The organism is Pseudalkalibacillus sp. NRS-1564 (genome assembly GCF_050467905.1).
GTDB classification, from domain to species: Bacteria; Bacillota; Bacilli; order Bacillales; family Guptibacillaceae; genus Guptibacillus; species Guptibacillus hwajinpoensis_B.
On sequence record NZ_JBITPM010000011.1, the window covers coordinates 1 to 207,595 of the forward strand.

General features: G+C 41.4%; 208 protein-coding genes, 1 tRNA gene, 8 pseudogenes and 1 other annotated feature. Of the genes and pseudogenes, 17 read left to right on the forward strand and 200 right to left on the reverse strand.

All coding sequences use genetic code 11. The features are described 5' to 3' along the window. Positions 1 to 78 precede the first annotated feature (78 nt). Positions 79 to 273: pseudogene (locus ACIFPW_RS04935) on the reverse strand (SDR family oxidoreductase); the annotation flags it as partial. 132 nt (positions 274 to 405) lie between these two features. Between ACIFPW_RS04935 and ACIFPW_RS04940 the strand changes: the two are divergent. Continuing rightward, positions 406 to 1,293, forward strand: a complete 888-nt coding sequence (locus ACIFPW_RS04940; protein ID WP_430242476.1) for a helix-turn-helix domain-containing protein — start codon at positions 406 to 408, stop codon at positions 1,291 to 1,293. On the opposite strand, the gene ACIFPW_RS04945 is transcribed toward ACIFPW_RS04940, so the two are convergent. The 5 genes from ACIFPW_RS04945 to ACIFPW_RS04965 form a co-directional block, all read right to left on the reverse strand. Then, complete coding sequence (locus ACIFPW_RS04945) at positions 1,294 to 1,389, reverse strand: putative holin-like toxin (RefSeq protein WP_425589651.1); 96 nt, start codon at positions 1,387 to 1,389, stop codon at positions 1,294 to 1,296. A gap of 93 nt (positions 1,390 to 1,482) precedes the next feature. Beyond that, the gene (locus ACIFPW_RS04950) at positions 1,483 to 1,620 is read right to left on the reverse strand and encodes a hypothetical protein (protein WP_194221526.1); all 138 of its coding nucleotides are present in this window, start codon (positions 1,618 to 1,620) and stop codon (positions 1,483 to 1,485) included. A 138-nt stretch (positions 1,621 to 1,758) separates the two neighbouring features. Beyond that, positions 1,759 to 2,412, reverse strand: coding sequence for a uracil-DNA glycosylase family protein (locus ACIFPW_RS04955; protein WP_430242478.1), 654 nt, complete (start codon positions 2,410 to 2,412; stop codon positions 1,759 to 1,761). A 16-nt stretch (positions 2,413 to 2,428) separates the two neighbouring features. Further along, entirely contained in the window at positions 2,429 to 3,256 is an 828-nt protein-coding gene (locus ACIFPW_RS04960; protein WP_430242480.1) for an SGNH/GDSL hydrolase family protein, read from the reverse strand. A 68-nt stretch (positions 3,257 to 3,324) separates the two neighbouring features. Continuing rightward, a complete protein-coding gene (locus ACIFPW_RS04965) occupies positions 3,325 to 4,251 on the reverse strand; it encodes an SGNH/GDSL hydrolase family protein (RefSeq protein WP_430242482.1) in 927 nt (308 codons plus the stop codon). A 193-nt stretch (positions 4,252 to 4,444) separates the two neighbouring features. Between ACIFPW_RS04965 and ACIFPW_RS04970 the strand changes: the two genes are divergently transcribed. Beyond that, on the forward strand, positions 4,445 to 4,735 hold the full coding sequence (locus tag ACIFPW_RS04970) for a HesB/YadR/YfhF family protein (protein ID WP_303531430.1): 291 nt from the start codon (positions 4,445 to 4,447) through the stop codon (positions 4,733 to 4,735). A 42-nt stretch (positions 4,736 to 4,777) separates the two neighbouring features. On the opposite strand, the gene ACIFPW_RS04975 is transcribed toward ACIFPW_RS04970, so the two are convergent. From ACIFPW_RS04975 to acnA, 8 genes are all read right to left on the reverse strand, one after another. Continuing rightward, positions 4,778 to 5,086 carry a hypothetical protein gene (locus ACIFPW_RS04975; protein WP_430242484.1) on the reverse strand — a complete coding sequence of 103 codons (309 nt, stop codon included), beginning with the start codon at positions 5,084 to 5,086 and terminating at the stop codon, positions 4,778 to 4,780. Then, on the reverse strand, positions 5,086 to 5,526 hold the full coding sequence (locus ACIFPW_RS04980; RefSeq protein ID WP_283152181.1) for an acyl-CoA thioesterase: 441 nt from the start codon (positions 5,524 to 5,526) through the stop codon (positions 5,086 to 5,088). Before ACIFPW_RS04980 ends, ACIFPW_RS04975 begins: the two co-directional genes overlap by 1 nt. A gap of 116 nt (positions 5,527 to 5,642) precedes the next feature. Next, a complete protein-coding gene (locus ACIFPW_RS04985) occupies positions 5,643 to 5,849 on the reverse strand; it encodes a small acid-soluble spore protein Tlp (protein ID WP_430242485.1) in 207 nt (68 codons plus the stop codon). 70 nt (positions 5,850 to 5,919) lie between these two features. Continuing rightward, positions 5,920 to 6,408, reverse strand: coding sequence for a hypothetical protein (locus ACIFPW_RS04990; protein ID WP_430242487.1), 489 nt, complete (start codon positions 6,406 to 6,408; stop codon positions 5,920 to 5,922). A 52-nt stretch (positions 6,409 to 6,460) separates the two neighbouring features. Next, positions 6,461 to 6,985 (reverse strand): hypothetical protein, encoded by a 525-nt coding sequence (locus tag ACIFPW_RS04995; RefSeq protein ID WP_430242489.1) that lies wholly within the window; start codon positions 6,983 to 6,985, stop codon positions 6,461 to 6,463. 138 nt (positions 6,986 to 7,123) lie between these two features. After that, positions 7,124 to 7,267, reverse strand: a complete 144-nt coding sequence (gene sspN / locus ACIFPW_RS05000; protein WP_098443515.1) for a small acid-soluble spore protein N — start codon at positions 7,265 to 7,267, stop codon at positions 7,124 to 7,126. A 57-nt stretch (positions 7,268 to 7,324) separates the two neighbouring features. Continuing rightward, entirely contained in the window at positions 7,325 to 7,453 is a 129-nt protein-coding gene (locus ACIFPW_RS05005; RefSeq protein WP_194221516.1) for an FbpB family small basic protein, read from the reverse strand. A 215-nt stretch (positions 7,454 to 7,668) separates the two neighbouring features. Continuing rightward, the gene (acnA, locus tag ACIFPW_RS05010; protein ID WP_430242492.1) at positions 7,669 to 10,380 is read right to left on the reverse strand and encodes an aconitate hydratase AcnA; all 2,712 of its coding nucleotides are present in this window, start codon (positions 10,378 to 10,380) and stop codon (positions 7,669 to 7,671) included. Positions 10,381 to 10,570: 190 nt separating this feature from the next. On the opposite strand from acnA, the gene sspO reads away from it, so the two are divergent. Further along, a complete protein-coding gene (gene sspO / locus ACIFPW_RS05015) occupies positions 10,571 to 10,720 on the forward strand; it encodes a small acid-soluble spore protein O (protein ID WP_194221514.1) in 150 nt (49 codons plus the stop codon). A gap of 81 nt (positions 10,721 to 10,801) precedes the next feature. Here the strand turns inward: sspO and ACIFPW_RS05020 are convergent, their stop codons facing one another. After that, positions 10,802 to 11,017, reverse strand: a complete 216-nt coding sequence (locus ACIFPW_RS05020) for a hypothetical protein (protein ID WP_430242494.1) — start codon at positions 11,015 to 11,017, stop codon at positions 10,802 to 10,804. 115 nt (positions 11,018 to 11,132) lie between these two features. On the opposite strand from ACIFPW_RS05020, the gene ACIFPW_RS05025 reads away from it, so the two are divergent. Then, entirely contained in the window at positions 11,133 to 11,270 is a 138-nt protein-coding gene (locus ACIFPW_RS05025; RefSeq protein ID WP_098443510.1) for a small acid-soluble spore protein P, read from the forward strand. Between the two features lie 36 nt (positions 11,271 to 11,306). On the opposite strand, the gene selA is transcribed toward ACIFPW_RS05025, so the two are convergent. Together selA and ACIFPW_RS05035 are read right to left on the reverse strand one after the other, a co-directional pair. Then, a complete protein-coding gene (selA, locus tag ACIFPW_RS05030; RefSeq protein ID WP_430242496.1) occupies positions 11,307 to 12,707 on the reverse strand; it encodes an L-seryl-tRNA(Sec) selenium transferase in 1,401 nt (466 codons plus the stop codon). 39 nt (positions 12,708 to 12,746) lie between these two features. Further along, positions 12,747 to 12,938, reverse strand: a pseudogene (locus tag ACIFPW_RS05035) (Rdx family protein); the annotation flags it as partial. A gap of 147 nt (positions 12,939 to 13,085) precedes the next feature. Here ACIFPW_RS05035 and selD point away from each other — a divergent pair. Next, positions 13,086 to 14,135 (forward strand): selenide, water dikinase SelD, encoded by a 1,050-nt coding sequence (gene selD, locus ACIFPW_RS05040; RefSeq protein WP_430242498.1) that lies wholly within the window; start codon positions 13,086 to 13,088, stop codon positions 14,133 to 14,135. Positions 14,136 to 14,170: 35 nt separating this feature from the next. Here the strand turns inward: selD and phnC are convergent, their stop codons facing one another. Genes phnC through selB form a run of 5 tightly spaced genes read right to left on the reverse strand, consistent with a single transcriptional unit; the run spans position 14,171 to position 18,479 of the window. Beyond that, positions 14,171 to 14,926, reverse strand: coding sequence for a phosphonate ABC transporter ATP-binding protein (phnC, locus tag ACIFPW_RS05045; RefSeq protein ID WP_430242499.1), 756 nt, complete (start codon positions 14,924 to 14,926; stop codon positions 14,171 to 14,173). Then, the gene (gene phnE / locus ACIFPW_RS05050; RefSeq protein WP_430242500.1) at positions 14,916 to 15,668 is read right to left on the reverse strand and encodes a phosphonate ABC transporter, permease protein PhnE; all 753 of its coding nucleotides are present in this window, start codon (positions 15,666 to 15,668) and stop codon (positions 14,916 to 14,918) included. The genes phnC and phnE overlap by 11 nt, the downstream gene beginning before the upstream one ends. Before the next feature lies 1 nt (position 15,669). Then, positions 15,670 to 16,575: a phosphate/phosphite/phosphonate ABC transporter substrate-binding protein gene (gene phnD / locus ACIFPW_RS05055; protein WP_430242502.1), complete on the reverse strand. Its 906-nt coding sequence runs from the start codon at positions 16,573 to 16,575 to the stop codon at positions 15,670 to 15,672. Between the two features lie 24 nt (positions 16,576 to 16,599). Next, complete coding sequence (locus ACIFPW_RS05060; protein ID WP_430242504.1) at positions 16,600 to 17,022, reverse strand: SelB C-terminal domain-containing protein; 423 nt, start codon at positions 17,020 to 17,022, stop codon at positions 16,600 to 16,602. Positions 17,023 to 17,057: 35 nt separating this feature from the next. Continuing rightward, positions 17,058 to 18,479: a selenocysteine-specific translation elongation factor gene (gene selB / locus ACIFPW_RS05065; protein ID WP_430242506.1), complete on the reverse strand. Its 1,422-nt coding sequence runs from the start codon at positions 18,477 to 18,479 to the stop codon at positions 17,058 to 17,060. Between the two features lie 505 nt (positions 18,480 to 18,984). Between selB and ACIFPW_RS05070 the strand changes: the two genes are divergently transcribed. Further along, a tRNA-Sec gene (locus tag ACIFPW_RS05070) sits at positions 18,985 to 19,081 on the forward strand. 4 nt (positions 19,082 to 19,085) lie between these two features. Here ACIFPW_RS05070 and ACIFPW_RS05075 read toward each other — a convergent pair. Next, positions 19,086 to 19,427 carry a DUF4183 domain-containing protein gene (locus ACIFPW_RS05075; RefSeq protein WP_430242508.1) on the reverse strand — a complete coding sequence of 114 codons (342 nt, stop codon included), beginning with the start codon at positions 19,425 to 19,427 and terminating at the stop codon, positions 19,086 to 19,088. Positions 19,428 to 19,547: 120 nt separating this feature from the next. Between ACIFPW_RS05075 and ACIFPW_RS05080 the strand changes: the two genes are divergently transcribed. Both ACIFPW_RS05080 and ACIFPW_RS05085 read left to right on the forward strand, forming a co-directional pair. After that, a complete protein-coding gene (locus ACIFPW_RS05080) occupies positions 19,548 to 19,928 on the forward strand; it encodes a DUF4183 domain-containing protein (protein WP_430242510.1) in 381 nt (126 codons plus the stop codon). A 90-nt stretch (positions 19,929 to 20,018) separates the two neighbouring features. After that, the gene (locus tag ACIFPW_RS05085) at positions 20,019 to 20,444 is read left to right on the forward strand and encodes a DUF2621 domain-containing protein (protein WP_404682171.1); all 426 of its coding nucleotides are present in this window, start codon (positions 20,019 to 20,021) and stop codon (positions 20,442 to 20,444) included. Positions 20,445 to 20,478: 34 nt separating this feature from the next. Here ACIFPW_RS05085 and ACIFPW_RS05090 read toward each other — a convergent pair whose 3' ends face one another. From ACIFPW_RS05090 to yneA, 10 genes are all read right to left on the reverse strand, one after another. Further along, positions 20,479 to 20,967, reverse strand: coding sequence for a CcdC family protein (locus ACIFPW_RS05090; protein WP_194221505.1), 489 nt, complete (start codon positions 20,965 to 20,967; stop codon positions 20,479 to 20,481). A 110-nt stretch (positions 20,968 to 21,077) separates the two neighbouring features. After that, positions 21,078 to 21,533 (reverse strand): Na(+)/H(+) antiporter subunit B, encoded by a 456-nt coding sequence (locus ACIFPW_RS05095; protein ID WP_430242511.1) that lies wholly within the window; start codon positions 21,531 to 21,533, stop codon positions 21,078 to 21,080. A 20-nt stretch (positions 21,534 to 21,553) separates the two neighbouring features. Beyond that, complete coding sequence (locus ACIFPW_RS05100; RefSeq protein ID WP_226612931.1) at positions 21,554 to 22,264, reverse strand: cytochrome c biogenesis protein CcdA; 711 nt, start codon at positions 22,262 to 22,264, stop codon at positions 21,554 to 21,556. 105 nt (positions 22,265 to 22,369) lie between these two features. Further along, complete coding sequence (locus ACIFPW_RS05105) at positions 22,370 to 23,254, reverse strand: D-alanyl-D-alanine carboxypeptidase family protein (protein ID WP_430242514.1); 885 nt, start codon at positions 23,252 to 23,254, stop codon at positions 22,370 to 22,372. Positions 23,255 to 23,368: 114 nt separating this feature from the next. After that, positions 23,369 to 23,596 (reverse strand): YneF family protein, encoded by a 228-nt coding sequence (locus ACIFPW_RS05110; protein ID WP_098443499.1) that lies wholly within the window; start codon positions 23,594 to 23,596, stop codon positions 23,369 to 23,371. A gap of 92 nt (positions 23,597 to 23,688) precedes the next feature. Then, positions 23,689 to 24,132, reverse strand: a complete 444-nt coding sequence (gene sirA / locus ACIFPW_RS05115) for a sporulation inhibitor of replication protein SirA (protein ID WP_430242516.1) — start codon at positions 24,130 to 24,132, stop codon at positions 23,689 to 23,691. A gap of 160 nt (positions 24,133 to 24,292) precedes the next feature. Further along, the gene (locus tag ACIFPW_RS05120) at positions 24,293 to 24,580 is read right to left on the reverse strand and encodes a HesB/YadR/YfhF family protein (RefSeq protein ID WP_194221500.1); all 288 of its coding nucleotides are present in this window, start codon (positions 24,578 to 24,580) and stop codon (positions 24,293 to 24,295) included. A 117-nt stretch (positions 24,581 to 24,697) separates the two neighbouring features. Further along, a complete protein-coding gene (locus ACIFPW_RS05125; protein ID WP_194221499.1) occupies positions 24,698 to 24,934 on the reverse strand; it encodes a DUF896 domain-containing protein in 237 nt (78 codons plus the stop codon). Positions 24,935 to 25,000: 66 nt separating this feature from the next. Continuing rightward, on the reverse strand, positions 25,001 to 25,651 hold the full coding sequence (locus ACIFPW_RS05130; protein ID WP_430242518.1) for a YneB family resolvase-like protein: 651 nt from the start codon (positions 25,649 to 25,651) through the stop codon (positions 25,001 to 25,003). 3 nt (positions 25,652 to 25,654) lie between these two features. Beyond that, a complete protein-coding gene (yneA, locus tag ACIFPW_RS05135) occupies positions 25,655 to 25,975 on the reverse strand; it encodes a cell division suppressor protein YneA (RefSeq protein ID WP_194221497.1) in 321 nt (106 codons plus the stop codon). Between the two features lie 151 nt (positions 25,976 to 26,126). Between yneA and lexA the strand changes: the two genes are divergently transcribed. After that, entirely contained in the window at positions 26,127 to 26,750 is a 624-nt protein-coding gene (gene lexA, locus ACIFPW_RS05140; protein WP_194222291.1) for a transcriptional repressor LexA, read from the forward strand. 250 nt (positions 26,751 to 27,000) lie between these two features. Here lexA and ACIFPW_RS05145 read toward each other — a convergent pair whose 3' ends face one another. The 5 genes from ACIFPW_RS05145 to ACIFPW_RS05165 form a co-directional block, all read right to left on the reverse strand. Next, positions 27,001 to 28,290, reverse strand: coding sequence for a hypothetical protein (locus ACIFPW_RS05145; protein ID WP_430242521.1), 1,290 nt, complete (start codon positions 28,288 to 28,290; stop codon positions 27,001 to 27,003). Between the two features lie 518 nt (positions 28,291 to 28,808). Next, a complete protein-coding gene (locus ACIFPW_RS05150) occupies positions 28,809 to 29,180 on the reverse strand; it encodes an iron chaperone (protein WP_430242523.1) in 372 nt (123 codons plus the stop codon). Between the two features lie 63 nt (positions 29,181 to 29,243). Beyond that, positions 29,244 to 29,879, reverse strand: coding sequence for a Type 1 glutamine amidotransferase-like domain-containing protein (locus tag ACIFPW_RS05155; protein WP_430242525.1), 636 nt, complete (start codon positions 29,877 to 29,879; stop codon positions 29,244 to 29,246). A gap of 57 nt (positions 29,880 to 29,936) precedes the next feature. After that, positions 29,937 to 30,491, reverse strand: coding sequence for a GNAT family N-acetyltransferase (locus tag ACIFPW_RS05160; RefSeq protein ID WP_430242527.1), 555 nt, complete (start codon positions 30,489 to 30,491; stop codon positions 29,937 to 29,939). A 219-nt stretch (positions 30,492 to 30,710) separates the two neighbouring features. Continuing rightward, a complete protein-coding gene (locus tag ACIFPW_RS05165; protein WP_430242528.1) occupies positions 30,711 to 32,147 on the reverse strand; it encodes a DUF11 domain-containing protein in 1,437 nt (478 codons plus the stop codon). Between the two features lie 525 nt (positions 32,148 to 32,672). Here ACIFPW_RS05165 and ACIFPW_RS05170 point away from each other — a divergent pair. Further along, positions 32,673 to 33,129 (forward strand): annotated as a pseudogene (locus ACIFPW_RS05170) (ferritin). Between the two features lie 229 nt (positions 33,130 to 33,358). On the opposite strand, the gene ACIFPW_RS05175 reads toward ACIFPW_RS05170, so the two are convergent. The 13 genes from ACIFPW_RS05175 to ACIFPW_RS05235 form a co-directional block, all read right to left on the reverse strand. Then, on the reverse strand, positions 33,359 to 34,300 hold the full coding sequence (locus tag ACIFPW_RS05175) for an IS3 family transposase (RefSeq protein WP_430242811.1): 942 nt from the start codon (positions 34,298 to 34,300) through the stop codon (positions 33,359 to 33,361). Next, positions 34,186 to 34,749 (reverse strand): transposase, encoded by a 564-nt coding sequence (locus ACIFPW_RS05180; protein WP_224598276.1) that lies wholly within the window; start codon positions 34,747 to 34,749, stop codon positions 34,186 to 34,188. The genes ACIFPW_RS05175 and ACIFPW_RS05180 overlap by 115 nt, the downstream gene beginning before the upstream one ends. 49 nt (positions 34,750 to 34,798) lie before the next feature. Next, entirely contained in the window at positions 34,799 to 34,969 is a 171-nt protein-coding gene (locus ACIFPW_RS05185; RefSeq protein ID WP_430242814.1) for a GNAT family N-acetyltransferase, read from the reverse strand. Positions 34,970 to 35,375: 406 nt separating this feature from the next. Beyond that, positions 35,376 to 35,639, reverse strand: coding sequence for a hypothetical protein (locus tag ACIFPW_RS05190; protein ID WP_430242530.1), 264 nt, complete (start codon positions 35,637 to 35,639; stop codon positions 35,376 to 35,378). A gap of 156 nt (positions 35,640 to 35,795) precedes the next feature. After that, positions 35,796 to 36,200, reverse strand: coding sequence for a VOC family protein (locus ACIFPW_RS05195; RefSeq protein WP_430242531.1), 405 nt, complete (start codon positions 36,198 to 36,200; stop codon positions 35,796 to 35,798). A 238-nt stretch (positions 36,201 to 36,438) separates the two neighbouring features. Then, the gene (locus ACIFPW_RS05200) at positions 36,439 to 38,250 is read right to left on the reverse strand and encodes a dihydroorotate dehydrogenase (protein WP_430242533.1); all 1,812 of its coding nucleotides are present in this window, start codon (positions 38,248 to 38,250) and stop codon (positions 36,439 to 36,441) included. Between the two features lie 80 nt (positions 38,251 to 38,330). Further along, positions 38,331 to 38,573, reverse strand: a complete 243-nt coding sequence (locus ACIFPW_RS05205) for a hypothetical protein (protein WP_430242536.1) — start codon at positions 38,571 to 38,573, stop codon at positions 38,331 to 38,333. Positions 38,574 to 38,769: 196 nt separating this feature from the next. Then, a complete protein-coding gene (locus ACIFPW_RS05210) occupies positions 38,770 to 39,021 on the reverse strand; it encodes a DUF4083 domain-containing protein (protein WP_430242539.1) in 252 nt (83 codons plus the stop codon). A gap of 55 nt (positions 39,022 to 39,076) precedes the next feature. After that, positions 39,077 to 39,310 carry a hypothetical protein gene (locus ACIFPW_RS05215; protein ID WP_430242542.1) on the reverse strand — a complete coding sequence of 78 codons (234 nt, stop codon included), beginning with the start codon at positions 39,308 to 39,310 and terminating at the stop codon, positions 39,077 to 39,079. Positions 39,311 to 39,504: 194 nt separating this feature from the next. Continuing rightward, positions 39,505 to 40,038, reverse strand: a complete 534-nt coding sequence (locus ACIFPW_RS05220; RefSeq protein ID WP_430242545.1) for a dihydrofolate reductase family protein — start codon at positions 40,036 to 40,038, stop codon at positions 39,505 to 39,507. 132 nt (positions 40,039 to 40,170) lie between these two features. Next, positions 40,171 to 40,635: an NUDIX hydrolase gene (locus ACIFPW_RS05225; RefSeq protein ID WP_430242547.1), complete on the reverse strand. Its 465-nt coding sequence runs from the start codon at positions 40,633 to 40,635 to the stop codon at positions 40,171 to 40,173. A 140-nt stretch (positions 40,636 to 40,775) separates the two neighbouring features. Beyond that, the gene (locus ACIFPW_RS05230; RefSeq protein ID WP_430242550.1) at positions 40,776 to 41,117 is read right to left on the reverse strand and encodes a hypothetical protein; all 342 of its coding nucleotides are present in this window, start codon (positions 41,115 to 41,117) and stop codon (positions 40,776 to 40,778) included. Positions 41,118 to 41,324: 207 nt separating this feature from the next. Then, positions 41,325 to 42,083, reverse strand: coding sequence for a C40 family peptidase (locus ACIFPW_RS05235; protein ID WP_430242553.1), 759 nt, complete (start codon positions 42,081 to 42,083; stop codon positions 41,325 to 41,327). A 324-nt stretch (positions 42,084 to 42,407) separates the two neighbouring features. Between ACIFPW_RS05235 and ACIFPW_RS05240 the strand changes: the two genes are divergently transcribed. Further along, entirely contained in the window at positions 42,408 to 44,081 is a 1,674-nt protein-coding gene (locus tag ACIFPW_RS05240; RefSeq protein ID WP_430242556.1) for a CoA-disulfide reductase, read from the forward strand. A gap of 242 nt (positions 44,082 to 44,323) precedes the next feature. On the opposite strand, the gene ACIFPW_RS05245 is transcribed toward ACIFPW_RS05240, so the two are convergent. After that, on the reverse strand, positions 44,324 to 45,616 hold the full coding sequence (locus tag ACIFPW_RS05245; protein ID WP_226612899.1) for a hypothetical protein: 1,293 nt from the start codon (positions 45,614 to 45,616) through the stop codon (positions 44,324 to 44,326). Positions 45,617 to 46,119: 503 nt separating this feature from the next. On the opposite strand from ACIFPW_RS05245, the gene dgt reads away from it, so the two are divergent. Both dgt and ACIFPW_RS05255 read left to right on the forward strand, forming a co-directional pair. Then, complete coding sequence (gene dgt, locus ACIFPW_RS05250) at positions 46,120 to 47,577, forward strand: dGTP triphosphohydrolase (RefSeq protein ID WP_226612898.1); 1,458 nt, start codon at positions 46,120 to 46,122, stop codon at positions 47,575 to 47,577. A gap of 20 nt (positions 47,578 to 47,597) precedes the next feature. After that, entirely contained in the window at positions 47,598 to 48,332 is a 735-nt protein-coding gene (locus ACIFPW_RS05255) for a hypothetical protein (RefSeq protein WP_226612896.1), read from the forward strand. A gap of 263 nt (positions 48,333 to 48,595) precedes the next feature. Here the strand turns inward: ACIFPW_RS05255 and glnA are convergent, their stop codons facing one another. The 6 genes from glnA to ACIFPW_RS05285 all read right to left on the reverse strand — a co-directional run bounded on the left by glnA (position 48,596) and on the right by ACIFPW_RS05285 (position 54,387). Next, positions 48,596 to 49,933 carry a type I glutamate--ammonia ligase gene (gene glnA / locus ACIFPW_RS05260; protein ID WP_430242560.1) on the reverse strand — a complete coding sequence of 446 codons (1,338 nt, stop codon included), beginning with the start codon at positions 49,931 to 49,933 and terminating at the stop codon, positions 48,596 to 48,598. 280 nt (positions 49,934 to 50,213) lie between these two features. Then, complete coding sequence (locus tag ACIFPW_RS05265) at positions 50,214 to 51,482, reverse strand: aminotransferase class I/II-fold pyridoxal phosphate-dependent enzyme (RefSeq protein ID WP_430242563.1); 1,269 nt, start codon at positions 51,480 to 51,482, stop codon at positions 50,214 to 50,216. A gap of 12 nt (positions 51,483 to 51,494) precedes the next feature. Beyond that, complete coding sequence (gene hflX, locus ACIFPW_RS05270) at positions 51,495 to 52,757, reverse strand: GTPase HflX (RefSeq protein ID WP_430242566.1); 1,263 nt, start codon at positions 52,755 to 52,757, stop codon at positions 51,495 to 51,497. A 55-nt stretch (positions 52,758 to 52,812) separates the two neighbouring features. Next, on the reverse strand, positions 52,813 to 53,739 hold the full coding sequence (spoVK, locus tag ACIFPW_RS05275) for a stage V sporulation protein K (protein WP_430242816.1): 927 nt from the start codon (positions 53,737 to 53,739) through the stop codon (positions 52,813 to 52,815). Positions 53,740 to 53,829: 90 nt separating this feature from the next. Continuing rightward, on the reverse strand, positions 53,830 to 54,186 hold the full coding sequence (locus tag ACIFPW_RS05280; RefSeq protein WP_226612892.1) for a hypothetical protein: 357 nt from the start codon (positions 54,184 to 54,186) through the stop codon (positions 53,830 to 53,832). A gap of 15 nt (positions 54,187 to 54,201) precedes the next feature. Next, on the reverse strand, positions 54,202 to 54,387 hold the full coding sequence (locus ACIFPW_RS05285) for a cold-shock protein (RefSeq protein WP_048309742.1): 186 nt from the start codon (positions 54,385 to 54,387) through the stop codon (positions 54,202 to 54,204). A 128-nt stretch (positions 54,388 to 54,515) separates the two neighbouring features. Here ACIFPW_RS05285 and ACIFPW_RS05290 point away from each other — a divergent pair, with 128 nt between their 5' ends. Continuing rightward, on the forward strand, positions 54,516 to 55,496 hold the full coding sequence (locus tag ACIFPW_RS05290) for a tyrosine-type recombinase/integrase (protein WP_226612891.1): 981 nt from the start codon (positions 54,516 to 54,518) through the stop codon (positions 55,494 to 55,496). Between the two features lie 87 nt (positions 55,497 to 55,583). On the opposite strand, the gene hfq is transcribed toward ACIFPW_RS05290, so the two are convergent. The 86 genes and pseudogenes from hfq to smc all read right to left on the reverse strand — a co-directional run bounded on the left by hfq (position 55,584) and on the right by smc (position 149,488). Further along, complete coding sequence (gene hfq / locus ACIFPW_RS05295) at positions 55,584 to 55,817, reverse strand: RNA chaperone Hfq (RefSeq protein WP_430242571.1); 234 nt, start codon at positions 55,815 to 55,817, stop codon at positions 55,584 to 55,586. Between the two features lie 46 nt (positions 55,818 to 55,863). Further along, entirely contained in the window at positions 55,864 to 56,799 is a 936-nt protein-coding gene (gene miaA, locus ACIFPW_RS05300) for a tRNA (adenosine(37)-N6)-dimethylallyltransferase MiaA (RefSeq protein ID WP_430242818.1), read from the reverse strand. Positions 56,800 to 56,841: 42 nt separating this feature from the next. Beyond that, positions 56,842 to 58,725 carry a DNA mismatch repair endonuclease MutL gene (gene mutL / locus ACIFPW_RS05305; protein ID WP_430242574.1) on the reverse strand — a complete coding sequence of 628 codons (1,884 nt, stop codon included), beginning with the start codon at positions 58,723 to 58,725 and terminating at the stop codon, positions 56,842 to 56,844. Positions 58,726 to 58,741: 16 nt separating this feature from the next. Then, positions 58,742 to 61,338 (reverse strand): annotated as a pseudogene (mutS, locus tag ACIFPW_RS05310) (DNA mismatch repair protein MutS). A gap of 337 nt (positions 61,339 to 61,675) precedes the next feature. Beyond that, on the reverse strand, positions 61,676 to 62,227 hold the full coding sequence (gene cotE / locus ACIFPW_RS05315; protein ID WP_430242577.1) for an outer spore coat protein CotE: 552 nt from the start codon (positions 62,225 to 62,227) through the stop codon (positions 61,676 to 61,678). Between the two features lie 251 nt (positions 62,228 to 62,478). Further along, positions 62,479 to 63,228 (reverse strand): phosphotransferase family protein, encoded by a 750-nt coding sequence (locus ACIFPW_RS05320; protein WP_430242580.1) that lies wholly within the window; start codon positions 63,226 to 63,228, stop codon positions 62,479 to 62,481. An 18-nt stretch (positions 63,229 to 63,246) separates the two neighbouring features. Further along, positions 63,247 to 63,765: a DUF6886 family protein gene (locus ACIFPW_RS05325; protein WP_430242583.1), complete on the reverse strand. Its 519-nt coding sequence runs from the start codon at positions 63,763 to 63,765 to the stop codon at positions 63,247 to 63,249. 246 nt (positions 63,766 to 64,011) lie between these two features. After that, positions 64,012 to 64,428: a RicAFT regulatory complex protein RicA family protein gene (locus ACIFPW_RS05330; protein WP_404682209.1), complete on the reverse strand. Its 417-nt coding sequence runs from the start codon at positions 64,426 to 64,428 to the stop codon at positions 64,012 to 64,014. After that, positions 64,428 to 65,960, reverse strand: a complete 1,533-nt coding sequence (gene miaB, locus ACIFPW_RS05335; RefSeq protein WP_430242587.1) for a tRNA (N6-isopentenyl adenosine(37)-C2)-methylthiotransferase MiaB — start codon at positions 65,958 to 65,960, stop codon at positions 64,428 to 64,430. The genes ACIFPW_RS05330 and miaB overlap by 1 nt, the downstream gene beginning before the upstream one ends. Positions 65,961 to 66,263: 303 nt before the next feature. Continuing rightward, entirely contained in the window at positions 66,264 to 67,439 is a 1,176-nt protein-coding gene (locus tag ACIFPW_RS05340; RefSeq protein WP_430242590.1) for a glycine C-acetyltransferase, read from the reverse strand. A 42-nt stretch (positions 67,440 to 67,481) separates the two neighbouring features. Next, positions 67,482 to 68,523: pseudogene (gene tdh / locus ACIFPW_RS05345) on the reverse strand (L-threonine 3-dehydrogenase). A gap of 188 nt (positions 68,524 to 68,711) precedes the next feature. Continuing rightward, a complete protein-coding gene (locus tag ACIFPW_RS05350) occupies positions 68,712 to 69,578 on the reverse strand; it encodes a 2-oxoacid:ferredoxin oxidoreductase subunit beta (protein WP_194221462.1) in 867 nt (288 codons plus the stop codon). Beyond that, positions 69,565 to 71,315, reverse strand: a pseudogene (locus tag ACIFPW_RS05355) (2-oxoacid:acceptor oxidoreductase subunit alpha). Before ACIFPW_RS05355 ends, ACIFPW_RS05350 begins: the two are co-directional and overlap by 14 nt. Before the next feature lie 109 nt (positions 71,316 to 71,424). Beyond that, positions 71,425 to 72,348, reverse strand: a complete 924-nt coding sequence (locus ACIFPW_RS05360; protein WP_194221460.1) for a dipeptidase — start codon at positions 72,346 to 72,348, stop codon at positions 71,425 to 71,427. Positions 72,349 to 72,436: 88 nt separating this feature from the next. After that, a complete protein-coding gene (gene spoVS / locus ACIFPW_RS05365) occupies positions 72,437 to 72,700 on the reverse strand; it encodes a stage V sporulation protein SpoVS (RefSeq protein ID WP_430242820.1) in 264 nt (87 codons plus the stop codon). Positions 72,701 to 72,796: 96 nt separating this feature from the next. After that, positions 72,797 to 73,591, reverse strand: a complete 795-nt coding sequence (locus ACIFPW_RS05370) for a TIGR00282 family metallophosphoesterase (RefSeq protein ID WP_226612874.1) — start codon at positions 73,589 to 73,591, stop codon at positions 72,797 to 72,799. A gap of 105 nt (positions 73,592 to 73,696) precedes the next feature. Next, complete coding sequence (rny, locus tag ACIFPW_RS05375) at positions 73,697 to 75,259, reverse strand: ribonuclease Y (RefSeq protein WP_430242593.1); 1,563 nt, start codon at positions 75,257 to 75,259, stop codon at positions 73,697 to 73,699. A gap of 380 nt (positions 75,260 to 75,639) precedes the next feature. Beyond that, positions 75,640 to 76,686 (reverse strand): recombinase RecA, encoded by a 1,047-nt coding sequence (gene recA, locus ACIFPW_RS05380; RefSeq protein WP_404682215.1) that lies wholly within the window; start codon positions 76,684 to 76,686, stop codon positions 75,640 to 75,642. A gap of 192 nt (positions 76,687 to 76,878) precedes the next feature. Continuing rightward, positions 76,879 to 78,447, reverse strand: a complete 1,569-nt coding sequence (locus ACIFPW_RS05385) for a DEAD/DEAH box helicase (protein WP_194221456.1) — start codon at positions 78,445 to 78,447, stop codon at positions 76,879 to 76,881. Between the two features lie 11 nt (positions 78,448 to 78,458). Beyond that, positions 78,459 to 79,688 carry a competence/damage-inducible protein A gene (locus tag ACIFPW_RS05390; RefSeq protein ID WP_430242597.1) on the reverse strand — a complete coding sequence of 410 codons (1,230 nt, stop codon included), beginning with the start codon at positions 79,686 to 79,688 and terminating at the stop codon, positions 78,459 to 78,461. 201 nt (positions 79,689 to 79,889) lie between these two features. Beyond that, the gene (gene pgsA / locus ACIFPW_RS05395; RefSeq protein ID WP_194221455.1) at positions 79,890 to 80,468 is read right to left on the reverse strand and encodes a CDP-diacylglycerol--glycerol-3-phosphate 3-phosphatidyltransferase; all 579 of its coding nucleotides are present in this window, start codon (positions 80,466 to 80,468) and stop codon (positions 79,890 to 79,892) included. A gap of 212 nt (positions 80,469 to 80,680) precedes the next feature. Beyond that, on the reverse strand, positions 80,681 to 81,610 hold the full coding sequence (locus tag ACIFPW_RS05400; RefSeq protein ID WP_430242600.1) for a RodZ domain-containing protein: 930 nt from the start codon (positions 81,608 to 81,610) through the stop codon (positions 80,681 to 80,683). Between the two features lie 17 nt (positions 81,611 to 81,627). Next, on the reverse strand, positions 81,628 to 82,410 hold the full coding sequence (locus ACIFPW_RS05405) for a YmfK family protein (protein ID WP_194221453.1): 783 nt from the start codon (positions 82,408 to 82,410) through the stop codon (positions 81,628 to 81,630). 166 nt (positions 82,411 to 82,576) lie between these two features. Continuing rightward, on the reverse strand, positions 82,577 to 82,828 hold the full coding sequence (locus ACIFPW_RS05410; protein ID WP_430242604.1) for a DUF3243 domain-containing protein: 252 nt from the start codon (positions 82,826 to 82,828) through the stop codon (positions 82,577 to 82,579). 69 nt (positions 82,829 to 82,897) lie between these two features. Beyond that, on the reverse strand, positions 82,898 to 83,608 hold the full coding sequence (ymfI, locus tag ACIFPW_RS05415) for an elongation factor P 5-aminopentanone reductase (RefSeq protein ID WP_430242607.1): 711 nt from the start codon (positions 83,606 to 83,608) through the stop codon (positions 82,898 to 82,900). 83 nt (positions 83,609 to 83,691) lie between these two features. Beyond that, a pseudogene (gene yfmH / locus ACIFPW_RS05420) lies at positions 83,692 to 84,982 on the reverse strand (EF-P 5-aminopentanol modification-associated protein YfmH). Continuing rightward, on the reverse strand, positions 84,982 to 86,259 hold the full coding sequence (gene yfmF / locus ACIFPW_RS05425; protein WP_430242610.1) for an EF-P 5-aminopentanol modification-associated protein YfmF: 1,278 nt from the start codon (positions 86,257 to 86,259) through the stop codon (positions 84,982 to 84,984). The pseudogene yfmH and the gene yfmF overlap by 1 nt, the downstream one beginning before the upstream one ends. A 682-nt stretch (positions 86,260 to 86,941) precedes the next feature. Then, positions 86,942 to 87,904: an ABC transporter permease gene (locus ACIFPW_RS05430; protein ID WP_430242613.1), complete on the reverse strand. Its 963-nt coding sequence runs from the start codon at positions 87,902 to 87,904 to the stop codon at positions 86,942 to 86,944. Further along, a complete protein-coding gene (locus ACIFPW_RS05435) occupies positions 87,904 to 88,962 on the reverse strand; it encodes an ABC transporter permease (RefSeq protein WP_194221447.1) in 1,059 nt (352 codons plus the stop codon). The genes ACIFPW_RS05430 and ACIFPW_RS05435 overlap by 1 nt, the downstream gene beginning before the upstream one ends. Further along, a complete protein-coding gene (locus ACIFPW_RS05440) occupies positions 88,959 to 90,488 on the reverse strand; it encodes an ABC transporter ATP-binding protein (protein ID WP_430242617.1) in 1,530 nt (509 codons plus the stop codon). Before ACIFPW_RS05440 ends, ACIFPW_RS05435 begins: the two co-directional genes overlap by 4 nt. 137 nt (positions 90,489 to 90,625) lie before the next feature. Then, a complete protein-coding gene (locus tag ACIFPW_RS05445) occupies positions 90,626 to 91,723 on the reverse strand; it encodes a BMP family lipoprotein (RefSeq protein ID WP_430242620.1) in 1,098 nt (365 codons plus the stop codon). 332 nt (positions 91,724 to 92,055) lie between these two features. Next, positions 92,056 to 94,407, reverse strand: a complete 2,352-nt coding sequence (locus ACIFPW_RS05450; RefSeq protein WP_430242623.1) for a DNA translocase FtsK — start codon at positions 94,405 to 94,407, stop codon at positions 92,056 to 92,058. A 112-nt stretch (positions 94,408 to 94,519) separates the two neighbouring features. Next, entirely contained in the window at positions 94,520 to 94,747 is a 228-nt protein-coding gene (locus ACIFPW_RS05455; RefSeq protein ID WP_430242626.1) for a YlzJ-like family protein, read from the reverse strand. After that, positions 94,744 to 95,493, reverse strand: coding sequence for a ClpP family protease (locus ACIFPW_RS05460; RefSeq protein WP_194221443.1), 750 nt, complete (start codon positions 95,491 to 95,493; stop codon positions 94,744 to 94,746). Before ACIFPW_RS05460 ends, ACIFPW_RS05455 begins: the two co-directional genes overlap by 4 nt. A gap of 154 nt (positions 95,494 to 95,647) precedes the next feature. Further along, positions 95,648 to 96,514 (reverse strand): 4-hydroxy-tetrahydrodipicolinate synthase, encoded by an 867-nt coding sequence (dapA, locus tag ACIFPW_RS05465; protein ID WP_430242628.1) that lies wholly within the window; start codon positions 96,512 to 96,514, stop codon positions 95,648 to 95,650. Positions 96,515 to 96,537: 23 nt separating this feature from the next. Continuing rightward, positions 96,538 to 97,791: an aspartate kinase gene (dapG, locus tag ACIFPW_RS05470; RefSeq protein ID WP_194221441.1), complete on the reverse strand. Its 1,254-nt coding sequence runs from the start codon at positions 97,789 to 97,791 to the stop codon at positions 96,538 to 96,540. A gap of 19 nt (positions 97,792 to 97,810) precedes the next feature. Further along, on the reverse strand, positions 97,811 to 98,857 hold the full coding sequence (asd, locus tag ACIFPW_RS05475) for an aspartate-semialdehyde dehydrogenase (protein WP_430242630.1): 1,047 nt from the start codon (positions 98,855 to 98,857) through the stop codon (positions 97,811 to 97,813). Between the two features lie 132 nt (positions 98,858 to 98,989). Further along, complete coding sequence (locus tag ACIFPW_RS05480; protein WP_194221439.1) at positions 98,990 to 99,583, reverse strand: dipicolinate synthase subunit B; 594 nt, start codon at positions 99,581 to 99,583, stop codon at positions 98,990 to 98,992. Further along, positions 99,580 to 100,482 (reverse strand): dipicolinic acid synthetase subunit A, encoded by a 903-nt coding sequence (dpaA, locus tag ACIFPW_RS05485; RefSeq protein ID WP_430242632.1) that lies wholly within the window; start codon positions 100,480 to 100,482, stop codon positions 99,580 to 99,582. The genes ACIFPW_RS05480 and dpaA overlap by 4 nt, the downstream gene beginning before the upstream one ends. 105 nt (positions 100,483 to 100,587) lie before the next feature. Then, a complete protein-coding gene (locus ACIFPW_RS05490; RefSeq protein WP_194221437.1) occupies positions 100,588 to 100,830 on the reverse strand; it encodes a YlmC/YmxH family sporulation protein in 243 nt (80 codons plus the stop codon). A 147-nt stretch (positions 100,831 to 100,977) separates the two neighbouring features. Next, complete coding sequence (locus ACIFPW_RS05495) at positions 100,978 to 102,219, reverse strand: M16 family metallopeptidase (protein ID WP_430242634.1); 1,242 nt, start codon at positions 102,217 to 102,219, stop codon at positions 100,978 to 100,980. Positions 102,220 to 102,302: 83 nt separating this feature from the next. After that, positions 102,303 to 103,259 (reverse strand): polysaccharide deacetylase family protein, encoded by a 957-nt coding sequence (locus tag ACIFPW_RS05500; protein ID WP_430242636.1) that lies wholly within the window; start codon positions 103,257 to 103,259, stop codon positions 102,303 to 102,305. Between the two features lie 195 nt (positions 103,260 to 103,454). Then, positions 103,455 to 105,572, reverse strand: a complete 2,118-nt coding sequence (locus ACIFPW_RS05505) for a polyribonucleotide nucleotidyltransferase (protein ID WP_303531297.1) — start codon at positions 105,570 to 105,572, stop codon at positions 103,455 to 103,457. A 138-nt stretch (positions 105,573 to 105,710) separates the two neighbouring features. After that, a complete protein-coding gene (gene rpsO / locus ACIFPW_RS05510; protein ID WP_430242638.1) occupies positions 105,711 to 105,980 on the reverse strand; it encodes a 30S ribosomal protein S15 in 270 nt (89 codons plus the stop codon). A gap of 131 nt (positions 105,981 to 106,111) precedes the next feature. After that, positions 106,112 to 107,044, reverse strand: a complete 933-nt coding sequence (ribF, locus tag ACIFPW_RS05515; RefSeq protein WP_430242640.1) for a bifunctional riboflavin kinase/FAD synthetase — start codon at positions 107,042 to 107,044, stop codon at positions 106,112 to 106,114. An 18-nt stretch (positions 107,045 to 107,062) separates the two neighbouring features. Beyond that, complete coding sequence (truB, locus tag ACIFPW_RS05520; RefSeq protein ID WP_194221432.1) at positions 107,063 to 107,959, reverse strand: tRNA pseudouridine(55) synthase TruB; 897 nt, start codon at positions 107,957 to 107,959, stop codon at positions 107,063 to 107,065. Between the two features lie 65 nt (positions 107,960 to 108,024). Further along, a complete protein-coding gene (rbfA, locus tag ACIFPW_RS05525; RefSeq protein ID WP_098443391.1) occupies positions 108,025 to 108,375 on the reverse strand; it encodes a 30S ribosome-binding factor RbfA in 351 nt (116 codons plus the stop codon). A gap of 20 nt (positions 108,376 to 108,395) precedes the next feature. Further along, the gene (locus ACIFPW_RS05530; protein ID WP_430242644.1) at positions 108,396 to 108,671 is read right to left on the reverse strand and encodes a DUF503 domain-containing protein; all 276 of its coding nucleotides are present in this window, start codon (positions 108,669 to 108,671) and stop codon (positions 108,396 to 108,398) included. Then, the gene (gene infB / locus ACIFPW_RS05535) at positions 108,668 to 110,752 is read right to left on the reverse strand and encodes a translation initiation factor IF-2 (protein WP_430242647.1); all 2,085 of its coding nucleotides are present in this window, start codon (positions 110,750 to 110,752) and stop codon (positions 108,668 to 108,670) included. Before infB ends, ACIFPW_RS05530 begins: the two co-directional genes overlap by 4 nt. 15 nt (positions 110,753 to 110,767) lie before the next feature. Beyond that, positions 110,768 to 111,073 (reverse strand): YlxQ family RNA-binding protein, encoded by a 306-nt coding sequence (locus tag ACIFPW_RS05540; RefSeq protein ID WP_430242650.1) that lies wholly within the window; start codon positions 111,071 to 111,073, stop codon positions 110,768 to 110,770. Beyond that, entirely contained in the window at positions 111,074 to 111,337 is a 264-nt protein-coding gene (rnpM, locus tag ACIFPW_RS05545; protein ID WP_276511843.1) for an RNase P modulator RnpM, read from the reverse strand. Positions 111,338 to 111,361: 24 nt separating this feature from the next. Continuing rightward, positions 111,362 to 112,471, reverse strand: coding sequence for a transcription termination factor NusA (nusA, locus tag ACIFPW_RS05550; protein WP_430242654.1), 1,110 nt, complete (start codon positions 112,469 to 112,471; stop codon positions 111,362 to 111,364). A gap of 19 nt (positions 112,472 to 112,490) precedes the next feature. Beyond that, positions 112,491 to 112,961: a ribosome maturation factor RimP gene (rimP, locus tag ACIFPW_RS05555; RefSeq protein ID WP_430242657.1), complete on the reverse strand. Its 471-nt coding sequence runs from the start codon at positions 112,959 to 112,961 to the stop codon at positions 112,491 to 112,493. Positions 112,962 to 113,119: 158 nt separating this feature from the next. Next, positions 113,120 to 117,409 (reverse strand): PolC-type DNA polymerase III, encoded by a 4,290-nt coding sequence (locus tag ACIFPW_RS05560; RefSeq protein WP_430242660.1) that lies wholly within the window; start codon positions 117,407 to 117,409, stop codon positions 113,120 to 113,122. Positions 117,410 to 117,489: 80 nt separating this feature from the next. Continuing rightward, positions 117,490 to 119,112, reverse strand: coding sequence for a proline--tRNA ligase (locus tag ACIFPW_RS05565; protein WP_430242663.1), 1,623 nt, complete (start codon positions 119,110 to 119,112; stop codon positions 117,490 to 117,492). Positions 119,113 to 119,154: 42 nt separating this feature from the next. Beyond that, the gene (gene rseP, locus ACIFPW_RS05570) at positions 119,155 to 120,408 is read right to left on the reverse strand and encodes an RIP metalloprotease RseP (protein ID WP_430242666.1); all 1,254 of its coding nucleotides are present in this window, start codon (positions 120,406 to 120,408) and stop codon (positions 119,155 to 119,157) included. Positions 120,409 to 120,423: 15 nt separating this feature from the next. Next, complete coding sequence (gene dxr / locus ACIFPW_RS05575) at positions 120,424 to 121,572, reverse strand: 1-deoxy-D-xylulose-5-phosphate reductoisomerase (RefSeq protein ID WP_430242668.1); 1,149 nt, start codon at positions 121,570 to 121,572, stop codon at positions 120,424 to 120,426. Between the two features lie 31 nt (positions 121,573 to 121,603). After that, on the reverse strand, positions 121,604 to 122,410 hold the full coding sequence (locus ACIFPW_RS05580) for a phosphatidate cytidylyltransferase (protein ID WP_194221422.1): 807 nt from the start codon (positions 122,408 to 122,410) through the stop codon (positions 121,604 to 121,606). A gap of 21 nt (positions 122,411 to 122,431) precedes the next feature. Next, a complete protein-coding gene (locus ACIFPW_RS05585) occupies positions 122,432 to 123,199 on the reverse strand; it encodes an isoprenyl transferase (RefSeq protein WP_194221421.1) in 768 nt (255 codons plus the stop codon). A gap of 91 nt (positions 123,200 to 123,290) precedes the next feature. Next, the gene (gene frr, locus ACIFPW_RS05590; protein WP_194221420.1) at positions 123,291 to 123,848 is read right to left on the reverse strand and encodes a ribosome recycling factor; all 558 of its coding nucleotides are present in this window, start codon (positions 123,846 to 123,848) and stop codon (positions 123,291 to 123,293) included. A gap of 1 nt (position 123,849) precedes the next feature. Then, on the reverse strand, positions 123,850 to 124,575 hold the full coding sequence (gene pyrH / locus ACIFPW_RS05595; RefSeq protein WP_194221419.1) for a UMP kinase: 726 nt from the start codon (positions 124,573 to 124,575) through the stop codon (positions 123,850 to 123,852). A 73-nt stretch (positions 124,576 to 124,648) separates the two neighbouring features. Then, on the reverse strand, positions 124,649 to 125,530 hold the full coding sequence (gene tsf, locus ACIFPW_RS05600) for a translation elongation factor Ts (RefSeq protein WP_430242671.1): 882 nt from the start codon (positions 125,528 to 125,530) through the stop codon (positions 124,649 to 124,651). A 100-nt stretch (positions 125,531 to 125,630) separates the two neighbouring features. Further along, entirely contained in the window at positions 125,631 to 126,362 is a 732-nt protein-coding gene (rpsB, locus tag ACIFPW_RS05605; protein ID WP_430242674.1) for a 30S ribosomal protein S2, read from the reverse strand. Positions 126,363 to 126,660: 298 nt separating this feature from the next. Further along, the gene (gene codY, locus ACIFPW_RS05610) at positions 126,661 to 127,437 is read right to left on the reverse strand and encodes a GTP-sensing pleiotropic transcriptional regulator CodY (RefSeq protein ID WP_194221417.1); all 777 of its coding nucleotides are present in this window, start codon (positions 127,435 to 127,437) and stop codon (positions 126,661 to 126,663) included. A 21-nt stretch (positions 127,438 to 127,458) separates the two neighbouring features. Then, positions 127,459 to 128,853: an ATP-dependent protease ATPase subunit HslU gene (hslU, locus tag ACIFPW_RS05615; RefSeq protein ID WP_430242677.1), complete on the reverse strand. Its 1,395-nt coding sequence runs from the start codon at positions 128,851 to 128,853 to the stop codon at positions 127,459 to 127,461. Positions 128,854 to 128,883: 30 nt separating this feature from the next. Next, the gene (hslV, locus tag ACIFPW_RS05620; protein WP_430242680.1) at positions 128,884 to 129,423 is read right to left on the reverse strand and encodes an ATP-dependent protease subunit HslV; all 540 of its coding nucleotides are present in this window, start codon (positions 129,421 to 129,423) and stop codon (positions 128,884 to 128,886) included. A gap of 20 nt (positions 129,424 to 129,443) precedes the next feature. Then, complete coding sequence (xerC, locus tag ACIFPW_RS05625) at positions 129,444 to 130,349, reverse strand: tyrosine recombinase XerC (RefSeq protein ID WP_430242683.1); 906 nt, start codon at positions 130,347 to 130,349, stop codon at positions 129,444 to 129,446. A gap of 61 nt (positions 130,350 to 130,410) precedes the next feature. After that, positions 130,411 to 131,715 (reverse strand): FADH(2)-oxidizing methylenetetrahydrofolate--tRNA-(uracil(54)-C(5))-methyltransferase TrmFO, encoded by a 1,305-nt coding sequence (gene trmFO, locus ACIFPW_RS05630; RefSeq protein WP_427391991.1) that lies wholly within the window; start codon positions 131,713 to 131,715, stop codon positions 130,411 to 130,413. A gap of 15 nt (positions 131,716 to 131,730) precedes the next feature. Next, positions 131,731 to 133,803 (reverse strand): type I DNA topoisomerase, encoded by a 2,073-nt coding sequence (gene topA / locus ACIFPW_RS05635; RefSeq protein WP_430242685.1) that lies wholly within the window; start codon positions 133,801 to 133,803, stop codon positions 131,731 to 131,733. A 71-nt stretch (positions 133,804 to 133,874) separates the two neighbouring features. Next, on the reverse strand, positions 133,875 to 134,771 hold the full coding sequence (gene dprA, locus ACIFPW_RS05640) for a DNA-processing protein DprA (RefSeq protein ID WP_430242688.1): 897 nt from the start codon (positions 134,769 to 134,771) through the stop codon (positions 133,875 to 133,877). An 84-nt stretch (positions 134,772 to 134,855) separates the two neighbouring features. Further along, positions 134,856 to 135,764 (reverse strand): succinate--CoA ligase subunit alpha, encoded by a 909-nt coding sequence (gene sucD, locus ACIFPW_RS05645; RefSeq protein ID WP_430242691.1) that lies wholly within the window; start codon positions 135,762 to 135,764, stop codon positions 134,856 to 134,858. 16 nt (positions 135,765 to 135,780) lie between these two features. After that, positions 135,781 to 136,941, reverse strand: a complete 1,161-nt coding sequence (sucC, locus tag ACIFPW_RS05650; protein WP_194221409.1) for an ADP-forming succinate--CoA ligase subunit beta — start codon at positions 136,939 to 136,941, stop codon at positions 135,781 to 135,783. Between the two features lie 290 nt (positions 136,942 to 137,231). Further along, positions 137,232 to 137,408 carry a hypothetical protein gene (locus tag ACIFPW_RS05655; protein WP_303531272.1) on the reverse strand — a complete coding sequence of 59 codons (177 nt, stop codon included), beginning with the start codon at positions 137,406 to 137,408 and terminating at the stop codon, positions 137,232 to 137,234. A 65-nt stretch (positions 137,409 to 137,473) separates the two neighbouring features. After that, positions 137,474 to 138,253, reverse strand: a complete 780-nt coding sequence (locus tag ACIFPW_RS05660) for a ribonuclease HII (protein WP_430242694.1) — start codon at positions 138,251 to 138,253, stop codon at positions 137,474 to 137,476. A gap of 51 nt (positions 138,254 to 138,304) precedes the next feature. Further along, positions 138,305 to 139,153, reverse strand: a complete 849-nt coding sequence (gene ylqF / locus ACIFPW_RS05665) for a ribosome biogenesis GTPase YlqF (protein ID WP_194221406.1) — start codon at positions 139,151 to 139,153, stop codon at positions 138,305 to 138,307. 50 nt (positions 139,154 to 139,203) lie between these two features. Further along, positions 139,204 to 139,767, reverse strand: coding sequence for a signal peptidase I (lepB, locus tag ACIFPW_RS05670; protein ID WP_430242697.1), 564 nt, complete (start codon positions 139,765 to 139,767; stop codon positions 139,204 to 139,206). A 172-nt stretch (positions 139,768 to 139,939) separates the two neighbouring features. Continuing rightward, positions 139,940 to 140,284 (reverse strand): 50S ribosomal protein L19, encoded by a 345-nt coding sequence (rplS, locus tag ACIFPW_RS05675; RefSeq protein ID WP_098443362.1) that lies wholly within the window; start codon positions 140,282 to 140,284, stop codon positions 139,940 to 139,942. 127 nt (positions 140,285 to 140,411) lie between these two features. Then, positions 140,412 to 141,143 carry a tRNA (guanosine(37)-N1)-methyltransferase TrmD gene (trmD, locus tag ACIFPW_RS05680; protein ID WP_194222285.1) on the reverse strand — a complete coding sequence of 244 codons (732 nt, stop codon included), beginning with the start codon at positions 141,141 to 141,143 and terminating at the stop codon, positions 140,412 to 140,414. Between the two features lies 1 nt (position 141,144). Beyond that, positions 141,145 to 141,660 carry a ribosome maturation factor RimM gene (rimM, locus tag ACIFPW_RS05685; RefSeq protein ID WP_430242700.1) on the reverse strand — a complete coding sequence of 172 codons (516 nt, stop codon included), beginning with the start codon at positions 141,658 to 141,660 and terminating at the stop codon, positions 141,145 to 141,147. Next, positions 141,657 to 142,073: a YlqD family protein gene (locus ACIFPW_RS05690; protein WP_430242703.1), complete on the reverse strand. Its 417-nt coding sequence runs from the start codon at positions 142,071 to 142,073 to the stop codon at positions 141,657 to 141,659. Before ACIFPW_RS05690 ends, rimM begins: the two co-directional genes overlap by 4 nt. 378 nt (positions 142,074 to 142,451) lie before the next feature. Then, positions 142,452 to 142,679, reverse strand: coding sequence for a KH domain-containing protein (locus tag ACIFPW_RS05695; RefSeq protein WP_430242706.1), 228 nt, complete (start codon positions 142,677 to 142,679; stop codon positions 142,452 to 142,454). A gap of 82 nt (positions 142,680 to 142,761) precedes the next feature. After that, positions 142,762 to 143,034: a 30S ribosomal protein S16 gene (gene rpsP / locus ACIFPW_RS05700; RefSeq protein ID WP_098443358.1), complete on the reverse strand. Its 273-nt coding sequence runs from the start codon at positions 143,032 to 143,034 to the stop codon at positions 142,762 to 142,764. A gap of 83 nt (positions 143,035 to 143,117) precedes the next feature. Beyond that, positions 143,118 to 144,467: a signal recognition particle protein gene (ffh, locus tag ACIFPW_RS05705; RefSeq protein WP_430242709.1), complete on the reverse strand. Its 1,350-nt coding sequence runs from the start codon at positions 144,465 to 144,467 to the stop codon at positions 143,118 to 143,120. Between the two features lie 12 nt (positions 144,468 to 144,479). After that, a complete protein-coding gene (locus tag ACIFPW_RS05710; RefSeq protein ID WP_194221400.1) occupies positions 144,480 to 144,809 on the reverse strand; it encodes a putative DNA-binding protein in 330 nt (109 codons plus the stop codon). A 101-nt stretch (positions 144,810 to 144,910) separates the two neighbouring features. Further along, the gene (gene ftsY, locus ACIFPW_RS05715; protein ID WP_430242712.1) at positions 144,911 to 145,906 is read right to left on the reverse strand and encodes a signal recognition particle-docking protein FtsY; all 996 of its coding nucleotides are present in this window, start codon (positions 145,904 to 145,906) and stop codon (positions 144,911 to 144,913) included. An 18-nt stretch (positions 145,907 to 145,924) separates the two neighbouring features. Then, a complete protein-coding gene (smc, locus tag ACIFPW_RS05720; protein ID WP_430242716.1) occupies positions 145,925 to 149,488 on the reverse strand; it encodes a chromosome segregation protein SMC in 3,564 nt (1,187 codons plus the stop codon). 245 nt (positions 149,489 to 149,733) lie between these two features. Between smc and ACIFPW_RS05725 the strand changes: the two genes are divergently transcribed. Beyond that, positions 149,734 to 149,958 carry a DUF1128 domain-containing protein gene (locus ACIFPW_RS05725; RefSeq protein WP_194221397.1) on the forward strand — a complete coding sequence of 75 codons (225 nt, stop codon included), beginning with the start codon at positions 149,734 to 149,736 and terminating at the stop codon, positions 149,956 to 149,958. Between the two features lie 46 nt (positions 149,959 to 150,004). Here the strand turns inward: ACIFPW_RS05725 and rnc are convergent, their stop codons facing one another. From rnc to ACIFPW_RS05780, 11 genes are all read right to left on the reverse strand, one after another. Further along, the gene (gene rnc / locus ACIFPW_RS05730; protein ID WP_194221396.1) at positions 150,005 to 150,796 is read right to left on the reverse strand and encodes a ribonuclease III; all 792 of its coding nucleotides are present in this window, start codon (positions 150,794 to 150,796) and stop codon (positions 150,005 to 150,007) included. Positions 150,797 to 150,911: 115 nt separating this feature from the next. Then, complete coding sequence (gene acpP, locus ACIFPW_RS05735; protein ID WP_048309824.1) at positions 150,912 to 151,145, reverse strand: acyl carrier protein; 234 nt, start codon at positions 151,143 to 151,145, stop codon at positions 150,912 to 150,914. Between the two features lie 68 nt (positions 151,146 to 151,213). Beyond that, complete coding sequence (gene fabG, locus ACIFPW_RS05740; protein WP_194221395.1) at positions 151,214 to 151,954, reverse strand: 3-oxoacyl-[acyl-carrier-protein] reductase; 741 nt, start codon at positions 151,952 to 151,954, stop codon at positions 151,214 to 151,216. Positions 151,955 to 151,957: 3 nt separating this feature from the next. Beyond that, positions 151,958 to 152,899: an ACP S-malonyltransferase gene (gene fabD / locus ACIFPW_RS05745; protein WP_430242719.1), complete on the reverse strand. Its 942-nt coding sequence runs from the start codon at positions 152,897 to 152,899 to the stop codon at positions 151,958 to 151,960. A 2-nt stretch (positions 152,900 to 152,901) separates the two neighbouring features. Then, entirely contained in the window at positions 152,902 to 153,897 is a 996-nt protein-coding gene (gene plsX / locus ACIFPW_RS05750) for a phosphate acyltransferase PlsX (protein ID WP_430242722.1), read from the reverse strand. Positions 153,898 to 153,914: 17 nt separating this feature from the next. Then, on the reverse strand, positions 153,915 to 154,472 hold the full coding sequence (fapR, locus tag ACIFPW_RS05755; protein ID WP_430242724.1) for a transcription factor FapR: 558 nt from the start codon (positions 154,470 to 154,472) through the stop codon (positions 153,915 to 153,917). A 122-nt stretch (positions 154,473 to 154,594) separates the two neighbouring features. Then, positions 154,595 to 156,625 carry an ATP-dependent DNA helicase RecG gene (recG, locus tag ACIFPW_RS05760; RefSeq protein WP_430242727.1) on the reverse strand — a complete coding sequence of 677 codons (2,031 nt, stop codon included), beginning with the start codon at positions 156,623 to 156,625 and terminating at the stop codon, positions 154,595 to 154,597. 10 nt (positions 156,626 to 156,635) lie between these two features. Continuing rightward, a complete protein-coding gene (gene sdaAA / locus ACIFPW_RS05765) occupies positions 156,636 to 157,523 on the reverse strand; it encodes an L-serine ammonia-lyase, iron-sulfur-dependent, subunit alpha (RefSeq protein WP_194221390.1) in 888 nt (295 codons plus the stop codon). A gap of 20 nt (positions 157,524 to 157,543) precedes the next feature. Continuing rightward, positions 157,544 to 158,206, reverse strand: a complete 663-nt coding sequence (gene sdaAB / locus ACIFPW_RS05770; protein WP_226612812.1) for an L-serine ammonia-lyase, iron-sulfur-dependent subunit beta — start codon at positions 158,204 to 158,206, stop codon at positions 157,544 to 157,546. A gap of 107 nt (positions 158,207 to 158,313) precedes the next feature. After that, positions 158,314 to 159,990: a DAK2 domain-containing protein gene (locus ACIFPW_RS05775; RefSeq protein WP_430242730.1), complete on the reverse strand. Its 1,677-nt coding sequence runs from the start codon at positions 159,988 to 159,990 to the stop codon at positions 158,314 to 158,316. Between the two features lie 22 nt (positions 159,991 to 160,012). Then, positions 160,013 to 160,378 carry an Asp23/Gls24 family envelope stress response protein gene (locus ACIFPW_RS05780; RefSeq protein WP_194221387.1) on the reverse strand — a complete coding sequence of 122 codons (366 nt, stop codon included), beginning with the start codon at positions 160,376 to 160,378 and terminating at the stop codon, positions 160,013 to 160,015. Positions 160,379 to 160,774: 396 nt separating this feature from the next. Here ACIFPW_RS05780 and rpmB point away from each other — a divergent pair, with 396 nt between their 5' ends. Next, positions 160,775 to 160,960 carry a 50S ribosomal protein L28 gene (rpmB, locus tag ACIFPW_RS05785; protein ID WP_098443343.1) on the forward strand — a complete coding sequence of 62 codons (186 nt, stop codon included), beginning with the start codon at positions 160,775 to 160,777 and terminating at the stop codon, positions 160,958 to 160,960. Positions 160,961 to 161,006: 46 nt separating this feature from the next. On the opposite strand, the gene spoVM is transcribed toward rpmB, so the two are convergent. The 18 genes from spoVM to ACIFPW_RS05875 form a co-directional block, all read right to left on the reverse strand. Continuing rightward, entirely contained in the window at positions 161,007 to 161,090 is an 84-nt protein-coding gene (spoVM, locus tag ACIFPW_RS05790) for a stage V sporulation protein SpoVM (RefSeq protein WP_048309835.1), read from the reverse strand. A gap of 98 nt (positions 161,091 to 161,188) precedes the next feature. Next, entirely contained in the window at positions 161,189 to 161,845 is a 657-nt protein-coding gene (locus tag ACIFPW_RS05795) for a thiamine diphosphokinase (RefSeq protein WP_430242733.1), read from the reverse strand. Then, positions 161,842 to 162,393 (reverse strand): energy-coupled thiamine transporter ThiT, encoded by a 552-nt coding sequence (gene thiT, locus ACIFPW_RS05800; RefSeq protein ID WP_430242735.1) that lies wholly within the window; start codon positions 162,391 to 162,393, stop codon positions 161,842 to 161,844. Before thiT ends, ACIFPW_RS05795 begins: the two co-directional genes overlap by 4 nt. Before the next feature lie 74 nt (positions 162,394 to 162,467). Then, positions 162,468 to 163,115 carry a ribulose-phosphate 3-epimerase gene (rpe, locus tag ACIFPW_RS05805; RefSeq protein WP_430242737.1) on the reverse strand — a complete coding sequence of 216 codons (648 nt, stop codon included), beginning with the start codon at positions 163,113 to 163,115 and terminating at the stop codon, positions 162,468 to 162,470. 2 nt (positions 163,116 to 163,117) lie between these two features. Next, positions 163,118 to 164,005, reverse strand: a complete 888-nt coding sequence (gene rsgA / locus ACIFPW_RS05810; RefSeq protein WP_430242739.1) for a ribosome small subunit-dependent GTPase A — start codon at positions 164,003 to 164,005, stop codon at positions 163,118 to 163,120. 10 nt (positions 164,006 to 164,015) lie between these two features. Further along, positions 164,016 to 164,843 carry a PASTA domain-containing protein gene (locus tag ACIFPW_RS05815; protein ID WP_430242741.1) on the reverse strand — a complete coding sequence of 276 codons (828 nt, stop codon included), beginning with the start codon at positions 164,841 to 164,843 and terminating at the stop codon, positions 164,016 to 164,018. Positions 164,844 to 164,898: 55 nt separating this feature from the next. Further along, complete coding sequence (pknB, locus tag ACIFPW_RS05820; RefSeq protein ID WP_430242742.1) at positions 164,899 to 166,077, reverse strand: Stk1 family PASTA domain-containing Ser/Thr kinase; 1,179 nt, start codon at positions 166,075 to 166,077, stop codon at positions 164,899 to 164,901. Further along, positions 166,071 to 166,829, reverse strand: a complete 759-nt coding sequence (locus ACIFPW_RS05825) for a Stp1/IreP family PP2C-type Ser/Thr phosphatase (RefSeq protein WP_430242744.1) — start codon at positions 166,827 to 166,829, stop codon at positions 166,071 to 166,073. The genes pknB and ACIFPW_RS05825 overlap by 7 nt, the downstream gene beginning before the upstream one ends. Positions 166,830 to 166,906: 77 nt before the next feature. Continuing rightward, positions 166,907 to 168,241, reverse strand: a complete 1,335-nt coding sequence (rsmB, locus tag ACIFPW_RS05830; RefSeq protein WP_430242747.1) for a 16S rRNA (cytosine(967)-C(5))-methyltransferase RsmB — start codon at positions 168,239 to 168,241, stop codon at positions 166,907 to 166,909. Position 168,242: 1 nt separating this feature from the next. Then, on the reverse strand, positions 168,243 to 169,181 hold the full coding sequence (gene fmt, locus ACIFPW_RS05835) for a methionyl-tRNA formyltransferase (RefSeq protein WP_430242750.1): 939 nt from the start codon (positions 169,179 to 169,181) through the stop codon (positions 168,243 to 168,245). 2 nt (positions 169,182 to 169,183) lie between these two features. Then, positions 169,184 to 169,660, reverse strand: a complete 477-nt coding sequence (gene def / locus ACIFPW_RS05840; RefSeq protein ID WP_430242752.1) for a peptide deformylase — start codon at positions 169,658 to 169,660, stop codon at positions 169,184 to 169,186. Positions 169,661 to 169,681: 21 nt separating this feature from the next. Next, positions 169,682 to 172,084: a primosomal protein N' gene (priA, locus tag ACIFPW_RS05845; protein ID WP_430242753.1), complete on the reverse strand. Its 2,403-nt coding sequence runs from the start codon at positions 172,082 to 172,084 to the stop codon at positions 169,682 to 169,684. Then, positions 172,081 to 173,289, reverse strand: a complete 1,209-nt coding sequence (coaBC, locus tag ACIFPW_RS05850; RefSeq protein ID WP_430242755.1) for a bifunctional phosphopantothenoylcysteine decarboxylase/phosphopantothenate--cysteine ligase CoaBC — start codon at positions 173,287 to 173,289, stop codon at positions 172,081 to 172,083. Before coaBC ends, priA begins: the two co-directional genes overlap by 4 nt. A 136-nt stretch (positions 173,290 to 173,425) precedes the next feature. After that, positions 173,426 to 173,632 (reverse strand): DNA-directed RNA polymerase subunit omega, encoded by a 207-nt coding sequence (gene rpoZ, locus ACIFPW_RS05855; protein ID WP_202407214.1) that lies wholly within the window; start codon positions 173,630 to 173,632, stop codon positions 173,426 to 173,428. A gap of 2 nt (positions 173,633 to 173,634) precedes the next feature. Continuing rightward, positions 173,635 to 174,246, reverse strand: a complete 612-nt coding sequence (gene gmk, locus ACIFPW_RS05860; RefSeq protein WP_194221376.1) for a guanylate kinase — start codon at positions 174,244 to 174,246, stop codon at positions 173,635 to 173,637. A 22-nt stretch (positions 174,247 to 174,268) separates the two neighbouring features. Beyond that, positions 174,269 to 174,529, reverse strand: a complete 261-nt coding sequence (remA, locus tag ACIFPW_RS05865; RefSeq protein ID WP_159782328.1) for an extracellular matrix/biofilm regulator RemA — start codon at positions 174,527 to 174,529, stop codon at positions 174,269 to 174,271. A 69-nt stretch (positions 174,530 to 174,598) separates the two neighbouring features. Then, a complete protein-coding gene (locus ACIFPW_RS05870; protein WP_430242757.1) occupies positions 174,599 to 175,474 on the reverse strand; it encodes a YicC/YloC family endoribonuclease in 876 nt (291 codons plus the stop codon). Between the two features lie 106 nt (positions 175,475 to 175,580). Continuing rightward, positions 175,581 to 178,265, reverse strand: coding sequence for a calcium-translocating P-type ATPase, SERCA-type (locus ACIFPW_RS05875; RefSeq protein ID WP_430242759.1), 2,685 nt, complete (start codon positions 178,263 to 178,265; stop codon positions 175,581 to 175,583). 115 nt (positions 178,266 to 178,380) lie between these two features. Here ACIFPW_RS05875 and ACIFPW_RS05880 point away from each other — a divergent pair, with 115 nt between their 5' ends. Next, the gene (locus ACIFPW_RS05880) at positions 178,381 to 180,078 is read left to right on the forward strand and encodes an Rqc2 family fibronectin-binding protein (protein ID WP_430242760.1); all 1,698 of its coding nucleotides are present in this window, start codon (positions 178,381 to 178,383) and stop codon (positions 180,076 to 180,078) included. Between the two features lie 42 nt (positions 180,079 to 180,120). On the opposite strand, the pseudogene ACIFPW_RS05885 reads toward ACIFPW_RS05880, so the two are convergent. The 27 genes and pseudogenes from ACIFPW_RS05885 to ACIFPW_RS06015 form a co-directional block, all read right to left on the reverse strand. Next, positions 180,121 to 180,777 (reverse strand): annotated as a pseudogene (locus ACIFPW_RS05885) (class I SAM-dependent methyltransferase). Positions 180,778 to 180,787: 10 nt separating this feature from the next. Continuing rightward, positions 180,788 to 181,435, reverse strand: coding sequence for an orotate phosphoribosyltransferase (pyrE, locus tag ACIFPW_RS05890; protein WP_430242762.1), 648 nt, complete (start codon positions 181,433 to 181,435; stop codon positions 180,788 to 180,790). Next, positions 181,419 to 182,144: an orotidine-5'-phosphate decarboxylase gene (gene pyrF, locus ACIFPW_RS05895; protein ID WP_283152256.1), complete on the reverse strand. Its 726-nt coding sequence runs from the start codon at positions 182,142 to 182,144 to the stop codon at positions 181,419 to 181,421. Before pyrF ends, pyrE begins: the two co-directional genes overlap by 17 nt. Beyond that, a complete protein-coding gene (locus ACIFPW_RS05900; RefSeq protein ID WP_430242764.1) occupies positions 182,117 to 183,058 on the reverse strand; it encodes a dihydroorotate dehydrogenase in 942 nt (313 codons plus the stop codon). Before ACIFPW_RS05900 ends, pyrF begins: the two co-directional genes overlap by 28 nt. Beyond that, the gene (locus tag ACIFPW_RS05905) at positions 183,055 to 183,822 is read right to left on the reverse strand and encodes a dihydroorotate dehydrogenase electron transfer subunit (RefSeq protein ID WP_430242767.1); all 768 of its coding nucleotides are present in this window, start codon (positions 183,820 to 183,822) and stop codon (positions 183,055 to 183,057) included. The genes ACIFPW_RS05900 and ACIFPW_RS05905 overlap by 4 nt, the downstream gene beginning before the upstream one ends. Beyond that, positions 183,819 to 187,028: a carbamoyl-phosphate synthase large subunit gene (gene carB, locus ACIFPW_RS05910; RefSeq protein ID WP_430242769.1), complete on the reverse strand. Its 3,210-nt coding sequence runs from the start codon at positions 187,026 to 187,028 to the stop codon at positions 183,819 to 183,821. The genes ACIFPW_RS05905 and carB overlap by 4 nt, the downstream gene beginning before the upstream one ends. Continuing rightward, on the reverse strand, positions 187,021 to 188,109 hold the full coding sequence (locus ACIFPW_RS05915; protein ID WP_430242772.1) for a carbamoyl phosphate synthase small subunit: 1,089 nt from the start codon (positions 188,107 to 188,109) through the stop codon (positions 187,021 to 187,023). The genes carB and ACIFPW_RS05915 overlap by 8 nt, the downstream gene beginning before the upstream one ends. Beyond that, positions 188,109 to 189,389 (reverse strand): dihydroorotase, encoded by a 1,281-nt coding sequence (locus ACIFPW_RS05920; protein WP_430242775.1) that lies wholly within the window; start codon positions 189,387 to 189,389, stop codon positions 188,109 to 188,111. The genes ACIFPW_RS05915 and ACIFPW_RS05920 overlap by 1 nt, the downstream gene beginning before the upstream one ends. Next, positions 189,389 to 190,285 (reverse strand): aspartate carbamoyltransferase catalytic subunit, encoded by an 897-nt coding sequence (locus ACIFPW_RS05925; protein ID WP_430242778.1) that lies wholly within the window; start codon positions 190,283 to 190,285, stop codon positions 189,389 to 189,391. Before ACIFPW_RS05925 ends, ACIFPW_RS05920 begins: the two co-directional genes overlap by 1 nt. A gap of 141 nt (positions 190,286 to 190,426) precedes the next feature. Continuing rightward, positions 190,427 to 191,743 (reverse strand): solute carrier family 23 protein, encoded by a 1,317-nt coding sequence (locus tag ACIFPW_RS05930; protein ID WP_430242781.1) that lies wholly within the window; start codon positions 191,741 to 191,743, stop codon positions 190,427 to 190,429. Between the two features lie 164 nt (positions 191,744 to 191,907). Then, entirely contained in the window at positions 191,908 to 192,450 is a 543-nt protein-coding gene (gene pyrR, locus ACIFPW_RS05935; protein WP_194221361.1) for a bifunctional pyr operon transcriptional regulator/uracil phosphoribosyltransferase PyrR, read from the reverse strand. Between the two features lie 192 nt (positions 192,451 to 192,642). Continuing rightward, positions 192,643 to 193,557 (reverse strand): RluA family pseudouridine synthase, encoded by a 915-nt coding sequence (locus ACIFPW_RS05940; RefSeq protein WP_194221360.1) that lies wholly within the window; start codon positions 193,555 to 193,557, stop codon positions 192,643 to 192,645. Then, positions 193,557 to 194,018, reverse strand: a complete 462-nt coding sequence (lspA, locus tag ACIFPW_RS05945) for a signal peptidase II (protein ID WP_283152264.1) — start codon at positions 194,016 to 194,018, stop codon at positions 193,557 to 193,559. Before lspA ends, ACIFPW_RS05940 begins: the two co-directional genes overlap by 1 nt. Positions 194,019 to 194,152: 134 nt before the next feature. Further along, positions 194,153 to 196,909, reverse strand: a complete 2,757-nt coding sequence (gene ileS, locus ACIFPW_RS05950; RefSeq protein ID WP_430242784.1) for an isoleucine--tRNA ligase — start codon at positions 196,907 to 196,909, stop codon at positions 194,153 to 194,155. Between the two features lie 109 nt (positions 196,910 to 197,018). Continuing rightward, positions 197,019 to 197,228, reverse strand: a binding site (T-box leader). 74 nt (positions 197,229 to 197,302) lie between these two features. Next, a complete protein-coding gene (locus ACIFPW_RS05955) occupies positions 197,303 to 197,815 on the reverse strand; it encodes a DivIVA domain-containing protein (protein ID WP_430242787.1) in 513 nt (170 codons plus the stop codon). Between the two features lie 91 nt (positions 197,816 to 197,906). Continuing rightward, complete coding sequence (locus tag ACIFPW_RS05960) at positions 197,907 to 198,680, reverse strand: RNA-binding protein (RefSeq protein WP_430242790.1); 774 nt, start codon at positions 198,678 to 198,680, stop codon at positions 197,907 to 197,909. Further along, positions 198,680 to 198,943 (reverse strand): YggT family protein, encoded by a 264-nt coding sequence (locus tag ACIFPW_RS05965; protein ID WP_194221355.1) that lies wholly within the window; start codon positions 198,941 to 198,943, stop codon positions 198,680 to 198,682. Before ACIFPW_RS05965 ends, ACIFPW_RS05960 begins: the two co-directional genes overlap by 1 nt. Before the next feature lie 19 nt (positions 198,944 to 198,962). Further along, on the reverse strand, positions 198,963 to 199,397 hold the full coding sequence (locus ACIFPW_RS05970; protein ID WP_194221354.1) for a cell division protein SepF: 435 nt from the start codon (positions 199,395 to 199,397) through the stop codon (positions 198,963 to 198,965). A 27-nt stretch (positions 199,398 to 199,424) separates the two neighbouring features. After that, positions 199,425 to 200,102 carry a YggS family pyridoxal phosphate-dependent enzyme gene (locus tag ACIFPW_RS05975; protein ID WP_430242794.1) on the reverse strand — a complete coding sequence of 226 codons (678 nt, stop codon included), beginning with the start codon at positions 200,100 to 200,102 and terminating at the stop codon, positions 199,425 to 199,427. A gap of 7 nt (positions 200,103 to 200,109) precedes the next feature. After that, entirely contained in the window at positions 200,110 to 200,937 is an 828-nt protein-coding gene (gene pgeF, locus ACIFPW_RS05980) for a peptidoglycan editing factor PgeF (protein ID WP_430242797.1), read from the reverse strand. 93 nt (positions 200,938 to 201,030) lie between these two features. Next, positions 201,031 to 201,300: a YlmC/YmxH family sporulation protein gene (locus ACIFPW_RS05985; protein ID WP_098443312.1), complete on the reverse strand. Its 270-nt coding sequence runs from the start codon at positions 201,298 to 201,300 to the stop codon at positions 201,031 to 201,033. Between the two features lie 70 nt (positions 201,301 to 201,370). Next, positions 201,371 to 202,150, reverse strand: a complete 780-nt coding sequence (sigG, locus tag ACIFPW_RS05990) for an RNA polymerase sporulation sigma factor SigG (RefSeq protein ID WP_194221351.1) — start codon at positions 202,148 to 202,150, stop codon at positions 201,371 to 201,373. Positions 202,151 to 202,233: 83 nt separating this feature from the next. Further along, the gene (gene sigE / locus ACIFPW_RS05995) at positions 202,234 to 202,953 is read right to left on the reverse strand and encodes an RNA polymerase sporulation sigma factor SigE (RefSeq protein WP_194221350.1); all 720 of its coding nucleotides are present in this window, start codon (positions 202,951 to 202,953) and stop codon (positions 202,234 to 202,236) included. Between the two features lie 34 nt (positions 202,954 to 202,987). Then, entirely contained in the window at positions 202,988 to 203,905 is a 918-nt protein-coding gene (gene spoIIGA / locus ACIFPW_RS06000) for a sigma-E processing peptidase SpoIIGA (protein ID WP_430242800.1), read from the reverse strand. Between the two features lie 175 nt (positions 203,906 to 204,080). After that, entirely contained in the window at positions 204,081 to 205,016 is a 936-nt protein-coding gene (gene thrB / locus ACIFPW_RS06005) for a homoserine kinase (protein ID WP_430242802.1), read from the reverse strand. Next, positions 205,001 to 206,056: a threonine synthase gene (thrC, locus tag ACIFPW_RS06010; protein WP_430242805.1), complete on the reverse strand. Its 1,056-nt coding sequence runs from the start codon at positions 206,054 to 206,056 to the stop codon at positions 205,001 to 205,003. The genes thrB and thrC overlap by 16 nt, the downstream gene beginning before the upstream one ends. After that, positions 206,056 to 207,348, reverse strand: coding sequence for a homoserine dehydrogenase (locus ACIFPW_RS06015; protein ID WP_430242808.1), 1,293 nt, complete (start codon positions 207,346 to 207,348; stop codon positions 206,056 to 206,058). The genes thrC and ACIFPW_RS06015 overlap by 1 nt, the downstream gene beginning before the upstream one ends. Positions 207,349 to 207,595 lie beyond the last annotated feature (247 nt).

Consider the following 207,595-nt stretch of genomic DNA (forward strand, 5'->3'; position numbering starts at 1 on the left):
TTTGTCCCAGCCTCTTTTTATTAGCTATGTGCGAGAAAAATTCAAAATATAACCACTATTCACGAACAATACTACTAATTAGAATCCATAAACCGTCATTCCACCGTCTACGAACAACGTTTGTCCTGTTATGTAGTTTGCTGCTTCAGAGGATAAGAACACAGCTGCCCCTACGAGATCTTTTAGTTCACCTACTCTGTTCATTGGCGTTCGATCAAGGATCTCCTTAAGATATTGTTTATTTTCTAATAATTTTTCTGTACAGAGGTTTCTCTAAAAATAAGAAAACTCCTGCATCTTATAGGTTCACATAATAAAATTATAGTAATCTTTCACGTCATTTAGAAAAATATGTATAGGAAACAAACATCCATGATACAATTGGATAAAAAAGGGGGATTGCAGGTGCGTCAGGATACACTCGGATATGCGATGCGTGAACTTCGATTGTACCTTGGACTCTCACAGGCCGATTTATCGGAAGGCATTTGTACACAGGCATTAATTAGTCAAATTGAAAATAATGATGTCTCACCATCTGCAGAATTACTGTACCAACTTGCTTCCAGACTCGGTGTTGATATTAATTACTTTTTTCATATGAAGGAAACCCCTCGACTTGATTACGTCAATGAAGTGATCCGCCAAGTCAGAAGGCACATTAAGCGACGTGAGTATAATGAAGTATCTGATATTCTTGAAGCAGAAGAATCGAACCCCCTTTTCCGAACAATCAAAAACCAGCAGTTTTATCTCTGGCATAAAGCTATTTGTACGTATTATCTTGAACATAATGCCTCTACAGCCCTTCTACTTCTCCATGAAGCCCTTCATCTTACTACGACAACGTCTAAAAATTTCTCGGAACGTGAAATCGAAATTTTAATTAGTATGGCCATTTTGCATAGTGAGGAAAAAGAGTGGGAATGTGCTCTGCCGTTATTTCATAAAGCTCTTTATCACGTTCGCTTTTTCCCCATTATTAAGGATGAAACGATCGAAATTCGCCTTTATTATAATTACTCAAAAGCGCTATCCACCTGCAGAAACTATGAGAAAGCTCTCTCGATTGCTAGGGAAGGATTTCTGCTTTGCAGGGAGAAGCAGCGCCTCTATCTTTTTGGCGAACTTAGTTACCAGTGCGGTAAGCTCCACTATTTGCTTGGGAATCAAGAGCTGGCAATTGAATATCTGAAGACAGCATCTACGATCTTTGAACTAGACCAAAATAATAACTTTAAGACTCACGTTGAAAATTATGTTAAAAAAATAGGTATTGTCCACGAAGCCTAACTATTTGTGCTTTGTTTTCTCGATTAAGATAACAATAAAATTGAAGAGAGACACGAAGAACAGGCCAGCCGTGATAAACAATGTGAGTTCTTCCATTGTACGTCCTCCTTTCAAAGAGGTTAAGGGCTATTCATTCGACAAATGATAACTTGGAAAGATACCAACACACTTCAGACCCCTTTTCTTTAATTAATGACAATAAGGTAAATCTTCATCTTGCACCACATAAGCAGAGGCCTGTACCATTTGTGATGAGTCATTTGGTGCGATCGCGTACCCACTCACTACAACGAGAGATAGAAGAAGTAAAGCTGCCCATTTCTTCATTTTGTCACCCCTCCCTTCATTACATTTATATTACAACGCATCCAATATTTATGCATTTGCTATATGTGCTTCTCTACTAAATGGCAAAAGCCCCGTTCTCAAGAGAACGGGGCTTTTTGGGGAATCAAATAAACATTCTTATATTTTATGACGATTGAATTCATCTAATACATTGTTAATCGCATCCTGGTAACGTTCGCGACTCCAAGAATTATACGAAGGATGAGGAACATCCATTATGACCGTCCATTTTTCACTTGACACATTAGCTAGCTGAAAGAACTTTTGAGCAAATCGTCCACAAGGAATGATCGTTAGTTCCCGATCAGAAATCGCCTTCAGTCGATTTCTAAACTTCTCTAATATAAGCTGCTGCACAGCTAGTAATTCATTATCTTTAAAAGGGGTCTTTTGATTAGATGTTCGGATTTTACTTAAGTGTTCAAGTAATTCACTGTTAGCATTTCGATCACTCTCAGCATATGGTTTCGATTGCATCGGAATATTGCATACGTTAAGCAATCCCACAATGTCAAGCGATGGTCTTTCTATACTTTCTTCCTGATGTTTCTTCAGCAAGAGGCCGAGTGGATGTGAATACTCCGGACCAAATAGCTTTTTTGACATTGTAGCTCCTGAAGGTCCTGCGACCGGCACACCATTTTCCACTTCAGAAACGTGAGGAGACTCTAGTATGAAGATGAGCTTTGATTTTGGTGTCATCACTTCCGACACTTCATACTGTTGGGCGAGGGCTACGTATTGCTGTTCAAACTTTTCTACCGTATCCATAAATGGTTCCCTACCTTTATTGATTAAATGCTACGTTGTTTTCTTCTAAATAAGAGACAATCCGATCCCCCATTAAATGATACCCATCTTCATTTGGATGAAAGGCATCTTCATATAGAAGGTTCTCATCACTCTCAAGGAAGAGATCGGCAACTGGAACAAACGTAACTTCAGAATAATTTGAAACAGTTAATTGGCTACCATCATTCCAATCGTCTACGATTTCATTCATTTCTGGAATATCCCCAAAAGCTTTTGAGAACGGATTGAATAAACCTGTAAAATAAATTGGTGCATCACCATTTAAACTTCTAAGCTTATCTAATATCGTCGTCAAATTTTCTAAATAAATCTTTTCTTGAAGAGAGAAATATTGTTGATCAAGATTCATGAAATGATTTTTAACAACACCAAACAAATCATTTCCACCGATCGTTAAGAAGATATAATCCGCTTTTTTGACACCGCTTTGAACTTCATTCTCTTCTAATCTTTTTATGAGATCTTCCGTTTCACTACCAGTTATCGCATAGTTATCTAGTGTAACCTTTGCATTCTGTTCATCTTCAAAATAATAATCACTTACATAACCGATATATCCCTTTTTTTCTTGGTCACCAACGCCTTTTGTTAAGGAATCACCAAGACCAACAATCCGCACATTATCTGGCACTTTCTGAGGAATGGGTTCTTCATCTTGAAAGGTTTCCTTTATTTCATCACTCACAGGGAGTGAGTCCGTTAGCTCTGGATCATCCTTAAAATAGACATAGGTTAAGGCGCTCGCTCCCACAAATACTAGGAGCGTTAACGAGATGAGGATTAGCTTCATAAATCGATTCATTGTCATTTTCCTTTACTCTAACGATTGTACCTATTATTCTATCAAACGGAAGTTCACTCGTATATGAACTATTCAAATGGGATTTCTTCTAATAACTCATCCTGCTTCAACCGATATTGAATCTGCCTCGCCATTAGTTCGTATCCTTGATCATTTGGATGAAAGCCATCATCAAAAAACAAGTTCTCATCTACAGAATTAAACAATTCATACACGGGTACAAAGGATGTGTTACCATCTTTAAGGACCGTATCTTCACTTGCTCCATTCCACCTTTGCACAATTTGATCAATTTCCGTTACCGATTGAAAATTCTCTAATAGAGGATTATAAAGACCAATAAATAAAATCGGCGCGTCGGAATTAATACTTCTAATTCGTTTCATAATGGCACTTAGACGTTCTACATAGTTTGTTTGTTCTTGTTGAAAAACGTCCATTTGTAAATCTAGAAAATGTTCTTTCACAACTTTCATTAGATCGTTTCCACCAATACTCATGACGATCACATCTGCTTCTGAAAGGGAACCCTGCACATCGTCTTCGTTTAACATCTTATATAATTTTGGCGTCTGCCTTCCATGAACAGCGTAGTTCTCTACAAGTACAGACGTATCTGTTTCATTCTTTATATTCGCAGCAAGTCGACCAATGTACCCTTGCTCTGTCGAGTCACCACTACCCTTCGTCAGTGAGTCTCCTAATCCCACCATTCTTATATCGGGATCTTCAGGCTGCGTTACTTCTTCAGGTTCTGATGAATCTGACTTTTCTTTAGAGACTTCAGGTACTATATCCGTTTTCTCTCGATCATTTTTATTCGCGATCGATGAGATGACCGTTTCATTCGGCGCTTCATTCATAACCATCATGGATGCGGCTTGCTTTATTTCATTCAAACGCTGACTACGGTGTTCCATAATTGGTTTAACACTGAGTAAAATACCCGCAGCAAGAATGAGGAATAAAAACAGCCATATTCTCTGTTTTTTCATTCCAAAAACCTCCTCATTACACTTCCTTTTATACCCTTATTCTATGCTGATGTAACGTGAATTAAGAGATGGTTTACATATTTAAGTGGATTTATTGCCATTATTTCGCTTTATAACCTTTTTCTTTTTGCAAGTTGGCGCTACTTCTTTATAATAGTACGAGAAGACTCGTACGGCAAAGGAGGAAATACACTTGAAAATGACAATTACAAAACCCGCATTGAACTGGTTTAAACGAGAAATGGATCTTGAAAAAGGTGACAACCTCCGCTTTTTTGTACGTGTAGGTGGCTGCAGCACTGTTCAAGATGGCTTTTCCCTTGGTATGACTGTGGAAGAACCAACGGAACCTGCTCTTACAGTTGAAGAAGAAGGCATAACCTTTTTTGTAGAACAAAAAGATATCTGGTTCTTTGAGGATCAGGATTTCGCTGTAAAATTCAGCCGAAAAAAAGAGGAAATAGAATTTGTACACGGAAATTGATTGAGAAAAACGCGAAAGCGAGAAGCTTTCGCGTTTTTTATTTCACTTTTTTGTTAATCTAAATCGGTGAATGTGCGCTGCAAGACCCTCTGCTTCAAGAATACGGATCTGGTCATCCCCTAACAGGTCAAAGTGCGGAAATTCTTCACGGTCATGCATCCACTCTCTTTTTAAACCATACTGTTCTCCCCATCGGGCAAGCTTTTCTTTATTACGACACCCTGCTTTCGTCACAGAGTGATACTGTGGAAAGCGAGGATCATACCAAAAATGAGTCAATAAAGCGACCTCTCCGTTCGAAACGGCTGCCTTCCATTCTGCTAGCTCTCGCTTCGACAGACCAAAGGCCATTATTCTGCTCCAGTAGAAACAGATTGTTTCTTCGCTTGTTCATACGCCTGATGCCATTCCGGAAATTTTCTACGTATTGAGACAGGACGGAACGTATCTCGCTTTACACACGTATGCATCGATTCGCCCGTAACACAAATCTCGCCCTCTCCGTTTATGACTTCATAGCCGTAATTCACACGAAGTCCATCATAATGCTCGACCCAGGTTCTTACATTTACTTCATCCCCATACCTGACAGGTCGTTTGTAGCTTGCTTTAATATCTACAACGGGAGAAAGAATCCCCTCTTTTTCCATATCAGCATAACGAAATCCTAAATCATTGATTAGCGACGTTCGTCCGAGTTCAAACCAGATGAGATAGTTGGCATGATATACGACTCCCATTTGATCTGTTTCTGCATATCGAACATCAATAGACGTAGTTGCTATGTACATAATCTTTCCTCTCCTAACTTCAACGTGGTGTCTATGTTATTTTACCATAATCCACCCATGAAGCATGAATGAGAAGAACTGAGTGACTTATTGTCACTCAGTTCTTTAAATCGCTATTACTTTGTTTCGTCTTTCACTTCATTTTCCAGCGCCTGAATACTCTCTTTTCGGTGCTGGTTTTTATCTTGAATAGCTTTTTTCTGCAAATCGCTATCCGTAAATTCTAACGAAGCTTCAGAATCATGAATATTCTCTTTCGTATCCTGAATTATTTTAGATAACTTCTCTGCATTATCGCTGCGATCATCTCGTTTAGATACCATTATAAGCCCTCCCGAAATAAGTAGGTACGAGCTTATTATGACTAATCATCTTAATAGGTATTCATTTTAATTAAGATTGAAGGCTTTTGGGAAGCGCCCCTTCTAGCTTGCCTTCATAGTACAACATATCCTTGCGCACTTCTGCACTACATCCGTTGGAAAGCAAAATGTTCTCAGCCGCAGTAAATACCTGTTTCAACATTCTGATCCCCATTCGATAGTCTACGACAACATTGCTCTGAATTCGGTCCTCATAGGAAGACAGCTCGACGAGAAGCCGATACGTACACTCTAATAATCGTATCGGAACATCGTTTGGTGAATGATTGCCTCCCTCATCTAAAAACGATTGAAATTCACGGTCGTCTTCATCACACATCAGAAAGAAAGTACCTGGTACGTCATGTAATTCGTGGTCAATATCAGAAATCGTAAGACTCATAACAGCAAGCCTGGCAGCGAAACCACCTATAATGGATGCAGTCCCACACCCATAAGGTGGTCCAGATTCCTCAAGCATGCGGTATATATCACTGCCTAACCTATCTTTTTTATCCACTACTATCACCCCTCTTATATGCCCATACCCTTTCTTCCTTTACTAAAATCTTCTAAATGGCTTCTTCAAAAATAATCGGACTCATATAGTTGACGCTTTTTCTAGAGATCTCTATCAAATTCTGCCAGTACTCTTTCACACTTTCCTGATGATCTCCTTGATCAAAACTAATTTGGAGCCATGATAATTCCTCAAGAAGCCTTACAGAAGAACCAATCCAGATCTTTCTACCTTCTATTTGAATGACAAAAGGCTCATCAAATCGAAAAGGAAGATAAATTCCAGATTGATTTGGGTGAAGAATAAGATGCTGAAAAATCGTCCCTTTGAAAAGACGTGCGTAAATAAGAAGTACACGATCGTTTTTAGCAGCGGCTTTTTTTAATTTTTGAAGAGTTTGTGCTTCTCCTAACTCAAGGCTTGCAATTGTGCGATTCCAATTTAATTCTTCTCGATATGGCACAAGATAGCCCATTTGCTGCATTTTGATTTCAAGCTCTTTTACAAGAAGCTCTTTGTTTGGTTCTTCTTCAGACCCCATCACTGAAATGGGTTCAATCCTTGCTGTAATTGTCATAATGTTCCCCCCCGAAAACGTTTGTCTCCTAATCTTTCGTCATCTCTCCACACTTTTGGACAACTTTACAAGAAATGAAAAGAAGTTGTTAAAATTGAAATAAACCAGAAAGAGTTTTCCTTTCTGGTCGTCATCAGCCTATTTCCCTTTTGGAGGGGCGTAGTCAGGTTCAGCGTTGCCTTTAGTTTGCATTTGCTTTCCTTTGTTCCCTTCAGCTTCTGGATTGACAGAAGCGAGGTGATTTGGCTTAAAAGATTTTGGGAATTTCTTTGGGTTACTCATTTGTATCTCCTCCTTTAGGTAATAGGCTGTGCAACTAAAAGAGAAATATCTATACCCTTACAAATTTTTTGCGTGCTTTTGTTCAAATTTGTCTTCAATACGTTCAATCGCTTGTTTATCATTCATTAATTCAAGCTTATTTTGCATAACAAGTTCTTTGAAAGAAACTTTTTTAGATTTCCTCATGTTAGTCTCCTTTCCTCTTCAACAGTATTTAAAACCATTATTCCCGATTGATCAAAACTTATTACAAAAATCCGATTTTTTGTTTATTTTATTGGGTTCTGCCCATGAACATTGCTATTCTTGGAACATTTAAGCTATGTCGTCATCTTTCTAGCTATGTTGTCAACAAATTAAAGCACAATAAAAAAGGATGGCAAGAGCCATCCTTTTCTAAATTAATTTGCAATTTTGTCGCGAAGAACCATTTGAAGAATACCGCCGTGGCGATAGTAGTCGATTTCAACTTCACTATCGAAACGAGCAAGTACTTTAAATGTTTGCGTTTCGCCTTCTGGAGATGTTGCCGTTACGTTAATTTCATCACGTGGTTTCACGTTTTCTGTGATTTCAACAGCATACGTTTCTTTACCAGTAAGGTTATACGTATCTGCAGTCTCACCATCTCTAAATTGAAGTGGAAGCACACCCATCAACACAAGGTTACTACGGTGAATTCTCTCGTAGCTTTCTGCAATAACCGTTTTAATTCCAAGAAGGTTTGTTCCTTTGGCAGCCCAGTCACGTGAGCTTCCCATGCCGTAGTCTTTACCAGCAAGAACAACTAGACCTGTTCCTTCTTCTTTGTATTTCATTGCTGCATCATAAATCGGCATAACTTCATCAGTGTTCCAGAATGTAGTCCAGCCGCCTTCAGTGCCTGGAGCTACTTCGTTACGAATACGAATGTTACCAAACGTACCGCGCATCATAACTTCGTGGTTACCACGACGTGATCCGTAAGAGTTAAAGTCAATTGGACGAACGCCGTTATTTTGTAGATATTGCCCTGCAGGCATATCTTTCGCAATCGCACCAGCTGGTGAAATGTGGTCCGTAGTAACGGAATCGCCAAACTTCGCGATCGCTCTAAGGTCTTTAAGTTCGTGAATGTCTTCAGGATCTTTAGAAAGATTCTCGAAGAATGGAGGATTCTGAATATAAGTAGACTCATCGTCCCAGTTATAAAGATCTCCTTCACTTGTGCTTAGTTCGTTCCAGCGTTTGTTTTCGTCGAATACTGTTTTGTACTGACGCTTAAACATTTCTGGTGTTACTGTTTCAGCAACGGCTTGCTTGATTTCTTCTGCTGAAGGCCATAGATCTTTCAAGAATATATCGTTGCCGTCTTTGTCTTTACCGAATGAATCAGAATGAAGATCGAAATCTACAGTACCAGCAAGTGCATAAGCAACTACAAGCGGTGGTGAAGCAAGATAGTTTGCTTTTACTAGTGGATGGATACGTCCTTCAAAGTTACGGTTACCTGAAAGTACAGAAGTCACCGTAAGATCGCTCTTCGCAATCGCATCTTCAATCTCTTCTTTAAGTGGACCAGAGTTACCGATACAAGTTGTACAGCCATAACCAACCAGGTGGAAACCAAGGTCTCTAAGGTAAGGCATAAGTCCAGACTTATCAAGGTAGTCTGTTACAACTTTTGATCCTGGAGCAAGGCTTGTTTTCACGTATTCAGGAACTTGTAGTCCTTTTTCAACAGCTTTCTTCGCAAGAAGAGCCGCACCAAGCATAACGGAAGGGTTGGAAGTATTTGTACAGCTTGTAATTGCTGCGATCGCAACTGCACCTGTTTTCATCGTTACTTCTTTTCCATCGTTAAATTTAACAACAGCTTCCTTATCGAATTCTTTCTTATCCATACCTAGACCCTGGTTACCTTGAGGGGCAACGACTGCTTTATTGAATTCTTTCTTCATATCGGAAAGAAGAATTAAATCTTGTGGACGCTTAGGACCAGCAAGACTTGGCTCTACAGTTCCAAGATCAAGTTCAACAACGCTTGAGAATTCAGGATCTTCTGATTCCGGCGTGTAGAACAATCCGTTAACAATTGAGTATTCACGCACAAGGTTAATATGCTCTTCAGAGCGACCAGTTAGGCGCATGTATTCAAGCGCTTCTTCATCAACTGGGAAAAAGCTACATGTAGAACCTTGTTCTGGTGCCATATTGGAAATTGTTGCACGGTCAGCAAGCGGCATGCCTGATAGCCCTGGTCCGAAGAACTCAACAAATTTCCCAACAACTTTTTTCTCACGAAGAAGCTGAGTCACTTTAAGCGCAAGATCCGTAGCTGTTGTTCCGCTTGGAAGTTCTCCAGTAAGCTTCACACCGATTACTTCAGGAACCGGGAAGTAAGAAGGCTGACCAAGCATTCCAGCTTCAGCTTCAATACCGCCTACACCCCATCCAAGTACGCCAAGACCGTTGATCATGGTTGTATGTGAGTCAGTTCCGAATAATGTATCTGGATAGGCAACATTCTCGCCATCAACTGTATTTTCTTGAACAACGTTCGCAACGTACTCCAAGTTTACCTGGTGAACGATACCAGTTGCCGGTGGAACGGCGCGATAGTTATCAAATGCATCTTGAGCCCATTTAAGGAACTTATAACGCTCAAGGTTACGTTCAAATTCTTTATTCATATTAAATTCAAGCGCATCCTCAGATGCGTATTTATCAACCTGTACCGAGTGGTCAATAACAAGATCCACTGGGATTTCAGGGTTGATTTTGTCAGGGTCGCCACCGATATCAGCCATTGCTTTACGAAGTGACGCAAGGTCAACAACAGCAGGTACACCTGTAAAATCTTGAAGAATGACACGTGAAGGTTTAAATGGTACGTCAATATCTTTGTTCTGCTCGCTAGTTCCCCATTTAGCGAGGTTTTCGATGTGCTCTTCTTTGATCACTTTACCGTCATATTGACGTAAAACAGACTCAAGTAAAATTTTGATCGTGTAAGGGAGCTTGCTTACCTTAGCGATGCCTGCTTCTTCTAACGCCTGAAGACGATAGAAAGAGTATGATTTACCATTGGCATCGAATGTTGCTTTGGAATTATAAAGTTCATGATTTGCCATATGTAGTTCCCTCCTCCAAATTGCATAACAAAGCGGATGTCGAAAAAACGTTTTCAACTACCCTTTATCCAGTTTAGTAAATTTCTAAACATAAGTAAATAACAAGATTGTTATTGCTATTGATAAGTCTAGCTTATCACCACATATTTTCTCCCTTATAGGAAAAGTTAGATGAAGGGAGGTGATGAATATGGGTAAGCGAAAAGCAAACGGCGTGCGTCCAGGAATGAATGATGCTGATGCTCAAGGAAACGGCGCAGGCTATGACAATGAATATGCAAACGAGCATATGACACAAGAGCAGCGTCAATATAATAAAAAGACAAAGAAACGCCAATAGGCTTGAAACCCGTCATCAGGTGATGACGGGTTTTCATTTTTATTCTTGATTCATTTCTGCTTCAATCGATTGCAAATCCTGCTAAAATTGTAGTAATTGAGCTCGCTGATGTTCTGTTGCGCTCATTAATGCACTCTCAATCTGCTCTTTCGCTTCACCAACTTCTTGTTGCAAATGCTTTAGGTCTTTACCGTATCCACTACTACTCACCACAATTTCTTTCTTGGCATCAACAGCTTGTTCGTAACCTTGCTGCGCTGCCTGGAAACTCTGTTGTTTGTCTTTATTGTAAGGCATTCAACCAACCTCCTTTTCTTAAGCTTTCATCATAGTGTAACCAGGACGAAGCGTCCTATTCGACAGGAATAAGCACTGTCATTCTGACCATACTAAAGCGTAAGGAGGGATTCATATGACTGAGAGCAATACGTTCAAAGACATTCGAAAAAACGCTCCTAAAGGGCATACTGGCCAACCAGAGCCAATGAAAGGCTCCCATAAAGTAAAAAACAGAAACCACACGAGGCAAAAGAATGGTGAAGGGTTTTAAACTTCAATTAGAAAAGACGGCCGAAGTGGCCGTCTTTTATTTTGGTATTTGAATCAAGCTATGCAAAATGTCGTCTTCTTCCTCGATTGTTACCGTCCTTAGGTCAATCAGTATTTTTCCATCTTGAATTCTTGTAATGATTGGTGTGTTACTAAGACGAAGAAATTCTTCTAGTTCATTTACGCTGTATTGATCGGTTTGGAGGGCGATGACATAAGTAGGTAGCTCGACTGAAGGCATTGTACCTCCCCCAACTTGTGAAGTTCCCTCCACTACCTCAATACTATAATGAGACGCTTTTCTTTCAAGTCTTTGCTGAAAGAGTTCTGAGCGCTCTCGAATCTCTTCCGCACTTTTTGTAATGTCTCTTATAGCTGGTATGTTAGCAGCCTCTTCATACATGTGTTGCTGTAACGTTGCCTCAAGGGCAGCAAGCGTGAACTTATCGACGCGCAATACTCGAGCGAGCTGATGCTTCTTCAACCGATTGATCAGATCTTTTCTCCCAGCAATCATTCCTACCTGTGGTCCACCCAAAAGTTTATCCCCGCTAAAGGAAACGAGATCAGCACCCGAAGCAAGCGTTTCTTGCACCGTAGGCTCTTCGCCAATCCCATAGTCTCGATAATCAAAAAGCGCCCCACTCCCTAAATCCTCATAAAAAACAACCTGGTTTTTCGTCGCTATGGAGGCTAACTCTTCTCGTTCTACTTCAGCTGTAAACCCGACGATTGAAAAATTGCTACGATGCACTTTCATCAGCATAGCCGTTTCTTCGTTGATTGCTGCTTCATAATCAAACGGATGTGTTTTATTTGTCGTCCCTACTTCTTTAAGCTTAGCACCACTTTCCTCCATAATTGATGAAACGCGAAAAGATCCGCCAATTTCAACAAGCTCTCCTCGAGAAACGACCACTTCCCTTTCTTTCGCAAGGGCACTTAATATAAGAAAGACTGCAGCTGCATTGTTATTCACAACCATAGCGGCCTCTGCACCTGTTGCTTTACAAATAGCATCTTCGACGATTGTATGGCGGGATCCGCGCTTTCCTTGCTGCAGATTATATTCAAGCGTCGAATAACTTTTAGATACTTGCACCAAATGATCAATAGCCACGTCACTTAAACGCGCTCTGCCAAGATTTGTATGCAGAACGACTCCAGTGGCGTTGATCACTGGCTTTAAGTTAAACTCTTTGGAAGATCCAATTTTCGCCCTCACGCTCTGCATGATTTCATATTGAAAGGCTTCTCTCCCCTCCGAGCCTCCCGTATATGTATCTCTCAACAAAGAGTCCCGCAAGTCATTGACTTCTTGTTGAATCAGTTGTTTTAGCACATTGTGAGGTAACTCGCTTCCAACGCTTTCATTAAGTAATGCTTCTTGAATTTGATGAATCGGCGGAAGTTCTCTCAGTAATTTCAAAGCTCTCATCTCCTATAGCGACACGAAAGGCACCCCGGAGGTGCCCATCTAGAACGTTGTATTTTCCATATCTATAATAAATGCTTCGATATCAGGATAGTGACCAGTTTCTTTTTTCGAATGCATTCGCTTGTCATTCACCGTAATTTCAAACACGCCTCCTGAACCAGGGATTAGCTCAAGTGAACCAATTTCGTGTCTGAAATGATTAAATAATTGTTCCGCGAAACTCGCGACTTTAGGTGCATAGTTTCACTGCATACAGAATTCGATTGTAACATTGTATTTCATAAAAAAAGCCTCCTCTTACTTAATTTTAAGTTGTTCATACTATATCATTTCAAAAAAGCGATGAAAAGATTTATACTCTTGGGAGGAGGTGGTCATATGTCGAACCAAGAAAAAATCCGTTTAACGTCTCTTTCGACAAAAGGTGGTTGAGGATGCAAAATCGGTCCTGAGGACCTGACGCAAGTTTTGCGTCAATTACCTAACAAGAAAAAAGATCCAAATTTACTTGTCGGTGTGGAAACTTCTGACGATGCAGGCGTATACCGCCTAACTGATGAACTCGCCATGATTCAAACGGTAGACTTCTTTACACCTATCGTTGATGATCCATATATGTTTGGACAAATTGCCGCAGCCAATTCACTAAGTGATGTGTACGCAATGGGCGGTGTACCTAAGACCGTTCTTAACATTGTAGGATTCCCTATTAAAAATTTAGATCCTTCTATACTTGCAGAAATCTTAAAAGGTGCTGCAGATAAAGTAGATGAAGCCGGCGCCGTCACTGCTGGGGGACATTCCATTGATGATCAAGAGCCGAAATTTGGATTATCCGTAACCGGACTTGTACATCCTGATGAAATTCTAATGAATGTCGGCGCTAAGCCTGGCGACGCTATTGTGCTAACAAAGCCAATTGGTGTGGGAATTCAAACGACTGCGATCAAGCCCGAAAAGCTTACTGCCGAACAGCTTCAGCGTGTATCTGAAACGATGGCTGAGCTAAACAAAACAGCAGCAGAACAGCTATCGGGATTAACTCCAAATGCTGTTACGGATGTGACTGGATTTGGTTTACTTGGACACGCTTATGAAATGGCAACTGGTAGCAACGTTAGTATTCAGATTGATTACAACACCGTACCGATATTACCTGGTACGGTCGAGTTAGCGGAGCAAGGCTATATTCCGGGTGGATCAAAAGCAAATCACCGCTGGATAGCTGAAACTGTCAAATACGAAAACCTAACAGAGCTTGAGCAATTCATTTTATGTGATGCGGTAACTTCTGGCGGCCTATTAATTAGCCTGCCTGAGCAAGAAGCAAACGAATATGTATCACGTATGAATGGTAAAGGGAAATCAGCTCACATTGTCGGTCATGTAAATGAAAAAGACTCATTTGCGATCACCGCAAGCAAATAAAAAAAAGGAAGTTGGGGAGTCCCCAACTTCCTTTTTTATATTTCATACAGCATATCTTCTAACTCCTCAGTGAGCGCTTCAGGTTGATCATCGAAAACAACGCGACCTTCTTTTAAAGCTACAATTCTAGTCGCGTACCTCTTTGCTAACTTCACATCATGTACATTAATAATCGTTAGCAAGTTGTGTTCTTGATGCAACCGTTGAATAAGCTGAAAAATCCGATTGGCGGTACCAGGATCAAGACTTGCTACAGGCTCATCTCCTAGAAAAACATCGGGAGTTTGAACAAGAGCTCGCGCAATCCCAACTCGCTGCCTCTGCCCCCCACTCAGTAAATCCACGCGCTTATTTAGATGAGGAAGTAATTCAACCTGATCAATAACGTCCACTGCTAACTTCTTTTCTTCCTCATTAAACAATCCTGCCAGGTTACGAAAAGTTGAACGAGAACCAAATAATCCTGTATATACGTTTTGCAGAACCGTTAAACGCGGAATGAGCTGATGATGCTGAAAGATCATTCCCATAGTCTTTCTTTTACTTCTAAGTCCCTCTCGATCCAGTTGACGGAACGTACTACCGTTATATCGAATATCACCTTCAGTTAAAGCCTGGAGGCCATTCAATGTCCTTATGAGTGTCGACTTACCAGCGCCAGTTTTTCCAAGAATACAGACAAACTCTCCTTTATGAAAAGTGAGCGTAACGTCGTCTAGTGCAGAAGTATCGGCATTTCGATAACGCACTGAACCATTTTCTATCGTTAATAACGCTTCTTCACATAACATACTGTCTCACCCTGCTTCCGAGAAAATCGACGACGATGACAATCACCATAATCAACATGACATCAACCGCAACTGTTGAGTATTGAAATGTTTTAAAATGAACAAACAGCTGTTGTCCAATTCCCCCGCCACCGACGAGTCCAAGCATGAGCGACGTTCGGATAGCGACTTCGAAACGGTAGAAATAATGGGATAAAACGTTTGGCCAGATTTGAGGAAAAACAGAAAAAAGAGCACCAGTGAGTGGACGAGCTCCTACCGCTTTCATCGCTTCCTGAGGGCCTTTATCAGCCGCTTCAATTAACTCTGCAATTAATTTAGAAAGCACGCTTGCATTATGAACAATAATGGCAATCGTTGCAGCAAACGGGCCAGGCCCTACAACTGTAAGGAACATCAAGCCTAGTACAATTTCTGGAATAGATCGTACAAAACTTAACACAATGCGAACTGCTCCGTAGAAGGGCCCAGCCGTGTTTTTTGCTGCCAACAAGCTAACAGGTAGTGCAATAAGTAAACCAGCAAAGCTTCCTAGAAACGCCATACCTAGCGTCACTAAACTTGCTTTTAGCATTGTCGGAAGCACTGAAGTATTTAGCGGAAACCAATTGGAAAGAAAGTCCAACATGTTGCTAAATTGACTGAATTTCCTTACGTCGAATTCCGTAACCCCAATGCTCCACACAATTAATAGAATAACCCCAAGGAAGAGGATAAGGTGCTTCCATTTAAACCAGGCCATTTTACTCGTCTAATAACCCTTGTTTGTCAGCAGCACTTCTAATACTCTCATAATCGTCATTACTAGCCTTCGTAAATCCGGACGCACCAAATGCATTCAAAATCTTTTCATCTTCAATCGATAAAAATGCGTTCTGAAGCTTATCAATCGTCTCATCATCCGTACCTTTTGAAACAGCCCACGGATATTGGAATAGCTTTTCTGACTCCCAAATGACTTTTAATTGATCTCCATCAATTTTTCCTGACTCAAGAAGCTGATTGTAAATAGCACTATCAATCGCACCAGCGTCAACCTGTTTATTTTGAACAGATAAAGCCGTTGCATCATGTGATCCGGTGTACGCTACAGAAGCAAATTTGTTCTTGTCTTGATCCTCAAAAACTCCTCTGTCTTGAAGCTCGATTGATGGAATGAGGGATCCTGAAGTAGAATTCGGATCACCAAATGCAAAGCTTCTTGCTTCACTATCTTCAAGGTAGTCTTCTAACGTATCCCACTCGTTCTCAGCATTTGTGATGATATAAGAATGATAGAACGGCTCACCGTCAATTAGCTGTGTAACAATCGCTTTTGCACCACTCTTCTCATGAGCAATCACGTAAGTAAGCGGGCCAAAATAGGCCATATCGATTTGATCATAATTCATCGCTTCTACAACACCGTTATAATCTGGAAACGTTGTGATTTCTACTTCTTGATCTAACTTCTCGGAAAGTTCACCTTGAAGTTTCGTCATCGCTTCTTCAATCTCACCTTCTGTTTGAACAGGAATAACCCCAATTGTAAAGGCCTTATCTTCTGACTCACTGTTTTTCTCTTCTGAAGCATTTTCGCTATTATTTGAGCTACATGCGGCAAGTATTCCTAGCATAAGCACCAGTGTAAACATCATAAATCTTTTCATTTTTTTCCACTCCTAAGCATCGATCTATTTCTCTAATCTCCAATATCTTTCCTGATCTTTTCTTATTGTGTAGCTCTCTTCATCAAGTCGCTCAAGAATCGGCACCAGATATTTACGGCTAACATTCAGAATGTCTTTAGCTTGTTGAAGAGTGAAGGATTTATCAGTGCCTTCCTTTAAATCTCGCACAACGCGACTCCAATTTTCTTTGTGAACATATAAGTCATCTGTTAATTTTACCGCGATTTCCTCTTCTAATAAGAATTTCTTCAATTCAGCTTGATGGGAATCTGGGATTTGTTGATCCTCGATCAAGCGATCGATCGGTGAAACATTCACACCCTGTTCAAGTAACTTCTTGAACACTTGGGTCATACGTGTTTTCCAGGCATCAGGCATCGTGGGTTCAAAACCAGTCATTGATAAGAATGGCCCTGTTTGCAACATATCTTCTTTCAGCTCTGCTTGAAGGACAACTTCAATTACTTTTTTAGGATAAGTTTTTTCAAATCTTGAACGACCTCCGCCTTGCGTGGTCCTTTTCGCATCGGAAAGTGATCATGATAGCCCTGTACAAAGTTGTGAATGGCTTCAACGATCCGAGTTAAAACGTCTTTAGATGTAACGCCATTGTCGATACTTACAATTTCCGGATCATCAATAAGCTGTTGAAAGGATTTTTCATTTAAACCAATTTGCTGCATCACCTGTTCTTTTGATAATAGGTGCTCTTGTTCAAGAATCTGAACAAGTTGTTCGACTGGCGTTCCTTTCACCATCTGCTCAAATTTCGCAATTGTCTCTGAGCCAAATTTGTATTTTTCTCCCGCAACATTTAAGATGCTTCCTCCACCAATCGTCTCAACCGGGGAAGGGCGTCTAAGGATGACGCGGTCTCCTTTCTTTGCTGTAACGGGATCATGTAAACGAAGCTGACAAAATAGATCTTCTCGGTCTCCAGGCTCAAGAGTGTTGCGATCAAAAAACACAATCGTCCCACGTACTTCAGCAGTACCAATATGAACCGTTACTTCTGATCGCTGTTTCAAGTCATACGACATCGTGAGCGCTTTGGTGAATGAAAGGTCGATGGTAGTTGAAACAGCATAGTGATTAGAATTAACAATCACCTGTCCTCTCGTCATTTCTTGCTTATTAGGTCCTGCTAGATTAACTGCTACCCTCTGGCCAGCAAAAGCCCTTTCCACTTTCTGACTGTGTGTCTGGACTTGTCTTACTCTAGCAGCTACACGGTCTGGCAACAGTGTAACGAGTTCTCCTTCTTGAATTTCCCCATCAAAGATCGTGCCTCTCGCAATGGTTCCGTGACCTTGTAGCGTGAAAATCTGATCAATCGGTAACCTTAGCGCTCCTCCTTTATTTCTCGAAGGAACATCTTTTAAAAAGGCACGAATACTCTCTTTCAACTCCTCAATACCTCGCCCACTCTTGCCATCGACGAAATGAAGCGGTGATCCTTCAAATCCAGTGCCCTTTATGTATTCAAGGATATCCTCCTTAACAAGATGAAGCATCTCATCGTCAACCATGTCTGCTTTAGTAATCGCAATAATCGATCGTTCAATCCCAAGCAACGATAAAATTTCCAAATGCTCTCTCGTCTGAGGCATAACCCCTTCATCCGCCGCTACGACTGGAACAACAAGGTCTATTCCTGCAACACCCGCGATCATTTGACGAATGAACCGTTCATGGCCCGGAACATCAATAATTGATACTTTCATGTCATCAGATAAATGAAAAGGAGCAAAACCTGGTTCAATTGAAATGTTTCGTTCTTTTTCCTCCTTCAAACGATCTGTATCGATTCCTGTTAACGCTCCAGTCAACGTTGTTTTTCCATGGTCAATGTGTCCAGCTAGACCAATTGTATAATAGTTCACTTTCACACCCGCCAATCAACTGTCATCATTTATTAACCTTAATAAATGTCGTAACAGGATGCAAATTTAAACCATTGCTTTCTTAAAATCACCGTTTCATTTTCCATTCACTTATGTATATATATTCACCTATGTATAGCTAAAAAGTTATGCACAGCTATCCACAGACAAAACTGTTACACCGGCTTTTCACCACTGTACCACCCAAACATCTGTTATAGTTCGTTATAGAAAACTGTTTCATTTGAACAATTTGTCGAAATCACGAATAACGGGAAAAGATACGCTTTTTGTCGATTCATCTGATTTTTCCACATTAATCTATACTTTCAAAATTGTTTAGACCTTTTTCGACAAATGTCTTTGATGAAAATCTGCACAAACACATTTAAGTAAAACTTTACTTGGTGTTTTACTTAAAGTTTTCTTAGAATAATCTTATTGAGCACATGTGTTGAATTAATCATTTTTTTCCGTTACTATATTAGCGTAATACTTTTTATATGGGGCTGGTTGTACGTCTGGTGAGTGCCACGGTCTTCAAAACCGCCTGGGAGGCGCGTGCCGTCTTCGGTGGGTCCGATTCCCACACAGTCCCGCCATTCTTTAAACTTTGATCATTTGCAAGATAATGGCCGTTCCTTCAATCGGCGCATCTTCGGTCAAAAGTATTAAGATCCCCTCATCTACTTTATAATTCATTTCAGGTTGCAGTACTGCATTTATAAATAGATTCATGAAGGAAACGTCCTTACACGATAAAATTTGATGATTACCATATCCTTTTACGGCGTCTTTGTCTGTAAAGGTTTTTTGATATCCATTTGCAATAGCAAAGTATTCGTAAACTCGCACTTTCGCCGGAAGCTTCGCTCTGAATGGTTTCGAATTTATAATAGGTAGCATAATTTTAGGATTGTTATAGCGATCGGTTCTCCTCTTATTCATTACTAGCCCCCCTCCTCTCTTTACACAACGCACAATTTTTTACTAACGAATTAAAACTAATGTTTGTCCCCTTACATAATATTGTTAAGAGCATATTATAAAACGACAGGAGGTGAACGAATGGCCTTACAAATCATGAAAATTGTAGCTAACGTGACGACTACTGTTGCGACCACTCCTGATACCCAACGTTTTTTCTATAACACAACTAGCTTAATTATCGGCGCAACCACTCTAACAATTGATGCGGTAGATTTCTTTGATGATACAGGAGCCGCGGTAACAACTTTACCTACACTAAATACAGACAATAGCTACTTTAACGTATATGTAAATGGTGTCTTACAAATGCAGGACCTCTCAACTTATACACCAGGAGCTACAGGTGTCGGAGAGTTAGCATTTAACGTTCCTGCCGCTACGTCCCTATTATTAAACACCCCTATCGTCGTCGAAGTAGTCAACTTCACACCTTCATCATCGTCTACGATAGAAACGTAACTCCCCTACCCTCTTGATTAAAAAGCGCTTTCGGCGTATAATGTGACCGTATTCATACAGTTTATATTATGATGCCATGAGGTGAGTGCGTTGGCAGGATGGTTTCAATGGTTTATCGTTGGATGGACAGTGATCTTAATTTCACTAATTGCAATTGGTGGATTCTTTATGTTTCGGAAGTTTCTCAAGCGCCTTCCAAAAGAAGATGGCAAGTCAACTCTTGACTGGCAAGAGCACTACATTGAACAAACGAAGCATATGTGGAGCAGTGATCAAAAAAAGTTATTAGACGAACTAGTCGCACCTGTGCCTGAATTGTTTCGAGATATTGCTAAGTATAAGATTGCAGGAACAATTGGCGAGCTTGCGTTAAAAGAAAAAGCGAAAGATATGTCTCAAGACTTAATAATTCGAGGGTATATTATCGCTACTCCAAAACGAGATCACAAATGGCTCGTGAAAAAATTAAATGAAAAGCGAATTGATATGAGCCCCTATCATCATTTGCTTCAATAAAAAAACTCGTTTAGCAGATGCTAAACGAGTTTTTTTAAAGTAATGTTTGATGAAGTCGACCACTGTGTCCTCGGCTTCGTTCCGTTTTCTTAAATTGATAATACATCGAAATTCTCCATGGAACGATCATACCAAATGCTAATACGAAGAAAAGCGAGCTTGTTTGAAGCACAGGGATTGACTCGCCAATGATTAGTTTAAAAACGATTCTTACTAGAAGTAAGCCGATCAAAATAAACGCAAAAGCTTTTGAACGTGTTAAATAAATTTGATCATCTTTAATTTCAAACTTAGACGTCCGAATCAATAACAACGAAAAAGCCGCTCCAACTGATAGCGCTTCAATCGCTTCGTACCATGGAACCCTTGCATCCGGAACAACGAACATCAAAAAACCAGTTGCCATAAAAAAGGGCGGAAGTATTATTTTCCTTATTGTTGCAGGTTTCTTTGAAGCTTTCAACCTGATTACTACCATCGCAAGAGCCATCATAGCTCCAACAACTGTACTTAAAATCAGCATATACTCATCCCTCACCTATACCGTACTACCCATCATTTCCATTGTATGTGGAAGAGACAAAAAATACAAGCGCATGAAAAAAAGAACGGTGCACAACCGTTCTTTTCACATTAACCATTTACTTTTGAAAGTTCTTCTTCGCCTTCATCTGCCGCAATGCTTAGGATAATCGTCATCGTAACACCGACAACCGTAAAATAAACGCCTAGGTCAAATAACATTGCTGTCGCGAGGTGAGAATGACCGAGAATCGGAAGCTCAAAGTACGCGTCTGTCTGACTCAAGAACGGCTGTCCAAAAAGAAAGGAACCGACGCCAGTGAGAACAGCAATCAGAAGACCGATCGGAATAAAGTTCTTAAAATCAATGCGGATGACCTTATTCATGGTTTTAAAGCCATAAGAGATATAAAGAAGCACCAGAGCACCCGCCGACATAAGTCCTCCGATGAAACCTCCACCAGGTGCATTATGACCAGCGAAGAATAAGTATATTGAAAATCCTAGAATAATAAAGACGATAATCGTAGTCGTCGTTTTAAGTATAAGGTCATTTGTCCCCTTCACACTTCTACACCCTTTCTTTATTAAAATCCTTGAAATCCACCAAACAGGTTATTTACAAGGAACGATGTAAACATTGTCATAAAGTTAAAGTAAAGCAAGATTCCCATTACAATCATTAAGTACCCGCCAGCCTTCATGATGAACCGGCTATTTTTCTTAATCCAGTGCATTCGACCGATAAAAAAGGACAGAATGAAAAATGGAACAGAAAAACCAAGCGTATAAGCTACCATGTACATGAAGCCAGCTCCAGGGTTTGAAACACCCAACGCAATAACCGCAGCTAAAATCGGCCCTGTACAAGGTGTCCAACCTGCCGCAAAACCCATCCCAATTAAAATCGATCCAACAAAGCCAGATGGGCGGTTTCGAATTTTTAACCTGCGATCTTTCATTAGAAAGTTCGGTGTCCAAAAACCTACTACTACAAGTCCAAATACCACAATCAAAATGGCTCCAACTTGACGAAGCAGCTCTTTGTACTGAATAAATAAATTTCCAACGAGCGATGTTGACATCCCTAATACGAGGAAAATAATTGAAAACCCTATTAAAAAGAAGATCGTATGAAGAATTGCCCTTTTCTGCATCATTCCTCGTTCTTCTTTCAAGTCGTCAACGGATACCCCAGTGATATAAGAAATAAACGCTGGATAAAGCGGTAGCACACACGGTGAGATGAACGATAAAAAGCCGGCTCCGAACGCTAAAAACAAGTTCAAATCTGCCATTAAATTACTCCCTGTCTAATGCATGATCTTATCATGTGCATGTCGTTACCATTTCAACCTCTATTGTAAACGATTTATCTTATTCAAACTATGAACATTCCATAACTATTTTTCTTCAGAGAAAAATTCTTCAAGCGTAACGCCCGCTTCATGAACATCAGAAGCCGCTTCCTTGCCCACATACCGAACGTGCCATGGCTCATACTGATAGCCAGTGATATCTTCTTTTCCTTTTAAGTAACGAACAACAAAGCCATATTCATGCGCATGCTCTGCTACCCACTTACCTTCTGGCGTATTGCCAAATTCTTCGGTAAGAGAGCTTCCTAGAGAAGGCGTGCTAATATCCATCGTTAATCCCGTCTGATGTTCACTCTGCCCCGCCTGAGCGCTAACCTGGTTCGCTACTTCTTCTCCACGCTGTTCAGCATTATAAGCAAAAATAGCTTCCTGTCGCTCATAGGAGCGGTAGCCAGAGACAGCTTTTAATTCAAATCCATCTTTCTTTGCACCGGCAAACATTTTTTCAAGCGCTGTAGCCGCTTCCTTGACCATCAACCTTTTAGGATCATCTTTTGGTGCGTATGAAGAAACATCCGGTTCCACAAGATTTTGGGGCACAAAGTCTGAAGGTAGATTTCGCTCTTTATTTGCCACAACATAAATACTGTCTGGATTCGTTACAGTTAAATTCTCTCCATTTTTCTCAACTGTTTCAGCCATCGTTGGATACGCTGCTGATTTATCCTTTTTGGCCTCATCGCTTTGATCGCTTTCTTCATCTTCTTTCTTGCTGCTATCATTTTGCTTGTTATTGTTTTGGTTTCCATCATTATTTTCAATACTATTCGAGGAGCCGTTATTCGTCTGTCCATCATTCTGTGACTGATTCTCTGTCTGGTTAGACGTTTGCTCGTCATCTCCCGCCTGGCATCCGGCTAAAAGCGCGAACGAAAGACCTGTTGCTACTACTAAATTTTTCATTGTCATGTGAACACTTCCTGATTTTTTATAGTCTAATCTATCATACCATCACACCAATTAGACCCGTCAACCAAAATTACTCCATACAAAAAGCACTCTGTTACCAGAGTGCTCAATAAGCTATTTATCGTTGTTTGTCATTTGACTATTCATAGCCTTCATCATCTGATTAATCTTCTTCTGAGAAGGTTTTTGCCCCATTTGCATCATCATTACACGAAGCATATTTTCATTAATAGGGGGATTCTTCTTTAAATAGTCCATCATATATTTGCGGGCAATAAAAAAGCCAAGTGCTACTCCAGCAATCAACGCTAGCACGCCCACAAGCGTGTACATCCACCACATTCTAGATTTCCTCCTTATTCTTTCTCTTCCAATAGTGTACTACAACCCTTAATGATTATACAATAACGTCTATTAAAATAGTAGGAGTTTATTCAAACTAGTTTCTGTTGTTTAATCGGGTTAAGCCACCCGTATCGACCGGATTGGAAGTCAATCGCAAAGAACGAAGGAGTTAATTTTCGTATCACTTCAAAAAAGACTGTTTCAGCCTCGTTTGATCCGCTAGCATATATATTTATCTTCTCGCTTCTTACAAATAAAGATGCATCACTTTTAGATTGTTTAATACACAATCGATGCCCTTCATTTTTATATTCATACGTGCGAAAGCCACCCAATTCATTGACCAAACTGGTATTTAGTTCTTCTTCTTCCACAGGCTCTGTAATAAAGGCTACCTGTTTTTCTAGAAGCTCTTTCTGATCAGCCTGTATGGCCCGCTTCCTTTCGAGGAAAAGTTGATACAACAGATGCTCCTTACCAGCATATTGTTCTGCAATGTGCTGCTTAACGAAGTACATTTCGTAATGCCTCATATAACTCCCCCCTGCCCAAGAATCCACTCATATAAAAGAAAGTATAAATGAGTTCTCATAAAATGATTGTCTATACATGGAGGCTAGCCTTCACTAGTTTTGTCGAAATCAAAAAGACCTGTACTATAACATATATGTTATAGTACAGGTCTTTAGAATGCTATGCCATACTCGGCAGGTCACAAAGAACACCGCCGGATCTCTCATCATAATCAAGCTTCATTCGATCAACAAACCATTGATCGTCCGGTCGAACGAAGTACGTAACTCCTCCAATTTCTTGCTTATAATCATCATATGAAGGCTTATCAGACATGACCCCAAGAGAAAAACCTCCGCTGTCTCCACTCCCTGCGTAGCGTACGAATAACCTCAGGCAATCACCGTTACCAAGTTCCATTTCATTTTTGTAAAACTCAGCTGCAGAATCAGTTACAACAAACATCATATCCGCCCTCTCCGTTTTGTATTAGTACATCTTGTTATAGTACAGTATAACGAATATTTGAAAAATTGCAACCATAAAAATAGCCTAATTTTGCTTTTCGCAAAATTAGGCTATTTTCTACTGAAGAAAGCGACGGTTTTTCTTGCTTTCCTTAAGCTTTTCAGGTGTTACATCTGTGCCTTCTTCATCCACAACTTTTATAGAATGAAGTTGGTTTTTGAAAGAAGAACGGAAATTTGCTAAATATTCCTTACGTAGCTTTTTCTGTTCTTTTTTCTCATCTTCTGTTAATGATGACTCTTTTGCTTTACGAGATAGCTCGTTAATTCTTTGGAGTTTATCTTCAAAAGGCATGTAAAATAGCTCCTTTACTGAAACTTGTATCTCACATGCTAACGCATGTTTTGAACATAGACAAGTTTAGTGCTTCTCGTTCTGCTCGTCAACATATTCCTGATAACGTCTATGTACCGTTGCTTTCGAAGCGTGATGTCCAAATCCTTTAAGCGTTGCAGCTATCTCATTAAACGTAAGACCACGGTTTCGTAGATTAACAATTTCTTCGATTGGAACTTCCACCCGCTCACGCCCACCTTGATTTTGATGGCTGAGGTTTCGCTGTGGTCGATAGCCTTCTTTAACCGCCTTGTCCATTCCACGTTTAATTTTCAGATTATGAAGCTTGCGCTGAAATTCTTCAACGATACTAACGATCTCAAGAACCATCGAATCAGATTCCGACAATTGAAGTTCTCCGTTTTGATTCACTGTATAAATCGTCCCTCCATATTTATGGACGGCATGTAGAAGAGCGATCTTTGCATTCCCTCCCCCAAGTCTTGTTTCATCTTGAATGAGCAATGCCTCAACATGCCCCTCTTTCAATAAGTCAAGCACCTCAAGTATGCCATCACGATCAATGTCATACCCGCTGTGCTTTTCTTCAATCAAGCGCTGTATAATAAAACCTGACTGTGATGCAAATCGTTGTAGTTCTTCTTTTTGCCTGGCAAGAGAAGACTCCTGTGCTTCTTTCTTTGTGCTTACCCGACAATAAATAACGGCGTTCATACTTTATTCTTTACCCCCAAGTGCGGTAGCGTTCGCTTCAACAGGGATGATGAGAGTATCTCCTGCTGTAATTCGGTTTGCATCAATGCTATTCACTTCTTCAACCCAACTGACGAACTTCCGATCAGACAACTCATGCGCAGTACGGTATTCTTCCGCAATTTCTAAAACAGTATCTCCCTGCTCCAATTGTACCGTTGTATAACGATCATACTCCTCAGCTGCAGCTGTTCGCAAAGATAGAAACACAATAATTAACACAGCTACAAAAGATATAATGACAAGAAAATCAACTCCAGACAAGCCCCCAGCTTGCTTTCTCATCCCAATCACCCCATATGCGAATATTTGTTCTGTTTTTAGTATATCAGAACCTCTGTTCGTGTCAACTGATTTCTTCGAACTTATGTTTGTATGCGAACAAAAATTCTGGTATACTACTAACAAATAGATAGATTGGAACGAGGTGCCAGATATTATGAAACTATCAAAGCGTCAGCAGGACATTCTGGACTTTATTAAAGTCGAAGTTAAGCAAAAGGGTTATCCACCCTCCGTAAGAGAAATTGGCGAAGCTGTTGGACTTGCTTCAAGCTCCACTGTCCATGGCCACCTGGCAAGACTCGAGAAAAAAGGGTATATCAGACGAGACCCAACAAAACCAAGAGCCATCGAAGTGCTTGGTCTTGATGAAACGATCGATATTCCTCGTCAACATACTGTAAACGTTCCCGTCATTGGTAAAGTAACTGCTGGTCAACCGATCACTGCCATTGAAAATGTAGAAGAATACTTCCCGCTTCCAGAACAGTTTGCACAGGATGAAGAACATACCTTTATTCTAGTGATTGAAGGGGATAGTATGATCGAAGCTGGTATTTATAACGGTGATATGGTTATTGTGAAGCAACAACCAACTGCAAATAACGGTGATATTGTTGTCGCGATGACAGATGAAGCTGAAGCAACTGTTAAACGATTCTTTAAAGAAAGCAACTACTTCCGACTTCAACCGGAAAACTCATCGATGGAACCGATCATTCTTGATTCCGTTTCTATTCTTGGTAAAGTAATTGGGGTCTTTCGCTCCATTCACTAGAAGCGCTGCGTGCGCTTCTTTTTTTATGTTATATAAGCTTTCTGGGCTATATCAATACGAGCTTCTTCTCTTCTTTTATTTATTAACCCCTCCGTCTGTGTAAATGATCGCAGTTTGAAGAGCATAGGGGTGTAGCTTTACATTACAACCAACCTCACCTACCTACTTTTAACTCTTAAAGGCTATACAAAACCGCCCTTCATTTAAATAAAGGGCGGTTTTGTATACTTCTAACATAATTCTTAAACGGTTACTTTTCAGCAGCCTCTGAAGCCGCTATAACTAATTCAACTGTTTGATCTACTGTCGCCTGACGGAACTTTTGGAACTCATCAGTGATATAAACGGAAGGATCTTCAGGATAGTACTCCTGAGCGGCTACGTGAAGGTGTCCACCCGGAATATCATAAGCTCCTATCCCAATTCGCACGCGATTGGATCGGTACTGACTTTCATTCGATAAGTAGCTTCCGCCTCCTCCTTTACGAGCTTTTGATCCTTCAGTCGGACCCCCTTCATGGCACTCATACGGTTTATCACGATATTCTGGTGCGAGCCATTCGCATACTTCATCGCCTCTTTCTACCGGCCATGGTCCAGTATTGGCTGCAATCATTTCCTTGTAAGGAAGCGTTGTTTCAATAAATTCCGGCAGTTTTTCAGGCATCGGCCAATTGCTCACTGTCGGAATAACTTCTGAGCGATCTTCAAGAGTGTTTCCAACCCCTGTGCGCCATCTCCCGGCAAACCCTTCGATGGTCATAGCTTTTGGACCACCTTGACTGATTGTCATCATGAGATCCACCTGCTCTTTACTATTAACCAGGTAAGGTCCAAAAGTATCTTCAACGATTCCTTCATCAAAATCATCCCATCGTACCGGAAAATTCGCTGCTTGAACAAAAGCTGGACCTTCTTCCGTCAAAACGACTTTCCCATCCATCTGAAGCGCTGCAGCGCCAGAAGGGTTTGATCTCCTAAATTCCTGTTCTAAACGGTATGGATCAAATCCGCTTACTAAAATACGCTTAACTTTCTTCCCTTTTGGAAAATCAATAGAAGTAATTCCCCTTGACGTGTACTCTAGTTTCTTCATCAGTTCTTCTTGCTTTTTCTCCGTTACTGTATATGAAGGTTCCCATTGCCTGAGGGCAGCAGTCATATGTAATCGAGTCCAATAAAGCGGGCGATCATCATAACGATCTAGTTCCCCTAAATCATTTCGTTCTCCCTGAGCTCGAGCAACAGCCGTCTCCCACAGCTTCTCACCATGCTTTTCGATCACTTTCTCTGCTTTTTTTACACTTTTCGCTTTGCACAAATCCTCCTTAAATTCATCCGCAAAAACTGTAAACTCCGCCTTATCCATAATTTGCTGTGGGATTGGGGCACCGTCTTCCATTCGCTGCTCCTCTGGTGTTAGCGCCGCATCAGTGTTAAAGCAATCACCTTTGGCACTTCCAGTTAACGGTAAAAAACCGATAGTTAATATCCCTACAATAAAAAGCGCAATTCCATATTTCCATTTCCTAGATTTCATATGTCTTTTTTCCTCCTCTTCTAGTTGAACTATCTTCTATTTTAGAGATATGAGGTTGTATTTTTCAAACTATTACAAGTATTCTGATCAAAAATGAATCATTCGAAGTGGATCATGTATGGATAACATACTTATGTTAAAGAAAACCGTGACGTTTTCTCTGCATCTTTCGACATATAGATAAGCTTACCTATCATTTAACGAACTGCATTTCTAGCCTTTTTCGATTTTTCCAGACTGAATTAATTTGTACTAAAAAGGAGCAAGCTCGCTGATGGAACTTGCCCTACGCCGTAATTTATTATTACTTAATTTATACACGTGTATTTTTTCACTTACCTGTAATTTCATAACAGAAGCCGCTATCCCGATGAGTCACATAATGATGCCAATATGGACAAAAATAAATAGAAGGGTTCCCGTTGACCATATATGAACCTCATTTAGTTTTAAACGTTAATCTCACATAGCGACTACCAAGCGGTTGGTCCAAATAGAAGCCTGTCCCGTCTATTTATTCACTTGCGCCAGAAAGTTGAACAGTCTGCCTTATCATGAATATTGAATTCGATCATTTTTTTAAGTAATGAAAATTCAACTGAACTACCCCACGGAATACGCATTAGTTGTTTAGTGTGATCATAGCCAGCAAGTTTCATTTCTTCAGAAAAATGAACAATTCCATTCTTTTCAGGGGCAACAGCCAAATGATGTTTTGCTACGCTAAAGGCAATAATAAATGTTCCGTGATCTGTAAACATTGGCTGATTCCAAGCAATTTTCGGCACCAGGTTTGGAAATTCATTTTGTACCCAGGTCAAAATTTGTTCCGTTCGCTCTCGGTGCTGCAGGTTCTCTATCTTTGCTAGATATTCTTCAAATACATCCATTTTTATTCCTCCTATAAAACAAGCAATTGTAGTGATGTACCATATCTCACTGAGATAGTGCCATTACAACTCACTATTCATCACTACTATATCACCAATCATTTGTAGTTTATCCTCTTCAAAGATAATTCCATCGCCGTCATTAGCTGCATAAACAGTTGTTCCTGTTCTCTTAGCGTACTCCCAAACTTTACTCTTATAATCTGAACTCCAGCGATTGTAGTGAGGTAAAAACTCGAAATCGACAAGACCCATAGTTTGGTGCACCGCCTCGCTAGTTTTTTCTGTATACATCTGAAATAGCTTTGTAGATCTACCGAGTTTAACCGCTCCTCCGCTCACCCCAACAAGAATTCCTCCGCGATTATAGAAATCTAAAAGAACATGATCCATATGCCGATGATTGAGAGCCTTACTAAATTCCAGCGGATTACCTGCTGAGAGATGGATTATATCTGAACTCAATAGTTCATCTATTTTCATAGGTTCAAATTCACTGTATAAATCGAAAAACATGATATTCTCGATTCCACAGTTTCGATAATAATTCACTTTAGCTTCAAAATAATGCTTTTCTTTATCCTCCGTTGAAGGTATGTAGCTAATCTTTTTGTTTCCATCACTAAACAGTAATTCATCTAATCTACGGTTGCCGGGTGTTTCATTTACTTGATCGCTATAAAAATACAACTTTCCCATTAATACACCTCATTCATACCCCTATACGCTATAGTCAATTTAAATTCTGTGCGTTTATTAACTCTCACGATATTCATTCCATTCTTTCGCGAGAAGACTATACAGGATGGTGTCATGAAAGTGATCGTACAAATATTCAGCGTCTTTTATGATTCCATCGGGTTTAAAACCAAGACGTCTCGGAATTCCCTGACTTTTTTTATTCTCTATCCCGCACTGTATTTCAATTCGGTTCAATTTGTATACTTCAAATGCCTGGACAATTAGTTCATTAACGGCAGCTGTCATAATCCCCTTACCCTGGAACTTATCTGATAGCCAATAGCCAATACTCGTTTTCTTGTTAGACCAATCGATGCCATGGAATCCTACCACGCCTGCTAATCTTTCATTGTACACAATACCTGCTTGAAATCCATCATGTGAAGAAAACTGTTTTAGCCACATTTCAATCACTGGCATATAATCCTCTTTTTCTTTCATATTGTCCACCCAGGGAAGCCACTCCCTTAAATAATCTCTTGAATGGTCAACCAATTCAAATAGCTCTTGCGCATCTTCCATTTGAAGTAACTTTAAGGAGACCTCTTCATTCACTTTTAAACTAAACATACGATACCCCCACCTTTTCCTTATTCATAAATATATAGAAAGCTAATTAATACCAATTATTTCAAAAAATTTAGAATAATGCCATCTTTTATTCATTCTGTTTCTCAAAAATATTTCTATCTAGCAATCAGTTTGTTTACAATCACCGATAGGGTAGTAAATCTCTATAATTTTAGCGAACGTAAAAAAGGATGCTGAGCATGAATACAGCACCCTTCCTTAACAGCAACACCCACCGTCATCCCCGCAACACCGCTGACAAGCTGTTGTAATCACTGAATTACTAGTTGCTACTTTACCGCAGCTATACGTAAGAGTTGCTTCATTAATAATAAAGCACTTACTACCAACACGTATCTTATAGGTAATTACACGGGAATCTCCCGCCGGAATTGGATCTAATGGGAAGCCCACCGCCGGGTCAAAACCTGGTTGGGTAATGCCGTCTATCTTCACCGTATCTGGAATAAACTCTGAACCATCAGAAAGAAGATCCTCAAAAAAAGCATTGTCAGCTTCTACCACGCCATCGTTTGTTATTGTAACGGTGTATGTTAAAACGTCTCCAGCGTAGGAGATTGTTTTACTCACTTCTTTATCCAATTCTAAATCTGCTTCCCCAAAGTCAATCTGGACGCCTAGCGCATTCGGCATATAAAGATCACCTGTGGAACTAAATCGAAATAACGCAGAGGCCTGGTTGTTAGGTAAATAGTTGGTCGCATCCACATTACTGATGTCCCATCCCTGTCTTCCAGCAAATATGTTTGTACCTGGAGTACCTGGTATATGATTGCGGTCTCCATAAGAACCACTAATATCAATGTTTCCTGAATCGTCCGTTATCTGTGAACCAAAGAAATTTAATGCTGGATTACGTGGCCCTGACAGATTCGTTAGCGTAAATGCATCTACCCCAAATTCTGCCTGGTCCCCAGTAATATTCGCGTCACCCTCTTGTGCACTCAAGAGCACTCTTGCTTCTACGTCACCACTAGGTGGAGTTAAAAAACCCGCTATCGGGACGTCAATCGGGTTACCGTTACTTACTTGTCCATCTGCACCAACATAAAGGTTCATATTACGGTTATTCAAAGCTGTATTTGCATAGACAACTGCAAGAGTCCACCCCGCATGGTTAACAAACCCTGGAGCATCGACAATCGCTGGCACACTTCCTGCACTATAAGTTCCTGCTCCCGCAGACTGTACTAGGGTGGTCACATCTGCTGAACGCATATAAAAACCGTTAAATTCATTTGCTGTGATAGGATCAGGTGTAATCGGGGTATCACCGATAATCGGAGTAGAAAATAAAATATCATCATCTATTAACCCCGAAAGGTCTTCTCCACCACCTAAATACAGTCCTCCCCAAATCAATTCAGCATAGAGCACTGTACTTCCGACAGGTAAGACGAGAACAGCTCGAGATTCATTCTCAGTATAGATTGTCGTTGTGCCTGCTGATCCGACGATTGTTGGTGGTGGAAAGGCATCGACAGTTGAACCACTATCAAGCGTAATAAATGCACCGATTGTACCATCTGTTCCTGCGGTGTTTGGTATATTACTAATTCCACTAAGCCCGAGTGTATTTCCTGTAAATGTTATGGCACCACAGTTATTTGTTGCAAATCGATTTATAAAAGCCATAATCAGTTATCCTTTCTAACAATGTAGTAAACTCGAAGCATGAGAAGCTGAATTCTTCAACTTCTTCAAGTTACCATTTGTTTAATATTTCTTATCTATTGTATGCATCGCGTTAGGACAGGGTGTGCATGCTCGTCTAGTTCGACAATTCATTGTAAATTACACTTCCCTACGTCGATGCCTAAATCCGTCACTACTACATTATGTTATTGCTAGCTATCAGAGGTATTTCACTTTTCTTTAATTTCGATAGACGATCCCCATTGTAAATATAGACGCAGTTTTCTTAGCATCAACTAATCCTACGTTAATATATGAAGATCATGAACATGATGAAACGGCGAATGAGACGGCTTACTCTTATGAAAAAAGCAAAAAACACCTTTGAACTCGTTCATACGAATTCAAACAAGAGGCTGTTTCTCTTAAACTTTTTATGCTGTAACGAGACAAACAACTACTTAATACAGTGAGTTATATGAAGATGACGAGGTAGATGCAATAGTATAAAAGGAAGTTCAAGCCCTGTTAAACAGATTGATTCAAATCGAACGCATTTCTACAACGTTGTAGTTGACAATGTCAGCGTATATAGATCGAAAAAATTACACAGGTATGGCTAGTTGGTTACGAATTCAGTCAGACGAAGAACGTACCCATTTGCTTAAGCTTAGCAGGAAAAGATGGTGTCGTAGAATTAGGTGCACTCCCTGAGCAATCGACTGATTTTGGAACTCCTCTCCAAACGTTCCAACAAGTTCTGGAGCACGAACAAAATGTCACTAATTCCTACCGTCAGGCCTATAACTATATTAAAAAAATCGATCCGCAAACAGCAGTTATTGTACAGGAATTCTTACGAGAACAAATTGATGAAGAAGCACAAGCGCTTACGATCGTAGAGAGGTTAAAGTTAGCAGATGATAATACATCCGCTCTTCTCTTAATTGATCAAGAGCTTGCTCAAAGGCAAGCTGGATAATAATAAAGGCCCGCTAATCACAATGATCAACGGGCTTCCCTTTTCCATATGTAATGAAGCAACGATACAAACTTGCCGTTCAATAAGACTTCATCTTGATTCGTATAGGTATATGTAAAACCATTTTTCGCAAGTACTTTCTGTGAGGCGACATTATCTTGAGTTGTTCTAGCTATAATGCATTGAATGACTTCGAGATGGTAGTGACCCCTAAAAGTTAGAGTTTTTATTATGCAGCTGATTGGCTGGTTTGAGTTCGGTATTGTATCGGACTTAAACCAGCCAGTTTTGCTTTTATGCGTTCATGGTTATAGTAGTCGACATATCCCTCGAGTTTTCTTTTCAATTCTTCATAAGAAACACGTTTTTCTCCATAATACATTTCCTGTTTGAGAATCCCGAAGAAATTCTCCATGGCCGCATTATCAGCACAGGTAGCTTTTCTGGACATACTTTGAAAGATTTGATTCTTCTTTAATGTCTCCACCCACTTGTTGTGTTGATAATGCCAGCCTTGATCTGAGTGGATGGTGGTCCGGTATTTGGCTTCCGTTCGAATGGTTTCCAACGCTTCCTTCAACGGGTTTAAAACAAGGTCGAGAGTGGGTCGGTTGGAAATCCCAAAAGAAACAATTTCTCCATTAAATAAGTCCATCATCGGGCTCAAATAAAGCTTTTCATTTCCTGTACATTTAAATTCAGTCACATCTGTGACGATTTTTTGGAGACGGATGGATGTATGGAACCTGCGTTTTAATCGATTTTGAGCCACTTTCCCCACCGTTCCTTTGTAGGATTTATACTGGGATTTGCGAGTGAATTTTTGACATTTCAATCCTAACTCACTCATCATCCGGTGCACTTTTTTATGGTTAATGACAAATCCCTGGTTTCGAAGCGCTAAGTAAATGCGGCGATAGCCGTACTTTCCCTCGTGCTCATGGAAGAGTTTCTTGATCTTTTCTTTCCACTCTTGATTCGGATCTTCGTTCTTTAATTGCTTTACCTGGTAATGGTAGGTGGCCTCAGGAATAGCCACTTTCCGCAAAGCATCCTTTAATTTGAATCCTTCTTTTTTGAGTTCGAATACCAGCGCTGCTTGTGCTTTTCGAGATAGGCATTCGGGTTCTCCTGAAAAGCTTTTAACTTTTTTAGATAAGAATTCTCTAATCGCAGAAGCTCATTTTCGCGTTCGAGTTGTTCTTCACGCGTTAACACTTTTTCTGATTTCGATGACTTATTTTTATGATTTTTTGACATAGAGGGCCGTCCTTTCGCTTTTTCTTGGAGGCCTTCGATTCCTTCCTTGCGCAATGTACTGGACCAACTCGCGATTAGCGAAGGATTGTTCATTTTGAAGGCAATCGCAGTCTCCTGATAAGAAGCGCCTGTCTGTTTCATAAAGTTTAATACATTTAACTTGAATTTGACAGGGAAGACTTGTTTTGAGTTTTTCCTTCTCAATCCCTCTTCTCCAAAGACTTGATAAGCGCGAACCCAGCCCTTGATCGGAGAAGGACTAGGCATTCCATGCTTCTTAGCTAATGAAGGGTATCCAAGAGATCCTTGGAGATACTCCATCACCACTTTTAATTTAAATTTCTCACTATACTTTGACATACCAAAACACCCCGGAAGTTAGTTTTTTAACTCTAACTTCCGGGGTGCACTACCGATTGGTTGTCTTTTCTAATAAAAGCTTGAGCGCTTTTGTCGCTATTCCATTGCCGGTATTTTCTTCACCAATTCTATAACCAAGCTCGACGCTATTATTGGAGGGATTGGAATCTACTAAATTAATTCTTCCTAAGATCGTGCCATTTTCATCTTTTTTTAAGATAAAAGGTCGATAAACCCAGAGATTGTTCTGTTACTAATTGTACGAGCTTGTCGTTAAACGTCTCAAATTTATAATAATCCTCACCACGAACTGGGACCATCTTATTGAAATAAATTCTGTTTGCGACTTCAAAGTGAAACAATGATTCCGCATCACTTTCTTGAAGTCTATGTATTTTAACTTCCATCATGTTCTCCCCCCGCTAAATCAATCATAGTAGAACTTTACCGATCATGAATCAATCCATGCAACGACCAAAATTCCTACAAGGACTGAGCCAGTTTAATGTTTTTGGCCTAATGAAGAGTGCGTGACGGTAGATATAAAAAAGTATCGAAAGCATCATCGCCGCTAACAACGCAATCCGAACAACCATCCCTTACACTCTTTCAGTCAAAACAAAAGATTAAGCCTTGTTTTCGGTTTTCAAGGAGTACTTAGTGAAATAAGCACCGAGTAAGAGAAAAACCATCATCGCAACCCAGTTAATCATTCCCATGAAATCAAACCAGTAAGCTAAAAGGTTCACGATCGCAATAAGAAAGAGAAACACTGGCGTTAAAGCACTCTTTATACCGGTCAAACCAGCCGCTTTTCTTTTACGATAAACGATAAATGTAGCTACAATTAAGGCTATAACCGTGATAATTGTTAAGAGAACAGGTGTCATTTGTCCCCTCCTCCTTTTCAACGTGGTGACGCTTTACGTAATTTTGGTGTGAGCAGTTTCAAAATAATAAATCCTTTTTATCCTTACCGTTGATTTTAACATATTATTCCACACTCAATTCCAACTACAAGTATAAAAGTTACGTATCTATTAAGTTTAAATCCCTTCTGTATTCATTAGTACAACTCTCCAGCCATCAGGATCTTCAATCGTTATCCCATTCTCTTTCCAATACACATTTTCAGGTTCTACTTCCCTATGCCCCATTTGATTAAGTCTTTTTACTACGCTCTTCAGCTCTTCTCCATTTGGAATATAGAAAACGATCAAGTTATCAGCAGTAGGCGCAGGGCAAGGGCTACCTTCTTCATGTGACGTGAACTCTAGCTGATAAGATAGATGAGGTAATCCATATACCACTCCCGTATATCCTGCATGTCCAGTAAATTCAGCCACTCGCTGCAATCCTAATCCATGTTCATAAAACTGAATAATCTTATCAAATTGATCGGTCGGCCTAGCGATTCGAACTTGCACTGCGTTAAAATCTTGAAATTTCATCGTCGTTCCCTCCAATTACCATATATACGCACGATACTCCTAAAATCTAATTGTTACATACGTACATTTTAAGCTTTCTCCAACGTCATAGCGCTAGAACAATGAATGAACTTCTCTACGACTTTAGGATGAAATTAGAAAATAATTCATATAAAAAAGCTGAAGCCCCTTAAAGTGAACTTCAGCTTCTAATTAAAATAGGACCCCATTGAACAATTGAAAATCCAGCTCTCATTCTTCAATATGAATACTTCCCCATCAAATAACGTTTTGAAAAGTACAACCCTCCAAAGAATAGCGCAAGAGCGATATAGGCCGGTAGCAAGTGAATAAACGTCGTATAGCCAATCATAATGTGTACATAAATTCCTGCTACAAATGCAGGCAACCCTCCTATAAGAAACATCCACCATAGCCAGGTATTCCCCGATTGGAAGCCCCAGAGAGCAGACATTAGCACTAACAATCCAACGCTAATCATCGCTCCTCCGAATCCAGCACGATCATGGGCGATGACTGAGATCAATCGATCATTGAAGGACTGAATGAGATCCGCTGGCATGCAGATGTATTGTAAGTCCGTTGGCACAAAAACCCCTGTCACTCCAATTCCAGCAATAATCACTCCACCAAGAACAAATGAAAATCCAAGCATAACAAAACAAAATTGCCCAATAACGCCTTTACGCCATGCCAGGTCATTCCAACGGTTGCGTGATTTTGGCGTTCTCTTTATACCTTTCGTTTTCACGTATCCACTAAAGTAAAAGGGTAATAACACAATCCAAAACAGCAAGTGTAACCAGTCGAAGTATCCATAGCCAATGAAAAGCAAGATGCCTAGAAAACCGATAATTGCGGCAATATCAATCGCCTGCTTCGCCCACAGCATTCCGTACTTAACTCCGTTATAAGACAACGTCATATAAACAATTCCACCAGAAATCATCGTTCCAGCTAACGTCATTCTGTCGTGTGCCATAAACCATAAGAGTCGTTCATTAAAGAGAAACAGCTCCTCACGAGTTAGCTGCATAAACCTTTCATCATATGGTAAAACGATCGAAGTAAGACTTAACATTAAAGCAATCATGCCACCGATCATGATGAATAATCCAAACAAAAAGTAGTCTTTCCATCCATGACTTTCTTCTTGTAAAACGCTGTCGTTCATCGCTTCATAAATTCTCTTAGGCAACCCTGGCCCAGCTTCGACATATTCACCAGATAGGAACAACAAATCAGCACCGTCATTCACTAGCTGTAGAGCATCATCAGGTTCCTTCACTCCACCCACAGTCACCAATCGTAATGAAGGATATTCTTTTTGACAATAGGCCATCGCTTCCTTATGTATCGCAAGGTTTGCCAACGTATCCAAACCTTGCACTTCATCAATCACAACACCCGTTATGTATGGAGAAATAGAATCCAAGTCAACCTTTTCAATTTGATTACCCGGCACGCGAACATAAATGCTTTTCCATTCTCGAATGGACCTCAGCACATCTATATTTGTAAAATCGATTTCATTATAATCAATTTCATAAACACCGTTATAAGGTTTTAAAGCTCTAGCAATCTCAATTAACTCAACGTTTGTACCGCTTAACTGGAACATAGCGGGCTGAACCAACTTGGCTTGATTTAACCGTTGAAGCGTCTTTGCAAGACCCGCTCTCTCTCCCTGTTCAGAAAAAGCAATACTTCCATTCTGAAGCCTCATTGGTTTCGTGTATTCTTCAGATGGATCTTTCGTAATCGGACCAATTTCAATACAGCCAAACCCTAAATGACTAAATCCTTTTAAACCAGAAAGTCTAGGATCAATTTTGTCTGATAGACCCACACAGCCTGGAAACGTAATGTCTTCGATCTTAACCATCAGCTCACCCGCTACCTCTTCTCTTCCTAAAAAATGAATGAGATGCTGTCCACCTGGAAGTGAAGCAATACGATTCATGGACTGATGAATAAACTCTCTTGAAGCTTCGGGACTCCATTTTGATAGAAAAGGTTTAAACATGACGTGGTAGGACCAGTCCGGCATATAATCACCCCTTCTAGTTTACATAATTTAATTATAGCTTACTAATTTGCTAAATAATTGTTTCCATTAGTTTATATTTTTTATAATAAATCAGTCATTAACAGAATGAAAAGTATAACCGCTGTAACAATGTATGTATTGGCTATTTTTTTATTTTGTTCTTCTTCTCTTATTTTTTCGATTCCAAACAGTAGAAACATGACAAACAAAAATGAGATAAAGACTTGACTAGAAATCGCGTTAGGCAAAATAAAAAAATGAGTAAAAGCCATTCCTATTGCTACGAATGCCAACAATAAATTCACTTTTCGTAAATGAGTCAAAGAAATCACGCCTTTCTAATGCATCGTTCTGTAACTAAATAGCGGGACTGTTTTTCTTGTTTATTTGAAGGAACTAGGAATTTCTCTTTCCTTTTCGATTAACGTTAACAGAAATAGAAAAAAGACTGCGCGCATACACGCCACAATCAGATTTACTCAAGCTCCCTCTTCCTCAGAGGGGCATATTTTAACTCTTTCATCGTTTCTTTTCTTCTAGCAACTCGATAATTCTATCGAGCTTGTCCTCAACATTTTTCGTTCGCTTATGATTAACTTTTGAATTAATCAGCAGCCGTCTTATAAATAATACGAAAGATCCTACAGTAATGCCCATCAATATGATTGTCATCATAAAGATTAACAAGGAAGGTCCATTATCCAAACTACCACTACTCCATTCTTCAATATTCTTAGATGAAATACAATGTAATTTTACCTTATCTTCCATTTCTAATCTTTATCCTACTTGCCCAATACTTAAAGCTGTGCACTCATCAATTTCTTTAAGAGGAAGAGCTTTCACGCTCATTTAGGTACTTTTGATAAGCTTCTTTTACTTTATCTCTTTCTGGGGTAATCTTAGAAACTCTGTAATGGATGTCATGAAGGAGATACAGTCCACGAAAAAGGCAACCAGCAACGATGCCAAACGCTACAATACCACCTACTAGTGGCCCAGTCATCATCAAAATGAACCCTAAAATAGAGGCTAAAAAGATCGATAATAGTAAATACAAACAAACCCTCCAATAACTTTTTTCGAATCACTTTCATAATCCCATTCATCTACTATTAAACAATACCATATTTTTACCAATAAACTGCGTCCTTCAAGGATTTTCTTATCAAAATCGCAAAAAAAAAGCGGTTCATCAATGTGCCCAAACCATTTTTGGACAATTTGATTGAACGGCTTTTTCAATATCTTCCATTATCCTTTTTTAACTAAGTAATGAAGCTGTGCAAACTGACCATACTGGCGCACATCGGTTAACTCCAGGTCATGCTTGATCTCACTGTGTTGAAATAGTGGAATTCCTTTTCCAATTAATGCTGGTGCAAGCGAGATAATGAATTCATCAATCAAATTCTTCTCAAGAAACTCATGAACCAATACACTGCCACCGATCAGCCAGACTGTCCCTCCACCCTGCTCATTTAATCTACTCAATAATGAAGAAGGGTCTTCCGATGTAAATGTAACATCGTCTTTGTTTTCACGTGATTGAGTCGTATACACATAGGAAGCTTTTCCCTCATACGGGTTAACCCCGTTCTCCTGATCCATTACCCAGTCATATGTACGTCGCCCCATGATGAGTGTGTCAACATCTTTCATGAACTCCTCATAACCCGCGTCACCTTCTGGATCAACTTTAAAAAGCCAGTCGAGTGAGTCGTCTTCTGTTGCAACGTAGCCGTCAACGCTAGTTGCGATGTATACGGATACTTTTCGCTTTGGCATTGAATTCCCTCCTATATACTCGTTGAAGTGATTTGTTGGAAGATCACTATATCAAATAATGAAAAAACAGCGAATCTCTCTTACTATTTCACATTCAACCTCTATTATGTTGCCTTACTTGAATCATTTCTATTACCCTATGATAGGCTGCTCCTTACCACTTACAAGATCATTAATCATAAGTCTGTGCTCACTGAAGAGGTTTTCCGGAAGATCACCTAGTGAAAAGAATGCTGTCTTCAACGACTCTTCACTTCCCCGTAGCTCACCTTCGAAATCATGACAGCGGAATATAATTTGAACTGGTGACACCTGATCGCCATTACCAAACGTCTTCTCTTTATCTGGACCTGAATAGATTCCAAACAGCGACATGTCTTTCAACACAAGTCCCGCCTCTTCAAATACTTCTCGTCTTGCCGTTTCCTGAACCGATTCATTCAAATCCATAAATCCACCTGGCAGTCCCCATGACTCGCTATCAGTGCGAAGCTGTAACAGCAATCGATTCTCATCATCAAAAACCATCGCCCCCGCTACGACCATAATGACTTTCTCATGTCCTACCATAGAACGTAGGTGCTGTATGTAATCCATAACTAACCTCCATAGTTGTTTATGATTATTCTACTGATCTTTTAACTAAGACGGAAAATAGTTATTCAAGTTTAGAATAAAAATGAGAACTAGAATTCCAAAACATATGAAAGGGATCGTCCAATTTACTTTTATGTATTTCATGAAAAAGCGATCCAATAAGAAAACGAAAAAGCGATAGCCATTGTCCCAAGGCCAAAGAGTGCTCCAGCCCCAATATGAAAGAACGCTGATCCATACACCTCTCGTATTCTAGTTCGATCCGATAGAATCGAGGCTAAGACGTCACTTAACAAAGAAGCCCAAATGCCATAAATGTAGATAGCTAAAAATATTTCAAAGAACAGATGGTTCACACCATGGAAATATGACATTTCCGGATAAAATAGCATTGACGTAAGAAGGGACAATAACACAATATAAGCAACGCTTACCGCTAACTTTCTTTGATAGATGTTTTGTAGTGCGTGATGTTTTGACATGATTGAAACTCACTTTCATAACACAAGATATCTTTTCTCAATATCAATGATATCCATACAGATGACGATTGTAAATGAATGAGAAGATTTCATGCAGCGCTCAATGAACCGCGAAAAAAAGGATGCTAATCATCTTATGAAATGATTAGCATCCCTCTTGAAGTAGCCACGCGATTATTTAGAAATCACGCTGGCCTTATATGATGGTTATTTGAATGACTTAACGCCTAAATAATGGTCTTGCCAAAAATCGTAGCTGAGATCAGTGACTTCCACACCGCCGCTACCTGCGTGGATGATTTGGTTGTCGCCGATATAGATTCCGCTATGTGAAGCTCCTTCTACATCATAAGTGCCTTCAAAAAAGACAACATCCCCGATCGCTGGAGACTCTACTTCTGTCCCGTCATATTTCCACATATCACGTTCCGTTCTTGATAAGTCAACTCCAGCTTCGTTAAACACATATTGGATGAACCCGCTGCTGTCAAACCCGTCTGGAGTCGTGCCGCCCCATACATATGGCGTTCCAATTAAGCTTTCCGCAATGGAAACCACTCCGGATTCGGAAACGGACTCAGTAGGAGCGTCATCTGACGTTTCAGTCGCTTCGGATTCACTTGAGGATAGCGCACCCATAACCTCAGGTCCAGCTATACCGTCTACAGTAAGTCCTTCGTCTTCTTGAAATTCTTCAACGGCATCTTCTGTGATCTGACCATAAATACCATCCAAGTTATATGAATAATAACCGAGAGATTCAAGCTCTGTTTGTAGTGCCGTAACAGCCTCGCCACGATCCCCGCTCAGAACATTGATTGATGAATTAACTGAATCACTTTGCTTCACGTCATTTGAGTCGACCTTAGCAAATGCTCCTTCACTTAAGACTGGAGAAAAGACCATCGCGGCCACCAAAGTAGATGAAGCAATATATTTTCGTGCGGTTAATCTAGATTTGTTCATGTAAATTCCTCCTACCGATTCTAGCTGAAGTTTAGCAACTTGATAGATAAATAAAAATTAAAGATATGTAACTGCTAGCAACCTATATGCCGTGTGATTGTCACACTTCTTCGAGCCGGTTCACCTAGTCTAACAGATAAAGTTCGATCATGAGGTTTCACAGTGATTAAGCCTGGATGATAACTTTTACAAAAAGCATTTTCAATGTTACTAGATGTGACATCATTCAATTAAATGTGAGAACCATCACATTCTTCCCTACAATAATGAAATATAATAAAAGAAACAAATACCCCTATAGGTAATTAAAAAGGAGACGATCATATGAGTAAGAAAATTGTAATTGTTGGTGGCGTAGCTGGTGGCTCAACAGCGGCAGCTCGTTTAAGGAGATTAGATGAAACCGCAGAAATTGTTATGTTTGATAAAGGTGAGTATATTTCTTATGCCAACTGTGGGCTCCCTTACTATATAGGTGGAACGATTGAAGACCGCAAGAAACTACTCGTCCAAACACCAGAAGGCATGACAGCAAGGTATAATTTTGATATTCGTACCTTGAGCGAAGTTACACGAATTGATCGTGCAAAAAAATCCATCTTTGTGCACGATTTAAAATCCGGTCGAACTTACGAGGAAACGTATGACCAACTGATTCTCTCACCAGGGGCGCGTCCGATTGTGCCACCGATTCCTGGTCTTAATGAAGCAAAGGCGCTTTTTACGCTTCGAAATATTCCTGATACCGATCGGATCAAATCATATGTTGATGAAGAGAAACCATCACAAGCTGTTGTTATAGGCGGTGGCTTTATCGGGGTTGAAATGGCTGAAAACTTGAGCGACCTTGGCATGACCGTCACACTAATTGAAATGGCAAATCAAATCATGCCGCCGCTTGATTATGAAATGGCCGCGATCGTTCACAAGCACCTTAGGGATAAAGGCATTAACTTGATTTTAAATGACGGAGTAAAGGCGTTTGAAGGGAAAGGAACGAAAGTACTCACCCAAAACGAAAAAGAGATTGATACTGATCTGATCATTATGTCTATCGGTGTCCGACCTGAAACTGAACTCGCTGTCCATGCTGGTTTATCTGTAGGTACGCGAGGCGGAATTCAAGTAGACGAATACCTCCAAACGAGTGATCCTTCCATTTATGCGATTGGTGATGCCATTGAAGTAAAATGTTACATTAATAAGCAACCAACCATGATTCCTTTAGCATGGCCAGCAAACAGACAGGGACGCCTCGTTGCTGATAACATTTATGGCAAAAAAAGCCCGTATAAAGGGACACTCGGAACATCCATTGCCAAAGTATTTGACTATGCTGTTGCTACGACAGGTAATAATGAGAAAACCTTAAAAAGCCTTGGCATTGCTTATGAAGTTTTGCACGTTCATCCAGGTTCTCACGCCGGATATTACCCAAACGCCTCCCCTATTGCCTTGAAGCTCATTTTCGATAAAAAAACTGGAAAGATCTTCGGCGCACAAGCAGTCGGCAAAGATGGCGTAAATAAGCGAATCGATGTCATCGCAACCGCAATTAAAGGAGGCTTAACCGTTCTCGATCTCCCTGACTTAGAACTCGCCTACGCCCCTCCTTACTCTTCAGCGAAAGATCCGGTAAATATGGCGGGATATGTAGCAAGTAACATCGTTGAAGGTATGATTGAAACCGTTCAGTGGCATGAGATTGATACGATCTTGGAAAACGGCGGCACGCTTATTGACGTGCGAACCCCATCGGAATTTAAGTATGGCTTTATTAAAGGAGCTATTAATCTTCCAGTTGATGAATTACGGAGTAAGTTTCATGAACTGCCGCAGGATAAGACGATTTATGTGCACTGTCAGGTTGGGTTACGGGGGTATATTGCGACACGTATTCTTAGAGAGAATGGTTTTGAGGCGGTTAATCTTGATGGTGGGTATCGGACTTATGAGCAGGTTAAAGGATTAATAGATACAAAGTATGATAACTATTGATAGGACATTAAAAAATTTGCTAATGATGCCTTTTACTAAATAAACTAACACATTAAAATATTATATTTATTATAAGCGGCAAACTTCATTTTATTTTTGGACAAGTAAGCCGCTTTTTGTCTTTATTTTATTAATATCCAATTCTTTTCTTAGTTCTTGATATAAATCAATAGACTTACACCTATATACCCAAATATGTTACAGAGTCTCTACAATTAATATTTAATTTTAAAAGTAACTTCTCATATGAGAAATTGTTCGAAAACGTCTCTAGAGTCTACAAAATAAATACTAATAGTCTTTAGTAAATCTTTATTCTCATAAACTGAATTTATAACTTGGTGCCACGTTTTAATGAATATCTCCACTTCTTTTTCATCATAATAACAAAAAGTAATGGTTGGTTTCTCAATTTTTGACGTCAAAAAATTAAAATATATACCACTTAAAATATGATAATCATTTTCTGGATGCATTCCATAAATAGTTATATGGTTTACTTTTGATAGTGTCATTTTATTCTTTAGCATATCTAAAGTTTTTACAGGTAGCATTTCGTTAATAAAGTTCTTCATAACAAGAACTTGAATTGCGGGATTTAATACCTTAGTCGTTTGATAATCACCCAACATAATATCATTAGTAAAGTATTGTTTATTTCTATATCTGATCGAGTACGACTGAAAATAAGTATAACCTTGTTGATATTCTTGGAAATTCCCATGTAGATAAGTAACTGGAAAATTAGCAACTTTTTCAAGTATCAGATCATAATTAAGGCTAAAAAGCTCCTCGAATCCTTGTAGCCACGCCTCTATTTTACTAAAATTAATCGCATCTTTATTGCCTAAGTTATCTAGTTCAACTGCTTTTCCACCTCTAAAAATAATAGTAATAATCAACAACCTATAACAAATAGAAAATCCATTAAATCTGGTTCTTGCCATTACATCACCTTTTTGATTTGAAACAATCTTTTTGTGACCACCAATTGTTAGAACCGTAATAAAACGATTGTTTTTTAGTTTATATACTTTAAAATCATTGCAATTTTCAATTAGGTGGTATAACCAAATAAGTACTGGCCAATGTTCAATATTTACATATTGAAACCCTTTAGTATTACCAACTAAATATATTTTTCGGGCTATTTCCAACATATCAGGGCCAATTTTCAAGCGATGGATATACTTACTTTTATTAATGAATTCTTTTATATTCTCATTTGTAGTAATGAATCTGGCAAAATCAATACCGTCTATAAATATCTCTTCTAATTCCTTCTGACTAAGTGAACGAATATACTTTAATACATTGTTATAATTTTGTTTAATCACTGTGCGGGTATTTGGTTTAGCATCTGGGGAGATAGAAAATGCTCCATTTTTATGCAATTGATAAATCCCCTGTTTTAAATAACTATAAATATTAGCAAAACCTTTATCAAAATTAATACTAAAGCCATTTCCTACTATCAAACCAGTATTATTTTCTATTATTAATTCATTAAAAGCATTCAAACTAATCTTTTGCATATTTTTTCTCCTTAGAAAATACCAATTAATAGGATAGAATATTCTCAAACATCCTTCTTATGACCGCATGCTAATAATTAACAATAATAACAAAAAAAGCAATCAAATTCTACGTTAAGTTATTATGTTATCTAACTTTCCTCTCTGTACTCTATTTCATAGGGGGTTTTTCGTTTTTGCCAATAACCTTAGTAAATTCGTTACTACTTACTAAGCATACTCCCGATTAGAATTTGTTATATAAAATGTAGCCAGAAATAATTCCAATTAGACCAAATAATGTACCTATCCAAACTTGATTTGAGAAATCCAGTATCTTTATATTAATAATCTCAATAGCATAATTTTTAAGCTGTTCGATAGTACAATTTCACTAGTTCTTAAATTGGGTTTCCCCCCCAAAAAAGGAACTTCGACAATATTGTCGAAGTATATAATGGTTATTAGAATAAGCACTGATCTTGAAGTTTTTTAATAATTAAGTTAAAGAGAGGGAGTTTCAAATGAGAATGGCTTATAAAATAAAATGGGGAAATATTCTAAATGAAACGAGGCATAGAGTTAAAGAACCATCAAAAAAACCTATTAAAGAAGAACATAGTTATGAAGAATCTCTGATAAATGATCACAGAAATCCTTTTGAAGGAGATTACGATAGAATTATGAGCTCTTCCTCACTTAGAAGGTTGCAGGATAAAGCTCAAGTATTTCCTTTACAGGATAGCGACTTTATTAGAACTAGGTTAACACATTCCATGGAAGTATCTGCAATTGCAAGATCATTTGGAACTTGGTTAGAAAAGTGGTTAATTAATGTACAAGGACAGTTAGATAAAAGTGATTCTGGGAAAATCCCTGCAATGCTAGCAACTGCTGGCTTAGTTCATGATATTGGGAATCCTCCTTTCGGCCATTATGGAGAAGATGTAATAAAAAGATGGTTTGATACATATTTTTCATCTAACGATAATTACACCGAACAAGAAAAAAATGATTTTAAAAACTTTGATGGTAATGCTCAAGGCATTAGAGTATTGACAAGACTTCAACTCCTAAATGATCAATACGGTATTAATTTCACATATGGAACTCTATCAATATTGTTGAAATATCCTTGGGATTCTAACCACAAAATCGCTAAAGAAGATGGTAAATTTGGTTATTTTAAAGATGATGAAGAAATTGCACGATCAATTATCAATAATACAACCGGCGTGCCAAATTGTAGAAACCCTTTAACGTATTTACTAGAAGCAGCAGATGATATAGCTTACCTTGGTGCAGATGTTGAAGATGGTGTTAAAAAGGGGATTATACCTTGGGAGAAAATATTTGAAAATACAATAGCAAATGAAGAATCTGAAATTTTCAAAGCATATCCTGATAGCATTTCCAATTTGATTAAAAAGCACAAAATTGCAAGAGATAATAATTTCCCAGATTTCTTACTAACTAGTGTGCAAAACTTTAAAGTCTGGGTCCAGGCAGAAATGATTCGAGAAGTAAAAAAAGCTTTTATGAAAAATTATGATGATATTATGAATGGCGATTTTTCTCCTACAGGAGAATTGTTAGAATCAGCAAAATTATTAAGGGGATTTCTTACAAATTTACTAAAAAAATATTGTTTTCCAAATAAAGAAGTTCTTTCTTTAGAATTAGTGGGAGATTCTGTTATAACTGATTTACTAGACATTTTTATTAATGATTGTATAATGGAACCAATAGAACATGAAAAAAAACATCGGCTTAAATCGGGTAAATTATATAAAATGATATCTAATAATTTCATATTTGTACATCGTATGAATACAGATCCCAATGACCCTAAACCCGTGAGAACCATAAATGAATTAAATGCATATAATAAATTACTACTTATTACAGACTTTGTCTCAGGCATGACAGACTCATATGCTGTTGATTTACATCAAAAATTAAAAGGTGTTAAAATGCCTTAACTTCAAGGAGGGGATTAGATTTGAATCTGAATAGTGAAATTAGACACATATTCTTTGATATCCTATCTGATCGCCCAATTGCTAAGAATTTTATAGAAAATTTAGAAAACAATTCTGAATTAATTCTATTTGGGGGTTGTATCAGAAATTACCTCGATAATGAGTTTTCCAGAATTAATATTCCTAGAGATTTTGATATCGTTCTTAACAATAATATGTTAAATTTAGAATTTTTTATGAGTGATTTAGACGAAAATTTATTTATAAAAAGGAATAAATACGGCGGTTATAAAGTAGTTATTGAGGATTTAAAATTTGATATATGGGAAATTGATAAAACATGGGCATTTAAAGAAAAAAAAGTCGAGAAGAAATCTTATATCGATTTAGTTAATACGGTTTTTTTAAATGTTGACAGTCTCTTTTATAATTTAAACACCCTTGAACTACATGATGAGGAATTTAAAAAAGCTTTATCAACTAACAAACTTGATATTGTTTTACAAGACAATCCATATCCAGAACTAAATTTAGCTAGAGCATTTAGATTTGTAAAAAAATATAACCTTCAATTTTCAGAGGACTTGAAGAATTTCTTCTTTAATTGGATAGCAACTTTTGAAGATCAAAGTAAGGCAATAAATATTTTAAAAGAAATTGAAATTAAGAGATATAAAAATACAACTATAGATAATTCAATTGTATTAAAAGCAACTTCAAAAAGAGATACTACCAAGTCATTAGTAACTATATAAATGTAAAAAAGAAAACCTACTTGGGTTTTCTTTTTTACGTTTCTTTTTTATTAAAGGGAATTCCTTAGTCCTCGTGTTTTTTATAACACTTATAACATTTTCGCTAATCAAACTGTGAATGTTAAGGAGCTTACAAAATTAACACAATCACTTAGTTACACTTTATTTTATATAATTATCACTAAATACTATGTGAAATTCCAAAAAAATGATCAAAACCCCTCAACACACTCGTGTCAAGGGGCCTTCTCTCACTCTATATCTTAGTAAGTCGTCATATACTGTTCGCGTTCCCAAGGGTGTACTTGCGTACGGAACATATCCCATTCGATCTCTTTTGCTTCGATGAAGTGCTCAGCTGCGTGCTCGCCTAGTGCTTTCATCATCACTTCGTCTTTCTTAAGAAGTTCAAGCGCATCGTGTAGTGTTGCTGGAAGGTCTGTGATGCCTTCTTCAACGCGTTCTTGCTTATCCATCACGTAGATGTTGCGCTCTGTTGGAGCTGGTGGCGTCATTTTGTTCTTGATGCCGTCAAGTCCAGCTGCAAGTAGTGCTGCCATTGCAAGGTACGGGTTCGCAGATGGATCTACGCTACGTACTTCGATACGTGTGCTGATTCCGCGGGAAGCAGGAACACGGATAAGCGGGCTACGGTTACGAAGAGACCATGCTACGTAGCAAGGAGCTTCGTATCCAGGAACTAGACGCTTGAAAGAGTTGATCGTCGGGTTCGTGATTGCTGTGAACGCTTCAGCGTGCTTCATAGTTCCAGCGATGAATTGACGTGCTGTTTCGCTTAGGCCAAGCTCATCTTTCGGCTCGTAGAATGCATTTACTCCGTCTTTGAAGAGGGACATGTTGGCATGCATACCCGATCCGTTAACACCGAATAGTGGCTTCGGCATGAACGTTGCGTGAAGGCCGTGCTGACGAGCGATCGTTTTAACCGCTAGCTTGAACGTCTGGATGTTGTCACACGTTGTTAGTGCATCTGCGTATTTAAAATCAATTTCGTGCTGTCCAGGAGCTACTTCATGGTGAGATGCTTCAATTTCAAAGCCCATGTCTTCAAGCTCAAGAACGATATCACGACGGCAGTTTTCACCAAGGTCTGTTGGCGCAAGGTCGAAGTATCCGCCTTTGTCGTTTAGTTCAAGCGTTGGTTCACCGTTTTCGTCCATTTTGAATAGGAAGAATTCTGGCTCTGGTCCAATGTTGAAGTCAGAGAAACCAAGCTCTTCCATTTCTTTTAGAACGCGTTTTAGAACTGAACGAGGATCCCCTTCGAATGGCGTACCATCCGGGCTGTAGATGTCACAAATAAGACGAGCTACTCTTCCTTTTTCAGATGACCATGGGAAGACTACCCATGAATCTAGATCCGGGTAAAGATACATATCAGACTCTTCAATACGTACAAATCCTTCGATTGAAGAACCGTCAAACATCATTTTATTATCAAGAGCTTTCTCAAGCTGATCAACCGGAATTTCAACGTTCTTAATAATTCCTAGTAGGTCAGTAAACTGCAAGCGAATGAACTTAACGTTCTCGTCCTGCGCCATTTTCTTAATATCGTCTGCTGTGAATTTGTTCGACATGTAAAATGAATCCTCCTTAAGAAATAAAAAGATTTTAGTGAATCCGCTAGAATACCTGTACGAGTTTATGTGTGCTTTCCTTATGCTCGACTCGTCAAATGAGTACATTTCGAAGCAATTCAAAAATTCAGAATCGCATTAACATTCGAAATTGCCACTCCCTTCTTCACTTACACTCATCATACACGAACATTCACGTTATCGTGTTAAAGTGCGTGAGGTAATCTCACATGCTTTTTAGAACAAAAAAAGGCAGGGAATAAATCCCTACCTAAATACCCTATGAGACGGTAATCAAACCTTTATTTAATAAATCATCTACGGCACGAAGTACGCTAATTTTCACATGTTCAAAGGTGAGCCCACCTTGAACGTACGCAACGTACGGAGCTCTGAGTGGTCCGTCAGCTGACAATTCAAGACTAGCCCCTTGAATAAACGTACCTGCTGCCATAATCACGTCATCCTCATATCCTGGCATATAAGCGGGTTCCGGACGAACGTGCGCATTCACCGGAGAGGCAGCCTGAATCGCCTGACAGAATGCGATCATTCGCTCTCTATCATCAAACTGAACCGATTGAATGAGGTCCGTTCGCTTGCTGTTCCAATGTGGCGTTGTATTAAATCCAGCTTCTTCAAGTAGGGCTGAGCTATACACAGCACCTTTTACCGCTTGCCCAACCGTGTGCGGAGCTAGGAATATCCCCTGGTACATTTCTTGTAGAGAATAAAGCGAAGCGCCAACTTCCCGTCCGATCCCAGGGGACGTTAAGCGATAGCCGCAAAGCTCAATCAAGTCTTCTCTCCCTACAAGGTAACCACCGGTTTTGACGATACCTGCGCCAGGGTTTTTAATTAATGATCCTGCAATGAGATCTGCTCCAATGTGACAAGGCTCCTGCTCTTCCACGAACTCGCCGTAGCAGTTATCAACGAAAACGATGACGTCTTCCTTGATTGATTTTACAAAAGCAATCATCTCTTCGATTTCAGAGATCGTAAACGATGGTCGGTTCGCATAGCCTTTCGAGCGCTGAATGCCAATCATTTTTGTTTGGGCTGTGATCGCGTTTCGAACAGCTTCAAAATCCACTGCTTCATCCAATAATGGAATCGCTTGATAGCCAATGTGAAAGTCTTTCAATGAACCATTACCTTCTCCACGTGTGCCAACGATTTCTTCTAACGTATCGTACGGTGCACCTGTTATATAGAGAAGCTCATCGTTTGGTCGCAGTATGCCAAATAAGGCAGTTGAAATCGCATGCGTACCAGAGACGATTTGCGGGCGAACGAGCCCCGCTTCTCCTCCGAAAACATCGGCATAAAGCTTTTCAAGCGTATCTCTACCATCATCGTCATAGCCGTAGCCTGTAGATGGAGTAAAATGAAAGTCGCTAATGCGATTTTTGTGAAAGGCCTCGAGAACGCGGTACTGGTTCGCTTCAACGCGCTCATCGATTTCTTTTAATGCTGGCTGGATTTTCTCTTCAGCTTTCTGTGATAGCGATTTTAGTTCTTCTTGATGTGTAAAATTCATAAACATAGTCTTCTACTCCTAATCGTTGTTCCACTCGTTAATGATTCGTTCGTATAAATGCGGTGGGGCATATCCCTTACATCTGTAATGATCTTTCTCTTCATCCCACTCTCGTTCGATTAAAACGGTGTTTCGCTGCAAGTAAGCTAGCTTGTCACCTTGATCGGCGTTAATCGAAATCGAGAAGTATTCCATTTGCTTTAATACTTCGCTTTGCAAACGGTCGTTTAATCGCTTCAAATCAGCTTGCTTTAGGGCTGAGATGAGAATTTGCTCATTGACGCTGCTTTGAACAGACGGATCCGCGCGATCAATTTTATTAAATACAGTGAGCACCGGAATGTGAGATGCTTTCAGATCCTTTAATAGCTTTAACACGATTTCTTCATGACGCTCCCTGTCAGGATGCGAGGCATCAATGACGTGAAGAATCAAATCCGCTTCTGTTGCTTCTTCAAGCGTTGATTTAAACGAAGCGACAAGCGTGGTCGGAAGATCCTGAATAAATCCTACCGTGTCTGTTAGAAGGACGTTGTAGCCATTCGGAAGCTTCAGCTGCCTCGTCATCGGATCAAGCGTTGCGAAAAGCTTGTCCTCTTCATACGAATCGGCATTTGTTAAGCGATTGAAAATGGTCGATTTCCCTGCGTTCGTATACCCGACTAGCGCCACTTGTAGCGTTTCATTGCGCTTTCGTCGTGCACGGTATTGATCACGGTGCTTAACCGTATTGTCGAGCTGACGCTTCAGATCTGTGATGCGGTTACGGATGTAACGACGATCTGTCTCAAGCTTCGTTTCACCTGGACCTCTTGTTCCGATACCGCCTCCAAGCCTTGATAAGGACGTTCCCTGTCCTGCAAGGCGCGGCAGCATGTATTGAAGCTGAGCGAGCTCAACCTGAAGCATACCTTCTCGTGATCTCGCTCGCTGTGCGAAAATATCTAAGATGAGCTGTGTTCGATCAATCACACGTGCATCCAACGCTTCTGATAAATTCCGAAGCTGACTTGGTGAGAGCTCACTATTGAAAATAACGATTGTTGCTTCTTTTTCTTCAATTAGGGAAGCTAGCTCCTCGACTTTCCCTTTCCCTATAAAGGTCGCCGAATGAATGCGCTCCCGCTTTTGTGAGAGCGTGCCTTCCACGACACCGCCTGCGGTTTTAGTTAATGCCGCCAGTTCATCCATCGTATATGCAAACTGTTCATCTGTTTGGTTTTGAAGCTGAATCCCGATTAGAATCGCTGGTTCAGCTGCTTCAATTCTTTCTTTATTCAAATGTACGTTCCCTGCCTTTATCAATCAGTCTGTTCTCATCATACCAGATGCGCATTTAATCTTCTATAGGGATGTCTTCTGGTAAAAGAAGCTCAAGTGCCGATCGATCAATGACGTCTGCTTGTAGCAAACGAACCGCCTGTTTTCGAATCGCTTTTTCAATGATATTTCGAACAAACCGACCGTTGCTAAACGCATTTGTTTCCCGCTCACGCTTTTTTATAAAGCTCTGCTTTAATTTCCACTCTGTCTCTCTTGAGAACCGATACTGCCTTTTTGCCGCCATCTTCTTTGCGATCTCAAGAAGCTGTTCATTTGAATAATCCGGAAAATCAATCACAAGTGGAAAACGAGACGGAAGCCCTGGGTTTAGCGAAAGGAAGTGCTCCATTTCATCTGAATAGCCAGCAAGAATGAGGATAAAATCTTTATGATGATCTTCCATCGCCTTCACAAGCGTATCAATCGCTTCTTTGCCAAAGTCCTTTTCGCCCCCACGGGCAAGCGAATACGCTTCATCAATAAAAAGAATGCCACCTTTTGCTTTTTTGACAAGCTCTCTCGTTTTTTGTGCGGTATGGCCAATATATTCTCCGACAAGATCCGCTCGCTCTACTTCGATCAGGTGCCCCTTTGAAAGAACGTTCATCTCAAGGAAAAGCGTTCCTAACAGGCGGGCAACCGTTGTTTTCCCAGTCCCCGGGTTTCCTTTGAACATCATGTGAAGGGCCTGCGTATTTTGTTTTAACCCGTTTTCCTCTCTACACTTGTTTACATAGAGCCACGCGTAGACTTCTTTTAATAAATACTTCATTTCCTTTAACCCGATTAACTGTTCCATCTCCTGTTGAATCCGTTCAAGCGGCATATGCTTTTTAGTTGCTTCACTAAGCGCGGCATCCGCCGTCTCCTGAAGAACTTCCGATTGACGGAGGACGATATTTATTTGACCTTTACGCTGCGTTACAGATTGCTGCACGATGCTCACCTCGCTTTAATCTCACACGATAGTATACGCACTGAGCCCAAATCCGTGACAAACGCCCAAAAGAAAAACACTCTTTTCGAGTGTTTAACTAATCCCGATCCGTTCAACAAAGGATTCAGGTATATTAATTTTCGGTTCGCCCTTCTTCGCGTCATAGGATCTATAGTGTGTAAGGACTTCACCGTTCTCCACGACATCGATTTCAAGCACGTGGCGATCTGAGCGTTCGAGCATCTTCATGAATATATCGCCTTCACTTAGCGTATATAAAACAAAACGACTTCGTAAATAAGTGATCTCCTTCTTCTGCACTTCCGGAAGATCAGTAAAGACTTCATAAAAGCGCTGCATGGAAGCAACGTGTTTTCCTTTTCCTGCCGCTTTCGTCACACTAACAATCTGCTCTGCTTTATCCATGATTTTCTCGACAATTTTATTCATGTGTTGCCTCCATTGTCATTTGATTTCTGGGAGGTTTCGAACTTCACTCATCATTTCAGCGCCACATAACGGACATGCTGGTGTATCAGAGAACGAGTAATCAGCTCGCATCCAGCCAGCACAATCTCCACCCGAACAAGACCAGACGTCTGTATCTACTTCTGGAATAGGCTCTTGCTGCTGTTTTGAAAAAAAGGCCATGTCTAACCGCTCCTTTTCGATTTGGTTATCAATAGTATTTCCAATAATCCCAAAAACATGTAACCCTTCGTAAAACAGAATGTTCAAAGATTTTGTTATAATGGAACAAAATGAGAGGTGATTATCGAATGGAGCTTTTCAATCAGCCACTTCCAGACTTCTTGGAAGAGTATCTTCAGTCACTCGAACGGAAAGGACGCAAGGCGTCTACGCTAAAGCGCTATCGCTATGACCTTGTCGATTTCACCGTCTGGTATCGCACCATCCATCGCAAGGTAGATTTCGAAAACTTTCGCAATTTGACGACGGAACAGCTACAGGAATACATTCGCTACCTGCATCTGGAACGCCACTATTCCGAACGAACGTTAAAAAGAATCATGACTGTATTGAATCAAGTATATCGCTATTATATGTCATTAAATCGAACTAAGACCAATCCTATGAAAGAAGTCGTCCTGCCAACGAATGGTGACGCAGGCTATATCGAGACCGACTTTCTTCAGGAGGAAGAATCACAAAAGCTCCTTGATACGATTGTATCTCTCACTGATTTAACAGACAATCAGCTTAGAGCACGTGAATTCCTGATCGACCGCAACTTAATCATTGCACGCCTTTTTCTAAACTATGGTCTCACGCTTCAAGAGCTATGTGCGCTATCGATGAAAGACATCTCTTTTGAGCAAAATGAGCTCTTTGTCACTTCCGCTTCAGGAAAAAGAACCGTCAACCTTACTCCGGAGCATAAGAAAATTTTATTCGATTACTATCACACGATTCCAGCGCCTGTGAGACCGAGGCTACATAGCGATGATCCACTCTTCGTCTCATTTGACTTTCAGCGACAAACGTACCGCTGGAGTTATGAAGTCGATCGTCCTAAACGGTTAACGGAAATCGCCGTTCAGAAAATGATTCGCCTTGAAGTACAGAGAGCCGGACTTCGTAAGGGCGTATCCGCACAGCATATGCGACGAACTTGCGTCATTAAAGCCATTGAAAACGATCTTTCAGTTGATCAGCTTCGCATGCAGTTTGGGTTAAAGGCAGATCTGACACTGAAGCGGTACTTCGATTATATCGAGAAAAAGCAAATCTCCTCTTAATGAAAGGCTCTGTTAGCTCAATTAACAGAGCCTTTAAATATGAAAAAGTCCCCCATCCTGCATCAATCAGAACGAGGGCCTTTGTGTTTACTTGTCAGATTCAAAATTTATTTCAACTGATCGCTGTGGAGCGAAAGTAGAAATCGCATGTTTGTAAATCAACTGTTGCTTGCCATCGGACTCAAGGATAATCGTGAAATTATCAAATCCTTTGATCGTCCCTTTCAGCTGGAATCCGTTAAGCAGGTACACCGTTACAAAAACGTTGTCTTTTCTTAATTGGTTTAGAAATTGATCCTGGATGTTAATTTGATGCTTCATTGTCAGTCCTCCTCTTTTTCTCTAAAGGCATTCCCTAACTACATTTCTAGCTATCTGCTAACTTTCCTGCAACAACTTTCAAGATTTCTTGAATTTTTTCTTCGCGAAGTTCTGTCATATCGTACCAGTCCATCGCCATTTGGTGACGAAACCACGTTAATTGACGCTTCGCATACCTTCTTGAATTCTGTTTTAACTCCATGATCGCATCTTCTAACGAAACGCGATCTTCCAAATTACGATATATTTCTTTGTAACCAATCGCCTGCACAGATTGACAGTTCCGCACACCTTCATCATAGAGACGTTGCGCTTCTTCAAGCAGTCCTGCTTCTACCATCAGATCGACACGTTGATTAATGCGTTCATATAGGACATCCCGATCCATCGTAAGACCCACATTCACAAGATTGTAAGGAGACTGTTCAGGTAATGCATCTTTAGAAGCAGAGACTGGTTCACCCGTCACGTGATAGACTTCTAATGCTCGTACCACTCTTCTCACATTGTTTGGGTGAATCGTTTCATAGCTAACAGGATCAACGTCTTTTAAGCGCGCATGAAATGCGATAGGTCCTTCTTTATCAGCCATCTGTTCAAGCTGCTCGCGATATTCAGGATCTTCTTTAGCTTCGGAAAAAGCATACTGATGAGTAACGGATTTCACATAAAGACCTGTACCACCAGCGATAATTGACACCTTTCCCCGACGATTAATATCCGTCACAAGCTCCGTTGCAAGCTTCTGAAATTCCGCTGCCGAAAAGCTTTCTGTAGGCTGCTTGATATCAATGAGATAATGAGGGATGCCCTCCATTTCATCTTCTGTTACTTTCGCCGTTCCGATATCCATACCGCGGTATATTTGCATCGAGTCGCCGCTAATGATTTCACCGTCGAGCGCTTTCGCAAGCTCAATGCTCGTCTTTGTTTTCCCTACGGCGGTCGGACCGAGAACGGTCACTAGTTTTTCTTTATTCATGATTCTCACGCACTTTCCTGCATTCTTTTCTCATTGTGCTCGTTACATCACTCTCTTAAACATTTTCTCCATCTCATACGTGGAGTAATGAATGATAATCGGACGACCGTGTGGACACGTGTATGGATCAATCGACTGCCTCAGCGTTTCAAGAAGCGTGAACACTTCATCATCACGTAAATGACGGTTCGCTTTAATGGATTTCTTACACGACATCATAATCGCCGCTTCCTCACGCAGCTTCTTAACGTCGATCCGACGATTATCAACGACCTCCTGAATCAATTCTTCAATCGTATTTTGTTCAGCTCCTTTGGGGAACCAAACGGGATGAGCGCTGACCATATAGCTATTCGGTCCAAATGATTCTAAGAAAACGCCAACCTTCGCAAGGTCATCAATTCGACTATCAATAATCGCCGACTCGGATGTGTTGTATTCTAGTGTAATCGGAACGAGAAGCTCCTGTACAACCGGATCAATCTCGCCGACTTTCTCACGATAAAATTCATACTTTATTCGCTCCTGTGCTGCATGCTGATCGATAATATACAGCCCATTCTCATTCTGTGCAAGGATATACGTTCCGTGCATTTGACCAATCGGATAAAGCGGAGGAATGCGTGAATCACTGTTCGTTTCCTTCACGTAGTCCATCGCCATCTCTAGCTCGTCCCGCGTTTCCCGTTCTCTAGAATGTGTTGAAGCGTCACTTGGTCTCGGCTCATATTGCTCTGTTTGGATCTCTTCCTTCACGCTAAAAGGTTGAGGAAACGATTCGGTCTGTTCATCCGAATGCTCCACTTTTCTATCAGGAGTCCATTCACGTCTAATCGGCACGTCCTCAGGCTCTTTATTCCGAACCTCATGTTGAAAATGAAATGCTGGCTGCTCAGTCTCAGGCTCCTTTTGCTTCGGTGGAGCTTGCTCCGGGATGAGTTCAATCTTCTTGAAGATGCCTTTAATCGCATTTTCAATCGCGAGTGCGAGATCCTGTTCCTTACTAATGCGCGCTTCCAATTTGGATGGATGGACGTTTACATCAATGAGCGTTGGATTCATTTTAATATGAAGAACGACAATAGGGTAACGACCGATAGGAAGAAGGGTATGGTAGCCCTGCTGAATCCCTTTTGATATCGGAAAATTTTTAATGTAACGCCCGTTAATGATGAGAGAAATATACTGACGGGAAGCACGTGTTAACTCTGGCTTCGCTGCATAGCCACTGACAGAAAAATCAATTGTTTCTGCCTGTAGTGGAAGCATTTTACGCGCTGTGTTATAGCCATATATCGCTGCGATTACTTGAAGCAGATCACCGTTTCCTGTCGTGGACAGAAGCTTCTTCCCGTTATGAAAGAAGCGAAACGCAATATCCGGATGAGCCATTGCCTGACGGTTAATCACGTCAGCCACATTCGCAAGCTCCGTATGAACGGTTTTCATGTGTTTTAAGCGAGCTGGTGTATTGTAGAATAAGCCCGTGATGGTCATTTCCGTTCCTTTTCGACTATCCGTTGCTTTAAATTCCGCTACTTTGCCCGCTTCAATTTTGACGTACGTTCCAGCCGCTTCTCCTGTTGAGGTTTTTAATTCTAAGTGAGAAACCGCTGCGATACTCGGAAGAGCTTCCCCGCGGAAGCCGAGCGTTTCAATGTGAAACAAGTCTCGTTCATTTTTGATTTTACTCGTCGCATGACGGAAGAAAGCGAGCTTGCAATCTTCCTCATCCATTCCATTTCCGTTATCTACGATGCGAATTTTGGAAAGACCGCCCTCTTCAATTTCAATTGTGATTTCACTGCTTTCTGCATCAATGGCATTCTCCACTAGTTCCTTCACAACAGAGGCCGGTCTTTCCACCACTTCACCGGCAGCTATTTTGTTTGAAAGCTGATCATCAAGCTGTACGATCTTTCCCATCTTCCTCACCCTTTCTCTACGACTTTAACTGCTTCTTTAATTCATATAGTGTATTGATCGCGTCCATCGGCGTCATTTCCATAATATCCACTGACTTCAAGCGATCTAGAATCGCTTTCTCACCAGACGATCGTGCTGGCTTCTTCTTTTCCTCTGCTTGATCAAAGAAAGCAAGCTGCGCATCATCTTCTTTGACTTCGACCGTTTCTTTTTTCTCTACAGGTGTAGTTGGAGCGCCAGGCTCTGCCTCAAATTCAGCTAATATCGCTTCTGCACGCTGAATGAGCGCATCAGGCAAGTTGGCAAGCTGCGCCACGTGAATACCGTAACTCTTATCAGCCGATCCATCATGAACGCGATGAAGGAAAACGACTCTGCCCTTCTCTTCTACCGCTTTAACGTGAACATTTTTCACGCGATCAAGGTCTTCCTCAAGCGTTGTTAGCTCATGATAGTGCGTTGAGAAGAGTGTCTTTGCTCTTACTTCACTATGCACATATTCAATAATTGACTGCGCAAGCGCCATGCCGTCATACGTTGACGTTCCGCGACCAATCTCATCAAGTAATATCAAGCTATCTTGCGTAGCACGCGTAATGGCGTAATTCGCTTCAAGCATTTCAACCATAAACGTACTTTGCCCAGCTGCAAGGTCATCTGCCGCACCGATTCGCGTAAAGATTTGATCAAACACAGGGAGCACAGCGGATTCCGCTGGTACAAAACAACCGATCTGCCCAAGGATCGAAATCAGGGCGAGCTGGCGCATGTACGTACTTTTACCACTCATGTTAGGACCTGTAATTAAGAGGATTTCACGATCGCGATCCATCATCACGTCGTTTGCCACATACTCTCGGCCTTTTAACATCTTCTCAACGACTGGATGACGTCCGCCTTCAACAGCCACTTTACGTTCTTTGGAGAAGACTGGCTTAGTGAAACGATTTTCTTCACTTACAACCGCGAACGATTGAAGCACGTCGAGCTCACTGATTTTTCTCGCAAGCTGCTGAAGCTCAGGAATGTAAGTCTTCACTTCTTCACGTAAGTTCGCAAACAAGCTATATTCGAGATCAACAATCTTTTCTTCCGCTTCCAAAATGAGCGTTTCCTTCTCTTTTAGTTCAGGGGTAATAAAACGCTCTGCATTAGAAAGCGTCTGTTTCCGCTCATAACGACCTTCTGGAAGGTTCGGAAGGTTTGATCTTGTTACTTCGATATAATAACCAAATACTTTGTTGTAGCCAATTTTAAGAGATTTAATCCCCGTACGCTCTCGCTCCTGCATTTGGAGGGCCGCAATCCAGTCTTTTCCGTTCCGACTCGCATCGCGGTATTTATCGAGATCCGCATGATAGCCGTCTCGAATCATTTGCCCTTCTTTCACAGAAAGAGGCGGGTTATCTTCAATCGCTGCCTGTAGAAGCTGAACGAGATCATCACATGGGAGGATTTCCGCCGCAAGCTCATTCGCATATGGGTTATCAAGAGATCCCACTGCCTGCTTGATTTCTGGAATCTTCTCTAGCGATTTTCGCAACTGTACCAGATCACGAGCGTTTAGGTTTCCAAACGCCACTTTCCCTGCAAGTCGCTCAAGGTCATAGACGCCCTGAAGCTGTTCACGAATCGTCTCACGTTCAAAGAACTGCTTCATTAACGTCTCGACAAGCTCCTGTCGCTTCTCAATTTCTCGCTGCTGTAAGAGCGGGCGCTCAACCCACTGCTTTAGTAATCGTCCGCCCATTGCTGTTACTGAACTATCAAGGAACCAGACGAGAGAGCCTGTCCGCTTTTTATCCCGAATCGTCTCCACTAGCTCGAGGTTTCGTTTAGAATTCACATCAAGTTTCATATATTGGGAAACGTGATAGTGACGAAGCGGCTGAAGATGATCCATTGAGCGCTTTTGTGTACGAATCAAATATTGAAGAAGTCGGCCAAACACCTGAAGAAGCTTCGGTTGATCGATATGGTCACTTAACTTCTGCAGCGATTCTGGAATCGTCACATCATCTTCAATCGATACGGTAACGGTCATTCGCTCTTGAATCGCTGTAGAAAGTGCCTCACTATCACCGCAAGAATGACTTCGCGCGGGGCCAGATTCGAGAGCTCACCGATTACTTCATGATGATCGCCAGCTAAAATTGTTGCCATCGATTCACCAGTCGTTAAATCATTCGCCGCAAGCGCATAAGTCTCATCTTCAAATACGGAAATGGCCACAATGTAGTTATTTTCCTTTTCTTTAATTAAATGGTCCGACATCACCGTACCTGGCGTAATAAGCTGAACGACTTCTCTTCGAACGACGCCTTTCGCCTGTTTCGGATCTTCTGTTTGTTCACAAATCGCAATCTTATAACCTTTTGTCACTAGCTGTGATATATAGTTTTCAGCAGCATGATAAGGCACACCACACATCGGAATGCGGTCTTCTCCCCCACCATCTCTGCTCGTTAATGTAATCTCCAATTCCTTCGAAGCGCGCATCGCATCCTCGAAGAACATCTCATAAAAGTCGCCTAAACGAAAAAATAAAAAGGCATCCTGGTACTCTGCCTTAATCCGTAAATATTGTTCCATCATCGGGGTATATCGAGCCATGTTTCTTCTCCACCAATCTTAAATCTATTCAAATAACAGTATAGCATATCAGAAAAGCGGAGTGTGCCTGTTTAAATCCGTAGGACGTTGGAACCCCTGAGAATGAGACGTTTTATGTCTCAATCGAAGGGGTGAAACGACCGAAGGATTTGGCACACGCAGCTAGACAAGAAAAGCGGAGTGTGCCTGTTTAAATCCGTAGGATGTTGGAATCCCTGAGAATGAGACGTTTTATGTCTCAATCGAAGGGGTGAAACGACAAATTGGCGGTTAGACTCTACAAGCTCTTAATAACAAAATAAAAACCAGGAAGAAGGATTGCTTCTCCCTGGACGCACTATTCCTCTAGATCACCAATTAAAAAGTTCGGATCCAAATCTTCAAACTCTTCATCGTCTACATCATAATCCCAATCGTCATCATCGTCTCCGCAGCCATCCGGATTAACGTATACGCAAATTTTCGTTTCGCCAATCACTTCTACAAGAAACTCTCTTTCCACTTGAACAATAATTTTGTGACCACTTGGAGCTATAGTAGCTTCAAGTGCATTTGGCTCTTGAATAGCTTTTGCTACAACTTCTTCAGCCACGCAATCTTTGTCTTTATAGCGAAGAGGAATTTCTTCACGGTATTTCACATTTTCTGTTACGACTTCTGTTTTCGTATTATGGCTGTATGAGTACCAGATATTAATGTCATAAGAGCCTTCAACATTTACACAGTCCCCATGCTTCTTTGCAGTGAATTCATTATTAATAATCCAACAACCAAGAATACTTGAAGGTTTATGCGACGGTGTTACCGTATGTGTATCCTGTGTAAATTTACGCCCTTTTCCGCAAACAGCTTTGGCGAATATCTCTCTGTAATTATATTCCTCTGACATCGATCATACCTCCTCTTCCAATCTTCATTCTCATCCTATGCAAGACAAACGACCAGTGTTCCTCTTTTTTTACTTCAACATGAAATAACATGACCAACACCATAAAATAAATGTTTTCTTATATATAAAGGCTGTTCCACTATCAGTCTATGTCTCGAATGTCCAATGCTTTACAACCTTTTCGTATTTTTCTTAAAAAAGTATGGTATGTGAAAATTATATATAGAAATAAGTTAAGCCTAAGAGGCGTTTTATCCTCTCAGGCTTAACTTATCTACAATCTCTAATAGACGATCGCTGTCTTCTGATAATACTCCTTCTGATAACCGTGCCCCCGCAATAATCGGAGCCCAATCCATGATTTCATCTTTTGATAAGCCACTTTTTATGCAATAGAGCTGTAAATACAGTTCCGCTAACGCGCTTGAAAATTGCGTATACAATAGATACGTTCTGTAAACATCTGCTCGGCTATCCCCAGCGCTAGCATCGACCCAATCAATAATCGTTACTTGATCGTCCATAATCAGATTAAATAGATGAAAATCACCGTGACAAAGCTGCTTCTTAACTGGCATTTCACTCAATTTGAGGAGTAACGCTGTTTTTTGAGATTGACTTAATCGCTCCGCTGCACCTATTTGGCGTGTTAGCTTTTCGGTCATCGGTTCAATCGAGTCGGCGCTAATTTGATGAATCCTTTGTTGAATGTCAATGGACATCTCCATATAGCGCTGTGCTAGATTCCTATTTTCTAAAAGTAGCTCACCTAACGTGCGACCGCTGATTTTTTCCATCATGATCGCCTGTCTACCATCTATTTTCGTTACCTCAATGACTTTCGGTACCGGAAGTCCTTTTGATAAAGCGTAACGTTGCTTCTCAGCTTCATAGAAAGAGGTTCCTTCTGGAAGGTCTTCACGAAACACTTTCACAATTTTATCTTGAACGATGTAAACTTTCGCTGTATTTCCAGCAGCGATTGGATGACCAAGCTCCATCTGACTACTCCTCTCTTTTTAATTTCTTGAACGAGCAAACCTCATTCGGCACATGGACCACTGAAGCGTTGTTTGTTGGATCTCATCATAGATATCCCACAGCTGATCAACAAACCTTACTTCTACCTGACGACGGAATAGCTCCTGAATGGGGTGATCTATCTCAATCTTATCCAGTGGAACTTGGGTGGTTTCGCTTACATAATAGCCAGCATTCTCGTCTTGGAGCTTAAAATGCATCTCATCGAACTCATACAAATAGAGTTTAGTTCGAGTCATCGTTTCAAACCAGCTATTTTCAAGGACGATCACATGCTGACAACTCGAAGATAGATATGTTTGCTTATCTGCATCTGAAGTATTTGGCCCGACGTGAAAGCAAACGCGCGGACAATTTCGAGGTGTTAAAAAGTTAGGTAAACAAATTTCGTTAACGGCCCAAACAAGTCCTATTGATTGGTCAAGATCTTTACACGTAGGAATTCTTGGGTGAAATTCTTGAATATCGTCTTCTTCACTTACATGAAAAATACGCAAATCATTGCCTCCTCCAGGATTCCGCTATTCAGGCTATAACGCCATTAACCTTTCGCTATTAAAATACATAGAAACTCTTCCGTTTGAATAAATAGCTTATGTAGTCTCTTTGTTCACTTTAACATAATTATCCAATATAATAAGTGACTATTTCAAAAAACAGTTTGCATCCAATCAAAAAAAGCCTTCCAATAAACCATTGGAAGGCTTTCGTATTCAAATTAAATGATGAAGATATGGAAGCTATTACTTACAACCAGGTCCCTGCTGACTTGAGCCAGTAGTTCCTTCAAGTACGTTTCCACCAGTTGATTCGATAATTTCATCTGTTACCGTGTTAGAAATCGTGTTTGCTACAAGTTGAAGAAGATCATTCACATCCGATTGCGAGCGCTTGAATTCCTGTACGACAGGAATTTCATCAAGCTGCTGCATGAGTTTGTCAATACGCTCATCCTTCTCCTTCAATGCTTCATGCTTGCTGTAGTGCTGAAGATTAACCGCTTCTTTTTGCTCTAGTTTAATACGAGCAATCAGACTTTGAACCTTTTTATTTTCGTTAATCTTTTCTTCTGCACGTTTGAAGAAATCAACTTCTTCTGTTTCAGATACGAGCTTCGCAAGATCTTTCGCTTTTGAAATCACTTCCATTCTTGATATCATTATGCATTCACCTCAGCCGTTTTTTCGATGTATTCTCCATCAAGTGACCACGTTTTTGCTTTTGTGATTTTCACCTGAACAATTTGACCAACTAACGATTTAGGACCTCTAAAGTTCACAACTTTGTTCTTGCTTGTATAACCAGAAAGAACGTCTGCATTTTTCTTACTTTCCCCTTCAACAAGCACTTCTACGATCTGTCCTTCAAAAACAGCGTTGTTTTTGGCAGCCATTTCATTCACAAGGGCATTCAACCGCTGAAGGCGTTCTTTCTTCACTTCCATTGGGACGTTATCTTTCATTTTAGCAGCTGGTGTACCATCACGCTGGGAGTAAATGAACGTATACGCACTGTCATACTCTACTTCCTTCACAAGCTCCATCGTTTCTTCGAATTGCTCATCCGTTTCATTAGGGAACCCTACGATGATATCTGTTGTAAAGGTTGCGTTAGGCATAACCTTTTTAATCTTACTAACTAGTTCTAAATACGTTTCACGTGTGTAGCGACGGTTCATTAATTTCAGAACTTCATTGCTTCCACTTTGCACAGGAAGGTGAATATGATCAACTAAGTTACCGCCCTGACCGAGCACTTCCACAAGACGATCATCAAAGTCACGTGGATGGCTCGTCGTGAAGCGAACTCTAGGAATATCAATCTTATGAATCTCGTTCATAAGATCACCAAGTCCATACTCGATGTCTTCTAAATCTTTCCCGTAGGCGTTTACATTCTGTCCGAGAAGCGTCACTTCTTTATAGCCTTTAGCAGCTAAATGGCGTACTTCTTGAATAATATCTTCAGGGCGTCGGCTTCTTTCTTTCCCTCGTGTATATGGAACAATGCAATATGTACAGAATTTATCACAGCCGTACATGATATTAACCCATGCTTTGATTTCACCTTTTCTCGTTCTAGGAAGGTTCTCAATAATGTCGCCTTCTTTAGACCATACTTCCATGACCATTTCTTTACCGAAGACAGCTTGCTCCATCAGTTCTGGAAGACGGTGAATGTTATGTGTCCCAAAGATTAAATCAACAAATTGATGCTTTTGCATAATACGGTTTACGACAGATTCTTCCTGTGACATACACCCGCATACGCCAATGATTAAATCGGGATTTTCCATTTTCAACGGTTTTAGATGACCGAGCTCACCAAATACTTTGTTCTCCGCGTTTTCACGAATCGCACACGTATTTAGGAGAACAACATCCGCCTCTTTGACTTCCGTTGTAGCTTCAAAACCCATTTCTTCAAAAATTCCTGCCATTACTTCTGTATCGTGTTCATTCATTTGACATCCGTACGTACGAATCAAAAACTTTTTATCTTTCCCAAGGTTTTTAATATTCTCTGGAATTTCAAAATCGTAATGAACGTTTACATTTTCTTTCCCTCTGCGCTTGGCATCTTTTAAGTTAGGTGCCTGGTACGTTGTCTGGAAATATTTCGCGAAATCTTCCGTTGTTTTCTCTGTTTTCTTTACATTGATTTGCGAATCCAGACGCTGTTGTTCGTTCATGTCGTTCGACTCCTTTCTAATTAAAAAGGATGACCCTGCTATGAAAAAGAGCATAATGCTCCTAAACTTAGAAAAAACCTCGCTAATAGAAATCACTTCTATAAAAGCTTCGTTTTATACGTTATCCTTTATTGTCAATTAAGAAATGTGTAACTAATGGACATTCCTTTATTATAAGGGGTTCAGAGTATTTAATCAATAAAACCTGGAAAAGGAGTAAGCCCAGGATAGATGAACTAACGCAGATGTGGGTACAAAATTATCCTAAAAAAAGAGAGGGATCGCTCCCCCTCCATCTTTCATTTATAAAATTCCAAGCTCTTTTCCAGACTTTTCAAATGCATCTAGTGCTTCTTGAAGATCTTCTTTTGAATGTTGAGCCGTTACGATCGTCCGAACGCGGCCTTTTCCTTTAGCAACGGTAGGGAACGCGATGCCCTGCGCAAAGACGCCGTTCTCAAATAATTTATCAGAGAATTTATGTGTGAGCGCTTCGTCACCAATGATGACAGGTGTTACTGGTGTCTCACTAATGCCTGTGTCAAAACCAAGCTCTTTCAAGCCAGCTTTAAAGAACTTCGTGTTATCCCAAAGCTTCTCGATCAACTCTGGCTCTTCCACAAGAACGTCGATTGCCGCTGAGCAAGCAGCTGTTACAGCTGGAGGATGAGAAGTACTAAACAAGAATGGACGACCTTTATGGATCAGGTAATCGCGAAGTGTTTTTGTACTTGCAATGTAACCACCTAGAACGCCAATTGCTTTACTAAGCGTACCAACTTGGATGTGAACGCGTCCGTTTAAGCCGAAGTGGTCAACCGTACCGCGACCGTTCTCCCCAAGTACACCACTCGCGTGAGCGTCATCAACCATTACAAGCGCATCATACTTTTCACAAAGCTCGACAATTTCAGTTAGCGGTGCAATGTTTCCGTCCATTGAGAAAACACCATCCGTTACAACAAGACGTGTACGATAATCTTGTGTTTCTTTCAGTGCGTTCTCAAGGTCTTCCATGTCCGTATGCTTGTGAATACGACGTCCCGCTTTTGTTAAGCGAATGCCGTCAATGATCGAAGCGTGGTTTAATTCATCAGAAATCACGACGTCTTCTTTCGATAGGATCGCTGAAAGGACTGCTTGATTCGTTGCAAATCCTGATTGAAGAACGAGCGCCGCTTCTGTGTGCTTGAACTCAGCAAGCTTTTCTTCAAACTGTTCGTGCATTGAAAGCGTTCCTGCAATCGTTCGAACAGAACCTGTTCCTGCACCGTATTTTTCAACTGCTTCAATCGCTGCTTGTTTCATTTTCGGATGGTCCGTCAGTCCGAGATAGTTGTTTGATGACAGCTGAATGACGTTTTTTCCTTTAATCGTAACGCGTGACCCTTGAGCGGATTCAAGCGGAATTAAATTACGAAACACGCCTTCCTCTTGCATTTGATCAAGCTCTTCTTGGAGATATTCAAAACCTTTCATTGATCGGCCTCCTCATTATTATGTAATGGCTCAATTTGAGCCTTATGGATGTAATACTACCTTACCACATTTACCCTCGTTCATTAATTCGAAGCCTTTTTCAAAGTCTTCAAGCGGGAAGTGATGCGTAATCATTGGCTCCACATCTACCTGACCTGACTGCAATAATCCAGAAACCCGGCGCCGTGTTTCAAACATTTTTCTTCCAGTAATTCCTTGAACGGTAATCCCTTTGAAAACAATGTCATTTGTCACATCAATTTCAACTGGTCGCACCGGTAAACTTAGAATAGAAACGCGGCCACCGTTTGTCACCATTTTGAAGCCCTGGTTCATTGCAATCGGATGTCCTGACATCTCGCATACAACGTCAACGCCATGGCCATTTGTTAGCTCCTTCACAACTTGAAGAGGATCTTCATTTCGTGAATTAATGACGGTTGTTGCACCCATTTCTTTCGCAAGATCAAGGCGATAGTCATTTAAATCAAGTGCAATGACCTGTGATGCTCCTGCTGCTTTCGCTACACCTACAGCCATTATACCGATTGGCCCACAGCCAATGATCGCTACGGTCTTTCCTGCTACATCTCCAGCGAGTACAGTATGTACTGCGTTCCCCATTGGCTCTTGAACAGAAGCGACATCGAATGAAAGAGACTCAGGATTTTTTCCATATATTTTGTGATGGAAGAGCCACATATTCCGCAAAACAGCCGTCCGTATCAACACCAATGATTTTCGTATTTTCGCAAATATGAAACTTCCCTGTTAAACATTGTGGACATTGATTGCAGACAATATGAGTTTCAGCTGAAACATGATCTCCAACCTCAAGGTTAGTTACGTTCTTTCCTTTTTCTACAACCACTCCAGCAAATTCATGACCGAAAACATATGGAGGGTTTACGCGGCTCTGAGACCATTCATCCCACGTATAAATATGTACATCTGTTCCGCAAATCGATGTTGCTTTTACTTGAATTAATACTTCATTATCATTAATTTGTGGAATATCAACGGTTTGTAGCTGAGCACCCTTTGCACGTTCATGCTTTACAACCGCCTTCATTTTTCCTTCCACAGCGTACACCTCACTTTTTCAAAACATTCTCTAATCACTGTTATCACAACTATACTATCATTTATTATTTATCACGTAAAGGTAAACTGTCCTCCACACGCGGACAGTTATAGTTTTATTTATGGAATGGGATAACGACAAAATCCCCATAAAAAAAACCCTTCTACACAGAAGGGTTCATGTTAGTATTACATAAATTCAGCCATTAATTCCGAGAACTTCTCCTCTGGAAGCGATAGCTCCTGCTTCGATAAGGCATCTGCACTATATCCTCTTACGGACTCTTGATAAGAAGGACGATTAGGGTTGTGATATATAAGACCTTTTACCAATCCGTCGTGTTCCATTAATGTTTGCATCGCCATCATTCGATTTTTCGGATCATATCCTTCGATATCATTCAAGCTAATGAGGTTCTGTTTAAACCAGTCATACGTATTTACTTTGTTAAACGTAACGCACGGGCTAAACACATTAATTAAAGAGAAGCCTTTATGTTGAATTCCTTGCTCTATGATCGCTACAAGGTCCTTTAAATCTGTTGAAAAGCTTTGGGCCACAAAGCCACAGCCGCTTGAGAGCGCAAGTTCCATAATCGATAAAGACGACTCAATGGAACCTGTAGGCGTACTTTTTGTTTTAAAGCCTTCTGCACTCGTTGGAGAAGTCTGTCCTTTCGTTAGACCATAAATTTGATTGTCCATCACGATATAGGTAATATCAATATTTCGTCGCATCGCATGAATCGTATGCCCCATACCGATTGCGAAGCCGTCCCCATCTCCGCCTGATGCAATAACCGTTAATTCTCGGTTTGCCATCTTCACGCCCTGTGCAATAGGAAGGGACCTGCCATGTATCCCATGAAAGCCATACGCGTTAATATACCCACTTATACGACCAGAGCAACCAATGCCGGAAATTACAGCAAGATCATCTGGTTCAAGACCTACATTTGCTGCCGCGCGCTGAATGGCCGCTTGAACCGAGAAATCTCCACAGCCAGGACACCAGTTAGGTTTTACCTGATTCCGAAAATCTTTAAATGTGGCCATTCGCTAACATCTCCTTGCATTGTTGGTGGATGTCTCCAGGTAGAAATGGATTTCCATCGTATTTCAATAGACTTTCAATTTTCTCCCCATAACCTACATTCATTTTTACGAGACTTGCAAGCTGACCAGTCGCATTGTGTTCAATGACAATCACTTTCTTTGCAGCCTGTAACATTGGCCTAAGCTCATCTGCAGGGAAAGGATGGACAAGTCGGATTTGCGCGTGGTTTACTTTTAATCCATCTGCTTCAAGTCTTGGCATTACTTCTTCAATACTTCCTCTCGTCGAATTAAAACCAATCAGAAGCACATCTGGCTCTTCATGCTGCTCCACTTTAAAAATAGGCTGTGGAAATGATAAATTGCTGATTTTACGAAGCCTCTTCTCCATCTGATCTTTTCGATTCTGCGGAACCTCAGATGGCTTTCCTGTCTCATCATGTTCTACTCCTGTGACATGAAAAATACCATTTTTCGTTCCAGGAATCACGCGATTCGATATCCCATCATCAGTAACTTCAAAGCGTTTAAAATATGATTTATCTTCTCGCTCAGCGATTGCGTCATCATTTAACTTCCCTCGACGAATCTTGATTTTATTGTAATCGAGCGGTTCAACACTTTGTTTTCCTAATGATAATTGAAGATCAGATAGTAGAATGACCGGACACTGATATTCCTCAGCAAGATTGAATGCTTCAATCGCATCATAAAATGCTTCTTCCACGGTACTTGGTGCAATCACTATCTTAGGAATCTCTCCATGTGTGCCGTAAATCATCGCCAGTAAATCAGACTGTTCTTGTTTAGTAGGAAGTCCCGTACTCGGTCCCCCACGCTGCGTATCAACGATCACAAGAGGCGTTTCAGTAATACCAGATAAGCCTATAGCCTCCATCATAAGGGATAAACCTGGCCCTGCGGATGCGGTTAACGTTCGAACTCCTGCGTAATTCGAGCCAATGGCCATCGTTGCAGCCGCAATTTCATCTTCCGTCTGCACGACCGTCCCACCAAACTCTGGCAGCTTCTTAATTAAGTATTCCATGATTTCTGATGCTGGCGTAATTGGGTATGCAGCCATTAACCTTGCCCCTCCCGCCAGGGCACCAAGCGCGATCGCATCATTTCCAATCATGAACATACGGTGCTTTCCATCCGCTTTTTTAACGAAAGCGTTTGAACACGATTACCCGCGGATTCATTGTAAGCATCAGCGCCACGCTGAATCGCCTCCATGTTATTGTTCACAACTTTTTCGCCTTTACGGCCAAATATCTCTTCCACGACAGCTTGATACGTCGCAGTATCAATTCCTAACGCCGCGCTTGTTGCGCCAATTGCCACCATATTCTTCATCAGTGATGTCCCTAGCTCAGTTGCGATTTCAGTAAAGGGAATGATCACGAGCGTCGCCTGACATTTCTCAGGCTTCACTGGCTTGAATTTGGCATCACCGATAATAATTCCTTTACTATGAAGCTCATGAGCATTCACATCAATTGTTTCCTGATCAAACGCAATAAGCATGTCAAGGTCATCTGAGACCGCTCGAACTTCTTTCGTACTAACACGGATCTTATTATTCGTATGCCCGCCTTTGATACGGGACGAGAAATGCCGGTAACCATACAAGTAGTAGCCAAGTCGATTTAATGCGATCGCAAATATTTCTCCTGTACTATCTATTCCTTCACCCTGCTGTCCTCCAACTTTCCACGAAAGTTGTTCGATCATAACGTCCCACCCTTTCTAATCTAGTACCTGAAACCGCTTGCTTATATTACTAGTTCGAAATAGGATGATAATTCCCTGCTCACGAAGCTCACAATTACTAAATTCTTACTTACTCAGGCATTCTAGCCATAAAGTTTTCACCTAAAAACCCATTTACTTGGTCATCATTGTAATAACGATGTAGCTCCTCAATAAGTCGAGGATAGTCGCTGTAGCATGTTAAATCTTTCGGAACTTGATCAATTCCATCAAAATCAGAGCCAAGTCCGATATTTTCCGCGCCACCGAGGCTACAGATGTGTTCAATATGATGGATAATATCCGAAACACTTGCATTCCGGTCATTTCGTAGAAACTTAGGCACAAACGTCACGCCGATCAAGGAATTCTTTTCAATTAGCGCCGATAACTGTTGATTATCCAAGTTTCTTGGATGGGTGCAAATGGCTTTGGCATTCGAGTGAGAAGCGATGACGTAGCGCCCTTGCTCTAACACATCCCAAAATGCTCGTACTGAAAGATGCGAAACATCCGTCCACACTCGATGCTGGTTATGTAAATCGACAACGCTTCTTCCAAAATCAGTTAACCCTGCGCCCCTTGATTCAAGAATACCGTCTGCCGTTGCATTCCCATAATTCCACGTTAATCCAACCGATCGCACACCAAGTCGAATGAGCGTTTTAAGCCTTGTTGCTTCACTCCCTATTGCATCTACGCCTTCTAGCGTGAGCATCGCTCCTATTTTCCCATCAGGAAGCTGCTCTGCCTCTTTTTTGGAATAAACCGCAACAACATCCTCATATGGCTTGATAACCTTCTCATGGAAAATCTCAACCATTTCAAGAGCACAATCAAATTTAGCGGAAGCTGGCACGCTTTCTGGAACATAGATCGCAAAGAGCTGTAGCTTTGCTCCTGCCCTTCTCATTTGCTCAAGGTTTGTATGAAGTCCTTCCCCATTTTCAAAGGAAAGCGATGGATTTAACCACATTTTACATAATACGTCACAGTGTGCATCTACTATATTCATTAAGATCCCCCTTCATTCTTCTGCGTTTCAAATTAAAGTATAAAAAAACCTGTTTGTAAAAACAAACAGGTTTTTCTGACGGAATGATTTAGCGAGGCTCTACAATGAGCTTAATTGCGGTACGCTCTTCACCATCAATTAAAATATCGGTGAAAGCAGGGATACAAATGAGGTCAACGCCACTAGGTGCTACAAACCCTCTTGCGATGGCTACTGCTTTAACAGCTTGATTTAATGCACCTGCTCCAATCGCTTGAATCTCGGCATTACCGCGTTCCCTAAGGACGCCCGCAAGTGCACCAGCTACAGAATTAGGATTGGATTTTGCTGAAACTTTTAATATATCCTTTATAGCCCCTCCTTAATTTGATCATCCATTACCACTCTAGACTATATTCCTTGTAAGAAGCTTGTATTCCTGCTGTTTCCGTCATCTTTTCAAAACGTTTTAATCATAGAATGGATGGTCGTCATTGATCGCAATCCGTTGAATCTTTGTTGCCTTACCAGTTTTTGGATCTAGTGTTAAAAAGACCCCACTAAGTTGTTCCCGACCTTTTGTTACTTCAAACCTTACAGGCATTGTCGTAAGGAACTTCTTAATTACCGCTTCACGCTCCATACCAAGAATACCATCGTAAGGACCTGTCATTCCTGCATCTGTCATATAAGCCGTTCCACCTGGCAAGATGCGCTCATCAGCTGTTTGAACGTGAGTATGTGTTCCAACGACTGCCGTCACTCTTCCATCAAGATACCAGCCCATCGCCTGTTTTTCACTCGTTGTTTCTGCATGAAAATCAACAAAAATGACCGGTGTTCTCTCTCTCATCTCTTCAATCAGTTCATCCGCTTTACGGAACGGATCATCCATCGCAGGAAGAAACGTTCTTCCCTGCAAGTTAATGACACCTACTTCAACACCATTAATGTTCACAATCGTTGAACCGTTTCCTGGCGTTCCTTCTGGGAAGTTAGCTGGTCTAACGAGTTTAGGAGCACGATCGATAAATTCAAAAATTTCTCGGTTGTCCCATGTATGATTACCCATCGTAATGACTTGAGCGCCTGACTCAAGAAAGCCACGGTAGATCTTCTCTGTAATGCCGCGACCACTTGCCGCATTCTCGCCATTCACAATCGTAAAAGTAGGTTTGTATTTTTTCTTTAAGCGAGGTAAATAAGTAGAAATCATATTGCGTCCGGGAGAGCCAACAACGTCTCCAATAAAAAGTATATTCATTATAATGCTCCAATCTCTTAGTTCATTCTTTATCAGTTTATCAAAAGAAAGTATGATTCGTAAGTTTTAGGTGAAATTAAATAAAGCGATGCACGCGGCATCGCTTTATTTTGCATACTCAACTGCCCTTGTTTCACGGATGACCGTGACCTTAATGTGCCCAGGGTAGTCCAGTTCATTTTCAATTTTCTTCGTAATTTCTCGTGCGAGACGATATGATGAAACGTCATCAACAAGATCAGGCTTAACCATGATCCTGATTTCTCGGCCAGCTTGAATCGCGAATGATTTCTCAACGCCTTCAAACGACTCTGAAATTTCCTCAAGTTTCTCAAGACGACGAATATACGTCTCAAGTGTTTCACGACGCGCTCCCGGACGTGCAGCTGACAATGCATCGGCTGCTGCCACAAGCGTTGAAATTACTGATGTTGCTTCCGTATCACCATGGTGAGATGCGATTGCATTAATAACAACCGGATGCTCTTTATACTTCGTCGCAAGCTCAACGCCAATTTCAACGTGGCTACCTTCGACTTCGTGGTCAATCGCTTTACCAAGGTCATGAAGGAGACCAGCGCGACGTGCTAACTGTACGTCTTCTCCAAGCTCTGCGGCCATAAGGCCCGTTAGATAAGCAACTTCCATGGAATGCTTCAAGACATTCTGTCCATAACTTGTACGGAATTTCAAACGGCCCAGGATCTTAATGAGATCCGGGTGGAGTCCGTGAACTCCAATTTCAAATGTGGATTGTTCTCCAACTTCGCGAATGTATTCATCCACTTCCCTGCGTGATTTCTCAACCATTTCTTCAATTCGTGCAGGGTGAATTCTTCCATCCTGTACGAGCTTATCCAGGGCATTACGAGCAATTTCTCTTCGTATCGGATCAAAACCGGACAGAATAACTGCCTCAGGTGTATCATCGATAATCAAGTCAATTCCCGTTAACGTTTCAAGAGTTCGAATGTTTCGGCCTTCACGACCGATGATTCGACCTTTCATCTCATCATTAGGCAGGTTTACAACGGAAACCGTTGTTTCTGCAACATGATCCGCTGCACAGCGCTGAATCGCAAGCGAAAGTACTTCTCTCGCTTTCTTATCAGCTTCTTCTTTCGCATAGTTCTCGCGCTCTTTCACCATCTGCGCCAGCTCATGCTCAAGCTCCTGCTCACTTTCACGGAAGATGATTTGCTTCGCTTCTTCCCTTGTTAAACCGGAAATTCGCTGAAGCTCGTGTTGTTGCTCTTGAAGCAACTCCTCCACTTTGCCTTCCATCTCTTCAATTTGCCGTTGTTTTTTGGTGAGAGAGTCCTCTCTTCTTTCGAGGGAATCCTCTTTTTTGTCAAGAGTCTCACTTTTGCGATCAAGGACCTCTTCTTTTTGTACCAAACGATTCTCTTGTTTTTGTAACTCATTTCTGCGTTCACGAATTTCACGCTCAGCTTCAACACGAAGATTATGATTCTCGTCCTTCGCTTCAAGCATAGCTTCCTTCTTCAAAGCTTCAGCGTCGTTTTTACCTTCTTTGATAATCCGTTGCGCTTCCATTTCTGCACTGGAGATTTTCGCTTCAGCAATCATTTTGCGAACAAGAAATCCAACAACTGCTCCGACGACTGCAGAGACCAGCATAGTGGAGATGATGATCACTATATCCATCGAACTCACCTCCTCCTGCTATCAACTTGTTGGTTTGCTGTCATGTTAATTCTTAGTACCACTTGCAAAATTTCAATCCAGCACATTTCATCTGTTAAGAATAAAGTATAATTCTACTAGAAAATTATAATTATACAATTAATATTGTATCTTTCAGAGTAAAGGTTGTCAAGAGAGCACATCAGGGCAAAATCCCTTCAAATAACTCATTATTGCTCTTTTTTTCGCCTTGAACTCTTAGTGAAATTGCCTTGATTGAGCGGTCATTCACTGCCTGATCATGGAAATTCAGCTCTCTATATCAGTACAACGTTTCGTATCGACAGACTATGTAAGTAGATAAAAAGCCGGCCATTATGACCGACTTTCTATCAAGCGTCTTATTCTTCTTCAGGTAGAAGCGTATCTTTACCTGCAGCTGATTCATCTAGCTGCTTATCTGCATCAAGATTGTGATGAGCGCGAATACGCCCTTCAATTTCAGCTTCCATTGCTGGGTTTTCTTTCAAGAATTGCTTTGCATTTTCACGGCCCTGCCCAAGACGTTCGCCTTCGAAAGAGAACCATGCGCCGCTCTTCTGAACAATTTCAAGGTTTGAACCAATGTCAAGGATCTCACCTTGCTTAGAAATCCCTTCTCCGTACATAATGTCAACTTCTGCTTGTTTAAACGGCGGAGCGACCTTGTTCTTGACAACTTTAATACGCGTTTTGTTACCGACCATGTCGTTACCCTGCTTCAGCGTTTCAGCACGACGAACTTCTAATCGAACAGATGAATAGAACTTCAGCGCACGTCCGCCTGGAGTTGTTTCTGGGTTCCCGAACATAACCCCAACTTTCTCGCGAATCTGGTTAATAAAGACCGCGGTAGTTTTGGATTTATTAATCGCACCTGAAAGCTTACGAAGCGCTTGAGACATTAGACGCGCCTGCAAACCAACGTGTGCATCTCCCATTTCACCTTCGATTTCTGCCTTTGGTACAAGAGCAGCTACGGAGTCAACTACAACCATATCAACTGCACCGCTTCGTACGAGAGCTTCAGCAATTTCTAGGGCTTGTTCTCCTGTATCAGGTTGAGAAAGTAGTAGCTCATCGATGTTAACACCAAGCTTTTCTGCATAAACCGGATCCAGAGCGTGCTCAGCATCAATAAAAGCAGCCTGGCCACCGTTACGCTGTACTTCTGCGATAGCGTGAAGGGCAACTGTTGTTTTACCAGAAGATTCCGGGCCGTATACTTCGATAACACGACCTCTTGGATAACCGCCCACACCAAGAGCAATATCAAGAGCCAGTGAACCAGTTGATACTGTAGAGACTCTTTGCTCAGCTTGTTCGCCGAGTTTCATGATTGAACCTTTACCGAATTGTTTTTCTATTTGTCTAAGTGCCATATCTAAGGCAGCTTTACGATCACTCACGAATGAATTCCTCCTCGTTATTAAACTATCACTATCATATCTCTTTTTAGGTGATTTGCCAATAGAAAACCGAACATTTATTCGTCTTTTTTTATTTTCTACCCTATTGACTTTTCACGTCCCGATTATTATAACTTGATAAAAAAAGAAAGAAGAACGATCAGCCCCGGTAGTGAAGCTGATCGTTCTATTTTATACTCTGCTTTTTTGTGGTTTAGCTGGTTCAAGGTGGATTGATTTACCATCAATACCGCCAGCTCGAAGCGCTTCATAGACGAATGGTGCAACGTCTTCGTGCACTTCAAAGAATGAGAATTTCTCAAAAATATCAATGCGGCCAACAGACTCTGTATCAACGCCAGCCATCACAGAAAGCTCACTTAAAAGTTTCTTTGGATGAAGATCAATATTACGTCCTACATTTAAGAAGAAACGAACCATTCCATTCTGACCGCCTGTTTCACCAAAGTTATATTCGGAAGGAGTCGTGTTCTGCTTCTGCTGAATGGCGTTCTCAAGGAAAGCTTGAACAAGATCTTCTGCGTTATATTTAGCTAAAAGAAGCTCGGTTGTTTCACGAGCAGTCGAATCAGACTTTTGCTTTTTCAACTGCTTTTCAACAGATTTTACAATGTTATCAAGATCAACCGTTTCATCCTGAAGCGGCTCAGCAGATAGGTTCAATTTGATTTTTGATTCAATGGATTGAAGGAAACGCATGTCTTTAGGCGTTACGAGCGTTAACGCAATTCCTTTGTTCCCAGCGCGACCTGTACGTCCAATACGGTGAACATAGCGTTCTGGGTCCTCAGGTATATCATAGTTGATCACGTGACTAACGTGAGCAACGTCAATTCCACGAGCTGCGATATCTGTTGCAACAAGGAAATTCACTTGAGATTTTCTAAAGAGATTCATTACCTTCGAACGCTGCTGTTGCGTTAAATCTCCGTGAAGTTCTTCTGCTCGATAGCCACGCTTTTTCAATGACTCTGTTACTTGAGCTGCCCCTTTTTTTGTTTTGGTAAAAATAATGCCGAGGCGAATGTCTTCACTTTCGATGACGCGACAAAGCGTATCGAATTTATCACTTTCAAATGTTCTGTAATAAACCTGCTCTACCGTATCCGCTGTTATATCTCCTTTAGAAACGGAAATCGTAAGTGGATTCTTCAAATATTTGCTGGAGAGCTTACGGATTGGTGCAGGAATTGTAGCTGAGAATAAGAGCGACTGGCGATTAGCCGGCAGCTGCTTGAAAATAAGTTCAATATCATCAATAAAGCCCATATCAAGCATTTCATCTGCTTCATCTAAAATAGCTGTATGAACGTTATCTGTGCGAAGTGTTTTACGTTTCAAGTGATCGAGCATGCGTCCTGGTGTTCCTACAACTATGTTAACGCCTCTCTTTAATGCACGGATTTGATGATAGATTGGCTCCCCACCGTAAACGGCAAGAACATTTAACCCTTTGTATTTAGAAAGCTTCTGAAGCTCAGTCGCAACCTGCATAGCAAGCTCACGTGTTGGTGTGAGAATGATGGCTTCAGGTCCTCCGATTTTTTTCACTTTTTCAATAACAGGAATACCAAAAGCAGCTGTTTTTCCTGTACCGGTCTGTGCCTGACCGATCATATCTCTACCTTCTAAAATTGGTTCAAGTGCTTTCTCCTGAATCGGGGTCGCTTCTTTGAAACCAAGTTCGAGCACAGCTTTTCTAACTTCATTTGACAATGCAAAGTCTTCAAAATTCTTCATACGTACGTTATTCACCTTTCTAACTTCAATAATGTATTCAATCCATGATTCACAGTGCGTTTACGGATGGCATGACGGTTCCCTGCAAGATTGAGGGCGACCACTTTCTCACCAGATGGTGCTGCAACACCAATAAACACTGTTCCAGGTTCTTTCCCTTCACTAGGATCTGGACCTGCAACACCTGTGAAACTGATGCCGACATCGGTTTTATATCTCTCTTTTACGCTTCTAGCGAGTTCAATTGCACATTGTTCGCTTACGGCACCGTATGCTTCTAGTGTCTCATTTGATACGCCGATCTCGCGCTTTACTTCGTTAGAGTAACACACAACCCCACCATAGAAAAGTGATGACGCTCCAGGGAGATCCGTTATTTCCTGACTAAACATACCGCCTGTAAGGCTTTCTGCTGTTGATATAGACCAATCACGGTCGCTAAGAAGTGAGAAGACTTCTTTTGCGAGTGTTGTCTCTCCATAGCCATATAAATAGGAGCCTACACGTGCATCAATTAATTTTTCTGTTTCATCAATTAACTTATCCGCTTCTTGTTTAGTGTCGGCTTTAGCTGTCAATCGAAGCGTAACTTCCCATTCCCCAGCTAGCGGGGCAATCGTCGGGTTCGTTTGCTGATCAATCAGATCTTCTAGCTCTGCTTCAAGCCTTGACTCTCCAATGCCAAAGAATCGAAGCACGCGGGATACAATCGTATCACCTTGCTTCAACTGACCAAGTAAATAGGGTTCAGCATAGTTCGTGAACATTGGATAGAGCTCTTTAGGTGGTCCTGGAAAAAGCATATATGTGTGGTTGTTAGCCGTAACAGCCATACCCGGGGCCATACCATTGTCGTTACGAAGTACTGTAGCTCCGTCTAACACGAGCGCTTGCTTGCGATTATTCTCTGACATGGGAGCGCCCGTTTTTTTATAGTAATCCTGGATGTTTTCCATTGCTTCTTCGTTATAGACTAATTTTTTATTTAAAGTACTAGCAATCGTCTCTTTCGTTAGATCATCTTTAGTAGGTCCAAGGCCACCTGTGAAAATCAACAAATCAGAGCGAGACTCTGCAACTTCAATAACTTGTTTTAATCGTTCACTGTTATCACCGACGGCTGTATGGTAAAAAACATTAATACCAAGATCAGCCAAACGAGTTGAGATGAATTTTGCATTTGTGTTGGCGATTTGTCCAAGTAGTAACTCTGAACCGATTCCAATAATTTCTGCATTCATTTTGTAACCATCCCTTCTATCCGAAGCAAGGTGTTTCCTTGTTTCCATAGCTCATAATTTCTCTACACCTATTATACATTGGTTTACCTTTAACGTATAAGGAAGCGCCTTGAAAACAATGGGAAATTTACCTATTCGATCGCTTATTCGCTTATTAAAGAGGTTTCAAAAGGGAACAGATTAATCTGTTCCCCTAGGGTGTTAACGTGATTTAAGTAGTACCTGACGATTTTTAGAAAAGTAATCCCACCCAGAATAAACTGTAATAATAAGTGCTGCCCATAGCGAAATCGTTGCAAAAGGAAAACCAATCGCTTCGAATGGCACATTTTCAATTAACAAAGCAATGATCGCGATAATTTGGATCCATGTTTTTAACTTACCAAGGTTGCTTGCCGCTAGTACTTCTCCTTCTGAAGAAGCAACTAGCCTAAGCCCTGTGACCGCAAATTCACGACTAAGAATAACGACAACAATCCATGCTGGCGCAGCACCGAGCTCAACAAGCGAGACAAAGGCTGACGTAACGAGCAGTTTATCAGCCAGAGGATCCAGGAATTTCCCAAGATTCGTGACAAGGTTATGCTTTCTAGCTATGTAGCCGTCAATCCAATCGGTTACTGAGGCGAAAATAAAGATCGCTGTAGCAACTAAATGGGAATTTAGCAAGACAGCTCCCGCTATTTCTGTTTCACCAAGCGGTAAGGGCGCTAGAAGAAAAATTAGAAATACAGGAATTAAAAAAATGCGTGATACTGTAATTTTATTAGGCAAATTCAAGTGTGTTCCTCCTAAATGTCATTTAACCTATCAGATCATGTGATAAGGGGTAGCCACTTTCTTCAACAGTTTTCATTAGCTGTAAGATGCGTACCAATTCCCCTCACTAAATCGTATTCTATTCTAACACTGTTTCTTTCATGCAGAAAGGAAAACTTCACCATTACCAATCGTAAGAAAAGGAGTCATCTAATCAAGATGACTCCTTTAACTTACTCGGCTTTTTTGAAATTGAACGTCACATTTTGAACAACAGGTTCTTTTGGAATCTTAATCTTTTCCCCGTTTACAAACACAGCGACATTTGGCGAACTCCCTAAACGAAGTGTTGCTGAAGCTTCACTTGATAAGTCTTCCGTCACGTCTTTCCCTTTGGCAAGACTTTCATATACGTACTTCTTATCACTAGCGCCAGTTAGAGCGACCCAACTACTGCCTGATGCTTCTAACTTCACTTCAAACTTCTCTGCATTCGTAATCTCATACGTAGAACGATCAGCGCTGCTGTCTACCTTCTTAATTTCCATTTCAGGGGCAGGCTCTTCTTCAGGTTCTTCAGCAGGCTCTTCTTTTTCCTTTTCTTCATCTTCTTTCGGTTCCTCTTCAGGTTTCTCAGAAGATGCATCGTTTTCAGAGTCGCTCACTTCATCTGAATCAGGTGCACTGCCGCTGTTCTCATCGCTAGAAATTTGTTCCTCCGCCTGGTTTGTTGTAGCATTCTGGTTTGTCGTTTGATCACCGCTTTGGACGACATACCAGATCAATGCTGCCACGCCTACTATCAACAAAATGACAAGTATAGACGGAAATACGGAAGACCATTTGGAAGAAGCTGATGAAGATTTGCTTGGCTGAGATGGCCTTCTCATTTTCCTTGGTGGTAAACTCTCCGGCACATCTGCACTTGCTTTAGGGATCTCTGAAGCATATTCCTCAAGAAATTCCTCTCCGTTAAAGCCAACTGCTTCCGCATAGTTTTTAATAAATGCACGCGTATAAAAATTACCTGGAAGCAGTTCGTAATTTCCTTCTTCAATCGCATGAAGATAGCGTTTCTGAATCTTTGTAATGGACTGAATTTCCTCGATTGATAATCCCTTATCACTTCGAGCCTCTTTCAGACGTTGACCTAGCTCTGTCAATGAAAAACACCTACCAATTAGTTAAAGTCTAAGCTTGAAAATCCAGAAGATTGATTTTCAATTACCTGATATGTAATTTCTTGTTCCGGATCGTCTCGCAATTCAATTATATAATCAAAATCGTTCATCGTATACTCTGTTTCTTGAACAAATATATCAGGATGCTCGACAACCTTTGTTGCTGGGAGCCTCATAATATCACGAAGCACCTGCCAATGCCGTTCAGATGCTCGTCTCGCAGATACAATCCCATCAATTAAAAAGATATGATCACTGTTAAGTTCATCGTCAGCGACTTGCGTTCGAACCGTTTGTTTCAACATCGTTGAAGATAAAAACACCCAACGCTTGTTCGCACAAACACTTGAAGCAACGATCGACTCAGTTTTGCCAACACGCGGCATCCCTCTTATTCCAACAAGCTTATGACCATCTTGTTTAAAAATTTCTGCTAGAAAATCAACAAGTAGTCCAAGCTCGTCTCGAATAAAACGAAACGTTTTCTTGTCATCCGCATCACGCTGTATGTACCTACCATGCCGAACAGCAAGACGATCTCGCAATTTCGGTTCTCGCATCTTTGTTACAGTAATATTGTCCATTGTATTTAAAATAGATTCCAAACGCTCAATTTGCTGAATTTCATCAACCAGAAGAAGCAAGCCTCTTCGCATATCATCGACACCATTAATCGTAATAATGTTAATGCCTAGCATTCCTAATAAGGACGCCACGTCTCCAAGAAGACCCGGTCTGTTTTTATGAATTTCATATTCAAGATACCATTCCTTCTTCTCCATATGCCAACTCCTTTAGCCACAAATTTCCTATGTTCCTTTAATCATAAATGATTTTCATAAAGGTTAAAAGAGATGAATCGGGATTTTATTTACTTTTCTTACATCATTTGTTCCATTTCATAGAAAAAGAAGGGTGTTTAGACACCCTCCTTCTGTAAAAAATTATTTATCTTTCGTTTTGAACGAGCTTAACCATCATATTTGCGATCGCATGCTGTTCTTCTTCGCTAGCTACATGCCATAAGTCAGCAAGAAGCTGTTCTTGATCATTTTTCGCTTTTACTCCATCAGCAAGGTATCCGCCGATCTGGTAAGCAACATCTGAGACAACTTCCTGAGAAAGTCCTTGCTGTTCGCCCTGATTTAAGCGATCGTGCAAGAACCCTTTCCACGAATCAAAATTATCTAGTACAGACATCTATATCCCTCCTTTATCAAGTCATCACCTATATGTTGTCTCGAAGGAAAGGACATTATGCATCGTTTTTTACAGCCAGGCACCATCAACTGAAATAATTTGACCGCTTATGTAAGAAGCTTGATCGGAATCTAAAAAGGTAATAAGCGATGCCACTTCCTCAGGTTGTCCAGGTCGTCCCATTGGAATGTCATCGATTAACAATTGTTCGTCCTCTCCTGTCAAACGGGCATTCATTTTCGTTGCAATAAAGCCTGGTGCCACAGCGTTCACTCGTATTCCGCTTGGACCTAACTCTTTCGCAAGACCCTTTACAAACGCATTTAGTCCGCCTTTAACAGAGGAGTAGACAACTTCACATGATGCGCCTGTTAATCCAAATACAGAAGAAACTACAATAATTGAACCGCTTTTCTTTCGAACCATTTCATTGATATAGTGCTTTGCAAGCTTAATGGACGAGGTTAATTGCAGCTGAATCATCGCTTCAATTTCTATATCCGACATATCGGTCAATAAGCCAAAAAAACTGTTGCCAGCGTTTAGAATAAGGGTGTCGATGCCCTGTACTTGCTCTGTTAAGTGACGCGCTCCATCCTTACTAGCTAAATCCGCCTGTACTGCAAATAGATTCGCCTCCGGATATGCTGCCTTTAATTCAAGAATAGAACGTTCATTTTTGTGAAAATGAGCGTATACCCGCTCCCCTTTATGAATATATGCAGCAGCAATGGCCTTACCAATCCCGCCGCTCGCCCCGGTTATTAAAACATCTTTCACTAAGTATCTCCCTTTCTTTAAACTCATCTCATCACTAATTTTTAATTTAAAGATCAGTGAAAAAGCACCCAGTTGGGTGCTTTCTAGGATTTTGGAACGACCTGACACACTGTAAATGATTCTTCAGCAAAGTGTCCCTTAACCGCCTCTTCAATGTCTTTCGCTGTAATTGACTCAAGCATTGGAACAACTTCAAATAGATCCATGTCATTAAAGCGATAGCGTGTGAATTGATTCGCAATAAATTCTGGAGAATTTAATGCTCGTAAGAAACTACCGATCTTTTTCTTACGGATTCGCTCGAGCTGATCCGTATCAACTGACTCATTCTTAAACGATTGAATCATTGAAAACAAACGATCTGCTAGCTCATCTGGTGAGCTTGTATTGCTTCCTAAGATGGAGAAACCGAATTTCTCTTCTTCTGTAAAATCATACGAAAAGCTCTGATCAATAAGTCCTTCATTATAAAGCTTCTCGTAATTCTCCGAGCTCTGTCCGAACATCAAATCAAGCGCAAGATTAATGGAAAGCTCGTGCTTCAGAAGATCCTCTCCCTGACGCCCTGGATTTGGTTCTTTAAATCCAACGAGGCACTTCGCCACTTGTACAGACATCGGAAGAACTTTCTTCTTCTCTGCCACCTTTTGAGGTTCCTCATCAAAAAATCGTTCAATCGGTGGCTGATCTTTGTAAGATTTCGCCGCCTGATTTTTCTCTACAAAGGACATGATTTCATTCGGTTCCACGGCACCAACAACGAATAGCACCATATTTGATGGATGATAGAATGTTTCATAGCACGTATATAAAGATTCTTTCGTGATTTTGGCGATGGATTCGATCGTCCCAGCAATATCAATTTTAACAGGATGATGGTGGAACATATTTTCAATCACACCAAAATACGCGCGCCAGTCGGAATTGTCATTATACATTTCAATTTCCTGACCGATAATCCCCTTTTCCTTTTCAACACTTTGGTCACTAAAGTACGGATCTTGAACAAAATTAACAAGTGTTTCAAGGTTTTGCATCACGTTCTGTGTTGTTGAAAACAAGTAGGCCGTGCGTGTAAACGACGTAAAGGCATTTGATGAGGCACCCTGTTTACTAAAATCTTGAAACACATCCCGATCTTCCTTCTCAAACATTTTGTGCTCAAGGAAGTGAGCAATGCCATCGGGAACTTGAACATTCTCCGAACCGTTTAATGGTACGAAATGATTATCAACCGAACCATATTTTGTCGTAAACGTTGCATAAGTTTTGTTAAAACCTTTTTTTCGGAAGGACATACACATCAAGTCCGTTGTCCATCGTTTGGTGGTAAAGAGTCTCTTGTAGTTGGTTAAATGGAATAGTTTTCATGATTAAGCCTCCTCGCCTTTTAAGAAATAAACGGTATCAAGCTTAACCTTATCCGCAACTGCTAAAATGTCCTCTTTGGTTACAGCTTCGACTCCGTCGAGCCACTCCTCAATGGTGCGTAGCTTTTGAGAAACCACACCATGGTAAAGAAGTTCCACCATGCCCTTCGCATCATCGACGGTTTCAAGCAGCTGATTACGAATCATTGTTTTCGTTTGCTTCATTTCTTCTTCGTTAAATTCGCCATTTCCCATCGCTGTAAGCTGTTCTTTAATGATATCAACCGTTTTCTTATAGTTTTTAAATTCAATTCCTGACATCACGATAATTAAACCTTTGTGGCTTTCATAACGTGAAGCTGCATAATAAGCGAGACTTTCTTTCTCACGCACGTTTCGGAACAGCTTAGAATGCGAGAAACCACCAAACATACCGTTAAACACTTGAAGAGCAAAATATTCATCGTCAGCATACCCAACGCCTGAACGAAAGCCCATGTGAAGCTTTCCTTGCTTAATTTCCTGTGTTTCTAAAATTTCTTTCTCTTCTACATCAAGTGACGCTTTTTGTGTCGCCTCAGAGCCACGATCGGTCCGTTCTTTAAAAGGAAATAGTTCCTTAACGACCTCTTCAGCATGAACTCCCTCTAAATTGCCAACTAAATAAAGATCAATCTCATCTTCAGCACACACTTTTTTGTAGAAATCATAAAGAGATTTAGCCGTTACACGATCGACTTCTTCTTTCTCCCCATATACATGAAGTCCAAACGCTTCGTTTGGAAACATTTCTTGCGTAAGTCTCATATTAGCAAAACGCATCTTATCATCATAAATAGACTGAATGCGTTGTTTCATCGTACGCTTTTCTTTATCCACAATAGAAGAATCAAAGCTAGTTCCATCCGTTTTTGGATTCATGATTACTTCTGAAAGGAGAGAAAGAGCTTTTTTGAACAAAGGTTCATCTTCCGAAAGGAACTTCTCATTCGCAAAATCCATCCGGAACGTCATAATATGAAAATCGCCCTTCTTAGCAAGATCCACACCAAGCGTTGCACCATAAAGCTTCTCAAGCTCAGTCCTCACTGCTTTAGACGAAGGATAATTCTCCGTCCCGCTTTGCAACACATGAGGCAAAAGAGCCCTCTCCGTTACCGTCTCTTCAGTCAAACGCGCCTTAAATTGAACCACTACCGTTGTTGTTTTATATTTATCCGTTTGTATCCTATGTAGCGTCAAACCGCCGCACGAGGTTTTCTCATGAGGGATAATAGCCATTGACCTCACTCCTTTTTAAAATCCATTAACTACCATCAGAGGAAACTGAAACTTACCCCCTTTATACCATAGTATGTGTAATAGTGTAAGCAATTAGTACTTTTTAAAAGAAAAACGGAAGTGAGCGGTTAGGGTCGACAAGCGCTGGAGGCCTTTCATTTGAACACGGTCTTTGTGTTCGGATGAAAGGGTGAAGCGATCGAGACCCTGCTCACTGCAGCTAGACACGAAAAGCGAAGACGAGCGTTTAGAAACGGAGATATTGGAGCTCTTGAACTAGAACACGCTTTTTGTGTTCTGGTGAAAGAGTGAAATATCGCAGTTTCTGCGAGTCGTAGCTGGATCAAGAAAAGCGGAAGTGAGCGGTTAGACACGACAGGCACTGGAGCCCTATAAATTGAACACGGTCTTTGTGTTCGAGTTATAGGGCGAAGTGACCAAGTGTCTGCTCACTGCAGCTAGACCCGAAAAGCGAAGACGAGCGTTTAGAAACGGAGATATTGGAGCTCTTGAACTAGAACACGCTTTTTGTGTTCATTTTTTTGGCTGAAGCGATCGAGAGGCTGGGCGATGCAGCTAGGAACGCTTAAAAACAAAGATTAAAATCCTAGAACCATCTCCCCCCCAAAAAACTACTCATACGAAAAAGCTCTCCGTTTTCACGAAGAGCTTCGCCCCGACGTTATCGCTTTCCTTTCTCATACGGCTCGCCAATCGCTTTTGGCGCATCCGCTCGTCCAACTAGACCTACAAGGGCAAGAATAGTTAAAACATAAGGAGAGATTAGAAGATAAACTTCTGGAATTTCTTTTAAACCAGGAATCTGCTGTCCAGTAATACTGAGCGACTGAGCAAGACCGAAGAAAAGGGCTGCTCCCATTGCGCCAAGCGGATGCCACTTCCCAAAGATCATAGCAGCAAGTGCCATAAAACCTTGTCCAGAAATCGTTGCGTGGCTAAAGTTACCGGCAATCGATGTCGCATAAACTGCACCACCAAGACCAGCAAACCCACCACTTAGCATAACCGCTACATAGCGCATTTTTGTCACGTTGATTCCCATCGTATCAGCAGCCATCGGGTGCTCCCCAACAGAGCGAAGACGAAGACCAAACGGCGTTTTATAGAGAACCCACCATACGACGAATGCTAGCACGATCGCAATGTATGACGTATAATACGCACTTGAGAAAAACAATGGTCCAATAAACGGAATGTCACTTAAGAAAGGCACATCCGTTTTATAAATACGTTCCTGAATAATTGGAGTTTGACCAGCGTCAAAGATTTTCTTCACAAGGAAGATTGCAAGACCAGCAGCTAGGAAGTTAAGGGCTACACCACTTACAACCTGATCAGCTTTAAGCGAAATACTTGCAACAGCGTGAAGCAAGGAGAACAGCATTCCAACGATAATCGCTACAACAAGTGAAAACCAAGGTGAAGCTACCCCCATTCCCCACTGTTCGCCTAGAATTGTAAATAACGCACCCGTGAAAGCCCCCATTAACATTAAGCCTTCTAGTCCAATGTTAACAACACCTGACCGTTCACTGAATACTCCACCAAGAGCAGTGAAAATCAGGGGAGCTGCTGAAAAAATAGCGGCAGGAATAATGAGCTGAAGAATCTGCATAAAATCCATTAAATTTTCCCCCTTTTGCTCACCCTGTTGCTGATCCAGTGAATCAAGTAACTGGATGCGACAAAGAAAATAATCATCGCAATCACGATTTCAACTAACTGTGTTGGTACCTGTGCCACAGACTGCATGTTGAGAGCTCCAATTTTCAGTCCGCCAAATAACGCTGAAGCAAGAACAACACCTAGTGCACCATTTGCACCAAGAAGCGCAACTGCGATTCCGTCAAATCCAACTCCTGTAAAGTCAGCCATAACGGTCATATAGCCGTATGTGCCAAGCCCTTCCATTGCCCCAGCCGCTCCTGCAAAAGCCCCGGAGATAACCATAGAAAGGACAATGTTGCGTTGAACATTAATTCCTGCATATTCTGAAGCATATTTATTAAATCCAACCGAGCGAAGTTCGTACCCTGTCGTTGTTTTCCAAAGAAGGAACCACATAATAATTGCTCCGATAATCGCCACTACAAAACCATAATGGAGACGTGAAAAATCCGTAATCGATTCTAGAAACGGAGATTGCAACGAAGCCGATGCATTAATTTGATCCGTTCGCTCGCCAGGAGCAAGTAAATACGTACGAATAATCGCGTTCACAACATGAAGGGCTACATAGTTCATCATGATCGTCGTAATAACTTCATGTACATGATATTTTGCTTTCAAGAAACCAGGTACAAATGCCCAGAGAGCTCCGGCAAGACCTGCCGCTAAAATAGCGAGTGGAATGTGAACAATAGGACTTAGTCCTTCAAACTGTAAACCAATATAAACCGATGCAAGCCACCCAACTAAAAGTTGGCCTTCTACTCCGATATTAAACAGCCCTGTACGGAAAGCAAACGCAACCGCTAGACCAGACAAAATAAGCGGCGTCATTTGCCGAACGGTTTCACCCATTACATACGTATTGGAGAATATCCCGTTAAACAATGCTGCGTAAGCAACAATCGGGTTGTATCCACTAACAAGCATAATAATACCGCCAACGAGTAATCCTAGTGCTACTGAAAGCAACGGCACTGTAATGCCAGACCACTTCCCTTTTAATAACTTCATGAAGTCTCACCAGCCTTTTTGCTCTTTGCACCAGCCATCAAAAGTCCAAGCTCTTGCTCAGTTGTTTCTTCTGGCTTGACGATCGCCACTATTTTCCCTTCATAAATAACCGCAATACGGTCACTCACATTCATAATTTCTTCAAGTTCGAAGGAAATAAGAAGAACTGCTTTACCATTGTCACGTTCTTCTACTAATTTAGAGTGAATAAATCCAATCGCACCTACATCAAGTCCACGTGTAGGCTGTGCCGCAATCAATAGATTGGGACTTCGATCGATTTCACGTGCGATAATGGCCTTCTGCTGGTTCCCACCAGAAAGCGCACGAGCAGGCGTCATCTCACTTGGAGTCCGCACATCATACTCTTTAATCAATGATTTGGCCTTATCCATAATGGTTGAAAAATTTAAAATGCCATTTCTAGAGAAGGGTCTTTTATAATAGGTCTGAAGAACCATATTTTCGCCAATCGAAAAATCTAACACAAGCCCATGCTTATGCCTATCCTGTGGAATATGAGCAATACCGCTTTCCGTTACACGACGCGGTTTCCAATTTGTTATGTTTTTTCCGCTAAGCTTGATACTTCCAGATTTTGATTTACGTAATCCTGTAATCGACTCAATTAATTCTGATTGTCCATTACCATCTACTCCTGCAATCCCGACAATTTCTCCTGCACGGACAGTTAAGTTCATACCGTTTACAACTGGTACTTTACGTGCATCTTCTACTACAAGGTTACTGATCTCAAGCGTTGCATTAGAAGGCTCTGAAGGCTTTTTCTGAATTGAAAAGTTTACTTCACGTCCGACCATCATAGAAGCTAATTCATCCTGATTCGTATTCGCAACATCAACAGTACCGATCCCGACACCTCGACGAATAACAGTACAACGATCACTTACTTCCATAATTTCTTTCAGTTTGTGTGTAATCAGAATGATTGATTTCCCTTCAGAAATCAGCTTTTTCATAATTGTGATAAGTTCTTTAATCTCCTGAGGAGTTAACACTGCAGTAGGCTCGTCAAAAATTAAGATGTCTGCTCCACGGTATAGCGTTTTTAGAATTTCCACACGCTGCTGCATACCTACGGATATTTCTTCAATCTTCGCATTTGGATCGACTGCAAGACCATATTGCTTTGAAATAGCTTCTACATCTTTAGCAGCCTGCTTTAGGTTAACCTGACCTTTAGCAGTTGGCTCATTCCCAAGAATAATGTTCTCCGTTACGGTAAATTTTTCAACAAGCATAAAGTGCTGGTGAACCATTCCAATTCCGAGTTCATTCGCTACATTTGGATCTGTAATATTAACCTTCTTACCGCGAACGTGTATTTCGCCTTTTTCAGGCTGATAAAGCCCAAATAAAACATTCATCAAGGTTGATTTCCCTGCGCCATTTTCACCAAGAAGGGCATGGATTTCCCCTTTTCTTAGCTGTAACGTAATATTGTCATTTGCCACAATCCCAGGAAATTCTTTACGGATATTTCTCATTTCAATGACGTATTCCATGTAGATGCCACTCCCTTATCCAAAGCATGAAACAAAGGCTAGTCTATGAAAATACTAGCCTTCGTCCCATATTTGGCTATAATGTAGGTGAGATTTCTAGAAATCCATCACGCTCAGAAAACGTAAAGGACGATCTCTTATAGAGAGCTTTCGAATTCTTTGTACTCATCGTCAGTACTTGGAACTTCCAATTCGCCGCTCTGAATTTTCTCTTTATACTCTTCTACTTTTTGTAGTGCTTCTTCAGATACATTTTCTTGTGATTCAGCAATACCTACGCCATCTTCTTCAAGACCAAACTCTGTAACTTTTCCTCCTGGAAAGTCGCCGTCCATTGTTTGCTTGGAAACTTCAATAACAGCTGTATCCACACGCTTCACCATAGAAGTTAGCGTTACGTTCTCAGGCATTCCTTCTTCATGCTGATCACGGTCAACACCGATAACCCAAACTTTTTCACCGTTTTTCGCACGGTTCTTCGCTTCAGTGAATACGCCATTTCCTGTTCCGCCAGCTGCATGATAAATGATATCCGCGCCTTTATCATAAAGAGTACCTGCAATAGCCTGTCCTACTTCTGCTGCGTTGAAATCATCCGCATATTGTGTGAATATCTCAGCATCAGGATTAACGGATTTCACTCCGGCTTTAAATCCACTCTCAAACTTCTTGATTAATTCAGAATCAACTCCACCGATAAAACCAACTTTGTCAGTTTCAGATTGCATTCCAGCGATAACTCCTACTAAGAATGAACCCTGGTGCTCTTTGAAAGTAATACTTGCTACGTTCTCCATTGGCTCGCCATCTTCCGTTACAGCTACACTATCAACAAGAGCAAGCTGAGAATCTGGCTTTTGTGTTGCAATTGTTTGAATATCTTGTTGCATAAGGAATCCAATTCCGAAGATCAAATTATAATCTTCACGAATTAAGCCTGAAAGGTTTGGTTGATAGTCACTTGCTGCAGTTGACTGAACATATTTAAAACCTTTGTCTTTCTCAAGTCCATTATCTTTTCCAAACTGCTGAAGACCTTCCCAAGCAGATTGGTTAAATGATTTATCATCCACACCGCCTGTATCAGTTACCATCGCAACTTTAAAGTCGCTGCTTTCGCCTTCACTGCCTCCGCCGCCAGAACTTTCATTATTCGTATCTCCCGTTCCACAAGCTGACAAAAGCGTACCTGCAGCTAATACAGCTGACAACATAAATCCGTACTTCTTCTTCATCTTAATCCCCCTAATGTTTTTTAAACGCCGCCCGCTCTCTCTTCTCTCTATCGAGCTATGCTTTGTTTGGTCGCGTTTTCATTGCCCAATAAAAAATAATATGCATGAGAAACGGCTCTGAAACACGCATGAAATATTTTTGAAAAAATAGTCATATTTCGACAATAACTATACCATTTTCAAGGAGATAAAGGAATAGTTTTTTGAAAAAAAGCCCGATTACCAATATTTAAAATGATAGAATTTCTAACACAAATGGCCAATTCTTTTCGTTTTTCTCATTCCGATTTGTCGTCACTAGGATAAAAACACATAAAAAAGAAGCACAACCCTTAACTGGATTGTGCTTCTTCCCCTTTACTAACGAGAACTTCACGAGGTTTACTGCCCTCATAAGGTCCTACGACGCCTCGAGCTTCCATAGCATCGATTAATCTTGCTGCTCGGGTGTAACCTATTCGAAATCGTCGTTGTAGCATTGATACCGAAGCTGTTTGCATCTCGGTTATCAATTGAACAGCGTCATCATATAAATCATCATCTACTTCCGGCTGAGCTTCCTCAGGCTTATCTGTTGGTATCATTTCTTCCTGATACTGAGCTTTTTGCTGGGCAATGACAAAGTCAACGAGTTCTTCTACTTCCTCATCAGATAAGAAGGCACCCTGAACTCGTTTGGGTTTATTCGCCCCTACAGGAAGGAATAGCATATCCCCTTTACCTAGCAATTTCTCTGCTCCACCCATATCAAGAATTGTTCTTGAGTCTGTCATGGACGAAACGCTAAAGGCAATACGGGATGGAATATTAGCTTTAATCACCCCTGTGATAACGTCAACTGACGGACGCTGTGTCGCAATGATTAAATGTATTCCCGCTGCTCGTGCCATCTGTGCGAGTCTTGTAATCGCATCCTCTACATCGCTTGACGCTACCATCATTAAATCAGCTAGCTCATCCACAATAACAACAATATACGGTAGTGAAGGCTGCTTCGCCTCTGACGTTTCATTATGACGCTTAATATGATTGTTATACCCTTCGATATTCCGCGTACCAGTATGTGAGAATAGCTCATAACGACGCTCCATTTCACTCACAACCTTTTTCAAAGCCTGTGAAGCTTTCTTCGGATCCGTTACGACTGGTGCTAGAAGATGAGGTATACCATTGTATACGTTAAGTTCAACCATCTTAGGATCAATCATCATCATTTTAACTTCATGAGGCTTGGCCTTCATCATAATGCTTGCAATAATACCGTTGATACACACACTTTTACCGCTTCCTGTTGCTCCTGCAACTAGTAGATGGGGCATCTTAGATAAATCGGAAACAACTGCTTCACCTGAAATATCTCTTCCGAAACCAATAGATACTTTCGATTCGTGCGATTGGTATTCTTTTGATTCCAATACTTCCCTCAATGTAACCATCGCGACTTCAGAATTCGGTACTTCGATCCCTATCGCAGATTTACCTGGGATCGGTGCTTCAATACGTAGGTCCCGTGCAGCAAGAGCTAGTGCCAGGTCATCTGTTAAGTTTACAATTTTACTTACTTTCACACCTGTATCAGGATATACCTCATATTTCGTTACCGCTGGACCAAGATGAACCTTCATTACTTTGGCTTTTACACCAAAGCTCTCAAACGTCTTTTCTAATTTACGAGCGTTTGCGGAAATTTGCTGACGTTCATTATCCTGCGACACCTTCTTTGGAGGCTGCAGTAAAGATAAAGATGGAAGACGATAATCTTTGTTTTCTAGCTCGCCAACTGTTAGCGACTGAATTGGGGTTCCATCTGCTGCTTCCTTAACAGGTTCACCATCTTTACTTTCTTCTGTCTCTTTCTCCACAGGCGTTTCTGACTGTGTTGGATATGCACTTTCAGTAAAGGTTCGAATCTCAGGCTCAAATGGCGCCTCTTCTTCTGATTCATCCTTACTTGTTTGAGAGACGTCATACGTTTCCTCAGGCTCCATGGATGCTTCTTGTTCTCTTAATGCAGCCCGCTGTTCTCTCTTTTCTCTTCTTGAATTTTTACTTTCTGATAGAAGTGATTTCGCTTCATCATATGTGTTTAATACAAAACCTTTAATCCAAGCAAGGGCTTTACCTAGTACATCACTAAACGATTTACCCGTAATCAAGACAAAAGATAGTAAAATCAATAGAAAGGCCATTAGCTGCGTTCCTGTTGCATCAAAAAGTCTGTAGCAAAAGGCGAAGAGAAGCGCACCGATCATGCCCCCGCCAAGCGGGCTAGTTTCTGATGGATCGCTAACGTCCATTCGGAAGAGTTCATATGTATTAGCAATAACCGATGGACTATCCCATTGGCCCTGACGAGAAAGTGTTTCAAACAAGCCGACGTGACTTAATAACAGAAATGAAATGCCTAGTAAATAAAATCCTGCTAATCTTCTTGTCCAAAAGGCTGGGAGCTTCCTCTTCACAATTAAATAACCTGCGAATATCACAAGGCCTGCGATAATTAGTCCATACCATTCGCCTGCAAAAAAGCGAAACATATGGTAAATCGCTCGTCCAACTACTCCCATTTTCAAAACACCTAAAACGGTAAAAGCCAGAACCGTTAAACCGATAAATTCAACTTTGACTTGGGATTGCCAGGCGGCCTGTTTTTTTGTTGTCTTTTTTCTTTTTCGTTTTGCCATTATCTCACCTCTATACAAGCCATAGCTGGTGAAAAAAAGCAGCCATTTCAGGCTGCTTTTTGTTCACCAATCTATTCCTAGTATACCACATCTTCCCGTGGTCCTATAGGCTCTATTTCAGTGGAGAAGTGGATAGCGTTAACATTTGACCAGGCTGTGTTGCATCATTGAGATAGTCCATGGGATCTGTGCTAAGTACCTGCACTACCCTACACTCTGTCAGAGACGTTCGCTCGACAAGAAGTTGGACTCCGTTCCATTCGATGATCTTCTGCTGCTCATAAACACTCTGATCAGAAGGGAATACTGCTTCATTTGGTAGGATGGTATAAAGAATCATTGGACAAGATCTCCTTCCTGCTCTCCCTTATATTCCTCCATTAATTCATTTAGCTTCTTCATTGCTGGACCAACAGCCCCAACTTCATCGATCAAACCATAGCTCACGGCATCTTCACCCACTACGTTTGTTCCGATATCTCTCGTTAAATTTCCTCTTGAAAACATAAGCTCTTTAAACTTATCTTCTGTAATATTTGAGTGCCTTGTCACAAAACTAACAACTCGCTCCTGCATTTTATCGAGATATTCAAACGTTTGCGGCACGCCGATAACAAGACCTGTTAGTCGAACAGGATGAATCGTCATTGTTGCCGTTTCTGCGACAAACGAATAATTTGCAGCAACCGCTATTGGCACTCCAATTGAATGTCCACCACCAAGGACAATCGAAACAGAAGGTTTCGAAAGGGAAGCAATCATTTCAGATATAGCAAGTCCTGCTTCTACGTCTCCCCCTACTGTATTAAGAAGGATCAGCACACCTTCAATCTTAGGGTTTTGTTCGATTGCCACAATTTGTGGGATAAGATGCTCATATTTTGTTGTTTTATTTTGTGGTGGCAGCTGCACATGTCCTTCAATTTGTCCGATAATAGTTAAACAATGAATATTAGATTGATCCATCGTTGGCACGTTTGTTTGGCCAAGCTGCTGAATTTTATCAACTAGCGAAGATTTTGATTGGTCGTCTTTTTTAGGTTCAGGATCCTGACCTGGGTTTTCATTGCGATATTCACTGTTCATACTGGTACCCCTTCCTTACTCTGGTACTAGTAGTATGAACGAGAGGCGATTTTACCATTCATGAGATAGTCTGAAAAAAACGAACTTAAAAGTGCTTACTTTTCAAAAAAATATCCGTGCAAAAAAAACGGATGCATAAGCATCCGTTCTAACATTATTTATTAAGCGCAGCGGCTAGTGATGAGCGCTCCTCTGCTGTTAGAGGAATCATCGGTAGACGTACACTTCCTACATCCATACCCTTTAGCTGAAGAGCTGTTTTAACAGGGGATGGGCTTGGTGCTTTAAAGAGCTCATTCATAATTGGCTGGATTTTTTGATGAATCGCTGCCGCTTCCTTAACTTCCCCAGATTGATAAGCTGAGATCATCTGTTGCATTTCATTCCCAAGAACGTGTGACGCAACAGAAATAACGCCATCACCACCGATAGAAAGAATCGGTAAAGTTAAGCCGTCATCTCCACTATAAACAGAGAAAGACTCTTCTGTGCGCGTAATAATATCTGTAATTTGGTCAAGATCTCCACTTGCTTCTTTAACAGAAACAATGTTGTTGATCTTAGAAAGCTCAACAATTGTGTCTGCCGTCATATTCACAACAGAACGACCAGGAATGTTATAAATCATTACTGGAAGCTTTGTTGATTCTGCGATCGCTTTGAAATGCTCATAAAGACCTTTTTGACCAGGCTTGCTGTAATAAGGGGCTACGATCATAATCGCATCCACGCCTGCAGCTTCTGCCTTTTTTGTTAACTCGATCGATGCGTGCGTGTTATTACTGCCTGTTCCTGCAATAATCGGTACGCGGCCATCAGCGATTTTAACAGAATGCTTAAAGAGCGCCACTTTTTCTTCTGAAGAAAGCGTTGGCGATTCGCCAGTTGTACCCGCTACAACAAGACCTTCTGTTCCATTATTAATTAAATAGTTGACCAATTGCTCTGTCTTCGCAAAATCCACGTACCCTTTGCGATCGAAAGGGGTGACCATTGCGGTTAGTACTTTTCCAAAATTCATTTCTTTCACTCCTTGCCTATCACTTAAAGCTGATCCATCATCTGTTCCATTTCTTGCCCCGGCTCCAGATGAAGATAAAACGTTTCGTGCAGCGCATTAACTGCTGCTGAAAGGTCAGTCTGTCTCACAAGAACCCAAATCGTTGTATGAGAATCAGCTGACTGTAAAATATCAATGTTTTCTCGCGCAAGTGATTCCACAATCTTTGCTGTTACGCCAGGAACACCACTCATTCCAGCTCCAACTGCAGATACTTTCGCACAATTCTCGATGACTTCAGGCTCGTAGCCCATTTCATTTAGCGTTGCAACGGCTCTGTCGGTCATTTCCTCCATAACCGTATAAACAACACCCGTTAAGCTGATGTTGATGAAATCAACGCTGATCCCCTCACGCGCCATAGCTTTAAAAACGCGTGACTGAAGATCATATTGTCCTTCTTTCGCATACACTTTAATTTGGGTTACGCCGTTTACATGAGCTATACCCGTAATTAAACGATCTATCACCTGTTCACCAGTCGTTTTTCCTGTAGCAGACGTGACGAGCGTACCTGTCGAAGAAGAATAAGTTGACCTAATTCGGAGCGGTATCTTCGCCTGCATAGCAATTTCAACTGCGCGAGGGTGAATAACCTTCGCACCTTGATAAGCCATATTACAAACTTCGTTATATGTCACGATGGAGAGAGGACGTGCTTTCTCAACAATTCTTGGATCAGCTGTCATAATACCTTCTACATCCGTAAAGATGTCTACCCATTCAGCTGAAAGGGCAGCACCAAGCGCAGCTGCTGACGTATCGCTTCCACCTCGACCAAGAGTCGTTACATCGCCGTCTTTTGTGACGCCCTGGAAGCCTGTCACAACGACAACATCCATCATTTTCAGCTCTTCCAGTAGTCTTTCTGACTTCATTTCAAGAATTCTTGCTTTGCTATGCTCAGCCGTTGTCATGAAACCTGCCTGACCTCCGGTGTAAGCTGTGGCTCTCAATCCTTCGCCTAAGAGGAGATTTGAGAATATGACAGAAGAAATACTCTCACCACAAGATACAAGTAGATCATATTCTCTTGAAGTGACCTTCCGTTCTCGATCACCAATGAGGCCAAGAAGAGTGTCAGTCGCGTATGGATCACCTTTACGACCCATTGCTGAAACGACGACGACAACTTTATATCCATCGCTCACTGCATCTTTAATATGGTTTACAGCTCTCAGTCTGCCGTCTTCACTTTTCAATGAAGTACCGCCAAACTTCTGCACGATGACTTTCATTTAGAACACCTTCTTATGTCTATTTCAATATATTTAGGGCTGCAAGGCTTTCAGCAATTTGAACAGAATTCCACGCTGCCCCCTTCAGTAGATTATCAGAGACAATCCACATATGGAAGCCATTTTTTTGATTTAGATCTTTTCGAATACGACCGACAAAAACGTCCGATTTCCCAACAGCATCAACGGGCATCGGATAAACCTGGTTTGCAGGGTCGTCTTTGAGCGTTACACCTGGTGCGTTACTCAATAGTTCTTTCATATCTTCTACTGTTACATCATCATGACCAATTTCAACATAGACTGATTCAGCATGACCTGTTTCAATTGGTAGTCGCACACAAGTAGCTGCAACATGAAGCTCTGCATCATGCATGATTTTCTTCGTTTCATTTATCATTTTCATTTCTTCATAAGTAAATCCGTTGTCTTCAAATACATCGATTTGTGGGATGGCATTGAAAGCGATCGGATAGTGCTGTTTATCACCTTTAACAGGCAAAATTTGTGGCTCGTAGTCCTCACCATTTAGCACCGCTTTAGACTGCTCTTTCATTTCAGTAACCGCATTTGCACCTGCACCTGAAACAGCTTGATAAGTAGAAACAATAATTTTAGTAAGGCCATATGTTTGTTTCAGCGGCTCAAGAGCTGCGACCATTTGAATGGTTGAGCAGTTTGGATTCGCAATAATCCCTTTGTGATCATTCAAATCCCCTTCGTTCACTTCTGGTACAACAAGAGGTACTTCTGGATCCATACGGAATGCACTTGTGTTATCTACAACAATCGCTCCGTGTTTAACTGCTTCTGGAGCAAGAGCTTTTGATACACTGCCACCAGCGCTAAATAACGCAAGCTGAACCCCTTCAAATGCTTCAGGAGTGGCTTCTTTCACCGTTACTTCCTGACCCTTAAACGTTACTTTTTTACCAGCAGAACGTGATGATGAAAGGAGCGTTAAGGTCGATATCGGAAAATCTCTTTCCTCTAGTGTTTTGATCATTTGTTGTCCGACTGCGCCTGTTGCTCCAACTACTGCTACATGATATTTTTTCCCGCTCATGACTTATTCTCCTCCCATATTCCATTCAAAATCCATCACAACAGAAGGAGAAACCGAGGTTTCTCCCCATTCCTGGTGATTTTATTCTCTATTCTATCATAAACCTATCTTAAAGAAAGATAAATCAATTGGCTAATCCAAATACCTCTCGATTAAAACCGGCTGAAGCTGTCTGCCAAGAAGTGCTTTTTCAACAGTTTCCCTTAAAGATGGCATCCGTGCAACGAGTGAATTTGGTTTTTTAACTGGATCATCTTGACCAAATGGAATGAAATAAATATTCTTCGTCGACATTAATCTTAAGATATTTGTACCATTTAATCCTAGCCCATCGTTAGTAGAAATGCCTAACACAACTGGTTTTTCATTACGCAAAGTTGCTTTTGCCCCCATCAATACAGGAGACTCTGTCATCGCATTCGCAAATTTACTAATAGAATTCCCTGTTATTGGAGCGATAACCATACAATCAAGTGGTGTTTTGGGACCAAATGGCTCAGCCTTTACGATCGAATTAACTGCTTCATTACCTGTTATTTCCTCAATACGAGCGATCCAGTTTTCTCCATCGCCAAAGCGAGTATTTGTATTCATGACCGTATGTGAAACAAATGGCGTCACCTTAGCACCTAGTTGAACAAGTTCTTCTATTTGTGGAACGACCGCATCATACGTACAGTGGGAACCAGTTAATCCAAAACCAATGTGCATACCTTTCAAACTCATGGAGTGTTCTCCTTTCCATTCTGAGACCGCTCAATTAACAGCTGTGTCAGAACATTAGCGATGATTTTTCCGGCCGTTTTTGGAGCCACAATACCAGGCAGGCCTGGCGCAAGAAGAGCTTTAATTCCTCTTTTTTCGGCGTATCGAAAATCAGTACCTCCGGGCTTAGAAGCAAGGTCAATCACGAGCGTATGAGACGGCATTTTAGCAATAACTTGAGATGTGACGATTTGTGCTGGGATTGTATTAATACATACATCTAAATGGGATACTTGGTTCACGAGATCAGATAAATGAAACGGTTTTAATCCCATCTCCGCAATTCTCGCGATATGCTCTGGTTTTCTAGCCCCAACACTAACATTTGCCCCTAATGCATTAAATGTTCTGGCAACTGACATCCCGACTCGATCAAGACCTAGAACCGCAATATTTGATTGATGAATGGTAATATCCGTATGCTGAATAACCATCATAACAGTACCTTCAACAGTCGGAATAGAATTATAAATGGCCACATCATCTCGTTCGAATAAGCGAACTAACGTTCTAGATGCTTCAGCCACCATCTCATTTAGACAGCTGTTACTGATTCCGCTATATACCGTACAATGGGCTGGCGTTTGTTTAAGTTGATCTGCTGTTAACACTACTTTTTCATTTGAGAAGATCGTTTCAACTTCTCCTTCGATCGTTGTTCCACTGACTGGAAGGACAATTGCATCAAGGGTCGTTAGCTTCACTTCATCCAATGTGCATTTCGTTGCACCTGTAAAGCCATGATCAAGCTGATCGAATCCGATTAAATATAAATCGGCATTCAATTCGGTTAACTTTCGAATAATTTCAAGCTGGCGGGCATCACCGCCAATAACAGCGATATGTTGATTCGTTAGCATCGTTCCTCCCCTTTCCTTTTCCACGTCTTACTACGGGGATTATTGTAATTTCTCAACATTCTATGTGGTGTATGCCCGCTTGGTGAATCAAGAGGTGTACCAGTTTTAACCCTTTTGATGATTTTGCAAAATGATCATATCTCTTCCAATCGTTTCTATATGCTCCCATGGAATCGTAATTTCTTGTTCTTTGCGTTTTAACCCCATCCACGACGATTTCGGAATGATCAATTCTTTTAATAACCCTGTTTTCTCATCAAACAATAGATCAGTTTGCCCAAGCACACCAAGCTTCCGCCCTTTTTCTATATCGATAAGCTCCTTACCGCTAAGCTGACTTAATCTCATCATATGTCCCCCTTTAAACAAATTGATGAAAGTCCTATCGTAAACCACTATCTAATAATACGTTCACGTTATATACCATAGTCTATGAGTAGTTTATTAAAGGAAGACATGAAAAAACCCGCCTTATAATTCGACGGGTAAGCGTCCTTAGGATTTCATACCACCTGGTAATTGACCGTTTGGACTAATAAGCGAGCATGAAAATTCATCAGTAAACATCGAATGGATCATACTGTTTACGTTCTCATGATTAACGCTCTCAATATTCGTAATAATGTCATCGAGTGAACGATGTTGGTTTAATAGCAATTCATTCTTACCATTTCGGCTCATACGGCTGTTTGTACTTTCAAGACTGAGCATCAAGTTACCTTTTAGCTGCTCTTTGCAATTCTTCAACTCTTTCGTTGTAATGCCATCACGCTTAAATTCCGTTAAAGTCTTCTGGATAGTCTCATATAAGCGATCCAGCTGGTTTTGAGCTGTACCTGCATAGATCGTTAATAACCCGCTATCCTGATAAGCAGAATGATAAGAAAAGACTGAGTAAGCAAGTCCTTGATCTTCACGAACATCCTGGAAAAGACGACTGCTCATGCTTCCACCGAGCACATTGTTCATCACAATGAGACTATAAATATCATCTGTACCAAACGGAAGTCCAGCGTACCCAAGACATAAATGGGCTTGCTCCGTTTCCTTCTGGCGAGCGATCTGTCCTGAATGAAATTTCGGAGCGAGTACTTCAGGTTTTCCAGCAGGAGTTTCCCAGTGTTCAAATGCATTCTCTACTTTATGCATGAACGATTCATCAATATTTCCTGCAATCGAAACCACAATATTATCCGGTGTGTAATGAGTTTGCATGTAATCACGAAGCGTGTCACCTGAGAATCCTTTTAACGTCTCTTCTGTTCCAAGGATCGGCATCGCAAGCTCATGATCCCCATAACTTGCCTGACTCAGCATGTCATGGACAATATCATCTGGCGTATCTTCATACATTTTGATTTCTTCGTGTACAACATTCTTTTCTTTCGCAAGCTCTCCAGCTTCAAATGTTGAATGGAAAAACATATCAGTTAATACATCAAGAGCATAATCTGCGTGCTCATCAAGAACTTTTGCATAGTAACACGTGTACTCTTTTGATGTAAACGCATTAACTTGACCGCCAATGCTATCAAAGGATTCCGCAATATCTTTTGCACTGCGCTTATCCGTTCCTTTAAAAAACATATGTTCAAGGAAATGTGAAACGCCATTTAATTCTTTCGGTTCAAAACGAGAACCAGTTCCAATCCAAATTCCGATAGCAACTGAACGGACTGTTGGAATATTTTCTAGTACTACTCTGACACCATTTTTACAAGTTACTTTATTTATCAAACCTGTTCCTCCTGTATCGAGCCATTATGTTTCGTCATACTCCAAAAACACTATATCATTAATGAAGAAAGGACACAATTTTATCATCTTTTCTCAAGTCGTTTAGAATCTAACACTTGTGAAACTGTCCCAAGCTGGTATCCTCTCTTTTCTACGCCGCGAATTAACGCTTCAAGACTTTTTTCTGTCGGTTCTGTTGGATGCATGAGTATAAGAGCACCCGCGTGTACATTTTGGAGCACCCTCTCTGTCAGTACTTGTGGTGCAGGTTTTTTCCAGTCCACGGTATCAACAGACCAGAGCACTGTTTGCATTCCAAGCTGATCAGCAATTTGAACGGCGTTATTCGCGTAGCTTCCGCTTGGTGGTGCGAAAACGACAGGTTGTTTATCAATTGTTGCTTCAATAACTTGATTTGTATCTTCAAGCTCTTTACGGATAGCGGCGTCGCTTAGCTGTTTCAAATCAGGATGAGAATAGGCGTGATTTCCGATTTCATGTCCTTCTTCATCAAGCATACGAACGATATCAGGGTTTTTCTTCGCCCATGAGCCATCAAGAAAAAAAGTAGCATGAACACTATATTTCTTAAGCTGTTGCAACATATCAGGTAAATATTCCTCTCCCCAAGCGACGTTTATCATAAAGGCGACCATCGGCTTCTTAGGATTACCCTTATAGACTGCAGTGGGCTCAAGATCATTTAACTGAACATCAGGCTTCACTTCTTTTTTTACAAGTAGATTCTCATCAAACGCCTTCCCCTTCATTTTTTCATAGGAAGCTTCTGCATCAATTATCAGACCATTATAGCCTGGAATTCCTTTCCAAACACGATCAATTACAGCATTAATTGGAGGTATATCTATGCTTTCCTTCGCATCAGCAATCTCGTCATATAGTGGACTTCCATTCACGTTCAAGGTAGCTTGTTCTTTCAAATCACTTAAATACATTGATGTGTAGGGGTTCTGAAGTGAACCTGCTGCTACGCCTAAGATCATGATAAACACAATAAATTGGATCCAGGATTTCTTCATTCATCTGCCCCCTTTTGTAAAAAAGGTATGTTTGATGGGCGAGCTCTAGAACTTACGTGAAGCAATTCGTTACCAAAAAACAAAGGTTTGCATTAGATGAAATCAACGCCGGTCACATTTATCCAAATGAAAGGAAACAGTATATGCTAACAAAAATCAGCAAAAAAAAAATGAATTCGGCCTCAGCCGAATTCATTAACTCTTTTGACTTTGTTCTTCACGTTCACGCTGTTCTTTCAAAATTTCTTTACGAGAAAGGTTAACGCGTCCTTGCTTATCGATTTCTTTCACTTTAACCATGATTTCATCACCGATTGAAACAACGTCTTCTACTTTGTTTGTACGCTCTTCAGCTAGTTCAGAAATGTGAACCAGACCTTCTTTCCCAGCAAATAGCTCAACGAATGCTCCAAATTTCTCAACTCGTTTCACTTTACCAAGATAAGTTGTGCCTACTTCCACTTCTCTAACAAGATCTTCGATCATTTTCTTCGCTTTTGCGTTCATTTCTTGCTCAGTAGAAGAAATAAAGACCGAACCATCCTGCTCAATATCAATTTTTACGCCAGTTTCTTCAATAATCTTATTGATGATTTTACCGCTTGGTCCAATAACATCGCGGATTTTATCTGGCTTAATTGACATTGTAAGAATCTTAGGTGCGTATGCAGAAAGCTCAGTACGAGGTTCGTTGATCGCACTCATCATGTTTTCAAGAATGGCGAGACGACCGTTTTTCGCCTGCTCAAGAGCCTGACGAAGGATGTCTTCGTTAATTCCAGAAATTTTAATATCCATTTGAAGAGCTGTTACACCTTGCTTTGTTCCAGCAACTTTAAAGTCCATGTCACCAAGAGCATCTTCCATGCCTTGAATATCTGTAAGAACTGTTACATCCTCGCCATCACTTACAAGTCCCATTGCAATACCTGCAACTGGTGCTTTGATCGGCACCCCTGCATCCATCATCGCTAGCGTACTAGCACAAATACTTGCTTGTGAAGTAGAGCCATTTGATTCAAGAACTTCAGATACAAGACGAATCGTATATGGGAAATCCTTCTCAGTTGGAATAACCTTCTCAAGTGCACGCTCACCAAGAGCACCGTGACCAATCTCACGACGACCAGGTCCACGCATTGGTCCAGTTTCGCCGACGCTGTATTTCGGGAAGTTATAGTGATGCATGAATCGCTTAGATTCTTCTGTACCAAGACCATCGAGAATCTGAACATCCCCTAGTGCACCAAGAGTACAAATGCTAAGTGCCTGGGTTTGTCCACGAGTAAACAATCCAGATCCGTGTGTTCTTGGTAGAATTCCTACTTCAGAATCAAGTGGACGAATCTCATCAACGCCACGACCATCAGGTCTTACTTTATCTTTTAGAATTAAACGACGAACTTCTTGCTTAACGAAGCTATTTAGAATTGATTTCACTTCATCGGCACTATACTCTTCGTTTTCTTCATATGCTTCAGTTGCACGCGTCATTACAGCATCAATTGCTTCCTGCCTAGCATGCTTTTCAATCACTTTTACAGCTTCTTTAATGTCAGATAAGTACTGCTCACTAAGAGCTGCTTCAAGCGTTTTATCTGCAGTCTTAAGAACAACTTCGCGCTTTTCTTTTCCAGTAGCTTCAATGATCTCTTCCTGGAATGAAATCAGGCGCTTAATTTCTTGGTGACCAAAAAGAATACCTTCAAGCATGATTTCTTCAGGAACTTCTTCAGCTCCAGCTTCAACCATGTTAATTGCATCTTTCGTACCTGCAACAGTTAGGTGAATATCACTCTGTTCAAGCTGCTCAACGTTAGGGTTTGCAATAAACTCCCCATCAACGCGTCCAACGATAACGCCAGCAATTGGACCATCAAATGGAAGATCACTAATTCCAAGCGCTAGAGATGAACCGAACATAGCTGCCATCTCAGAAGAGCAGTTTTGATCAACGCTCATCACTGTGCTGACAACTTGAACTTCATTACGGAAACCATCAGGGAATAATGGACGGATCGGGCGATCAATTAAACGACTAGCAAGAATCGCTTTTTCACTCGGACGTCCTTCACGCTTGATGAATCCTCCAGGAATTTTACCTACTGCATATAATCGTTCTTCATAATTAACCGTTAGTGGGAAAAACGGAAGGTCTTTCGGCTCTTTAGAGCCTGTAACCGTTGCTAGTACGGCTGTATCGCCGTAACGGATCAATGCTGCACCGCTCGCCTGTTTAGCCAGTTGACCAATTTCAACTGACAACTCGCGACCAGCCCAATCGATTGAAAACACTTGCTTATCTTGTGCCATTAATGTGAGAACTCCTCTCATCCAATAAAATCATTTCTTTTATTATACCCTAACCTTTTTGCTTCTAAAAAGAAAGGAAGAAATCTATGTATTTTTAACCTAATAAAAAAGCGGGAAACATCCCGCTTTTCTGAATCATTATCGACGTAGACCAAGTTCTTTGATAAGTTCGCGGTAACGAGTAACGTCTTTGTTACGAAGATACGTTAAAAGATTACGGCGTTTACCAACCATCTTAAGAAGACCGCGACGAGAGTGGTGGTCTTTCTTGTGGAAACGTAGATGATCGTTCAAATTGTTGTTTTCCTCAGTAAGGACAGCGATTTGAACCTCTGGAGAACCAGTATCATTCTCGTGAGTTTTGAACTTAGTGATAAGCTCTTGCTTACGTTCTTGTGTGATTGCCATCCGTTTCACCTCCTTAATTTCTAATCCCCTGATACCGCGCAAACGTCGGTGACTCGATAGCCCAGTATAGGTTGTGTACTTGTCGTACAGATATTAGATTACAGGTTTTTGTTCTAAAATGCAAGGGAAATCTATTTCAGTATTTCTCTTGCATCTTTCGCATCCTGACCTATTTGGGCAATTAAGTCATCAACAGAAGAGAATTTAACCTCTCCACGAATCTTTTGATGGAATTCAACCTCTACGGACGATCCATACAAATTGCCACTGTAATCAAATACGTGAACTTCCAGTGACGGCTGATCGGGTTTTTCATCATAGAAGGTTGGTTTGTATCCAACATTGCATACACCACTCATCCAGCTACCTTCCGTTTTCATGCGCACTGCATAAACACCTGTAGCTGGCACGAGATACTCGTCTTTAAGATCGACGTTGGCCGTTGGGAAGCCAATTGTGCGGCCGCGCTGATCTCCTTGAACAACAGTGCCCTTCACCGTGTAGTTCCGACCAAGAACGGCTTTCACGTTCTGGACAGCCCCTTCACGAATATATGAGCGAATTAAAGTAGAGCTTACTTTCTCGTCATGTTGAGATACTTTATCAATCACCGTTTGACTAAACTGGTTACGGGCATGAAATGGAAGGGAGTCCATCGTTCCTCTTCCTTTACTTCCATATGTAAAATCAAACCCTGCTACAACGTGAACAACTGATAAGGCAATAATATAATCATCAACAAATTGCTGAGGTGTTAATCCTGCAATCGTTGTATCAAATTTCACGATATAAAGAACGTTAATTCCAAGCTGCTCAATAAGCTCAATTTTATCATCAAGTGGGGTAATGGCCTCTGTTTGAGGTGTAGACTTCCCCAAAACGACTGATGGATGGGGATAAAACGTCATAACTGCTGACTCTACGCCTTTATCATCAGCGATTTCTTTCGCAGTCGAAATTACTTTCTGATGGCCGCGATGAATGCCATCAAAATATCCAAGCGCCATGACGGCAGGATGTTCAGATTTTAACTGATGAGGATGCGATAAATAAATTGTTTTCAACGGTTTCACCTTCTAACTTCATCTCGAAAACACTTTTTCAGGCTTCATTAAGCCCGGCTTCTCAGGATGTTTTTGATAGATTGCAATTGCTTCTCCGTCCCTATTGTACATAACAAGTCTATTCTCTGTCATCTCTTCCAACTGAGGAAGCACAGCGCCATTTTGGAGCTTCTCTTCTAGCGCAGAATCAACAGTAAAGGATGGCATAGCAGAAAGAGCGTATTCCATAGGAAAAAGAGATAGCGTTTCCTCTTCTATCATCTGTTTTATCTCATCAAATGTCAAACATTCTTCTAGTTTAAATGGGCCGGACGCTGTCCGAATTAGAGACGACATGTGAGCTGGAAAACCTAGCTTTTCTCCAATATCAACCGCAAGTGTTCGAATATATGTCCCCTTACTACACGTGGCACGTACAGGGATAGAGACCGCTCCTTCTTCAAGCGTTACCTCTCCAATTAACTCTAGGTCATGAATCGTTACCTTTCTAGATGGACGATCCACCACTTCTCCTTTAAAAGCATACTCATAAAGTCGTTTGCCGTTAATTTTGACAGCAGAATACATTGGGGGAACTTGCTCGATCTCACCTCGAAACGCAGCAAGTGCTTCTTCTATATCGTTAGTTGAAGGCAGTTTGTCTACTTTCTTTTCTTCCACTTTCTCTCCAGACGCATCTTCCGTCGTCGTTGAAAACCCTAGTGTAATCACTGCTTCATACGTTTTAGAAAAATCCGTCATATACTGGGCCACTTTAGTTGCTCTGCCGATACATAGTGGTAAAACGCCTGTTACATCTGGATCCAAAGTTCCTGTATGACCAACTTTTTTTGTCATTAATAGCTTTCTAGTAACCGCTACACAATCATGAGACGTCATTCCAGCTGGTTTCTTTAGTGGTAATATGCCGTTCATTGTTTTCCTCCTTTCAATCTGATGACATAGAGAAAGGATAGACATTCCTGCCTATCCCTTCGTTTCTACTCATCCGCTTGATTTAAATCTGCAAGAAGTCGTTCAATTTTGTTACCATAATCGATCGATTCATCAAATTCAAAATAGATTTCCGGTGTTTTGCGAAGACGAATGCGTTTCCCTATTTCAGAACGAATAAATCCAGTTGCTTTCGCAAGACCATTCAGGGTAGCTTCTTTCTTCTCTTCATCACCAAGGACAGTAATAAATACCGTTGCTTGCTGTAGATCATTCGTAACTTCAACAGCTGTTACTGTAACGAAACCTACGCGCGGGTCTTTAATCTTCCTGCTGATTATATCACCAAGTTCTTTCTTCATCTGTTCACCAACACGATTTGCGCGAACATTACTCATCGTTACACCTCGTTTCTTTCCTAAAGCCACTCATAAGTTGCTTGAGTGAGTTCGATATCAGGACGTGAATCAATCAATGAGACGGCACGCTGGAGCTCACGCTCGCATGCCGTTTTGCTTGAAGCCGTTGTAACAATACCAATAACGGTATGTTGCCATAAATCCTGGCTGTCAAGCTCAGAAACAGAGAGATTATAATGCTTCAGACGGCTAATAACCGACTGAAGCACAGATCTTTTTTCCTTCAAGGATTGCGCATCATAAATGATGCATTCACATTCTACATATCTAATCACTTAGGCTTTACTTCAACCATAATATACGCTTCAATGATGTCGCCTTCTTTAACGTCATTGAATTTTGTAAGCGTAATACCACATTCGTACCCTTTTGCCACTTCTTTCGCATCGTCTTTGAAGCGTTTCAATGTATCCACTTCACCTTCGAATACGACAATTCCGTCACGGATGACACGAACGCCCGAATTACGAGTGATTTTACCTTCTGTTACGTAAGATCCTGCAATTGTACCTACTTTAGAAACTTTAAACGTTTCACGTACTTCAGCTTGACCAATCACTTTTTCTTCATAAACTGGATCAAGCATTCCTTTCATTGCAGATTCAATCTCTTCAATCGCTGTATAGATCACGCGATGCAAGCGAATTTCTACTTGCTCAGAATCAGCTACTTTCTTCGCATTTGAATCTGGACGTACGTTAAATCCGATAATGATCGCATTAGAAGCAGATGCAAGGATAATATCTGACTCTGTGATCGCACCAACAGCTGTGTGAATAATGTTGATTTTAACACCTTCTACTTCAATCTTCTGAAGTGAGCCAGCAAGTGCTTCAACAGATCCCTGTACGTCAGCTTTCACGATAATGTTGATATCTTTCACATCGCCCTGCTGAATCTTTTCAAATAAATCATCCAAATTCATTTTAGAAGATTCTTTACGCTGAGCTTCAATTTGCTGCTGATTACGCGCTTCACCAACTTGACGTGCTGTCTTCTCGTCTTCAAATGCTACAAAGCGATCTCCAGCATTTGGTACATCACTTAAACCAGTCACTTCTACAGGAGTAGAAGGTGCAGCTGTTTCAACACGCTTACCAAGATCGTTGACCATAGCACGAACACGACCAAATGTGTTACCGACTACAACTGGGTCACCGACTTTAAGCGTTCCTTCTTGAACAAGAAGTGTTGCAACTGGCCCGCGTCCTTTATCTAGCTGTGCTTCAATTACTGTACCTGTAGCAAGCTTATTAGGGTTCGCTTTAAATTCTTCTACTTCAGAAATCAATAGAATCGTTTCAAGAAGATTATCAATTCCTTCACGCTTAATGGCAGAAAGGTTAACGAAAATTGTATCTCCGCCCCATGCTTCAGAAACAAGTTCATACTCTGTTAGTTCCTGCATCACGCGATCAGGATTTGCTCCTTCTTTATCCATCTTATTAACAGCAACGATAATTGGCACTTCCGCTGCCTTCGCATGGTTAATAGCTTCAACCGTTTGTGGCATAACGCCATCGTCAGCTGCTACAACTAGAACCGTGATATCTGTTACTTTTGCACCACGTGCACGCATTGTTGTAAATGCAGCGTGTCCAGGAGTATCAAGGAACGTAATTTTTTTGTTATTTTCTTCGATCTGGTAAGCACCGATGTGCTGCGTAATACCACCAGCTTCACCCTGCGTTACTTTTGTATCACGGATTCCGTCTAGTAGCGTTGTTTTACCATGGTCAACGTGCCCCATGATTGTAACAACTGCAGGACGTTCAATAAGCTTTCCGTCCTCATCTTCACTAGTGTAATTATCAAGATCCGTTACTTCAAATAGCTCTTCTTCTTCCACTTTTACACCATAATCATCACAGATAAGTTCCATTGTATCTTTATCTAGTTCCTGATTAATGGTTGCCATAACACCAAGACCCATTAACTTCTTGATCAGTTCAGAAGCATCTTTACCTAGCTTTTCAGCAAGCTGTCCAACTGTTAATGAACCAATGAAAGTTACTTTAGAAGGCAGTCTTCTTGGAGCAGCCGTGTTTTTAGGCGGCTGTCCTTTTCCACGGCGGTTTGGACGACGTCCACCGCGACGGTTATTTGGTGCGCTTTTGCTATTCTTTTGATTTGCATTTGCTTTTGGGTTGTTTCGATTGTTTTTATTTTCCATACTGTTTTTGTCGCTTCCCTTTTTGGATTGTTTCGAATCGTTATTAAGCTTATCAATGGCCTGATCATCAATCACAGACATATGATTGTTTACCGTAATATTCATGCTTTTTAACTTTTCGATAACATCCTTACTAGTAGTATTATGTTCTTTTGCATATTCATGAATTCGCATCTTACTCATACGATCACCCCCGAGTTATTGATCGAGCATTGCGTGGAGCTTCTTCGCAAACCCTGCATCAGTAACGGCTATCGTGACTCGTTGAACTTTGCCAATTGCATGTCCAAGCTCATAGCGCCCTGTTACAAAACATACCGGGACTTTATAAGTAGTTGCTTTATCCGTTATTTTCTTTCTTGTGTTCTCAGATGCGTCGCTCGCAACTAATACGAGTCTTGCGCTCTTGCGCTGAATTTCCTTCACCACAAGTTCTTCTCCAGACACGACTTTGCCAGCGCGCTGAGCGAGTCCTAACAGTGACTCCCAATTCTTATTCTTCATTTAATTTGACCGCGATTCTGCGAGGTCAGCATAAATATCTTCCGTCACTTCTGCTTTTAGATGAGCCGCTAAAGAATTTCGCTTCTTAGCAAGTACGAAACACTCTTCTTTATTGCAAAGGTATGCGCCCCGTCCATTCTTTTTACCCGTTTGATCGATCGATATAACCCCTTCAGGCGAACGAACGATTCGAACAAGCTCTTTTTTAGGCTTCATTTCTTGACAGGCGACACATTTCCGCATCGGAATTTTACGTTTTTGCACGATGGACACCTCTCCTGATCTTGCTTAATCTAGCTCAGAATCTTCCGCGTCATTCTCTTCGAATAGAGGAGCTTCATCAGCACTATAGATGCCAAGCTCTTCCGCTTCAGATTGACTCTTAATATCGATTTTCCATCCAGTCAGCTTCGCAGCAAGACGTGCGTTTTGGCCACGCTTCCCGATTGCAAGTGAAAGCTGATAGTCAGGTACGATAACTTGAGTCATTTTATTTTCTTCGTCTACATTTACTTTAAGTACTTTTGAAGGGCTTAGTGCATTTGCTACGTATGCAACTATGTCTTCAGACCAGCTTACGATATCAATTTTCTCACCTTTAAGCTCATTGACAATCGCTTGTACACGCTGACCACGCTGTCCTACACATGAGCCAACCGGATCAACTTCAGGATCTTCTGCGTGAACCGCAATCTTTGAACGATCCCCGGCTTCTCGAGAAATGGACTTTACTTCAACCGTTCCATCGAATATTTCCGGTACTTCAAGTTCAAATAAACGCTTAAGAAGACCAGGATGAGTTCTCGAAACCATCACCTGTGGCCCTTTGGTTGTTTTTTCAACTTTTGTCACATATACCTTGATACGATCATGGGAATGATACGTTTCGTTCGGCATTTGTTCACCTGCAGGGAGAAGTGCTTCGATACGACCGAGGTCAACATAAATAAAACGATGATCCTGACGCTGAACAATTCCTGTCATGATATCGTCTTCGCGTTCAATAAATTCGCTAAATATGATCCCACGTTCTGCTTCACGGACACGCTGAGTAACAACTTGCTTCGCTGTTTGAGCTGCGATACGACCGAAATTACGAGGCGTTACTTCAATTTCTACGATATCTTCTAATTCATATTGGCGATCAATGTCTTTCGCATCTTCAAGTGAAATCTCAAGACGAGAATCTTCCACTTCTTCTACGACATCTTTTCGAGCGAATACTCGGATCGAACCTGTATCCTGATTAAAGTCAACTCTAACGTTTTGCGCCTGATGGAAGTTTCGCTTATATGCTGAGATAAGCGCTGCTTCAATCGCCTCAACGATAATATCCTTGCTGATGCCCTTTTCTTTTTCAAGAATATTTAGCGCATCTAATAACTCACTACTCTTCATTTTTCATTCTCCCCTTTAATTAAAAAACAACCGCAAGCCTTGCGCTTGCTACTTTTTCATAAGGTAATTCTACCTTTTTAATTCTTGTTTTCACTCGCTGATCAATAACAACCATTTCTCCATCGAAGTCCGAAAGTACACCTTCAAAGCTCTTTTCACCATTAAATGGTTCATAGGTTGTAACATAGACTTGCTTGCCAACTGCCTTCTCAAAGTCCGTACGTTTTTTGAGCGGACGTTCTGCACCAGGTGAAGAAACTTCAAGGAAGTATGGTTGTGTAATTGGATCTTGTTTATCAAGCTGTTCACTTAGCTTTTCGCTAATTATCCCGCACTCCTCAATATCAACGCCTCGAGGAGAATCGATATAGACACGGAGAAACCAATTCTTGCCTTCTTGTGTGAATTCTATATCTACAAGTTCCAAGTTCATTTCATCTACTATTGGTTTTACTAGTTCTTCAGTAACCGTAATCACATTTTCGTTCATTGGTTGTCCTCCTTTCTGATCCTGTACAGCAGGGTCCCAATCGAAAACGAAAGAGTGGGATAGCCCTACTCTTCCGTCGCGTGTGTATTCACTAGTATTTCCACAATTACTATACCATACTCATATAACCAATTCAACAGAGAAGCGAATGCGCCTCATTAGAATAAGCTGAGTTGATTCGCATCTGGAAGTCCTTCAAGACATCCATGATCATCCAAGTACTCAAGTACAGTCTTTGAAATCTTGCTTCGCTGCTGTAAATCTTCTTTTGATAAAAATTCACCGGCTTCTTTGGAGTTTTCAATATTGATCGCTGCATTCGTCCCTACTCCCGGAAGAGAATTAAATGGAGGAATGAGCGAATCTCCATCGACTACGAATTCAGCCGCTTTTGATCGATAAAGATCTACTTTCTGCATGCGGAGGCCACGTTCTGACATTTCAAGCGCAATCTCCATCACGGTTAATAGGTTTTTCTCTTTCGGTGAAGCATCAAGACCCTTTTCATTGATTTCTTCGATTTTTGCGCGAATCGCGTTGGATCCTTTCGCCATCGTATCAATGTCAAAGTCATCGGCTCTTACGGTAAAGTATGCTGCATAGAAAAGAATTGGATGGTGAACTTTGAAGTAAGCGATCCGAACAGCCATTAACACATATGCTGCTGCGTGAGCTTTCGGGAACATATACTTGATCTTTAAGCACGAATCAATGTACCAGTCTGGCACATCATGTTTCTTCATTTCAGCTACCCACTCTTCTTGCAATCCTTTCCCTTTTCGCACAAACTCCATAATTTTAAATGCGAGGGACGGGTCAAGGCCTTTGTAGATCAAATAAACCATAATATCATCACGACAACCAATTACTTCACTAAGGTTACAAGTACCAGCTTGAATCAATTCCTGTGCATTACCTAACCACACATCAGTACCGTGGGAAAGACCTGAAATCTGAACGAGCTCAGAAAATGTACTAGGTTTCGTATCTTCTAGCATTTGACGAACGAATCGTGTTCCGAATTCTGGGATTCCGTAAGTTCCTGTTTTACACATAATTTGATCCTGTGTCACTCCAAGAGATTCCGTTCCACTAAAGAGCTTCATCACTTCAGCGTCATCTGTTGGGATGGTTTTCGGATCAATTCCACTTAAATCTTGAAGCATACGAATAACCGTAGGATCATCGTGCCCAAGTATATCAAGCTTCAACAGATTATCGTGGATCGAATGGAAATCAAAATGGGTTGTTTTCCATGCGGATGTTTTATCATCTGCTGGGAACTGAATAGGTGAAAAATCGTAGATGTCCATATAATCAGGTACTACGATAATACCACCCGGATGCTGCCCAGAGGTACGTTTTACTCCTGTGCACCCCGACACGAGACGATCAATTTCAGCCCCTCGATAGTGAAGGTCATGGTCTCCCATATATCCTTTTACATAACCGTACGCCGTCTTCTCAGCGACTGTACCGATTGTTCCTGCTCGGAATACATTGTCTTCTCCAAACAGTTCCTTCGTATAATTATGGGCACGCGGCTGATATTCCCCGGAGAAGTTCAAATCAATATCGGGTACTTTATCACCTTTAAACCCAAGAAACGTCTCAAACGGTATATCATGTCCGTCTTTTGTAAGAGGTACATCGCAATCTTCGCATGATTTGTCTGGAAGATCGAACCCTGATCCTACAGAACCGTCATCAAAGAACTGTGACTTCTTACAAGATGGACAAACATAATGGGGTGGTAATGGGTTCACTTCAGTAATTTCAGTCATAGTGGCAACAAATGAAGAACCTACAGACCCACGTGAACCAACGAGATAGCCGTCGTTTAGTGACTTCTTAACTAGCTTATGAGAAATCAAGTAGATAACGGCGAATCCATGGCCAATAATACTTTTTAGCTCTTTTTCAAGTCTCTCTTCCACTATTGTTGGCAGTTCATCACCATAAATGCTTCGAGCCATGTTATAGCTCATCTCACGCATTTCTTCATCGGCACCTTCAATTCGAGGTGTGAATAGATCATCTTTGATCGGTTTAATGTCATCGATCATGTCGGCTACTTGCTGTGGTTTTTGTACGACAATTTCCTTCGCTTTATCTGCCCCAAGAAAATGGAAGCAATCAAGCATTTCGTTCGTCGTTCTAAAATGAACCTGAGGTAACGTTTGGCGATTTAATGGGTTACCCGCCTGTGCTTTAATAAGAATTTTACGATAAATATGATCCTCTGGCTCGAGATAATGAACGTTACCAGTAGCGACGACTGGCTTATTTAACTTCTCACCAAGCTTAACAATCTTACCAATAATTTCACGCAACGCCATTTCATCTTGAACAAGTTCTTTCTCGATTAAATGCATGTAATTTTGTGGCGGCTGCACTTCCAGATAGTCATAAAACTTCGCGATGTCCTCTACTTCTTCAGGTGACTTTTGCATCATCCCTTCAAAAACTTCACCCTTGTCACAGCCTGAACCGATCAGCAGACCTTCGCGGTATTTCTCAAGCTTAGAACGAGGAATACGTGCAGTTCGGTAGAAATAATCAATGTGAGAAAGGGAAACGAGCTTGAACAAGTTTTTTAAACCTACGTCATTTTGCGCCAATATGATCGTGTGCGATGGACGAGTACGTTGGAAACCAGTTTGCCCCATATTATCATTCAGCATATTATGGTTTGTAATTTCACGCTCAAGTGCATCTTTCACCAATTTCCACAACAAATACCCTGTTGCTTCCGCATCATAAATCGCTCTATGGTGCTGAGTAAGGTCGATATCAAACTTTTTACAAAGCGTATTTAAGTGATGGTTTCGCATTTCCGGATAGAGAAAACGAGCAAGCTCAAGGGTATCAATTACTGGATTTGTTGCTTCTCCAAACCCAATATTACGTAACCCTACATTCAAGAAGCCCATATCAAAGCTAGCATTGTGAGCAACAAGAATGTCATCTCCCATGAATTCGTGGAAGTCTTTTAAGACGTCTTCAATTTCAGGGGCGTTCATGACCATATCGTCCGTAATCCCCGTTAGTTCAATGGTTGTTGAGGAAAGAGGATGATGCGGATTAGCAAATCGCTCAAACTTATCAACGATTTCTCCATCTTTCAATTTCACTGCTGCTAACTCGATAATTTTATTATAAACAGCCGAAAGTCCGGTTGTTTCCACGTCAAAAACAATGTAAGTACCCGTTTCAAGGTCACGATCAGCTTCATTGTATGCCATCGGTACCCCATCATCGACAAGGTCTGTTTCTAAACCATAGATAACCTTTATACCGTTCTTTTGTCCTGCTGCATATGCATCGGGAAATGACTGTACTACATTATGATCCGTAATGGCGATAGCGGGATGTCCCCATTTAGCTGCTTGTGTAATCAGTTCCCCTGTTGAACTGACGGAGTCCATTTGACTCATTTGCGTGTGAGCATGTAGCTCGATACGCTTTTCATCCTCAGGCGCCTCATCTACTCGTAAATCAGGTTTGATTTCAGTTAAGTCGTTTCCGATCATAACAAGATCGCGTACAAACGTATCATTCTGGATCCCACCGCGTACTTTCACCCAGATTCCTTTTCTTACTGCTTCTAAAATCGGAACATCTTCTTTATCGCGGGAGAACATTTTCACAAGGATTGAATCCGTGTAGTCCGTTATTTTAAACGTTAATAGCGTTCGTCCACTTCTAAGCTCTTTCGTTTCAGCATGGAAGACATAACCTTGAACAGCAATGCGTCGTTCTTCATCCTGAATAGTTTCAATTGGTACTGGATCTTCTTTGATCTTGTAACCAATGACAAGAGAATCTGGAACGTTTTTACTTGAAGATTTATCTGCCTTTTCTTTTTCTATCAAGGCTTCCATCATTTTAGATTGATCTTCTTGTTGTTTTTGTTCAACAAATTTTTGATAATCCTGTTCAGAAGCCTTAACTTCTACTTCAAGCATGTACTTCGGAAATCCAGCGTGCGTATAACACTCTGACAAAGGACCAGATAGCTTTCGTCTTGCGATTGCAGCTTCCGTTTCATTACGAACCGATACAATAAGCTTATTTCCACTTATTTTAGGCGTTTGACTTTTCAATACAGCTGTTAGGGATGCCGAATGCTCTTTCATCAGTTCAGCGACATTGTCCCAGTATGCCATTGCTAATTCTTCATTTCCTCCACTATCTGTGGAGATTCCGTAAGTCACTGTAGCGATGTGCTTTAATCCATCTTGCAATCGACTGCGAAATAACTCATAGACATGAAACGGAAGAACGTCTGGAAAATGAAAATCAAAATGCCATTTTCTCGTTTCTTTGTATACAGTTAATTTCGAAATGTACCCATCTCTAAAATAATCAACGAATTTATCAGGAATCGATATTTGTTGAAGGAGCAGTTGGAGACGTTCTTTTCTTATGTTTAAATCCTGGTCCATTCAATTGTTCCTCCTTCTTAAAAATGCGTAAAGGTAACGAAAAAAAAGGTGGAAGGTACCACTGGCACCTATCCACAATTTTAGTTCATTTGTGTTAAAAGCTGCTGGATTGTCTCGTTCAAGTTATCAACTGATACTTCAATTGACTCTCCAGTATCTCTTCGCTTCACTTCCACGATCTCATCGTTTGCTTTCTTACCAACGATTACGCGTAATGGAAGACCGACGAGATCCGCATCTTTAAACTTCACACCTGCACGCTCTTTTCGATCATCGTAAAGAACATCATAACGCTCATTCTGTAGAGATTCATATAGACGATCTGATAGAGCTGTTTGATCAGCATCTTTCACGTTGATTGTAATCAAGTGAACATGAAATGGTGTTACAGCAAGAGGCCATTTCAGCCCATTGTCATCTGCATTTTGCTCAGCGATCGCCGCAAGCGTTCGTGAAACACCGATCCCATAACAACCCATCATAATAGGCTTAGCTTTCCCACCTTCATCAAGATAAGAAGCGCCCATTGTTTCACTATATTTTGTTCCTAGCTTAAACACCTGGCCAATTTCAATGCCTTCCGCAAAAACAATCGTTCCATTGCCATCTGGAGAAGGATCTCCTTCTTGAATAAAACGAAGGTCTTCATAACTTGTAATGGAAAGGTCTCGATCTGGATTAACATTCTGATAAGCATGTTTACCACTAATTGATCCGTTGACGATGGCTTTAACTGCATTGTCTGCAATAACCTTGCCGTTAAATTCTTTCACATCAACTTCTTCATTCAAGACTTCTACCATATCCGTTGCGAATAGGTGCTTAACCTTGATGTCATTTAAATCATGATCCCCTCTTACAAGAACAAGAACGGTCTCATCTTCTACCTTGATAAGAGAAGTACGGATATGGCGTTCTAACAACGAAGCCTCGCCTTCCCCTTTAGTTAAAGGTGCCTCTGGCTCGTCCGATTTCTCATACGCTACATGAACTTCTGCCATTTCAATATTGGCAGCGTAATCTGAAGAATCACTATATGCGATCGTATCTTCCCCAACGCTAGATAATGCCATAAATTCTTCTGTATCTTTACCACCCATTGCACCCGAATCAGCCACAACAGGACGGAAATTCAAGCCCAGGGTACTAAAGATTCGACTATAAGCACTATGCATATCATTGTAGGCTTCATCAAGCTGTTCTTCAGAAGAATGGAAAGAGTAGGCATCTTTCATAATAAACTCTCTTCCTCGAAGCAAACCAAAGCGTGGACGACGCTCATCACGATACTTTGTTTGAATCTGATAAAGAGTCACCGGCAATTGCTTGTACGATTTCAACTCATCGCGAACAAGACTTGTAATTAACTCCTCGTGAGTAGCACCGAGAGCAAAAGGTCTACCGTGGCGATCCTTTAGTCTCATTAGCTCAGGACCGTAAACGTCCCATCGCCCCGTTTCCTGCCATAGCTCAGCAGGTTGAATCGCTGGCATTAATAATTCCTGTGCACCAGTTCCATCAAGCTCTTTTCGAATCACTTCTTCAATTTTCATTAGTACTTTCTTTCCTAATGGTAGGTATGAATAAATACCTGAAGCATTTTGACGTATAAAACCCGCTCTGACAAGGAGCTGATGACTTTTAATTTCGGCATCAGCTGGATTATCTCGAAGGGTTGGATTAAAATATTTAGATTGTTTCATCTACTGCACCTCATTTCATTCTTAAAACGGGTCCCGTGGCTCCTATAGGAAGAAGCGTTGGATATCATTCCATGTCACTACTAGCATGAGCAACATGAGAAACGAAAAGCCAATAAAGTGAACTAAGCTTTCCTTTTGCGGATCAATTGGCTTGCCACGTAACGCTTCCACACCGATGAATAGTAGTCTTCCTCCATCAAGTGCAGGAAGTGGCAATAAGTTAAAAATACCAAGGTTAATACTTAAGAAACCAGCCCATCTCATGAGAACATAGAGCCCTCCAGATGCAGCTTCTTCTGTGTAACTATAAATTCCTACAGGTCCTGAGAAAGCATCGATGGAAAGCTGCCCCGTTACAAGCTGGCCAAGTCCTACGAATATGGCCTTTCCGAATTCATACGTTGATGTAAAACCAAAAACGATAGAGTCTAAGAAATCCACTTGATATTCTAGGGAAACCCCAATACGACCAACAGATTGATTTTCAGAAAGCTCTTGTTTTTCTGGAGTAATGGATAAAGAGACCGATTCACCTTCACGATCTACTTTAAATCCTAGCTGATTATTTGCGTTATCCTGAATAATAGACGTCATCTTATTCCAGCCTGTTATTTCAGTCCCATTAATTTCAGTAATAACATCACCATTCATCATACCGGCTTGCTCAGCTGGACTGCCTTCAACGACTTCGTTAACCTGGCTCGTTGGCGTCCCTTGTAATAAGCCTAGCGTGATGAAAATAACAATCGCAAGTAAAAAGTTCATAACTGGGCCAGCAAAAATGGCCAGGAAACGGTCCCAAAGCGACTTTGAACCGAATTGACGATCAAACGGCGCAATCTGAAACTCAGATCCATCCATCACATAATGAGATGTTTCATCAATTGAGAATACCGTAGCTGGTTCATCTTCGTCTTCGTATCCTTTAATATAAAGCCCACGCTCAAGGTCGGCTTCTTCAACCGTTACTTCTTTTAAATTAGGGTAAGCTGATTTTTGATTGATAACAATCTTTTCAACTTTATTCTGATCATTAAACAGAAGCCCAACACGCTGTCCAGGTTTCAATTCAATCATTTCAGGATCTTCGCCGGCCATTCGAACAAATCCACCGAGCGGCAGAAGTCTGATCGTGTAAACCGTCTCACCTTTCTTGATTGTGAAAATTTTCGGTCCGAAGCCTATGGCGAATTCTCGGCACAAGATTCCTGCACGTTTTGCCAGGAGCAAGTGACCCAATTCATGGAAAAAGACAAGTGCTCCGAATATGATAATGATCGAAATCACAGTATTCATATCCACTTACCACCTTTATTTAATTAATGACTGAACTCGTAATCTTGTTTCAGAATCTACAGCAAGAATTTCTTCAAGCGATGCATTTTGAACGATACTGTGGTTTTCCATCGCCTGTTCTACGAGCTCTTCGATCGTTAAGAAATCGATCTTTCCCTCCAGAAATGCTGCAACGGCCGTTTCGTTTGCCGCATTCATGACGGCTGGGAGTGAACCACCGGCGCGGCCAGCTTCATAAGCTAACTTTAATGCGCGGAAGCGGTCGTAATCAACCTTCTCAAAATGTAACTTACCAACTTCCCATAAGTTTAACCGTTTTGCATTTCTGATTTCAAGTCGATCAGGATAGCTAAGTGCATACTGAATTGGAATTCGCATATCCGGAGTACCTAGATGGGCCATGACACTACCGTCTATGTACTCTACCATCGAGTGAATAATACTTTCTTTATGAAGCAATACATCAATCTGATCATAAGGTGTTCCAAACAGCCAGTGCGCTTCAATCACTTCAAGGCCTTTGTTCATCATTGTAGCTGAATCAATGGTAATCTTAGCACCCATGGACCAGTTCGGATGATTTAAGGCATCATTCACACTAACTCCTACAAGTTCTTCACGTGTTTTATCACGGAAGCTTCCACCTGATGCTGTAAGAATGAGGCGCTCCATTTGATCTTGTTTTTCACCATTCAAGCATTGAAACAATGCTGAATGTTCGCTATCTACTGGCAGAAGGGCAGATCCATGTCGTTTGGCTGCCTCTGTTACGAGATGCCCAGCAGTTACAAGCGTTTCTTTATTTGCAATAGCAATCGTTTTTCCCTGTTCAATCGCTGAAAGGGTCGGAGAAAGTCCGATACTGCCGAGAATAGCATTTACAAGAACGGTTGAATCGTGATGACAGGCTACTTCTAGCAATCCTTCATCTCCATAGACAATCTTTGTCTTTCTTGAAATTGTTCTTCTGAGCGAGTCAGCATCTTCTTTCTTTTGAACAGATAATAGCTTTGGCTTAAATTCCTCTGCTATTTCCACCGCTTTTTGAACATTTTTCCCTACTGAAACAGCTACAAGAGAAAACATGTCAGGGTGCATTCTCACAATGTCGAGAGTCTGAATACCGATAGAACCAGATGCTCCCAATAAGCTTATTTTCTTCAAACGACCCGTTCCTCCAATCTACTCTGTTTCATCAAACCAGGTTAAGTAAATGCAGAAGAGGGAGAACGAATATTAGACTATCAAATCGATCAAGTATCCCTCCGTGCCCTGGCAAGATACTGCCTGAATCCTTCACTCCGTAATGACGCTTGAATGCTGATTCAACAAGGTCACCTATCTGTCCAAAAACAGAAGTTAGAACGGAGACGATCAAAACAACTATCATGGAATCATACACCGGATAAATCAATTGAAAAACAACGCCAACAAGAACTGCCATTACAACGCCGCCAACTGCACCTTCAACCGTTTTGTTCGGAGATATATGAGGCCATAGCTTTTTCCTTCCGAGCGATCGTCCTACAAAATATGCGCCAGAGTCAGACGCCCATATAAGAAAAATAATGAAAAATAAATGAATCATACCATCTAAATTATTTTCTCCCAGGTACCGTGTCGCTGTAAAATAATAGAAACCTAGACCGACATATAACGAAGCCATCATAATAAATGAACTTTCATCAAAACTATACTTATTCTTCGTAAGGACAGTCATAGCAAGCAAAATAAGCAAGCCGAAGAACAAGAGGTCAATCTTGGTGAATACAGACGACGTCAATGACGCAATCCAGTCGTCAGGCATAACAAGAATCCACGTTCCGACGATAGCAAGTAATCCAGGAAGTGAAACCAATGTGATTTTCTTCATTAGTAACAGTTCGACCATTCCAACAGTGGCAACAAGCGCCATCAAAATGATAAATGGCCAGTCTCCTACAATAATCATTCCTAACAAAAGGGCGCCAAAAATCACACCCGTAATAACACGTTGTTTCATTACGTTAATGTCCTCCTACACTTACACCCCGCCGTAACGTCTTCCTCTTCGCTGGTATTCCTGTACGGCCTCAATAAAATGGTGCTCTGTAAAATCAGGCCAAAGAACTTCCGTAAACCAAAGTTCAGTATAAGCTAACTGCCAGAGCATAAAGTTACTTAAGCGAATTTCTCCGCTTGTCCTTATTAATAAATCCGGGTCCGGGTACTGGCTACTGAGTAAATACGAAGAAATCTTCTCTTCCGTAATCTCTTCTTCCGTCAGTATCCCCTTTCTTACATCACTTAATAACCGCTGCATCGCTGTTTTCATTTCATGACGACTACCATAGTTAAGCGCGAAGTTAAGAATGAGTCCGGTATTGTCTTTCGTCTCTTTCACTGCCTTGCTTATGGCTTTGAACGTATGGGGGGGCAGCTGTTCTCGTTCTCCCATAATTCTAACTTGAACGTTCTGCTCGATCAATTCTGGCAGGTGGCTAAGTAGAAATTGCTCAGGGAGCTTCATTAAAAAGTCTACTTCTTCCTTTGGTCGTTTCCAATTCTCGGTCGAAAAGGCATACAGGGTTAAATATTGAACACCCAGATCATTCGCCTTTCTTACGATTTTCTTTACAACCTTAACGCCTTCACGGTGGCCAGCCACACGCGGGAGACCTCGCTTCTTCGCCCAGCGTCCATTGCCATCCATAATGATCGCAATATGTCCTGGGATATTTGCAGATGTGTTAATTTCTAAATGTTCCTCATCTTCATTCTTTCTCATCCAGTTCGAGAACTTCCCAAGCATTGCAAATCCTCCATTGTGTCACTTACTTAACAAAAAAACCCCCTGTGGGAAAAGAGGGTCCTTTTATTATCTTATTTTACATGTTATTGAATTAGACTTCCATGATTTCTTTTTCTTTATCAGTCGCAACACTGTCAGCTTCAGCTACATACTTGTCAGTAAGCTTTTGGACATCGTCGTTGCCACGGCGAAGCTCGTCTTCTGTAATATCGCCATCTTTTTCTTGTTTCTTTAACTCATCATTTGCATCGCGGCGAATGTTGCGAAGCACGACTTTGCCTTCTTCCGCATACTTCTTAACGAGTTTCACAAGATCTTTACGACGCTCTTCTGTTAGAGCTGGAATCGTTAGACGAATAACATTCCCATCATTTGAAGGTGTTAAGCCAAGATCTGATTTAAGAATTGCTTTTTCGATCTCGCCGATTGAAGTCTTATCATAAGGTTGGATTAGTAGCATACGTGCTTCCGGAACAGAAATACCAGCAAGCTGGTTAACTGGTGTTGGAGCACCGTAGTAGTCAACTTGAATTTTATCAAGTAGAGAAGCATTTGCTCTTCCAGCTCTTAGTGTTGCTAGCTCACGCTTCAAGCTTGAAATTCCATTCTGCATACGTTCTTCAGCGTTTTTCAAGATTTCTTTCGTCATCTTAATTTCTCCCCTTTACAACTGTTCCAATTTCTTCGCCGCAAATGGCGCGCTTAATGTTTCCTTCTTCCATAATGGAAAAGACAACAAGTGGAATGTCATTATCCATACAAAGTGAAGAAGCTGTGGAGTCCATTACAGCTAAGCCTTCCTTAAGTACATCAAGGTAAGAAAGGGTGTCATACTTCTTCGCAGTAGCGTCAACTGTAGGATCGGCTGTGTAAACTCCGTCTACGTTGTTCTTCGCCATTAAAATAACATCTGCTTCAATTTCTGCCGCACGCAATGCAGCAGTCGTATCTGTTGAGAAGTATGGATTACCCGTACCAGCCGCAAAAATGACAACGCGTTTTTTCTCAAGGTGTCGAATCGCTTTACGACGAATATATGGCTCAGCTACCTGTCTCATTTCGATTGAAGTTTGAACACGTGTTTCAACTCCAATATTCTCAAGGCTATCCTGCATAGCTAGTGAATTCATAACTGTTGCAAGCATCCCCATATAATCAGCAGTAGCACGGTCCATTCCCATCTCACTGCCTACTTTACCACGCCAGATGTTTCCTCCGCCAACGACGACAGCCACTTCCACACCCATTTCGTGAATTTCTTTCACTTGAGATGCGATTGACTGTACGATTGTCGGTGAAATCCCTTGACCTTCTCCACCCGACAAAGCTTCTCCGCTTAATTTTAACACAACGCGTTCATACTTGGCTCCGCTCATTTTAACCCTCCAGCATGTTTATCAGTATTTGTTCTTGAAAAATAGGGAACACAACGTGTTCCCTATCATTGTTTTACTTCTTCACTTGAGACATAACTTCTTCAGCGAAGTTATCTTCACGTTTCTCCATGCCTTCGCCAACTTCGTAGCGGATGAAGCCTTTTACAGTAGCGCCTTTAGATTCAACGTACTTACCAACTTTTTGATCAGTGTCTTTAACAAACGGCTGATCAACTAGAGAAATTTCTTCGAAGAATTTGTTGATACGGCCTTCTACCATTTTCTCAACAATTTTCTCTGGCTTACCTTCGTTAAGAGCCTGTTGCTTCAATACTTCACGCTCGCGTTCAACTTCTTCAGTTGGAACAGCATCACGAGATACGAAACGAGGGTTAACTGCTGCAGTGTGCATAGCAACGTCTTTCGCTACTTCTTCGTCAGTTGTGCCTTCAAGAAGTGTTAGAACACCAATGCGTCCACCCATGTGTAGGTATGCGCCGAATGCGTCAGCGTCAGTTTTCTCAATGATTTGGAAACGACGAAGAGAAATCTTCTCGCCGATTTTAGCAATTTTGTCGTTAATGAATTCAGTAACGGTTTGTCCGTTTTCCATTTTGCTTTCAAGAGCTGCGTCCACAGACTCAGGATTCGTACTAAGGAGGTGATGCGAAATATCATTGATTAGTGAAATAAAGCTTTCGTTCTTTGAAACGAAGTCAGTTTCAGAGTTAATTTCAGCAATTACTGCTTTGTTACCTTCAACAGCGATCGTTGCAAGACCTTCAGCTGCTACGCGGTCAGCTTTCTTAGCTGCTTTAGAAATACCTTTCTCACGAAGCCAGTCGATTGCTTTGTCCATGTCACCGTCGTTTTCTGTTAGAGCTTTTTTGCAATCCATCATACCTGCACCAGTTTGTGCACGCAATTCTTTTACCATTTGAGCTGTTACTGCCATTAGTAATTCCTCCTTGAATTATGATATGTAATCATACCCTTTTGGGTTAAAAAAAGGTGATAAAGGGGTTAGAGTTCCCCTTTATCACCCCTTTGTGTTCTTATACAGATGTTTCTTCAGTTTCTACCGCTTCAACTTCTGCTTCTTCTTCTACTTTGCTAACTTCGATAACAGCGTCAGCCATTTTAGCAGTAAGAAGTTTCACAGCGTGGATTGCATCGTCGTTACCAGGGATAATATAGTCGATCTCATCTGGATCACAGTTTGTATCCACGATCGCAACGATTGGGATATTAAGCTTACGAGCCTCAGCAATAGCAATACGCTCTTTACGAGGGTCGATTACGAACATTGCGTCTGGAACGCCGTTCATATCTTTAATACCACCAAGGAATCTTTCAAGGCGATCCATTTCTTTTTTAAGAAGCATAACTTCTTTCTTAGGTAGTACTTCAAAAGTACCGTCTTCTTGCATCTTCTCAAGGCTCTTCAGGCGGTTAATACGCTTTTGAATAGTTTCAAAGTTCGTAAGCGTTCCACCCAACCAGCGTTGGTTGATGTAGTATTGACCAGCACGGATCGCTTCATCCTTAACGGAATCTTGCGCTTGCTTTTTTGTACCTACGAAAAGAACTTTACCACCGTCCTGAGCAATGTCACGAACGAAGTTATAAGCTTCTTCGACTTTCTTCACTGTTTTTTGAAGATCGATAATGTAGATACCGTTTCTTTCAGTGAAGATATAAGGTTTCATTTTCGGGTTCCAACGACGAGTCTGATGACCGAAGTGTACCCCAGCTTCAAGAAGCTGTTTCATAGAGATTACTGCCATGATTGTGTTCCTCCTAATGGTTTTTTTTATCCTCCGCTTGCATCTATTTCGGAAAAAACTGCGTCTGCAGCACCACTTTCCAAATCAACAAGCGTGTGTGATTAACACCGTTGATTAATATATCATATCAAGTGACAAGTCGCAAGTTTAAATCTTAAATTCCATGAATACCTACACAAACTCACTCTCACAGTACGCTTAAACGGTTAGGATTCAACTCCATCGTTTGCAAAAGGACTGTTGAAATCGGCAACATTCTATTAAAAAAGCTCCGAGAGATCTCGGAGCTTTAGATGAATTACTGTGTCTTAAGTTTTGAAAGCTCTACAAGGAATTTATCGTTAAGAACTTTAATGTAAGTTCCTTTCATTCCTAGAGAACGAGACTCAATAACACCAGCACTCTCAAGCTTACGAAGAGCGTTTACGATAACAGAGCGAGTGATGCCTACGCGGTCAGCAATTTTACTTGCAACTAGAAGTCCTTCATTACCTTCAAGTTCTTCAAAGATGTGCTCGATTGCTTCAAGTTCACTATAAGAAAGAGAAGAAATCGCCATTTGTACAACCGCTTTGTTTCTTGCTTCTTCTTCAATTTCTTCCGCTTTTTCATGAAGAATTTCCATTCCTACTACTGTTGCACCATATTCAGCTAATAGAAGATCATCATCTGAGAATGAGTCGCTTAGACGTGACAGGATGAGCGTACCAAGACGGCTTCCACCACCAACGATCGGTACAATTGTTGTAAGACCTTTTTCAAAGAGGTCACGGTTTTCTACTGGGAAAGCTGTGTACTCGCTTGTGATATCCAGATTCGAAGAAGTTTCTGCAATGTTGAACAGGTTTTGTGTATATTCTTCAGGGAACTGACGCTCAGAAAACATTTTCTTCATACGTTCGTTTTCGATTTCTTGATTAATTGCGATTCCAAGTAGCTTACCTCTGCGGCTTACGACATATACGTTTGCCATAATGACGTCTCGTAGTGTTTCAGCCATGTCTGTAAAGTTAACTGGCCCCTCAGATTTTTGTAGCATTCCATTAATTTTTCTTGTTTTTTCAAGTAAATTCATAGTTTTGTCCTCCTGCATGTATTATAGGATGTATTGGCTGAGGTCACGGTTCTTCGCAATAGAAGCTAACTTTTCCTCAACATACTCTGGTGTAATCGTGATGCTGTCTAGATTAATGTCCGGTGCTTCAAATGAAAGATCTTCAAGAAGCTTTTCTAAAATTGTGTGCAGTCTTCTTGCGCCAATGTTGTCAGTGTCCTGATTCACTTCGGTTGCAATCGTAGCAATTTTAAGAATAGCATCGTCAGAAAATTCAACTTTAATACCTTCTGTTTCTAATAATGCTGTGTATTGCTTCACAAGAGCATTATCAGGCTCTGTTAATATACGTTTAAAATCGTCTACGGTTAAACTTGATAACTCAACGCGGATTGGGAATCGGCCTTGCAGTTCAGGGATTAGATCAGATGGTTTCGACATGTGAAATGCCCCCGCGGCCATAAACAAAATATGGTCTGTTTTTACTGGACCGTACTTCGTTGTTACCGTTGAACCTTCTACGATTGGCAATATGTCTCTTTGAACGCCCTCTCTGGATACATCAGCTGACTGCTGACTTTTCCCCGCGACCTTGTCAATTTCATCAATGAAGATGATACCCGTTTGTTCCGTCTTTGAAACTGCATCCTGTGCGACTTCATCCATATCCACAAGTTTTGCTGCTTCATCCTGCGTTAAGACCTTTCGTGCTTCTGACACCGGAAGCTTACGTTTTTTCTTCTTTTTAGGCATGATATTTCCGAGCATATCCTGCATGTTCATACCCATTTGCTCCATGCCAGCTCCCTGGAACATGTCCATCATGGAATTGTTTTGTTCTTCCACTTCAACAGTAATCATCCGATCTTCGAGTTCACCTAGCGCAAGCTGTTGAGCTATTTGCTTTCGTCTTGAAGCAATCGACTGATCTTCTGAACTAGCCTGGGTATTTGTTTCTTCTTGCCCCTGATTACCAAATAACATTTCAAGCGGATTCTTGTATTGTGTCTGCTTCTTATTAGACGGTACGAGCAGTTCCACAATGCGTTTATTCGCATTTTCTTCCGCTCTGCCCTTCACCTGTTCCATTCGGTCTTCTTTGACAAGTCTGATTGATGTTTCAACGAGATCGCGAACCATTGATTCCACATCTCGGCCTACATAACCCACTTCAGTAAATTTCGTTGCTTCTACTTTAATGAAAGGAGCATTGACAAGACGAGCCAGTCGTCGCGCAATTTCAGTTTTACCAACGCCTGTTGGCCCAATCATTAAAATATTTTTTGGATTCACTTCATCCTTCAGTTTATCGCTTAAAAGACCCCGACGGTAACGATTTCTCAATGCCACGGCAACAGCCTTTTTCGCGTCATTCTGACCAACTATATACTGATCAAGCTTTTCAACAATTTGTCTCAGTGTTAATGGATTAGACATACGATCTCCTCCAAAGATACAGTTTATATACTAAATGGTTTCTACGATAATTTGATCATTTGTGTACACGCAAATTTCTGATGCAATTTCCATAGAGGCCTGCGCAATTTCTTCAGCGGTTTTGTTATCACTGTATCGCTTAAGAGCTCTACCTGCTGAAAGTGCGTAGTTAGAACCTGAACCAATGGAAAGAATGCCATCATCAGGTTCGATCACTTCACCAGTACCTGAGATAAGCAGAAGCTCATCCTTATTCATAACGATTAACATGGCTTCAAGCTTTCTTAGTACACGGTCACTGCGCCACTCTTTTGCGAGTTCAACAGCAGCACGCTGTAGGTTACCGCCGAATTCTTCCAGTTTGCTTTCGAATTTCTCAAAAAGAGTGAATGCGTCCGCAACTGATCCTGCAAATCCAGCAACCACCTTCCCATGAAATAACCTTCTTACTTTCTTAGCCGTATGTTTCATGACTACGGCATTGCCAAATGTCACCTGGCCATCACCGGCCATTGCGCACTCTCCATTATGCTGTACTGCAAATATCGTCGTTGAATGAAAGTCTCCCATAAGTTCCTCCTCCCGAGCTATTAAGCTCTTGGGTGATGGTTCATGTATATATTTCGCAATCGATCTCCCGTCACATGGGTATAGATCTGAGTAGATGATAAATCGGAATGTCCTAAAAGCTCCTGAACAGATCGTAAGTCTGCCCCTTCATTCAGTAAATGTGTTGCGAATGTGTGTCTCATCACATGGGGACTTATATGTACATGCAGCGAAGCGTTTTTCACAATCTTATCTAAAATTGTTCGTACGCCTCTTGCTGTCACGCGACTACCTCTAAAGTTTAAAAACAGGGCTTTTGTCGGCTCTTTTCCGGACGAACCGAGTTTTACTCGTCCATCCTCTAAATACTCTTTTATTGCATCTATAGCGAAACTACCAATTGGTACATATCTTTCCTTACGCCCCTTACCGATTACAAAAATGGTACCAATCGCAAAATCAATGTCTTCTAAATTAAGCGCAACGCATTCACTAACGCGAATGCCACACCCGTACAATACTTCGAGCAAAGCTCTGTCTCTTTGACCAAGCGGCTTCGACGTATCGGGCGTATCAAACAATACATTGAGCTCTTTTTCATACAAAAATTGTGGAAGGCGCTTCTCTTGCTTCGGTAGTGAGCTCATTGTAAATGGATTAATCTCAACAATGTTTTCGCGTAAAAGGAATCGATATAAGCTTCGTAACGTTGAAATTTTTCTCGCTGCTGTTTTTCTTGCGTAACCTCGCTCGTGAAGCTCAGTCAAATAAATTCTGACATCTGCATAAGAAACAGCAGCAAAGACATCGATAGTCTGCTGCTTCATAAAAGACTTGAAATGTTCAATGTCCTGTAAGTAACCTGAGATCGTATGTGGTGAACAATTCTTCTCAATCTGAAGATACTCAGAAAATGATTGAATATGAGCTTGTTGGTTGTTATTCATCGTTATCACCTCAAAAGGCTTCTAAATCGTATCACAATTTAGAAGCCTTAGCAATAGGAATTTACAATCTTTTTACAAAATTCTGAATTGTTTCTAACGCTCGATTAGCGATCGTTTCATTACGCTCTTTCTTGCCTTTAATTCGCGTTTCAAGCGGTGGGAACAAACCAAAGTTAGCATTCATCGGTTGGAAGTTATCCGGATTAGCCGTCGTAATATAATTCGCTAGACTACCAAGCGCAGTTTCTTCAGGAAACACTAGCGGCTCTTCATCCTTCATTAGTCGAGCAGCGTTAAATCCAGCGATTAGTCCAGATGCCGCTGATTCTACGTACCCTTCCACACCTGTCATTTGACCTGCAAAGAATAGATTCTCGCGATCTTTGTATTGGTAAGTAGCTTTCAATAAGTTCGGAGAGTTAATAAACGTATTTCGATGCATTACGCCATAACGTACGATGTCCGCGTTCTCAAGTCCAGGAATTAAGCGAATCACTTCTTTTTGCGGTCCCCATTTGAGATGCGTTTGGAATCCAACAATATTATATAGGGTACCAGAAGCATTATCCTGCCTTAGTTGAACGACAGCGTAAGGACGCTTTCCTGTTCTAGGATCCTCAAGACCCACAGGTTTAAGAGGACCAAACGTCATCGTCTTCTGCCCGCGCTGGGCCATTACTTCAATTGGCATACATCCTTCGAAGAAAATTTCCTTCTCAAATTCTTTAAGCGGAACCGTTTCAGCTGAAATAAGTGCTTCATAGAACGTATTAAATTCTTCTTCCGTCATTGGACAGTTTAAGTAAGCTGCCTCTCCCTTATCATAGCGTGACTTCTTATACACTTTCTCCATATCAATGCTTTCCGTTTCGATAATAGGAGCAGCAGCATCATAAAAGTATAGGTACTCTTCTCCGCTTAAAGCCTTTAACTGATCTGAGAGATCCTTAGAAGTTAGCGGGCCTGTCGCTATAATTGTTGGCCCTTCAGGGATTTTTGTACACTCTTCCGAAAAAACCGTTACGTTTGGATGGTTTTTAACATTCTCCGTTACCTTCGCAGCGAATTCATGACGATCCACAGCCAGTGCACCACCAGCCGGAACGGCACATTCGTCAGCAGACTTAATGATAACTGAATCCATTCGACGCATTTCTTCCTTTAAAACGCCGACTGCATTTGTTAACGTATTCGCTCTTAGTGAATTACTACATACTAGCTCAGCAAATTTATCGGTATGGTGAGCAGGCGTTTGCTTCTTAGGACGCATCTCATAGAGATGAACGTCCACTCCTTGCTTTGCAAGTTGCCACGCTGCTTCACTTCCAGCAAGTCCGGCACCGATTACCGTCACATGTTTACTCATTGCCATAACCCCTTACTAGTTTTCTTCTTCAACGAAATCGCAGTTTACGCATTTGATTTCTTTCTTTTTCTTCGTTTTCTTCTCAACAAGTAAATCACCGCATTTAGGACATGGTCTCTTGATTGGTTTATCCCATGAAAGAAAATCACATTCAGGAAAACGATCGCAACCATAGAAAAGACGGTTCTTTTTACTTTTTCGCTCTACAACATTACCTTCTTTACACTTCGGACAGGTAACGCCAACTTCTTTAAGGATTGGTTTTGTATTACGGCAATCAGGAAAGTTTGAGCAAGCCATGAATTTCCCATAGCGTCCCATCTTGATGACCATAGGTGAACCACACTTCTCACAATCTTCTCCAGCGGGTTCATCTTTAATCTCGACTTCCTTCATTTCTTCCTCGGCTACTTTCAGCCGCTTTTCGAAGTTTTGATAAAATTCATTGATGACAGAAATCCATTCTGCATCGCCATCCTCAATTTTGTCAAGATCATTTTCTAATCCAGCAGTGAATTCAATATTGATGATATCCTGGAAGAACTCCAAAATCAGTTCTAATACAATTTCACCGAGCTCAGTTGGCACAAATTTCTTATCTTCTAACGCCACATACCCTCGACGTTGAATCGTATCAAGCGTAGGAGCGTAAGTAGAAGGGCGGCCTATACCGAGTTCTTCCATTGTTTTAACAAGGCGAGCTTCTGAATATCTCGGCGGTGGCTGTGTGAAGTGCTGAGAAGGATCAATTTCTGACGTAGAAACATCCATGCCTTCTTCAAGGTCAGGAAGCATTTTATCTTCTTCCTTTTTATTGTCGTCGTTTCCTTCAACGTACACCTTCATAAACCCTTTGAATTTCACTTTAGAACCAGTCGCACGGAAGATCGTTCCGTTGTTCTCAAGATCTACACTCATCGTGTCCATAATAGCCGGTGCCATCTGACTGGCTACAAAACGCTCCCAGATGAGCTTGTATAAACGGAGCTGATCGCGCTTTAAGTAAGCCTTCATCTCAGATGGATCACGCATAACCGATGTCGGTCGAACCGCTTCGTGAGCATCTTGTGATTTACCTGATTGTTTCTTAGCAGGCTTTTTAGCTGATAAGTATGTGTCTCCATATTTACCTTGAATGTATTCCTTCGCTTCATCCTTCGCTGTTTCAGAGATGCGTGTTGAGTCAGTTCTCATGTACGTAATTAAACCGACTGTACCTTGTTTACCAATCGCAATCCCCTCGTAAAGCTGCTGAGCAAGCATCATTGTTTTCTTCGCTCTGAAATTTAACTTTCTTGCTGCTTCCTGTTGAAGAGAAGATGTTGTAAATGGAAGGGCTGGGTTTCGCTTACGTTCTTTCTTTTGAACGGATTGGATCTCAAACTGATCTCCTTCAATGCGCTTTAACACGTTGTCGACGTCTTCACGTGATTGAAGATCTGTTTTCTTTCCATCCACTCCGTAAAACCCAGCTTCGAATTGCTCTCCATCTTTTTCGAAAGAAGCTTTGATTTTCCAATATTCTTCTGCCTGGAAATTCTGAATCTCTTTCTCTCTTTCAATGATAAGGCGAACTGCAACGGATTGAACTCGTCCAGCACTTAGGCCTTTCTTCACTTTTTTCCATAATAATGGACTGATGTTATACCCAACAAGACGGTCAAGTACTCGACGCGCTTGCTGTGCATCCACTAAATCCATGTTAATTGGTCTCGGCTGCTTGAAAGCATCCTTTACCGCATCTTTTGTAATTTCGTTAAATACGACCCTGCATTCAGTTTGCTCATCAATCTTCAAACTGTGAGCTAGATGCCACGCAATCGCTTCCCCTTCGCGATCGGGGTCAGCTGCGAGATAGACTTTCTTCGCTTTTTTGGCTGCATCTTTAATTTCCTTAAGGACAGGGCCTTTCCCGCGTATTGTTATATATTTAGGAGCATAGTTGTTTTCCACATCAACGCCCATCTGACTTCTTGGCAGGTCAATGACATGACCTAATGAGGCTTTCACCTGATATTTCTTTCCTAAATATTTTTCAATTGTTTTTGCTTTAGCGGGAGATTCAACAATAACTAGATAATCTGCCACAATACGTTTCCTCCCCCCATTGAGGTAAATTTTAAAATCTTCCTTATTATTAAATAGTCAAAACTCGTTTGTCAAATAGTGCTAGTTTCATTTTCATGAAAATTCGGTAATTCATCAAGTATATCTTTTGCCTCTAATACTAGCTTAGCCCCCTGCTGAATAAGTCGATTTGTTCCTTCAAAGTACGAGTCAGTCATCCTGCCTGGTAAGCAAAAAACTTCTCGTCCCTGATCCATCGCTTGATCAGCAGTAATCAACGAACCACTTCGTTTTCTTGCTTCTACAATAAACGTTCCAAGCGATAATCCGCTAATAATTCGATTCCGCTCAGGAAACTGATGTTTTTCTGGTCCCCTATCTGGTGGATATTCTGAAAGCAGAAGACCGTTTTTGGCAATTATTGAAGCAAGCAGCTGATTTTCTTTAGGGTAGATATGCTTAAACCCGCTTCCAAGGACGGCAATCGTTCCTGCATCGTGATCAAGCGCGATCCGGTGTGCAAGAGTATCAACACCGAGAGCAAGACCACTTACGATCGTCCAACCTTTCGTTACGATTGGCGTTAAAATAAGTTTCATCATCGCTTCCGCATCACGCGAATGATTTCTTGATCCGACGACACTAAGGGCTCGTTGTTCATTAAGAAGCGCGGTGTTACCGATACAATATATAACCCACGGTGCATCATAAATATGCGAAAGCCTTTCAGGGTATGCTTCGTCAAATCTCGTAATAGCCCGAATTTCCCCTGCTTTAATATGAGAAAACCTCCATGGTTTTTTCATATGAAGATCTTCATATAATAAGCTCGCATGCTCTCCTGGTATGTGAAATTGTCTTAACTGAGTAGCAGACATATCATATATGCTTTGAAGCGTTGGGTCAAATGTAAGAAATGAACGCAGCACTTTCCAGTCAGTTCCTCGGCACTGATGTAACTGAATTAACCGGCTTCTAAACGTTCTCAACCATGCCTCTCCCCTATCAGCATTAAAATGTATTATTTCTCGTTATGTATAAGAGAAATAGCTCCCGAACGGGAGCTATTACCATTAAGCCTTATGTGTTGTGCACTTCTCTAGTAATCCTTTATCTTCAAGAACAGAGATGAGCGTTTCGCCCATTACAGCAGGTGTAGGTGCGACTTTAATTCCGCACGACTCCATTGTTTTGATCTTCTCGTCAGCTGTCCCTTTACCGCCAGAAATAATTGCACCGGCATGACCCATGCGCTTTCCTGGAGGCGCCGTTTGGCCACCGATAAATCCAACGACAGGCTTTGTCATGTTTGCTTTCACCCATTCTGCCGCTTTTTCTTCTGCCGTACCACCGATTTCGCCGATCATAATGACGGCGTACGTATCTTCATCTTCGTTGAAAGCTTGCAAGACATCGATAAAGTTCGTTCCGTTAACAGGATCTCCGCCGATTCCAACAGCAGTGGATTGACCGATTCCTGATTCAGAAAGCTGATGAACAGCTTCATACGTTAATGTACCAGAACGAGAAACCACTCCTACGTGACCTTTTTTGTGAATGTATCCAGGCATAATACCAATTTTACATTCATCAGGAGTAATCACACCAGGACAGTTCGGTCCTACAAGACGTGTTTTCTTTCCTTCCATATAACGCTTTACTTTCACCATATCGATGACAGGAATACCTTCCGTAATACAAATCGCAAGGTCCATTTCAGCGTCTACCGCTTCCATGATCGCATCTGCTGCAAAAGCAGGCGGAACATAGATGACAGAAGCATTAGCACCAGTTTTTTGAACAGCTTGCTCAACTGTATCAAATACGGGAACGCCTTCCACTTCAGTACCGCCCTTACCTGGCGTTACACCACCAACAATTTTCGTACCATACTCAAGCATTTGCTGTGTATGAAATAAACCAACTGATCCTGTAATTCCTTGAACGATGACTTTTGTATCTTGATTAATGTATACGCTCATTCCTAGTCCCGCCTTTCTACTTCACTAATGAAACGATTTTTTCCGCGCCGTCAGCCATAGACTCAGCAGCGGTAATATTTAATCCAGAATCTTTCAGGATTTGCTTTCCAAGATCAACATTTGTGCCTTCAAGACGAACAACAAGCGGAATTTCAAGACCTACTTGCTTCGTAGCTTCTACAACACCTTCAGCAATAACGTCACACTTCATGATCCCACCAAAAATGTTTACATAAATACCTTTAACATTTTTGTCTGATAGGATGATTTTGAAGGCTTCCGTCACTTTCTCAGCTGTTGCGCCGCCCCCAACGTCAAGGAAGTTAGCGGGGTCGCCGCCGTAATGCTTGATAATATCCATCGTAGACATTGCAAGCCCTGCACCGTTAACCATGCAGCCGATATTACCATCAAGAGCAATGTAGCTAAGCTCATATTTTGATGCTTCGATTTCCTTTGAATCCTCTTCATCAAGATCACGAAGTTCAAGGATATCTTTATGGCGATAGAGCGCATTTGGATCAAAGTTTAATTTAGCATCAAGAGCCATTACGTTCCCATCCCCAGTTGTTACAAGAGGATTGATTTCCGCAATTGAAGCATCTTTTTCTACAAAAACTTTGTATAAACCAAGCATAAACTTCACTGCTTTATTGATTTGTTCTTTCGGGATATTAATATTAAATGCTAGTCTTCTAGCCTGGTAACCCTGAAGACCTACAGCTGGATCGATCACTTCTTTGAAGATTTTCTCTGGGCTGTGTTCAGCCACTTCTTCAATTTCAGTTCCGCCTTCTTCAGATGCCATCATGACCACTCTTGACGTTACACGGTCAAGTACTAGACCAACGTAATATTCCTGTTTAATATCGCAACCTTCTTCAATAAGTAAGCGCTTTACTTCCTTACCTTCTGGTCCCGTTTGATGAGTAACTAGTGTTTTTCCGAGGATCTCCTCAGCGTATGTACGAACTTCCTCAAGGTTCTTGGCAATTTTAACACCGCCAGCTTTTCCTCGACCACCTGCGTGGATTTGTGCTTTTACAACGTAAACTTTGCTGTCTAATTGTTTTGCAACGTCCACAGCTTCTTTCGCGGAGTATGCGACTTGTCCATTAGGGACTGATACCCCGTAGCTTCTTAGGACTTCTTTTCCTTGATATTCATGGATATTCATTCTCTCATCCTCCTATCCTAGTCAATCAAATCTTTGACGACGTTTTCATTGTATAGAAAATTCACACCGATTGTCTACCCTTTTGCATAAAGTCTCTGTTCTTTCTTGCAAATATTGTTCCAATTTATCCAGGAAAGTAGCTGTATGGCGATTGTTTCGCTCTTACTTAGATGTAAAAATTGCCACTTTTCGCAAAAAAACGCTGCGTGAGTCTCAACGATATTCGAAACTTTCAACTTTTTATTGATGAAGCAAGATTGATGACTAAAATTACAAAAAAAGAAGAGGGGCTATCTCCCCTCTTCCCGTTCGTCTCTTCCTGCTTTTTTAGGTGAGTTCTCTTGCTCTCTTTTTTTATGATCCGTAATCGTTAATTCTCTTGCGGCCGCAGGTGTGTAAACTCCAAATTCCTCTCCGGCTTCTTCATAAAACGAGTCGTTTTTGTCTGGACGTCCTGGATCTTTCACAAATGATTGCTCCTTCACACTAGAATAGGTATAGTATCAACTGTTTCAGCCTATTCATACACCATTTATAGCAAGCCTAAGCGATCTCTTACAGGAGCAAATGATTTTCGATGTGCATCCGTGACACCATATTGATCAAGAGCAGCGAGATGTTCTTTCGTTCCATACCCCACATGTCGCTCAAATCCATATTGAGGATAAGTTTCTGCTAATTTTACCATCATGCGGTCACGTGTCACCTTCGCAACGATTGAGGCTGCTGCAATACTAACACTTCTCGCGTCACCTTTAATGAGCGATTCCTGATCGATTTGTAGTGGGATGTGCATGGCATCCACTAGTAAGAAATCAGCTTGGACGTTCAATCCCTCAACGGCTTGTTGCATTGCTTTTTTGGTTGCTTGATAAATATTTAATTCATCAATTTCGCTTGAGCTGACAACGCCAATTCCAATTGAAATAGCATCCTTATGTATCTGATCAAATAAGTCATTGAGTTTCGCATGAGACAGTTTTTTTGAATCCTGTAGCCCAAGAATAGGTACATCAGGGTTTAATATGACCGCTGAAGCAACCACAGGGCCTGCTAAAGGGCCTCTTCCTACCTCATCGACTCCCGCTATAGCAAGACGACCTTGTTCTCTGTAATGAGCTTCTAAGACGCTCATCTCTTCATGCATTTGAAGTATTTTTATTTTTTCTTGCTCTTTCTTTCCTTCTCTAGCAATTAAGCTCATCACACCTTTGCGTGTATCCTGTTTCCATGCTTCCCAATCATCGTTAGTATATTGCCCTTGCTTCAACATCTGGGTAATTTCTTTAATTGACTTTAGTTTTTCACTCATTGAATCTCCTCTTTCTCTTCAGTTCATTTAAAAAAGGTAAGGCTCATGGCCTTACCTTTCTGGCGTTTCAAGTGTCACATCGCCCAATTTACCACTTCGAAGCTCACGAAGCACGGTCTCAGCTGTTTTATCGTAATCAATCCAGCCGCCACTCATTAAAAAGCCACGTTTTTTCCCAATTTCATCAAACAACTCTACAACATCTTCAGGTATATCCTCAAGGTGGTAGCGATCCTTCAAGCGATTAGGATAATATTCACTCATGAATTTGAGCACATATACCGAAATATCCTGAAAATCCAGGATTTCATCTTTAATCGCTCCGGTAGCAGCCAGTTTATATCCGGTTATCTGATCTTCAAACTTAGGCCATAAAATACCTGGCGTGTCGAGAAGGTCCATTTCATCGCCTACTTTGATCCACTGCTGCTTTTTCGTAATACCTGGTCGATCTCCTGTTTTAGCAATCTTCTTCCCCGCTAAACGGTTGATCAAGGTAGATTTCCCAACGTTAGGAATTCCTAAGATTAAGGCCCGAACCGCACGCGGCTTCATGCCCTTCTCGATCATCCGATCAATCTTATCACTCATTAGCTCTCTTGCTGCTGCAGGAATACTTTTCACGCCTTTACCGGTTTGCGAATCAATTGCCAATGCTTTATGTCCTTGCGATTGAAAATAGTGTTTCCATTCAGTTGTTTTCTGATCATCCGCCATATCTGCTTTATTAAGCAAAATTAGTCTTGGCTTTGAAGAAACTATTTCATCAATCATCGGATTCCTTGAAGCAAGCGGGATGCGTGCATCCACTAGTTCAATTACAACATCAATCATTTTAAGCTTCTCGGTAATCTCCCGGCGTGCTTTTGCCATATGTCCGGGAAACCATTGAATCGTCATGCCATCTCCACCTATTCTCAAATCATGAGGTATCAAAAAATTCTAGATCCTCACTCCATTACTTGTATATCATTTAAGGGCCAAAAAATAACGTTTGCTTCTCCGACAACTTTTTCAACAGGAACGAAGCCAATGGAACGACTATCTTTACTATGCTGGCGATTGTCCCCCATCACAAACAATTGTCCTTCTGGAACTGTAGCTTCACCAGTTACACCAGTTAAATCAAAATCGTACGTTAAGTTCCCTTCTAACAAATCATCTTTATATGGTTCTAGATAGGGCTCCTTAACCGCTTCACCATTTACGTAAAGCATATCACCTTTGTATTCCACTTTATCTCCAGGCAGACCAATCACTCGTTTAATATAATCTTTACCTTCAGGTGCCTCGAATACAATGATATCGAAACGTTCAGCATCACCAATATTATAGCTGATTTTGTTCACGATCATCCGATCACGATCCTGTAATGTCGGCATCATGCTTTCGCCATCAACAACAATGGGAGCAAAAATAAAATAGCGAACGGCTCCTGCTAGTATAAAAGCAATGATGAGCGCACGTATCCACTCCCAGGAATCTTTCTTCTCTGCTGATTTGGTGCTTTTCATGCTCGTTCCTCCTAATGAAAGGGTCTTTTTTACCTATTTCTTTCCCCTCTAGCCTTTCCTACAAACCTTTATAACCCGCTTTATTTTATCATAGAAAGTTACTTATTTCACATGAGTTTTTTTCAATAGAAAAAAGGAGCCTGACAATGCAAGCTCCCTTTCGCGTCTAACTTTATCGAATTTCTTTAATACGAGCGGCTTTACCACGAAGTGCACGCAAGTAGTATAGCTTAGCACGGCGAACTTTACCGCGACGAGCAACTTCAAGCTTAGCAACTTTCGGTGAATGTACAGGGAATGTACGCTCAACACCTACTCCGTAAGAAATCTTACGAACTGTAAATGTTTCACTGATTCCGCCACCACGTCGTTTAATCACAACACCTTCGAATAACTGGATACGCTCACGAGTACCTTCGACAACTTTAACGTGAACTTTCACAGTATCTCCTGGTCGGAAATTAGGAAGATCCGACTTAAGTTGGTCTTTTGTGATATCCTGGATTAACTTGTGCATCAAGTAACCCTCCTTCCACACAGATGCTCATATAAATAATCTTTCATTACAGCGGAACATCGTAATAACGTGACTAATGCCACAACTGTTATCATAGCATAGCACTTTTTAGATTACAAGAATGAATTCACTCTTTTTCTCGCTTAATATCTTGAAGAAATTTCTCTTCTTCCTTCGTCAAGTCTTTCTCTCTAAGAAGATCCGGTCTTCTATTCCACGTGCGCCTTAACGATTCCTTAAGACGCCACTTACGAATAGCCTCATGATTTCCTGATAGAAGCACATCAGGCACGTTTAACCCAGCATACTCAGCAGGGCGTGTGTAGTGAGGGTGCTCTAGTAAACCACTACTAAACGAATCCATAGGAGCTGATGTATCATTACCTAGTACTCCAGGGAGAAGCCTTGTAACACTGTCAATAACGACCATGCTTCCAAGCTCTCCTCCTGTTAAGACAAAGTCACCAATGGAGATCTCATCCGTTACTAGATTTTCTCGAATACGCTCATCATATCCTTCATAATGACCGCAAATGAAAATAAGATGATCTTCCTTCGCAAGCTCTTCCGCTTTCTTTTGTGTAAACCTTTCTCCCTGAGGACACATCAGAATGACGCGCGGATGCTTTCCTGCTGAAAGATCGGCGACAGCATCAAAAACCGGTTGAGGCGTCAACACCATACCCGCTCCCCCGCCGTAAGGATAATCATCAACGTTTTTGTGCTTATTCGAACTATAGTCACGAAAATTGGTCACATTATAAGTCACAGCCCCATTATCCTGAGCACGCTTTAGAATCGAATGATTAAATACACCTGAGAACATTTCAGGAAACAGCGAAAGCACATCAATCTTCATGCTAATCACGAAGTCCTTCCATTAAATGAACGGTAATTTTCCCTTCACTTAAATCGACCCGTTTCACCACTTGCTCGATGTATGGTAACAAAAGATCCTTACCCCCGCCAGCAGTTTGAACAACCCAAACATCATTTGCTCCTGGTGAAAGAATTTCTTTTACCTTACCAAGATATTCGCCATCTTCAGTATGAACTTCAAGCCCGATAATATCACGGTAGTAGAATTCTTCTTTTGATAGCTTGCCGCCTTGATCTTCCTTTACTTTCAGAATACCTTCTTTCATGTGCTGTACTTCGTTTATATTGTGAAACCCTTCAAATGTAAGCAAATCAAACTGCTTATGCTTTCTATGTGATGAAACTGTTAAAGATACAGGCTCATCATCCTTAAACAAGTACAGCTTGTTGCCTATTGCATAACGCTCCTCTGGAAAATCAGTTCTAGAAATAACGCGTACTTCACCTCGCACGCCATGTGTATTCACGATCTTTCCTACATTAAGCCATTCTGTCATATCATAATATCCTTTCCTTTTGAGTCAGGGACGATGCTTTGCACAACCCCATCTTTTACGACTATTTTACCTTTTTGCTCTCTTCCATGCCACTCGTCCCCAATTTGAACTTCCTGAATGGATTGAATTTCACCGTCGTGAATTTCAGAACCTAAAGTCAACTGATCAAGTTGATCCATTTTGAAATCAAGGAATGACATTCGTTCAGATCTTGTCCGAATTTCTTTATCGAATTGATCAGCTATCCACTTTTGATCAGAAGGGCGTTTTTTTTGCAGGCGCTTCATTTCAAATTGAAGATGATCACATTCCCGCAGAAGAGAGGCATGTTCTTTTTGCCATTTGTCTAGATAGGAAGCCCGGCTTTCTTCAGTTAAAATTTGTTTCACATCATACGTTACAATGATTTTCATCTCGCTGCCCTCCATATGTAAATAGGACCTGATTTTCACATGATATATAGATGCAATAGAAAAACCTGGCTTCTGGCCAAGTCTTTTGAAAGGGAAAGCCTTCGTATTTGATGTTAAATCCACGTTCTCATAAGGGTATGTTAATAAATGTTATTGATTTTTGGCTAAGGCGAGTGAAACAGATATTTCATTCAATTGAGCCAAAAATCGAGATATCATCACTATAAGATAATATAGCTTATCATAAAAAAAGAACCCTTACGAACAATGAGAGTTTTTATAAACGTTAGATATGGATTATGAATCTGGTGAAAGGCACGTGAATTGAAAGGTTCATTCGAGTGAGCCAAAACAAAAAAAGAGGAGTTTCATCTCCCCCTAAAGTATCTCCAACTGTACACGTTTATTGGACTGAACAGCAGCGGCGTTCATCACCGTACGAATTGATCGAGCGACCTTTCCCTGCTTCCCAATCACTTTTCCTGTGTCCTCTGCATGAACGTGAAGCTTGTATATATCCAAACTGCTTGTCTCTTCTTTTTCAACACGAACATCATCAGGATAATCGACAAGAGCTTTTACAATTGTTTCAACCAGGGCTTCCATTATACTCTACCACCTTTTTAAAAATGATGGACCTAGATACACCAAAGGAGGCTTTCAAGAAAGCCTCCTCTAAGGTGTTAAATTACTTTGTGTTTTTTGCGTTGTGAAGCTTCTCCATAAGACCTGCAGTGGAGAATAAGTTACGTACTGTATCAGAAGGCTTAGCGCCTTTAAGCATCCAATCAAGAGCTTTCTCTTCGTTGATTTTCACTTCAACTGGATTAGCAACCGGATTGTAAGTACCGATTTCCTCGATGAAGCGTCCGTCACGTGGTGCACGTGAATCAGCAACAACTACGCGATAGTAAGGAGCTCTTTTAGCACCCATACGCTTTAAACGAATTTTAACTGCCATGTGTTTCACCTCCAAAAATATTCACATAAATAAATATAATATCATAAATTTATACTCTTGTAAAGAGAAAATTTACTTCATTTTTATTGCATGAATGGGAAATTCATGCCCTTACCTTTTTTCTTACCGCCTTTAGACATGTTGGTCATCTGTTTCATCATCTTCTTCATCTCGTCAAATTGTTTCAAGAGACGATTGACATCTTGCACAGATGTTCCACTACCGACGGCAATTCTTTTTTTGCGACTCGCATTGATGAGATCAGGCTCTTCTTTCTCGCGTGTTGTCATGGATTGAATAATAGCTTCAACTCGGCCAATTTGCTTCTCATCAACACTGACATTTTTCATGGCTTTTTTGTTCATTCCAGGAATCATGTCCATCAATTCATCAAGCGGTCCCATGTTTCGAACCTGACCAAGCTGATCAAGGAAATCATCGAACGTAAAGCTCATCGTTCGCATCTTTTTCTCAAGTTCTTTAGCTTTGTCTTCATCTACTGAAGTCTGGGCTTTTTCAATGAGCGTTGAAACGTCTCCCATTCCGAGAATTCGCGATGCCATTCTCTCAGGATGAAACGGTTCAAGTGCATCGAGCTTCTCACCCATACCAGCAAACTTGATCGGTTTATCTGTTACAGACTTGATCGAAAGTGCAGCACCACCGCGTGTGTCACCATCAAGCTTTGTGAGAATGACACCTGTTATATCAAGCGCATCATTAAAGCTTTCAGCTACATTCACAGCGTCCTGTCCTGTCATCGAATCAACGACAAGGAAAACTTCGTCAGGCGTAACAGCTTCTTTAACATCTTTTAGCTCTTGCATTAGATTTTCATCAATATGCAATCGACCGGCTGTGTCAATAATGACATAGTCAAGATGCTCTTCTTTTGCTTTTTCGATTGCTTTAGTAGCAATCTCAACCGGACTAACCTGATCGCCCATCGAGAACACCGGCATACTAAGTTGTTTACCAAGCGTTTCAAGCTGGTTAATCGCAGCAGGACGATAGATATCCGCCGCTACTAATAGTGGTTTACGGTTGTGATTTTTACGTAAATGGTTTGCAAGCTTCCCGACAGTAGTCGTCTTACCTGCACCCTGTAGTCCGGCCATCATAATAACAGTCGGCGGGCGACTTGAAACAGCAATTTTGCTCTGTTCGCCACCCATTAGCGCTGTCAGCTCTTCATTAACGACTTTAATGACCTGCTGCCCTGGCGTCAGGCTTTTCATAACTTCCTGTCCGACGGCGCGCTCTTTGACCTTATTGATAAACTGTTTTACGACTTTAAAGTTAACATCGGCTTCAAGCAAGGCTAACCTTACTTCGCGCATCATTTCTTTGACGTCAGCTTCCGTTACTTTCCCTTTACCGCGTATCTTCTGCAGGGTGTCTTGCAGTCGGTCGGCTAACCCTTCAAATGCCATGTTCGCCGCCTCCTAATCCAGTTTTTCAAGCGATGTAATCAACGGCAGCGCCTTCGAGTGTTCATTCTCACTCGCGATCGCTTCTCTAAGCTTTTCTAACAGCTCTTGCCTTTTGATATAACGCTCGAATAGCAACAGTTTTGCTTCATATTCTTCTATCATTTGTTCAGTTCGCTTAATGTTATCATAGACAGCCTGACGGCTAACTTGAAATTCTTCTGCGATTTCACCAAGTGAATAATCATCAAGGTAATACAATGCCATATAATTACGCTGTTTCGGTGTTAAAAGCGACTGATAAAAGTCGAATAACGAGTTAATTCTCATCGTTTTCTCTAGCATTGTTAACAGCCCCTTGTTAAGGTAATCACCTTTACGTTAATTATATTACTATGCGTCATTTTATTTGTCAAGATTTTTTCTTAACACAAATAATTTAGAATTTATTCTTCGTTTTCTTCCTCTTCTTCAATGATGGAAGAGAATAGTCCGTATACGAATGTATCAGGATCAAACTCCTGCAAATCATCCATTTTCTCCCCAAGCCCTACGAGTTTAACAGGGATATCCAGTTCGTGTCGAATAGCAAGCACGATTCCACCTTTTGCTGTTCCATCAAGCTTGGTTAACGCAATGGCAGACACGTCTGTTGATTGTCCAAATTGCTTCGCCTGACTCATCGCATTTTGTCCTGTAGTGGCATCTAGAACGAGAATCACCTCATGTGGACCTGATGGCACTTCACGTTGAATCACACGTTTTACTTTTTCTAGCTCATTCATAAGGTTTACTTTGTTCTGAAGACGCCCCGCTGTATCACAAAGCAATATATCTGCGTTTCGTGATTTAGCAGATTGAACAGCATCGAATACAACTGCTGCTGGATCTGAGCCTGCTTGGTGTTTAATCACATCAACTTCAGCTCGTTCACCCCATACTTCTAATTGCTCAATTGCTCCTGCTCGGAACGTATCCCCCGCTGCAAGAACCACTTTCTTTCCTTCTTGTTTAAACTTATGTGCGAGCTTTCCAATAGTAGTTGTCTTTCCTACCCCATTAACTCCAACGAACAAGAAAACCGTTAAACCTTCTTCTTGTACATTAAGAGACCCATCTTCATCAGACTTATGAAGAAGTTCTGCTAACTTTTCTGAAATAACGCTTTGCAGTTCCTTCGTATCTTTAATGTTACGCGTTCTCGCTTCATCTTTTAATACGTCAATGAGATCCATTACAGTCGCAACACCCACATCGGCACTGATAAGAAGCTCCTCTAGCTCTTCAAAAAAATCTTCATCAACTTTGCGATAGTTTTTTACGAGGTTATTCATTTTTGTTGAGAAAGACGTTCTTGTTTTCTCAAGACCGTCTTTAAATTTTCCGCTTACTTCATCTGTTTGTGTTGTGAACTTGTCTTTTAACTTTTTAAAAAAACTCACGTTTAATCCCCCTACTCATTATTGCGATATTAATTGCTTCGATTCTTCAAGTCTAACGGAAACGAGTCGGGATACACCTGACTCTTGCATTGTAACGCCATATAGAACATCAGACTCTTCCATTGTACCTTTTCTGTGTGTAATCACAATAAACTGCGTTTTTTCACTAAATTGCTTTAAATATTTCGCAAATCGATTGACGTTCGCATCGTCTAGCGCTGCTTCTACTTCATCCAGGACGCAAAACGGAACAGGTCGAACTTTTAAAATCGAGAATAAGAGAGCGATGGCCGTGAAAGCTCGTTCTCCTCCTGATAGAAGCGCTAAATGTTGAAGTTTCTTCCCTGGCGGTTGTGCTAATATATCCACGCCTGTTGAAAGAAGATTATCCGGATCTGTTAGTACGAGATCTGCTTTACCTCCACCAAACAATTCCTTAAAGACAATTTGGAACTGCGCTCGTATTTTAGTAAATGTATCTTCAAAGCGCTTTTTCATCTCTTGATCCATTTCCTCGATCACATCATACAATGTTTTTTTCGCTTGAAGAAGATCCGCTTGCTGTTCACTAAGAAACGTATAGCGATCATTCACTCGTTCATACTCATCTATCGCACCAAGATTAACGGTACCAAGCTCATCAATTTCTAGCTTAATGAGCTTTAGCTTACGCTTAGCATCTTCAGGTTCCAGTGTAAGAATGTGCTTTTCTTTCGCCGCTTCATAAGTCAGTCCATACTCTTCACTTAAAATAGCTAACCTGTTCTCAAGTTCTACATCAAGTCTGTTAATCCGCACCTCAACGGCCTGCATTAATCCTGAAAGCTGCTTTTCCTCTGCGATTAATAGATCGAGCTTGCTACTGACAGATTCAATCTCCTGTTGTAAAGATAACTTCACTTCACGTTCATTCTGTAGTGTTGTAAGAAGCTTCTCTTTCTCAGATCGGAATGAGACGATATTTTGGTCAAGCTTCTCCTCACCATTAGAATTGGAAGACATAGCTTCTGATAGGAGCGTAAATTCTTCGGTTGTTTCGGTTAGCTGAGCATTCGTTTCATTTTGTTCAGACGTTAAGCGGTCCAGCGTCTCTTTCTGATTCTGGAATGATTGCTGGTGCTCCGCCACTTTCACTTTAAGGTCTGTGATCTCAGTTTGTATTGTCTCACGAGACGTTTGCTGCGTTTGTTTCTTAGCAGTCAGGTTCTCGATCTTACCTTCAAGTTCTTCTGCTTGTTGAGTAATCACCTCAAGACGTTCGGTCAAATAAACGTGCCGCTTCTGATGAGTTTCTACTTCCTCATCGATCGCTTTCTTCTCTCGATCGTACAGCTGCAGACGTTCGTTTGTGTTCCGTTCGTCTCCTTCAATTGCTCTCAAATCACCAAGAAGAGACTGTTCTTCAAGTCTAAGATTCTCTCCTCGTTCGCGCATTTCATCAAGGTTCTCTTCAAGATCCGCTAATATTGCTTTATCCTGCTTGATCTCCTGCTCGGCTACAGCGGTCTTCTTCTGCATATCGTCAAGCTTGTTGATCAGTAGTTCAAGATCTCGCTGACGACTTAGAAGCGATGATGATTTTTGCTTCACACTACCTCCGCTCATAGAGCCACCTGGATTAACAACATCACCTTCAAGGGTTACGACGCGCGTTCGATATTGCATGATTTTTGCAAGTTCGTTTGCACCCTTTAGGTCTTTAGCTACGAGAACAGAGCCTAATAAGTTCTCCATCACGGCCTGATACTTCGGATCGTATGTGATGAGTTCGGAAGCCACGCCTACGAAAGCTTCATTTTCCTTAGCACGATCTAAATCATAGTTCGAAATTTTTCTTGATTTCACGACTGACAGCGGAAGGAAAGTGGCTCTTCCGGAACGGTTCTTCTTCAAGAATGAGATCGCCTGTCTTCCTGCAGCCTCATCACGAACAACGACATTCTGCATCGCACCGCCAAGGGCCGTTTCAAGCGCTGTTTCTACATCTTTAGGTACTGTTATTAGTTCCGCAACTGCCCCTTCAATCCCAGTAAGGTCTTCGCGAGCTTTGAGTACTTCTTTAACACCCTGGAAGAAACCAGCATAATCATCCTGCATTTCTTCTAACATTTCTTTCTTAGACTTGTATTGTTGAATATATTGATAAGCTTGATAAAGCTTAGATTCTTTCTCACCAAGCTCTTTCTTTTTCTCTTCCACGTCATGCTTGCTTTTATAGAACCGAGACACGTGAGCTTCAAGTAGCTTCTTGGATTCGGCTAATTTTGCAGAACGTTCCTCTTTCTTTTCGTCCACAGCGCTTCGTTCTTCAATGTATTTATGATTATCTCCATCCAGTCGCTCCTTACGCTGATTAAGAACAGAAAGCTGATCTTGAAGATAGCGGTTTTCGTTTCGAATCGACGCTTGTTCGTTAAGTAGCTCGAAGTAATCCGATTTCATATGATCAAGTTCTTGTTCAATGTCTTGCTCAATATCAGAAAGAAGCTCTGTTTCTTTTTTAAGACTGGCCTTTAAGTCACTTAATTCTTTCTTTTGCTGATCAAAGCGTTTATAGTGATGCTCAATTTCTTTCTCATAATAACTTTTTTTCTCTTGTAAAAACGTCATACGCTCACTCAAATTAGTGCGATTTTGATGCGCATTTTTTTTCCGTTCCTTAAGCACTTCTTTCTTTCCTTCAAGCTTCTCTAACTCTTCACTCGTATCAAGGAGCTGCTGCTGATAAGCTTCTAACTTACTCTCAGACTGATCAAGCTTTAATCTAATATTCGTTAGCTCTTCTTTCTTAACCTTAATGGAATCGCCGAGACTGCTTTCTCTCTCCTTTAACGAATCCAATTCAGCTTTCTTTTGCTTCCATGATTGATGATACTCTTCAATTTCATGAACCGTTAGTGCCGCTTCAATCTTTTCCAAGTCTTCTCGCTTTTGCAAGTAATCTTTGGCGATCGATGCCTGCATGCGGAGTGGTTCAACTTGATCCTCCAGCTCATAAAGAATATCCTCGACGCGGTGGAGGTTATCTTCTGTCTCTTTTAAACGAGTTTCCGCCTTCGTCTTGCGGGTTTTATATTTCAACACGCCCGCAGCTTCTTCAAAAATCTTGCGACGTTCTTCAGATTTGCTACTAAGAATCTCTTCAATTCTACCTTGACCAATAATGGAAAATGATTCTTTCCCTAGCCCAGAATCCATGAAGAGCTCAATGATATCTTTTAAACGACATGTCTGGTTATTTAATAAATACTCGCTATCTCCCGATCGATATACACGCCTCGTGACACTAACCTCATTATAGTCAATCGGTAGATATTGATTAGTATTATCAAGCGTAAGCGTTACTTCTGCTAAGTTGACCGCCTTTCTCGTATCGCTACCTGCGAAAATGATATCTTCCATTTTAGCACCTCTAAGTGACTTGGCTGATTGTTCACCAAGTACCCAGCGAATGGCGTCATTTATATTACTTTTGCCGCTCCCGTTCGGGCCGACAACTGATGTTACTCCTGGGACAAACTCAACTGAAATACGATCGGCGAATGACTTAAAGCCGACTACATCTAATCGTTTGAGGAACATCATCTTTCCCCCTCATCTGTTTTATCTATGTATGCGAATCAAAACGTTTGGTTTACTTTCATCACTAACTGTCTTATTTTATCATAAAACAATGACCTCTACGATACTGAGCTGAGACATGTTACAATAAGGAAAACCCTAAAGCAAGACAATGACTCTCTCATTGTTACTTGATTGGGAAATGGTACATAGCATGGCGACATGTCGTCATTAATTAAGTCAAATGAATAAGGCAGGTGTTACGAATGGATCTTTCCATTAAATCAGAAGAAAATCTAGCTTTTATGGTTGAGAGCATTAAAGAAAAAATGCAGGTGATCAATTCTGGCATGATTAAGCCAGAATCATTCGATTTATCTTCTTATGAAGATATTCATGAAATCTATGTGATGTTAAACAAAAAACAATCACTTAGTGTTGCAGAAATGCAGGCAATCTTAGCTGAACTAGGCAAATTGCGCGCATCCTAAATCGTTAGTTAAAAGAGAATGAATCTAATGAAAAAGAATCCTGGGATCAGGATTCTTTTTCATTACGATCTTTTAAGTTTATAAGTGCTTTTTGAGCGGCCATTTGTTCGGCTTCTTTCTTTGAGCGTCCGACCCCAACACCAAGATCACTTCCATTTAACATAACTTTCGAGGAGAACTCTCTGTTATGTGCGGGTCCTTTTTCATCGGTAATAACGTAATCAATCACGCCAAGGCTTTCACGCTGAATAACTTCCTGAAGCTGGCTTTTATAATCCATCACATGAGAAAAAGCACCGGCGTTAATTTTGGGATAAACAAACTTCTCAAGAAATTCAAAGACGACTTCAAGACCTTGATCAAGATACAAAGCACAGACGAATGACTCGAATACATCAGCAAGAAGGGCAGGGCGCATTCTACCACCCGTCATCTCTTCTCCTTTGCCAAGAAGCACGAGATGTCCAAAATTCATGTCATTTGCAAACTGAACAAGTGATGGTTCACAAACAATTGCGGCTCTTAGCTTCGTTAGCTGGCCTTCACTCATATTCGGGTACTTTTCATATAAGTATCTTGATATCGTAAGCTCAAGTACGGCATCTCCAAGAAATTCAAGACGTTCATTATCCATCTGCGGATGCAGTCGATGCTCATTCACATAGGATGAATGGGTAAAAGCTTGAAAAAGAAGCTGTTCATTTTCGAACGATACACCAATTTCCTTTTGAAAAGCAGTGAATTGCGATCTGATTGCCTCTCCAACCACGAGTTGTCGTGAATGCTTAGGTTTGAAACGTCTGGCTCTCGTTTTTGGTGAATGTTTTGATTTGGACATAGATACCTCCACGACTTATCACTATCCTCTTTGTACTCTGGAGCTTTAATCATTAATAGGAATAAACCCCCAGGCTAGCGAGGTTTATTCCACAACTTCAGGGTGATCCTGAAGATTATTGATGGCTGTTTATGTAATCAATTACATCGCCAACTGTTACAATTTTCTCAGCATCTTCATCGGAAATTTCAAGATCAAATTCATCTTCAAGTTCCATGACTAATTCCACTACATCAAGGGAATCGGCACCAAGGTCGTCTTTGAAAGAAGCTTCTGGTTTAATTTCAGATTCTTCAACTCCAAGACGATCAACAATAATTTTTGTTACACGCTCTAGTGTATCTGCCATTAGACTCACCTCCCCTCAAGCTATTATAGGATATATAAAACAAAAAAAACTAGATGTTGTTGAAAAAGTTACATGATCATGCCGCCGTCAATATGAAGCGTTTGACCTGTAATATAATTGGCATCGTCAGAAACGAGAAATTTCGTTGCTTTAGCGATGTCCTCAGCTGCACCGAGTCTTCCAAGTGGAATTTGACCTTTCATTCCGCTTTTCACTTCATCAGAAAGTTCGTCTGTCATATCAGTTTCGATGAAACCAGGCGCAAGCGCATTAACCGTAATGTTGCGACTAGCAAGCTCTTTAGCAGTTGTTTTCGTTAAACCGATCACGCCTGCTTTCGCTGCTACATAGTTAGCTTGACCTGCATTCCCAGCTACACCCACGACAGATGCTACGTTTACAATGCGACCGTAGCGCTGTTTCATCATTTGACGAGTAACGGACTTCGTACAGTTAAAGACACCTTTTAAGTTTGTGTCGATAACGGAATCCCACTCTTCTTCCTTCATGCGCATAATGAGATTATCACGTGTAATGCCGGCATTATTCACAAGCACCTCAAGACTTCCGAAAGTTGAAACAACTTCCTTAATCATGCCCTGAACTTCTTCCATGCTTGCTACGTTTGCTTTAATCGCAATCGCATTTCCACCAGCTGCTTTAATTTCGTCTACAACGCTATTTGCTTTCGCTTCACTTCCTGCATAATTGACAGCTATGTTCATGCCCTCTTTAGCAAGCTCTAATGCAATTGCGCGTCCAATACCTCGGGAGGCTCCTGTTACTAGAGCCGTTTTATTTTCAGCCATCGTTTATTCCTCTCCTAACTTAGCAATGAGTTGATCGAGTTGTTCTGGAGTTCCGACTGCATGAACAGATGCACGACGGTTAACCTTTTTGACAAGACCGGAAAGGACATTACCTGGACCAATTTCAATAAACGTATCAACACCAAGGTCCATTAGTTTTCTTACCGTATCTTCCCATAGAACGGGTGAATAGATTTGCTCCAATAAGTGGTTCTGAATCTCTTCAGCAGAAGTAGATGGTTCAGCCGTAACGTTAGCAATGACTGGAATCGATGCATTCTTTATATCAATTGTTTCAAGTATGCCAGATAGCTGATCGGCAGCAGGCTTCATAAGACTAGAGTGGAACGGCCCACTTACTTGAAGTGGAATCACGCGCCTAGCGCCCTTCTCTTTTGCTACTTCTGAAGCTTTCTCAACACCCGCTTTTGCGCCTGAAATGACAATTTGTCCAGGACTATTTAGGTTTGCAAGCTGCACAGTATCAGTAGAAGCCGATACCTCGTCAACTACTTGTTGTAACTCTTCTCGCTCCATTCCCATAATCGCTGCCATTGCACCTTCACCTGAAGGAACTGCTTCTTCCATATAAAGCCCCCGGTTTCTAACCGCAAAAACGGCATCGGAAAAGGATAGAGCACCTGAAGCGACGAGGGCAGAATATTCCCCAAGACTATGACCAGCCGTATAATCAGCTGTAATGCCTTTTTCGCGAAGAGCTTCAAGAACTGCTACGCTCGTTGTCACAAGAGCGGGCTGTGCATTTTCCGTTCTCGTTAGCGTCTCAATTGGACCGTTCATAATCAATTTAGTTAATTCAAAGTTTAAGCGATGATCCGCTTCTGTAAATACATCTTTTGATACAGAATAAGCTTCCATAAAATCCTGTCCCATCCCGACTGCCTGTGAACCTTGGCCCGGGAATAAAAAGGCTGTTTTACCCATAATTACTCTCCTTCCTCTTTAACAAGAGATGATTGAATGGCGGTCACAACATTTCCAGTGACCATTGTTCTAGCTTGCTTAATCGCACTGAAAACAGCTCTTCCATTAGAAGATCCATGCGCTTTAATCACAGGAGCGTTCAGACCAAATAAGCCTGCGCCACCGTACTCTGAATAATCTAGCTTCGTGCTTAAATTCTTCAGCTTCGGTTTTAATACTCCCGCTGCTAATTTACTTGTAAATGAGCTTGTAAGCTCTTCTTTTAGCATCTTAAACATTGTGAGAGCCGTTCCTTCAATCGTCTTTAATACTAGATTCCCTGAGAACCCATCACAGACGACGACATCCGCTTCATTACCAAGAATGTCCCTTGACTCTACGTTTCCAACAAAGTTCAATCCACTTTCTTGAAGCAGGGAAAACGCCTGTTTGCTTAGCTCATTCCCTTTACCTTCTTCTGTTCCAATGTTCAAAAGACCTATGCGAGGGTTCTCGATACCTCGCACTTTCTCTGCATAAACCGAGCCCATATGAGCATATTGGAGAAGGTGTTCTGGTTTCGCATCCATATTGGCGCCAACATCAAGTAGCACAAAACCAGCTTCGTCAATTGTTGGGAGCGTAGGAGCTAATCCTGGACGATCAATCCCCTTAATACGGCCAACGTAGAGCAATCCTGCTGCCATTAACGCACCAGTATTACCAGCTGATATAGCGGCATCTGCCCGACCTTCCTTTACTTCGTTCACAGCTAAAACCATCGAAGCGTTTTTCTTTCGTCGAACAGCTTTTACTGGTTGATCGTCTGATGAGATGTATTCTTCCGTATGTAATACCGTTATTCGATCCTTATTTCCTTTTAATAGCGGGTTGATTTTAGTTTCATCACCCACAATCGTTACTGACAAATCATTGAATGCCTCAATCGCTTCATATACACCATCTATAATGGCATCAGGTGCGTTGTCTCCACCCATTGCGTCAATTGCAAGTCTCATTTTCAAACAACTTCCCTTCAGGATTTAGTCGAGCGATACATGACAAATTCACCAGAAAAGACATTCTCATTCTGGACGAAGCTATTCACTTCAACCGTTGTCCGGTCTTTCCGTTGATCTGTCACTACAGCTTTCGCAACAACTCGCTCTCCTTCATTCACCTGACTTGAAAAGCGGATATTTGCTTTTGCTGTCAGTGCAAGCTCATCATCAATTATAGCAACAGCAAGTGAATTCGCCTGCGCAAAAAGGTGATGTCCTCTTGCGATTTTGTTTCTTGAAAAAACGTGTTCAGGGCGAATGTCCAATATGGAAATCGCACTTTCATCAAGCTGTAAATCGACCACCTGACCGATTACTTCATCAATCGGAAGTGCTTTCACCTCATCAAGCTGCTGTTGTGCTACATACTTAATTCGCTCTCTTAATTCTGGAATGGAGAGCTCAAGACGATCTAGTCTGATGGTTTGAATGCTTACATTAAATTTATCAGCAAGCTCCTCATCTGTGATAAAGGGAGTGCTCTCAATCGTATCCTTTAGCTGACTTTGCCGATCTTTCTTACTCCTCTTCATATACTACCGCCGCCTATCTAGCATTAATAAACGGATAAAGAGGATCAAGTTGATCCTCTTTATCTCAGTCTTATGACTAGGTCCTAAAAGGTAGTATATACCGAGCATGTTGATTATGCAAGCTAATCCAATTTTTCTCCACTTAAAACGCCCTGCTCTGTCAGATAGTCTCGTAAACTGCGGTATGTCCCATCTTCCCAAAATGCGGTGGACTCTACGAGAGCAGCTGCATCATTTCGAGCTACTTCTAGCACTCGATAATCATGCACCAGGTCGGCTACTTTAAATTCAGGCAAACCACTTTGTTTACGTCCAAAAAAGTCGCCAGGTCCCCGAAGTTCTAAATCACGCTGAGAAAGAACAAAGCCGTCATTCGATTCTGTCATAATTTGCATTCGCTCTTTCCCTACTTCAGATTTCGGATCTGCTAGTAATATGCAATAAGATTGCTCATTTCCACGACCAACTCGACCTCTCAGTTGATGAAGTTGAGCAAGACCAAATCGTTCTGCATCATAGATTACCATAATTGTTGCATTTGGGACGTTCACCCCAACCTCAACAACTGTTGTAGATACAAGAAGCTGGATGTCATTCGTACTGAATTCTTCCATTACGGCTTCCTTTTCATCTGAGCTTAGACGTCCATGCATTAAACCTACTTGATAGTCAGGCAATGCTGTTTGCATTTGAAAATGAACATCAATCGCATTTTGTACATCCAACTTCTCTGATTCTTCAATAAGCGGGCAGATAACATAGCCCTGTCTGCCTTGATCCAATTCTTTTTTCACAAAATCGATGACACGTGGTAGCATCCCTGGCTTTGCCCAATATGTCTCAATTGGTTTACGCCCTGCAGGCATTTCATCTATCGTCGAAACATCCATATCACCAAACACCGAAATAGCAAGCGTCCTCGGTATAGGTGTTGCCGTCATATAAAGAACATCTGGACTTAGTCCCTTTTCTCTTAGTACTCTGCGCTGCCCTACTCCAAACCGATGCTGTTCATCTGTAATAACTAGTCCAAGATTTTGAAACACCACTTCATCTTGTATTAACGCATGTGTCCCAATTAATAGATCCACTTCTCCAACCGCGAGTCGTTCAAGTATCTCTCTACGCTTCTTACCTTTCACAGACCCAGTTAATAGTTCCACCTTTAGTCTGTTACATAAGAGATCCTGAAATGATTCGAAATGCTGTTCTGCTAGAATTTCCGTCGGAACCATTAACGCCCCCTGGTGACCAGCTAGGTAAGATGCATATAAGCCAATAGCTGCTACTACAGTTTTACCAGAACCTACATCACCTTGGAGCAGGCGATTCATGCGATAGGAGCTTTCCATATCCTTCAAAATCTCTCCTACTACGCGATTTTGAGCGCCTGTTAAGGGAAAAGGAAGGCTTTGTACAAACTCCTCTAATTTTTCTTTTTCAAAAACTTGGGAAGCTCCTTCAGTGCTTTCACGTTCCCTTTTTCGGAAAATCTGCATTTTTAACTGAAATTGGAGAAGTTCTTCATAAACAAAACGACGTCTTGCTTGTTTAAGTCCTTCATGAGAAGGAGGCGAATGCATCATTAAGATGGCATCCTTCCTTGGCATTAACTTATACCTTTCAAGCATTTGAGGCGGAAGGTTTTCTTCAATTTGTTCTCCAAACTGATTCAAAGCAAGCTGGATATATCGCTTCATTGCTTTCACCGTCACGTCTCCACCTACAGGATAGACCGGCTCAATTGTACCGTCCGGGTTATGACTGGAAAACGTGATTTCATTTGCTGAAAGCGTCATTTTATGCTGATCCCATTTGCCAGTAACGGTAACAATCTGTCCTAATGTAAACTGCTTTTTTAGAAAAGCACGATTAAAAAAAACGGCTGTTATGAGGAATTTTCCTACTAACAGCCTTACGGACAATCGTGATTTTTTCTTTCCATAAAAGCGAACTACCGGTTCACTATGAACTTTCCCTTCAAGTGTAGCTCGTTCTTCATGCTTCACATCAGCGAGATCTTTCAACTCATAATCTTCATAGCGAAATGGAAAATATTCAATTAAATCTTGTATTCTGTTTATGCCGATTGATGAAAGAGAAGCTGCTTTCTCATCACCAATCCCTTTTATCTGTGTAATCCGATCGTCCATTGATCTTCACTCATTTCCTATCAAGGGATACTCCAAATATTTTCGCTTCTAACTCTCGACCAGTTGGCGTTGCCGCAAGTCCTCCTTGAGCCGTTTCTCGAAGAGTAGAAGGCATAGATTGCCCAATTTTGTACATTGCATCAATCACTTCATCACAAGGAATGCGACTTGTAATGCCCGCAAGAGACATATCTGCTGCGACTAGTGCGTTCGAAGCTCCCATGGCATTTCGTTTAACGCAAGGAACCTCGACAAGTCCAGCTACAGGGTCACATACAAGACCAAGCATATTCTTAAGTGCAATCGCAAACGCATGAGAAGATTGTTCAGGTGTACCCCCCATTAATTCCACTATCGCTGCTGCAGCCATCCCTGTTGCTGATCCTACTTCAGCCTGGCAGCCACCTGCAGCACCTGAAATGGAAGCATTATTAGCTACAACAAATCCAAATGCTCCTGAAGTAAAGAGGTATCTCACCATCTGCTCTTCTGTAGGATTCACTTTCTCTCGAATTGCGAAAAGTGTCCCAGGTACCACTCCTGCAGACCCTGCTGTTGGCGTCGCACAAATAGTTCCCATCGCTGCATTCACTTCATTCGTAGCGATCGCTTTACTTACCGCATCAAGCATCGTTTGTCCAGACAGTGAATTCCCTGTCTTCATATAGTTTTGAAGCAGCACTGCATCTCCGCCAGTTAATCCTGAATGAGAGCGAACATCCTCATTAATTCCTCGTTCAACCGCTTGCTCCATAACAACAAGGTTATTTTTCATTTGAGCATAAACTTCTTCTCGGGTATTTCCTCTGAAGTCCATTTCCTGTTCAATCATAATTTCAGAAATTGGTTTATTTTTCGATTGCGCTAATTCTACTAGTTCTGCTACGTTACGAAACATTCCCATTCCTCCTCTATAACTTAATCGCTAATTTTTGCGACTTGAATAATATTCGGTAACGACTCAACCTCATCTAATACAACTTGAGGGATATTTTGATCCACTTCAATCGTCATCAATGCTTCCTTACCCTTTTCTTTTCGTGAAACGTTCATATGACCGATATTAATTTCATGCTTTGCTAACGTATTAGATACACCTGCAATGGCACCGAAACGATCATTATGGACTACAAGAATAGCTGGACTGTTCCCTGAAAGACCGAGCGCAAACCCATTTAACTCAATGACTTCGATTTTACCTCCACCTATCGAGATCCCGACAAGCTCAAGTTCACCCTTCTCATCAGTGAGATGAATCCGAGCAGTATTAGGGTGATCTGTTAAGGCATCCTCTTCAGTAAAACGAACTTTGATTTTCTTCTCTTTCGCAATTGTAAGCGCATTCACTATTCGCTCATCATAAGTATCAAAATCAAGCACGCCACCGACTAGGGCAACATCCGTACCGTGTCCTTTGTACGTTCTTGCAAATGAACCATAAAGAGAAATTGTAATCGTCTTTGGCTCACGACCAAACAAATGTCTAGCAACTCGACCAATTCTAGCAGCTCCAGCCGTATGGGAGCTTGAAGGACCAATCATAACAGGACCAATAATGTCAAAAACACTGCGAAACTTCACATTGATGCCACCTTTCACCATATACACTTTATCTCACAAAAGATGTTCTTTACAGAAAAAGAAAACCTGGCTCAAGCCACGTTTCTTTTTCTGCAAATATGAAACATTTATTCCACTGCCATGATGTAGCTATATATCGGCTGCTTACCTTCGTGAAGTTCTACTTCTACTTCATCAAACTGCTCTTCAATATAAGCAACAATACTTTCAGCCTCTTCTTGATCTGTATCTTCACCATATATGATCGTAACGATTTCATCATCTTCGGTAATCATAGAAGACAGAAGCGACTTCGCAACTTCAAGACGTTCCTTTTCAGAAACAATAATTTTGCCATCTGCGATTCCCATGAAATCATCCTTCGTAATATCGATACCATCAATCTTAGTATCTCTAACCGCAAACGTAACTTGTCCTGACTTAACAGCTGACAGGCTTTCTTTCATTGTTTCCGCATTAGCTTCAGGATCAACCGATGGATTGAAGCCAAGAAGACTAGAAATACCCTGAGGAACTGTTTTAGAAGGAATCACGATGACATTCTCATCTACAACTGAAGCTGCCTGCTGTGCAGTCATCACAATATTACTATTATTCGGTAAGATAATAATATTCTCAGCATAAACTTCTTCAATCGCTTTAATGATATCTTCAGTACTTGGGTTCATCGTCTGGCCACCTGGAATCACATAGTTCGCACCTAAGCTTTCAAACAAAGTTGCGATCCCGTCTCCCATGGAAACCGTAATAATTCCGTATTTTTTTCGTTCAGCCGGCTTCTCCTGCTTAACAGACTCGGGGCGTTCTTCTTTTAAGATTGTAGAATGCTGCTCACGCATATTCTCAATCTTAATTTTAATTAAGCTCCCGTAATTCTGTGCATACGTCATAATATTTCCCGGGTACTCTGTATGCATATGTACTTTAACGAGATCTTCGTCAGATACGACCAAAAGCGAATCCCCATGTTTATCGAGTTCGTTTCGGAATGCTTCCTCATCATATGGCGATTTCGCAAGCTTCTCATTATCGAATTGAACCATGAACTCTGTACAGTAACCAAATTCAATGTCTTCCGTTTTCATATGACCCTGCGCACTTTTGTGGTGCTCAGCTCTAACGAGTTCGTCCATTTTCTCTTGATCAACGGATGAATCGGGCGTTTCTTTTCCTTCTAGCACCGCTAGAAACCCTTCATAAATAAGTAAAAGTCCCTGGCCACCTGAGTCAACGACACCGACTTCTTTCAGAACTGGAAGAAGATCAGGAGTACGATTAAGGGATTCTTTCCCCTCTTTAACTACTAGCTGCATTAATTCAACCACATCTGATATTTTCTTTGAAGACTTCACTGCTTTTCGAGCAGCGTCTTTAGCTACTGTAAGAATTGTACCTTCCACTGGTTTCATAACGGCTTTATAGGCAGAATCCACCCCGTTTTCAAGAGCAGCGGCTAGTTCAACACTTGTGATCTCAGACTTTCCTTCGATCGATTTCGAAAATCCTCGAAATAGCTGAGAAAGAATTACGCCAGAGTTTCCCCGTGCGCCCATTAATAATCCTCTTGCAAAAAGAGATGCGACATCTCCTACTTTATCTGAACTGCTTGATCTTACTTCAGCTGCTCCAGACGTAATTGTTAAGTTCATATTTGTACCAGTATCTCCATCCGGCACTGGAAAAACATTAAGCGCATCTACCATCTTGGCATTCTTTGAAAGGTTATTTGCTCCTTCAAGGACCATTTGCGCAAAACGCTTCCCATCAATCTTTTGAATCGTCACAGACTTTTCCTCCTAACTCCGTTTAAGGGTTCGTTACTCTAACCCCTTGGACGTATATGTTTACTGAATCAATTGATAGCCCAAGCATTTGATCAAGTTGATATTTCACTTTTGTTTGCACATTGTGGGCTACTTCAGAAATTTTAGTACCATAGCTCACGATAATATACATGTCAATGTTAAGGTCGTCGTCTTCTTCTTTGCGAACGACAATCCCTCTGCTAAAGTTATCTTTTCCCAATAGTTCTGTAATACCATCTTTCAATTGCTTTTGTGAAGCCATTCCAACGATACCATAACAATCAATCGCAGCGCCACCTGCAATCGCAGCGACTACTTCCGTCGAAATATCAATCTGTCCGTATTGGGTTTTCATTTCAATTGCCATTATATTTCCTCCCTTAGCGATTTGGGTACTGATCTTTTGACTACTTCTATCCTCGTATAGATTCTGTTCATAAAATAATGGCTGAGTTACTGAACGATGAGTAAAATGAGTGTTCCACGCAAATGAGCCAAAATCGAGAATTCAACACTATAAGCTTACATAGCCAAAATAATAAATAAAATAAATCCTATGCACAGCTACCGTTATTTTACTACACTATTAGTCATAATAAAAGTTCATCGTATAAAACCTCTAATATGATAAGCTTTTACTGTTAAGTTTTTTTCTTGATAAGACGTGTTAAACATCTTGCATTCACTACACCTACATGATACTATAGTGGAGGATTTATCCTGCACTTCTTGTGCAATGTAGGACAGTAAGGAGGTAGAAACAATGGCTAAATGTGCAATCACTGGACGCAAAACTTCGTTTGGTAACAAACGTTCTCACGCGTTGAATACAACTAAACGTAAATTTGGTGCTAACCTTCAAAAGGTACGCATCATGGTAGATGGTAAACCTAAGAAAGTTTATGTATCTGCTCGTGCTCTTAAATCAGGCAAAATCGAACGCGCATAGTAACATGCAAAAAAGCACCCAAACGGGTGCTTTTTTTGTTTCTAAACTATTCATTTTTTTTGAAAGACCCTAGCACTGCTCTCACAAAACCACCGAGAAACTTTGGTAATTTAATCGTATAGAACTTCATATTTCCCCCTCCTCAGAAAGTCAAAGATGGACCCCAGGATGAACAATATGAGAATATAAGATGCATTACTATTATATTCGCCGAAATTAAAATAGTACCTAAACCTGCTCGGCGTCCGAACTTCTTACCACCAATAGTATGCCCTGATTAAATGAATAAGACCCATTTTCCTCGATCAGTTCATTGCTAATACATAAACTTGACCCCCATGAAATATGTCTATTCGTAAGGGGATAACGATATCCAATTAGCGTTAAGCCTTTGACTTCAGGAGTAAAGGAGAGAAAAGACATATAGGGAAAACGATGATCCTTTTGGACAGTATATGTGCCTGGCTCTTTCATTTCCATTCGATTTAATTTATCCTCAATGGCAAGCTTCACGTCTGACTTCACGCCCTTAATTAACATCTGAACGTTCATCCAGCTATGATCAAGCCTGCCACCTGTTACCCCAAACATTGTAACCTCTTCAGGACCTTCATCGATGGCCCAATCAAGAGCGATTTCTAAATCTGTGTGGTCCTTTTCAGAAGGATAGACGGTAAACGCTAAATCGTGTGACTCCATCCATTCTCTTTCTTCATTGGTTACCGAGTCAAAATCCCCAAATCCATGTTCAGGAATAATGTTATTTTTCAGAAGCGTATAGACGCCTCGGTCGACCCCAATCCACCTTACATTTCTTTCAGTCAGAAGATGGGTTGGAAGGTCTTCTTCCGGTCCTCCCGCAACAATATAAATAGGCTTCCTCATTGCTCATGCACCAGCTTAGGTGCTTGATGTGAGAGCAGTGCCAGGACGACAATTGATACAACAGCAGTTGGTAACAAATAAGATGCATTATAAAGAAAGGAGTATAAGGCCACAGGGGTACCTTCTGGTGCCATTTCACCGAACCAGATCACACCAGATATAAAATGACTCACAAGTCGAAGCAATGATCCGGTTAAACAGCCAAGAATGATCATTGTGATGCGCTTCCGTTTCGGCTCGTCAACTTTGACACTAAAAATCCCCGCCATACCGACAACCATAAATGCAATTGGATAATCTAGTAGAAATTGAATAGGATGCACATAAAAAGGCGGCACGATTAGAGGTTGTAAAATACCAACTAAAAGCCCTGTCGTTAAACCGGCACCAAGTCCTCTTCGATAAGCAATTAGAAAAATAGGTACCATAGCTAGCGACACAGAGCCGCCATTTGGCCAGAGCCTGAGTGATAATAAATCTAAAATCACTCCAACCGCAGCCATTAAAGCTATTTCTACAAGCAAAAGAAGTCGATTATCTTTCTTCATGAATCATAATTCCTCCATAACCTAAACTTTTGTATAAAGTCTTATTAAAAAACAGCGGGAGAAGCCCCGCTGTTTTATGATTGACGTATCTGATCAATGGCTACTTTCCGATCAGATTGATTATAAATGGCTGAACCTGCTACGAGAACAGTGGCACCTGCTTCAATACATGCACGAGCCGTCTCCGCGTTCACACCACCGTCTACTTCGATTTCTGGAGCTACACCAAGAGAATCTGCTAGCTGCTTCGTTTCCGTAATCTTCGCAAGAACTCTCTCAATAAAAGCTTGACCTCCAAAGCCTGGGTTGACCGTCATTAATAGGACTAGATCTACATCCTCAATCACGTGCTTAATGGAATCAACAGGCGTCGCAGGATTAATAACAACACCCGCCTTCACACCTTTACTTTTAATGAGCTGAATAGTGCGGTGGAGATGCGGACAAGCCTCTGCATGAACGGTCAAAATATCCGCTCCAGCTTCAGCAAACTCTTCGATATATTGGTCAGGATTTTCTATCATAAGATGAACATCAAGCGGTAGTGATGTCACTGGACGAAGAGCTCGTACGATTGGTGCACCAATCGTAATGTTCGGAACAAAATGACCGTCCATCACATCTACGTGAATATAGTCAGCACCAGCTGCTTCTACGTCTTTTACTTCTTCACCTAATCTGGCAAAGTCTGATGCCAAAATAGAAGGGGCGATTTTTATCATAATTAATACCTCCGTTTTTGGTCCTTAATTTCCTGGAAGAAAGAAGAATAATGGTCATAGCGATACGCTTGAATTTCTTCTTTTTCGACGGCTACTTTTACTGCACACCCCGGCTCTGATTGGTGGGTGCAAGCGCGAAATTTACACTCACTGCTTTTCATTCTGATCTCAGGGAAGTAGAGCCAAAGATCATCGGCTTCAATTCCTCTAAAATCCAATGAGCTAAATCCAGGAGTATCTGCAACAAGGCCTGAGCCGAAAGGAATAAGTTCTACATGTCGCGTCGTATGTTTTCCTCGGCCAAGGTGAGTCGATATATCGCTTGTATCTAGTTCAAGGTCAGGATTAATAGCGTTTAATAAGGAAGACTTCCCTACTCCTGACTGTCCTGCAAACACCGTTACCTTTTCTTGGAAATAAGGCTCGATTTCTGAAACGCCTGAAAGGCTTTGAGCAGAAGAAACGATGACGTCATACCCAATCTCACGATAATCATCAGCATAGGCCATGATCTCACTTTCTTCCACCTCTGCAACCAAATCAATCTTAGTAATACAGATTATCGGCTGAATATCACTAGCTTCAATGTGCACAAGAAATTTATCAAGAAGCTGTGTGTTAAACGTAGGTTGTGTTGCTGAGAAAACAAGAAATGCCTGATCAACATTAGCAATAGGAGGTCGAACCAATTCGTTTTCTCTCTCCTTTATTTCCAATACATAGCCATCCGTTTTGTTCTCGGCTTCATACCTTACAAAATCACCAACAAGTGGCGTGATTTTTCGCTTCCGAAAATTCCCTCTTCCTCTGCACTGATAAATTTCCTTATTCTCTTCATCCTGCACGTAATAAAAGCCACTAAGCGCTTTAATTATTCTTCCATCTGCCATGTAGGACTCCTTACTCATTTTTTCCATATTTTTGTTTCGCTTCGTCATACGTAATGGTCTTTGAATTTCCCTTTTTTTCTTTCCCATCGACATATGTTTTATATGATGCTTCCTCACCGGGGTAAATGGTTAAATCAAACTTAATCTCTTTCGTTTCTGTGATCGTTTCAGAGATTTCTTCTCCTTCTGTCGTTGAATCCTTGTAGAGAATCTCAATTAAATGCTCTTCTCCCTTTTTCACATCGATTTTAAACGAATTTGGAACAACGATTGCCTCATCTTCCGGCGAAGGTTCCGGTTCCGGCTCTGGCTCTGGCTCTGGCTCTGGTTCCGGTTCTGGATCAGGCTCGGGTTCTGGTTCGGGTTCTGGCTCAGGTTCTGGTTCTGGACCTTTTGATAAAGTAATTGTAATCTCATCTCCAGCTTTCACTTCCGCAGCAGTGCCTGGTGAATGAGAGACGACTTTACCTTCTTCAACAAGTTGACTAAATTCAGGGTCATTATAAGAGAGATTTAGCTTTTTATCATCTGCATAGCTTTCCACTTCTGCTTTTGTCTTTTCCTTTAAATCCTCTAATGGAAATGGTTCGGACCCTAAACTATACCATATGATAATTCGATCTTCTGTTGGTAACACCAGCTTCCCAGCCTCAGGATTTTGATCATAGATCTCACCTTCAGGGTCATCTCGGTATTCACCTTCATACTTCACACCTTTAAAGCCTTGCTCTTTCAATAACGGTTCAACCTCATCTTTTGATCTACCGATAAAATCATCAAGCTCTGTTTTTTCAGCACCTTCACTGACATATAAAGTAACGGCGCTATCTTCCTTCACCATCGTACCTGATGTAGGATCCTGTTTAATAACATCGTCTTCCTCTACGTCTTCGCTAAATTGCTCTTCTTTTTTTTACATCCAGCTTTTGTTCGATTAGGGCAGATCTTGCTTCTTCATAAGTCATTCCAGATACGTCAGGAACTTCCACATCACTTACTGAGAAGAGATCAGGGATAAAAGTAAATGCAAGCGCGGCTGCACCACCTAAGAGGAGGAGAATCACTAAAACAATCACAGCAATCTTACCTGCCTTCTTCTTCTTTTTAGGTGGCGGATCATCAGACTCTGTCTTTTGCACAGGTTCTTGAGGCCTTGTCTCCTGCATTTTGTCACCAAGGCGGCCAGGAGTAACTGGTGCCAACACTTTTGTAGCATCTGCATCATCCTGCTCAGGTGCATTATCGTAAATTTTAGTTGGACTTAGCGACATCTCAAGCGCTTCATAAAGCTCTTCAGCGTTTTGGTAGCGTTGAACAGGATCTTTTGCCATAGCTTTCATAATAATATGTTCCACGTTTTTCGGAAGAGAAGTGTTAATTAGGCTTGGTTTAGGAAAACGATCTTGTAAGTGCTTTAGGGCAACAGATACGGGGGAATCACCCGAAAAGGGAAGAACACCCGTGACCATTTCATAAAGAACGACACCAAGAGAATAAATATCTGACCGTTCATTTGCTACAGCGCCACGCGCCTGCTCAGGTGAGAAGTAATGCACAGAACCAAGAACGGAGTTAGTATGCGTGATTGTTGCAGATGTCACGGCCATCGCAATTCCAAAATCCGTTACTTTTGCTTCTCCGTAGTCGTTTATTAGAATATTATGAGGTTTGATATCTCGATGGATGATGTGATTCTCATGTGCATGCTCAATTGCGGACGTCATTTGCTTCATAATATCAATGGCTTCCTCAATCGGCAGTGCTCCACGGTTGCGAATTTTTTGCTTAAGCGTTGTTCCCGGTACATATTCCATGACGATATAGTAGAAGTCTTCTTCCTCCCCTACATCATAGATGGAAACGATATTAGGATGAGCTAGACTCGTTGCAGATTCTGCTTCTCTTCGAAATCGCTTTATAAAATCATCATCTTGAGAAAATTCGGGCCGAAGCAGCTTGACAGCAACTGTACGATCCAAAATTAAATCTAAAGCTCGATAGACGATTGCCATTCCGCCGTCACCAATGACTTCAAGCAGTTTGTAACGTCCATTTATGTGCTTTCCTAGCATGAGCCTTCACTTCCAGAATTAGAGGAATTCTCAATAATCGCAACTGTGATATTATCTTCTCCGCCTGCTTCATTTGCTAAGCGAATGAGTTCTGTTCCCTTCTCATGAAGAGATCGGTCAGAGTTCATAACTTCCTCTAATTCACGATCAGAAACTTTGTTCGTTAAACCATCTGAGCAAAAAAGGGCTGATTGATTCTCATCCCATTCAAAGGTATGCACATCTACCTTAACGTTTTCATCTGTTCCAATCGCACGTAATAGTACATTTTTACGAGGATGATCTTCTGCTTCTTCTTCTGAGAGCTGACCACTTTTTACGAGTTCATTCACAAGTGAATGATCACTTGTTTTTTGATCAAGAACACGATCGCCGAATAAATATGCGCGGCTATCGCCTACATGACCAATTGTAATAAACTCATTCGTACACACAGCTGCTACAAGAGTCGTTCCCATTCCGGAATATTCAGGTTTTTCTTTAGAAAAAGCTAGGATTGTTTCATTCGCTTTACGAATGGTATGTAATAGCCATGCTTCCGCTCTTCCCGGGCGAAATCCAGCTTTCTCTTCTTCCCAACTCATCTCCATCGATTCAACTGCTAGAGCACTGGCAACGTCACCTGCCTGATGACCGCCCATCCCATCTGCAACAATTACAAGATACTCATTTAGACTATTGTGCACAACCTTCGTGCTATCTTCATTGTATGCCCTTACTTGTCCTTGATCAGTTAATGCTATTGCTTGCATGTGATTACCCCGTCTCCTCTTATCACAAGAATGCGGGAAGAATCGCCTATTACAAGACGATTCACCAGCACTCAGCATTATTTTTTAACTAAACACGCGATATAAAATCCATCCGTACCAAAATACTGTGGTAGTAGCTGTAGCTGTCCATCTTCACAATATGTTCTTACTTTTTCTGGTAAGCGGTTTGAGAATGATTCATCTAGTGAAAAATCAGGATGCTCTTCAAGGAACTGTTTTACCACTTCCTGGTTTTCTACACTTTCTATTGTACACGTACTGTAAACCAATTTTCCACCTGGTTTTAAAAGAGAAGCTTGAGAGGCAAGGATGCCTTTCTGAACACTTGTAATCCGCTCAATGTCATCCTCTTTCTTTGACCACTTAATGTCTGGTTTTCTTCTTAGCACTCCGAAGCCTGTGCACGGCGCATCAACAAGAATACGATCAAATGACTTTGCCTTGAAGCGATCTGCAACGTTTCTACTGTCGAGGGCTTCTGCTTCAATAGCGCGGAGATTAAGACGCTGTGCCTGTTTTTTAATTAATTTAACTTTATGAGGATGCAAATCAAGCGAATTCACATGTCCTGATCCATTTAATCTTTCTGCAATATGAGTAGATTTACCACCTGGTGCCGCACATGCGTCGAGGACTTTTTGACCTGGCTCAATTCCAAGCGCTCTTGCAACAAGCATCGAACTTTCATCTTGAATGGTTAAATCCCCGCGCTTATACACTTCAGTATCAAGCACTTTCCCCTGGATCACCTTGATGGCATCTACTGAAAGACTACCTTCTACAGCTTCCACACCCTCTTTTTTCAAGTCTTCGATAACTTGATCAACAGAAGTTCGTACCATATTCACACGCGCTGTCACATATGGAGAAAGGAGATTTTCTTCACACATCGCTTCTGTCGCTTCTACACCAAGCTGATCAATCCAACGTTTAACGAGCCATAGCGGATGACTTTTCGCAATGGAAATGCGTTCCGCAACATCTTCAATATCCTCAGGATTCTTCAGTCCTTTTCTTTGGGTATTGCGAAGTACCCCATTCACCATTCCACTAATGCCTTTGTGTCCACGTTTTTTTGCTATTTCAACTGCCTCATGGATGATAGCACGATCTGGCACACGATCAAGATATACCATTCGATAAAGAGAAAGTTGCAAGAGAGAAATGACCCACGTCTGGATTCTCTTACGATTTGTTAGAAAATCATCTAAGTAGAAATCCAGTGTATTCTTTCGCTGGATCGTACCGTATACGATTTCTGTTAATAAGCCTGTATCTTTCCGGCTTAGCTTATGCTTCTTAATCGTTTCATTCAGCAATAAATTGCTGTATGCCTGGTTTTTGTTAATCTTTTCAATTACATCAAGTGCTGCTTCTCTTACATTTGTCATACTATTCACCAAATCTCTCATTTTTCTCGAATGTTCTTGCTTGTAAATACTGTGCGGATGTCATACGTTTTTTTCCTGATGGTTGAATCTCCGTTAACTTGATTGCTGTTGAGTTGCCTGTTGCTACGACCGGACCATCTGCATCCGTATATAAAACAGAACCTGGATCTGCCTTCTCAGCACTCTCTACTTTCTCAGCCCACCAAATCTTCATCACTTTTCCATCATACTCTGTAAACGCGACTGGCCATGGATGCAATCCACGTACCTGGTTATAAATTTCTTCACCAGTCTTCGTCCAGTCGATCTTCTCCTGCTCTCGTTTAATGTTAGGGGCAAAAGTAGCCTCTTCATCGTTTTGCTTTACAGGAGTTAATTCACCGTTTAGAAGCTGTGGCAACGTTTCTTTCAAAAGCTCAGAGCCTGAAGCACTTAATTTATCATGAAGTGTTCCAGTATTGTCACGTTCTTCAATAGGGACAACGGACTGTGTTAGGATATCGCCTGCGTCCAATTTCTCAACCATATACATGATCGTAATGCCTGTTTCTTTTTTCCCCTGAAGGATGGAGTAATGAATCGGTGCGCCTCCGCGAAGCTCAGGTAGCAATGACGCATGAACATTAATACAACCGTACTTCGGAGCATCAAGCAGCTGTTTTGGTAGAATTTGTCCAAATGCAGCCGTTACGATCAAATCAGGGTCTAAATCTAGAATAGGCTGAAGCTGTGCAGGGTCTTTCACTTTCTCAGGTTGTAACACCGGAAGTCCATGCTTTTCTGCAGCCACCTTAACAGGAGGAGGTGTAAGCACTCTTTTTCTGCCTTTTGGACGATCTGGTTGTGTCACTACACCAACTATGCTATAACCTTCTTCTACAAGCATATCAAGGACAGGAACTGAAAAATCTGGTGTACCCATAAATACAATTTTCGTCATCGTTACTCACTCTCGCCTTCCTGTTCAGGATCGACATACCGAATAACTTTCTCAGTAAAAAGCACGCCATGAAGATGATCGATTTCATGCTGAATCGCTCTCGCAAAGAACCCCTCTGCTTTCAGTTTGAATTCACGTCCAAAACGATTTTGGGCTTTTAGTGTGATCGTATACGGGCGTTCTACTTCTCCAAACAGTCCAGGAAAACTTAAACAACCTTCAAGATCCACCTCTTTACCAGAAGCCTTCACGACCTTAGGATTGATTAATTCTAATGCTTCTTCTTCTCTCGTATCAACAACTGCGACTTGCTGTTTAATGCCAATTTGCGGAGCAGCTAGACCCGCTCCATCTGCTTGATACATTGTCTCAAACATATCATCAAGCAACTGATGCAATTCTTTATCGAAATGCTCGACAGGCGCGCATTCCACTTCAAGCACCTCATTCGGGTGCAATACAATATCTCTAATAGCCACTCATATACTCCCTTTCACATTCTACATCATCATATAAGGCTGGGTATCAATGGACAGCTGCAGTCCTCCGCGGCTAATTTCCTTCGAAAAGTGCTTTTGGATTTCTTTTAAATGATGATGTAAGTTCGGTTCAGTTTTGTATTTTATCATGCATTGATAACGATATCTATCTTTGATCCGCGGGATAGGTGAAGCAACAGGACCGAGAACCACACTAGCTTCGGATAAATGATCCTTTAAATAGCCCGCAATTTTCTCAGTCACATCAACCGTTTTCGTTAGCTCTTCGTGTGAGACGTTCACCATGGCAAGAAAGTAAAACGGCGGATAGCCAAATTGTTTTCTTGTTAGCATCTCACGCTTATAAAACGACTGGTAGTCATGATCAGCTGCCATTTCAATACTGTAATGTTCGGGCGTGTATGATTGAACGATTACCTCTCCCGGAAGCAAGTGACGCCCGGCACGACCACTAACTTGCGTGAGAAGTTGGAACGTTTTCTCAGAAGCACGAAAATCAGGTAGATGGAGCATTGCATCACCCGCTAAAACACCAACGAGCGTTACGTTCGGAAAATCAAGACCTTTTGCGATCATTTGAGTACCAAGTAGAATATCGGCTTTTCCTTCTCCAAATTGGTTCAGGAGCTTCTCATGCGCTCCTTTTCTCCTTGTCGTATCAACGTCCATTCTAACTACCCGAGCTTCCGGAAGAATTTTCGTTAGTTCTTCTTCCACTCGCTGAGTGCCTGTCCCAAAGAAGCGAATATGCTCGCTTTCACATTCAGGACAGCGGCTTGGAAAGGGTTCTTCATGGCCACAATAGTGGCATCGCATTGTTCCATTGATTTTGTGATACGTTAAGCTAATATCGCAATGAGGACATTCCGCCACATACCCACAGTCCCGACACATGATGAATGTTGAATATCCTCTTCGATTTAAAAAGAGAACCGTTTGCTCCTTTTTTTCCAGGCGGTCTTTCAATTTGTCATAAAGATCATTCGAAAACATCGACCTGTTGCCGGCTCGCAATTCTTCTCTCATATCGACAATAGACACAGCAGGCATTGCCTGCTTGTTTACCCTTTCTAATAATTCAAGGAGAGTATAGACACCTTTGGACGCTCTTGCATAAGATTCGAGTGACGGTGTAGCACTGCCTAGTACGACGGGACACGCGTAGTGGTCTCCGCGCTTAATAGCTACATCTCTCGCATGATACCTTGGGTTTTCTTCCTGTTTGTAGCTACTCTCATGCTCCTCATCAATAATAATGATGCCAAGATTCGTAAAAGGCGCAAAAACCGCCGAACGTGCTCCAACAACTACTTTCACTTCTTTCCGATGAATCTTACGCCATTCATCGTACTTTTCTCCTCGAGAAAGACCGCTATGTAAAACAGCGACTTCTGAACCGAATCGACTTTTGAATCTGGTCACCATTTGTGGTGTTAATGAGATTTCAGGGACGAGGACAATTGCCTCTTTACCTTGTTCGAGCACACGATGAATCGATTGCAAATAGATCTCTGTTTTCCCGCTCCCTGTTACGCCATGAATGAGAAACGTCTCGTGATGACGATTTTCAATGCTATGAAGAATTGGCGTAATCGCTTGTTCTTGGAGATCAGTTAGCTCCAGAGCAGTTGAAGGTGTAAACTCTCGACCCTTATAAGGATCACGATAAAGCTCCACTTCTTCTTCCTTTAATATCCCTTTTGATACAAGCGATTTGATTGTAGACCGGGTAGTATCGAGCATATCCATGAGCTCTTTATAAGAAACCGCGCCTTCATATTGAATAAAGTGCTGAATAATTTCCTGCTGTTTCAACGCACGGTTACCCATTTGTTCTTTTTCGCTTTGAAGTTGAGCCTCACTAAGAGCCGCGGAAACAGAAAGGATTGTTTTCGGTGCCGTTTTCTCTTTCACATCATAGCGTACTTCAAGCTCATCATTTTTGATAGCTCGATTTAACTCCTTATGGCTAAAGTGGGAGAGAAAGTCTTCCCACTTCACAACGTTTGAAGAAGTGAGCATACGATGCCATGGTGCCGCTTCATTCGAACGGTTTCCGAGCACAACTGATTTCGTTACATTCGCTTTCATCGCTGCAGGTAACATAACTTGAAGAGCCGATACGGCATAGCAAAGTGCTTTTTCAGTTAGCCAGAATCCAAGATCAAGTAATTCTTTTGTCAACACTGGTGTAACATCTTTCACTTCACTTATTTCCTTCAATTTTGCATGTTCTGATTCACTTACGACAGAGATAACGAACCCCTGAATTTTTCTTGGTCCAAAAGGAACGACAACCCTCATTCCAGGCTCGATCATTTCCTCCCATTCTTCAGGAATAGCATAATCAAACATGCGATCAGTTTGATTTGCTGGTACGTCAACGATAACTTTAGCGATCATGAATGTGTCACGTCCAGACGTATCACTTCATCCAATATACGATTTGCCGCTTCATGTTTTGACTGTAATGGAAGATCTACTCGCTCCCCATCTTTTCTAAGGAGCGTCATCACGTTTGTATCTTTGTCAAAACCTGCTCCCACTGCTTTAATGTTATTCGCGCAGATAAGATCAAGGTTTTTCTTTTCTAGCTTCTTTAGAGCATATTCATCTAACCGCTCTGACTCAGCAGCAAAGCCGACGAGTATTTGATCCTTTTTCTGCTGTCCAAGGGTCCATAAAATATCTTTTGTTCGCTCCATTTCAATGACCATATCATCATCTGACTTCTTCATTTTCTCAGTAGAGACCATAGAAGGACGGTAATCAGCAACTGCAGCTGCCTTAATGATCACATTAGCATCCGCAGAAGCTGACAGGACAGCTTGGTACATCTCTTCAGCTGTTATCACATCTATACGTTCAACTCGTTCAGGAGTCGTTAACGTAACAGGACCTGCTACAAGCGTGACATCTGCGCCACGTTTCGCGGCCTGCTCGGCTAGAGCAAAGCCCATTTTCCCGGATGAATAATTTGTAAAGTAACGAACGGGATCAACCGCTTCACGAGTTGGGCCTGCTGTAACGATAACTTTCTTTCCAGACAAGTCCCCTACATCCTCTTGAAAATATGTTTCGAGTGTTGAGAGAATGTCTTCTGGTTCTGCCATCCGACCTTTGCCAACGTAACCGCACGCGAGTAAACCTTCTCCTGGCTCAAGAAAATGACAGTTGAAGGAGCGAAGTACATCCATATTCTTTTTCACCGCTGGATGATCGTACATATGAACGTTCATGGCAGGGGCTACAAAGATAGGTGCCTCTGTAGCAAGTAATGTGGTGGACATCATGTCATCTGCAATTCCATTAGCTAGCTTACCAATCATGTTCGCTGTTGCAGGGGCAATCAAGACGAGATCGGCCCAATCTGCCAGATCAATATGAGCAACTGAAGCTGGATCTTTTTCTTCGAACGTATCTCGATACACATCATTTCGTGATAACGTTTGGAATGTTAACGGCGTTACGAATTCAGTCGCTGAATCTGTCATTAACACTTTTACTTCTGCGCCTGTTTGATACAGCTTGCTCGTAAGTGCCGCTGTTTTAAACACCGCAATTCCACCGCTCACACAAAGCAAAATTTTCTTCCCTTTGAAACTCACCAGATTCACCTTCCATCTTATTAGTTAACATAATATAAATATCGCAACCTTGATAATTATAGCGATCGTAATGGAATTCTCTCTATAGAATCAAGAAAAAAATAACAACCTATTCTCATAGGTTGTTACTTCTTAATCAGTCTTCTATCATTCCATCAGCAAGTAGTTTGCCATCAAGCACTTCTTCAAGCGCTTTGCCAACAGCCTTAACGGACTTTGGGCGATCAACATAAACATTACCAGTTTGTTGAATCGTGCGTGCACGCTTAGCTGAAAGTGTTGCAAGTGTGTACTTTGAATCAATGCGATCCATTAGTGAGTCAATCGATGGGTATAAAATCATAATTAAACCTCCGTTACATTCTTATATTTATGTGCAAGACGATCACGTCTAAGGTGCTCTGCTGTAATAATAGCACGAATTCGCTCGCAAGCTAATTCAACTTGATCATTTTCAACGATATAATCGTATTCATCAATCAATTCGATTTCCTCTTTCGCTACGCCCATACGGTTATCAATTAAATCATTTGATTCCGTACCGCGGTTTACGATGCGATTTCTAAGTTCTGTCAAACTAGGAGGCATTAAGAAAATGAAAGCTCCTTCAGGAAAATGCTTTCGTACTTGCTTTGCTCCCTGAACTTCAATTTCAAGTAGCACATCTCTACCTGACTGCAATGTCTCTTCCACATAGTCAACAGGCGTACCGTAATAATTGCCAACGTAATGGGCATATTCGAGTAGCTTATTATTTTCGATCATCTCTTCAAATTCTTCATGAGATTTAAAGAAATAATCGACGCCGTTCACTTCACCTTCACGCGGTTTACGGGTTGTAACAGAAATCGAATACTGTACTTCAGCCGCATTTTGCATGAATGCTTTTCTGACTGTTCCTTTTCCGACACCAGATGGGCCTGATAGAACAATTAACAATCCACGTTCTTTTTCCATACTTACCTCCACTTAATTGATGCTACTCGTCTGAAAGCTCGTCTTTGTTTACTAGACGCTGAGCTACTGTTTCAGGCTGGACTGCCGAAAGAATAACATGGTCGCTATCAGAGATAATAACAGCTCGTGTTCTTCGTCCGTATGTTGCATCCACAAGCATATTGCGGTCCCTTGCAACAGTAATGATTCGTTTGATTGGTGCCGATTCTGGACTAACAATTGAGACAATTCGATTCGCATTCACAATGTTTCCGAATCCGATATTGATTAATTTAATACTCATGGTCGTTCCTCCCAGGAATCACGATTCTATTTTTACACCAGTAAGGTGATTTTAAACAAAGCGTTCAGGCTATTCAATATTTTGAACCTGTTCACGAACCTTTTCCACTTCGCTCTTAAGATCAACAATATGCTGGCTGATCTTATGGTGTTGAGACTTGGAACCGATCGTATTCAGCTCCCTATTGATTTCCTGTACTAAGAAATCAAGTTTCCTTCCAACGACACCATCACTACTAAGAATATCATGGAATTGGGCCAGATGACTACGGAGCCTGATGATTTCTTCATCTATACTCGCTTTATCTGCAAGAAAAGCTACTTCAGATAATATCCGGGCTTCATCCACTTCATCTAATTCTTTAAAACTTTCAAGCTTTGTGCGGATCCTGTTCTCAAAAACTGTTGTTACTTCATGAGAAAGGTGTGAAATAGAAGTCATTTGATCATTCATGTTCGCAAGTTTTTGGCGTATATCTTGATCAAGTGCCTTTCCTTCGATCTGACGCATCTCAACGAGCTTATGAATAGCTTGATTTAGCGTATAAAAAATCGATTCCTCAAGCTGATCGATGTTATGCTCCTTTTCATTCACTTGAAAAACATTCAGATTCATCATGGTAGAAGCTGACAAATCTTCTTTCAAATGATAGCGTTCTGTAGCTTGTTTCAAAATCATTATGTATTGATCTAGCAAGTGCCAATCTACTTGAACATTAGATGATTGTAAATCAGCTCCATCGATGGTTAAATAAAGTTCGATTTTGCCACGACTGACATAGCTCTGAATCGCCTTCTTCATCCTACCCTCTAGATGAAAGACTGCTTTTGGCATGCGAAATGTTCCATCAAAGTAGCGGTGATTCACAGACTTCATTTCGATTGTTACTTGAACACCCTCATATACATTTGACGCTCTGCCAAACCCGGTCATGCTCTTAACCATATTATCACATCCAATAGCTATTCTAACCAATTGTACCACTTCATCAAACCGAAACAAAGGGATATCTCTCTCGACTATACGTGCTACAACAGAAAAACAGAGGGGGCTACCCTCTGCTATGTTTTCTTCTAAAGAGTGTTGTTCCAGCCAGAAGAAATGTTGGAATGCTTGAGAAGACTAATATTAACATCCATTCTCTCATTGATAAGTAAGTTGTATGGAAAATCGGTTGTAATGGTTCATAGTAGATTACTGCCAGAAGCAAGCCAACGGAAGATAGGACAGCAAGAACCAACGCTTTATTCTCAAATGGATTTCGGTGAAAAATCGACCGTTCGCTTCGACAGTCAAAAACATGGATTAATTGCGCAAGAACGAGCGTTGAAAAAGCTACAGTTTGCGCTTGAACGAGGTCATTTGGGTTTTCATTGTAACAGATCATAAACGCTGCTAATGTACATGCTCCGATCATAATCCCTCTAGAAATGATTTTCCAACCTAACCCCCTTGCAAATACGCCTTCTTTCGGCTTGCGTGGGTCTCGCTTCATGACGTTACCCTCTGCAGGATCAAGTCCAAGAGCCATTGCTGGCAACCCGTCTGTGACGAGGTTCACCCATAGTATTTGAATGGGTACGAGAGGAAGCGGCAGCATGAGCAAGATAGCAAATAGCATGACGAGAATTTCGCCTACATTAGATGCTAATAAATAGCGAATGAATTTTCTAATATTCTCGTATATGTTTCTTCCTTCTTCAACTGCGTCTCGTATCGTAGCAAAATTATCATCACTTAAAATGAGCGATGACGATTCTTTTGCAACATCCGTTCCTGTTTGTCCCATTGCAATGCCGATATTAGATGCCTTAATAGCCGGAGCATCATTTACTCCATCCCCTGTCATTGCGACAACATGCCCTTTATTTTGGAGGGCTTTTACAATCTTTAATTTATGTTCAGGCGACACACGAGCAAAAACATAGATGTCTTCAACTTGATTTTCGAGTTCTTCTACTGTCAATGTCGATAGCTTACTTCCTTCCATTACTTTGCCACGCTCTGGTAGAATCCCCAGGTTAAGAGCAATCGCTTTTGCGGTTGTCACATGGTCCCCTGTGATCATGATCGTTTTGATGCCTGCTGTTTTACAATCTGCAACAGCTTGCTTTACTTCTTCCCGTGGAGGATCAATCATACCTTCTAAACCGACAAATGTTAAACGAGATTCAGCCTGAACGCTATGTAGCATATTCTCTTCATTTTGTATCGGTTTAAAAGCAACTGCAATCGTTCTTAGAGCTAAACTACCAAACGTATCAAGCTGCTCTTGAATTTGTTTCTCATAGCTTTTGCGTAATGGCGCTTTCTTCTCACTCCATAGAACTGATTCACATTGCTTTAAAACAATATCTGGTGCCCCTTTGGCAATAACATAGCGTTTACCAGAAGAATCTTCCACAATCATACTCATCATTTTCCGATTAGAATCAAATGGAAACTCTTGAATGATGGTAAACTCTTCTTCTCTTACATCCTCTGTTAACCCAGCCTTCATCGCAGCAGCAACAAGCGCTCCTTCAGTTGGGTCTCCATCAAGTACATATTCACCCTTTTTCTCTATCACTCTTGCATTACTACAGAGAAGACCAAACGTCAGAAGTTGCTTTAAAGACCGCTCATCATCTGAGTAAACACGCGTATTTCCTTTAAAAAAGTCACCGTAAGGAGAATAACCCGATCCGGTCACTTCCCACGTTTCCCCTCCAGCCCACAGTTTTGTAACCATCATTTTATTTTGTGTAAGTGTTCCTGTCTTATCAGAACAAATGACTGTCGCACATCCAAGTGTTTCAACAGACGGTAGTTTACGAACAATCGCTTTCCGTTTACTCATTCTCTGCATGCCGATCGCAAGCGCAATGGTCACAATCGCTGGCAATCCCTCAGGAATTGCTGCCACAGCAAGCGATACACCAGCTAAAAACATGCTATACACATCGCGTCCTTGAATGATCCCAAGGACCACGACTAACGCTGTAAGCATAAGCGCTGCTGCGATTAAGATTTTACCCAGCTGTTCGAGTCGATGTTGAAGAGGCGTTTCCATCGTATCCGCTGATTGAATTAAGTGAGCGATCTTTCCCATTTCGGTCTTCATTCCTGTTGCTGTTACAATGCCAATCCCTTTTCCCTTTGTAACGAGCGTGCCCATGAATCCCATATTGTGCTGATCCCCTAGCCCTGGATGTTCATCCGGGATCGGCTCTGGATGCTTGTTCACTGGCAATGACTCCCCCGTCAAGGCGGATTCTTCAATAAGCAAGCCCTGACAAGAAAAGAATCGCACATCTGCTCCAATTCGATCTCCACTTTCCATCCGTACCATATCTCCGATAACAACTTCTGAAGCTTGAATTGTTGTCCATTCTCCATCACGAAGGACCCTCATCTTTGGAGATGACAACTGTTTTAACGCTTGGAGAGACTTCTCTGCCTTTCGCTCTTGAACAAAGCCGAGTATCCCATTCATTAAAATGATTAGGATAATAGCAATGGCATCGAGATACTCTCCAAGTAAACCGGAAATCAACGTAGCTGCAAGAAGCACAACGACCATAAAATCTTTAAATTGGGCTAAGAAGATTAAAATCATTGATGGCCTTTCTACTTCATCGAGCTGATTTAATCCAAATGTCTTTCTTCTTTGCACCGCTTCTTTTGAGCTAATCCCTTCATCGCTTGTCTCTAATTCCTCTTTCACTTCCGCTTTTGTCATGTTATACCAGTTCATTTTCCCCACCCCGATCCTGCACGTAATCTCCCTAATAATTCATCTATATTCAGACAAGCTCAAAAAAATGCTATACTAAGAATAATGTCTATTGATAGGAATGTAGGTGAACAATATGTCTTTTGACGGTATGGTAATGAGAGCCGTTGCACACGAAACAAATGAATTGTTAAAAGGTGGACGAGTTACGAAGATCTATCAGCCTTATGCAACTGATTTATTACTTGTTATTCGTTCAGGTGGTAAAAATCATCAGCTGTTATTATCGGCGAATCCATCTTATGCAAGAATTCAAACAACACAGGAATCCTATGCAAATCCAAAGGAGCCTCCAATGTTCTGCATGCTTCTTCGTAAGCACTTAGAAGGTAGTATTGTAGAAGAGATTAAACAAATCGAAAATGAACGCATCATTCACGTCACATTTAAAGCACGTAATGATCTTGGTGACTTAACAACAAGAACGTTAGTAGCTGAAATTATGGGGCGTCATAGTAACGTTATTTTACTTAACGAATCAAATATGATTTTAGATAGCATTAAGCATCTTTCACCGTCTGTAAACAGACACCGAACGGTTCTTCCAGGGCAGGATTATATTGCACCTCCTGCACAGAACAAAATTTCTCCGTTCGGCTTAACGAGAGACGATTTTCTAAGACAAATTGATTTCAATGCAGGTAAACTAAGCCAGCAGCTCGTTCAAGCTTTCGGTGGACTTTCACCACTGATCGCAAAAGAAGTGATTCACAGGGCAGGACTAGCTAACCGTACAACTCTACCGGAAGCTTTCTTTGATGTCTTCCAAGAGCTAGAGCAGCATCACTACAAGCCACAAATGGTAACAGAAGCGAAAGAATTCTTCTCTGTTGTTGAGCTGTCTCACTTATCAGGAGAAAAAAGAGAATTTGAATCTGCTAGCGAACTGCTCGACCGCTTCTACTATGGAAAAGCTGACAGAGATCGCGTAAAGCAGCAGTCGAATGATCTAGAGCGTTTTCTTTCAAATGAATTAAAGAAAAACGAGAAAAAAATTCAAAAGATCACTCGTACGATTCAGCAGGCACAGGAAGCCGATACGTATCAACTACTTGGCGAACTGTTGACAGCAAACATGCATATGGTGAAGCGCGGGGATAAAAAGGTAGAAGTGATCAACTATTATGATGAAGATGGTGGAACAGTTCTCATTGAGTTGAATCCTCAGAAAACGCCATCTGAAAACGCTCAAGCCTATTTCAAAAGATACAGCAAAGCGAAGAATTCTATATCTGTTCTTGAAGAACAAATCAGCATGGCCCATCAAGAAATTGCGTATCTGGAACAGCTGATTCAACAATTAACCTCGGCCTCCCCACGTGACATAGAGGAGATACGTGAAGAGCTTGAAGAAGAAGGATACATTAAGAAACGTCGTAAAAAGAAGAAATCCAAACCAACGAAACCTCAGCTTGACGCTTACGTCTCGTCAGATGGTACGGAAATACTCGTTGGGAAGAACAACAAGCAAAATGAGTATTTAACGAATAAGCTTGCTGCTCGAGGAGAAACGTGGCTTCATACGAAGGATATTCCGGGATCTCACGTGGTGATTCGAAGTAAAGAATACACGGAGGAAACGCTCCTTGAAGCCGCCAACCTTGCCGCCTATTTCAGTAAAGCACGAGAATCTGGTTCAGTTCCGGTTGATTATACCGAAGTACGTCATGTCAAAAAACCAAACGGTGCCAAGCCAGGGTTTGTAACGTATGATCAACAAAACACTCTTTATGTAACACCAGATCAGGATTTGATATTTAGGATGAAGAAGTAACAAAAAAGGTTCCCGCTCATATAACGAGCGGGAACCTTTTTATTATAATTTTGCAACCGTAATAATCGCTAGCCCATCAAGCACTTCTACATGCTTCGTTTCCTTCGCACCAAGTCCTTTCAGCTTCTCGCTTAGCTGTTCTGGTGTATAGCGATGTCTTTTCGTTGAAACGTTCGACCACTTTAACAGTGATGTTTGTTCAAAACCGCTCATTCCATGCTTTTTTGCATACTCGAATGCAGCCATTTGGTTCATTTGAAGAGATGGATTTAGCATAACAATCCTACCGCTTTCTTTTGTAACCCGCATCATTTCTTTCATACCTGCTTCTGGCTCTGGTAAAAGGAACATAACGCACGTTGATAGAGACAAATCAAACGTGTCATCGTCAAACGAAAGATTGCATGCGTCATCTTCTGAAAAGTGACTTTTATTCGCTCAATTTAAAAAGAAGAAATTCTGTTTGCTTGCCTTCACCATTTCCGATGATAAATCAACACCTGTCAGCATACTCGCTTCCTCGACGCCACGAAGAAGGAGTCTTCCTGTTCCACACCCTACATCTAGAACGGACTTCCCTTCCCATGATCCTGAAGCTTGTTTTAATTCATCGTGAACAGCTCCAAGCCATTTTGTTCGAGCCATATCATCAAAAAAGGATACGAGCGAATCGAACTCTTCTCCTTGCATTTTTCTCATCTTACCCCTCCTAAACGGAGAGATCTTTCAACTGCTCCAACCATTCTGTTGTAGATGGATTGTCGCGCCAGTGAAGCAGTGATTGAACCTCTCTTTCCTCAATCATACCTGTTTCAACGGCGCTTGTTAACAATTCATCGAAATTGGTAAGGGTATCCCAGGCAATTCCTTCAGCAGCGAACTGCTCTGCCCCTTTTTTCATCCCATATGTAAAGATCGCGGCCACACCAAGAACATTCGCTCCGGAAGATTGTAATTGCTTCACAGCATCAATGGCACTGCCACCAGTTGAAACCAAATCTTCAATTACCACAACTTTTTGGCCTTCATCTACTTTTCCTTCAATAACATTCCCTTTTCCATGCCCCTTTGCGCTTCCCCGAACGTAAACCATTGGTAAATCTAATACGTCGCTTACCCACGCAGCATGAGGAATCCCAGCTGTTGCTGTTCCAGCAATCACTTCTGCATCAGGGTATTTTTCCTTCACCATAGTAGCAAGCCCCCGGGCAATTTCTTTTCTTACCTTTGGATATGAAAGTGTTAAACGGTTATCACAGTAAATTGGTGACAATAAGCCTGAGGACCACGTAAAAGGATTATTCGGCTGTAGACTCACTGCCTCAATTTCCAATAAGGCTTTAGCGATTGATTTCATATGAATTCCTCCATTCAGATTTTAGTATGTCATATGCCGCTAATGGATTCTTCGCTCCAGTTACGCTGCGTCCTACGACAATGAAATCACTTCCTAGAGACCGTGCCTTCTTTGGTGAGCAGACGCGGTTTTGATCACCAGCCATATCCCCTTCGAGTCTAATTCCAGGAGTTACAGTTAGAAAACGATCGCCACAAGCTTCTTTTATCATCGGAACCTCGAGAGCTGAGCTCACAACACCATCAAGCCCACTTTCTCTTGCAAGATTGGCGAGAGAAACAACGCTATTCTTCATATTTCCAGTGATTTGCAATTCTTTTCGAAGCATCTCTTCTGACGTACTTGTTAATTGCGTAACGCCGATGCAAAGCGGGCGCTTTTGCCCTGAGCTCGTACCTGATTCAAGCCCTTCTATTGCCGCCTTCATCATACGCGATCCCCCACTAGCATGAACATTGATCAAATCAACACCAAGACCGGCTAATCCTTTCATCGCCTTTTGGACGGTATTTGGAATATCATGAAGTTTCAAATCAAGAAAAACATCATGACCATGCTGCTTTAATTCATCTACTAGCTTAGGTCCATGTTGATAGTAAGCTTCCATACCAACTTTAACGAAAAGCTTTTCCTGCTCAAATAGCGCAAGGAAATCATCTAGCTCATCTTTTCTAGAAAAATCTAATGCGAGGATGATTGAAGATTCCATTCCGTTTTCCAACTCCTTCCCGTAAGCTCTGAAATATGGTGAACACCTAACTCATCCAGCAATGGTGGTAAAGAGTCAATAATGTTAGGGCATGTGAATAGGTCAACGAAGTTTGCTGTTCCAACCGCCACAGCGCTCGCTCCAGCAAGAAAATATTCCATCACATCTTCAGGCGTCTGGACCCCGCCCATTCCGATAATCGGGATATTCACCTGTTGACTTACTTGATGAATCATACGAATGGCAACAGGCTTAATAGCTGGACCAGATAAGCCACCAGCCCCATTCGCAAGGATTGGCTTACCGGTTTTCAAGTCAATTCGCATTCCGAGAAGCGTGTTGATCATCGTTAACCCATCCGCTCCAGCACGTTCAACTACTTTTGCCATTTGCACAATATCTGTCACGTTCGGTGAGAGCTTGACGTAAACAGGAACCGACGATACATCTTTTACAGCTTTGGTTACGTCATATGCAGTTTCTGGTACCGTTCCAAATGCAAGTCCGCCTTCCTTCACATTGGGGCAAGAAATGTTTAACTCTAGCGCGTGAACGTTCGGTGCTTTAGAAATTCGTTTAGCTACGGCCACATAATCTTCAATTGTAGACCCTGCGACATTCGCAATAATTGGCACATCAAATTGTGATAACCATGGTAATTCTTCTGCCATGACACGCTCAAGGCCTGGGTTCTGGAGACCAATAGCGTTTAACATGCCTGACGTCGTTTCTGCTACACGAGGTGTAGGGTTTCCGAATCTAGGCTCATTGGTGGTCGCTTTTACCATAATGGCTCCAAGCTGATCCAGTTTATAGAATTGACTGTATTCTCTACCAAATCCAAAGCACCCAGAAGCTGGCATAATCGGATTCTTTAAGTCAAGACCTGGCAGCTGAATTCCTAATCGGCTCATAGGACAACCTCCCCTGCTTGAAATACCGGACCGTCGCTACATACTTTTCGATAAGCAAAGCCTGTTTCATCCCCCTGTACATGACAAACGCATGCAAGACAGGCACCAATTCCACAGCCCATTCGCTGTTCAAGGGAGAGGTACACACCCTTTTTCGCGCGATAGTTTTCTAGCGCTTTTAACATTGGAGATGGCCCACAGGCAAAGAGATAATCTGCTTCCATATCAAGCTGATTTGTTACAAACCCTGCTTCCCCATGAGTTCCATCCGCTGTTGTAATCGTGACAGGACCTAACGCTTTAAACTTCTCTTCATAAAAAACAACTGAACTCGTTTGAAAGCCATTTATGTGCTTCACATTGACACCGCGCTTCGTTAATTCCTGCGAAAGATAATAAAGGGGAGGCACGCCGATACCGCCTCCTACAAGCAAAGCCGTATCTCCCTCCATTGTTTTCTCAACCGGAAACCCTTTACCGAGCGGGCCGAGGAGGTCAACTTCAACCCCCGGCACCATTTCAGATAAAACTTTCGTTCCTTTTCCTTCTGCACGGTAGATCATCGTCAACTCATGCCTTTTAGGATCAATATGACAAATGCTAATCGGCCTTCTGAGAAGTGGATCTGACCCGAAGCCAGCTTTTACATGAACAAATTGTCCAGGTTGGAAGCTTTCATCAATTTCCTTATGGAAAACAACTGCTTCATAAATCGAAGCTGCAATTTCTTTTTGTGACACGAGCTCAGTTTTTAACTGCCTCATGAACGAACCACTTCTTTTTCGTGAAACTTCGGCATGCTTGTGCTTGTAAAGGTCATTGTTTCAATTACGCGAAGCAGAGCTTTTGCTGTATCAAGAGATGTAAAGCACACAACTCCGTTTTCAACTGACTCTCTTCGAATGCGGAAGCCGTCACGAGCCGGCTGCTTTCCTCTAGTGAGCGTATTAATAACAAATTGTGCCTGACCTTCACGAATGACGTGTAGTAAATTCGGCTTTTCTGCCCCAATTTTATTGACGACTGTCACAGGGATCCCAAGATCACGTATGATGTGAGCTGTTCCTTCTGTCGCAAGAATGTGATAGCCGATCGCATTGAAACGCTTCACAAGATCGATCGCTTCTTCTTTATCTTTGTCCGCGATTGTGAATAACACTGAGCCGTGAGTTGGAATCTTCATACCGGAAGCAACGAGCCCTTTATATAGAGCTTTCTCCAGTGTGTAATCGCGACCCATCACTTCACCTGTTGATTTCATTTCAGGTCCGAGCGTAATATCAACACGACGCAGTTTAGCAAACGAGAAGACCGGCACTTTTACATATACATCGTCTCGCTCTGTTCCATACCCTGTTTCGTAACCAAGTGATTCAAGCGATGCTCCTAGAATCACTTTTGTTGCTAGATTCGCCATTGGTACCCCAGTAATTTTACTTAAGAATGGTACCGTCCGACTTGAGCGGGGATTTACTTCAAGTACATACACCTGTTCATTTTGAATAACATATTGGATATTAAGGAGACCTTTGATCTTCAAACCTCTCGCAAGAGCGATTGTCTGATCAATGAGCGTTTGTTTCACTTCACTAGATAAGCTCTGCGGAGGGTATACTGCAATCGAATCCCCAGAGTGAATCCCAGCACGCTCGATGTGTTCCATAATACCTGGAATAAATACGGTTTCTCCGTCAGAGATCGCATCAACTTCAATTTCTTTCCCCATCAAATACCGATCGATTAAGACTGGGTGCTGCGGATTAACCTTAACGGCATTTTCCATGTAATGAAGCAGCTCGCTTTCCTTATACACAATTTCCATTGCTCTTCCGCCGAGTACATAGGATGGGCGAACGAGGACAGGATAGCCAATTCGCTCAGCAATAGCCACTGCTTGATCAACGGAAGTAGCTGTCTTCCCTTCTGGTTGAGGTATGTTCAGCTCTGCCATAGCCATTTCGAATTTATCGCGATTCTCCGCTCGATCCATATCTTCTAAAGATGTTCCAAGGATTTTCACGCCTCGAGCTGATAGTTCGTCTGCTAGATTAATAGCCGTCTGACCTCCGAACTGAACGACTACGCCTTTAGGCTTCTCAAGATCAATCACATGCATCACGTCTTCAACCGTTAACGGTTCAAAATAAAGCTTATCTGAGATGCTGAAATCAGTCGATACGGTCTCCGGGTTATTATTAATGATAATGGCTTCATAGCCCGCTTCACGAATGGCCCAAACGCTGTGGACCGTTGCGTAGTCAAACTCAATCCCCTGGCCGATTCGAATCGGCCCCGAACCTAGGACGAGCACACTCTCTTTTGGTGTTTCAAGTGATTCATTCTCATCTTCATAAGTGGAGTAGTAATAAGGCGTTTCAGATTCAAATTCACCCGCACACGTATCAACCATTTTGTAAACAGGACGGATGGCTTCTCGCGTTCGCAGTTCATAGATTTCAAGTTCCTTTTGATCCCATAGTGCTGCAATGATGTGATCTGAGAAGCCTTTTTGCTTTGCTTCAAGCAAAAGATCGAGATTTCCTTTGTTCTCTTTCAACTTGTTTTCAAGCTCAATGATCCCTTGCATTTTGACGAGGAAATAATGATCAATTTTGCTCCAATCATGAATTTCTTTTATCGTTTTTCCTCTTCTGAATGCTTCTGCAACAACGAAGATGCGCTCATCATCCGCAAAGCGAATTCTTTTCTCCATCGTTTCTTCATCAAGGTCAGCTAGTTCAGGAATAGTAAGATGACTAACGTTCGATTCCAGGGAGCGAACCGCTTTTAGTAGTGATTCTTCAAGCGTACGACCAATTGCCATCACTTCACCTGTTGCCTTCATTTGCGTTCCTAGCTTACGATTCGCACTTTCGAATTTATCAAATGGCCATCTTGGAATCTTGGATACAACATAGTCTAAAGCTGGTTCGAAGCTTGCATATGTTTTGCCTGTAACAGGGTTTTTCATTTCCGAAAGAGAGAGCCCCACCGCGATTTTCGCTGCAAGCTTGGCAATTGGATAGCCCGTTGCTTTAGATGCAAGAGCGGAGGAACGACTAACTCTTGGATTTACTTCTATGATGTAATATTGGAAGCTGTATGGGTCAAGCGCAAGCTGAATGTTACAGCCACCCTCAATTTTTAGTGCGCGAATGACTTTTAGCGCTACGTTACGTAGCATTTGATAGTCTCGGTCAGAAAGGGTCTGACTCGGCGCTACGACGATGGAGTCGCCTGTATGGATTCCAACAGGATCGATGTTCTCCATGTTACATACAACGATCGCTTGATCTTGACCATCTCGCATCACTTCATACTCGACTTCTTTAAACCCAGCAATACTTTTTTCGAGAAGACACTGCGTAACCGGGCTGTATTTTAGACCACTTGAAACAATTTCTTCTAATTCTTCATCGTTGTTTACGATTCCACCGCCTGTACCACCGAGCGTATAGGCAGGACGTACGATAACCGGGTATCCAATTCTCTTCACAAATCGATAAGCTTCTTCGAGATTATGAATAATATCACTTTCCGGTACTGGCTCGTTTAACTCATTCATGAGCGTACGAAACAAATCACGATCCTCTGCCTGCTGAATCGCATCAAGTTTCGTACCCAAGAGTTCTACTTCATAGTCTTTTAAAACGCCCGCTTCTGATAATTCCATTGCCATATTCAGTCCAGTTTGCCCTCCGAGTGTTGCAAGAAGAGCATCCGGTCGTTCTTTTCGAATAATACGGCTAACAAAATCAAGCGTTAGTGGCTCGATGTATACTTCGTCCGCGATTGTGGTATCCGTCATAATTGTTGCAGGATTTGAGTTTACTAGAATAACTTCATAGCCCTCTTCTTTTAACGCTTGACACGCCTGCGTTCCTGCGTAGTCAAATTCTGCTGCTTGCCCGATGACAATTGGTCCAGATCCGATCACAAGGATTTTCTTAATATCTGTACGTTTAGGCATATGTTTTTTCCCCCTTGAATGTTGTAATCATCGAGATAAAGTCGTCAAAAAGTTCATTGGAATCTTCTGGTCCAGGTGATGCTTCTGGATGGTATTGCACACTAAAAGCTGGTTCATTCTTATGCTTGACGCCTTCAATGGAACCATCGTTTACGGCAACATGTGTGACTTCAAGATTTGTATTCTCTAGAGTTTCAGCCGCGATCGTATAGCCGTGATTTTGCGAAGTAATCGCGACGCGTTTTGTTGTTAAATCCATTACGGGGTGATTGGACCCTCTATGACCAAATTTCATTTTCTCTGAATCCGCTCCGCAAGCAAGGGCAAATAGTTGGTGACCTAGGCAAATGCCAAAGAGCGGAATTTTACCAAGAATGCCGTTAATCATGTCCACTGCTTCAGGAACATCTTTTGGATCGCCAGGGCCATTACTTAGCATTACGCCATCAGGGTTTAGGCGCAGAATTTCTTCTGCCGACGTATTGTATGGGACAACAACAACATCACATTTCCGTTTTGTTAGTTCTCTTAAAATGCCGTGCTTCATTCCAAAATCGACAAGAACGATGCGGAATCCACGACCTGGACTTGCATAAGGTGCTTTAATAGATACCTGCTGTACCTGGTCCCTTTTCAATGGCGTATCTCTTAGATCACGCGCAATCTTCTCTGGATCAACATCCATGCTACACATTTTTCCTTTTAGCGTTCCATTTGAGCGGATCAGCTTTGTTAGCTTCCTTGTGTCAATTCCTTCAAGTCCTGGAATGCCTTTCACACGAAGCAATTCATCAAGCGTCATTTCATTTCTCCAGTAGCTCGGTACTTCTGTTGCTTCTTTCACAATAAGACCATGTACAGAAGGATTAATCGATTCGAAATCATCGCGGTTAATGCCGTAGTTTCCAATTAGCGGGTACGTGAGCGTTACGATTTGAGCACAATAGGATGGATCGGACAAAATTTCCTGATAGCCCGTCATGCCTGTGTTGAAAACAACCTCACCACTTTTCTCAATGTCACTACCGAATGCTTTCCCTACAAAAACGGATCCATCTTCTAATACCAGCTGTCTTTTCATCATTGATCGCTCCCCTTTTCAAACACGATTTTGCCATTTACAACTGTTGCCGTTGGCCATCCTTTACAAGTCCATCCATTAAATGGGGTATTCTTTCCTTTCGAAACAAATGACTCTGGATTAATGTCCTCTTGCTCTGTTAAATCGATAATTGTCATATCCGCTAGTGCACCTATTTCGAGAGTGCCGTATTCAAGTCCAAATGCCCGCGCTGGTTTCACCGTTAACCAATCCACAAGTTGCTTAAGTGTAAAGGTTCCTTTCTCAACAAAATGGGTGAATAACAGCGGAAAAGCCGTTTCCAATCCTACTATGCCGAATGGCGCTTTTTCTATTGACTGTGCTTTTTCACCTTCTGAATGAGGGGCATGATCCGTTGCAATAAAGTCAATTGTACCGTCGAGCAGGCCTTCAATAAGGGCTGCTCGATCTTCTTTTGATCGAAGAGGTGGGTTCATTTTGTAATGCGTATCAAGTCCCGGTATATCATCTTCTGATAAAAGGAGATGATGTGGTGTTACTTCAGCTGTTACGTTAATGCCAGCCCTCTTCGCATCGCGTACGGTACGAACGGACTCCTTCGTACTAATGTGGCAAACATGATAATGAACGCCTGCTGCTTCAGCGAGCAGAACGTCTCTTGCAATATGTACCGCTTCACAAACCGATGGAATACCATTTAGTCCATTCTCTTTTGAGAAATGACCTTCATGAACGCTTCCTCCGTTGATCAACGTGTTTTCTTCACAGTGGGCAACAATTGCTAGGTTACTAGCTGCCGCGCGCTTCATCGCTTCTAGCATCATTCCAGCATCTTGAACACCAACGCCATCATCTGTTAAAGCAAACGCACCGTTTGTTTTCAACCCTTCAAAATTCGTAAGCTCTTGACCTAGCTGTCTTGTTGTAATCGCTCCGTATGGTAGGACGCGAACACTTGCCGTTTCTTTGATTCGATTCATTAACGTTTCCATCGTTTCTTCATTGTCTGGGACAGGTCTTGTATTCGGCATCGCTGCGATTGTTGTAAATCCGCCTTTCGCCGCTGCTTTTGTACCTGTTTCAATCGTTTCTTTATGCTCTCCTCCCGGTTCTCTTAAGTGCACATGTAGATCAACGAGCCCTGGAACTAGGAGGTTCCCTTTCGCATCAAAGGTTTCGTACTCCCCCTTTTCAATGCTCTGTGCGATTGTTTCAATTTCACCTTCTTGATTGATAAGAACATCGCGATCCATCAATTCTCCAGATTCATTAAGTAGTTTCGCGTTTTGGATTAGCATTACACGACCATTCCCTTCTTAGTAGGTTGTAGGACCAAGTTCAAGCAGGCCATTCGTACATAAACACCGTTTTCCATTTGCTTAAAAATTCTTGAGCGTTCACATTCCACTAATGATGTCTCAATTTCAACGCCTCGATTGACCGGCGCAGGATGCATGATAATGCTGTGTTTCTTCATACGTCTTTCTCGCTCTACCGTTAGGCCGAATGACTGGAGGTAAGAATCAGTATCGCTTCTTCTTGCATGGCGTTCATTTTGAATGCGGAGTAGCATGAGGACATCTGCCTGTTCAACCGCTTCACCCATTGTGACGTATGGGTATTCATTCATTGTTTCATCTTGCCATTCACGCGGGCCCGAAAAACTCACTTTTGCGCCAAGCCTATTTAATACGTTCGTATTTGACCGCGCTACCCTGCTGTGCTTTATATCACCAGCGATCACAACGTTAAGACCTTCAAATCGCTTGAACTCTTGACGAATCGTGAGGAGATCTAGCAGCGATTGGGTCGGGTGATGCCCGCATCCATCGCCTGCATTAATGATGGACATGGACGTTTTCTCAAGTAGCGGTTCGAAATACTTCTCATCTTTGTGCCTTACGACTACAGCACTTGCCCCTATAGATTCAAGGGTTTTAATGGTGTCGTATAGCGTCTCCCCTTTTTGAACGCTTGATGATGACGTTTCAAAATTCAACACCTCATATCCGAGTCGCTTCTCTGCTACCTCGAAGCTAAACCTTGTTCGGGTTGACGGTTCGAAGAAAAGATTCGCTATAAACACGGGCTCCTGTCTTTGAATACTTTTTCCATTTCTAAAACGTTCAGCCTGCAGTAATATTTCATGAATTTCATCTAATGTAAGAGAGGTCATATCAAGTAAATGCTTCACATCACTCACTCCGTTTCGTTAATATTTTTCTCAAAAAAAACACCCTGAGCGTTGTCAGGGTGCAGAAGGATAGACGCGTTTAAGTTAACGCATCTCTTTCCCACCCTTTTAGGTCTCTCTGTACCTTTTTAAAGGATGATGCTATGCAGCTGGTTCGTTATTTTCAAGATCTTCTTCAAACATTTTCTCAACCGATTGCTGTGAGCTTCCGCCAGGCAAAATGAGGTTCAGCGTAATACCAATGACGGTCGCAAGCGCCATTCCTGCAATTTGCAAGTTGTCACTAACCTGGATGAATGCCCCACCTACACCGATGACTAGGATTACGGAGGAGATAATCAAGTTGCGCTTTTCACCAAGATCAATTTTGTTATCAATCAGCATGCGCAAGCCAGATGATGCAATAATTCCGAAGAGAAGGATCGACACGCCGCCCATGACAGCCGTTGGAATCGTTGAGATAAGAGCTGTTACTTTTCCAATGAAGCCGAACATAAGGGCAAGGACAGCAGCCCCTCCGATGACGAACACGCTGAATACTCGTGTTATCGCAAGCACACCGATGTTTTCCCCATATGTCGTATTCGGCGGTCCACCAAGGCAAGATGCGATCATTGTGGCTACTCCGTCTCCAAGAATGGAACGATGGAGACCTGGAGTTTTCAAGAAATTCTTGCCGGCAACTTTACTTAAAACCATCTGATCGCCAATGTGCTCTGCAATCGTGACAACTGCAATTGGTACCATGATGAATAAGATTTCCCATGAGAAGACATCAACCGGGTTGTAATCCGCAAACGGGATGATGAAATCCGGCATTTGAAAGAATGAAGCTTCTTTAATTGGAGTAAGGTCAACAATACCCATGAAGTAAGCAAATGTGTATCCAGATACAATGCCGATTAAAATCGGAATCAGGCTGAAAAATCCTCTTAAAAACATGGAAGCGAGAATGGTTATCCCTAGCGTGACAAGCGCGACAGTAAAGTGCGTGCCGCTATAGGCTTCCGTAGCAGGGTTATTCATCGCCATGTCAATCGCCGTTCCTGCAAGACCTAGTCCGATGACCATGATCACGGGGCCAACTACGATCGGTGGAAGAAGTTTTAACAGCCAGTTTAACCCAAGCGCTCGAATTCCAATTGCGACAAGACCGTAGACAATCCCGGCAAAAAAGCTTCCGATCATGGCTCCCTCAGGTCCGTGCAAAGAGACGGCTGAAATGATTGGTGCAATAAAGGCGAATGACGACCCCAGGTATGCTGGGATGCGACCTTTCGTTATGGCAAGATAAGCTAGCGTCCCAAGTCCACTTGAGACAAGGGCGACCGCCGGATCAAGTCCGACGAGAAATGGAACTAATATCGTTGCGCCAAACATGGCGAATAAATGCTGTAAGCTTAATGTGAGCCAGCTTGAAGGTTTGGGTACCTCTCGAATTCCTAATACTTTTTTCATGATGTATTCCTCCTTGGTTGTGCGTGTCCCGGCCATCGTTTTTCTTAACCCTTAAGGTATAAAAAAACTCCTTGCATGGCCGCAAGGAGGTACACGCGTGTCCTGAAACGGAACGCGTCTCCTCCCTTGGCCGTCTCTCTGGACGGATTTAAAGGGAGCACGATTTATGATTGTGATAAGCTAACTTGGTCAAAGTCATCTACTTCTGTAAGAGCAACTTCAATGATTTCTTCTTTTGCTGTTGGTACGTTCTTCCCTACATAATCGGGACGAATTGGTAATTCTCTGTGTCCACGATCAACTAGCACCGCCAGTTGAATTTGTGATGGACGTCCAAGATCCATTAAGGCATCCATTGCAGCACGAACGGTTCTGCCTGTATAAAGGACATCGTCAATAAGTATCACTTTTTGATCTGTTACATCCTTTGAAATGCTTGTGCCTTTTATTAGGGGATCCTGATCTTCGTTTTTGTGAGTAAGGTCATCGCGATACATGGTGATATCAACTTCTCCTACTGAAATCGCTGATCCTTCAATTTGTTCGATTCGTTCAGCTAACCTCTCAGCTAAATAAATGCCTCTTGTTTTAATCCCAACAAGCATTGTATTGTCAATGCCTTTATTACGCTCTAGAATTTCATGTGCAATTCGCGTAAGCGCTCTTCGAATCGCTTGATCATCGAGCAAAATGCGTTTGTTTTCCATGATGATCGCCCCTCTCTCTTTATCGATCTGTGGCATTAAAAAACCCTTTTGCCATGAGGGCAAAAGGGTTTTGGGCATACAAATGTACCGATCGTACATAGCCGTTTTTCCTTTGCAGCCTCACGGGACTGTCTTTAAAGGGTATGCTATTGTCTATAAAGAGTATCGCAAAGATCTCTTCTTAAGTCAACCTTAATCTTGTCTAAGTCGCTTTAATAAACGTTCAATATCTTCTGGAATAGGAGCAGAGAATTCAAGCCACTCTTCTGTTACAGGGTGACTGAAGCCTAGAACACCGGCATGAAGAGCCTGACCATCAATCGGAAGCGACTTTCTTCTTGGGCCATATTTAGGATCACCTGCAACGGGATGATCGATATATTTCATATGAACTCGAATTTGATGCGTACGACCAGTTTCAAGCTTACACTCAACATAAGTAAACTGCTTATAACGTTCTAGAACATGAAAATGCGTAACCGCATCTCGGCTATTTTCATCCGTTACCGTCATCTTCTGACGATCTTGCTTATCTCGCCCGATTGGTGCATCAATTGTCCCCACGTCATGCTGGATGTTGCCATGAACGATGGCAGTATAACGTCGGTTAACGGTTTTAGCTTGAAGCTGCTTTACAAGTGATTCATGGGCTTTGTCGTTCTTTGCGACCATTAATAATCCTGAAGTATCTTTATCAATCCGATGGACGATACCAGGACGGACAACACCGTTAATACCGCTTAGATCGTTAACTTGATACATTAACCCATTAACAAGCGTTCCGCTAGCATGTCCTGGAGCTGGGTGAACAACCATTCCTCGTGGTTTGTTCACGACAAGAACATCCGCATCCTCGTAAACAATCTCAAGGTTCAGATTTTCTGCTACAATTTCTAATTCTTCAGGCTCAGGAACGGTTACTTCGATCTCATCGCCTGCTGTTGCTTTATAATTGCCTTTCACGTCTTCGCCGTTCACTTGAATATTTTTATCTTTAATCCAAGCTTGAACCTGGCTACGCGACCAGTCATTTTCATAAGAAGTAATGAGCTTATCGATTCGCTCACCTTTCTCTTCTTCTGCTACTTTAAATGTGAATTTTTCCATTAGTTTTCCCCTTTAGCCTGCTTACTTTCAAAAATGGTTCCGATAAAGATAAGAATAACACCTACAACAAGGGAGGCATCGGCAACGTTAAAGATCGGAAAATCATAAGAGAAGATAAATGTGTTCACAAAATCTACTACTTCTCCACGAAGGACTCGATCTATAAAGTTCCCTATTGCACCACCAAGTATGAGTGCTAGGGTGACGCTAACGAAACGGCTATGTTTATATTGTCTCATATAATAAATAACCGCTCCAATGACGAAAATGGTAATGATATAAAAGAAAATCATCTGTCCTTGAAGGATTCCGAAGGCGGCGCCCCGGTTTCGATGAGAAGTTAGATAAAGAAAATCATTGATTAATGTAATGTTTTCACCATATTCCATGTACTTCACAACAAGCCATTTCGTCCACTGATCTAGAACAATGATGCCTATGGCTATGAGATATTTCCACACGAGCGCTCCTCCGATCAAATGTTACTTCCTATGAAAGTTTAGCACAGCTTGCTTCAGCAGACAATCGAAACTGAGCTAACAACAAAGAAAAGACGCTTCGCATCGCAAAGCGTCTTTTCGATATATTTCTTTAATTAGTAATGATTTTTAACCGTTTCAGCACAGCTAGCGCAAAGAGTTGGGTATTCGCTATTAGCGCCAACGTCTTTTTTCACTTGCCAGCAGCGCTCACACGTTTCTCCCTCAGCAGGTGAAACGGAGATCGCTAGTTCTTCATATACTTTCGCTTCTGCTGGTGCTTCAGCCTTCGTACCGGCCAATGTAGCACCTGATACGATAAAGAGCTTCTCAAGATTTGCTACGCCTTCAAGCAAATCCTTCGTACCATTATCAGCATAAATATGAAGCTGAGCGGTTAACGATTTACCAATTTTCTTCTCGTTACGCGCTTCTTCTAGTGCTTTTAGAACTTCGTCACGAAGCTCCATCACATGATCCCATTTTTCTTCAAGATCAGCTGTACCTTCAAAATTCTTCACTTCTGGCATATCGGAAAGCTGTACATACTCTTCCTTCTCACCAGGGACAAACTGCCATACTTCTTCAGCAGTGTGCGGAATGATAGGCGAAAGAAGTTTCGTAAGCGCAACAGCTGTCTGATAAAGAACCGTTTGGATCGCACGGCGGTTCGGGTGATCTGCATGTTCAATATAAAGCGTGTCTTTCGCGATATCGAGATAGAACGAGCTCATTTCAATTGTAAAGAAGTTATGGATCGTATTATAAACCGTTAAGAACTGATACTCATCATAAGCTTTTTTCACTTTCGATACGAGATTATTTAGCTTCACAAGCATATACTGATCAAGTTCACCTAAATCCTTATACGCCACTTGATGCTCTGTTGGATCAAACCCTTCAAGGTTCCCAAGCATAAAGCGGAACGTGTTGCGAATCTTTCGGTACACTTCAGCTACTTGTTTTAAAATATCATTCGATACGCGAACGTCAGCTTGATAATCCGCCGATGATACCCATAGACGAAGAATATCCGCACCCAATTGTTTCATAACATCATTCGGTACCATTGTATTTCCAAGTGACTTACTCATTTTCTTTCCTTCACCGTCAAGAATAAATCCATGACTGAGAACCGCTTTATAAGGTGCTTTCCCTGTTACGGCTACAGCTGTTGAAAGGGACGAGTTAAACCAGCCACGGTACTGATCAGAACCTTCTAGATACAAATCAGCAGGTCTTGCAAGGTCGCTTCTTTCTTCCAGAACAGCTTGGTGAGAAGAACCTGAGTCAAACCAAACATCCATGATATCCATTTCTTTGCGGAATTCACCGTTTGGACTATGCTCTGAAGTAAATCCTTCAGGTAGAAGTTCTTTTGCATCCCACTCAAACCAAATGTTTGATCCATGCTTACGGAACAATTCTGATACATGAGCAATTGTCTCATCTGTAATGATTGGCTCATTATTTTCGCCATAGAACACTGGGATTGGAACGCCCCATGCACGTTGACGAGAAATACACCAATCTTCACGATCCTTCACCATATTATGAAGGCGAATTTCACCCCATGATGGGAACCATTTCACATCTGCTACAGCTTGAAGAAGTTCAGGGCGGAACTCTTTGATCGACGCAAACCACTGCTCTGTTGCACGGAAAATGATTGGTTTCTTCGTACGCCAATCGTGTGGGTAAGAGTGAGTGAAGAATGTAAGCTTCACTAGCGCGCCAACTTCTTCAAGTTTTTCAGTAATTGGTTTATTTGCTTTGTCATAGAACATACCTTCAAAGCCAGGAGCTTCGTCAGTGAAAACACCTTTCTCATCTACAGGGCAAAGGATGTCTAGCTTATACTTTCTTCCGATCATATAGTCATCTTCACCGTGTCCCAGGGCTGTATGAACGCAACCTGTACCTGCGTCAAGCGTTACGTGGTCACCAAGGATCACAAGAGATTCACGATCGTAGATTGGATGCTGAGCCGTCACGTATTCAAGTTCGCTACCTTTTACGCGCTTCACTTCACTTACGTTGTTCCACTCAAATTCTTCTTTTAATTGATCAACAAGCTCTGTTGCTACAACATATTTCGTACCATCCGCTTCAATGACGCTGTATTCAAACTTCTCATTCAACGCAATGGCAAGGTTTGAAGGAATTGTCCACGGAGTTGTTGTCCAGATGATAAATTTCTCATCGCCATCAAGAACACCTTTTCCATCTTTTACATCAAACGCAACGTAAATCGATGCAGAGCGCTTATCTTGATACTCAATCTCAGCTTCTGCTAATGCTGATTCAGATGTCGGAGACCAATAAACGGTTTTTTTATCTTTATAAATATAACCGCGCTTCGCCATTTCTCCGAACACTTTAATTTGCTGTGCTTCATAGCCTTTATCAAGCGTAATGTATGGGTTATCCCAATCAGCACGAACTCCAAGTCGCTTGAATTGTTCACGCTGACGATCAACTTGTTTTAATGCGTATTCTTCACATTTCTTTCTAAATTCAGCAACCGTTAACTTCTTACGATCGACGCCTTTTTTCGTTAACGCCTGCTCGATTGGAAGTCCGTGCGTATCCCAACCAGGAACATATGGAGCATTAAAACCGTTCATTGATTTATATCGAACGATGATATCTTTTAAAACTTTGTTCTCTGCATGACCCATATGGATGTCACCATTTGCATATGGAGGGCCATCATGTAGGACGAATAGAGGGCGGTCCTTCGTTCTTTCCTGTACTTTTTCATAGAGATTAATGTTTGCCCATTCTTTTTGCATGTCGGGCTCTTTATTCGGTAAATTTCCTCTCATCGGGAATTTTGTTTTTGGCATTAAGAGCGTTTCTTTATAGCTCATGAGGTTTCCTCCTTCAACTTATAACGAGCAACAACCGTAACGATCTTCAGCCACTCGGGAGTTGTTTCTTCAAAGTGTGCTACAAAATAAAAAAACCTTCTCGTCCCCGAAAAGGGACGAGAAGGTTTTCCCGTGGTACCACCCAAATTAAGCTTTGCGCTCACTTTGCATTCGTAACGTGAATGATTCGCCGAGGCTTACTTATCGTTCAGCACGGGACTCAGGGGCGATCTTCTCTGATTGCTTAACACCGGCTCACACCATTCCCGGCTCGCTTTGTTAAGTAAGAATCAGATACTCTTCCCATCTTCGTCGATCGTTATTGCTATTAATAGAAGTATAGTGTAAATAAAAATAAGAAGTCAAGGAAATGACAAAAAATAAATGAGTGCTTTATGCTTTTTCTTCGATTTGCTCCTGTTGCTGATCTTCTTCCTCATCAAATCGAGCCACTAAGCCATCCCAGTCTTCATTATTTAGCATCTCTAGCTGGGCTTCAACTAGCATACGAAAACGCGTGCGATAAACCGCTGCTTGTTTTTTCAGCTCTTCATTATCCATGGAGATTTTACGCGCTTTAGCAAGCGAATCATTAATAATGTGGTCGGCATTTTTCTCAGCTTCTTTTACGATGAGCTGGGATTCTTTCTTAGCGTTTTGTCTCACTTCTTCCGCTGACTCTTGTGCTACTAGGATCGACTTATTTAACGTTTCTTCAAGGTTTGAGAAGTGCCCAAGTCGTTCTTCTAGAAGCTTCACTCTCTCATTCAATTCTTTCTTTTCTCTGATTACCGTTTCATAATCTTTGATTACCTGATCAAGAAACTCATTGACCTCATCTTCATCATAACCGCGGAATCCGCGTGTAAATTCTTTGTTATGAATATCTAATGGTGTTAAAGGCAATTCAGCCACCTCCGATTTACTCTCTTTTTTCATATACCCGGCTTACTCGTATTTCGACAATCATTTGGATATTCCTTCTATTTATGACAAACTATTTACGAATTTGATACGTAATTCGCCATTTATCCCGCTTTGTTTTGCCATCAACAGAAATAATCTTACTTCTACCTGAACCTCGTAACGATAAATAGTCTCCCTCTTTCACTTCAGCAGAAGGTTGACTGACGATCTTCCAATTTAATTTCGCTCGATCATGTTCAATCATCGGAGCAACCTTACCTCGTGATAGATTGTATACTTCTGCAAGTACCGTATCCAAACGAAGGCTTGTTACTGTGCCTGACTGCTCCTGCCAGGAAGCTTCTACGACGCTTACGCTCGTTAATGGAATTTCGTTAGGAGATATGGACGCTTTACCTGCATGTGTTAAATTCATTTTCACGAAATCCGCAATTTCCTTCGCTACGATTAAATGCGCAGCACTATCCTGCACAAGGATATCTCCAAACTTCTCACGCTTAATTCCAAGACCCATCATTGCCCCAAGCAAATCTGGATGAGTAAGTGATACGAATTTGGCTGGATATGTAATTCCAAAAGCGATTATCTCGAAATCTTCCGTTGTTGGTTCAAAGTAAGGAGGAACAAGAAGAGCCCTCTGACGCTCAGACCCTTCAACTCCACCTGAAAAAAACACGCCCACGTCAGAGTGATTTCCAATGATTTGCCTCACCATATCCTGTTCTCTTGGATCAAGAAAATCGGTTAATCTTGGAGCATACCTTTCTTGAACCTCATCCTGCCATTGTAAAACGCGATCGACAAATGTTCTTTCTTCTGGACGATAGTGTTCGTAAATAGACATTAGCCTATGAATCTAAAGACCGCAATAATTCCATATTGCACAAACTGAAGTGCGAAAATGGCTACGATCGGAGAAATATCAAGCATTCCACCGATTGGAGGAATAATCTTACGAAACGGAGCTAGATATGGTTCTGCTATAGAAGCAATCATTCGTCCAATAGAAGATTCTCTTGCATTTGGAATCCATGACATAAAGATGTAAATGATGAGGATCCACGTATAAATTTGTACTGCTGAAAGTAAGATTGAAACTATGTTCAAACTTTTCACCCTTTCTTAATTACTGGTCTTCGTAAATTTCATCTGTAATGTTACCTGAAATTTCAACATTGTCCGGTGTACATATAAACGTATCCGGACCGAGTTTCTGAATATCGCCACCAACAGCGTAGACTGTTCCACTTAGAAAATCAACAATGCGTCTCGCCTGATCTTGTGGAATACGTTGAAGATTCATCACAACAGACTTCCGATTTTTCACGTGATCAGCGATATCCTGAGCTTCAGCATACACTCTTGGTTCAACTAGCACAACTCTTGAGTTCTTATGAACGCTTTGAAGACTTACCACATTTTGTTTAGACTGCTTACGATTCGCTCGAGTTACTTCAGGCTCTTCTTCTTCCATATATGAATCTTGCTCCTGCTGCTCATCCAACTCTATCGTTTCATCATCAAGTTCAAAGAACTGCTTGAATTTCGTTTTGATACCCAATTCCCTGCACCTCCTGGAGAGCTTATTTTATTTTTCATTTCCGACAAGTGACGATCCAATGCGAACATATGTCGCGCCCTCTTCAACAGCAATTTCATAATCATTTGACATCCCCATTGAAAGCTCATTGCATGGAGCATGTGGGAGTGAAAGGCTTTGGACACGTTCTCCAAGCTCACGAAGTTTCTTGAAAACATCTCGAATTTCATTTGTATTATCTGTATGCGGAGCCATAGCCATTAATCCTACGACTTTAATAGATGAGAATTCATTAAGTGACTCAATAAAAGGTAGCGTCTCACCTGGCGATAATCCATGCTTAGATTCTTCACCAGACACGTTAACTTGCACAAAACAGTTTACTTCACCATCAGCTCTCTTTTGTATTTCTTTAGCTAGAGATATACGATCGAGGGAGTGAATATAATTTACAAATGGAAGAATGTCTTTTACTTTACGAGATTGTAGTGTGCCAATAAAGTGCCACGAAGGCAATGTGCCAATAGCTTCTACTTTCTTCAATAGCCCCTCATCACGACTTTCACCGAAGTGAGTAACGCCAGCTTCTAATGCTTCTTTTGTACGTTCGACGCTAACATATTTCGTCACCGCTACAACATGAATATGCTGAGGATCACGACATGACCGTTCTGCTGCTGCGTTAATTTTTCCTTTGATTGTTTCTAGACTTTCTCTTACATTCACGATAACGCTATACCTCCCCGAGTCCTATGTATGCCATCATTCTTCCTGTTTTTCCATTTTCATTTCGGTGAGAGAAAAACAGATTGCTACAGCTTGTACAATAGTCACTAACTGATAGTTGACTCGCCTTAATCCCTGACCGAAGGAGGAGCTCGCGATTCACGGCTTTTAAATCAAGCTGGTATTTCCCTGTTGCTTTTTCATCAAAAAACAGATCCTGATCTCCTACTAGCGCTTTAATGTGTTCGATAACGCCATCATCAACCTCGTAGCAACATTTCCCTATTGAAGGGCCGACTGCAGCATAAATATCGTCGGTTTGGATTCCATCATTGTTCCACGCACGAATCATCTCTCCTGCAATATTCTTCGTTGTTCCTTTCCAGCCTGCGTGGGCAATCCCCACTCTTTTAGCTGATGGCGCATAGAAATAGAGCGGTACGCAATCGGCATAAAGAGCGGTTAGAAGAACTTCGGGATCATCTGTATATAGCCCGTCCACTTTCGGAACGGCATCTTGATGATTCGTTGCTCCTCGTCCCTTATCCGCTGCTGTTACATTCGCAATGTCGGCGCCATGAATTTGCTCACCAACGATCCATCGATCAAGGGATTGTCCGATATCATAGGCAAGGGTTTCGCGATTTATTAGTACATCTCTCGCTCGATCTGGTACGTGGAATCCAAGATTCAAGCTAGAAAACGGAGTCTGGCTAACTCCGTTTCTACGGGTTGAAAAACCTGCTATCAGGTTATCGTTCCGTTCAGCTTGATCTGGAAATTTCAGTGCCAGTGATGTTTTATGTGTTGATGGTTGAAATGGTTCTTTTTCCACAGTTGCACCCCTTTATACCATGATACAGTTTATACCTTATTTTATCATAATATGTTGTGCCTAAGGGATATAGATTGTTAGATCTTTCTTTCCTTATGATTCTTTCTGAAACGATTCGCCATCAGCTGTATCATGATGTCTTACTAGAATGACATCTGACCCAATTTTCACTATGTTGCGCCATGGAATAACGACATCACTTTCTCGCGCAAACAATCCCATCATTTTACCTGCCCCTGGAATCACAATCGCTTCTATTTTTCCTGTCGTTAAATTAATTTCCAGATCAGCGATGTGACCAAGCTTACGTCCATTCGAGACATTCACAACATCTTTCACCTGAAATTCTGATATTTTTATCATCGCGCACCCACCTTTCATCTCATTATATGAAAAGAAGGCAAAAGAAAAGACCTGTTTCCCAGGTCTCGTTCTAACTTTGGATATTTTTATTCATTTGGTGTATCGCCGCTTTCTCGAGTCGGGACACCTGTGCCTGCGAAATTCCAATCTCATCTGCTACTTCCATTTGCGTTTTACCCTGGAAGAATCTCATTTGTAAGATCATGTTCTCTCGCTGATTTAATCTTGTCATGGCTTCCTTTAAAGCAATATCTTCAAGCCACTGGATGTCTTTCTGTTTATCATCACTGATTTGATCCATAACGAAAATGGGATCGCCTCCATCATTATAAATAGGTTCAAATAATGAAACAGGATCCTGAATCGCATCAAGTGCAAAGACTACTTCTTCCTTCGTCACCCCAAGCTCTTTGGCAATTTCAGTCGGATTTGGTTCTTTGGAATTCTTCGTCATTAATTTATCTCTAATCTGGAGAGACTTATAAGCGATATCTCTTAAAGATCGTGACACTCTGATCGGATTATTGTCACGGAGATATCTTCTGATTTCACCGATGATCATCGGCACTGCATAAGTAGAGAATTTCACGTTTTGCCCTAAATCAAAGTTATCTATGGATTTCATCAGGCCAATGCAGCCCACCTGAAATAGATCATCCACGTATTCTCCTCGATTATTAAATCGCTGGATCACGCTTAGAACAAGTCTTAAATTACCATTCACTAGTTCTTCACGTGCCGAAATATCCCCTTCCTGCATCTGCTTAAAGAGTACTCTCATTTTTTCATTTTTAAGTACTGGAAGTTTGGATGTATCTACTCCACAAATCTCGACTTTGTTTCGTGTCAACTCATTCCCTCCTCATCGGAGATGCTGTCAAAGTAAAGTATCTCCGCGAGTGGGAATTTTATGCATCTATTATGCTAAGAAGCTCAGACCATTTTATTGAACTCTTTTCGAAGTCGTTTAATGATGCGCTTTTCGAGCCTTGAAATATATGATTGAGAAATGCCAAGTAAATCGGCAACATCTTTTTGCGTTTTCTCTTCTTCTCCAGCAAGACCAAACCTTAGCTCCATAATTTGTTTTTCTCTTGGATTAAGTGTTTCTAATGCCTTCACAAGTAATCTACGATCGACGCGAGCTTCTATCCCGCGCGTAATGATATCTTCATCTGTCCCTAGTACATCAGACAAAAGGAGCTCATTCCCATCCCAGTCCACATTAAGCGGCTCATCAAATGAAACTTCTGAGCGTATTTTATTATTCCGTCGAAGGAACATTAATATTTCATTCTCTATACACCTTGATGCATAGGTTGCAAGCTTGATTTTTTTCTCAGGATTAAATGTGTTTACTGCTTTGATGAGACCAATCGTACCAATACTAATTAAATCTTCAATGTTGATCCCCGTATTCTCAAATTTCCGTGCAATATAAACGACCAGGCGAAGATTACGCTCAATTAAAATCGACCTTGCTGCTTTATCTCCCTTAGGTAATTGAATTAATAAATGGGCCTCTTCATCTTTCGATAGAGGAGGAGGTAATGCTTCGCTCCCTCCTATGTAATAGATCTCATCAGGTTTAATACCAAGCTTCATTAGGATCCGCTGCCACCATAGAACTAACTTAATTTTCATTTTCCCCATCTCGAACTCCTCCTTGGTCGTCTTGTTTTCTCTTCTATGACGCAGTCGCCTTATGTCCTGTCAGCATTTTCGGATGAAGGATACACGTATAATCTTTTTCTCCTGAAATCGTATGAAAGCTTAATCCAACAAGTACTTTTTTGACAGTTAATGAACGCCCCTCCATCGAGATCAATACTTCATCCGGCTTTACAGCACACAAGAATTGATGATCTTGTCCGACTGCCCGAAACGGAACAATACGTAACCGATGTTCCCAACGATCCTCCTCTCCTTCTTCCTGGAATTCTGTGATGTTTTTGGCTTTCTGAATAAACGATGGTGGAAAGTTCGCTTCATGCACCGTCATATCGAGGATCATAACAGGTGAGCCGCTTAAAGGGTCTTGTAGCTGGTTGCCGCTATCGACAAGTGCTTTAGCTGAAATTGTCACATCATCAATTCGGATACTAACTTCTGCTAGTTGATCAAAATGAATTCGTGTTGTCTCAAGATGATCCACTCTTCTTTTTGAAAAAAACCAAACAATAGGGAAACCAACTATCACAAAAAGCCAGCTAATGGGGTCCCCAAATCCAGTACTTTGTGTAGCGACCGCTCCGTTATACACCGTCATATCTTTTTGAAAGAAATAATGCGCCCCCATCATTCCTCCGCCAATCATAAACGTGACAAAATAGAAGAGAAGCCAACATTGAAAAAAGCTACGAAACCTTGTAAAGCCAAACGTTACCACAACAATAAGTAAGGAGTAGAGCAGCTTCATGAATGGGTTTACCATAAATGTTAGGGCAGGAACAAAAAGAAAAAGCACATAACACGAAGCGATTAATGCACCAGTAACAAGCCGTCTCTTTTTCACTTGTTTCTTCAGCAGTATCCCAGTTAGCGCAAGTAGCATGTAATCGAAACAAAAATTTAGCAACCAGATCACATCAAGGTATACTGCCACCGAACGCCTCCCCCCTTGCGATTTTGATACTAAGTATAGACTAAGTTTCTTTATAAAACTGTCAGATTGTGCCGGTTAGAGCGAGGTTATTTTGGATAATTATCACTAGTTTTGTCAGGCGATCATCCGTCCAAAAACATAAAAAAAGCCGCCCTTCTAGAGGACGACTTCTCAATTAAATGGATTGATTTTGATAAGCTCCGTACGTTATTTCTATCCCTGTTGACGCAGGTATAAGCAATTCACAATAATACTCAGGAAAAGCTTTTTCTAGCGCTAAGCGAAGTTCATTCGACGATGCTTTGGCATGAAAGACAATTAATGTTGGACCAGCACCGCTTAAAGCAGCTCCATACGCTCCATTATCCATAGCAATCGCACGAACCTTTTCTAAGTCTGGCACTAGATGTTTTCGATAAGGTTGATGAAAAAGATCACGCTCCATTAGCTTACCCGCCAATTTCCAATCATTTTGAAGAGCAGCGCCTACAAAAACATTTGCGATATTGCTTGCCTCTACAGCTTCTTGAAAAGGGAGCATATCGGGCAACACCGATCGAGAATCCGTTGTTTTCAATTTGCGATTTGGAATTAGTGCGATCATCTCTAAATCAGTTACTTGATGTGAAATCGTTCCTATTCCTTCCTCTCCAGTTGCAATAACTAGTCCGCCATAAAGGGACGCGGCAACATTATCAGCATGACCTTCAAATGTTGTAGCAATCTGTACTTTTTCTTCAATCGTTAGATGAAGACCCATTGTAAAGTCCGCGATTTCGACAGCAGCGACAATGGCTGCAGCGCTGCTCCCAAGTCCCCTCTCTAAAGGAAGTTCACTCGTCATTGTCACAGTATAAGGAGAAGGTTTCTTTCCATTCCCATACTTCTTTTCGATTTGCTCGATTGTTTGATAAATCATATTATCTTTACCTGCTGGAAATACATCATCAAAGTCAACGTAATGAAAGGACCATTCTGAAGAGGGTTCTAATTTTACGTGCAAATAGCGATTGATTGCAAGACCTACTGAATCAAATCCTGGTCCAAGATTTGAAGTACTACCTGGAACTTTCAAGTAAAGGCCTTCTTCTCTATTCACTGGCTCACACATCCCTTGAGCTCCTCAAGAAACTGTGTTTTATCTGCTGCAACAACACGTGGTTTTGCAACAACAAGGTCCATTGCAGTGGAAGGATCTTTCAATCCATTCCCCGTTAATACGGCAACAACCTTTGATCCCTTCTTAATCTCTCCTGAGGCAACCTGCTTCATTACTCCAGCTACCGAAGCACACGAAGCTGGTTCAGCAAAAACGCCTTCTTTTTTGGCAAGCTCTTGATACGCATGCAAAATTTCATCATCTGTTACGCTATCGATTTTACCTTTCGATTCAATCACAGCTTCTTCTGCAAGATGCCAACTCGCTGGATTCCCAATACGAATGGCTGTAGCGATTGTCTCTGGATTTGGAATGATTTTCTTTTGAACGATCGCAGCGGACCCCTCAGCCTCAAATCCACGCATTTGCGGTCGACTATCTTCTGAGACATATTCTTTAAACCCTTTCCAATATGCAGAAATGTTCCCAGCATTCCCAACTGGAATCGCAAGCACATCTGGCGCTTCCCCAAGCTGATCACATACTTCAAAAGCCGCTGTCTTTTGACCTTCTAATCGGTAAGGATTAACAGAGTTAACAAGAGCAATAGGCTCAGTCTCCGCAATATCGCGCACCATTCTGAGCGCCTCATCAAAATTCCCATCGATCTCAAAAATTTCTGCTCCATAAATCATGGCTTGGGCAAGCTTACCTAGTGCTACTTTCCCCTTAGGTATAACGATAATGCAGCGTAACCCTGCTCTTGCCCCATAAGCTGCGGCCGCAGCTGCTGTGTTGCCTGTAGAAGCACATATAATAGCGTCACTGCCTTCTTCCTTCGCCTTAGCTACAGCCATTACCATGCCACGATCTTTAAATGAACCAGTCGGATTTGCTCCTTCAATTTTCACATAAAGGGAAATACCTAGTTCGTTTGAAAGTTGCTCAAGCTTTAGCAGCGGTGTATTCCCCTCATTTAGCGTGAGCTGAGGTGTCTCCTCTGTTAGAGGTAAATATTCTTTATATTGCTTAATCAAACCATTCCAGCTCATTACATTCCCTCCACTCGGTAACGACTCTTCACTTCTACGACTACATCCAAGTCTCTTAAACGATTATGAACTTCTTCAAATGCTCGTTGATTCGTTTCATGTGTAATGATGACAAGCTCTGCCGTACCATTATTCACAACTGGCTCTTGAATCAATTTCTCTAAACTTAATCCACGATCTTGGAATAGATGAGAAATTTTTGAAAATGCACCCGGTTCGTCTTTTACAATTAATCTGATAAAATGTTTGCTTTTAATTTGCTCATCGCTTGTTAACTTACGCTCATGCTGTGGAAGAATAACGCTTTTTCCATTCACACCTAACCGCATATTTTTAATAACAGCTACGAGATCGGATACAACCGCAGTGGCAGTCGGTAATTGACCAGCACCAGGGCCATAGAACATTGTTTCTCCTACCGCTTCACCATAGACATACACCGCGTTATATTCATCGTTAACGGACGCTAATGGATGTCTTGAAGGAAGCAATGTTGGCTGAACCGAAAGTTCAATAGATCCGTCTGTTGAGCTCGCAATGCCTAATAATTTAATTGTGTAACCTAGCTTCTTACTATAAGCGATATCTTCTTCATCAACACGTGTGATGCCTTCTACTTTTACATCATCTAATCCAACCTTCATGGAGAAGCCAAGCGTCCCAAGAATCACCATTTTTCTAGCAGCATCTAACCCTTCTACATCAGCAGTAGGATCCGACTCTGCAAATCCAAGGTCCTGAGCTTCTTTTAAGACACTTTCATATGGGACATTGTTTTTTGTCATTTTAGTTAAAATGTAGTTTGTTGTTCCATTCACAATTCCCATTAACTTAGTGATGCGGTCAGAAGATAATCCCTCTACTAAACTTCTAAGAATAGGAATGCCTCCTGCTACACTAGCTTCATAGAAAAGATCACTTTCATGATCAACTGCAGCAGTTAGTAGTTCTCTTCCATGGATCGCCATCAGGTCTTTATTCGCTGTTACAACATGCTTATGATTCTTAAGTGAAGCAAGAATGAACTCTTTCGCCTGATCAATCCCACCAATTACTTCAATCACAACATCGACCTCTGGATTATTGATAACATCTTCAGGATCTTGAGTAAGAACGCTTGAATCTAGATCAACGCTTCTTTCTTTATCCATATCTCTTACAAGTACTTTTGCCACTTTCACCTGACAACCCACTCGCTGCTGTAACTCTTTCTGGTGGGAATCAATCATATGTACAACACCACTACCTACTGTGCCAAGTCCTAACAATCCTACAGATACGCAATCCTTCATATACTCTCCACTCCTTTGTCCTTCTGGTGAGGACACTTGTTTTTATATAATGGACATTATACGTGTGATTGCCCACGAACACAACACCGTTTTCAGAAATAAATAAATTTTATTTATATTAACATAAAAAGCGGAAGTGGTCGACTAGGTCCGACAAGCGCTGGAACCTTTCGTTTGGAACACGCCCTTTGTGTTCTAAGCGAACGGTGAAGCGGCTCGAGGACCTGACCACTGGAGCTGGATTACA

Bases quoted from the DNA above. Each gene is read 5' to 3' on its own strand.
- ACIFPW_RS05350 (WP_194221462.1), bottom strand. From the start codon at position 69,578: ATGGCCACATTTAAAGATTTTCGGAATCAGGTAAAACCTAACTGGTGT.
- rimP (WP_430242657.1), bottom strand. From the start codon at position 112,961: ATGAACGAAAATGTGATTACGGTTACTGAAGAACTAGTAAAACCAATA.
- ACIFPW_RS05195 (WP_430242531.1), bottom strand. From the start codon at position 36,200: ATGAAATTTCAAGATTTTAACGCAGTGCAAGTTCGAATCGCTAGGCCG.
- dgt (WP_226612898.1), top strand. From the start codon at position 46,120: ATGAGAATGGCTTATAAAATAAAATGGGGAAATATTCTAAATGAAACG.
- ACIFPW_RS04980 (WP_283152181.1), bottom strand. From the start codon at position 5,526: ATGTACATAGCAACTACGTCTATTGATGTTCGATATGCAGAAACAGAT.
- ylqF (WP_194221406.1), bottom strand. From the start codon at position 139,153: ATGACGATTCAATGGTTTCCCGGACATATGGCAAAAGCACGCCGGGAG.
- fabD (WP_430242719.1), bottom strand. From the start codon at position 152,899: ATGGGTAAAACAGCCTTTTTATTCCCGGGCCAAGGTTCACAGGCAGTC.
- sucC (WP_194221409.1), bottom strand. From the start codon at position 136,941: ATGAATATCCATGAATATCAAGGAAAAGAAGTCCTAAGAAGCTACGGG.
- mutL (WP_430242574.1), bottom strand. From the start codon at position 58,725: ATGGGAAAGATCGTACAGCTTGATGATCAGCTTTCAAACAAAATAGCT.
- ACIFPW_RS05985 (WP_098443312.1), bottom strand. From the start codon at position 201,300: ATGATAAAAATATCAGAATTTCAGGTGAAAGATGTTGTGAATGTCTCG.
- sigE (WP_194221350.1), bottom strand. From the start codon at position 202,953: ATGGGGAAAATGAAAATTAAGTTAGTTCTATGGTGGCAGCGGATCCTA.
- ACIFPW_RS05360 (WP_194221460.1), bottom strand. From the start codon at position 72,348: ATGAATATAGTAGATGCACACTGTGACGTATTATGTAAAATGTGGTTA.
- ACIFPW_RS05285 (WP_048309742.1), bottom strand. From the start codon at position 54,387: ATGGCCTTTTTTTCAAAACAGCAGCAAGAGCCTATTCCAGAAGTAGAT.
- ACIFPW_RS05320 (WP_430242580.1), bottom strand. From the start codon at position 63,228: ATGGAGCTTGGTCATCCAATCGCTGCTGGAAATACAGCGAAAGTTTAC.
- codY (WP_194221417.1), bottom strand. From the start codon at position 127,437: ATGAATTTACTTGAAAAAACAAGAAAAATTAATGGAATGCTACAAAAA.
- ACIFPW_RS05795 (WP_430242733.1), bottom strand. From the start codon at position 161,845: ATGAGGAAGCCTATTTATATTGTTGCGGGAGGACCGGAAGAAGACCTT.
- dapG (WP_194221441.1), bottom strand. From the start codon at position 97,791: ATGAAAGTCATCGTGCAGAAGTTTGGCGGTACTTCATTGAAAAGTGAA.
- rpsB (WP_430242674.1), bottom strand. From the start codon at position 126,362: ATGGCAGTAATCTCTATGAAACAGCTTCTTGAAGCTGGGGTACACTTC.
- lepB (WP_430242697.1), bottom strand. From the start codon at position 139,767: ATGAAAAGCACCAAATCAGCAGAGAAGAAAGATTCCTGGGAGTGGATA.
- ACIFPW_RS05025 (WP_098443510.1), top strand. From the start codon at position 11,133: ATGACTGAGAGCAATACGTTCAAAGACATTCGAAAAAACGCTCCTAAA.
- trmD (WP_194222285.1), bottom strand. From the start codon at position 141,143: ATGAAGATTGATGTGCTTTCGCTGTTTCCTGAAATGTTCTCAGGTGTA.
- rsmB (WP_430242747.1), bottom strand. From the start codon at position 168,241: ATGACAAATGTAAGAGAAGCAGCACTTGATGTAATTGAAAAGATTAAC.
- ACIFPW_RS05875 (WP_430242759.1), bottom strand. From the start codon at position 178,265: ATGAACTGGTATAACATGACAAAAGCGGAAGTGAAAGAGGAATTAGAG.
- asd (WP_430242630.1), bottom strand. From the start codon at position 98,857: ATGAGCGGGAAAAAATATCATGTAGCAGTAGTTGGAGCAACAGGCGCA.
- acnA (WP_430242492.1), bottom strand. From the start codon at position 10,380: ATGGCAAATCATGAACTTTATAATTCCAAAGCAACATTCGATGCCAAT.
- ACIFPW_RS05445 (WP_430242620.1), bottom strand. From the start codon at position 91,723: ATGAAGAAGAAGTACGGATTTATGTTGTCAGCTGTATTAGCTGCAGGT.
- ACIFPW_RS05005 (WP_194221516.1), bottom strand. From the start codon at position 7,453: ATGAGGAAATCTAAAAAAGTTTCTTTCAAAGAACTTGTTATGCAAAAT.
- cotE (WP_430242577.1), bottom strand. From the start codon at position 62,227: ATGTCAGAGGAATATAATTACAGAGAGATATTCGCCAAAGCTGTTTGC.
- infB (WP_430242647.1), bottom strand. From the start codon at position 110,752: ATGAGTAAGATGCGAATTCATGAATATGCAAAAGAACATAATACTACT.
- smc (WP_430242716.1), bottom strand. From the start codon at position 149,488: ATGTTCCTCAAACGATTAGATGTAGTCGGCTTTAAGTCATTCGCCGAT.
- ACIFPW_RS05440 (WP_430242617.1), bottom strand. From the start codon at position 90,488: ATGGAATACGTCATTGAAATGAGAAATATCCGTAAAGAATTTCCTGGG.
- recG (WP_430242727.1), bottom strand. From the start codon at position 156,625: ATGGACGATCGGATTACACAGATAAAAGGGATTGGTGATGAGAAAGCA.
- ACIFPW_RS05960 (WP_430242790.1), bottom strand. From the start codon at position 198,680: ATGTCTATTTACGAACACTATCGTCCAGAAGAAAGAACATTTGTCGAT.
- ACIFPW_RS05080 (WP_430242510.1), top strand. From the start codon at position 19,548: ATGGCCTTACAAATCATGAAAATTGTAGCTAACGTGACGACTACTGTT.
- ACIFPW_RS04995 (WP_430242489.1), bottom strand. From the start codon at position 6,985: ATGACAATTACAGCAAGGATTGAACCCATTTCAGTGATGGGGTCTGAA.
- rplS (WP_098443362.1), bottom strand. From the start codon at position 140,284: ATGCACAAGTTAATCCAGGATATCACAAAAGACCAACTTAAGTCGGAT.
- rsgA (WP_430242739.1), bottom strand. From the start codon at position 164,005: ATGGCAGATGGAAGAATAATTAAAGCGCTTAGTGGCTTTTATTACGTG.
- ACIFPW_RS05190 (WP_430242530.1), bottom strand. From the start codon at position 35,639: ATGACACCTGTTCTCTTAACAATTATCACGGTTATAGCCTTAATTGTA.
- ACIFPW_RS05280 (WP_226612892.1), bottom strand. From the start codon at position 54,186: ATGAATAAAATTGTCGAGAAAATCATGGATAAAGCAGAGCAGATTGTT.
- miaA (WP_430242818.1), bottom strand. From the start codon at position 56,799: ATGAATAAAGAAAAACTAGTGACCGTTCTCGGTCCGACCGCCGTAGGG.
- ACIFPW_RS04960 (WP_430242480.1), bottom strand. From the start codon at position 3,256: ATGAATCGATTTATGAAGCTAATCCTCATCTCGTTAACGCTCCTAGTA.
- ACIFPW_RS05125 (WP_194221499.1), bottom strand. From the start codon at position 24,934: ATGCCTTTTGAAGATAAACTCCAAAGAATTAACGAGCTATCTCGTAAA.
- hslU (WP_430242677.1), bottom strand. From the start codon at position 128,853: ATGTCTAATCCATTAACACTGAGACAAATTGTTGAAAAGCTTGATCAG.
- ACIFPW_RS05660 (WP_430242694.1), bottom strand. From the start codon at position 138,253: ATGAGTGAAAAACTAAAGTCAATTAAAGAAATTACCCAGATGTTGAAG.
- ACIFPW_RS05180 (WP_224598276.1), bottom strand. From the start codon at position 34,749: ATGTCAAAGTATAGTGAGAAATTTAAATTAAAAGTGGTGATGGAGTAT.
- ACIFPW_RS05565 (WP_430242663.1), bottom strand. From the start codon at position 119,112: ATGAAACAATCTAAATATTTTAATCCAACCCTTCGAGATAATCCAGCT.
- ACIFPW_RS05120 (WP_194221500.1), bottom strand. From the start codon at position 24,580: ATGATGTTTGTTGTAACTGATTCTGCAGCTGAGTTTTACAAAAATGAA.
- ACIFPW_RS05105 (WP_430242514.1), bottom strand. From the start codon at position 23,254: ATGACAATGAAAAATTTAGTAGTAGCAACAGGTCTTTCGTTCGCGCTT.
- ACIFPW_RS05110 (WP_098443499.1), bottom strand. From the start codon at position 23,596: ATGTGGTGGATGTACACGCTTGTGGGCGTGCTAGCGTTGATTGCTGGA.
- fapR (WP_430242724.1), bottom strand. From the start codon at position 154,472: ATGAAGAGGAGTAAGAAAGATCGGCAAAGTCAGCTAAAGGATACGATT.
- ACIFPW_RS05540 (WP_430242650.1), bottom strand. From the start codon at position 111,073: ATGAAGAATAAGAATTGGGAGTCACTGTTAGGACTCGCTCAGCGCGCT.
- remA (WP_159782328.1), bottom strand. From the start codon at position 174,529: ATGAGTATTAAATTAATCAATATCGGATTCGGAAACATTGTGAATGCG.
- ACIFPW_RS04945 (WP_425589651.1), bottom strand. From the start codon at position 1,389: ATGGAAGAACTCACATTGTTTATCACGGCTGGCCTGTTCTTCGTGTCT.
- phnC (WP_430242499.1), bottom strand. From the start codon at position 14,926: ATGTTATGTGAAGAAGCGTTATTAACGATAGAAAATGGTTCAGTGCGT.
- plsX (WP_430242722.1), bottom strand. From the start codon at position 153,897: ATGAGACTTGCAATTGACGCAATGGGTGGAGACAACGCACCTGATGCC.
- rpsP (WP_098443358.1), bottom strand. From the start codon at position 143,034: ATGGCAGTTAAAATTCGTTTAAAGCGTATGGGTGCTAAAAGAGCTCCT.
- ACIFPW_RS05450 (WP_430242623.1), bottom strand. From the start codon at position 94,407: ATGGCAAAACGAAAAAGAAAAAAGACAACAAAAAAACAGGCCGCCTGG.
- phnD (WP_430242502.1), bottom strand. From the start codon at position 16,575: ATGAAAAGATTTATGATGTTTACACTGGTGCTTATGCTAGGAATACTT.
- nusA (WP_430242654.1), bottom strand. From the start codon at position 112,471: ATGAAGAGTAGTGAGTTATTAGATGCGCTAAATATTCTTGAAAAAGAA.
- rpe (WP_430242737.1), bottom strand. From the start codon at position 163,115: ATGATAAAAATCGCCCCTTCTATTTTGGCATCAGACTTTGCCAGATTA.
- xerC (WP_430242683.1), bottom strand. From the start codon at position 130,349: ATGAATAACAACCAACAAGCTCATATTCAATCATTTTCTGAGTATCTT.
- ACIFPW_RS05585 (WP_194221421.1), bottom strand. From the start codon at position 123,199: ATGCTTGGGAAGTTCTCGAACTGGATGAGAAAGAATGAAGATGAGGAA.
- ACIFPW_RS05290 (WP_226612891.1), top strand. From the start codon at position 54,516: ATGGAGCTTTTCAATCAGCCACTTCCAGACTTCTTGGAAGAGTATCTT.
- phnE (WP_430242500.1), bottom strand. From the start codon at position 15,668: ATGGCCTGGTTTAAATGGAAGCACCTTATCCTCTTCCTTGGGGTTATT.
- ACIFPW_RS05560 (WP_430242660.1), bottom strand. From the start codon at position 117,409: ATGGACCAGGATTTAAACATAAGAAAAGAACGTCTCCAACTGCTCCTT.
- ACIFPW_RS05870 (WP_430242757.1), bottom strand. From the start codon at position 175,474: ATGGTTAAGAGCATGACCGGGTTTGGCAGAGCGTCAAATGTATATGAG.
- pyrF (WP_283152256.1), bottom strand. From the start codon at position 182,144: ATGGAATCTTCAATCATCCTCGCATTAGATTTTTCTAGAAAAGATGAG.
- ACIFPW_RS05430 (WP_430242613.1), bottom strand. From the start codon at position 87,904: ATGGATTTTATGCAGATTCTTCAGCTCATTATTCCTGCCGCTATTTTT.
- fabG (WP_194221395.1), bottom strand. From the start codon at position 151,954: ATGGCTGAAAATAAAACGGCTCTAGTAACAGGAGCCTCCCGAGGTATT.
- ACIFPW_RS05340 (WP_430242590.1), bottom strand. From the start codon at position 67,439: ATGAAAGGTTTTGAATATCTCCAAGAAGAGCTTGATCAAATGCAAGAG.
- sdaAA (WP_194221390.1), bottom strand. From the start codon at position 157,523: ATGTTTCGTAACGTAGCAGAACTAGTAGAATTAGCGCAATCGAAAAAT.
- rimM (WP_430242700.1), bottom strand. From the start codon at position 141,660: ATGACAGAATGGCTTAATGTAGGAAAGATCGTGAATACACATGGCGTG.
- thiT (WP_430242735.1), bottom strand. From the start codon at position 162,393: ATGAAGAAAGATAATCGACTTCTTTTGCTTGTAGAAATAGCTTTAATG.
- yneA (WP_194221497.1), bottom strand. From the start codon at position 25,975: ATGAGAAAGCAAGCTGGGGGCTTGTCTGGAGTTGATTTTCTTGTCATT.
- ACIFPW_RS05435 (WP_194221447.1), bottom strand. From the start codon at position 88,962: ATGAAGTTATTAAAAGGGAAGTGGTCTGGCATTACAGTGCCGTTGCTT.
- ACIFPW_RS05090 (WP_194221505.1), bottom strand. From the start codon at position 20,967: ATGCTGATTTTAAGTACAGTTGTTGGAGCTATGATGGCTCTTGCGATG.
- miaB (WP_430242587.1), bottom strand. From the start codon at position 65,960: ATGAACGAACAACAGCGTCTGGATTCGCAAATCAATGTAAAGAAAACA.
- ACIFPW_RS05920 (WP_430242775.1), bottom strand. From the start codon at position 189,389: ATGCTAATCCAAAACGCGAAACTACTTAATGAATCTGGAGAATTGATG.
- ACIFPW_RS05245 (WP_226612899.1), bottom strand. From the start codon at position 45,616: ATGCAAAAGATTAGTTTGAATGCTTTTAATGAATTAATAATAGAAAAT.
- spoVM (WP_048309835.1), bottom strand. From the start codon at position 161,090: ATGAAGTTCTATACGATTAAATTACCAAAGTTTCTCGGTGGTTTTGTG.
- ACIFPW_RS05240 (WP_430242556.1), top strand. From the start codon at position 42,408: ATGAGTAAGAAAATTGTAATTGTTGGTGGCGTAGCTGGTGGCTCAACA.
- ACIFPW_RS05235 (WP_430242553.1), bottom strand. From the start codon at position 42,083: ATGAACAAATCTAGATTAACCGCACGAAAATATATTGCTTCATCTACT.
- ACIFPW_RS05780 (WP_194221387.1), bottom strand. From the start codon at position 160,378: ATGGCAATTGAAATGAAAACCCAATACGGACAGATTGATATTTCGACG.
- ACIFPW_RS05480 (WP_194221439.1), bottom strand. From the start codon at position 99,583: ATGAGTTTGAAAGGTATGCACATTGGTTTTGGATTAACTGGTTCCCAC.
- pyrR (WP_194221361.1), bottom strand. From the start codon at position 192,450: ATGGAAAACAAACGCATTTTGCTCGATGATCAAGCGATTCGAAGAGCG.
- pknB (WP_430242742.1), bottom strand. From the start codon at position 166,077: ATGCTAGGAAAGCACATAAATGGACGTTACAAACTGCTTGAAGTCATT.
- rpmB (WP_098443343.1), top strand. From the start codon at position 160,775: ATGGCTAAATGTGCAATCACTGGACGCAAAACTTCGTTTGGTAACAAA.
- ACIFPW_RS05505 (WP_303531297.1), bottom strand. From the start codon at position 105,572: ATGGCACAAGATAAGCAAGTGTTTTCAATCGATTGGGCTGGTCGCGAG.
- ACIFPW_RS05930 (WP_430242781.1), bottom strand. From the start codon at position 191,743: ATGAAAAAAGTATTAGGAATTCGAGAGGTACCCAAACCTTCAAGCTGG.
- thrC (WP_430242805.1), bottom strand. From the start codon at position 206,056: ATGAGCTGGAATGGTTTGATTAAGCAATATAAAGAATATTTACCTCTA.
- ACIFPW_RS05390 (WP_430242597.1), bottom strand. From the start codon at position 79,688: ATGAATGCAGAAATTATTGGAATCGGTTCAGAGTTACTACTTGGACAA.
- carB (WP_430242769.1), bottom strand. From the start codon at position 187,028: ATGCCTAAACGTACAGATATTAAGAAAATCCTTGTGATCGGATCTGGA.
- ACIFPW_RS04955 (WP_430242478.1), bottom strand. From the start codon at position 2,412: ATGGATACGGTAGAAAAGTTTGAACAGCAATACGTAGCCCTCGCCCAA.
- ACIFPW_RS04985 (WP_430242485.1), bottom strand. From the start codon at position 5,849: ATGGTATCTAAACGAGATGATCGCAGCGATAATGCAGAGAAGTTATCT.
- ACIFPW_RS05330 (WP_404682209.1), bottom strand. From the start codon at position 64,428: ATGATATCAAGAATGGAAGTGATTTCAAAAGCGAAAGATCTTGCGAAG.
- glnA (WP_430242560.1), bottom strand. From the start codon at position 49,933: ATGTCGAACAAATTCACAGCAGACGATATTAAGAAAATGGCGCAGGAC.
- ACIFPW_RS05690 (WP_430242703.1), bottom strand. From the start codon at position 142,073: ATGAAAATCATTGTAACGTATGATGTGAAACAAATTTTAACTGAAGAA.
- ACIFPW_RS05160 (WP_430242527.1), bottom strand. From the start codon at position 30,491: ATGTTTAGTTTAAAAGTGAATGAAGAGGTCTCCTTAAAGTTACTTCAA.
- ACIFPW_RS05900 (WP_430242764.1), bottom strand. From the start codon at position 183,058: ATGAGCCGATTAGGAATTCAGCTGCCAGGTCTTGACTTAAAGAATCCG.
- ACIFPW_RS04965 (WP_430242482.1), bottom strand. From the start codon at position 4,251: ATGAAAAAACAGAGAATATGGCTGTTTTTATTCCTCATTCTTGCTGCG.
- ACIFPW_RS05405 (WP_194221453.1), bottom strand. From the start codon at position 82,410: ATGGAGAAGAAGGAATGGTATCTTGAATATGAAATTCATAAAAACAGA.
- sspN (WP_098443515.1), bottom strand. From the start codon at position 7,267: ATGAGTAACCCAAAGAAATTCCCAAAATCTTTTAAGCCAAATCACCTC.
- ACIFPW_RS04950 (WP_194221526.1), bottom strand. From the start codon at position 1,620: ATGAAGAAATGGGCAGCTTTACTTCTTCTATCTCTCGTTGTAGTGAGT.
- frr (WP_194221420.1), bottom strand. From the start codon at position 123,848: ATGACGAAAGAAATCTTGAAAAACGCTGAAGAACGTATGCAGAATGGA.
- acpP (WP_048309824.1), bottom strand. From the start codon at position 151,145: ATGGCAGATACACTAGAGCGTGTAACAAAAATTATTGTTGATCGTCTT.
- ACIFPW_RS05145 (WP_430242521.1), bottom strand. From the start codon at position 28,290: ATGAAATCTAGGAAATGGAAATATGGAATTGCGCTTTTTATTGTAGGG.
- dpaA (WP_430242632.1), bottom strand. From the start codon at position 100,482: ATGCTAACGAATCAACATATCGCTGTTATTGGCGGTGATGCCCGCCAG.
- truB (WP_194221432.1), bottom strand. From the start codon at position 107,959: ATGAACGGCATATTACCACTAAAGAAACCAGCTGGAATGACGTCTCAT.
- ACIFPW_RS05455 (WP_430242626.1), bottom strand. From the start codon at position 94,747: ATGATTCTTTATACCATCCTACCAAATGAAGCAGTATTCCCTTCTGAT.
- ACIFPW_RS05155 (WP_430242525.1), bottom strand. From the start codon at position 29,879: ATGGGAAAGTTGTATTTTTATAGCGATCAAGTAAATGAAACACCCGGC.
- rny (WP_430242593.1), bottom strand. From the start codon at position 75,259: ATGGATATAGTGATCATCATCTCCACTATGCTGGTCTCTGCAGTCGTC.
- ACIFPW_RS05580 (WP_194221422.1), bottom strand. From the start codon at position 122,410: ATGAAACAACGTGTTATTACGGGTGTGATTTTTGGCGCCCTTTTGTTA.
- ACIFPW_RS05210 (WP_430242539.1), bottom strand. From the start codon at position 39,021: ATGGAAGATAAGGTAAAATTACATTGTATTTCATCTAAGAATATTGAA.
- ACIFPW_RS05165 (WP_430242528.1), bottom strand. From the start codon at position 32,147: ATGGCTTTTATAAATCGATTTGCAACAAATAACTGTGGTGCCATAACA.
- ACIFPW_RS05225 (WP_430242547.1), bottom strand. From the start codon at position 40,635: ATGGATTACATACAGCACCTACGTTCTATGGTAGGACATGAGAAAGTC.
- ACIFPW_RS05200 (WP_430242533.1), bottom strand. From the start codon at position 38,250: ATGCCGGACTGGTCCTACCACGTCATGTTTAAACCTTTTCTATCAAAA.
- rpsO (WP_430242638.1), bottom strand. From the start codon at position 105,980: ATGGCAATCACACAAGAACGTAAGCAAGAGCTTATCACTAAGTTCAAA.
- ACIFPW_RS05100 (WP_226612931.1), bottom strand. From the start codon at position 22,264: ATGGCAGATTTGAACTTGTTTTTAGCGTTCGGAGCCGGCTTTTTATCG.
- ACIFPW_RS05075 (WP_430242508.1), bottom strand. From the start codon at position 19,427: ATGAATAAGAGGAGAACCGATCGCTATAACAATCCTAAAATTATGCTA.
- ffh (WP_430242709.1), bottom strand. From the start codon at position 144,467: ATGGCATTTGAAGGGTTAGCCGACCGACTGCAAGACACCCTGCAGAAG.
- selA (WP_430242496.1), bottom strand. From the start codon at position 12,707: ATGAGAGCTTTGAAATTACTGAGAGAACTTCCGCCGATTCATCAAATT.
- sucD (WP_430242691.1), bottom strand. From the start codon at position 135,764: ATGAGCGTATACATTAATCAAGATACAAAAGTCATCGTTCAAGGAATT.
- ACIFPW_RS06015 (WP_430242808.1), bottom strand. From the start codon at position 207,348: ATGAAGGATTGCGTATCTGTAGGATTGTTAGGACTTGGCACAGTAGGT.
- ACIFPW_RS05060 (WP_430242504.1), bottom strand. From the start codon at position 17,022: ATGTTGCAAACAGGGCCATTCTTATCAATGACTGGTTTTGAACCCACG.
- ACIFPW_RS04975 (WP_430242484.1), bottom strand. From the start codon at position 5,086: ATGGCCTTTGGTCTGTCGAAGCGAGAGCTAGCAGAATGGAAGGCAGCC.
- ACIFPW_RS05460 (WP_194221443.1), bottom strand. From the start codon at position 95,493: ATGAACAGTGAATATCGCAATGAAAACCCAGGTCAGGATCCTGAACCT.
- rseP (WP_430242666.1), bottom strand. From the start codon at position 120,408: ATGAATACTGTGATTTCGATCATTATCATATTCGGAGCACTTGTCTTT.
- thrB (WP_430242802.1), bottom strand. From the start codon at position 205,016: ATGTGTGAGCCAGTGAATAGAGAAGAAGGCCTTTACTTGAAAGTTCCA.
- ACIFPW_RS05825 (WP_430242744.1), bottom strand. From the start codon at position 166,829: ATGCAAGCAATAGCATTAACTGATCAAGGACAAGTAAGGGCATACAAT.
- ACIFPW_RS05220 (WP_430242545.1), bottom strand. From the start codon at position 40,038: ATGCCAAAGCGAAAAGTATCCGTATACATCGCAACTAGCGTTGACGGC.
- ACIFPW_RS05020 (WP_430242494.1), bottom strand. From the start codon at position 11,017: ATGCCTTACAATAAAGACAAACAACAGAGTTTCCAGGCAGCGCAGCAA.
- ileS (WP_430242784.1), bottom strand. From the start codon at position 196,909: ATGAGCTATAAAGAAACGCTCTTAATGCCAAAAACAAAATTCCCGATG.
- dapA (WP_430242628.1), bottom strand. From the start codon at position 96,514: ATGAATTTTGGAAAAGTACTAACCGCAATGGTCACCCCTTTCGATCGC.
- ACIFPW_RS05940 (WP_194221360.1), bottom strand. From the start codon at position 193,557: ATGGAAAAATTCACATTTAAAGTAGCAGAAGAAGAGAAAGGTGAGCGA.
- ACIFPW_RS05880 (WP_430242760.1), top strand. From the start codon at position 178,381: ATGTCTTTTGACGGTATGGTAATGAGAGCCGTTGCACACGAAACAAAT.
- ACIFPW_RS05710 (WP_194221400.1), bottom strand. From the start codon at position 144,809: ATGCTAGAGAAAACGATGAGAATTAACTCGTTATTCGACTTTTATCAG.
- ACIFPW_RS05915 (WP_430242772.1), bottom strand. From the start codon at position 188,109: ATGAAAAGACAGCTGGTATTAGAAGATGGATCCGTTTTTGTAGGGAAA.
- trmFO (WP_427391991.1), bottom strand. From the start codon at position 131,715: ATGAGTAAACATGTGACGGTAATCGGTGCCGGACTTGCTGGAAGTGAA.
- ACIFPW_RS05905 (WP_430242767.1), bottom strand. From the start codon at position 183,822: ATGAGGCAGTTAAAAACTGAGCTCGTGTCACAAAAAGAAATTGCAGCT.
- ACIFPW_RS05500 (WP_430242636.1), bottom strand. From the start codon at position 103,259: ATGAAGAAATCCTGGATCCAATTTATTGTGTTTATCATGATCTTAGGC.
- ACIFPW_RS05385 (WP_194221456.1), bottom strand. From the start codon at position 78,447: ATGAAGAATTTTGAAGACTTTGCATTGTCAAATGAAGTTAGAAAAGCT.
- ACIFPW_RS05265 (WP_430242563.1), bottom strand. From the start codon at position 51,482: ATGTTTATGAATTTTACACATCAAGAAGAACTAAAATCGCTATCACAG.
- hfq (WP_430242571.1), bottom strand. From the start codon at position 55,817: ATGAAGCATCAAATTAACATCCAGGATCAATTTCTAAACCAATTAAGA.
- gmk (WP_194221376.1), bottom strand. From the start codon at position 174,246: ATGGAAAAAGAACGTGGATTGTTAATTGTTCTATCAGGCCCATCTGGT.
- ACIFPW_RS05410 (WP_430242604.1), bottom strand. From the start codon at position 82,828: ATGTCTGTACTAGATAATTTTGATTCGTGGAAAGGGTTCTTGCACGAT.
- rnc (WP_194221396.1), bottom strand. From the start codon at position 150,796: ATGTCCAAATCAAAACATTCACCAAAAACGAGAGCCAGACGTTTCAAA.
- ACIFPW_RS05230 (WP_430242550.1), bottom strand. From the start codon at position 41,117: ATGTCAAAACATCACGCACTACAAAACATCTATCAAAGAAAGTTAGCG.
- ACIFPW_RS05490 (WP_194221437.1), bottom strand. From the start codon at position 100,830: ATGAGATTAAGTCAGCTTAGCGGTAAGGAGCTTATCGATATAGAAAAA.
- rpoZ (WP_202407214.1), bottom strand. From the start codon at position 173,632: ATGATTTTATACCCATCGATTGACTCACTAATGGATCGCATTGATTCA.
- yfmF (WP_430242610.1), bottom strand. From the start codon at position 86,259: ATGGCTATTATCCCTCATGAGAAAACCTCGTGCGGCGGTTTGACGCTA.
- pyrE (WP_430242762.1), bottom strand. From the start codon at position 181,435: ATGAAATCAATCGCTAAAGCCTTATTGGAAATTGAGGCAGTGAGTCTA.
- rbfA (WP_098443391.1), bottom strand. From the start codon at position 108,375: ATGAGTAATGTTCGCGCAAATCGTGTTGGTGAACAGATGAAGAAAGAA.
- tsf (WP_430242671.1), bottom strand. From the start codon at position 125,530: ATGGCAGTAACAGCTCAAATGGTAAAAGAATTGCGTGCACAAACTGGT.
- ACIFPW_RS05370 (WP_226612874.1), bottom strand. From the start codon at position 73,591: ATGAATATACTTTTTATTGGAGACGTTGTTGGCTCTCCCGGACGCAAT.
- pyrH (WP_194221419.1), bottom strand. From the start codon at position 124,575: ATGAGCGGAGCCAAGTATGAACGCGTTGTGTTAAAATTAAGCGGAGAA.
- ACIFPW_RS05150 (WP_430242523.1), bottom strand. From the start codon at position 29,180: ATGGATGTATTTGAAGAATATCTAGCAAAGATAGAGAACCTGCAGCAC.
- sspO (WP_194221514.1), top strand. From the start codon at position 10,571: ATGGGTAAGCGAAAAGCAAACGGCGTGCGTCCAGGAATGAATGATGCT.
- priA (WP_430242753.1), bottom strand. From the start codon at position 172,084: ATGATCGCTAAAGTTATCGTTGACGTACCAGCAAATCAAACTGATCGC.
- fmt (WP_430242750.1), bottom strand. From the start codon at position 169,181: ATGACGAAAATTGTATTTATGGGTACACCAGATTTTTCAGTTCCTGTC.
- sirA (WP_430242516.1), bottom strand. From the start codon at position 24,132: ATGAGGCATTACGAAATGTACTTCGTTAAGCAGCACATTGCAGAACAA.
- ACIFPW_RS05725 (WP_194221397.1), top strand. From the start codon at position 149,734: ATGGATCTTTCCATTAAATCAGAAGAAAATCTAGCTTTTATGGTTGAG.
- ACIFPW_RS05130 (WP_430242518.1), bottom strand. From the start codon at position 25,651: ATGAACGCCGTTATTTATTGTCGGGTAAGCACAAAGAAAGAAGCACAG.
- ACIFPW_RS05695 (WP_430242706.1), bottom strand. From the start codon at position 142,679: ATGGAAGCCCTGGTTGAAACAATTGTAAAAGCTCTTGTCGATTATCCT.
- hslV (WP_430242680.1), bottom strand. From the start codon at position 129,423: ATGGGAGACTTTCATTCAACGACGATATTTGCAGTACAGCATAATGGA.